The sequence below is a fragment of the Vibrio cincinnatiensis DSM 19608 genome (genome assembly GCF_900167345.1).
Taxonomy (GTDB): Bacteria; Pseudomonadota; Gammaproteobacteria; order Enterobacterales; family Vibrionaceae; genus Vibrio; species Vibrio cincinnatiensis.
The window spans coordinates 1-180,269 of the sequence record NZ_FUXB01000009.1 but is presented as its reverse complement, the minus strand read 5'-3'; the positions used below and the strand labels follow the sequence as shown (position 1 = coordinate 180,269).

At 42.8% G+C, this 180,269-nt stretch carries 159 protein-coding genes, 1 pseudogene and 1 riboswitch; of the genes and pseudogenes, 70 read left to right on the top strand and 90 right to left on the bottom strand.

The annotated features are described in order from the left end of the window. The 3 genes from B5D54_RS10265 to B5D54_RS10255 all read left to right on the top strand — a co-directional run. On the top strand, nt 1-345 hold a 345-nt coding region (locus B5D54_RS10265; protein WP_139364779.1), incomplete at its 5' end, for an IS630 family transposase. 30 nt (nt 346-375) lie between these two features. Beyond that, nucleotides 376-840 carry a hypothetical protein gene (locus B5D54_RS10260; protein ID WP_078926443.1) on the top strand — a complete coding sequence of 155 codons (465 nt, stop codon included), beginning with the start codon at nt 376-378 and terminating at the stop codon, nt 838-840. Further along, nucleotides 837-1,319 (top strand): FidL-like protein, encoded by a 483-nt coding sequence (locus B5D54_RS10255; RefSeq protein ID WP_078926442.1) that lies wholly within the window; start codon nt 837-839, stop codon nt 1,317-1,319. Before B5D54_RS10260 ends, B5D54_RS10255 begins: the two co-directional genes overlap by 4 nt. Before the next feature lie 52 nt (nt 1,320-1,371). Here B5D54_RS10255 and B5D54_RS10250 read toward each other — a convergent pair whose 3' ends face one another. The 4 genes from B5D54_RS10250 to B5D54_RS10235 form a co-directional block, all read right to left on the bottom strand. Further along, on the bottom strand, nt 1,372-2,460 hold the full coding sequence (locus tag B5D54_RS10250) for a fimbrial protein (protein WP_078926441.1): 1,089 nt from the start codon (nt 2,458-2,460) through the stop codon (nt 1,372-1,374). Then, nucleotides 2,451-4,853 (bottom strand): fimbria/pilus outer membrane usher protein, encoded by a 2,403-nt coding sequence (locus tag B5D54_RS10245; protein WP_078926440.1) that lies wholly within the window; start codon nt 4,851-4,853, stop codon nt 2,451-2,453. Before B5D54_RS10245 ends, B5D54_RS10250 begins: the two co-directional genes overlap by 10 nt. Nucleotides 4,854-4,876: 23 nt before the next feature. Continuing rightward, nucleotides 4,877-5,530, bottom strand: coding sequence for a fimbrial biogenesis chaperone (locus B5D54_RS10240; protein ID WP_238843256.1), 654 nt, complete (start codon nt 5,528-5,530; stop codon nt 4,877-4,879). 86 nt (nt 5,531-5,616) lie between these two features. Next, nucleotides 5,617-6,216, bottom strand: coding sequence for a fimbrial protein (locus tag B5D54_RS10235; RefSeq protein ID WP_199251531.1), 600 nt, complete (start codon nt 6,214-6,216; stop codon nt 5,617-5,619). A 555-nt stretch (nt 6,217-6,771) separates the two neighbouring features. Between B5D54_RS10235 and B5D54_RS10225 the strand changes: the two genes are divergently transcribed. Beyond that, nucleotides 6,772-7,767: an OmpA family protein gene (locus tag B5D54_RS10225; protein WP_078926438.1), complete on the top strand. Its 996-nt coding sequence runs from the start codon at nt 6,772-6,774 to the stop codon at nt 7,765-7,767. A gap of 53 nt (nt 7,768-7,820) precedes the next feature. Here the strand turns inward: B5D54_RS10225 and B5D54_RS10220 are convergent, their stop codons facing one another. The 5 genes from B5D54_RS10220 to B5D54_RS10200 all read right to left on the bottom strand — a co-directional run bounded on the left by B5D54_RS10220 (nt 7,821) and on the right by B5D54_RS10200 (nt 13,696). Further along, nucleotides 7,821-8,171 carry a helix-turn-helix domain-containing protein gene (locus B5D54_RS10220; protein ID WP_078926437.1) on the bottom strand — a complete coding sequence of 117 codons (351 nt, stop codon included), beginning with the start codon at nt 8,169-8,171 and terminating at the stop codon, nt 7,821-7,823. 214 nt (nt 8,172-8,385) lie between these two features. Next, nucleotides 8,386-9,534, bottom strand: coding sequence for a serine hydrolase (locus tag B5D54_RS10215; protein WP_483409840.1), 1,149 nt, complete (start codon nt 9,532-9,534; stop codon nt 8,386-8,388). A gap of 248 nt (nt 9,535-9,782) precedes the next feature. Next, entirely contained in the window at nt 9,783-10,709 is a 927-nt protein-coding gene (speB, locus tag B5D54_RS10210; RefSeq protein WP_078926436.1) for an agmatinase, read from the bottom strand. Then, nucleotides 10,710-12,620 (bottom strand): arginine decarboxylase, encoded by a 1,911-nt coding sequence (gene speA, locus B5D54_RS10205; RefSeq protein WP_078926435.1) that lies wholly within the window; start codon nt 12,618-12,620, stop codon nt 10,710-10,712. 233 nt (nt 12,621-12,853) lie between these two features. Beyond that, nucleotides 12,854-13,696: a tetratricopeptide repeat protein gene (locus B5D54_RS10200; protein WP_407835077.1), complete on the bottom strand. Its 843-nt coding sequence runs from the start codon at nt 13,694-13,696 to the stop codon at nt 12,854-12,856. Between the two features lie 311 nt (nt 13,697-14,007). On the opposite strand from B5D54_RS10200, the gene proV reads away from it, so the two are divergent. From proV to B5D54_RS10175, 5 genes are all read left to right on the top strand, one after another. Further along, on the top strand, nt 14,008-15,195 hold the full coding sequence (gene proV, locus B5D54_RS10195; RefSeq protein ID WP_078926433.1) for a glycine betaine/L-proline ABC transporter ATP-binding protein ProV: 1,188 nt from the start codon (nt 14,008-14,010) through the stop codon (nt 15,193-15,195). Nucleotides 15,196-15,197: 2 nt separating this feature from the next. After that, nucleotides 15,198-16,292 carry a glycine betaine/L-proline ABC transporter permease ProW gene (gene proW, locus B5D54_RS10190; protein ID WP_078926432.1) on the top strand — a complete coding sequence of 365 codons (1,095 nt, stop codon included), beginning with the start codon at nt 15,198-15,200 and terminating at the stop codon, nt 16,290-16,292. A gap of 2 nt (nt 16,293-16,294) precedes the next feature. Next, nucleotides 16,295-17,299, top strand: coding sequence for a glycine betaine/L-proline ABC transporter substrate-binding protein ProX (proX, locus tag B5D54_RS10185; protein WP_078926431.1), 1,005 nt, complete (start codon nt 16,295-16,297; stop codon nt 17,297-17,299). A gap of 47 nt (nt 17,300-17,346) precedes the next feature. Further along, the gene (locus B5D54_RS10180) at nt 17,347-17,838 is read left to right on the top strand and encodes a MarR family winged helix-turn-helix transcriptional regulator (protein ID WP_078926464.1); all 492 of its coding nucleotides are present in this window, start codon (nt 17,347-17,349) and stop codon (nt 17,836-17,838) included. Nucleotides 17,839-17,964: 126 nt separating this feature from the next. Beyond that, the gene (locus B5D54_RS10175; protein WP_078926463.1) at nt 17,965-18,525 is read left to right on the top strand and encodes a mechanosensitive ion channel domain-containing protein; all 561 of its coding nucleotides are present in this window, start codon (nt 17,965-17,967) and stop codon (nt 18,523-18,525) included. A gap of 29 nt (nt 18,526-18,554) precedes the next feature. Here the strand turns inward: B5D54_RS10175 and B5D54_RS10170 are convergent, their stop codons facing one another. From B5D54_RS10170 to B5D54_RS10150, 5 genes are all read right to left on the bottom strand, one after another. Then, on the bottom strand, nt 18,555-20,192 hold the full coding sequence (locus B5D54_RS10170; RefSeq protein WP_158116440.1) for a methyl-accepting chemotaxis protein: 1,638 nt from the start codon (nt 20,190-20,192) through the stop codon (nt 18,555-18,557). A gap of 252 nt (nt 20,193-20,444) precedes the next feature. Then, entirely contained in the window at nt 20,445-22,085 is a 1,641-nt protein-coding gene (locus B5D54_RS10165) for a response regulator (protein WP_078926462.1), read from the bottom strand. Between the two features lie 106 nt (nt 22,086-22,191). Further along, nucleotides 22,192-22,806 carry a response regulator transcription factor gene (locus B5D54_RS10160; RefSeq protein WP_238096365.1) on the bottom strand — a complete coding sequence of 205 codons (615 nt, stop codon included), beginning with the start codon at nt 22,804-22,806 and terminating at the stop codon, nt 22,192-22,194. A gap of 388 nt (nt 22,807-23,194) precedes the next feature. After that, nucleotides 23,195-24,691: an ATP-binding protein gene (locus B5D54_RS10155; protein WP_139364778.1), complete on the bottom strand. Its 1,497-nt coding sequence runs from the start codon at nt 24,689-24,691 to the stop codon at nt 23,195-23,197. Then, the gene (locus tag B5D54_RS10150; RefSeq protein WP_078926428.1) at nt 24,627-26,225 is read right to left on the bottom strand and encodes a hybrid sensor histidine kinase/response regulator; all 1,599 of its coding nucleotides are present in this window, start codon (nt 26,223-26,225) and stop codon (nt 24,627-24,629) included. Before B5D54_RS10150 ends, B5D54_RS10155 begins: the two co-directional genes overlap by 65 nt. A 333-nt stretch (nt 26,226-26,558) precedes the next feature. On the opposite strand from B5D54_RS10150, the gene B5D54_RS10145 reads away from it, so the two are divergent. From B5D54_RS10145 to B5D54_RS10135, 3 genes are all read left to right on the top strand, one after another. Further along, nucleotides 26,559-28,193, top strand: coding sequence for a methyl-accepting chemotaxis protein (locus tag B5D54_RS10145; protein WP_078926427.1), 1,635 nt, complete (start codon nt 26,559-26,561; stop codon nt 28,191-28,193). Nucleotides 28,194-28,279: 86 nt separating this feature from the next. Then, nucleotides 28,280-29,743 carry a tetratricopeptide repeat protein gene (locus B5D54_RS10140; RefSeq protein WP_078926426.1) on the top strand — a complete coding sequence of 488 codons (1,464 nt, stop codon included), beginning with the start codon at nt 28,280-28,282 and terminating at the stop codon, nt 29,741-29,743. A 1-nt stretch (nt 29,744) separates the two neighbouring features. Further along, nucleotides 29,745-31,328, top strand: coding sequence for a GGDEF domain-containing protein (locus B5D54_RS10135; RefSeq protein WP_078926425.1), 1,584 nt, complete (start codon nt 29,745-29,747; stop codon nt 31,326-31,328). A 102-nt stretch (nt 31,329-31,430) separates the two neighbouring features. Here B5D54_RS10135 and B5D54_RS10130 read toward each other — a convergent pair whose 3' ends face one another. The 6 genes from B5D54_RS10130 to B5D54_RS10105 form a co-directional block, all read right to left on the bottom strand. After that, nucleotides 31,431-32,621, bottom strand: coding sequence for an acetate/propionate family kinase (locus B5D54_RS10130; protein WP_078926424.1), 1,191 nt, complete (start codon nt 32,619-32,621; stop codon nt 31,431-31,433). 341 nt (nt 32,622-32,962) lie between these two features. Beyond that, nucleotides 32,963-33,724 carry an iron chelate ABC transporter ATP-binding protein VctC gene (gene vctC / locus B5D54_RS10125; RefSeq protein WP_078926423.1) on the bottom strand — a complete coding sequence of 254 codons (762 nt, stop codon included), beginning with the start codon at nt 33,722-33,724 and terminating at the stop codon, nt 32,963-32,965. Between the two features lie 6 nt (nt 33,725-33,730). Continuing rightward, nucleotides 33,731-34,681 carry an iron chelate uptake ABC transporter permease subunit VctG gene (vctG, locus tag B5D54_RS10120; protein WP_078926422.1) on the bottom strand — a complete coding sequence of 317 codons (951 nt, stop codon included), beginning with the start codon at nt 34,679-34,681 and terminating at the stop codon, nt 33,731-33,733. Then, nucleotides 34,671-35,609 carry an iron chelate uptake ABC transporter permease subunit VctD gene (gene vctD / locus B5D54_RS10115; protein WP_115173876.1) on the bottom strand — a complete coding sequence of 313 codons (939 nt, stop codon included), beginning with the start codon at nt 35,607-35,609 and terminating at the stop codon, nt 34,671-34,673. The genes vctG and vctD overlap by 11 nt, the downstream gene beginning before the upstream one ends. 195 nt (nt 35,610-35,804) lie before the next feature. Beyond that, a complete protein-coding gene (locus B5D54_RS10110; protein ID WP_078926421.1) occupies nt 35,805-36,719 on the bottom strand; it encodes a siderophore ABC transporter substrate-binding protein in 915 nt (304 codons plus the stop codon). A gap of 214 nt (nt 36,720-36,933) precedes the next feature. Further along, on the bottom strand, nt 36,934-37,203 hold the full coding sequence (locus B5D54_RS10105; protein ID WP_078926420.1) for a hypothetical protein: 270 nt from the start codon (nt 37,201-37,203) through the stop codon (nt 36,934-36,936). A gap of 327 nt (nt 37,204-37,530) precedes the next feature. On the opposite strand from B5D54_RS10105, the gene emrD reads away from it, so the two are divergent. Beyond that, the gene (emrD, locus tag B5D54_RS10100) at nt 37,531-38,736 is read left to right on the top strand and encodes a multidrug efflux MFS transporter EmrD (protein ID WP_078926419.1); all 1,206 of its coding nucleotides are present in this window, start codon (nt 37,531-37,533) and stop codon (nt 38,734-38,736) included. An 87-nt stretch (nt 38,737-38,823) separates the two neighbouring features. Here emrD and B5D54_RS10095 read toward each other — a convergent pair whose 3' ends face one another. Together B5D54_RS10095 and B5D54_RS10090 are read right to left on the bottom strand one after the other, a co-directional pair. Beyond that, on the bottom strand, nt 38,824-39,168 hold the full coding sequence (locus tag B5D54_RS10095; protein WP_078926418.1) for a HopJ type III effector protein: 345 nt from the start codon (nt 39,166-39,168) through the stop codon (nt 38,824-38,826). 74 nt (nt 39,169-39,242) lie between these two features. After that, nucleotides 39,243-39,761, bottom strand: coding sequence for a nicotinate-nicotinamide nucleotide adenylyltransferase (locus B5D54_RS10090; RefSeq protein WP_078926417.1), 519 nt, complete (start codon nt 39,759-39,761; stop codon nt 39,243-39,245). A gap of 130 nt (nt 39,762-39,891) precedes the next feature. Between B5D54_RS10090 and nadE the strand changes: the two genes are divergently transcribed. Together nadE and B5D54_RS10080 are read left to right on the top strand one after the other, a co-directional pair. Next, entirely contained in the window at nt 39,892-40,728 is an 837-nt protein-coding gene (nadE, locus tag B5D54_RS10085) for an NAD(+) synthase (RefSeq protein ID WP_078926416.1), read from the top strand. A 284-nt stretch (nt 40,729-41,012) separates the two neighbouring features. Beyond that, nucleotides 41,013-42,338, top strand: coding sequence for an anaerobic C4-dicarboxylate transporter (locus B5D54_RS10080; protein ID WP_078926415.1), 1,326 nt, complete (start codon nt 41,013-41,015; stop codon nt 42,336-42,338). A 72-nt stretch (nt 42,339-42,410) separates the two neighbouring features. Here the strand turns inward: B5D54_RS10080 and B5D54_RS10075 are convergent, their stop codons facing one another. The 4 genes from B5D54_RS10075 to ppiC form a co-directional block, all read right to left on the bottom strand. Then, a complete protein-coding gene (locus B5D54_RS10075; protein WP_078926459.1) occupies nt 42,411-43,319 on the bottom strand; it encodes an aldo/keto reductase in 909 nt (302 codons plus the stop codon). A 28-nt stretch (nt 43,320-43,347) separates the two neighbouring features. Next, nucleotides 43,348-43,893, bottom strand: a complete 546-nt coding sequence (locus B5D54_RS10070; protein ID WP_078926414.1) for a hypothetical protein — start codon at nt 43,891-43,893, stop codon at nt 43,348-43,350. A 320-nt stretch (nt 43,894-44,213) separates the two neighbouring features. Then, the gene (gene ompW, locus B5D54_RS10065; RefSeq protein ID WP_078926413.1) at nt 44,214-44,858 is read right to left on the bottom strand and encodes an outer membrane protein OmpW; all 645 of its coding nucleotides are present in this window, start codon (nt 44,856-44,858) and stop codon (nt 44,214-44,216) included. 286 nt (nt 44,859-45,144) lie between these two features. Beyond that, nucleotides 45,145-45,423 carry a peptidylprolyl isomerase PpiC gene (gene ppiC / locus B5D54_RS10060; RefSeq protein WP_078926412.1) on the bottom strand — a complete coding sequence of 93 codons (279 nt, stop codon included), beginning with the start codon at nt 45,421-45,423 and terminating at the stop codon, nt 45,145-45,147. A gap of 181 nt (nt 45,424-45,604) precedes the next feature. Between ppiC and B5D54_RS10055 the strand changes: the two genes are divergently transcribed. Further along, nucleotides 45,605-46,531 carry a chemotaxis protein gene (locus B5D54_RS10055; protein ID WP_078926411.1) on the top strand — a complete coding sequence of 309 codons (927 nt, stop codon included), beginning with the start codon at nt 45,605-45,607 and terminating at the stop codon, nt 46,529-46,531. A 180-nt stretch (nt 46,532-46,711) separates the two neighbouring features. Continuing rightward, nucleotides 46,712-47,728, top strand: a complete 1,017-nt coding sequence (locus B5D54_RS10050) for a GGDEF domain-containing protein (protein ID WP_078926410.1) — start codon at nt 46,712-46,714, stop codon at nt 47,726-47,728. Nucleotides 47,729-47,784: 56 nt separating this feature from the next. Here B5D54_RS10050 and B5D54_RS10045 read toward each other — a convergent pair whose 3' ends face one another. After that, nucleotides 47,785-48,363 carry an aldolase/citrate lyase/malate synthase family protein gene (locus B5D54_RS10045; RefSeq protein ID WP_078926409.1) on the bottom strand — a complete coding sequence of 193 codons (579 nt, stop codon included), beginning with the start codon at nt 48,361-48,363 and terminating at the stop codon, nt 47,785-47,787. A 158-nt stretch (nt 48,364-48,521) separates the two neighbouring features. Between B5D54_RS10045 and B5D54_RS10040 the strand changes: the two genes are divergently transcribed. Beyond that, a complete protein-coding gene (locus B5D54_RS10040) occupies nt 48,522-50,039 on the top strand; it encodes a DUF3612 domain-containing protein (protein ID WP_078926408.1) in 1,518 nt (505 codons plus the stop codon). 289 nt (nt 50,040-50,328) lie between these two features. Here the strand turns inward: B5D54_RS10040 and B5D54_RS10035 are convergent, their stop codons facing one another. Together B5D54_RS10035 and B5D54_RS10030 are read right to left on the bottom strand one after the other, a co-directional pair. After that, nucleotides 50,329-51,681 carry a diguanylate cyclase gene (locus B5D54_RS10035; RefSeq protein WP_078926407.1) on the bottom strand — a complete coding sequence of 451 codons (1,353 nt, stop codon included), beginning with the start codon at nt 51,679-51,681 and terminating at the stop codon, nt 50,329-50,331. A 459-nt stretch (nt 51,682-52,140) separates the two neighbouring features. After that, the gene (locus B5D54_RS10030) at nt 52,141-52,449 is read right to left on the bottom strand and encodes a hypothetical protein (protein WP_078926406.1); all 309 of its coding nucleotides are present in this window, start codon (nt 52,447-52,449) and stop codon (nt 52,141-52,143) included. Nucleotides 52,450-52,684: 235 nt separating this feature from the next. On the opposite strand from B5D54_RS10030, the gene B5D54_RS10025 reads away from it, so the two are divergent. Then, nucleotides 52,685-53,533 carry a pirin family protein gene (locus B5D54_RS10025; protein WP_078926405.1) on the top strand — a complete coding sequence of 283 codons (849 nt, stop codon included), beginning with the start codon at nt 52,685-52,687 and terminating at the stop codon, nt 53,531-53,533. 193 nt (nt 53,534-53,726) lie between these two features. Here B5D54_RS10025 and ppnP read toward each other — a convergent pair whose 3' ends face one another. Further along, nucleotides 53,727-54,008: a pyrimidine/purine nucleoside phosphorylase gene (gene ppnP, locus B5D54_RS10020; protein ID WP_078926404.1), complete on the bottom strand. Its 282-nt coding sequence runs from the start codon at nt 54,006-54,008 to the stop codon at nt 53,727-53,729. A gap of 305 nt (nt 54,009-54,313) precedes the next feature. On the opposite strand from ppnP, the gene B5D54_RS10015 reads away from it, so the two are divergent. Next, the gene (locus B5D54_RS10015) at nt 54,314-54,778 is read left to right on the top strand and encodes a DUF2850 domain-containing protein (RefSeq protein WP_115173928.1); all 465 of its coding nucleotides are present in this window, start codon (nt 54,314-54,316) and stop codon (nt 54,776-54,778) included. A gap of 30 nt (nt 54,779-54,808) precedes the next feature. Here B5D54_RS10015 and B5D54_RS10010 read toward each other — a convergent pair whose 3' ends face one another. Continuing rightward, nucleotides 54,809-57,169 carry an ATP-binding protein gene (locus B5D54_RS10010; RefSeq protein ID WP_078926403.1) on the bottom strand — a complete coding sequence of 787 codons (2,361 nt, stop codon included), beginning with the start codon at nt 57,167-57,169 and terminating at the stop codon, nt 54,809-54,811. 354 nt (nt 57,170-57,523) lie between these two features. On the opposite strand from B5D54_RS10010, the gene B5D54_RS10005 reads away from it, so the two are divergent. Further along, nucleotides 57,524-58,018, top strand: a complete 495-nt coding sequence (locus B5D54_RS10005) for a hypothetical protein (protein WP_078926402.1) — start codon at nt 57,524-57,526, stop codon at nt 58,016-58,018. 10 nt (nt 58,019-58,028) lie between these two features. Here the strand turns inward: B5D54_RS10005 and B5D54_RS10000 are convergent, their stop codons facing one another. Continuing rightward, nucleotides 58,029-58,928 (bottom strand): LysR family transcriptional regulator, encoded by a 900-nt coding sequence (locus tag B5D54_RS10000; protein WP_078926457.1) that lies wholly within the window; start codon nt 58,926-58,928, stop codon nt 58,029-58,031. 199 nt (nt 58,929-59,127) lie between these two features. Between B5D54_RS10000 and B5D54_RS09995 the strand changes: the two genes are divergently transcribed. The 3 genes from B5D54_RS09995 (at nt 59,128) to B5D54_RS09985 (ending at nt 64,925) form a co-directional block, all read left to right on the top strand. After that, nucleotides 59,128-60,822: an L-lactate permease gene (locus B5D54_RS09995; protein WP_078926401.1), complete on the top strand. Its 1,695-nt coding sequence runs from the start codon at nt 59,128-59,130 to the stop codon at nt 60,820-60,822. A gap of 110 nt (nt 60,823-60,932) precedes the next feature. Further along, nucleotides 60,933-62,078 carry an FMN-dependent L-lactate dehydrogenase LldD gene (gene lldD / locus B5D54_RS09990; RefSeq protein ID WP_078926400.1) on the top strand — a complete coding sequence of 382 codons (1,146 nt, stop codon included), beginning with the start codon at nt 60,933-60,935 and terminating at the stop codon, nt 62,076-62,078. Nucleotides 62,079-62,087: 9 nt separating this feature from the next. Continuing rightward, a complete protein-coding gene (locus B5D54_RS09985) occupies nt 62,088-64,925 on the top strand; it encodes an FAD-binding and (Fe-S)-binding domain-containing protein (protein WP_078926399.1) in 2,838 nt (945 codons plus the stop codon). 47 nt (nt 64,926-64,972) lie between these two features. Here B5D54_RS09985 and B5D54_RS09980 read toward each other — a convergent pair whose 3' ends face one another. The 3 genes from B5D54_RS09980 to B5D54_RS09970 all read right to left on the bottom strand — a co-directional run bounded on the left by B5D54_RS09980 (nt 64,973) and on the right by B5D54_RS09970 (nt 69,353). Continuing rightward, on the bottom strand, nt 64,973-66,508 hold the full coding sequence (locus B5D54_RS09980) for an EAL domain-containing protein (protein ID WP_078926398.1): 1,536 nt from the start codon (nt 66,506-66,508) through the stop codon (nt 64,973-64,975). Between the two features lie 138 nt (nt 66,509-66,646). Beyond that, on the bottom strand, nt 66,647-68,539 hold the full coding sequence (locus tag B5D54_RS09975; RefSeq protein WP_078926397.1) for a methyl-accepting chemotaxis protein: 1,893 nt from the start codon (nt 68,537-68,539) through the stop codon (nt 66,647-66,649). 409 nt (nt 68,540-68,948) lie between these two features. Further along, entirely contained in the window at nt 68,949-69,353 is a 405-nt protein-coding gene (locus B5D54_RS09970) for a PaaI family thioesterase (RefSeq protein WP_078926396.1), read from the bottom strand. Between the two features lie 298 nt (nt 69,354-69,651). On the opposite strand from B5D54_RS09970, the gene B5D54_RS09965 reads away from it, so the two are divergent. Beyond that, on the top strand, nt 69,652-70,881 hold the full coding sequence (locus tag B5D54_RS09965) for an aldose 1-epimerase family protein (RefSeq protein WP_078926395.1): 1,230 nt from the start codon (nt 69,652-69,654) through the stop codon (nt 70,879-70,881). Nucleotides 70,882-71,055: 174 nt separating this feature from the next. On the opposite strand, the gene aroG is transcribed toward B5D54_RS09965, so the two are convergent. After that, complete coding sequence (gene aroG / locus B5D54_RS09960) at nt 71,056-72,108, bottom strand: 3-deoxy-7-phosphoheptulonate synthase AroG (protein WP_078926394.1); 1,053 nt, start codon at nt 72,106-72,108, stop codon at nt 71,056-71,058. Nucleotides 72,109-72,428: 320 nt separating this feature from the next. On the opposite strand from aroG, the gene B5D54_RS09955 reads away from it, so the two are divergent. Further along, complete coding sequence (locus tag B5D54_RS09955; protein WP_078926393.1) at nt 72,429-74,135, top strand: phospho-sugar mutase; 1,707 nt, start codon at nt 72,429-72,431, stop codon at nt 74,133-74,135. Nucleotides 74,136-74,155: 20 nt separating this feature from the next. Here B5D54_RS09955 and B5D54_RS09950 read toward each other — a convergent pair whose 3' ends face one another. Beyond that, nucleotides 74,156-74,821 carry a LysE family translocator gene (locus B5D54_RS09950; protein WP_078926392.1) on the bottom strand — a complete coding sequence of 222 codons (666 nt, stop codon included), beginning with the start codon at nt 74,819-74,821 and terminating at the stop codon, nt 74,156-74,158. A 188-nt stretch (nt 74,822-75,009) separates the two neighbouring features. Here B5D54_RS09950 and B5D54_RS09945 point away from each other — a divergent pair, with 188 nt between their 5' ends. The 3 genes from B5D54_RS09945 (at nt 75,010) to B5D54_RS09935 (ending at nt 76,983) form a co-directional block, all read left to right on the top strand. Further along, a complete protein-coding gene (locus tag B5D54_RS09945; RefSeq protein WP_078926391.1) occupies nt 75,010-75,840 on the top strand; it encodes an AraC family transcriptional regulator in 831 nt (276 codons plus the stop codon). Nucleotides 75,841-75,946: 106 nt separating this feature from the next. Continuing rightward, entirely contained in the window at nt 75,947-76,669 is a 723-nt protein-coding gene (locus B5D54_RS09940) for an AzlC family ABC transporter permease (RefSeq protein ID WP_078926390.1), read from the top strand. Then, complete coding sequence (locus B5D54_RS09935; RefSeq protein ID WP_078926389.1) at nt 76,666-76,983, top strand: AzlD domain-containing protein; 318 nt, start codon at nt 76,666-76,668, stop codon at nt 76,981-76,983. Before B5D54_RS09940 ends, B5D54_RS09935 begins: the two co-directional genes overlap by 4 nt. Before the next feature lie 63 nt (nt 76,984-77,046). On the opposite strand, the gene B5D54_RS09930 is transcribed toward B5D54_RS09935, so the two are convergent. After that, nucleotides 77,047-77,661, bottom strand: a complete 615-nt coding sequence (locus B5D54_RS09930) for a fumarylacetoacetate hydrolase family protein (protein ID WP_078926388.1) — start codon at nt 77,659-77,661, stop codon at nt 77,047-77,049. 271 nt (nt 77,662-77,932) lie between these two features. On the opposite strand from B5D54_RS09930, the gene B5D54_RS09925 reads away from it, so the two are divergent. Beyond that, nucleotides 77,933-78,865 (top strand): porin, encoded by a 933-nt coding sequence (locus tag B5D54_RS09925; protein WP_078926387.1) that lies wholly within the window; start codon nt 77,933-77,935, stop codon nt 78,863-78,865. A 457-nt stretch (nt 78,866-79,322) separates the two neighbouring features. Here B5D54_RS09925 and B5D54_RS17440 read toward each other — a convergent pair whose 3' ends face one another. Further along, entirely contained in the window at nt 79,323-79,457 is a 135-nt protein-coding gene (locus B5D54_RS17440; protein ID WP_267490088.1) for a hypothetical protein, read from the bottom strand. Nucleotides 79,458-79,553: 96 nt separating this feature from the next. Next, nucleotides 79,554-79,919, bottom strand: a complete 366-nt coding sequence (locus B5D54_RS09920) for a hypothetical protein (RefSeq protein WP_078926386.1) — start codon at nt 79,917-79,919, stop codon at nt 79,554-79,556. A gap of 264 nt (nt 79,920-80,183) precedes the next feature. On the opposite strand from B5D54_RS09920, the gene B5D54_RS09915 reads away from it, so the two are divergent. Next, nucleotides 80,184-82,013, top strand: coding sequence for a GGDEF domain-containing phosphodiesterase (locus B5D54_RS09915; RefSeq protein ID WP_078926385.1), 1,830 nt, complete (start codon nt 80,184-80,186; stop codon nt 82,011-82,013). 32 nt (nt 82,014-82,045) lie between these two features. Here B5D54_RS09915 and shyA read toward each other — a convergent pair whose 3' ends face one another. Then, nucleotides 82,046-83,362: a peptidoglycan DD-endopeptidase ShyA gene (gene shyA, locus B5D54_RS09910; protein ID WP_167514864.1), complete on the bottom strand. Its 1,317-nt coding sequence runs from the start codon at nt 83,360-83,362 to the stop codon at nt 82,046-82,048. Between the two features lie 109 nt (nt 83,363-83,471). After that, the gene (locus B5D54_RS09905; RefSeq protein ID WP_078926384.1) at nt 83,472-83,771 is read right to left on the bottom strand and encodes an isoamylase early set domain-containing protein; all 300 of its coding nucleotides are present in this window, start codon (nt 83,769-83,771) and stop codon (nt 83,472-83,474) included. A gap of 330 nt (nt 83,772-84,101) precedes the next feature. Between B5D54_RS09905 and B5D54_RS09900 the strand changes: the two genes are divergently transcribed. Both B5D54_RS09900 and B5D54_RS09895 read left to right on the top strand, forming a co-directional pair. Then, entirely contained in the window at nt 84,102-85,754 is a 1,653-nt protein-coding gene (locus tag B5D54_RS09900; protein WP_078926383.1) for a SulP family inorganic anion transporter, read from the top strand. Nucleotides 85,755-86,098: 344 nt separating this feature from the next. Continuing rightward, entirely contained in the window at nt 86,099-87,478 is a 1,380-nt protein-coding gene (locus tag B5D54_RS09895; RefSeq protein ID WP_078926382.1) for a YjiH family protein, read from the top strand. A gap of 114 nt (nt 87,479-87,592) precedes the next feature. On the opposite strand, the gene B5D54_RS09890 is transcribed toward B5D54_RS09895, so the two are convergent. Continuing rightward, nucleotides 87,593-88,924, bottom strand: a complete 1,332-nt coding sequence (locus tag B5D54_RS09890; RefSeq protein ID WP_078926381.1) for a DEAD/DEAH box helicase — start codon at nt 88,922-88,924, stop codon at nt 87,593-87,595. Nucleotides 88,925-89,333: 409 nt separating this feature from the next. Between B5D54_RS09890 and B5D54_RS09885 the strand changes: the two genes are divergently transcribed. Beyond that, nucleotides 89,334-89,603: an Lpp/OprI family alanine-zipper lipoprotein gene (locus tag B5D54_RS09885; protein WP_078926380.1), complete on the top strand. Its 270-nt coding sequence runs from the start codon at nt 89,334-89,336 to the stop codon at nt 89,601-89,603. 60 nt (nt 89,604-89,663) lie between these two features. On the opposite strand, the gene B5D54_RS09880 is transcribed toward B5D54_RS09885, so the two are convergent. Beyond that, nucleotides 89,664-90,548 carry a LysR family transcriptional regulator gene (locus tag B5D54_RS09880; RefSeq protein ID WP_078926379.1) on the bottom strand — a complete coding sequence of 295 codons (885 nt, stop codon included), beginning with the start codon at nt 90,546-90,548 and terminating at the stop codon, nt 89,664-89,666. Between the two features lie 218 nt (nt 90,549-90,766). On the opposite strand from B5D54_RS09880, the gene B5D54_RS09875 reads away from it, so the two are divergent. Then, nucleotides 90,767-91,126 carry a MaoP family protein gene (locus B5D54_RS09875; protein WP_078926378.1) on the top strand — a complete coding sequence of 120 codons (360 nt, stop codon included), beginning with the start codon at nt 90,767-90,769 and terminating at the stop codon, nt 91,124-91,126. 241 nt (nt 91,127-91,367) lie between these two features. Here B5D54_RS09875 and B5D54_RS09870 read toward each other — a convergent pair whose 3' ends face one another. Continuing rightward, nucleotides 91,368-91,619: a DUF3081 domain-containing protein gene (locus B5D54_RS09870; protein ID WP_078926377.1), complete on the bottom strand. Its 252-nt coding sequence runs from the start codon at nt 91,617-91,619 to the stop codon at nt 91,368-91,370. Between the two features lie 310 nt (nt 91,620-91,929). Here B5D54_RS09870 and nagB point away from each other — a divergent pair, with 310 nt between their 5' ends. Beyond that, complete coding sequence (gene nagB / locus B5D54_RS09865; RefSeq protein WP_078926376.1) at nt 91,930-92,730, top strand: glucosamine-6-phosphate deaminase; 801 nt, start codon at nt 91,930-91,932, stop codon at nt 92,728-92,730. An 80-nt stretch (nt 92,731-92,810) separates the two neighbouring features. Here the strand turns inward: nagB and B5D54_RS09860 are convergent, their stop codons facing one another. Then, on the bottom strand, nt 92,811-94,550 hold the full coding sequence (locus B5D54_RS09860) for a SulP family inorganic anion transporter (protein ID WP_078926375.1): 1,740 nt from the start codon (nt 94,548-94,550) through the stop codon (nt 92,811-92,813). A 269-nt stretch (nt 94,551-94,819) separates the two neighbouring features. Between B5D54_RS09860 and B5D54_RS09855 the strand changes: the two genes are divergently transcribed. Further along, nucleotides 94,820-95,482, top strand: a complete 663-nt coding sequence (locus tag B5D54_RS09855; protein WP_078926374.1) for an HAD family hydrolase — start codon at nt 94,820-94,822, stop codon at nt 95,480-95,482. A gap of 23 nt (nt 95,483-95,505) precedes the next feature. Here B5D54_RS09855 and B5D54_RS09850 read toward each other — a convergent pair whose 3' ends face one another. Further along, nucleotides 95,506-98,238 (bottom strand): cation-translocating P-type ATPase, encoded by a 2,733-nt coding sequence (locus tag B5D54_RS09850; RefSeq protein ID WP_078926373.1) that lies wholly within the window; start codon nt 98,236-98,238, stop codon nt 95,506-95,508. A gap of 299 nt (nt 98,239-98,537) precedes the next feature. On the opposite strand from B5D54_RS09850, the gene B5D54_RS09845 reads away from it, so the two are divergent. Next, nucleotides 98,538-100,067: an EAL domain-containing protein gene (locus B5D54_RS09845; RefSeq protein ID WP_407834989.1), complete on the top strand. Its 1,530-nt coding sequence runs from the start codon at nt 98,538-98,540 to the stop codon at nt 100,065-100,067. A gap of 69 nt (nt 100,068-100,136) precedes the next feature. Here the strand turns inward: B5D54_RS09845 and B5D54_RS09840 are convergent, their stop codons facing one another. Further along, the gene (locus B5D54_RS09840) at nt 100,137-100,649 is read right to left on the bottom strand and encodes an outer membrane beta-barrel protein (protein WP_158116768.1); all 513 of its coding nucleotides are present in this window, start codon (nt 100,647-100,649) and stop codon (nt 100,137-100,139) included. A gap of 473 nt (nt 100,650-101,122) precedes the next feature. On the opposite strand from B5D54_RS09840, the gene B5D54_RS09835 reads away from it, so the two are divergent. The 3 genes from B5D54_RS09835 to tyrS all read left to right on the top strand — a co-directional run bounded on the left by B5D54_RS09835 (nt 101,123) and on the right by tyrS (nt 105,742). Continuing rightward, nucleotides 101,123-103,420, top strand: coding sequence for a starch-binding protein (locus tag B5D54_RS09835; RefSeq protein WP_078926371.1), 2,298 nt, complete (start codon nt 101,123-101,125; stop codon nt 103,418-103,420). A gap of 157 nt (nt 103,421-103,577) precedes the next feature. Further along, nucleotides 103,578-104,390, top strand: coding sequence for a helix-turn-helix domain-containing protein (locus B5D54_RS09830; protein ID WP_078926370.1), 813 nt, complete (start codon nt 103,578-103,580; stop codon nt 104,388-104,390). Between the two features lie 89 nt (nt 104,391-104,479). Continuing rightward, complete coding sequence (tyrS, locus tag B5D54_RS09825; protein ID WP_078926369.1) at nt 104,480-105,742, top strand: tyrosine--tRNA ligase; 1,263 nt, start codon at nt 104,480-104,482, stop codon at nt 105,740-105,742. Nucleotides 105,743-105,789: 47 nt separating this feature from the next. Here the strand turns inward: tyrS and B5D54_RS09820 are convergent, their stop codons facing one another. From B5D54_RS09820 to B5D54_RS09810, 3 genes are all read right to left on the bottom strand, one after another. Continuing rightward, a complete protein-coding gene (locus B5D54_RS09820) occupies nt 105,790-106,524 on the bottom strand; it encodes a siderophore ferric iron reductase (protein WP_078926368.1) in 735 nt (244 codons plus the stop codon). 198 nt (nt 106,525-106,722) lie between these two features. Further along, complete coding sequence (locus B5D54_RS09815; RefSeq protein ID WP_078926454.1) at nt 106,723-107,172, bottom strand: DoxX family protein; 450 nt, start codon at nt 107,170-107,172, stop codon at nt 106,723-106,725. Nucleotides 107,173-107,380: 208 nt separating this feature from the next. Further along, nucleotides 107,381-109,138 carry a GGDEF domain-containing protein gene (locus B5D54_RS09810; protein WP_078926367.1) on the bottom strand — a complete coding sequence of 586 codons (1,758 nt, stop codon included), beginning with the start codon at nt 109,136-109,138 and terminating at the stop codon, nt 107,381-107,383. Nucleotides 109,139-109,357: 219 nt separating this feature from the next. Between B5D54_RS09810 and B5D54_RS09805 the strand changes: the two genes are divergently transcribed. Further along, nucleotides 109,358-109,594: a LysR substrate-binding domain-containing protein gene (locus B5D54_RS09805; RefSeq protein ID WP_277872742.1), complete on the top strand. Its 237-nt coding sequence runs from the start codon at nt 109,358-109,360 to the stop codon at nt 109,592-109,594. 90 nt (nt 109,595-109,684) lie between these two features. Here B5D54_RS09805 and B5D54_RS09800 read toward each other — a convergent pair whose 3' ends face one another. After that, the gene (locus B5D54_RS09800; protein WP_078926366.1) at nt 109,685-110,029 is read right to left on the bottom strand and encodes a hypothetical protein; all 345 of its coding nucleotides are present in this window, start codon (nt 110,027-110,029) and stop codon (nt 109,685-109,687) included. 278 nt (nt 110,030-110,307) lie between these two features. Between B5D54_RS09800 and B5D54_RS09795 the strand changes: the two genes are divergently transcribed. After that, nucleotides 110,308-110,826 carry an RNA methyltransferase gene (locus B5D54_RS09795; RefSeq protein ID WP_078926365.1) on the top strand — a complete coding sequence of 173 codons (519 nt, stop codon included), beginning with the start codon at nt 110,308-110,310 and terminating at the stop codon, nt 110,824-110,826. Between the two features lie 154 nt (nt 110,827-110,980). Here the strand turns inward: B5D54_RS09795 and B5D54_RS09790 are convergent, their stop codons facing one another. Continuing rightward, nucleotides 110,981-112,027: a GMP reductase gene (locus B5D54_RS09790; protein ID WP_078926364.1), complete on the bottom strand. Its 1,047-nt coding sequence runs from the start codon at nt 112,025-112,027 to the stop codon at nt 110,981-110,983. A 562-nt stretch (nt 112,028-112,589) separates the two neighbouring features. Here B5D54_RS09790 and B5D54_RS09785 point away from each other — a divergent pair. Continuing rightward, the gene (locus B5D54_RS09785) at nt 112,590-113,585 is read left to right on the top strand and encodes a 2-hydroxyacid dehydrogenase (RefSeq protein ID WP_078926363.1); all 996 of its coding nucleotides are present in this window, start codon (nt 112,590-112,592) and stop codon (nt 113,583-113,585) included. On the opposite strand, the gene B5D54_RS09780 is transcribed toward B5D54_RS09785, so the two are convergent. From B5D54_RS09780 to B5D54_RS09760, 5 genes are all read right to left on the bottom strand, one after another. Continuing rightward, the gene (locus B5D54_RS09780; RefSeq protein ID WP_078926362.1) at nt 113,582-115,057 is read right to left on the bottom strand and encodes an NAD(P)H-hydrate dehydratase; all 1,476 of its coding nucleotides are present in this window, start codon (nt 115,055-115,057) and stop codon (nt 113,582-113,584) included. The two genes, B5D54_RS09785 and B5D54_RS09780, sit on opposite strands and share 4 nt — an antisense overlap. 49 nt (nt 115,058-115,106) lie before the next feature. Beyond that, nucleotides 115,107-115,550, bottom strand: coding sequence for a PAS domain-containing protein (locus B5D54_RS09775; protein WP_078926361.1), 444 nt, complete (start codon nt 115,548-115,550; stop codon nt 115,107-115,109). Beyond that, complete coding sequence (locus tag B5D54_RS09770; RefSeq protein WP_078926360.1) at nt 115,550-116,554, bottom strand: response regulator; 1,005 nt, start codon at nt 116,552-116,554, stop codon at nt 115,550-115,552. The genes B5D54_RS09775 and B5D54_RS09770 overlap by 1 nt, the downstream gene beginning before the upstream one ends. A 112-nt stretch (nt 116,555-116,666) precedes the next feature. Next, nucleotides 116,667-116,903 (bottom strand): hypothetical protein, encoded by a 237-nt coding sequence (locus B5D54_RS09765; RefSeq protein ID WP_078926359.1) that lies wholly within the window; start codon nt 116,901-116,903, stop codon nt 116,667-116,669. A gap of 124 nt (nt 116,904-117,027) precedes the next feature. Next, nucleotides 117,028-117,375 (bottom strand): NADH:ubiquinone oxidoreductase, encoded by a 348-nt coding sequence (locus tag B5D54_RS09760; RefSeq protein WP_078926358.1) that lies wholly within the window; start codon nt 117,373-117,375, stop codon nt 117,028-117,030. A gap of 640 nt (nt 117,376-118,015) precedes the next feature. Here B5D54_RS09760 and B5D54_RS09755 point away from each other — a divergent pair. Continuing rightward, nucleotides 118,016-118,225, top strand: coding sequence for a cold-shock protein (locus B5D54_RS09755; RefSeq protein WP_000106983.1), 210 nt, complete (start codon nt 118,016-118,018; stop codon nt 118,223-118,225). An 84-nt stretch (nt 118,226-118,309) separates the two neighbouring features. Here the strand turns inward: B5D54_RS09755 and hmpA are convergent, their stop codons facing one another. Beyond that, nucleotides 118,310-119,515, bottom strand: a complete 1,206-nt coding sequence (hmpA, locus tag B5D54_RS09750; RefSeq protein WP_078926357.1) for an NO-inducible flavohemoprotein — start codon at nt 119,513-119,515, stop codon at nt 118,310-118,312. A gap of 225 nt (nt 119,516-119,740) precedes the next feature. Here hmpA and norR point away from each other — a divergent pair, with 225 nt between their 5' ends. After that, complete coding sequence (gene norR / locus B5D54_RS09745) at nt 119,741-121,336, top strand: nitric oxide reductase transcriptional regulator NorR (protein WP_078926356.1); 1,596 nt, start codon at nt 119,741-119,743, stop codon at nt 121,334-121,336. 39 nt (nt 121,337-121,375) lie between these two features. Here the strand turns inward: norR and B5D54_RS09740 are convergent, their stop codons facing one another. From B5D54_RS09740 to B5D54_RS09720, 5 genes are all read right to left on the bottom strand, one after another. Beyond that, nucleotides 121,376-122,242, bottom strand: coding sequence for a mechanosensitive ion channel family protein (locus tag B5D54_RS09740; RefSeq protein WP_078926355.1), 867 nt, complete (start codon nt 122,240-122,242; stop codon nt 121,376-121,378). A gap of 211 nt (nt 122,243-122,453) precedes the next feature. Beyond that, on the bottom strand, nt 122,454-123,683 hold the full coding sequence (gene pepT / locus B5D54_RS09735; protein WP_078926354.1) for a peptidase T: 1,230 nt from the start codon (nt 123,681-123,683) through the stop codon (nt 122,454-122,456). A 511-nt stretch (nt 123,684-124,194) separates the two neighbouring features. After that, entirely contained in the window at nt 124,195-125,556 is a 1,362-nt protein-coding gene (locus tag B5D54_RS09730) for an alpha-amylase family protein (RefSeq protein ID WP_078926353.1), read from the bottom strand. A 349-nt stretch (nt 125,557-125,905) separates the two neighbouring features. Beyond that, nucleotides 125,906-126,106, bottom strand: coding sequence for a chromosome partitioning protein ParA (locus tag B5D54_RS09725; RefSeq protein ID WP_078926352.1), 201 nt, complete (start codon nt 126,104-126,106; stop codon nt 125,906-125,908). A gap of 106 nt (nt 126,107-126,212) precedes the next feature. Next, nucleotides 126,213-128,126, bottom strand: a complete 1,914-nt coding sequence (locus B5D54_RS09720; RefSeq protein ID WP_078926351.1) for a methyl-accepting chemotaxis protein — start codon at nt 128,124-128,126, stop codon at nt 126,213-126,215. Between the two features lie 333 nt (nt 128,127-128,459). On the opposite strand from B5D54_RS09720, the gene B5D54_RS09715 reads away from it, so the two are divergent. From B5D54_RS09715 to B5D54_RS09685, 7 genes are all read left to right on the top strand, one after another. Then, a complete protein-coding gene (locus B5D54_RS09715) occupies nt 128,460-129,416 on the top strand; it encodes an AAA family ATPase (protein ID WP_078926350.1) in 957 nt (318 codons plus the stop codon). Between the two features lie 9 nt (nt 129,417-129,425). Beyond that, nucleotides 129,426-130,355, top strand: coding sequence for a DUF58 domain-containing protein (locus B5D54_RS09710; protein WP_078926349.1), 930 nt, complete (start codon nt 129,426-129,428; stop codon nt 130,353-130,355). A 4-nt stretch (nt 130,356-130,359) separates the two neighbouring features. After that, nucleotides 130,360-130,845, top strand: a complete 486-nt coding sequence (locus B5D54_RS09705; protein ID WP_078926348.1) for a DUF4381 domain-containing protein — start codon at nt 130,360-130,362, stop codon at nt 130,843-130,845. Beyond that, on the top strand, nt 130,832-131,800 hold the full coding sequence (locus B5D54_RS09700) for a vWA domain-containing protein (RefSeq protein WP_078926347.1): 969 nt from the start codon (nt 130,832-130,834) through the stop codon (nt 131,798-131,800). The genes B5D54_RS09705 and B5D54_RS09700 overlap by 14 nt, the downstream gene beginning before the upstream one ends. Next, nucleotides 131,793-133,631 (top strand): VWA domain-containing protein, encoded by a 1,839-nt coding sequence (locus tag B5D54_RS09695; protein ID WP_078926346.1) that lies wholly within the window; start codon nt 131,793-131,795, stop codon nt 133,629-133,631. The genes B5D54_RS09700 and B5D54_RS09695 overlap by 8 nt, the downstream gene beginning before the upstream one ends. Further along, nucleotides 133,631-135,274: a BatD family protein gene (locus tag B5D54_RS09690; RefSeq protein WP_115173877.1), complete on the top strand. Its 1,644-nt coding sequence runs from the start codon at nt 133,631-133,633 to the stop codon at nt 135,272-135,274. Before B5D54_RS09695 ends, B5D54_RS09690 begins: the two co-directional genes overlap by 1 nt. Nucleotides 135,275-135,343: 69 nt before the next feature. Beyond that, the gene (locus tag B5D54_RS09685) at nt 135,344-136,042 is read left to right on the top strand and encodes an SIMPL domain-containing protein (protein WP_078926452.1); all 699 of its coding nucleotides are present in this window, start codon (nt 135,344-135,346) and stop codon (nt 136,040-136,042) included. A gap of 58 nt (nt 136,043-136,100) precedes the next feature. Here B5D54_RS09685 and B5D54_RS09680 read toward each other — a convergent pair whose 3' ends face one another. Together B5D54_RS09680 and astB are read right to left on the bottom strand one after the other, a co-directional pair. Continuing rightward, on the bottom strand, nt 136,101-138,206 hold the full coding sequence (locus B5D54_RS09680; protein WP_078926345.1) for a GGDEF domain-containing protein: 2,106 nt from the start codon (nt 138,204-138,206) through the stop codon (nt 136,101-136,103). Nucleotides 138,207-138,439: 233 nt separating this feature from the next. Continuing rightward, entirely contained in the window at nt 138,440-139,789 is a 1,350-nt protein-coding gene (gene astB, locus B5D54_RS09675) for an N-succinylarginine dihydrolase (RefSeq protein WP_078926344.1), read from the bottom strand. Nucleotides 139,790-140,151: 362 nt separating this feature from the next. Between astB and B5D54_RS09670 the strand changes: the two genes are divergently transcribed. Beyond that, nucleotides 140,152-140,457 (top strand): monooxygenase, encoded by a 306-nt coding sequence (locus B5D54_RS09670; protein WP_078926343.1) that lies wholly within the window; start codon nt 140,152-140,154, stop codon nt 140,455-140,457. A gap of 365 nt (nt 140,458-140,822) precedes the next feature. Further along, nucleotides 140,823-142,031: a NupC/NupG family nucleoside CNT transporter gene (locus tag B5D54_RS09665; RefSeq protein ID WP_078926341.1), complete on the top strand. Its 1,209-nt coding sequence runs from the start codon at nt 140,823-140,825 to the stop codon at nt 142,029-142,031. Between the two features lie 89 nt (nt 142,032-142,120). Here B5D54_RS09665 and B5D54_RS09660 read toward each other — a convergent pair whose 3' ends face one another. The 4 genes from B5D54_RS09660 to B5D54_RS09645 all read right to left on the bottom strand — a co-directional run bounded on the left by B5D54_RS09660 (nt 142,121) and on the right by B5D54_RS09645 (nt 145,658). Continuing rightward, nucleotides 142,121-143,482, bottom strand: coding sequence for a DEAD/DEAH box helicase (locus tag B5D54_RS09660; protein WP_078926339.1), 1,362 nt, complete (start codon nt 143,480-143,482; stop codon nt 142,121-142,123). 163 nt (nt 143,483-143,645) lie between these two features. Further along, nucleotides 143,646-143,843, bottom strand: a complete 198-nt coding sequence (locus tag B5D54_RS09655) for a hypothetical protein (protein WP_078926338.1) — start codon at nt 143,841-143,843, stop codon at nt 143,646-143,648. A 325-nt stretch (nt 143,844-144,168) separates the two neighbouring features. After that, nucleotides 144,169-144,381, bottom strand: a complete 213-nt coding sequence (gene cspE, locus B5D54_RS09650; protein WP_078926337.1) for a transcription antiterminator/RNA stability regulator CspE — start codon at nt 144,379-144,381, stop codon at nt 144,169-144,171. A gap of 275 nt (nt 144,382-144,656) precedes the next feature. After that, on the bottom strand, nt 144,657-145,658 hold the full coding sequence (locus B5D54_RS09645) for a helix-turn-helix transcriptional regulator (RefSeq protein ID WP_078926451.1): 1,002 nt from the start codon (nt 145,656-145,658) through the stop codon (nt 144,657-144,659). A gap of 86 nt (nt 145,659-145,744) precedes the next feature. Here B5D54_RS09645 and B5D54_RS09640 point away from each other — a divergent pair, with 86 nt between their 5' ends. After that, the gene (locus tag B5D54_RS09640) at nt 145,745-147,724 is read left to right on the top strand and encodes a TonB-dependent siderophore receptor (RefSeq protein ID WP_078926336.1); all 1,980 of its coding nucleotides are present in this window, start codon (nt 145,745-145,747) and stop codon (nt 147,722-147,724) included. Between the two features lie 46 nt (nt 147,725-147,770). Here the strand turns inward: B5D54_RS09640 and B5D54_RS09635 are convergent. After that, nucleotides 147,771-147,988: pseudogene (locus B5D54_RS09635) on the bottom strand (IS4 family transposase); the annotation flags it as partial. A 365-nt stretch (nt 147,989-148,353) separates the two neighbouring features. Between B5D54_RS09635 and B5D54_RS09630 the strand changes: the two are divergent. Beyond that, nucleotides 148,354-148,605, top strand: coding sequence for a helix-turn-helix domain-containing protein (locus B5D54_RS09630; protein WP_078926335.1), 252 nt, complete (start codon nt 148,354-148,356; stop codon nt 148,603-148,605). Continuing rightward, nucleotides 148,595-149,362: a hypothetical protein gene (locus tag B5D54_RS09625; protein ID WP_078926334.1), complete on the top strand. Its 768-nt coding sequence runs from the start codon at nt 148,595-148,597 to the stop codon at nt 149,360-149,362. Before B5D54_RS09630 ends, B5D54_RS09625 begins: the two co-directional genes overlap by 11 nt. Here the strand turns inward: B5D54_RS09625 and B5D54_RS09620 are convergent. The 3 genes from B5D54_RS09620 to B5D54_RS09610 all read right to left on the bottom strand — a co-directional run bounded on the left by B5D54_RS09620 (nt 149,342) and on the right by B5D54_RS09610 (nt 151,750). Beyond that, the gene (locus tag B5D54_RS09620) at nt 149,342-150,073 is read right to left on the bottom strand and encodes a DNA methyltransferase (protein WP_115173879.1); all 732 of its coding nucleotides are present in this window, start codon (nt 150,071-150,073) and stop codon (nt 149,342-149,344) included. The two genes, B5D54_RS09625 and B5D54_RS09620, sit on opposite strands and share 21 nt — an antisense overlap. Before the next feature lie 87 nt (nt 150,074-150,160). Further along, on the bottom strand, nt 150,161-150,373 hold the full coding sequence (locus B5D54_RS09615; protein WP_078926449.1) for a DUF3820 family protein: 213 nt from the start codon (nt 150,371-150,373) through the stop codon (nt 150,161-150,163). A 117-nt stretch (nt 150,374-150,490) separates the two neighbouring features. Then, nucleotides 150,491-151,750 (bottom strand): adenylosuccinate synthetase, encoded by a 1,260-nt coding sequence (locus tag B5D54_RS09610; RefSeq protein ID WP_078926448.1) that lies wholly within the window; start codon nt 151,748-151,750, stop codon nt 150,491-150,493. Nucleotides 151,751-151,881: 131 nt separating this feature from the next. Between B5D54_RS09610 and B5D54_RS09605 the strand changes: the two genes are divergently transcribed. Then, the gene (locus B5D54_RS09605; RefSeq protein WP_078926333.1) at nt 151,882-152,808 is read left to right on the top strand and encodes a LysR family transcriptional regulator; all 927 of its coding nucleotides are present in this window, start codon (nt 151,882-151,884) and stop codon (nt 152,806-152,808) included. Here the strand turns inward: B5D54_RS09605 and B5D54_RS09600 are convergent. The 7 genes from B5D54_RS09600 to rbsD all read right to left on the bottom strand — a co-directional run bounded on the left by B5D54_RS09600 (nt 152,797) and on the right by rbsD (nt 158,997). Beyond that, complete coding sequence (locus tag B5D54_RS09600) at nt 152,797-153,003, bottom strand: PTS glucitol/sorbitol transporter subunit IIA (RefSeq protein ID WP_238116322.1); 207 nt, start codon at nt 153,001-153,003, stop codon at nt 152,797-152,799. The genes B5D54_RS09605 and B5D54_RS09600 overlap by 12 nt on opposite strands. Before the next feature lie 48 nt (nt 153,004-153,051). Next, complete coding sequence (locus B5D54_RS09595) at nt 153,052-154,056, bottom strand: substrate-binding domain-containing protein (RefSeq protein WP_078926330.1); 1,005 nt, start codon at nt 154,054-154,056, stop codon at nt 153,052-153,054. 12 nt (nt 154,057-154,068) lie between these two features. Then, nucleotides 154,069-154,989, bottom strand: coding sequence for a ribokinase (rbsK, locus tag B5D54_RS09590; RefSeq protein ID WP_078926329.1), 921 nt, complete (start codon nt 154,987-154,989; stop codon nt 154,069-154,071). A gap of 124 nt (nt 154,990-155,113) precedes the next feature. Beyond that, entirely contained in the window at nt 155,114-155,992 is an 879-nt protein-coding gene (gene rbsB / locus B5D54_RS09585; protein ID WP_078926328.1) for a ribose ABC transporter substrate-binding protein RbsB, read from the bottom strand. Between the two features lie 62 nt (nt 155,993-156,054). After that, the gene (gene rbsC / locus B5D54_RS09580; RefSeq protein WP_078926327.1) at nt 156,055-157,038 is read right to left on the bottom strand and encodes a ribose ABC transporter permease; all 984 of its coding nucleotides are present in this window, start codon (nt 157,036-157,038) and stop codon (nt 156,055-156,057) included. Then, nucleotides 157,035-158,543: a ribose ABC transporter ATP-binding protein RbsA gene (rbsA, locus tag B5D54_RS09575; RefSeq protein WP_078926326.1), complete on the bottom strand. Its 1,509-nt coding sequence runs from the start codon at nt 158,541-158,543 to the stop codon at nt 157,035-157,037. The genes rbsC and rbsA overlap by 4 nt, the downstream gene beginning before the upstream one ends. Nucleotides 158,544-158,577: 34 nt before the next feature. Further along, nucleotides 158,578-158,997: a D-ribose pyranase gene (gene rbsD, locus B5D54_RS09570; RefSeq protein WP_154116704.1), complete on the bottom strand. Its 420-nt coding sequence runs from the start codon at nt 158,995-158,997 to the stop codon at nt 158,578-158,580. 399 nt (nt 158,998-159,396) lie between these two features. Here rbsD and B5D54_RS09565 point away from each other — a divergent pair, with 399 nt between their 5' ends. Further along, complete coding sequence (locus B5D54_RS09565; RefSeq protein ID WP_078926324.1) at nt 159,397-159,660, top strand: DUF3012 domain-containing protein; 264 nt, start codon at nt 159,397-159,399, stop codon at nt 159,658-159,660. Nucleotides 159,661-159,720: 60 nt separating this feature from the next. On the opposite strand, the gene B5D54_RS09560 is transcribed toward B5D54_RS09565, so the two are convergent. Beyond that, a complete protein-coding gene (locus B5D54_RS09560; RefSeq protein WP_078926323.1) occupies nt 159,721-160,164 on the bottom strand; it encodes an Lrp/AsnC family transcriptional regulator in 444 nt (147 codons plus the stop codon). A gap of 111 nt (nt 160,165-160,275) precedes the next feature. On the opposite strand from B5D54_RS09560, the gene B5D54_RS09555 reads away from it, so the two are divergent. Continuing rightward, the gene (locus B5D54_RS09555; protein ID WP_078926322.1) at nt 160,276-160,860 is read left to right on the top strand and encodes a LysE family translocator; all 585 of its coding nucleotides are present in this window, start codon (nt 160,276-160,278) and stop codon (nt 160,858-160,860) included. A gap of 119 nt (nt 160,861-160,979) precedes the next feature. After that, nucleotides 160,980-162,659, top strand: a complete 1,680-nt coding sequence (locus B5D54_RS09550; protein ID WP_078926447.1) for an RluA family pseudouridine synthase — start codon at nt 160,980-160,982, stop codon at nt 162,657-162,659. Between the two features lie 12 nt (nt 162,660-162,671). Here B5D54_RS09550 and B5D54_RS09545 read toward each other — a convergent pair whose 3' ends face one another. After that, nucleotides 162,672-162,995, bottom strand: a complete 324-nt coding sequence (locus B5D54_RS09545; RefSeq protein WP_229601198.1) for a bactofilin family protein — start codon at nt 162,993-162,995, stop codon at nt 162,672-162,674. A gap of 8 nt (nt 162,996-163,003) precedes the next feature. Continuing rightward, complete coding sequence (locus tag B5D54_RS09540; protein ID WP_078926320.1) at nt 163,004-163,951, bottom strand: M23 family metallopeptidase; 948 nt, start codon at nt 163,949-163,951, stop codon at nt 163,004-163,006. 547 nt (nt 163,952-164,498) lie between these two features. Here B5D54_RS09540 and B5D54_RS09535 point away from each other — a divergent pair. The 5 genes from B5D54_RS09535 to B5D54_RS09515 all read left to right on the top strand — a co-directional run bounded on the left by B5D54_RS09535 (nt 164,499) and on the right by B5D54_RS09515 (nt 170,179). After that, complete coding sequence (locus B5D54_RS09535; RefSeq protein WP_078926319.1) at nt 164,499-166,448, top strand: PTS mannitol transporter subunit IICBA; 1,950 nt, start codon at nt 164,499-164,501, stop codon at nt 166,446-166,448. Nucleotides 166,449-166,547: 99 nt separating this feature from the next. Next, nucleotides 166,548-167,696 carry a mannitol-1-phosphate 5-dehydrogenase gene (locus B5D54_RS09530; RefSeq protein WP_078926318.1) on the top strand — a complete coding sequence of 383 codons (1,149 nt, stop codon included), beginning with the start codon at nt 166,548-166,550 and terminating at the stop codon, nt 167,694-167,696. Between the two features lie 60 nt (nt 167,697-167,756). Beyond that, the gene (locus B5D54_RS09525; RefSeq protein ID WP_078926446.1) at nt 167,757-168,287 is read left to right on the top strand and encodes an MltR family transcriptional regulator; all 531 of its coding nucleotides are present in this window, start codon (nt 167,757-167,759) and stop codon (nt 168,285-168,287) included. A gap of 131 nt (nt 168,288-168,418) precedes the next feature. Next, a complete protein-coding gene (locus tag B5D54_RS09520) occupies nt 168,419-169,351 on the top strand; it encodes a Gfo/Idh/MocA family protein (protein WP_078926317.1) in 933 nt (310 codons plus the stop codon). A gap of 81 nt (nt 169,352-169,432) precedes the next feature. Further along, entirely contained in the window at nt 169,433-170,179 is a 747-nt protein-coding gene (locus B5D54_RS09515; RefSeq protein WP_078926316.1) for a potassium channel family protein, read from the top strand. Nucleotides 170,180-170,238: 59 nt separating this feature from the next. Here the strand turns inward: B5D54_RS09515 and lplA are convergent, their stop codons facing one another. Further along, a complete protein-coding gene (gene lplA / locus B5D54_RS09510) occupies nt 170,239-171,255 on the bottom strand; it encodes a lipoate--protein ligase (protein WP_078926445.1) in 1,017 nt (338 codons plus the stop codon). Between the two features lie 132 nt (nt 171,256-171,387). On the opposite strand from lplA, the gene B5D54_RS09505 reads away from it, so the two are divergent. Further along, nucleotides 171,388-171,618, top strand: a complete 231-nt coding sequence (locus B5D54_RS09505) for a VF530 family protein (protein WP_078926444.1) — start codon at nt 171,388-171,390, stop codon at nt 171,616-171,618. Nucleotides 171,619-172,019: 401 nt separating this feature from the next. Continuing rightward, nucleotides 172,020-173,369 carry a sensor domain-containing diguanylate cyclase gene (locus tag B5D54_RS09500; protein WP_158116747.1) on the top strand — a complete coding sequence of 450 codons (1,350 nt, stop codon included), beginning with the start codon at nt 172,020-172,022 and terminating at the stop codon, nt 173,367-173,369. 53 nt (nt 173,370-173,422) lie between these two features. On the opposite strand, the gene B5D54_RS09495 is transcribed toward B5D54_RS09500, so the two are convergent. Further along, nucleotides 173,423-174,058, bottom strand: a complete 636-nt coding sequence (locus B5D54_RS09495) for an NAD(P)-dependent oxidoreductase (protein ID WP_078926314.1) — start codon at nt 174,056-174,058, stop codon at nt 173,423-173,425. 119 nt (nt 174,059-174,177) lie between these two features. Here B5D54_RS09495 and B5D54_RS09490 point away from each other — a divergent pair, with 119 nt between their 5' ends. Further along, nucleotides 174,178-175,092, top strand: a complete 915-nt coding sequence (locus tag B5D54_RS09490; RefSeq protein WP_078926313.1) for a LysR family transcriptional regulator — start codon at nt 174,178-174,180, stop codon at nt 175,090-175,092. Between the two features lie 97 nt (nt 175,093-175,189). Here the strand turns inward: B5D54_RS09490 and B5D54_RS09485 are convergent, their stop codons facing one another. The 4 genes from B5D54_RS09485 to B5D54_RS09470 all read right to left on the bottom strand — a co-directional run bounded on the left by B5D54_RS09485 (nt 175,190) and on the right by B5D54_RS09470 (nt 180,075). Then, complete coding sequence (locus tag B5D54_RS09485; protein ID WP_078926312.1) at nt 175,190-176,386, bottom strand: DEAD/DEAH box helicase; 1,197 nt, start codon at nt 176,384-176,386, stop codon at nt 175,190-175,192. Between the two features lie 151 nt (nt 176,387-176,537). After that, nucleotides 176,538-177,194 (bottom strand): 3,4-dihydroxy-2-butanone-4-phosphate synthase, encoded by a 657-nt coding sequence (gene ribB / locus B5D54_RS09480; protein WP_078926311.1) that lies wholly within the window; start codon nt 177,192-177,194, stop codon nt 176,538-176,540. A 208-nt stretch (nt 177,195-177,402) separates the two neighbouring features. Next, nucleotides 177,403-177,543: riboswitch (FMN riboswitch) on the bottom strand. A 179-nt stretch (nt 177,544-177,722) separates the two neighbouring features. Further along, nucleotides 177,723-179,612, bottom strand: coding sequence for a methyl-accepting chemotaxis protein (locus tag B5D54_RS09475; protein WP_078926310.1), 1,890 nt, complete (start codon nt 179,610-179,612; stop codon nt 177,723-177,725). A 235-nt stretch (nt 179,613-179,847) separates the two neighbouring features. Beyond that, complete coding sequence (locus tag B5D54_RS09470) at nt 179,848-180,075, bottom strand: hypothetical protein (RefSeq protein WP_078926309.1); 228 nt, start codon at nt 180,073-180,075, stop codon at nt 179,848-179,850. Nucleotides 180,076-180,269 lie beyond the last annotated feature (194 nt).

Below are 180,269 nucleotides of genomic sequence, written 5' to 3'. Positions count from 1 at the left end.
TTCTTCTGGAAGCTCAAAAAGGAGCATTACCCGTTGGAGCAACAAGTTCACCTAGTTCTTGATGGCGCTGCCTATCATCAGTCAGAGTTGGTGAGAAATGCGGCAAAAGTGCTCAATATCGAGCTTCATTACTTACCGCCTTACAGTCCAAATTTAAATCCAATCGAGCGGCTTTGGAAGGTAATGAATGAGCATGTAAGGAACAATATTTACTTCCGCTCGAAGGCTGAATTTACAACGGCTATTAATGAATTTTTCAATGTGACGCTGCCAAAAGTTGCAGGCTCACTGGTATCCAGAATTTCGGATAATTTTCAGATTTTGAAACCTGCATCTTCAAGTTGAGCGGGTATAACCATACCTAAAGTTGGTTTCATGCTAAGTGATAGCGTTGTCATAGAAAAAATTCAAACGGGAAACCAGAAAAAATCAGAACATTTTAAAGAAGCAATACCACACACTCATGAAAATAATTGGCCTCATCGATTAAAAATCGCCACAACCATCATGGCTGCACTTCTTTCTATATCGGGGTCTTATCAATTTTTTTCAAAGCAGTCGGTGAAGAAACATTATTACGTTGGCACAATAGACCATTGCACTGTTTATAATTTTCAGCCGATTTCATCACAAATTAAAGATTTTCTACTTCAGTTAGCGGAAAATAAAATAGCGAAGACAAACACACAATGTGAATCAGATGAAGTTCTTTTTATCTCTGCACAAAACAGTCTATATTATGGACACTCCGGGCGATTGTTTCTCGCAAAGTGTTTAAAAGATGAAGATAAAATTATAGCTTGTAAAAATTACTATCATTACATATGGGATAATAAATGAATAACGTTAAATTTGGTCTATCCCTAGTCGCAACATGTTCAGCATCAATAATGGCTGGATACCTTTACTATCAATCTACTATTTATTTTTCAGACAGTTGTCGAACAACTCTCAACTATATCACGGAACAAAACAACGAAAAATTTTCTATGGATGTCGATTTTGTTATCACTTTTCATAAGGATCAGAAAGGTTCTATCTATATCTCTGGGAAAAGTGAGTTAAATGGTCATCAAGCGTTCATCAATAAAAGACAAGATTTCAGTTATCAACATATAGATAAAAGAAATTATTCAATAGAAATTGAAAAGGTCACCAGTTTATATAATGACAATCTTGAGGAGGAGTTTATCTATCATTATGCGCCCACCCTAGCGTTAGGAAATACTCGCCACCTCTCTTTTGAAAAAATAGCATCGAATACGCTATTACTTTCAAACCGTCATACCCCTATGGTGACCTGTGTTAAAGATAAATAAAAAGCGCCGAATGGCGCTTTTTATTTATCTTTCCTAAAATCATGCTGACGCATTAGTCATAATTAATGACCACTATTGCCGTCGCAGTAACACTTCCGGGGCTAGGTTCTGGTCCATAAATAGCATAAGTAGCAAAAACATAAGCGGGATCAGAGGAAGCTTCAAACGGTTTGCCTTTTTCCACATCCAATAGCAGATCCGCATTATTAATTTGATTTATGCTGTCCGACAGCCTCACTGGTCTTCCAAAATAATCCGTGAGCACAATTCCAATATCTTGGGCTGTTGATTGTGGATTTCTCAGTACATAGCCATTGCCTATCTCTGCGACTCGATCATTACTGTAAAACCAGCTACGAACATTACGTGTAGCGACACTGTTTAAGTATCCATCACATTGAAACTCAAGAATAAATGGTTTTCTTCCTGCTCGCCCATTACGAATCGCATCAATCGAGGTTTCAGGCATGGTAAAGGTATAGCTTGGAATGCTACAGGTGGTATTTGTCGCTTTGAATGAAACGTTTAAATTCTGATAAGTCAGCCAACGTTTTTTCCCCCAGTTATTTGAGGCCCAGCGATCATAAGCATCACTGTCTGAGCGTTTCTGCCCACTCGCGGCAATAGTACCAATAGTGACAACGCCACTATCACTGGAAATGAGCGTCGCTCCACTCGGCACCTTATTCACTAAAGTAAACGTGATGGTATAATCCACTTGGTAACCAAGGCTATGACTACCCGGCAACCCGTTCACACCTTCATAACTTTTTGCAGGTTCAACGATGACTTGAAAATAGGTTGTTTCTCCAGTGTCGGAGTGACTAAAACCAATGTATGTTCCACCAGGAGCGCCCATGGCCGGAGAAAAATAGTACACATCGTCAAGCAACATCCCCGTACCACACCACATGCGACCACTCCAGCTCGTACGTAGGCTTACCGAATACGTTCCTGAAAAACTAAACATCTGTGAAATATCGATACTGGTACTTGCTGAATAAGGTTCACTGGCAATCACAGCGCCCCCCGCCGTGCAGCTATCACTTAAAACACCTGCCCGCACACTCACCGCACTCAGTAGTCCAAAGAAAAGGCTCAGTAACACAATCCCTTTACTGATCACATTGATTATTCGCATCGCTTACTCTCTTCTTCTTCCTGTAAGTTAACACGGCACTCAACCCAGTCACCTTCTTTTAGATAACGAATCCAAACTTCACCAAGAGCTACTTCACTTCGAAAGGTAATTCGGCCACCTTGTAGTACGTACCCTATCGCTTCTTGCGCTTCGTTGAACACTTCTGAGCCAAATGGAAGTGCATCACTGACTTGAAACACAAATCGTTTCGCGGTATCGGTGGTATAACTCACTTTACTGATTGCCCCGCGTAGCGGCACCACATATTTCATATTTCCAGTAATCGAACCTTGAGCATCTTCATTTTGAATGGTGTACGTGTTTTTTCTATAAGGTGATGCCGTTGCCACTAACGCTTGACCATCACTGTTGGTACGAACTTTATGATCATTGTTGATCGTCGCCCCCTCAATACCCGGGGCTTCTACTACGACAAAATTTGAACCCGTTTGTGAACTCGCTAATACGCCACCGTGATAAGCCAGCAGACTGCCACTCGCGCCAGCGGCCATTTGCCGAGTACCGTTTGATTCTGAATATGATGCATTCAGATAAACTTTCGACGCTTGATAAGAAGCATAAGCACTCAGATAAGAATTTGAGTCTTTATCATGCCCCATATTAAGACTATAGGTCAGGTCCTCTTCATAACCACTCAAAATCACATCACTAGAACGATAAGCTTCATCAAGTGCAGAAACGCGCCCAGTCAAGGTCACTTTGTTATCAAAGACAGATAAAGGCACAGAAATAGAGAGCCCCATGCGGTTTTCTTGGACTGAATTTCGCTCATTGAAAAAATCATAATGAGTATAAGAACGTCCTAAAGTCACAGAATAATGAACCCCATTCATCGTTTGGTTATAAGCGAGATTAAACTGCTTATCAAATGAGCTCACTCCACTTTTTCGAGAAAAATAGCCATCAAAATAAACCTGCCCTTTACCTATCGGCTGATTTAAATTAATACTATAACCTTCTTTAACTCGGTTCGATAAATAACTTTCATCACGATAATCTTTAGCACGCAGTGAATCTTGTAATGATAGATAGTGTCCGGTTTTATAAAAATAGCTGGCTAATGTTAAGTTGGTTTTGGTCGAAAAATATTTACTGTATGAGAGATGGTATTTTTGCCCCTGATAATGCCCAAGATGATTTAGATCAGCCATACTGTGTTCAATATCAAATGAGACATACCCCATACTAGGAATAGAAATAGCGCTCCCCAATAAATAGGATTGATAATCATCAGACCATGTCGCTCCACCATAACCCGTCAAAAAATTATTAACGCCGCGGGTATACTCACCTTGAATGAAAAGATCATCATGCTGCCCATCTTCAACCCGACCAACATGAATATTATAATCAGAGCTTCCTTCGCGCAGCATTCCAGAAATGGTTGAGAAAGGAACGATAAAGTGCTCCTGCCTTCCACTACTGTAGGTCAATGTAACTTCTAAATCTGAACGCGATCCTGTGGGCATCAACTGATCTAGACGATACTCACCAACAGGAATATTCAAACGCTCGATGACTCTACCATCTTGTCGAATCGTCACTACCGCTTGCTCAGCAGCAACACCACGAATCACTGGCATATAACGGCCATAACTATCAGGTAGCATACGCATATCTTTACGTAAAGAGACCCCAGTGTGTTTGATGGAATCAAAATAACTTGTTGATGAGGGCTGTTTTCCCACTCGAATTAAAGAATCGATATCCAGCAATGCCTTCTCTGCGTAACGATAGGTATTAATATAGCCCGAGCCATTGTTCTGCCCCGAACCGGAAGTCACCGAACCCACATCAACAAAATGTATACCAAACAGGTTCAAACCTGAGTTTAATGATAAAAATAAGCTCTCAGTATATTGCTCTGTCTCTTTATCATAGTTATTAAAATAGTTCGCATGATAATTGACGTAAGCACCATTAATCCCCTGATCCCAGTTTTTTTTATCCACCCAATTGACATCACTCATGTCAATATAGGCCTGGGGCATAGTAATGGAAAGGTTAAACCCATTTGGATCAAAATGAAACGAACCACCAGCAATCATCGCTTCGATACTGATGAATCCTGAATCATTATCCAATACATCTTTAGGGTAACGATCCAATTTAAGACCAAAATCACTCATGTCCGAGAGAGAGAGGTAAATACTTTCTCGAGTCCCATCTTTAACAAAAATGGGAAAAGTTCCTAGCCAACGATCATTGATATAAAGGTTAAAATCATAAGTTCCAGGTTCTATTTCAATATCAGAGTTCCATTGACTCGCCGCAGTATTACCCACAAGAAAACTCGTATTAAAAGAATCTGCACGCCCAGAAAATGGCATTGTGATTAGAAATAAAAAAATAATACAGAATTTATTAAACATCTTAAGCCTAGAACGAAATCATTTTAAATTTCAGTAACTTGCTGACTACCATAATCATCTAACCAAGAAACTCTATATTTATTCTTGCTTCTAAATTTAACCCCTTCTATTTCTTGACATGAATAAGGGGGGATCATGATTGAATTCTCTAACAAATTATCATCCGTCTCTTCAACTCGAACGATACTCATATAAAATGGAGAACGATTGTCTAAGCAGTTGACATTTTCATTGATGAATAAGCTTTGGCTGATGATTCGGTTTGATAACACTAAGCCTTTCGGACGATAAAAGAGCTTAATTCGAGTTCTCAGAGCCACTTGCAAATAATTTCCCCCTTCTAAGCTGCTTGTCTTAGGTAAAGGGGGTATATCCAGAACATTCACCCAAAAAACAGATTCCTGATCCTTTGGCAAACTGTTGACCGACTCATCTGCCTGAATTTTCATAATTTGCCCACTTTCTCCGGCAATTTTCACAATCGGTGGTAAGAGAATGAATGGGGTTTTGATATCTTCTGGAGCCGCTTCTTCATCGCCATTATCAATCCAAGCTTGAACAAGGTGCGTCGTTTTACTTTTATTTAAGAGCTGAAATGACGTCTCTTGCGCCCCTTCTTGATAAATAACTCGCGTTCTATTGATGATCACACTCGCATCACAAATGCTTGCACTCATGCTTATTAGTAAAAAGAAAAGTTTTTTCATCATTTCACCCTTCAGTCAAAAAAGGAGGAGAGCCCTCCTCCTTTTTATTCATATGATTACTCGTAACTAAAGGTATAAGTTGCCGAGGTAATAACCGAACCCGTTGTCACGTTTCCTTCACCAGCATAATTGTAGTAGTTAGCAAAGAAAGTCAGTGTGCCTTCAGCATCCTTATCGAAAAACTCACCGTCAGAAGAAGTCGTTGTCAATGCTGTTGTGATTGCACGGTTCAGTGGATAAGGATCTGAACCATCTTTAGTGATTGCAATACCCACCCCTGTCGATGTTCCACCGTTGTTCTCTAAATACATCTCATCAGGAGAAACGTTCGCACCAGTAAAGGTAATTTGTAGTGCTTGTGCTGAAGAGCTGTTCGCAACATATCCAGTACAGCCAGAAACCATCATAGAGAATTGTTTTGCACCAGCGGTAACCACACCAGGAGTTTGAGCATCATCAAGAGAAATAGGCGCTAAGTTTACGGTGAAATCTTGACCACCATTTGTCGTAACATGGCAGGTTGTATCTGTAACTGAACCGTTGAATGTAATCGTACCACCCGCAACATTCATATCCGTGGCGGCAAAACTCGTACTAGCAGCAAACAAACAACCAAGAACGGAAGTGGTTAGCGTTTTTTTCATCATTTTATTCATTGTATAAACCTCTAAAGACTGTTTTTTTCTGTAATGGCGACACCAATCACCGTCGAACAACGAGATTAAACAACAGAACAAAAGACCTGTAAATACGGAAAACTCAAGACACATTATAAAAATAGCCTAATTTCACAAGATAAAATAACGTTAAAATTAGATTTTCGGAATAACCAACAACTCTATTCAACTTAATGTCTAATAGGTTTTAAAAAAAACAAGAAAAATAAAAATTTGCCATAGATAATCTTTTTATCGATTTTTTTTAAAACACTTTCCGAATCCAGATCAAAAAAACATAAAAAAACAGAAACGAAACAAGATAAAAACAGATGAAACAAAAAACAAACAATCAAAAGAGAAAGTAAAAATCGTTTCCCTCCCTTTACATTGTGAAAATTTTCTGCCAATACTAAAAAAGCACTCACCATGATAGTAAGAATAATTCGTATCTGTGGATAGTTTGACCGCTACCACTCGATTATCAGGTGACTGAAAATAAAGACACTTGTTATTTCCAACGATCATAGAGAGGGAGATATCTAAATATCGGAAATGAATAACAATCATCATCAAAATGACTTAAGACCAACATTTATGATAGTAAAAAACAGAAGTAAAATAATAAAGGTGGCAATCATTTATGCTATTTCTTTTCCTATTTTATCCAGTCCTTATTTAGGTGCTAAATTTGGGAAATCCTGGTTAAATTCCTCGTGCAATCAAGAAGATGCTTGTTCTAAAGAAGGGTCAAGTATTGGATTATATATCGGGTATGACTTTTCAAACTGGCTCGCTTTAGAAGCCGACTATATTGATTTAGGCTCCCTAGATATTAAAGAAACAGGAAAGGAAAAATTAACGTATACTAGTTTATCTCCAACACTAAAGTTTGAAGTTTCTCCTTATTTTAATGTGTTCTCTAAATTGGGATTGGCTAAAGTCAGCAGTAAAAATATAGATGACTATGCGTTATTGGGGGCCGCAGGAATGGACTACCGGGCGACAAACCATATTTCACTACGTCTGGAATATCAAAGAGTCAATCATATCAGTCATCCACAAACGCATATCGATACCAATACCATCATGTTGGGGATGGCTTATGTGTTTCCATCCAAAGATCAAGGATATTCGGTACCTGTTCAAATTGAAGGAGAAGAGCGCCCGTCAACCGTCATTAGAGAGAAACAACCACAGCCAATAACAAGAGAAGCGAAAACCTATCTCATCAGCCATATTGATTTTGGCAAAGCAGAGTTTACCTCATCGGCAAAGCAGCAGCTTGATCACGTTGTCAGCTTCTTATACAGCTACTCCGATGCCACCGTCATGATAACGGGACATACCGACTCGACAGGCCCAGCAAAATATAATCAGGTCTTATCAGAAAAACGAGCGGAGGCTGCGGCAAACTATTTAGCAGAAAAAGGCGTTGATAAGGAACGAATTCACTATCAAGGAAAAGGAGAAGATGAACCGCTTGAGAGTAATGCAACACTTGAAGGGAGACAGAAAAACCGTCGTGTCGATATGATGATTCATTATTAATGATAAGATCAACACACTTCCCTCTTTGAAACTCAAAGAGGGAAGTAAAAAGCTTATTGTTCGAGGTGGTGAAGGTACTCAATAACCACTTGATTACCTTCCACTCGAACCTGCTGAATATCCCCATCAATGATGATTTTATTCTGTAATTGAATTGTTCGAGAGGAGAACTTTGGCACTTTTTTCATGCTTGGTATCACATGGTAAGGCTCAACATGCAGGTGCTGGCAAAACTGAGTTACAAATGATGCAGAAAGCGGTAATTCTCCTCGTAGGCGCTGTGAAAACTCAAGCTGACTCAATCCTAACCGTTTGGCCATGGCCATTTGCGTCAAATGCATTTTCGCTTTTTGTGACATCCATACATTGTACAACGCTTGACGATCTTCAGCGTTAAACTCCATTCTTCTTTTGCCTCGTTCACGATACTCCATTGAAACGTCAGCCTCGCAAAAAGAAGAGGATTTGATGTCAATGCGAGGTAAAGCTCTGTATGAAAACCTTCAAGTAGCCTTGTTTTGGAAGCCTGATCTCACTTTTCATATCCGGCTTCCTTTTCGGCCTTATCCAAATAGAATCGCCTCAAACAAAGCAATGCTCATAGTTCCTAGGCAAAGGTTAAAATAAACTGGAAAACAGACGCTTAATAGTGTCAAAAAGACGTTTAAACCAATTTCCTCGTTCTACATTTTCCAAAGCAACTAACGGCGCTTCCCCCACTTTGCGTTCATCAATTTGATAGATCACTTTGCCCACGACGGTTCCTTTTTGCATCGGGGCTTGTAAATCTTTATCCAGCTCTATCACGCCACTCAATTTTGATAACTCGCCTTGAGTCACGGTCAGGTAAGTGGTTTCTTCAACACCAACGGCAAGCTTATCTTTTTTCCCCATCCAAATTCGGGCTTGATCCAGTGTTTCTCCTTGCTGATGTGGTGAAACGGTTTCAAAAAATCGAAAGCCATAGCTCAGTAACTGCTTACTCTCTGACTCCCGAGATTTTTGGCTATTTGACCCCATAACCACAGAAATCAATCGCATATTACCCTGTGTTGCAGAGGTGGTTAAGCTATATCCAGCACCACTGGTAAACCCCGTTTTCATCCCGTCAACATTCATACTACGATCACGTAGCAAACCATTACGGTTGTATTGGGTAATGCCGTTATAAGTAAAGGAGGTTTCACTGTAGAGAGGATAAATATCCGGTAAATCACGAATGATCGCTTGCGCTAATTTAGCAATATCATAAGGCGTACTGTACAACCCATCACTGTCTAAACCATGAGGATTGGTAAACGCGGTATTCTCCAATCCTAGGTTTCTCGCCCATGAATTCATGAGATCCACAAAGGCATGTTCAGATCCCGCCACATGTTCAGCGATAGCCACGCTGGCATCATTTCCCGATTGGACGATCAGCCCTCGATATAAATCCATCATATCGACTTGCCGACCCACCTCAATAAACATCTTTGAAGAGTCAGGAAAATTTCTCGCCCAAGCATTCTGGCTAATCGTTACTTGGTCATTCGGGCTAATGTTGCCCCGTTTCATTTCTTGCCCAGCGACATAAGCGGTCATGAGTTTAGTCAGGCTGGCAGGGTTAAGCTTATCATGTGCATTGTGCGCAACCAGCAACGTGCCCGTATGATAATCCATTAAGACATAACCTCGAGCAGCCAGTTGAGGTGGATTCGGTACAACCACCGGTGCGGTATAGCCGATCATTGGAAGAAAAGACAAACTGATCACCGAAGAAACCATGATTGACTTAAAATTTTTCATAAACTCTATCCCAAATTCAAGCAAAGACATCACTAATGTGCCCTAAGGTTACCTTGTTTTTCTTCACAGACTCATGCCGTTATGTAAATGAACGTAACAATCTGTACCATTGATCATATTACATAGAAAAAGCGCTTTATTTGAATATTTTTCATACCAAAAGCACAATGACCATCATAAAAAAACCGAGCAATTTATCGCTCGGTTCAAGTCTTATTTATCTGGTATTAGTCGCTTTTTGGACGAGATGCCCAGACATACAGCAATTCTAAAGCAATGGTTGCGCCAGCAAGGGCGGTCACATCACTCTGATCGTAAGGAGGAGAAACCTCTACCACATCCATCCCAACCAGATTAATCCCTTTAAGTGCGCGGATAATTTTTAACACTTTATCGGAATTTAAACCACCACACACTGGTGTTCCCGTTCCGGGAGCAAAAGCGGGATCAAGGCAATCAATATCGAAAGTCAAATAGACGGGTTTATCCGCCACTATCTGCCGGATTTGAGTCACAATCTCCTCGACCGACATATCATTGGCTTGCATCGCATTAATCACATTAAAACCATGCCCTTCTTGCTTATACTCCGTCCGAATACCAATTTGTACCGAATGCTTTGGTGAAATCAACCCTTCTTTTGGGGCATGGTAAAACATCGTTCCGTGATCATAAGCACTGCCATTAGCATAAGTATCGGTATGAGCATCAAAGTGAATGAGCGCCATTTCACCAACGTGTTTTGCATAAGCACGCAGGATAGGTAAGGTGATAAAATGATCACCTCCTAATGCGAGTAGCGTTTTACCACTTTTCACAATTTCATTGGTAGCGGCTTCTAAGCGGTAAGTAAAATCTTCTGCATCACCACAATCAAAGACTAAATCGCCAGCATCAATAACTTTGGTTTGCTCAAATAAATTAAATTCCCAAGGGAATTTTTTACCTTCCCACGCTAAGTTCACCGATGCGCGACGAATCGCATCTGGCCCCATTCTGGCACCTGGGCGACCAGAGGTCGCCATATCCAGCGGAACCCCAAGCACAACCACATCCGCTTCTGTATCTACGGGGTTTCTCACATAAGGGCGACGGACAAAGGTCATCGCATTGGAGTAGAGTGAATAATCAGTTTTCGTAAACAAATCATTCATTTAAAAATCCTCTAAATAGGTGTAGCCACTCAGGCCCTGTTCTAATTCAGCCAATACGGTTGCTTGTTCTTGCTCAGCGACTCGCAGGCTCACTAACTGTCGGTAATTGGTACGAATGGCATCGACATCAATATGCACATAACGCATCATATCTTCTACCGTATCCCCTTCATTCACAAAGGTAATCTCTGATTCGCCTTGATCATCGATATGAACCACAACGCTATGAGTATCCCCAAACAAGTTGTGCATATCACCTAAAATTTCCTGATAAGCTCCGACTAAGAAAAAACCCATCAGATAGGGCGTATCTTTAGACCAAGCGGGAACCGGTAAGGTGGTTTCAATACCCTGCCCTTCGACATATTGCTCAATCGCACCGTCTGAGTCACAAGTAATATCCAACATCACTGCTCGCCGATCTTCAACATTCTCTAAACCAGAAAGGGGTAAGACGGGGAAAACCTGATCGATGCCCCATGCATCCGGTAACGATTGAAAAAGTGAAAAGTTCACAAAAAACTTATCCGCCAACCGCTCTTGTAGCTCATCTAAAATCGGGCGATGAAAACGGTTTTTTGTACTCATTTTCAAGCGCAGTTCATGATAAATACGCAGCGATAGCTGTTCCATCCAAGCTCGATGCGTCAGATTAATCACACCTGAAGCAAATAAAGTATGCGCTTCTGATAAATCGCTTTGCGTATCATTGTAAATTTCGATTAACGCACGGGCATCCGTCCCTTCTCGTAACGTTTCCCAGCTGCGCCACATGTTTTGCATCAATAACGGGGCATCGTCCTCCGGTTGGCAAATCGTCTCTGGACTGTAAGCCTCGGTACCAATCACATTGGTAATTAATACCGCGTGATGAGCAGTAATAGAACGACCAGACTCAGAAATAATGATGGGTTTCGGTTGCTCATAAAGGCTGCACATATCCGCCACAACATTCACAATGTTACGAGCATACTCCTGCAAACCATAGTTCATAGAGTTGGAAGACTGGCTACGTGTTCCGTCATAATCAACCGCCAGACCGCCGCCCACATCAAAATAATCAATATGTGCGCCCAGCTCTCTTAATTCACAATAAAAGCGAGCCGCTTCATTCACCCCATTTCTCACATCGCGGATATTGGCCATTTGTGAACCAAGGTGAAAATGCACCAGTTGTAAAGCGTCTAGCTGCTGCTCTGTTTTTAAACGATCAATAACGGTTAAAACTTGTGCCGCAGCTAAACCAAACTTTGATTTTTCTCCACCACTCGACTGCCATTTCCCAGCCCCTTGTGACGCCAAGCGAATGCGTAGCCCCAAGCGAGGTTTAACGCCAAGGCTTTTCGCCTCTTTAAGCACCAGATCCAACTCTGAGAGTTTTTCTAACACAATGAAAACTTTATGGCCGAGTTTTTCACCAATTAATGCTAAGCGAATGTATTCTCTGTCTTTATAGCCATTGCACACAATCACTGAACTGGCTTGTTGAGCCATTGCCAGTACGGCTAAAAGCTCTGGTTTACTTCCAGCTTCAAGACCTAACTGTTTCGTTTCTAACTCAGCTTGGCTGGCGAGAATTTCGTCCACCACTTCTTTTTGCTGGTTGACTTTGATTGGATAAACCAACAAATATTGATTCGGGTAATCGCACTCTTCGATGGCTTGGTTAAAAGCATCGCAGATACTGTGAACGCGTTGGTGCAAAATTTGTGGGAAACGCACAAGGACCGGTAAGTTAAGGTTACGAGCTTCTAATTGTTGAACGATCGAACTTAATGCCGTTGGGTATGCTCGATCTTTTCGAGGAGAAACATACACTTCTCCTTGATCATTAATGCCATAAAAACCTTGGCTCCAGTAATGAACGTTATAATCTGAACGAACACGATCCAGCTTGGATGATTTTTCCACTTCATGTCTCACAAAAACAAAGAGAATGTAGTGACAGCTCAATGTGGGCCGCCCCCCCTGACACCCTGAATGTCACGCGCTTTATCCGTGAAAAGATAGGGTGTGTCTAATGATAATAATTTATCGTCAAGACAACACTTGGTTATGAGTCAAACTTCTAGGCATACGACAGAAATAGCGATAAAGAAGAGGAACAAATGGATTCCTCTTCAATAGCTTATTCACTGGGCTTATTAACTGGTGCTGCTACTGATGAGTGCATCAAAGCGTTTATTACCATATAAGGACTCAAAGTCCGGTTCATCAGCAATCAAATCACGGAGTGAAGGGCTAATATCGATGGCTCGCTGAATATCTTCCAGCGCCTGATCTTCTGCCCCTAAACGAGCATAAGCACACGCTCGCTGATAAAGTGCAGGGCCATTACTTTCATCCAACTCAAGCACTCGATTACATAAACTCATGGCCCAATGATATTCTTGCATTTCCATCACCGCGTCGGCTTTATAAGTTAACGCCTCTAAATCGCCAGGGCGAATCTTAAGTATTTCATCGTACACTTCGATTCGCTGCTCAGCGGTTTGAACATTCTGTGAACGTAACCATAAGTTATGGATTTCATTAATAATTTCAATTTCTCGGTTGTTTTCACTGATAATGCTACTTTTGCGTTTAAGATCACGCTCTAAAGCCACAAATTTTCGTTCATACTCTTGAGCAATTTTATTGAGCTTTTTATCGGCCATTTCCCGAGTGTTATGCTTCACTTCCCTTAATGACTGCCAACCAATTAAAGCCACCAGCGAAGCTACCCCCGCAATCACATAGAAAAAATAGGTCACCGTTACATTAGAGTAGTTGAGAGATTTATCCGCAACCGCCAACTCCCTATCGGTGATTTGAATCGTTAGCCGACGCTCTAAATCTTGCTGATCCTGACGTAACGCTCTTAGTTCATCTAAAATATAACGTTCCACCAAGGGTCTATCTAATAGTGGGGATTCAGAATAGGGAATGTCCTCTTGAGCTAGCACTTTTACCACACTACTACACAATACAATGGCTCCACACAGCATCATCCAAAATCGTCGCACGCGTTACGTTCCTCAATCTTATCGGTTCGGCTTAACGTCCTATGCTTTATGACGCTAAACAGGTTTATATGCCGTATTTAATCGCAAATACTTCATCCTACTCGAAACATTCTACCTCAAATTAAAATGACTTTTTTGAATTTTTTATTCTTATTAAAAAACAAAAAGTTATCCTAAATATCACCATAAACAGTACAAATTTTAGCTTGAAACACCGCTAATCAATGTTTAGTGTTCTATTCATATTATCAATTTTCATTGTGTCATATTGACAAATAGAAAGGATATGAAAGATGTCAACTATGCTGGAAGTGAAGAACCTTTATAAGGTGTTTGGAGAAGCACCGGATGAAGCGTTCCCCCTGATCGAAAAAGGGCTGGACAAAGATCAAATCTTTGAACAGACCGGCCTCACGGTCGGGGTTAAAGATGTGTCGTTATCGATTAATGAAGGAGAGATCTTTGTCATTATGGGGCTCTCAGGCTCCGGAAAATCAACCCTTGTACGATTATTAAACCGTTTAATTGAACCTACTCAGGGCAGTGTTTTACTCAAAGGTAACGATATTGCCAAAATCTCAGATAAAGCGCTGAGAACCGTTCGTCGTCAAAGTATTTCCATGGTGTTTCAAAACTTTGCCCTCATGCCACATATGACTGTGATTGAAAACACAGCTTTTGGCCTAGAACTGGCCGGTATTGATGAAAAAGAGCGTCAGCACATTGCTCGCTCAGCACTTAAACGTGTCGGATTAGAAGCGTACTGTGATTCCTACCCCGATGAGCTTTCTGGTGGGATGAAACAGCGGGTTGGACTCGCCAGAGCACTGACTAACGACCCCGATATTTTATTAATGGATGAGGCTTTCTCCGCCCTTGACCCTCTTATTCGTAGTGAAATGCAAGATGAATTGATTCGTCTACAAAATGATGACAAACGTACCATTGTTTTTATTTCCCATGATTTAGATGAAGCCATGCGCATAGGGGATCGCATCGCAATCATGCAAGATGGTGTGGTCGTGCAAGTCGGTACACCCGATGAAATTTTGCACCAACCCGCGAATGATTATGTCAGTTCCTTTTTCCGTGGCGTCAATGTCGCTAGCGTGTTCAGTGCAAAAGATATCGCCCGTAAAAAACCGGCGGCGGTCTTTAAAAAACATGACAACGATGGTCCGGCAACCGCACTGCAATTGCTCCTAGATAATGATCGAGAATTTGGCATTGTGGTGGATCGCGCCAATAGATATACCGGCATCGTTTCACTGGATTCATTAAAAACCGCCAAGCAAGAACAACGCTCACTCAGCAGCGCTTTATTACCCGACACCATAACCATCCATCCCGATGTTTCTGTCGGAGAGTTGATCAGCCAAGTTGCCAGCGTTCCTTACGCTGTCCCCGTTGTGGATGAGCAAGGGCATTATTTTGGCGTCATCACTAAATCACGATTACTGCAAACTTTAGATAGGGAATAATGATGACTACGGAAACAAGTCATGTCGCGGCTGAATCAGCAGACCCTTGGGGAGCGGCGGCTCAAACAGTCAGTAACGACCCATGGTCAACCACGTCAAGTGCTACAGCGGGGAATGATTGGCTTAATGCCGCTCCCGTCACCACTGAACCTTTTGACTGGTTGCACCCATTTAAAGAGGCCCATATTCCTTTTGATCACTGGGTAGAAACCGCCATTAATGGGTTAGTAGAGCATGGCCGTCCACTCTTTCAGGCCATTCGTGTCCCTATTGATTTCATTTTAAGTTCATTTCAAACCGCCCTGATTTCAACCCCTGCACCCATCATGCTGTTGATAGTATTACTCATTACTTGGCAGCTCGCAGGCCGACGTTTGGGAATCGCCTCTTTCGTTTCTCTGCTGGTGATTGGCCTTATCGGTGCTTGGGATGAAGCAATGATCACCCTTGCTCTGGTAATGACATCCGTATTTTTCTGTCTACTTATCGGGCTGCCCACGGGGATATGGCTGGCTCGCAGTGAAACAGCAGCGAAGGTGGTTCGCCCCATGCTGGATGCGATGCAAACAACCCCTGCATTTGTCTACTTAGTTCCGATAGTGATGCTATTTGGTATTGGTAACGTCCCCGGGGTGGTTGTCACCATCATCTTTGCACTTCCACCTATTGTTCGTTTAACCATTTTAGGCATTCAGCAAGTCCCTGAAGAACTGATTGAAGCGGGACACGCTTTTGGGGCGAGCCCGAAACAGATGCTCTATCGAATTCAACTACCACTGGCAATGCCAACCATTATGGCCGGGGTTAACCAAACCTTGATGCTTTCCCTCTCCATGGTGGTGATTGCCTCAATGATTGCCGTGGGGGGGTTAGGACAAATGGTGTTACGCGGCATTGGCCGCCTTGATATGGGGCTCGCAGCCGTTGGGGGGCTCGGTATTGTCATTCTTGCGATCTTACTCGATAGGCTCACTCAAACCATCGGAATTAATAGCCGAGATAAAAAAACGCGTTGGTACGAAAAAGGGCCCGCCTCACTTGTGTACCAACTTAAGCCCAAAAAAACACTTGATGGAAATAAAACACTAGGAGAATAGAAATGAATAACGCATGGAAGACGCTGCTCACCACTGGGCTGACCGTCAGCGCGACTTTATCAGCTTCTGCATGGGCCAAACTTCCCGGCGAAGGGATTACCGTGCAACCAGTGCAATCTACGGTTGCTGAAGAAACCTTCCAGACTTTAATTGTCAATAAGGCTATGGAAGCTTTGGGTTATACCGTTTTACCCACCAAAGAAGTCGATTACAACGTCGGCTATACCTCAATCGCTGAAGGCGATGCCACATACCTAGCCGTGAACTGGCAGCCGTTGCACGATGATAAATACCTTGCCGCTGGTGGTGATGAGAAGTTTTATCGTAAAGGCACTTATATCTCAGGTGCCGCGCAAGGTTACCTGATTGATAAAAAAACCGCCGAGAAATACAACATCACCAATATGGGGCAACTCAACGATCCCAACATTGCTAAGCTCTTTGATGCAAATGGCAACGGAAAAGCGGACTTAACCGGTTGTAATCCAGGCTGGGGATGTGAAAGTGTGGTGGAATATCAGCTCGATACTTTTGGCTTACGTAATACGGTGACACACAATCAAGGCAACTATGCGGCCATTATCGCCGATACCATCTCTCGCTATAAAAAAGGTGACCCCATTCTTTACTACACATGGACACCATACTGGGTGAGTGGAGTTTTGGTTCCGGGCAAAGATGTCGTTTGGCTCGAAGTGCCATTCTCAGCACTACCAGGAACACAAAAGGAGATCGATACCACCCTACCCAATGGCAAAAACTACGGTTTCCCGATTAATTCCATGAACATCATGGCAAATAAACAATTTGCCATGGAAAATCCAGCGGCAGCGAAATTGTTTGAAATCATGAAGCTCAGTATCAATGACATCAGCGCACAAAACATGCTGATGAGTCAGGGGAAAAACTCTGCCCGAGACATTGAGTCTCACGCCAATGGTTGGATCAAAGCCAATCAGGCTTTATTTAATTCCTGGATAGAAACCGCCCAAAAAGCGGCGCAATAGTCGATGATAGAGGCTGCTTGGGCAGCCTCTTCCTTATGGAGGAAATTTTGGATATTCATGAAGAAGTACTCGTCTCAATGCGGCAAATTATTCGCGCGATTGATCTACATTCAAAACAATTAAATAAAACCTTTGGCCTCACTAGCCCACAGCTGTTACTGATGCGAGCCATTAACACGTCACCCAATGTGACCATTCGTCAGCTTTCGATAGCCACCAACATGAGCCAAGCGACGGCCACCAGCATTCTAGACCGGTTGGAAAAACGGCAGCTTGTCGTACGCACACGAGATACTCATGATAAAAGAAAGGTACATGCCATGCTCACCACCCACGGACAAGCCTTGCTAGAAACGGCTCCACAGCTCATGCAGCGTGATTTTATTCAACGTTTTCAGTCGCTGGATGGCTGGGAACAGACCCTGCTGCTTTCTTCGCTACAGCGTCTATCAAACATGATGACAACCTCTGATCTCGCTGATGAATCTTCTCAATTAACGCTCAATAAACCCTCTTTGCCACCACCCAATACCCGTTAGCCTAGGGAGAATAAGCATCACCATGTCACACCACTGCCCCACCTGACTTTCCACATGCATAATTTCTAGTTGTCATTGATGGAATTTCCGTTATCTTTTGATAAAAATCCCGTTTCAGTAAGCATTATGGACTACCTCTATTTATTACCTGATTATTATCAATGGATATTCACCGGACTGATGTTACTGCTCTACCCTAAGCTGGTTTTCATTAGTTTACGGCTGTTAGACAAAGCGGTAAGAAGCCAAGAAGATGTCCATCGAATCAAACGGGCCAGATGGCTCATTAAAGCATTACTACTGATCCTCTGTCTGTTGACCATTATGATGATGTGGGGAGTGGAATTACGTGGGCTTTTGGTCGTCGGATCGTCTTTATTCGCTTTATTGGGTGTCGGATTATTTGCCAGTTGGTCTTTACTGAGTAATGTCACCTCTTTTTTAGCGCTATTTGTCCAAAATCACTGTCGGATTGGCTTATGGGTACGGGTGATTGATGGCAGTAATTTTATTGAAGGGAAAATTATCGATATGACATTACTCAATGTCGTATTAGAAACCCTCGAAGGTCACCGAATCCTTTACCCTAATAACTTATTTATCGTTCGTCCGGTTGTGATGCTTAGTAAAGCTCCTGAAAAAACCACCAAGAAAGTGGAAAAAAAGCAACTTCCCAAACTTTCTTGATCGCTTAAATAAAAAAGAGAAGGCCTCATTTACGCCGTCACAAAGTGGTGAACCTTCTCTCGTAACTCACCAGAGGCTTGGCTCAGCACTTCGCTGACTTCACGGGCTTGCTTCGCCTGTTGCTCTAACTCTAAAGTATCACCACTTAAGCTATGGATGCTTTGCTTGGTTTGATGAGCAACCGAGGCTTGCTGATCACTGGCGGTAGTGATGGAATGGTTAACTTGGGCGATATCTTCAAAGGCCTGCCGTATATGAGTTAAGACCGCTTCTGATTGATTAGAAAAATCCACACTTTCTAACGCTTGTACATTCGCTGACTGCATGGCTTTTACCGCATTATCCGCTCCTTGCTGTAAACGAGAGAGCACATCACCGATAGAACGGGTGGCTTTTTCTGTATTACCGGATAGATTGCGGACTTCATCAGCCACCACCGCAAACCCTCGCCCTGCTTCTCCCGCTCGCGCGGCTTCTATCGCCGCATTGAGAGCCAGCAAATTCGTTTGCTCGGCAATACTTTGTATAACACTTAATACTTGAGCAATTTCGGCTGATTCCTGATGGAGATGACGAATAATTTGTGCCGAATGCTCAATCACACTTGCTAAACTTTTGATCCGGGTACTGGCTTGCTGCACGGTATTCGCTCCTTGCAAACTCAGTTCATCGGCTTGAATGATCACCGTTTGTGCATGTTGTGTATGTTGGCTGACCGCACTAATGGCTTGGCTCATCTCTTCCATGGCTTGGGTCACCATTGCCGTTTGTAAAGATTGGTTATTGGATTTCGATTCAACCGTTTCACTAACAACCAGCATACGCTTCGCATTTTGTCTTAACTCAACACTCTTATTCTCAATCTCAATAATCAAATGGCAAAAATGGTTCACCATGGTATTTAATGCCAGCGCCGTTTGGGCAATCTCATCTCGACCTTGCACAACAACTTGTGTCGTTAAATCAGAAGAGTGAGCTAATTGTCGTATCCCTTCCCGTAATTGGCGTAGTGGTTGCTGAATGGAATGCTGGATAAACCAACCCAATAACACTAACAAAGCAACCCAAACCACCCCACCAAACAGATAAAATTGGACCATCGAATGAGTAAGACTCGCCGCTTCTTGTTGTACTTCACCCGCCATACCAATCTGCTGATTCACCAATTGATTCAAGGTTTCACCTAATGGAACAAGCACCTGATTGATTTCATTATTAAACGTAGATTCATTGAGGATCCGAACGGTTATGGCATCGGTGCCCGCTCGGGATATCCATTGCTGATACAGTTGAATGGCTTTCTCTAATTGTTCATCCGCTTGTTGGTTCAATGGGTCAACGGCCTCTCCTCTTTGCTGTTGATAGGCACTCCAGCGTTCTCCAACTTGAGCTAACACGCTTTCAATCTTTTCTACCGTTTCATTTTGGCTAGCCCACCCCGTTCGATAACGTCTTAAATCATCGAGGCCCGTTTGCCTAAGCAGAGAGTGAGTAGCGAGGATGTCACTAAGAGGCAACAAATGCTGCTGATACAGGCGATCAAATAAACGATCTTTTTGCTGCGCCACTTGAAAAGAGAGAAAAAGCACCATCAGCAAACTAATGATAGGTAACGCACTTAAACAAAATAAACGGGTACTGATTTTGACTTGGTTTAATTTAAACATGCCGATCATCGCTATTGAAAACAGAAAAATCGACGGCGAATACCAAACACGATGAAAGAAGCGCTAAGCAACGGCTCACCACTGAAAACGTGAAGTTAACAGCGCTACCACTTCCATCAAAAAAAGGTATTATGGATTGATACTTGAATGTTAGGACAATCCATACCGTCTTAGATAGCATGGAATTATTCCTAAGAAAAATGACAACAAGGTTACAATTCACCTAAACGATGAATAAGCCACCAAAGGATGTCATTGTGCTAATTTTGCGTTGAATAACACTTTGACTTTATGTAAAGACTGACGAGCAGCCAGTATCTCTTCTTTACTTAGGATATACGAAGTTTCAATGGTTTGCTCACAGCTAAAAATCATTTCTCTCAAACGACTCGCACTCAATGATGGCGGAAAACCATACTCCATGGCTTTAAGCATCATTAATGCCATTTGAGGACATTGGCTTCTCTTGTGGAAGCAATCCAGTGCATGTCGTAACATTTGTACGCGGTTCTCTTGTAAAAGGTTCTTAAACCGACGCCAGTTCTCTTTCGTTTCAATCTGTATGCTCTGGCACTCATTCAACAGCGCGGTTACCTGAGCATGAGGTAATAATGTTTCAAACTCTGTATCTGTGAGCGTCAGCGGAGAAATTTTTTTAAGCAGTGAATAACACAGTTCAACCTGCTGCCCTAACAATGCGAGTCGAGCGCAGTAAATCTGGACATCAAGGCTGGCAGAAGAAATGGATTTTACCGCAGAATAAAGTTTCTCTCGAAATTGGCGATAACTTCCCATAACCCAGTCACCATGCATATCCAGCAAAGGAAGATAAGCGCTTAAATCCACCGACAGCTCTTGTCCCAGCTCCATCTCACGTATCTCTTTCTTTACAATCCGCATTACCTTCGATTTATCGGGAGAGTCTAACTGTGTCCTAAATAAAATTGCACGGGTTAACCATAAATTGTTGACGAGTGACTCTCGATACGTGCCTTGGGACATGGAGCGATACATCGCAAAAAGGTCATACGCTTTATCAAAAACACCATTCACTTCACATATTCTGGCGAAATTTAACAGGCGATCCATATTTTGGGCTTTGTCAAATGCACTTTTTATTTCATCAAAAGCTAAAGTCGAATCCCCTTTAACCAAATATAATTTGGCCATACATTCATGCAGTTTAGGGCTACGTCTGAGGTTTCGCTCTTCCCATTCATTCAAGTAATAAAAAGCATCATTATAGTCGCCATTGACTAGGCAAGAATTGATAAAGCCATACATAGCCCAGAGGTGATCCCCTTCTTGTAAACAACGAAGAAAGAGAGCTTTTGCTTCATGGCTGTATCCAAATTTCAATAAAGATTCACCCGCTAAACGTTTGAGAAAACTTTCATATTGCGGGTTCTTAGCGATGGTAAACTCAAAAATAGAAATAATATCTTCGGCACTGGAATCTAATGGAATCGTGTACATTTCCCGTAAGGCAAGCTTACGGTAAAAAGCGCGCAAGATTCTATTTTTCACCAAATGAACAGAATAGGGTTTGACAATGTAGTCATCCGGTTCAATGTCCACTATCGATTTAACCGTGTCACCTTGTTTTTCTCCGGTCAACATAATGAAGGTACACCAAGGCGGGGTTAGACCAAGATATTGAATTTCCTCATAAATCTGCTTTCCATTCATATCATCTCCGAAGTTAAAATCACAAACAATCAGTTCTATTTTTTCTTCGCTGAGAATTTTAATCAGGGATTTTGAGTCTTTTGCCGTATAAATATTTTGAGAAGAAAATCCTATTTCTCGTAATAACAATTTAATATTTGATAATACAAGTGATGAGTCATCAGCAACGATCACTTTCGTGGCTTTAATTACTTGTTTCCTCATACCCATTAAAAATATCACCTGTCATCATGAATAAAATAAAAATCAGGTAGAGATTTCCATCTCCCTGATAAAACTATTTAAAATTTAATCAAAAAAACCAAATATATTATAATACGCTATCTCTTAAGTTCATCAATTCTATGATTGATTTTACTTTATATTTTTCTAATATTCTTGTTTTGTAAGTGCTAATGGTTTTAGGGCTTAGCGACAAGATAGTTGAAATTTCTTTATTCGTTTTACCATCGACCAGAAAACGGAAAACAGCAAGCTCTTGCTTAGATAAAGTGACAACAGGCGATTTTCTATCTACTTCCGATTTAAAATAAGTATAACCATTGAGAATAGTCTCCACGGCATCAACGAGCGTAGAAAGGTCTTCAGACTTACTTACATAGCCTTCAGCCCCCACTCGAAAAGCAGTGTCAGAATAGATTTTCGTATCATTACCTGACACGATTAAAGTTTTACCTTGATATCCATGAAATTTAATTCGACGTAATAAATCAAATCCATCATAGTCAAAGAAATTAACATCTAAAATAAGAAAATCCACATCAAAATTTCGAATATATTTAATACCATCAGTAGGATTTTGCTTAATAATAATATTTGAAAAATAATTTTCTTTCTCTAATAACTGCTTAATAGCCACACACACAAGTGCATGGTCATCTATAATTAAACAGGTTAAATCCTTCTTCATTTCTTGTTCAGTCATTCACTTACCTTAAGTAATCAAAACATGCTATTGATGTCGTTCTATCTACGACCTACGACTCCCAAAATGCGTAGGTTTCCCAGTTTACCCTCTTCGATTCCTTTCAATGACTAAACGCACTTTCATCTTTTAGCATGATATTAACAATGCCATAACTAAGGTCACTTAGCTGGGCTTAACGCTCATAAAACCACCATCTCATGATTTTACTGCTTGATAGCATAACTTTCTCTAACATGAAAGCCTTCAAGCCACGAAGTGACAGAACGCTAACAGAGTCACCTTATCGCGGATAACATCGCTTGATTCACCGTGGTTTGGCACTACCGTGGTTTGGCACTACCATTGTTTGCCGTTACCCACCGTTTTTCATTGACCTTTATTTTCATTAACCTTTGTTTTTCATTAACCACTGTTTCGCAGCAACAAGGGTATGTTCTAAGAGCGTGACGAGGCATTCAAAAGATTCCGTATACGCAGCCCCCTCTGATTCCGTCAATGCTTCTAATGCTTTGGCACATCGATAGACGTTCTCTTCCCCTACTGCACTCGCACCACCTTTAATACGATGAGCAATGTGATGCAAGGTGCTAGGATCATGTTGAGCAAGGCGCAACTGTTCTAGGTCACTGCTCATCGTATCAATATAGACGTCGACCAGCATAATCGCATCATTGGCATCGTATTGGTCCCACCAGGTTAATATTCCCGATTCCCCCTCTTCAGATAAAGGCTCAGAGGAAGGTAAATACTTAGAGAGCAGTTGATGTAACCGAGATAATCCATAGGGTTTATACAATATCTCATCAAAACCAAATGCTAAGGCCTTCTCCGCGGTAATTCGAGAATCTTCTGCGGTACAGCCAATAATGGCTTTATCCGCAAAAGCGGGAATGGTTTCTCGCAATTGATGAACAAGCTCATAACCATCGAGATGTGGCATGTGGCAGTCGGTAATCAATAAATCACAACACTCGGGATCCATTTTTATCCGTTCATACGCTTCACACCCATCATTAACCACTTCCACCGCTAATCCCAATGAAACTAACTGACGCCGAATCACCAACTGATTAATGGGATTATCTTCGGCGACAAGAATACGGCCTTTTAGGGCATCAGGGATAACTCGCTCACCCGCAACCTCTTCATGGGCATTCACTAAAATGTCATACAGCAAATCAGCAAAAAATGGCTCCGAACTGATAGCGATGGACTGCTCATCACGGGTTCGAAAAGTGGGTAACGCTTTTCGCAGCACCACATGCAAATCACTGGAAGTATCCATTCCCTCAGGCAATGCATCATCCCAAATAGCGATACAATTGTTTTTAGATGTGCACGAACAGAGCGTTTGTTGCCCACTCCAAATCGCCAACCACGCTTGCACAGAACGATTAGTACCGGAATAGCATACCGTAACGCCCTCAATGTGATCAGGATAGTGGCGCACTCTCTGATGTGGGATCATCACCTGAATCGTGGTGCCTTTACCTAAAGTACTCTCAATAGAAATCTTCCCACCCATGACTTGCAACAGATCATGGACAATCGCCAGACCAAGCCCCGTTCCACCATAGCGCCTTGCGATACTGGAATCGGCCTGAACGAAGGGGTTAAAGACATTCTCCAACAGCTCAGGGCTCATGCCTTCACCGGTATCAGTAAAACAAAAATCCAGAGACTGTTCACTCAATGAAATCGCCACCGCGATTTCTCCAACACGGGTAAATTTCACCGCATTAGAAAGAATATTATTGATGATTTGGGCCACCCGTAATGAATCAATCATCACAACTTGGATATGAGTAGGAACCCAATCAATAATGGAACGCCAACCCTTTTTCTTGCGCCGCTCGGCAATGAACCCGTAATAGTTCCCCAATGTCTCTTAACACAAAACTTTCTCGAATATCGAGTTCGAATTGTTGAGCCTCTAATTTTGAAAAATCTAAAATATCGTTGACTAATAAGTGTAAATGACGAGCCGAAGTCATCACATTGTTGAGCATAATAAGAGAGTCTTCATCTTTCTCTTTTTGCATAAGCATTTCTACTAGCCCAACCATACCAGCAATCGGAGTTCTCAATTCATGGCTGACACTGGCTAAAAAACGTTCTCTTGACGCCACCGCACATTGAGCAATGTCGTTCGCTATTAACAGTTCTTGCTGCTGATTCTTGAATTCAGTGATGTCATTCATCACCGTTAATACATATTTGTCTGAACTCTCCGTACTGGCAATCGCGGTGCGATAGCAATCCAGAATAATGGTCGGCTCTCCTTCTCGCTCAATCGTGATTTCTCGGCGACTCGACCGATGATGAACAAGGACTTCATCTAAATCTTGATGGCTACAGACTTCTTCTTCTGACAATTTACCACGATAGGTACAATCTAATCCTAGGTTACCTTCCGTAAAAGCGTAATTAGAGAGTAATAAACGGTGGTTTGCATCATGAATACACACTAAATTGGGTAACGCATCAACCATACGTTGTAAAAATAATAATTCATTTCTACTCCGTTGGATCTCTTTTCGCTTAAACGCTAATACCAACTTGATATTTCGGTGCCAAAGAAAAAAGATAGCAACCAGTAACACCGTTCCCAATAACACACCAATAAATAAGTAAGAGACGGATCGCTTATCATAACCATAAATCACTTTTATAGGAGCGTAGCTATTTTTTAATCGAAGGACATCATCTTGAGAAATATTATTTAACATTTCATCAATATATAATTTCAAGTCATTTCGTGCTTGGTGAATCGCAACGGAAAATTCAATTTTCTTTTCATTTCCCGAAAGAATACTGAATCGAGCCTCTTCTGGGTGAGCCAGAATATAGTTAAGGATGTCTTCTCGGATATAGGCGCTTTGAATCGCACCACTCTTCAAATCACCAATCAAGAGATCTAGGCTAGTATAAGCCTTAGAATTCACACCAAAAATAATTTCACGAACAAATTCATAGGCATTATTTTCAGAAAGCAGAACACCACGAGTGCCTGAACGATTAATCGGTGCATTTTTAAAGGCGACATTAATATATCTTATCGTCAAATACGGTTCAGAGACGTACATCCAATCAGGAATATTGACACCACGGATCACCAATGGAAGCATATCAATCGTTCCATTTTCTAACAAATGGATAGGAGTCTCTTCATTCGCGCTTTCAATATATTGAAATGATAATACCGTACGACTACTTAAAAGGTTAACAATATCAACTAAATACCCATCTAATTCATGATCATTTAAGCGAAAAAACATTGGAAAGGTATTTTCCCATGCCGAGTAACGTATGATGATTTTATCACTCCCACTCTCGTTCTCCGGTACGTTCCCATAAGCAGTCACGCCCCATAATAACAAGACCATAGATAAGAGTGTTTTAATGCTAATTTTCACAAAAATGCATCACCAATGAAGGTTGAAAGTACAGTCTGGCCTAACTAGGCTTACTGAAATCATTCTATTTAATGCGATTCTAAAGTCAATCACCTTGAAGTGACTCCCACTTTGAATTTATTGATTTCTTGCCCAAAAAATCAATTTTGAGATTTTTCCTACCCACCAATCATTATAGATAACTTTTCATAAAGAATGATATAAATAAAAAATATTTAATATTTTCTTTAACATCACTCAAAACAATAAAAGCAGAATTGTCCTACATGAAGGAAAAAGAGAAAAGCAGTAGTATCTGGTGAAATTTCCTCCATCAAATTATCGAGAATTATAATGGATATAAGACCATTACTAAACAACATCTCTGTTCGCAATCAAATCATTGCGCCTGTTTTATTTTCTGTTTTAATTCTATTCACTGTACTTATGTTTGTAAGACATGCATTAGAAGCATCAGATGAAAGATTAATCTCTAGTGTCAATACGTTAGTTATTCAGAAAGATACTCTTGCTGATATTGATGACTTATTTTATCCGTTACGTATTGATGTAGCTTACGGGCAAATCGATAGCAGTAAAAACGACGTTATTATAAAAAAAATCAACAATGATTTTCTGACTATCACACAACGCCTAAACAGCACATTCAGTGCCCCCCACTACGCCGATGATTTACAAAATATCTATGATGCGATGGGAGCCTATACCGAAAAAGCGACCTTCAGCTTAAATGCAGCCCGCCAAGCTGACGGTACCCATGTTGATGAAAAGCAGTTGACGCTTTTATCTGAAGAGCTGCGCATCGCAGGGGATCGACTCGTTCAAGCGTTTAACCAGCTCTCTGAAGATATTAACCAAAGTGCTTTACAAACCATTGTTGACTTAGATGCCGAAAGCACGCAAACCCTGAATCAAGGCATTATCGTTATCTTAATTGCGCTGGCTCTGGCTGCGATATTCGCTTGGTTTGTTGCCGGAATTATTGCAAAACCAGCCCAAATGATTCAGCAAGCCATGCAAGAAGTCTCTGAGGGTAACCTTTCTATACGTATTGAAACCTCAGGTAAAAATGAACTTGCGAGCCTAAGCCAAGACATTAATGCAACCATCGAACGGCTACAACATACCTTGCGCGATCTTAATATGATCAGTGATCAAGTGGCATCTTCATCACAAGAATTAGCCTCCGTTATGGTGCAGTCAGAAAATAACTCTCAACAAGAGATTTTAGCGGTTGAATCCGTAGCAACGGCTGCCACCGAATTAGAAAGCATGGCCAAAAGCATGAGTGAGAGCGCGGCTTCTGCCGATGATCTGACTCGAAATGCGGGTAAAAAAGTAGAAATTAGTTTAGAGATTTTCGAAGAAAATCAACAAGCTAATGAAAAAATCACTCAAGTATTGCATGATGCAGCCGCCATTATTCAAGAATTACAAGAGCAATCGACACAAATTAACAATGTGGTCGAGATGATCAGCAATGTTTCCGAACAAACCAATTTACTGGCGCTCAATGCCGCCATTGAGGCCGCTCGAGCTGGGGAAGCAGGACGCGGTTTTGCCGTGGTTGCCGATGAAGTTCGAGTTCTAGCGGTGAATACCCAAAAGTCAACCCGTGACATTAAAACCATTATTGAGCAGCTACAAAATAAATCATTACAAGCCAACCAAAACATGCAAACCAGCATCCAGTTGCTAGAAAATAATGACAAGCTGTCTGAAAAAGCGAACCTCGCTATGCAAGAGATCATTCAAGTCATGACACTTATCAACGACACAAATACACAAGTCGCCGTTGGTGCAGAAGAACAGGCGAATGTCACCAGTGAAATCAGCAAGAATATGATGAATATCTCTGACATTGTGCAACAAAATTTTGTTGGCTTATCTCAATGTTCATCCGCAAGTAATGAACTTTCCCATTTAGCCAATGATCAAAAAGATAAAATTGCCTTTTTTAAAATATAGTATTCAACACTTTTTACGCAAAAGCCTAAACAGCCTATATGGCTGTTTAGGCTTTTCGCAGCGAATAGCGATAGGGGGATAAGGTCTTGAACAAGATACAACAAAATCTCGAACGGCTAAAATCACAGATAGAAACCTCAAATAGTGAGGATATACTATTAGAAGCGAATAAACTTTTGCTGCAAGCAAAACAGATTAACTTTGTTTCAGGAATTATTACGGCCTTAATCATTCTGGCTCGAGTCCATTGGTTACGAGAAGAATATGACCCTTCAGTTGAGTTAATCAAAGAAGCAGAAAGCTACCATAATAACCAAGATAATGATGAAATTCTTCCCGAAATATTGCACTTATATGCTTTAAATGCACTGAGTTGCTCTCAGCACTATACCGCAAAAAAATATTGGCTAGATGCATTAGATAAAGCCATGTTTACCAATAATATGGTAATAGAAATTGAAAGTTTACTCGGTATTGGTGACGTACTTTTCTCATTAGAAGAGTATGCTCGTTCCATCGAAATTTTTGAATTAGCGGTTCAAATTGCCAATAAAACGAAGAATAGAAAACTCGAAGTCAGAGCCTATATTTTACTCGCTAAAAGCTATTTTGAACTCAATCATTATATTGATATGTTAACCGTGCTTGATCTCGCAGAAGAAAAAGTCGATGGAAAACAATGTCCAACTTGGAATATCAAACTCTGGTTATTAAAAAGCTCAGCACTTCTTAAGCTAAATCGAATTAAAGATGCGAAAAACGCGGCGTTTCAAGCCTACAATCTTTCTATGTCAACCAGTGCGACCAACCTTCGGATTCATGCATTAGGCTGTTTATCAAAAATAGCCCTCGCCAGTGATAACCATGCTCGCGCACTCTATTTATCAGACATTGCTGAAGCCGTCGCCATGAAAGTGGATGATAAGGCATCCTTAGCCAAAATCTACCTTTATCAGTCACAGCTCCATCAAGAAGTGAAAGATTACCAAGCGGCACTCTCTGCCTTTAAAAAATATAAAACCAATACCTTAGAAGTGGTTAAAGGTAAAACAAACAACCATAACTTAGACAAAAACTATAAAATAAAGAACCAGTTAGCCGTTAGAATCACAAAGTCTATCAACTATTTAAAGTCACACCATGCCAGTGATAACAACTCACTTAACACCTTGATTTCCGAAACTACTTGGTGGGAAAAGTTGATGATTTTTAAAGCGTCACTGAACAATAATGCTCACTCGGTGATCATGTTTTATCATGATAACCCTAGAGTTATTGACGAATGTGAGAAACTGATCTCCCCTTTATGTGTTAATAATGATTTTCTTTCTCGGCTGAATCATAAAAGGCTGGGATTGTTGATCTTCGGTTTAGATAGCGCAGAAACCGTATATAAAAAAATAAAAATGATACTTCGGTTATATCCTTGGGATAGAAAAGGACTTATTGGTGAAAAGCCGGCCGTCTCTTACCAAGATGTGCTTAGTTTTCCTTTTACTATTGAACAATTAGATGGCTCATTAAATCTTGAAGAACTAGAAGAATATTAAGATGGATGTATTGCTCAACAAAATTAGTCAAGCTGGAATGGATATTCTTAATATCCGAGAAGAACATCGGCTTGATTTTTGGAATCATGTCATAGAACATATTGCACAAAGCCCTGAAGAAAAAGCCAAAGCATTCATTGGAAAATCTGAGTTTTTACTTAAAATAAATAACTTAGAAGAGAGTATCTCTGGCCTTTATGAAGCACTATCTCTATTATCGGATGATATTGATACGATCTTAATGACAAAGTTTCACTTAATTCATCGTTTAATAGAAAATGGACAATATGAAAAAGCCTTAGAGGAGTGTTCACTCTATGCGGAACTCTCTGGTGAATATGGCTATATCACTCATTATGTATTATCAGTTATCACCCTTGGTATGCTTTGTGAAGCTTATGGTGACTATCCGCTGGCCATTCTTATCCATAAAAGAATCAGCAAAATAGAACATCTTCTGACATCCAGCTTGATTCTAACCATCTATAAACTAAGGCTTCTCTGCTGCAATATTGCATTAAAACAATATACAACGGCTGAGTATCTATTAACCGAATGCGAGGCTTTATGTACTCTCAATCATAATAGTGAACTCAATAGTCAACTGCTTTTTTATAAATCTCGACTTTATCGAGCGAAAAAGAACTTTCACGGTGCTTTAAATGTTTTTGGTTTATTAAATACCGCCACAAAGAGAAAAAACAATAGTACCGTATCTCATCATTTACACTTAGACCGAGTAAACTATTTAGTCGAACTTGGCCAGACGGTATTAGCTAATTTCTATTTAAAAAATTTAAAGAAAAGAGTAAAAAACATCCATTCTCCAGCACTATTGAAAGAATTTTATGAGACATTTAGCCATGTTCATGAACTCAATAACAATCATGAACAAGCGTTATTTTATCAAGAAAAAGCATTAGCCATAGAAATTGACTTAATTAAAACAGCCCCGATTTACTATTTAAGTGTCGAGGTGATGAAAAAACTCTCTCAGATTGAGTCTAAACTGACACTCTCTATTTCTGAGAAGCGGTATAGAGAACTGCAAGAGTCTTCGGTTAGGCAAAAACAGATGCTGACTCAATTACAAAAAGATGTGTATATTGACCCTCTTACTCAGTTGCAAAACCGTCGCTGGTTAGATGGCAAGCTGGAACAACTACTTGAACAGGAACGTTCTTTTGCTTTTTTAATTGTGGATATAGATGATCATTTCAAGTCAATCAACGATGAACTGAGTCATTTGGTGGGAGATAAAGCCATCTCAAACGTGGCCAATGAAATTTCGTCGTATTTCATTCCCTATGGCGCTTCTTGCGTGCGCTACGGCGGTGAAGAATTCCTCGTCATTATGGAAGATATTTCATTAATGCAACTGAAAGTTCATGCCGAATCGTTTAGAAAACGGATCGCTAACTTCCCTTGGATGGATATTCTTGGAGATAGAAGCTTAACGGTCAGTATCGGCATTACTTTACATCGGCGGGGAGAAACGACCCAACGAACGTTCCACCGTGCCGATAAAGCCTTATATCGGGCAAAAGCCAACGGTCGTAACCAAGTCTGCTCTGAAAGTATCTAACTTCGTCGATCAGTCGGTGAAAAATACACCGACATTTCTTCTTATCCATAAAAAAGCGAATCCGTTGGATTCGCTTTTCTTTTTATATACTGACTTTGATGGTTACAACATTTCTACTGACTGCTGAGCAATCACGAATTCCTCGTTGGTTGGAATCACTAAGGCAAGTTTTGAGCCTGAACTCGTGATTGTGCCTGATTGGCCAAAACGTGCGTCAGCATTGCCTTGTGGGTCTTCTTTATATCCAAAGACAGAAAGGTAGCTTAGAATTTCACTGCGAATAGGTAATGAGTTTTCACCAATACCACCGGTAAAGACAATGGCATCCACTTCTTCACCAATAGCCACCATATAAGAGCCAATGTATTTCGCAACGCGGTAAGTGAAAATATCAAAAGCCAACTTGGCACGAGGGTTGCCATTTTCCATCGCTTCTAATACGCCACGCGCATCACTGGTTACTCCAGAAACACCTAAAAACCCTGATTTTTTATTCAGCATTTCAAAGAGCGCTTCTTGTTTCCAGCCTTTACGGAATAAAAATTCAATAACACTAGGATCGAGATCACCACACCGTGTTCCCATCATTAAACCGGCAAGTGGCGTTAACCCCATGCTGGTATCCACACATTCACCATGCTTCACCGCAGTGACAGAAGCACCGTTGCCTAAATGCACGGTAATAAAATTGCTTTGTTCAACGGGTTTGTTAAGCATTTTCGCCGCTTCACGGCTAACATAATAATGGCTGGTTCCGTGAGCCCCATAGCGGCGGACTTTATGTTGTTCGTACAATTCATAAGGCAAGGCGAACGTGAATGCTTTGGCTGGCATCGTTTGGTGGAAAGCGGTATCAAATACAGCAAACTGGGGTAGCTCAGGGAATGCTTCCATCGCCGCTCGCATGCCGATGGCATTCGCTTTATTATGTAGAGGAGCTAATTCGGCTAAACGCTCAACCTCTTGAATCACCGCCTCCGTAACCCTAACGGTTCCTTTAAAAGTTTCTCCCCCAGCAACAATTCGATGTCCGACAGCAACAAATTGAGCACTTAACCCTAAGGTTTCTAACAGTTTCACCACACGGCTGACTGCGTACTGATGGTGATCTTCTGAGGTGTTAATCACTTCCTCTGTTTTTTCACCTTGATACTTCCAGCTTATGGAGGCTTCTGGAAGACCAAAACATTCACCAAGACCAGTAACCAATGCTTCGCCAGTGGCTGAGTCAATCACGGCAAATTTAAGCGAGGAGCTTCCTGAGTTGATAACCAACACATACGAGTTCGACATGGGGCAGTATCCTGTTTCCGACTAAGAGTTAGAAGCTTGTGCTTCTCCATTTCATGCAGACCATTATTCAATAATTTTTGAATCTTTCAACTTTTGTTTTGCTCTTTATTGATGGAAAGGTTTTTTTGTTGATCTTTAACAAGGAATGATTTCTTTTGAGTAGAGAAATAAATTGCTACCCACCTCTCCATCGTTCATGCACCCATGAGGGTAACATAATAAAAAAGACAGGCCATACCCAATACGAAGGTTTCTCGGTTTCATCATCAAGGGTATGATCTCAAAAGCCTTTGGAAATAGGGGTGTCGTGGGTTTGATGAAAGCGGTGTGACATTATACGTTCAGGCGGTGTGGTATAGACACATCCGCTTCCCTTCTAACTCCAGAACTCTAAAGGGGGTTTCATAAATTTCACTTAATACCTTTTCTTGAATCACCTCTTCCACCGAACCATGAGCAACAACCTGCCCTTTTTTTAAGGCAATAATGGCATCGGAGTAGCAAGATGCGAAATTGATATCATGGATCACCACCACCACCGCTTTATTGAATTCATGAGCTAATCGCTGAATGGTTGTCATGATCTGCAATGAATGTTTAATATCTAAATTATTAAGCGGTTCATCTAAGAAAATGTAATCGGTATCCTGAGCCATCACCATAGCAATAAACGCCAGTTGTCGCTGCCCGCCACTTAATTCATCCAGATAGTGATGCTCTAGACTTTTCATATCTAGGTAATTAATCGCTTGATCGATGATCGCTTGATCTTCTGCCGTTAACTTCCCTTGAGAGTGAGGGAAACGCCCAAAGGCCACCAATTCTCGAACCGTAAAACGCATGGTTAAGTTATTCGCTTGGCGCAGTACAGAGAGCCGCTTGGCTAATGCTTTGGTATCCCAATCCACCAGTTCCCGACTATCAATCCAAACCTTGCCCTGATCTCGGGAGATCAAACGACTAGCCATTGAAAGTAATGTACTTTTCCCAGCCCCATTGGGCCCAATAATCGACGTCACTTTCCCTTTGGCAAAATCGGCACTTGCTTCATGAACCACTGCCTGAGAACCAAAATATTTAGTCAATTTATCTAATTGAATCATACGGGTCTATACCACTTTATTACGCAAAAGAAGAGAGAGGAAATAGATACCACCAATAAAATTGATGATAACACTCAAGGTAGTGCCAAATGAAAAGACGTTTTCTACTACCCACTGCCCCGCCAGCAAAGCGGCAACAGACATCGCAGAACACGCCACTAACAAGGTTCGGTGTTGATAAGTACGCAGCCATTCGCGTGTAAGGTTCGTCACAAGCAGTCCGAAAAACATCACCGGCCCCACAAGTGCAGTCGAAATTGAAACCAAAATAGCACTCAGCAACATGACATTGCGTATTGTTTGCTTTACGTCCACACCCAGACTAATGGCATTATCATTATCTAACCAAAAGACATCTAAGATTCGATGCAGGCGAAATAACCCATAGCTAACGAACAAAAGTAAGGGAGAAACCACATACACTAAGTTGACATTAACATTATTAAAACTGGCGAACATTTTGGCTTGTACGGCGGCAAAATCATTCGGATCCATCAACATAATAAAAAAAGAGGAAAAGTTAGAGAACAGTTGCCCTAAAATCACACCAAGCAATAATAAAATAATAATATTGCTGCGTTGACGACGAAAATAAAAGGTAAAAAGTAAACTGGAAAACAGCAGCATCACGACTACAGATAATGAGAAGTTCCAGTAAGTATTTAACATGACATGGCTAAAGCTACCAAACAGCGCAACCACCAACACTTGTACTAATAAATAGAGGGAATCAAACCCCATAATACTCGGGGTAAGAATACGATTGTGGGTAATGGTTTGAAATGCCAATGAGGATTGCGCAATAGCGATACCCGCGACCATAATCGCCAACACTTTTGGAATCCGCCGTGATAAGAAATACTGATAATTATCGGCGGTTAACCCCATACCGATGAACATTCCTGCAACCAGTAATGCAGCAAGGATCATCAAGCCGGTTTTACTTCTATCTTGCATATTTTGGCCCTCTTAAAATCAGCAAGATAAAAGCGATACCGCCAAGAATACTGATGATCATGGAAATTGGGATTTCATAGGGGAAAATAATCACTCGGCTGATGATGTCACACAACAATACCAATGAAGCGCCAAATAAGGCTGTACGTGGAATATTTTTACGCAAGTTATCACCGTAAAAATAACTAACTAAATTGGGAACAATGAGCCCCAAAAAGGGGAGCTGTCCCACAATCATCACCACTGATGCGGCCATGACCGAGACTAAACACACGCCTAAAATCAGAATTTGTTGGTAGTTAAGCCCAAGGTTTACCGCAAAATCTTTCCCCATCCCCACCGCAGAAATTCGCGCCGCATAGAGATAACTCAATAAAGCGACAGGAATGGCAATGTATAAAAGCTCAAAGTCCCCACTTAATAGATTGGCAAAGTTCGCTACCGCCCAACCCGATAAGTTTTGCACCGCATCGTAACGATAAGCAATAAAAGTGGCTGCCGATTGCACAACGTTACCAAAAATAATTCCGATCAAAGGTACAAAGACTACATTTTTAAATTGGATGCGTTGAATAAACTGGACAAAAACTAACGTCCCTACCATCGCAGTAGAAAAAATAAGCAGTAAACTTTCACCATGCCCAAATAGGACAAGGCTCAGCACATAGCCCAACATCGCGCATTCAATCGTGCCAGACGTGGAAGGTGCAGCAAATCGGTTTTGGCTGATTTGCTGCATAATAAGGCCTGCAATGCTTAATCCGCCTCCTGCCAATAGCACGGCCAAAAGACGAGGAAAGCGGCTGGTCCATAGCAGTTGCCAAGCAATGCTATCTCCTTGGATCAACGCCGTAAAAGAAAGGTGTCCGACCCCAACAAATAAGGAAATCAGACTTAGCATAAACAGTACGAGTAATAACTTTTTCAAAGTTAACCTCAAACGACAAAACTCAATGAAAGAGATCGGGCCTAGCAAAGACCTCGATAAGGCTATACGAACTCATAAAGTCAATGGTGAACCCTGTTCACCATTGACTCGATATACCTAAAAAGTCCGCCTATACCGCAGTAAAATAAAACCAAGGGGACAATAGTAAGCCAAAAGGTACTTGCTCAAATTCACTTATTCTTGATGAAGATTGACTTGCATGTCACTCAACATTTGCTCTGTTGCCGTTACCCCCGCAATGGCCAAATACCACGCATTGAGATCGAGAAAAACCATACGATGCTGTTGATAAGCATCCGTTGCTTTTATCAACGTATTCTCAAACTCTTCACGAGTGCGGCTTTCCCCTTTATTGACCAGTCTGTCACGGTCAATAATAAAGAGCGTTTGTGGGTTATTTTGTCGAATATATTCGTACGAAATCAAATTACCGTGATTGGCCGTTTGTTTCACGGTTGCCGCTTCACGAAAGCCAAAATCTTTATAGATAGCCGCAAAACGAGAATTCGCGCCAAAAGTGGTAATATTACCCCCAGAACTCATCACCGTCATGGCTTGGGCTTGATGCTTCTGGTTGTAATCATGAACTTGAGTAAAGGTATTATCTAACTCTGCAATTTTGGCTTCGACTTTATCTTCAATCGCAAAAAGTTTACCTAAATTACGCCATTGTGCTTGGGTGCTTTCCCAATATGGCTGGCTATCGTCAACCGCAAAAACAACGGTAGGCGCAATTTTACTTAGCTCATCATAAGCCGTACGTGCCGCTCTCGGCCCAGTAATAATAACATCGGGCTTTTGCATATAAATACGCTCAAAGTCTGGCTCAAAGAGTGAACCGGCTGGAGCATATTCAGCTCCTCGATATTGAGCTAAATAGTCTGGCAGTTCCGCCACTTTAGAAACAGCGACTGGATTAATCCCAAAATAGTGAACCGCATCCAATGGGCCAATACCGATCACCACCACACGTTGAGGGTTTTGCTCTAGTGTTGTTTTCCCCATTTGATGCTCAATCGTTACATTGGCAGCCTGTACAGAGAGTGAGGCAAACAGCCCGAATGCGGCCCAACCCATTACTGATTTCATATCCGTCCTTATTATACTGGTCATTAACTATTGCGATATATTTTGATAAGCATTCGCATTTATGCGGTGAACTATAACCAGTTCTGTTTTCTGTCGCAAGCGTATTACTACGATTCCGTGGCGTTCTTGTGCCATCGCGGAGCAAAATCATCCCCGCCAACATTCTGAGAAAACCCTATTTTCATTAAAAAACCGATGGCCAAAAAACGAAGGGCTAAAGTGAGATGACAAAGAAAAACAGATTGAATAGATAAGGAAGGAACACACACAACACAAACACACTCTTTGCCCATTTTCGCGTTTTCCAATGACTTAAAAACGGTGCGGCAATAAATAGACAAATAAGTACGAACACAGTATTACCCACTTGTAACCATGACAGGCCCGCCAGTAAAACAGCCAGCACGACCAAACCGTACAGAGAAATCGCCAGTTTTATCCCAAGAGCGAAGAGAAAAACCAATGTAAAGAATAAGGGTAACATAAAAACCTATTGCGATAATGATTATCATTTACACAAATGGTAAACCTCAACTGAATGAAAAACAATAGATTCGATGCTAAAAAATGGATATCTCGATACCAAAATCCTGATTCTCCTACTCATAGGAGGATTGACACTGAACACAAACGAAATTGTGATTAGTTTTTCTAATCCAAATCATATAATTTTATCGTGCTAAATGTCTGGCCATAGGATTGATTAACCTAACCTGTCTAACTACTATCTCGCACAGAGAATACGTGCTGATTTATTATTTCTCATTAGTAAAATTTTCCTTTTATTTTAATGTTGTTGGGTGGAGAAAAAATGTCTGCAACATTCCCATTAGTTAAACTGACCTTTCTTATCGCTATATTGGCTGCCGTTGGTCAAATGACACAAACCATGTATGTCCCTTCTGTTGGCTACATGGCGAGTGAGTTTTTAGTCACCCCCTCGGCTTTACAAGCCGTTATGGCTTGCTACCTGATCCCATATGGCTTTTCACAGTTTATCTATGGAACCTTATCTGACCGTCTTGGCCGTAAACCTATTATTATTGCAGGGCTGGCCATTTATATCCTCGGCAGCTTGGTGGCCCTTTTTGCCCATCAATATTCCCTTTTTCTACTGGGTAGCTTTACTCAAGGATTAGGCATTGGCTGTGGAGGGGCGATGAGTCGAACCCTAACAAGGGACTGCTTCAGTGGAGCAAGACTGCATCAAGCTAACAGTTTGATCAGTATGTGTTTGATCTTCTCTCCTTTAATTGCCCCTGTACTGGGTGGATATTTGACTGAAACTTGGGGCTGGCGCTCCAGTTATCTGTTTTTATCCCTATTTGCTATCGCCGTCATGATTACCATGATGACCAATATGATAGAAACGTTGCCAAAAGAGGCTCGTAAAAAAGAATCGGTGATCAAAAGTTATCAATTTGTGCTCTCCGATCACCGTTTTCAAGGATATTTACTCTGCTTAGTGGCAACCTTTGCCGGAGTGGCCGTGTTTGAAGGAGCGGCAGGGGTGCTTTTAGGCGGGGTATTGGCCTTACCAGCCACCACCGTCAGCTTACTGTTTGTTACCCCGATCCCCGGCTATCTTGCTGGAGCTTGGCTCTCAAATGTGATTGCACAGAAAAAAAATGAAAAACAGGCCTTGCACGTCGGGTTGATCGCCATCATTTTTGGCTCCATGATTGTCCTTATCCCGGGCCTATTTGATCAAACTACCGCTTTGACTTTAGTTGGTGGGGCCACGATCTATTTCTTAGGTGCTGGGATTTTATTCCCAGCGGCCACGACCGGAGCATTAGATCCCCTGCCTTACCATGCAGGAACAGGAGGAGCGATTCTTGGTGGTATGCAAAACCTTGGGGCGGGCGCGGCGACGTTAGTGGCTTCACTGTTTCCTGCCACAAACCAATTACCACTTGGTATGATTATGCTCGTCATGTCAGTTTTTGCTCTTCTCGGACTGCGACACGTCTATAAGCATCAAGACCCTTCTCAACATATGCCACTGGCTATCTAAGTAAACCATTTCCGAACGTATCAATGGTCGGTCTGTGATGCGTTCGGAAATACAATGATGCGCTCACCCCATGTAGGAACTAGGCCCTTAACGTGGCAGTAAGGCTTGATCGCTAAAGTGGATCCCTTGCCAGCCATAACGCATGAAATTGCGGATATTTTGGTGATCGGTATTGTTAGGGAATTCCAGCACATCATGTCGATAAAACTCACCAAAACATGCCAAAGTACTCTCTACCGAAAGTTGGTGTAATGCCGCAAAAGCAAAAATCTTACATGAACCATTATTCTGGTTCATCTCGTTATGGACATCACCATTGGTAAATGCCGTTGGGGTAAACTGATAATACTCATCAATGGTGGCAATCACCTCTGAAAAAGTGAGCGTTTGTGGTTGATGCTGAATTTGAGTTAATCGTTCGTCCAATGTCATTTTTCTTTATCCAATAAAAATTACCAGCCATGAGTGTAAAGAAAAGAAGGCAAGATGAACACCTTCCTAATGGTTCAAGCATCATAACTATTTTGTTGTTTCAGTAATGCAGCGACCGAAGGGGTTGTCATCGTGTTGATCTCTTTTTTTTCTTGTAAGCACTTTCGAACATCGGTACTTCTGACTTTAACTTTTTCAGGGCACGCCATAACAGACCAGCGTTGAAGGATCTCTTGAGCTCGGTAAAACTGTCCAAACTGAAAAAGGTTATCCGGCCCAATCACAAAGGTCAGTTCCGCCTCCGGCCATTGTTCTTGCAAGAAAGTGAGTAAAGCATAAGTCGTCACACTTTGCCCCGGCTGTAGTAAATCTTGTTCCACAGTGGACAGTTCTGCTTGAGGTAGCCCTAAATCATCAATAAACGCTTCAATTAAAGAGCAACGCGATTCATAGTCCAACATCTCTTTGCCCCAAGCATGAGCGATACTGGGCACCAGTAAAATGCGATCAAAATGCGTCAGTGACTCAACCACACTTTTATGCCCAAGTGTTGGGGGGTTAAACGCACTGCCAAATATGGCTATTTTTTCCATCGACGTTTCTCTCTCTATTTTGAGATCGTATTCACGGTTTTCTAATTTGTCGTTTGCGGTATGATATAACTAACTCATATCAAGATGCGAGCCTCCTTATAGGGTTTCGCTTGCTGGAATAGGAAAGATGATGGAACAGATGATTCGAGAAGAAATGCGGGTGCAACCCAGTATCGATCCACAATTTGAAATTGAGCGCAGAGTGGCCTTCATTAAGCGCAAACTGCTAGCGTCTGGCTGCAAAGCCCTAGTGTTAGGGATCAGCGGCGGCGTTGATTCAACAACCTGTGGCCGTTTGGCTCAATTAGCTGTTGATGAATTAAACCAGCAATACCATACCGACCAATACCAATTTATTGCGGTTCGTTTACCTTATGGTGAACAAAAAGATGAGCAGGAAGCACAACTCGCCCTCTCTTTTATCCAACCGACGCATTCTATCTCCGTCAATATAAAATCGGGAGTCGATGGCTTACACGCCGCCTCACATCAAGCACTGGCTGGCACCGGTTTATTGCCCACCGATACCGCCAAAATTGACTTTGTAAAAGGGAATGTAAAAGCTCGCGCTCGAATGATTGCTCAATATGAAATTGCCGGTTATCTCGGGGGGCTAGTATTAGGCACAGATCACTCAGCCGAAAACATCACGGGCTTTTATACCAAATATGGAGATGGGGCTTGTGATTTAGCGCCTCTCTTTGGCCTCAATAAACGTCAAGTACGTCTCGTTGCTGCCACACTTGGCGCTCCAGAAATATTGGTCCAAAAGGTGCCCACAGCTGATTTAGAAGAACTGGCACCACAAAAAGCGGATGAAGATGCGCTTAATCTGACCTATGAACAAATTGATGATTTTTTAGAAGGGAAACCCATTCCTTCATCAGTGACTGAACGCCTGATCCAAATTTATCAGACGACACAACATAAGCGTCAACCCATCCCCACGATTTATGATGACTGCTAAACTCAGAAATTGCTGAGTCATGCACAATCAGATAAATTAAGTAACTTATTGTAAAGCCAAGATTTTTTAGCTTGGCTTTTCTTTACACTTTGTCTTTGTTGGCTCAACATTTTGACTACAGGTCCCCTTTCAACTTGTTTACTTTATCCATCGAAATAGTGACCACTATCACGTTAATGTTTTTCCATTTTTAAAATGTAATTTTGTGTGAACTTAGCTTCATATTTTTCCGTAATAGCGCAAGAAAATAAGCACCGTTTATTTTAATAATAAGGTTGCTATTTATGCTCTATTTGGAATTTTTATTCCTCTTGCTGATCCTTTACATGGGTTCCCGCTACGGAGGTATTGGATTAGGGGTTGTCTCCGGTATTGGTTTGGTCATTGAAGTTTTCATCTTCAAAATGCCACCGACCTCTCCCCCCATAACGGTCATGTTGATTATTTTGGCCGTGGTCACTTGTGCATCAATCCTTGAGGCTGCGGGTGGCCTTAAATACATGCTGCAAGTCGCCGAGCGTTTATTACGCCGTAACCCAAAACGCGTCACCTTAATCGCGCCTTTAGTCACCTATTCAATGACATTTTTGCTGGGTACTGGCCATGCCGTATATTCCATCATGCCCATTATTGGTGATGTTGCTCTGAAAAATGGGATTCGCCCAGAACGTCCCATGGCAGCCGCTTCCGTCGCATCACAAATTGCGATCACCGCTTCTCCTATTTCTGCTGCCGTAGTGTATTACTTAGCGGAGTTATCCAATATTAACCATAGTATTACCCTACTCTCTATTTTGATGGTATCCGTTCCTGCCACGCTCTTTGGCACCGTATTGATGTCGCTTTATAGTATGCGTCGAGGTAAGGAGCTTGAGCAAGATAAGGACTATCAAGAAAGGCTACAAGATCCTATTTTTAAAGAAAAAATCCTAAATACCACCGCCACATCTTTAGACGAACACCTACCTGCTGCGGCCAGAAACTCGGTTTTGCTTTTCATTTTGTCGATCTTGGTGATTGTCGTGGTCGCAATGTTCCCCGAAGTACGTATGGTCGGCGGTGATAAACCCATCAACATGGCAACCGTTATCCAAATGATGATGCTCTGTTTTGGTGGGATCATTTTACTCGTGGCAAAAGTTAACCCTAAGATAGTGCCTGAAGGTGTGGTTTTTAAATCTGGCATGGTTGCCGCAATTGCAATTTTTGGTATTGCTTGGATGTCAGATACTTACTTCCAATATGCGATGCCGCAGTTCCGCTCTGGTATTATTGACATGGTAAATGCCTACCCGTGGACCTTTGCGCTTGCACTCTTCATTGTGTCTGTCGTGGTGAATTCACAGGCCGTGGTTGCCAAAATGATGCTGCCTGTTGGTTTAGCACTCGGTTTAGAACCCGCCTTGTTAATCGGGCTGATGCCTGCATTGTATGGTTATTTCTTCATTCCTAACTATCCATCAGATATTGCTACGGTTAACTTTGATATGACAGGCACCACCAAAATAGGTAAATGGTATTTTAACCACTCCTTTATGGCTCCCGGTTTAGTGGGTGTGATCAGCGCATGTTGCTTAGGTTATGTACTCGGGCAAATTGTGATTGGCTAATGGTGATTAAGCTATAAAAGAAAAAGCCGCGACACGATATCATGCCGCGGCTTTCTTACCATGAAAGCGTGATTAAGGCACGTTATGCCCTTTCGCCGCCACCCAAACTCGATACCATTGCTCACGGGTTAACGTTAGCTCTAATGCCGCGACCGCCGCTTTTACTCGTTCTATATTTCCAGAACCAATGATAGGTAAAGGCTTAGCAGGCAAACTGCGTACCCAAGCGTATACCACTTGGTCAATACTCTGAGCGCTAATCTCTTCTTTCAATTGTTCAAGAACCCATCGCACACGTTGTGCTTGCTCACTTTGTCCATTAAAAAGCGCTCCCCCCGCTAAACAAGACCAAGCCATCGGGCGAACACGTAACATTTGCAGTTGATCTAACGTACCGTCGTGAGCAACCTCAAAATTCAATGGATTGATTTCCACCTGATTTGTGACTAAAGGCTTACTAAGTCGAGATTGCAACAATTCAAACTGCGCAGGGGTAAAATTCGATACTCCAAAGTGTTTCACTTTACCGACTTTATGTAACTCAGCAAACGCTTCTGCAACCTCATCAGCATCCATCAGCAGATCAGGACGATGAAGTAACAAAACATCTAACTCATTCACACCTAAGCGTTGCAGCGTATTATTCACAGAGTGATAAATATGAGCAGAACGGCTGTCATAGTGGTTAATCTTTCGATCAGGGAATTGATCGCTACACAATTTAATATCGCATTTGCTCACGATCTGTAGTTGTTCACGAAGTGAGGGTTCAAGCGCAAGCGCTTCACCAAATAAGCGTTCACATTGGTAATTACCATAAATATCCGCGTGATCAACCGTTGTAATGCCCAGTTCAACATGTTGCTTAAGAAAAGTTAAACGCGCTTGTGGCGTCATATTCCACTCACTTAAACGCCAATAGCCTTGTACCAGCTCTGAGCACTCAGGCCCTTGAGAGGCCATCGTTATTTTTTCAACCATGGGTAGTACTCCTTTATACTCAAATTCATTATGAACCCTCATTAACTAGGCTCCATTGCAGTTCGATGGTGGCTCCATCCGTCTTTAACTGCCCTTGTCTTTGCTGAGAAAGCCAACGTTGCTCTTTGAAAAACTCACCAATATGCTGGTTTAAGAAAACAATTAATGCCCGATCCACCTCTTGCCAAGAATCCTGAGATCGTCGCTCTCGAACGTCGAACTCATTACTGCCCAGCTTAACCCAAACCAGTTGTAAACCATCTCGTCTAAGACCCAACTGAAATTGACTCCAAGTATAAGGCGAATAATCACTGTACATCGTCATCACTCCGATTTGATCGGCATTTTGATCAATACTGGCCCAAACAGAAATCGAATAATAATAAAACAGATCACTACACCAGCGCTTATCCGTTTCCAGCTCGCCACACGCAAACCAATAGGGGCTTTGTTCAATATGTTCCAAGGAAGGAAAGGGGGAATCATTTTGCAAAAAAGGTGTGATAAAAGTTGGGTGTGCCGCGTAAGCCGTAAGCCCCCACAGGCATCCCATTAGGCCAATCCAGCGGCTCATACCCGCTTATCCGATACAGTGAGTATCGCCTCTGCGACAGAAGAGATAAAGACAGCGAATCGTATAAAAACGATTGATTCAACAAACAAACTCAGGCTCAAACCATAAAAACCAACTATAGGAAACTCAACCGCTATAGTGCCTTCCCATGCCGTGAGGAACAAGCTTTTTAGCCAAATGCCAACATACGATACCGTTTGATTTTGGTGAACAAAGAGAAAAAAGGAAACGGAAGACTCAACCAAAAAGGGAGATAGACAAAAAAGAGGTGCTTGATGCACCTCTTAGATTTAACTTTAAACTTATTGTTAATCAATAAGTTAAAACTTATACCCGCCAGCAATCATAAAGACCCAAGGGTTAATCTTCACATCAGTAGACTGGGAAGCACCATTAAATTTATATTTGGCTGTGGTTTCAATATTGGCATACCAAGCCGAGGCGTTAAAGAACCAATTGTCGTCCAGCATATAGTCAAAACCAACGTTGGCTGCTAATCCCCATGAGTCATCCAGTTTAAGATCACTTAATCCGACCTCTTTTCCCGAGCTGTTAAATTTCTCATCAAAGAAATTTGTATAGTTCACACCCGCTCCCACATAAGGGCGGAATGTGGAGTTCGCTTCACCAAAGTAGTACTGAACCATCACCGTTGGCGGTAAATGTTTGGTTTTACCAATATCGCCTAAGCCAAGCAGGTCCGTAGAGATATCATGGGAGAAGGGGGTTGCAGCAAGCAGCTCAATACTGAAATTATCGGTCAACATATAGCCTATGGTTAATCCAAGCTGAGTATTCGTATTCACTTCTAACTCATAAGGACTGCCTAAGACTTTATCACTGCTATCATTGGGGACAACGGCAGCTAAACCAGCACGAACTAAAATGTCACCTTGTTTGTGGGCTAGCACATTGGTTGAGACAAGCGCGGCTAATACTGCCAATCCACATGCTGTTCTTTTCATTATGATCTTCCTTTTGTTGGGCTAATAATTATTTTTATTGCCCGCAACATAACACAGAAAGACCCTACAAATTTGATGGAAATCAATTTGTAAAATTTAATGAATGAAAGTATTAAAATATGTAACCCCCGTCACTTTTTACTGTCAATTAAATACAATTATCTAATGCGACTTTAGCGTGCATCACATAATTCAATCTGGAATAGGATTGATTTTAATCAATTAATCGAACAGTAATTGGGGCATTCTTTCGACTCAGTTTACACATTGGTAAAAAACTGCTCACTTAGGTTCGATAGAGCACCTTGACAATATGCCAACCAAATTTTGTTTTGACTAATTGAGGGGTTAAAAGTTCGCCATGAAAACAAGCTTTATCAAAGGCAGGCACCATTTGCCCTTGACGAAATTCCCCCAAATCGCCACCACGTTTCCCTGACGGACACAAGGAATGTTTCCTTGCTAAGGTTTGAAATTTCGCCCCTTTTTTCAGTTGCTGAAGCAGGGCTTCTGCCTGCTCTTTATGTTTAACTAAAATATGTAAAGCGGCGGCCGTTTTTCCCATGGTTTGTCTCCCACAATAAAAATGGTTTAGTGTAACGAATGGTTTAAGGGAATGCATTCTCTTACTGTACGATCACTTTTTTCTCTCATCCTATAAGGAAAAATGACTGGATAACGTTACTGATGGAGGTTTTTCAGTTACTATAGAGAGATAGAAAAGCGTTTATTTTGAGTAGTGTGTTATGGCTAAAACCATCAGTAAAGCAAATCAGTCACAAGGAATGTTGATGTTCACCTTGAACTCGCAGAAACAACTGTTTGCGATAGGAACGCTGAAAGTTCGAGAAATAGTTCCCTTTTTACCGATGACTCAGATCCCGTACTCTCATCATCATGTTGTCGGCACCGTGACCATTCGAGATCTCACCGTTCCGGTGATTGATATGGCAGCAGCCATCGGGTTTCGACGCATCACTGAGCAAGAATACAAAGATTGCTATTTGATTGTGACGGACTGTCTACGCACAGTGGTTGCTTTTATGGTGCGTGGTATCGAAAAAATTATCGAATGTGATTGGCGTACGATTGAATCGGCCCCCAGTTCTGCGGGTAATAATGTTTTTGTCACGGGGATCACTCGTTACCAAGATCGTATCGTCCAATTACTGGATGTCGAACTTTTGCTTTCAAAAATCTATCCGCAATATGAATCAGCAAAAGTTCCCATGCTTACCGATATTGAACGTGAGCGACTCAAACCCTTAAATATTTTGCTGGTAGATGACTCATCCATTGCCCGTAAACAACTTTCAGATGCGTTAGATAGCATAAATATTCCTTACCAAATTTGTAAAAATGGGTTGGATGCCATTGAGCTCATGCGCCGTGAAGCCGATGAAAAGAGAGCTATTGATATTCTAGTAAGTGACATTGAAATGCCCGGGTTAGACGGGTACGAACTCGCTTTTGAGGTACAAAATGACTCAAAGCTTAATCATGCCTATTGTATCTTACACACATCGCTTTCTAGCGAGATCTGTATCGATAGAGCACATCAAGTTGGTGCTCACGAAGCCTTAGAAAAATTTAATGCCACTGAACTCATCGAAGCGATGCTGCGAGGGGCAAAAGCCATTGAAACTCAACGTCAGGCAAGCCTGACCCATTAATTCAACTTTTTTGAGGGCGTGTCCCTATCGCCCTCATTTTCAAAGCCTATAGAATAAACGCTTTCAACGGTCGCATTCTTTTTCTCCTCATAGCTCAGAACCTATTTATTTGCAGCAATATAAAATAAAATCCGCTACTCTAAGCGTATCGAATTTACTGGCAGTAATGTTTGCAAGACAATGACTGACGACGTTTTTAAAAAATCCACTGAAAATCTGAAAAAAGCGGTCCCATTGATGATGAAACATCATGTGGCGGCAAACCCGACTAACTACGCACTGTGGTACACTTACGTTGACAATACCATCCCTCAACTCAATCAAGAGCTTGATGATGTATTAAATCATTTCGGTATTTGCCCTCCCGCCTCTGGTGACTATCTTTACCAGCAATTCATCGCCTCTAAAGTAGAAACGACGGTCAGCGATCTACGCTCAAATATTGAAATATTAGCCAGTGAAATCTCAAGTTCAATGTCTGATACCATGACAGATACCTGCGCCTTTGAAGCCGTTATTGATAAAAGTTTTAGCCATTTAGAGCGAGTGGAAAAAGAAGATCTGTCGATTGAAGAAGTCATGAATTTAATTCGGCAACTCGTCAGTGAATCACACGATATTCGACATTCAACCCGTTTTCTCAGTAGCCAGCTCAGTCATGCTTGTGGGGAAATTTCTCGGTTACGTAATCAATTAGCAGAAGTACAAAAAGATGCGCTGTTTGATTCCCTATCCGGCCTTTATAATCGTCGCTCTTTTAATAATGATTTGCTCAGTTTAGTTCACGCCCAACAATCGATGAGTCTCATTTTATTAGATGTGGATCATTTTAAATCCTATAACGATGATTTTGGCCATTTATTTGGCGACACGATCATTCGAGCACTGGCCAAGCGTATCCAAAGCAGTTGTAGGGATGGGATCACGGCTTATCGTTTTGGTGGAGAAGAGTTCGCCCTTATTCTCCCACATAAGTCATTACGTAGCGCTCGTCAATTTGCCGATTCCCTGCGTCGCTCGATTGAAAAACTGTATGTCCGAGATCGTCGAACTGGGCAGCAAGTCGGGAATATTACCGCCTCTTTTGGGGTGGCAGAATACCAACCGGTTGAAAGCGACCAAGATTTCATAGATAGAGCTGACAAACTGCTTTATGAGGCAAAGCATTTAGGTCGTAACCGAGTCATGCCTTTATAAAGTATAAAAAAACCTTGAGCTTGCCTCATCAAAGCTCAAGGTTTTTCCGTTTCCCACTATAAATGAAAACAGTAACTCAGGTGGTAGTCTTCCCCACATTTTGCTGTGTACTCTTTATCTTCACTGCACGCCTGAGGTTTACCACGCTCATTCCCTTTAATTAAGCTAATCCAATGTCGCATAACGGCATTTGGCTCTTTATCATTCACCTCTTGGCTCAGCACTGTGCACGTTTCCAGTTGAATATCATCAATGTTGATCAATTCAATGCAGCCCGTTCCACGTTGGTATCCAAGCAAAACTTCAACATGGCTACCATTTCCATCTCGAAATAGAATCGAACAAGGTTGCTCTTTGCCACCTGTATACGCAATAAACTGTTTAGGGAGCTTTAAACCTGTATGCTGGCCATTTTTAAAGTAAGCCAAGACATGATGGTAATCAATAACATAGCTGGTTACCTCTTGGTGAGAACCACGTTCTAATGGAAATAAACGATCAAGCAGCTGCTTTGCTCTCAATTGTTTTTCTCGTTGTAAATTCGCGCTGATCGTCTCGACGGCGAAGACAGCTTCAGCGATAAAGGGTTTATTTTGTTGTTGGATGTCAGTTTTATCGAACGTCAGCATATTCATCGTCTTTCCCTCATGGATAACTTGTAATGATCTCCTAGAGCAATTCTTTCAAACTCATGTTTAAATTTTGTTTAAGTTTGTGACTTGCTTACTTGGTAGACTAACGGATTTTTTGCTACAATTTCACAACAAAAATTTTACAATGTGAATTTTACAAAATGACCATATCAAAAAGCTTAGTCAGACAGTCCCATTTTCTGGGCACTAAAGTAAGAAATTTAAGAAAACGCAACCACTTAACGATGGAAGATCTCTCTGCTCGTTGTATCCGTGTTAACCCAGAATATGCACCATCCGTTTCCTATCTTTCTATGATTGAACGGGGAAAACGCGTGCCAAGTGTTGAAATGCTAGAGGTGATTGCGGAAGTTTTTCAAAAAGATCCTCGATGGTTTTTAGATGACGAACCTGAACAAGCAGATATTACTCCAGACAAAGGAAACCGAGGCGGAATAAGTGGAATGGCTCTGGAGCCCAGTTTCCTTTTTTCGAATAATATTTTGCAAATTGCGATTCCTGAAATGCTCTCACAAACAGGGATCACAGGGCGACAATTTGCCCATCTTTTAATCCGTGCCCACCAAGAAAGCCTACAAAATCATTTTCCCGACTTAGAGCGGGCGGCGGAAGAGGTGGGATTAAAGCGCCTTAATTTAGCAGTTGAAGATCTGATTGATATTGCAAAAAGTTTAGGGTTAACCATCCGCTGGGTAACCCGTACCCCACATGATGTGGTCGATGAATTAGGGATCAGTGCAAAACAACTCGTCACTTCCTTTTTTGAACCGCCGGGACACATCTATCTCAATGAAATACTGCGTCGCTACCCCACACGATTAAAGTACGATTTAGCCGTTTATATTGGCCATAATATTCTCCATAGTAAGGAAGGATTAAAAAGTGTCCTTTCTGTAGGGCACACTCACAGTTGGGAGGAGCAAACGGAAAGTCCTCAAAGTTCTGAGCTCAATTCTCAAGATATTTTGCAAGCTTGGCGTGATTTTGAATCCAGCTTTTTTGCAGGAGCGCTACTCTGCCCTAAAGTCCCCTTTCGCCAACTACTGGATAGAAACGGCTATGAAATTTCTGTGCATCAAAAAGCCGGTGTTTCTCCTTCAGTAGCGATGAGACGGATGACCGTCGTTTCTCCTTATCCTCATTGGCACTATTTTGATGCTTATGGGGAAGGGAAATTAAAAGCCGTGTATCGTGGTAATGGTATCCCCCTCCCTTGGGGAAATATGCGCAAAGTTAATGATCCTTGCCAACATTGGGCCGTATTTCGCCGACTCGCAGAGCCTCAAGCGGGCAGCTCAGCTCAGATCTCCATCTTAAATGTCGGTGATGAGCCTCGAATCTACTGCTGTGAATCCATGAACATGACCGATCCGGCCGGAAATAATCGAGTGCTGTGCGCGGGTATTGATCTCAATCCCGCGATTAATGCACAAGGGGGAGACGCTCGAACCATTGCTGAAGAATTAAAGGCCTCTTGTGTTGCCCAAGGAGGAACAACCACTATTCCTCGCCACATTAAGAAAGATTTATTAACCATCGCTAAGATTCTTAATATCAACTGGATTGAACGTGGCATTGAAAGCCAAGCTCGATTGATCTGCTCTCGCGGTGCAGTCTGCCCTCGTATTCCAAGCTGCTATCAAAAATGTGGGGAATAACAGGTAAAAAAATAGCCAATCGCAATAATCGCGGTTGGCTGTATATAGATGTGAACAAAAAGGTTCACTAACAACGTCAGTTGGCTAGGTGACCCTCGGCTTAGAAGGGTCATTCTATATAAAGCATATACCATGCCAACTTTAAAAACCTTAAAAAACCATGATTTTGCCTAAAAAACCACCGTTTCATTACAACTAATCTCATAATAAAATTGCATAATGCAAACCTATTGCGAATTGCAATTCTATACATCACTGTGGGCTGGCAAATCATAGGCAAGAAGCCCCATTATTGATGTTTATTATGATACATATTCTCATCAGCGACTCGTAACATGTCGTCAATATCTTTGTAAGTAGAATGAAATAAGGTGTACCCTAAGCTAATGGTTAACTCGATTGAGCGATTTTCATAAATAATAGGTGTGGCACAGAGCGCCTGTTCGATGTCAGACAGCATGTTTTCCAAATCGGTTAAGGAAGAGCGATTAGGCAAAATCGCTAAAAATTCATCGCCGCCAATACGAGCAACCACCTCTTCCTCACGTAAAAATGATTTTAATCGTCGAGCACAAACCCTTAAGACATGATCCCCAGCGAGGTGACCATAAGTATCGTTAATCGTTTTAAATTTATCCAAATCAATATTTAGCAATACAAATGGGTATTTATCGCCCGACTTCTTGGCCCGTTCAAAATACTCTTCCATCAGTAAAATAAAATAACGTCGGTTAGGTAACCCTGTTAATTCATCATGCATCGCACGCTGATTGGCCTTGACATACAAACGGTAAATAACAATAAAAGAAAAAGCCAGCAACAGTAGTACGGGATACCCTAACCAACGAACAAAGTGTACTTGATACCAAGGCAAGGTTGCTAATAGGTCATGCTTAGCCGCCACCGCTATCAACCAACTGCCATAAGGAAGTAGAACACTTTCCGTCGCAAAAGCCTGCTCAAACGTTTTAGCATTCCCAAGAAAAATCGCCCCCGACTCACCGGAGCCATCGACTCCCCGCATGGCAAAATGGTAATTTTCGGTAAAGAGATCAATATTCACACTACGGATCAGCGCTTGCCAATCTAAAACGAGGCTACATACCCCCCAATAGTGATCATTATGGGGAGGATCGGAAAAAATAGGAACTCGGGCAATCAGAGCTTCTCCTCCTTGGACTAATTCTAACGGTCCGGCAAGAAAGATTCGTTTCTGTTTTCGGGCCTGTTCTACCGAATACCACTGGTTAGGAACCGTCCGGTAATCTAGCCCTATGGCTGGGCGATTACCTTCATGGGGATAGAGATAATGAACCACATCATTCGGCGCTAACGCCACCGCTTTTAAATGTTTTCCATCAAGCATAATACGTTCAGCTAGGGCTTCCCACTCATGAAAGTCTTGATGTGGTTTTAAAGTAATAAAGGTGGAAATACTATAAGCAACGTAGATATCGGCTAGAATTGCCGCCTCTAAACGAAAACGAATTAGTGCAAGTTCTTCACGTGCACGCCTCTCTACTCCTTCCCGTAAAAAAGAACGCTGACTTTGGTTAAAGGTTTCTAACAATCCGACTGAAAACAAGATAAAGCTGACAAACGCCAGTTGGACCAGTTTTAATTTTCCAGAGGAAGGATTCATCCCACACCTCTCTTTTTCTCAGCGATAGTCTCAGGTATGAAGCACCCTACCGATTTGCTTTGCATGATCTCGTTATTATTCCTATTCAATCACCAATCTCAATTCCGTCGAGAGCACACTATTAAGAGCATAGCAAGAACCTTAAGCTAGAGCCTTGTTTATGCTCATAAAGATAGCCCCCAAGCAAAACTGACATAGATAAACCCAATGACCATGATTTTCATCACTTTTGGACACTTTGACATCAGCATTATCAATGAGTGTTTATCTTTTATCCATAATGTTATTGATACAATTATAAAAATTTCTTGTGGGAAATAGGGACCATGGGGAACCAACAGGGCAAAACAGCTAGTCACGTGAGACATTCAACACACGCATTTCATGAACGACCAGAGGGTAAGGGCGCTGCTCTTTTCAAAGCCAAAGTTCGATCTCATTGCTAATGATTGAGACAATTCAACCTGATATGTACATTAACCATAGAGCAATGAGCGCAAACACTATCAACCAAATAATATAACGAAGTGTGTTGGGTTTATCCGGTTTGACCGTCACAATCGGTTTCATTGCTCGACGACGAGCCCGACGAACGGCCGCCATCATTGATGGTTTTTCCTCGACAGGTGTTTCTAAAGCCAGCTGCTCTTCTCGCTTTTTCTGCGCACTGTTCGCCGCTTGAGTAAAGCGATGCAACTGATCTATCGTGAGATCTTTATCCGGATCATAATGCGAATAGGAATCGGTATGTTTGGGGACAACGGCCATAAATCCTCCTAACACGGCTTACCTTGGTTAAATTATAGACAACTTGCGATATCCTCGCCTCCCTTCTCTCAATCTCTCGGTATTTTGACCTTATTCAAATACCCACCTCCGCTTTATCCGCCTCACCCACTTAGCCCTTGTTCAAATTTATTGAATAATACCCTCAAATGTTGTTGCTCTTCTTTCTTGCACCGTCCACTACAATAGAGCTCTATTCCACTTACGGAGAATCCTAATGAGCACATATCGAGAAATTCGTCAGCTAATTCCAGCCCAAGCCACCTCTGACGGTGATGGCGTTAAAATTCGCCGCATTGCGGGTTTTAACGATGCTAGATTTTCGCCTTTTCTGATGGTTGATGAGTTAAAATCTGATCAACGTGCGGACTACGTAGGTGGATTTCCTCCTCATCCTCACCGAGGTATTGAGACTCTAACCTATATGCTTCAAGGACACTTTCAGCATCGAGATCATATGGGCAATGTGGGTGAACTGCGTAGCGGAGGTGCACAATGGATGGCGGCAGGTCGAGGAGTCATTCACAGTGAAATGCCCATCATGGAAAATGGGGATTTGCATGGCTTCCAGATTTGGTTAAACCAACCCGCGAAAGACAAAATGATAGAGGCGAAATATCACGATTTTCAGCCAGAAACGATTACTGAACATCGAGAAACTACTCTAGGTTTATTGCGACTGATTGCTGGCAGCATCATGGCTGATGGAAAAGAAGTGCAAGGCCCACTGACTCATACTGGTGTTCCTGCAACAGTCGCCGATTGGCAAGCGAATCCCGGTAACCAAGTGATGCTGGAAACCCCCAAGCACTACAATATGATGCTTTACGCATACAAAGGTAGTATCAAGGTGGGGAAACGAGTACTGATGCAAGGTGAGATGGCTCTGTTATCACAAGGGGAGGCGGTAGAACTGTTTGCCCAAGACACCAGTGGGGTTTTAATTTTCATGGGCCAACCGATCAATGAACCGGTTGTTCATTATGGTCCATTTGTCATGAACAGTGTTCAGGAAATAGAGCAGGCCATTCAAGACTATAACAATGGTGTCTTTGAAACCTACTAAGTTGCCTTATTTATCCTTGCTGTCCAAGTTTGATCTTAAAAGATCAGCACTTAACAAAAAGTAAACACACACTGCCTGTTCTTTTTGTTTTCGCCACACTCGTAGAGTGTGGCTTTTTTATGCCGACCACCGATTTTATGCTGATAACATGTTTTATGGCAACAAGACCGTACTCGGCACCAACACGAAGAGATTACAAATATTCACATAAATAGGCGGTTGCTTGAGCCACTTGTAGATCAAATGATGATTGTCCTTCAACGTCAAATGCCTCACCCGTTTGAAACGTTACCCAATCTGCATCTGTAGAGCGTTTCACCGTTAATGCCCCTTTTATAACCGTCATCCGCTCAGGAGCATCCGTTCCAAAGGTATATTCCCCTACGGCCATCACTCCCACCGTAATTTGATTTTCATTCTGTTGAAAACCTAAAGATTTTACATTACCGTCGAAATAGCTGTTTTCCTTAATCATTATTTTTCCTTGTAGATAGTCATCATTCATTGTGTTGTAACAACACCATACAACGACTGTTTTTAACTTAACTCTCTTCTTAATACAAGAAGATAACTCTCTTCTCACTAGAAAAAATTTTTGATGATTCAGCTCAGCATTTAACGAAAATATTTGATCTCGATCATAATTCCTATCATCTTGGTTGCGCTTCATAAACCACTACTTCACTCTAAATCCATGGATATTATCAATATATGCATCAATGAGATTAGGGTATGGGCGAACCGCCCTCCTTTTTGCTGCTAAGCCAAATAGAAAAAAGCATGATAAAAAAGCGTTATCGAAACCATGGTTCAATCACGAAACCCTTCCTGTGGCAAACCGTTTTCTGGTTATTGCTTAGCCTATTGGCATTGGTATTCGCAACGTTAATTTATTTTAGCTATCAGGACTATGTGCACCCCAAGCAGGTCTATGGATCATGGATAGAGATAGGCACTCCCGCCCATTTAACGGAAGTGCTGACTTTTAATGAGCAGGGCGTGTTTCGTAATGAGCGCTTGATTAGCACTCAATTTGCATTTGATGGAAGAAACATTGAAGTAACAACCGGGGGGGGAATGGCTATTTATCAGTTATCCGGAACCCAGAGATCCCCGCAATTACGCCGAGTGGAACCTTTGATCCCCCATCAGCGCTTTATTCGAGAAGGCTACGAGCACACCATATCAACAGATCCAGCGCCAACTCGGCGATCTGCGGTATCCGAACACTTCAGAGAAAAATAAGGCTTCCTATAGAAGCCTTATTTTTCCTAATTATTTACGTAAAGCGTTAAGTTTTGCCTGCGCCAAGCCAAAAATACTGTCCACAGGATAGCTACCATCATCGGTTGCAATTCCTGCAGGTTTGCCTGTAAATAATTCAATGGCTTCTGTTACATGTTCAATCGCCCAAATATGAAATTCACCTTTTTCCACCGCTTTTACAATGTCATTACGTAACATGAGGTTATGCATGTTTGAACGAGGAATGATGACCCCTTGACCACTATGTCGTCCTTTAATGTTGCAGACATCAAAGAACCCTTCAATTTTCTCATTCACGCCACCAATCGGTTGTGCTTCACCAAACTGGTTCATAGAACCGGTAATGGCAATATCTTGTCGGTTCGCTTGTTTCGAAAATGCGGAAACAATGGCGCAAAATTCCGCCATGCTGGCACTGTCCCCATCCACACCACCATACGACTGTTCAAACGTGATGGTAGTAGTGAGTGGTACACGAGCAGTACGGCCAAAGACGGAACTCAAATAGGCCGATAAGATCATCACGCCTTTCGAGTGGATACTTCCACCTAAATCAACGCTGCGTTCAATATCAATAATGTCGCCATCACCATAAGAGGTGGTGGCGGTAATACGATTCGGTGCACCAAAAGCATGGTCACTGGTCGCCAATACTGAAAGCGCATTCACTTGGCCAACTGCCGCGCCTTCGGTTTGGATCAGCGTGGTACCATTTAGAAAGGTCTCCATCACGCCTTCTTGCAAACGATTGACGCGCATTTGCTGATTACTCAGCGCCTCTTCGACATGATTCTGCCTAATCATATTTGAATTGGCTTGTCTGGCAACATAGTTTGATTCACGTAGTAAATTAGCAATGTGAGCAGAATGTAACGAAAGTTTATTCTGATCTCCGGCCATCCGCGAGCTATGTTCAATGATCCGCGCAATGGCTTTTCGGTCACAATGCAACAGGTTATTGTCATGAATGATGCTGGAAATAAACCGAGCATAGTGCAATTCACTCTCTGCCGTTCGCTTCATCTCATCTTCAAAATCGGCAGTGACTCGAAACAGTTCACTAAATTCTGGATCATAATGCGTCAACAACTCATAAGTTCGGTAGTCACCAAATAAGATGATTTTCACATCCAATGGAATGGGTTCTGGATCCAGTGACACGGCCCCAGTTAAGGTGACCTCTTTTTCTAAGGAGGTAAAGCTTAGCTGGCGTGAGCGAAGGGCCCGTTTTAGCCCATCCCAAACATAGGGTTGCTCTAATACTTTTACGGCATCCATTAACAGCACACCACCATTGGCTTTGTGTAAGCTACCTGCACGGATGAGTGAAAAATCCGTAAACACCGTTCCTTTATATGTTGCCGTTTCAATATAACCAAATAAGGAATGGTAGTTAGGGTTCTCTTCAACAACGACGGGGAATTGTTTAGATGCTCGGCAGACCAACACATTCACTTTATAGCGACGAGGCAATTTCTTATCGAGGGCTGCTGTGGCTAATTCTCCTTGCTCACCCGTGTCATCAAGGAAAATATCCACATTTTCGATCACATCTTTCTGTAACTCAGTAAGATAAGCTTTGATTTCAGAATACTTAGAGTAGTCTTGTTTCAGTTGTTTAATGAAATGGCTAATCACATCCAACGTGACATCATCATTCAATTTCTTGATTTTTTCACTGTAGGCTTCTTCCCATTCCGTCAACTGACGAACCATATTTCTTAGGCTCACTTCCAGTTCATCAATGGTTTGCGAAAAGTATTCTTGCTCTTTCTTACTCAAAGCATCGAAAGTTTCTTCGGTATGCATTTCTTCGCCATTCATCGCAACGAACTGATAATCACCTTGCGTTGTGATTGTCAGGCTAATATCTCGTTCTTTTGCTCGGCGAGTAATGTCTTCCAGTTCATGTTGCTGCTTCTGGGCTAACTGATTTTTTAACCGATCTGCTCGGCTAAAATAGAGCTCGTTATCAAATGCCAGTGGTATCGCGTTCATCAATTTTGCCATTAATTTTTCAATATCTTGGCGAAATTGTTGCCCGACACCCGAGGGAAGCTTTAACACTCGAGGGGTGCGGATATCCTCAAAATTCGCTACGTAGCACCAATCAAATAACTCGGTGTTTTCATGCTGATGTCGATTGAGATAACGAAGGATCATGGTTCGTTTACCAAGCCCATTACGCCCAATAGCATAAATGTTATAGCCTTTCTCTTTGATGGACATGGCAAACTCAACCGCTTTTTGAGCACGCTCTTGACCGACAATCTCATCAATGGGAGCCAATTCTTTGGTTGATTTACATGGCAGTTTTTCTAGTGTTGCAACATGATAGAGCTGTTCAACACTCAAATTTTGAATTGCCATACTCCCTCCTTATTTTTTTTATGATAGTGATACACCCAAATGCCTCATCGAAGCCGTTATGTCACTGTGGGTGGATGAATAATGTCTTACTAAAAATTAACGTTTAACCACGCCGCTAGTGCGATGTCACTGGCCACTCATTGTGTGTCATGTTCTTTGTAACATCGCTCCACCTTACGTTTCTTTGTAGCTCAAGTGTAGAAGAAAAGCACAACCTTTTTAGTGACTTAGTGCTAATTCACAGCCAAGCGAGTAAATAATCAGCAATGCAGAGCATAAATATTAAATGATAATCAGTTGCATTTGACAATATATTGCATTTTAATATCAACCGCTCATTCTCTTGGAGTCAACATGAACCTAAAACAGTGCTGGAATCATTACCTCAAAGCGGAACAATTACTGGCTCAAGGCCATTGGCCTGAAGCTCACTATTTACTGACGGATGTTTTACATCACTTACCTAAACATCTGTATGATGCCGCTCATAGCGAACAAATCCGACCGTGCCAACTGATTTGTCTTATTACAGGACTGAAAGAGAGCGCCGTCTATCAATCCGACATACTCTGTACCATGGGGCAAGATAAACATGCTTATCAAGCGCTTAACCAAGCTTATGCGCTACTGCAATTTATCTCGATAGAAAACACAGAACTCATTCAATCGGTCGCCAAGGTCCTCAGTCAACACAGCCATGACTTACTCGAACAGATTCATCTGTTTTGCCATAACCAACGAAGCGCCTCTTGGCTGCTTGAATATCAGAATGTAGAAAAAGCCCATCAATATTTTACCCAACTAAAATACTCTCAAGGGCAGCCTTGTGATACCCCTGTATTGAATTAAATCAACGAGTTTAAAAATAGTGTGCAATGGTTAAATAACGTTGACGTATATGCTCAATTAATAAACGAACCTTATTAGGAGGCTGGCGAGTAAAAGGATAAACGGCATAAACACCCAGTTTTTTCCCTACCTGCTGAGGGAAAACATCAACTAATTCACCATTTCGAAAATCATGGTAAACCAAGCAGCGCGGCACATAGGCAATACCATGCCCGCCTAATGCCGCTTTACGAAGTGCCGTCGCATTATCGGTAGAAAAGGTGCCAGAGACTTTCACAATATAATTGCCTTTATGGCCCTTAAATTCCCACTCGCTGGCTCCCGTGGTTTGATAGGCATATTGTAAACAGTTGTGATTAACCAGTTCCTCCGGTTTTTTAGGCTTTCCGTTGCGAACTAAATACGTGGGAGAGGCGCATACCACCCACTGAGAATCGAGAATATGACGAGCAATTAGGCTAGAATCTTCTAAATAACCAGTACGAATGACTAAATCAAACCCACCTTCAACCAAGTCAACAAACCGATTATCCAGTGACATATCAACCGTTAAGCCAGGATGTTGATTACAAAATTCCGCCACTGCATCAGCTAAAATCAGATCACCGGAAATCGTCGGTACAGACATTTTTATGTGACCGCTGATCCGCTCTCCAAATCCAGACACAGCATCCATCGCTTCTTGCGTGGCTTGCTTCACATTTTTAGCACTGGCGAGTAAGACCTTCCCCGCCTCAGTGAGCGTCAATTTACGCGTTGTTCGATATAATAATTGGACACCCAATTCTTCTTCTAACCGTGCCAACCTCTTGCTAACCACTGAATTTGTAAGACTATTTTGCTCAGCTACTTTACTAAAACTTCCCAGTTCAACCACCTGAGAGAATAAAATTAAATCATCTGCTCGCATCATATTATGTCATTTTTGGAACTAATTATTTTCATTATTTCCCTATATCAGTAAAAAATAAAGGTTTAAATTCACCACTCATTAACAAAACAATCACAAACAAAATAACTAACCCGAACTCGCTGATCTTAACCCGTACCCTACAGCGCGTGTTAAGCCACCACTTTTGGTAAAGAGTTCAAGGACAAGGATGTAGTCTATGAGTGATACCCTACTCGCGCTAATCGCATTTTCACCGATCGTGCTTGCCGCGATCCTCTTGGTGGGCCTAAATTGGCCAGCCAAGAAAGCCATGCCGGTCGCCTTTCTATTAACGGTTGCCATTGCTCTACTCTTCTGGGATATGTCAGCCACTCGTGTGCTGGCATCCGTACTTCAAGGCTTAGGCATCACCATTTCCGTATTGTGGATTGTATTTGGTGCCATCTTTTTGCTTAACACTCTTAAACATACTGGTGCCATTTCCACGATTCGTAACGGCTTTACCGATATTTCACCGGATCGCCGAGTACAAGCCATTATTATCGCTTGGTGTTTTGGATCATTCATCGAAGGCGCTTCTGGATTTGGAACCCCCGCTGCCATTGCTGCTCCACTTCTTGTCGCTATTGGCTTTCCTGCGCTGGCGGCTGTGTTAATGGGAATGATGATTCAATCCACGCCCGTCTCATTTGGTGCGGTGGGAACGCCGATCATTGTGGGCGTTAATCGAGGCTTGGATACCCATAATATCAGTGAATCACTGGTTGTAAGCGGCTCAAACTGGGATACCTATCTACAACAGATAACCACCGGTGTTGCGCTCACCCATGCCGTAGTAGGGATCTTCATGCCAGTTTTGATGGCCATGATGCTTACTCGATTTTTCGGTAAAAATCGAAGCTGGACCGAAGGATTAGACATTTTACCTTTTGCCCTGTTCGCTGGCCTCGCTTTTACTCTACCGTATGCGTTAACTGGCGTATTTTTAGGCGCAGAATTCCCTTCTTTAATAGGGGGACTGATTAGCTTAGCCGTGGTGATCACCGCTGCCAAAAAAGGTTTCTTAATTCCGAAAAGCACTTGGGATTTTCAACCTGAACGCGAATGGCCTGCTGAGTGGCTAGGGTCATTAAAAATGAATTTAGATGATCTGAAAACGAAACCCATGAGCTTAGCGTTAGCATGGACACCTTATGTGCTATTAGCCATCATTCTGGTGGCCAGCCGAGTGAGCCAAACCTTTAAATCCATGCTGCTCAGCGTACAGATAAGCTTTAATAATATTTTGGGTGAGGTCGGTGTCAGCACGTCTATTGACCCTCTTTATCTCCCCGGTGGAATCTTAGTGTTTGTTGCCATGTTAGCGGTACTGATACAGTCTCGCCGTTTTACACCCATGAAAACGGCACTGGGAGAATCCACCAAAACCTTAATTGGCGCGGGCTTTGTCTTGGTGTTTACCATCCCTATGGTGCGTATCTTCATTAACTCAGGCATTAATGGGGCAGACCTTGCCAGTATGCCCGTTACCACTGCTAATTTCGCAGCAGGCCTAGTGGGGCAAGCCTTTCCTGCCTTAAGTGCAACTGTCGGCGCACTGGGTGCTTTTATTGCAGGCTCAAATACGGTTTCCAATATGATGTTCAGTCAATTTCAGTTTGAAGTTGCCCAAACCTTAAATATTTCAACCGTTATGATGATTGCGCTTCAAGCGGTTGGCGCTGCAGCTGGAAATATGATTGCGATTCACAATGTGGTCGCCGCCTCGGCAACCGTAGGTTTGCTTGGCCGTGAAGGTGCCACATTGCGTAAAACCATTATCCCAACCTTTTACTATCTCGTTGCCACAGCTGTCATTGGCATGGTGATGATTTATGGCGTTAATTTCTCCGATGTATTAATGATGCCTTAGTTTTTATCGCCCACAGAGGCAATCGTTCATTCGTGGATTGTTTGCTGCCTGTGGAAAAGAGCCGACCTGAATCGGTTTAACCTACTCTACTGATGGTAAGGACAGATACCATGATCATTTCTGCTGCAACTGATTTTCGAGCGGCTGCTAAAGCCAAGTTACCCCCTTTTCTTTTTCACTATATTGATGGGGGTTCCTACAGTGAACATACTCTGCATCGTAATACGGCAGACTTAGCCGACATTGCTCTACGTCAACGCGTACTCAATGATATGTCTGAACTTGATCTAAAAACCGAGCTGTTCGGCGAACCGCTTGCCATGCCCATCGCCTTAGCGCCTGTTGGATTAACTGGCATGTATGCTCGGCGAGGAGAGGTACAAGCAGCAAAAGCGGCAGATAATAAAGGCATTCCTTTTACTCTATCCACCGTTTCGGTATGTCCGATAGAGGAAGTCGCGCCAACGTTATCCCGCCCAATGTGGTTTCAACTTTACGTATTGAAAGATCGTGGATTTATGAAAAATGTGCTTGAGCGAGCGAAAGCGGCTGGAGTCACAACCCTCGTATTTACTGTTGATATGCCCGTCCCAGGCGCACGTTATCGAGATGCACATTCAGGCATGAGTGGCCCGAATGCGGCGGCTAAGCGAGTCATACAAGCCATGATGCACCCTAGTTGGGCTTGGGATGTCGGCCTATGGGGAAAACCGCACGATCTGGGGAATATATCAACCTATCGGGGAACGCCCACGAAACTTGAAGACTATATCGGTTGGCTTGGCGCAAATTTTGACCCTTCAATTAGCTGGAAAGATCTGGAATGGATTCGAGATTTTTGGGATGGCCCCATGGTCATCAAAGGTATATTAGATACACAAGACGCCAAAGATGCCGTGCGCTTTGGTGCCGATGGTATCGTTGTTTCCAACCATGGTGGTCGCCAACTCGATGGTGTGCTTTCGACCGCTCGAGCCCTGCCTGATATTGCCAATGCGGTTAAAGGCGATATCAAAATTCTTGTAGATTCTGGCATTCGAACTGGGCTGGATGTAGTAAGAATGCTGGCTCTCGGTGCCGATTGTACCTTGCTTGGTCGTGCCTTTGTCTATGCGTTGGCCGCACAAGGGCAAGCAGGTGTCGAACAGTTACTGGATTTATTTGAAAAAGAAATGCGCGTAGCAATGACGTTAACTGGCGCAAACCGTATCCACGATTTATCCCATAACTCATTAGTTCCACATTTAATCCGGTAAGGGCATATTATGAGCACGTTACCTTCAGCAGCCGACTATCAGCGATTAACGATACAACTGGCAACAATGATTGCGAGTGAACGTATTATCACTCAGCAAGCCCAACGGTTAGCCTATGGTACCGATGCCAGTTTCTATCGACTCATTCCTCAGATAGTACTTCGCTTGCAGTCACTCGATGAAGTGGTTTTCACGATTCAACGCTGCGCTGAATTGGGAATACCTTTCACTTTTCGCGCGGCCGGAACCAGTTTATCTGGTCAGGCAATTTCTGATTCCGTCTTAATCACGCTAACGGATGACTGGCGTCAACATGACATTCTTGCTAATGGTGAAAAAATCCGCCTACAACCAGGGGTGATTGGCGCAGATGCCAATAAATACCTTGCGCCTTATCAACGTAAAATCGGCCCCGATCCCGCTTCTATCAATACCTGTAAAATTGGCGGAATCGCCGCCAATAATGCCAGTGGAATGTGTTGCGGTACGGCGCAAAATTCTTATCACACTCTTGATAGTATGAACATTGTTTTTGCCGATGGCTTCGTGCTGGATACTCGTGATCCACACAGCATTGCACAATTTAAACAGCAAAAAGCACCCTTAGTCAGAGGAATCGAACACTTGTGTGCGCAAACTCGTGCTAACCCAGAATTAAGCGCACGCATTCGCCACAAATATCGTTTAAAAAATACCACCGGTTATGCACTCAATGCATTAATCGACTATCAAGACCCCATTGACGTTATTCAACACTTATTAATCGGCTCAGAAGGGACTTTAGGTTTCATTGCCGATATCACCTACAACACGGTCGTAGAACACAGCCATAAAGCTTCGGCACTTTTGGTCTTTGCCAATATTGAGCAGGCTTGCCAAGCCGTCACTACTTTGTCTTCCACCCCCGTTGCCGCCGTGGAGTTAATGGATGGTCGGGCGCTCCGCTCCGTTGCGGATAAAAAAGGCATACCTGAGTTTATCGCTCAGTTAGATCAAGAAGCCTGCGCCTTATTAATCGAATCTCACGCCAGCCAGCAAAGTAATTTAGAGGCGCAATGTCATGCGGTTATGGATAGCTTAGCCACTTATCACATCATTCAGTCCATTCCCTTTACTCAAGAGTCTCAAACCATCGCCACCTTATGGGGCATTCGTAAGGGGATGTTTCCTGCTGTCGGTGCAGTGCGAGAAGTCGGTACCACGGTCATTATTGAAGATGTCGCCTTTCCGGTCGAAAAACTGGCGGCTGGGGTGCGTGAACTACAAACACTCTTTGAGCAATATCACTACCACGAAGCAATCATTTTTGGCCATGCGTTAGAAGGAAACTTACATTTCGTCTTTACGCAAGGTTTTGAACATCCCTCAGACATTCATCGCTATGGTGAGTTTATGGATGCCGTTGCAGCGCTGGTTGCCGTTAAATATCAAGGTTCACTTAAAGCTGAACACGGCACAGGGCGCAACATGGCTCCTTATGTTGAACTAGAGTGGGGCAAAGAAGGTTACGCTTTGATGCAGCAGATCAAAACGCTATTCGACCCCAATGGGCTACTGAATCCGGGCGTGATCATCAATGCCGATCCTCAAGCGCATCTGCATCATTTAAAACCGATGCCTGCGGCTGATGCGTTGATCGATAAATGCATCGAATGTGGTTTCTGCGAACCGGTTTGCCCTTCTCGAACTTTAACCTTATCCCCTCGTCAACGCATCGTACTTTATCGTGAATTACAACGACAAATCCGTGCAGGAGATGAGGTTGCAGCCAGTGAATTAGACAAGGTATTTCAGTACCAAGGGGTCGAAACCTGTGCAGCAACAGGATTATGTGCCGAGCGTTGTCCAGTAGGCATTAATACTGGAGATTTAATCAAGCAGTTACGTCGAGAACGCTATCAAAAATTTACACCCATCGCCCGTTGGACAGCGGATCATTTTTCAACCACCACCGCTTTAGTGAGAGCTGGACTGCAAGCCAATCAATGGGCAACAAAGGCATTAGGCGCTTCCCGACTTGAGCGACTCGCGCGTCAATTACGTCAATGGAGTGAAGGGAAAACCCCCGTTTGGTTGGCAGAAATGCCCACGGCCAATCGCTATTCTCTCAATCAATCAACCCATACCCCGAGCAGCCTATGTCATGATAAAAAAGTGGTTTACCTTCCTTCTTGTGCCAGCCGGACAATGGGACAGCCTACTCAAGTTCAAGACTCTCGATCTTTACCTGAAGTGACTTTATCACTGCTGAATAAAGCCGGATTTGAAGTCATTGTACCTGAGTTACTCAATGAGCAATGCTGTGGTATGCCTTATAACAGTAAAGGGATGAAAGAGTTAGCAAGCCAAAAAGCAATGCAACTAGAACAAGCGCTTTGGCAAGCCAGCCACAATGGCCAATATCCGGTGCTGATGGACACCAGCCCGTGCGCTCTACACAGTATTGAGCAGTTTACGCGCCCCATCCCCATTTTTGAACCGGTAGGCTTTGTTAGCAACTACTTACTTAATCACCTATCGCTGACGACAAAACAAGAAACTGTCATGCTCCATATCACTTGCAGTTCTAGAAAAATGGGCTTAGCCGATACCATGTTAACATTGGCCAGAGCATGTGTGTCAGAGGTCGTTGTACCCGAACATATTGAATGTTGTGGATGGGCGGGAGATAAAGGTTTTACCACCCCAGAACTAAACCAAGCTGCACTTCACCCACTCAAAGCCCAAGTTCCCAAACACTGCTCTCGAGGTTTTAGCAATAGCCGCACCTGTGAAATCGGGTTATCACATCACAGTGGTATTGCCTACCAATCGATTCTTTATTTGGTCGATGAGGTGGCAGAATAAATAGACTATGGTTTAGGCAAGCCTACCCGAAGGTAGGCTCTGACTGACTAAGCAACGTTTGATTGAGGATAGATATCGTAAATTTCTTGTGGCATGGACAGGTAGTATCCTTGTTGAACTTCAACCCCTTTACTTTGTAAATACTCATATTGTTTTTTCGTTTCAACCCCTTCAGCCACAACAATAACACCTAAGTCATGTGATAACTGTATGATCGAATCTAATACATGGGTATTCATATATTCACTTTCTATCGCGTCGACAAAAACCTTATCGATTTTTAAAAAATCAAACCGTGAGTTTTGTAACATAGACAATGATGTTTGCCCTGTACCAAAATCATCGATGGCTACCATTATCTTTTCATCAATCAATTTATTGAGAGCTTTCATTTTTTCTGAGCAAATCGTTTGGTTCTCTGTCATTTCTAATACTAAACCAATGTTCAACTCTGCAAATTTTTTTGCATACTCTTTTATGACCGCAATACAAGACTCATCTAATAAATAGTCAGGAGGGATATTAATTCCCAGTAAAAATCCTGCCGAAATGTCACGATCAATCGTCAACCATTCTTTGTAAGCTAATTCAAAAACATAATTCGTAATTTTATTGATTAGTCCATATTTCTCAGCCACGGGAATAAAATGGTCTGGTCGAATCACGCCTAACTTAGGATGCATCCATCGGATCAGTGATTCATAGCCGATAATGTAACCATCTTTACTACTCGCCAGCGAGTGATAAACCAAATACAGCTCTTTTTGGTCAATCGCTTTGTTCAAATCTTTTAACAAATCACTTCTTGATGGGAAAAGGTATTTCATCATGATGTAAAAGAAAGACAGTAGAAGAGTAATGATTAAACTAAATAAAAGACATCGGATGTATAAGTTATGAAAATATGCCTCACCAACATATAATGTTAAGACAAAGTTATATCTTTTAGAGGGTACAGAGACTTCTTCCCATCTGTTTTTAGAAGAAAGCATATATTTAGAAGCTAAAGATACCTCTTCCCACATCGTTTTGGGACCAAATATATGAATCGTTTTATTTGAAGAGGAAATGGCAATACTTTCTATACGATCATCTGAATAAGATCCTAATATCATTTTCAGATAATTAGCATTAACAACAGAGATAACAGAAAATAGACCATCTACACTTGAGCTCACAAACCCTAATACTTTTTTATTATTTGAATTCTTATATTCTACGACATTGTGATTTTTATAATTCTTAGGCACTAACTCGATTACAATACTTTCATCTATATCATTGATAGTGGAGCACAGCACTTTATCATTCTTGATTATTATAAATTCTCTTTGAAAGCCATCAAATAGGATTTTTTTCTTAAAGGTATCACAACGACCATCGGAAATTAGTATCTTATCATTGGTGGCATAAATATCATCCAGTATAGCCTCTAAATTATTAAGATAAGCATGTGAGATAAGTTGCGTATTTTCTCTACTTTCATAACAAAAAATAATAAAACTAACTAATAAAACCAAAGGAACAGGTATAGTAACAATGAATAATAAGTATTTAAATATCTTACTTAATTCTTTATTCATAAAACAACTCACAAAAAGATTAACACTCAAAAGTGAAAAGCTATAACAATTAACTCATAAAAATATAAAACCTTTATTAAGTTGTTATGGTTTAAACGTAGCCAATACTCCACTAAGAGTATTGGCCACTTGATTCAATTATAATTTAAATTGATTAATTTCATTCTGTAATTCAACGGAAAGATTTGATAACTCAGCCGCTTGAGCCGCCGCTTCTTGGGCTTCTTGGGCTTCTTGGGCGAAATCTTGAGAAACATCTCGGATCCCTTCCATACTACGAGTTATTTCTGCGGTAACAGAAGACTGCTCTTCCGCTGCAGAAGCAATCTGAACCGCCATATCACTGATTGACTCCACCGTTTTTTGAATTTGGATCAAACTCGCCGCGGCGGAGTTCGAATCATTAACACTGGTATCGACCCATGTTCGGCTACCATCCATAATGCTCACCGCTCTCGAGGTACTGCTCTGCAAGGTTTCAATCATCGTTTGAATTTCTTGAGTCGATGCATGGGTACGCTGACTTAACACTCGCACTTCATCAGCCACCACAGCAAAACCACGACCTTGTTCACCCGCTCGAGCCGCTTCAATCGCCGCGTTCAACGCTAAAAGGTTAGTTTGATCCGCAATTTCCTGAATGGTCGATAAAATGGTACTAATCTGATTGCCATTCTCTTCGAGCTCTTGAATAACACCCGTCGCCGTATGCACTTCTTTTTCTAAAGACTGGATAGATTGCTGTGTCTGATGAACTAATGCGGTACCATGAGCGGAGGCAGTGACCGCTTCTGATGAGTGTTGTGCGGTATTCTCTGAGTTTCCAGCGATTTCTTGAGTGGCTGCCGCCATTTCATTGACCGCCGTTGCCACCATATTAATTTCATCTTGCTGCATGGTAATACGAACACTACGTTCTTCTGCTTGCGCAGCCGTAATTTGTGATTGTGAAGAAAGTGACTGTGAAATACCGCTTAATTTCGTCACCATCGTGTGCATATTCCCAACAAATTTATTGAAATTTAATGCTAGTTGGCCCACTTCATCACTACTGCGCGGTTCTAAACGTTGTGTCAGATCTCCCTCTCCAGAAGCAATCTCTTCTAATGCACTAGAGACTCGGATTAAATCACGGAATAAATAACTCACCAACCAAGAAACGAATGCAATAATAATGATGGTAATAATCACAGCACAGATCATTAAAGTTTTAATTAATGTATCTAATGAAGCATATTCCGTATCCCTATCCATAATCAATTCAAGATATAGTGGCGTATTAGGAACAGCCATTGAGAAAATCAGTGTTTCATGACCGGCTCGGCTAAAAGGTACAACTTCACTTTTTTTTGCTGACTCTTGAATAAATTCCAGTGTCAATTCTTTAAAACGACTATTTACCGGTTTGAGAACTAATGATGCGTCAGGGTGGCCGACAAATGTACCATTTTGACTATCAATTAATGCGACATAAGCATTATCACCAACATGCAGATCTAAAATAATATCGACAATATCTTTAATAAGAAGATCAGCACCAACAACACCCAGTATTTGCCCATTGTGATATACAGGTTGAGCCATGGTAATCATATTTTCACCAGAGAATGCATCTTTATATGCGGTTGTAATAATCATACGCCCAGCAGTGACGGCATCTCTATACCAAGGACGAATTCTTGGATCATAACCAGCAATATTTCTTTCAGGTAAAGAACGGATCATCTCGCCATCGGCTGTTCCAAAGAAAAAATCATCAAATCCGCCACTCTTTCTCGCTTGTTGTAAGAAAGGAAGAAGTACAGGCTCTGTCGCATTATCAATAAATGAAGATAGAATATCCGAACGAATAGAAACCCAGTCTGACAATGCTTTTGCTGCTGTATCTGACACGCCTTCAGCTCGATACAATATTGCTTCATCTGTATGTTTTTCAACTAAACCCGCCGCCAACCAAGTAAGAATGCTCGCCATAGTAAACACTGCTAAAAGGCTGGCCATATTAATTTTCTGCTTTAATGTAAGATTCATAGATGCATCTCTGTAGGAAAGTGGAACATTTCCGCGGAGATTATCAATATAATTCACAGGCTGCATCTATTATATTAAAAAAATATTTTAATTCTGAATAAATAAATAAATAAAACGAATACATTCGAATCAAATTAATGACAGGTGTCAATATTTAAACCATATAAGAAACATTACAAATTAAATTATTAACTTTATATTAAAATAATTTAATAACAGAAATTACTTGTTAAATGAAAAACAAAATAACACAATATATCAAATTTTTTAACCAACCTTCATGTTAATTAATAATAATCTTCACTGTCCATTATTATCATAATAAAATAAGGATAAATAACCAAATAATCAATATAAGACACAACTAAAAGTCACAGAAAACATTAAAAACCAAAGAAACATCTAATTATCATTTTTTACATAGAAATCGCCCTTTCGCACTAACCCTACATTCTCTGCTAACCTGTAATTGAGCGGAAAGAGAATAAAGACCTCTTCGCTCCCCCTCACATTGCCCAATGACTGTCACTCTATCCCCGACCTTAATTGGATGATGGAAGCGAACATCGAGTTGGGCGGTTAATGCTGGAATATCTTGCTGTAACAGACAGTGTGTCATTGCTGCATCTAATAACGAACTGGCTATACCGCCATGCAGTAGGCCTAAATACCCTTGGTGTCGAGGCTCAACAATAAAGTATCCTGTGACTTTTCCATCCGAAACGACCGTAAAGTTCATCCCTAAAGAATAAAAATTGTTTTCAGGTGTCGAACACACCGCACACATAACATGAGAACCCACTACTGCTGACATTGATTTATCTCTTTCCATCATTGATGCTAATAAATAGCATATGCTAATTTCGATATACAAAGAGAAGTGGAATCATTGTTTGCAATGAATACTCAGCAAACCAAACCCGATCTCCATCCTATTTGCTCCCACTCTGCTGAAGTTGATTCAGCAATCAAAAATCAATCCAATTGATCGATTCTATTGTATGAAGATCACAGTGCGCTAAGTTGTATATTGAACACAATTTGTACAAGCGTATGCTTTTTGCTGAATCGATTCAGTTCAATAAAACTCGACAATAACATAAGGAAAGACAATGAAAATCACACCGACATTTGCTGCCGTGTTACTGGGTTTAACTGCAATGAATAGCTACGCAGTGGAATTTGTTCTTACAGATTCCATGCTTGCAAAAGAGGTAGGCAATTGGCAAGTCACCCACGACTCACTGGGTTTTACCGATAGTCACCCCTTTTCTATTGAAAAACGACAACTGCATGGAGGAAAACAAACTGGGGTCGATGTTCTTATTATTGATAATGGAATCCTCTCCATCACCTTAGTTCCCACTCGTGGTATGGGGATTTATGATGTCAAAATGGATGGTCAACGAATTTTAGGTTGGAACTCCCCTGTCAAAGAAATTGTGAATCCGGCATTTATTGATCTTGAAAGTCGTAATGGATTGGGTTGGTTAGATGGCTTTAACGAAATGTTAGTGCGTTGTGGTTATGAATGGACAGGTCACCCGGGCATTGATGATAATGGGCAGTTACTCAGTTTACATGGCCGAGTGCAAAATACCCCCGCCTCGACAGTAAAAGTGATTATTGATGATACGCCACCACACAAGATTACGGTTGAAGGTAAAGTGGCTGAACGTACCTTTAAAAAAGCAGAATTAGTGACGCTCACACGGCTAGAAGTCACCCCTGGCAATAATACCTTTGCAATACATGATACGCTCACCAATAAAGCCGATTATGATGATGAATATCAAATTATTTATCACTCCAATTTTGGCCGTCCCATACTAGAAGAAGGGGCCAAAGTAACCGCGGCCGCCAGTGAGATCTCTCCTTTTAATGACTATGCTCAAGCCGGATTAAAAAGTTGGCAAACCTACCTTGGCCCAACAAAAGGGTTTGACGAAATGGTCTTTAACTTAAAACCCATTGGCGATGAAAATGGCCATTCCCTAGCGGTATTGCATAACAAGGCAGCAAATAAAGGGGTAGCCGTCGGCTACAATGTGCAGCAACTGCCTGTTCTTACCCTATGGAAAAATACCGATACTGAGCAACAAGGTTACGTAACGGGTATCGAACCAGGAACCAGTTATGCGTACAATACCAAGTATCAGCGTCCTCTAGGTTTAGTGCCAACCATTAAGGCTGGAGAAAGCAAAGACTTTAATGTGACCTATACCGTATTACGGGACCATAAAGAAGTCCAACAAGCGTTGCAAGCTGTCCAAAAAATCCAAAAGAATGTGCCGCTAAAAACCAGTAACACACTGATTGTAGACTTAAATAAGGTTCAGTAACCCACGACCATAGCTTCCTCCATCATGAATAAGGCTGGAGTTCTCACTGGGTTTATCTATTGTCATTCAACCGCTCAAAATGAGTAGAGAAAATTCAGAGTGATATAGATATAACACTGGCGCTTACAGTAAGCGCCAGTGTTTTTATGTTTTTAGCGGAGTAAAAATCACCATTTAACCCGCTCGGCGTATTTCTACCGCTTTAGCCAGCTCACGCAACACAGTCTCAGTATCATTCCAACCAATACAAGCATCCGTGATCGATTGTCCATAAACGGGCGCTTGACCATCCACCAAATCTTGACGACCTTCTACGAGGTGCGATTCAATCATCACCCCAAAAATAGCATGCTCACCTGAACGAATTTGCTGGCAAATATCTTCAGCCACCACCATCTGACGTTGATACTGCTTCGAGCTATTAGCATGGCTGAAATCAATCATAACTTTTTGTTTTAAGCCTGACGCTTCCAACTCTTGTTTGATGACGGCAACATGTTCGGCACTGTAATTTGGCTCTTTACCGCCACGTAAAATAATATGGCAATCTGGGTTACCTGCGGTTTCGACAATCGCTGAATGGCCAAATTTAGTCACCGATAGAAAATGGTGTGAAGCACTCGCAGAACGAATGGCATCCGAAGCAATTTTAATGTTGCCATCTGTGCCATTTTTAAAACCAACAGGACAAGAAAGGCCAGAAGAAAGCTCTCGGTGAACCTGCGATTCCGTCGTACGTGCACCTATCGCTCCCCAACTGATTAAGTCAGCAACATATTGTGGTGTGATCATATCTAAAAATTCACTGGCGGTGGGAACCCCCATATCCGTCAGATCTAATAATAATTTACGCCCAATCCGCAAACCGTCATTGATTTTATAAGAATCATCCAGATAAGGGTCGTTAATTAAACCTTTCCAGCCCACTGTTGTACGCGGTTTTTCAAAATAAACACGCATCACTACTTCTAACTGCCCACTGAGTTCCTCACGCAATACTTTTAAACGTCGACCATACTCGATCGCCGCATCGGGATCATGAATAGAACATGGCCCAACCACCACTAATAGGCGATCATCTTTATCATGTAAAATATTGTGTATGGCTTCACGTGCTTGAAACGTTGTTGAAGAAGCGACGCTACTAGCAGGAAATTTCTCTAGAACCGCAACAGGGGGTAACAGTTCTTTAATTCGTTTAATATTGACATCATCGGTTTGGTACATCGCTTACTTCTTCCTATTACTTGTACTGACGACTGCCGGTTTATCCTACCGCAGCCTGATTATCACCTTTTGTGTAACTTAAAGACTTCACGAGACAAGCGCAAGCACTATTTTTCATGAAATGCAACATTTCACCGTCATTTGAAAATTACACAAGTCGTATTATTTTTTTTACACTCAGTTTGTTAGGAAAAACCACTGCCTTAAAATGACTGAGTTATACTCAGCAGTAGGAAGTTTAGCGATTGCGTACTCATTATTGAGAATAGCTATCAATTACACTTAAATCTCAGAATAATCGTCTATTAAAGGTGACAACCATGATGAAGAAAGTCACATCCTGGCTAGAAAAAGATCCCGATCCGAAAACTCGTCAAGAACTACAAACACTGATTGATCAGCAACAATGGAATGAGATTGAAGAACGATTTAAATCACGATTAGAATTTGGTACTGCTGGGCTGCGAGGAAAAGTTGGCTGTGGACCCAATCGAATGAACCGATTGGTAATTCAAGAAACTGCCGCAGGGTTAGGTGCCTATTTAATTAAGCAGGTTGAAAATGCCCAGCAACGAGGGGTCGTGATTGGCTATGATGGACGCCCCGATTCTCAGCAATTTGCTCAAGATACCGCCTCAGTACTCACTGCTTTAGGTATCAAAGTGTATCTCACCCATCAAGTTGCTCCAACGCCAGTGGTGGCTTTTGGTGTCAACCATTTTAAAGCCGCTGCTGCCGTTGTCGTGACAGCTAGCCATAATCCCCCAGAATACAATGGTTTTAAAGTTTATTGGGAAAATGGCGCACAAATCATTCCACCTCATGACGCTGGTATTGCAACAGAAATCGACCTCGCGGCAATGCAAGAAATTCCAAAACGAGACTTGCAGGCAGCAGAGCAACAAGGCTTACTGGTTTGGCTGAAAGAAAACTATTACCAGACTTACCGCCAAACGATTAATGCCAACCCACTTCTTCAGAATCACACTCACCCAGAAAGCATCACACTGGCCTATACGGCGATGCATGGTGTTGGCGCTGAAATGGCGGAAACGTTACTAGCGGATGCGGGTTTTACTCAGGTGTACAGCGTGCAAGAACAGCGGGAACCCGATGGTACTTTTCCTACCGTTCATTTCCCAAATCCAGAAGAAGCGGGCGCGATGGATCGAGTCATTGCATTAGCCAGTTCGGTCAATGCTCAACTGGCTTGTGCCAATGATCCTGACGCTGATCGGTTTGCGGTCGCTATCCGTAAATTGAACGGGGAATACCAAATGTTAACGGGCGATCAGGTCGGGGCGTTACTGGGCCACTACTTGCTCAATCAGACTCATCATAAGCAGCCTCTGGTTGGAAATACCATCGTATCGTCTAGCCTATTAAATAAAATAGCCCACGCTCATGGTGCGCAATATTATCAAACCTTGACCGGGTTCAAATGGTTAACCAATATTGCCATGCAGCAACAAAGTGAGCAGCATCCTTTCTTATTTGCCTACGAAGAAGCCTTAGGTTACACCGTTGGCAATACCGTCTGGGATAAAGATGGCTTATCTGCCATGGTTGCCTTTGCGCAACTTGCCGCTGAGTTATATAGCCAAGGAAAAACAATTTGGGATCAGCTTGAATCTCTTTACCGTCAGCATGGTTTATATGTCACCGCTCAGCGTAGTATTGCTCTGGATCCGGATACGCCCCCCATTGGCGATCAACTACGTGCAGCCCCACCTCAATCGATTGCAGGTCAAGCGATATTAAGCTGGGACGATCTCAAACACGCGCTTCGTCACCATCAAGATGGCTCAAGTGAAACACTGACGTTACCCAGCAGTGATGTACTCATTTACCACTTGGCCAACGGCGCTCGGGTGATTGTACGGCCTTCAGGCACTGAACCGAAACTCAAGTGCTACTATGAAGTGATTGGCAATTTTAGCCATGATGAAAGCTTCAGTGATGCTCAGCAACGAGCTGAAGAACACATGTCACTCTTAATTAGTGAACATCAACATAGCCTAATCTAGAGAGACAAGCATAGCCTCGGTTATGAGGCTATGCTTCTTGATGAGATCAAGAAAGAGGCGAACATTCCGCCAAGCATCCAGAGTGCCAACACCAGAAAAATCCCCCCCATTAATTTATGCTGATAACACCGAAACTTATCACTTTCTAATAACCGATTTCCGCATAACCCCACTAAAGCAACCAACAAAAAATTAAACAATAATCCACAAATATTGAGTAGGATACCCAAAGCGAGCATTTGCTCACCTGAGCTGGCGGCTATCTTATGAGAAACAAACTGAGGTAAAAACATAACGAAGAAAACCAATGCCTTAGGATTAAGTAAATTACTCAGTAAGGCTCGTTGATAAAACGTTTTTGCCAATCTTGATTCAACCGCCACCGTCGCCGCTGAATGCTCCGTCGCCCGCAGACAATCGATGCCCATTTTCAATAAATATGCCCCACCCAATAACTGTAGAATCGTCAATGCCATCGGATTCATAGCAACCATGGTGGAGACGCCCAGTGCTGCCAGTAACGTTAAAATCACACCAGAGGTAGCATTCCCTAAGCTAGCAAAGACTCCGACTCTACGTCCATAACTCAAACTAGAGCTAGCAATCAATAACATATCTGGGCCGGGTAATAACAATAACGCAACGACGGCCATGAGATATACAGGAAGAATCGACAAATCAATCATTACTATCTTTCATATAATTAATAAAACCAGAAATTTTATATCAATAAATAACAAAAATATAATTATATAAGTAAGATATTGACAAATAATCCAGTCAATTACTTCAATAAAAAATCATGCGCAATTTTGTACAAAAAAAATCCTACCGTTTGCAGTAGACTAAAAGGCCAGACATGGAAGAGCCAACGATGGAAAAACGACACTCAACAAAGGAAAGCGCTAAATTTCAGATTGCCGATGAGCTTGGTGGAATTGAGCTACTCGATGCTCAGTATGAGACCCAAAACTTTTCTCGCCATAGCCATGAAGGCTATACCGTTGGAGTGATTGAACGAGGTGCGCAATGCTTTTTTCGCACAGGTAGTAACCATGTTGCGCCACAAAATAGCATCATCTTAGTCAATGCAGATGAAGTACATACCGGACATTCGGCAGTAGAAGGGGGATGGGCATATAAAGCCATGTACCCACTCCCTGAACAATTTAAGTCGATTGCACAAGCGTTGGGAACAAACAGATATGGAGCCCCCTATTTTCCAGAGGCGGTGGTATATGATCCCGAACTTGCCAACCAATTTCGACTCGTCTTTGAAACACTAGAGAAATCCAATAACCGACTGCTCCGGGAAACGTTGGTGTATGCCAGCCTTGTTAAATTGATGAGCCGTCACGGTAAAACGCCACCGAAACCGACCGAAACCTCAAAAACACAACAGCAACTCATACGGGTGAAAGCATTTTTAGACGACTTCCCTCAGGCGGATGTCTCACTTACAGAACTGGCGAATCTGGCGGAGATAAGCCCTTTTCATTTAGTCCGAGCATTTCAAAAACAATTTGGTTTTCCACCACATGCTTATCAAATTCAAGCTCGCTTGCGTTATGCTAAAACGTTACTAAAGGCTGGTCATTCCATCTCTGATACCGCCCAAGAGTGTGGCTTCCATGATCAAAGCCATTTACATCGTCACTTTAAAAAAGCCATGGGTATTACCCCTCGGCAATACATGAACTCTTAAGCAACTTTGTACAAGTATTTCTTGTTCAATGGTGGTTAGATAAGGTTTTCACACTGTATTTTGCCAAGGCAACAAGATACAGTCAGCCTATTGATCAGGATGATTTATGAGTAGCCACATTTTGTCACAACACACTGAAATAGAGTCTCAGTCACGCTTATTCTGGCAAGGCTGTCTTGCCATGTTACCACTCAGTATCGCCGTTTTACCTTGGGGATTATTAGCAGGTTCCTTTGCGATTGATGCCGGTTTAACCTTATTAGAAGGTCAGGCTCTTTCGGCGATTCTCTTTGCCGGCTCCGCACAGTTGGTTGCTATCGGAATGATGAAAACGGGCGCGGGATTAATGACCCTGCTGATGACCACCTTTTTTATTACTTCTCGCCATTTCCTCTACAGCGTCTCCATGCGTAAGAAAATGAGCCCGCTGCCTCTTCGTTGGCGTTTAACGCTTGGCTTTCTTCTCACCGATGAATTATTTGCTATTTGTGGGCAACAAAGTGATCAGCAATTTCATCGCTGGTATGCATTAGGGGCAGGGCTGAGTTTTTATTTATGCTGGAACCTAGCCACTTTGGTAGGCATTATTGCAGGGCAATACCTCCCCGCTTTAAATGAATTGGGCTTAGAATTTGCGGTGGCGGCAACCTTCATCGCTATTGTCATTCCCACGGTGAAAAATAGAGCCGTTTTAGTTTCCATACTCGTCGCATTGATACTTTCCGTCGGATTAACCGTCTTTCATGTGGAAGGAAGTTTGATGATAGCCAGTATTGGCGCTATGTTAGCGGGATTTTTCACCGAACAAATTACCGAGGGCAAAGCATGATCCTTATCTCTATTTTTGCCATGGCAGCCTTGGTTTTCTTAAGTCGGTATCTATTTCTAGAGCCACGCCTCCCTCTTAAACTCAGCCCAGCATTGCACCGATTACTGAGCTACTCAGGCCCTGCGGTCTTAACCTCCATTTGGGCCCCTATTGTCTTTACGGATCAGGGGACACTTTGGGTCAGCCATCACAACCCTTATTTGTGGGCGGCACTACTGGCCGTAATATTGGCGTGGAAAACCAGCAATGTGCTACTCACGACTCTCATTAGCATGGCTATGTTTTTATTACTCAACTTAGTGCTGTTGTCTTGAAGAGAAACATTGCTTCGTCAACCACTCCAATCTAAGAGTGGATACTTCAACTCACTCGGCTGGCTACTCTGCCAGCCATTCAACCTCTATCAAGACTTGATCAGCACATTTTAAGCGCCCTAAAAATCGATCCCCTTGATGCACCTCGCCAACGCCTTGTGGTGTTCCCGTCATCACAATGTCGTTATCACACACAGTTGTATATGTTTTTAACTCGGCCAGAATCTCTTCTGGTTTATAAATCATGTGTGCCACACCACCGCATTGTACTCTGACACTATTAATGAATAGTTCCAGCTGTAAATCAGAGATGCTCACTCCTTGCAATGGAATAAACCGACTCAATACCGCTGCCCCATCAAAGGCTTTGGCTCGCTCCCACGGTAACTGTTTCTGTTTCAATTGTGATTGTAAGGTCCGTTTCGTTAGGTCTAATCCCAAACCTACCGCAGTATAAAGACCATTTTCCACCAAAAAGCAGATTTCGGTTTCGTAATGTAAGGCTTCTTGATGGAAAGCCCGTAAGGTGGAAGTGATACTACTGTTTGGCTTATTAAACACGACCATCTGTTCTGGGAATGGATTATTCAGCTCTTTGATATGGTCAGCATAATTGCGCCCGACACACAGCACCTTTGACGGATAGACTAACTGCTCTGCATAACGTACGGCGTTCATTTCTCGTCCTTGAATGATGAGTAAAAACAAAGTGTAACCGATCTTTTTTAATCACCAACCCTAACCATAAAAATCTGGATAAAAATAAGATCATTCGCTCAATATTAGTCAATGTTCTGCTCTTCCTACTCTAACACATTCATTTTTATTCAATAAAAACAAAACCTAATCGTCACAATTAAGCAATCAAACCGTCATTTAAAAACCTTAACTTACTCTCAACCAAAGCATAGAGCATGAAGCTCAATTCACTATCAATAAGGTAATAACAATGAAACAAGCAGTAGTAGCAACCGCAATCTTCGCAGCACTCGTTTCTGGCTCAGCGATGGCAGCAACTGTGTATAAAGCAGAGGGTACAGAACTTAAAGTGGGTGGTCGTGCAGAAGCGCGATTCAACATTTCAGATAATAACGAATCTGATAGCTCAACCAAATTTAAGGACAAGTCACGAGCTCGCTTCAACTTAGTGGGTAAAACCACCATTGCTGATGATCTGTATGGTTTTGGTAAGTACGAAGCAGAATTAGATGGTGACGACAACCTGACTAACCGCTATTTCTTTGCAGGGCTTGGCACGTCTATCGGTGCATTTTCATACGGTAAACAAGACTCAGCACAAGTCATGCTCACAGATTTTACCGATATCATGGCAACCTTTGGTGCTGACGCTGCCGATATTGTGAATGGTAACAAAGATAAACGAGCCAATAACTTCCTTTATAGTGCTAAATTTGATGCACTATCAATCCAAGCAAACTATCTTGCTGGAGAGAAAAAAGAGGCCAATGGCGATGATGACAGCAGTTTTGGTCTCGCCATTAAGTATGACTTTGACATGTTCTCATTAGGGGCGGGTTACGTTGGACAAGATAATGATGACAAGCAGTTTAACTTAGCTGCCTCCATCACGCCGATGGATTCACTCACTTTAGCCGCATTATTTGTTAAAGGGGAAAAGAGCTCCGAAGACATTATTGGCTATGAAGTTGCCGCTAAGTTTAAAGCCAATAAACAGCTTGATTTAGTGGGTGTGTATAACTTCCAAGAAAATGATGATACCAATACCGATCTAGCGAAAAACTTTGCTATCGAAGCTGTCTATAAATTTAACGGCAATATTCGAACGTATGCTGGTTACAAATTTGAGCAGTTGAAAAATAAAGATGATCAACTCCAAGCGGGCATCCGTTACGATTTCTAGTTTCTCGTATACTCCATAAATACTGTCCTTTTGGCCAAGCACCTTTGCTTGGCCTTTTTTCTTTACACGGCTGGTTTGCACTAAATCGTTGCATCTGCACAAAAGACAGGCATCTCACCCTCATTTTTCGTCAAAATATTTAGATAACCAAATGATAAATAAATATTTTTAATTATGGCACACCCTATGCTTATGTTAGAGAACAAATGCAGGCAGCGTTTGTGCTTCTCTTTAGTGGCTAGGCAGAAGTCACCTTCTTTCCTTTACCTCCCTCTCTGGGAGGTTTTTTTTACCAAGGTGAATACACCTTAACCCTTGATAGCCAATATATCAGAAGCCAAAATGCGTTGAGCTAACTCCTCAGTACCACCATCCTAAAAGCGTACGTTACCCAATCCATATAAAGCAAAAGCCCCGAGTCAATACTCAGGGCTTTTCATATTCCGGTTGAGCAAACTTACTTGCTCATTTTCTTCCACATGCTTTTGATGAAAGATTTTTTCTTTGGCTTTGCTTTGCCATAAAGGGCTTCGTGCATCATTTGTTTAGCGATGATTTGGCCCATATAAGCTGTACCTAAATCGTTACCCATGACACTCTCCTACATTAATATGTAAATTAATTACCAAACGAGGTAACTATATCACATAAACAGGCCAAAACAAGACAAAGATCACACAAAAATAAGTTATTTTATTACAGATTGATTGCGTTTTGGTTGCTGATACGTTTTCCCTGCCGCTTGATACGTTTCCTTCGTCTTAACGGAAAACTGCGAATCAAAAAACCAAGCAACAAACTTAATAATATCTTCGCCTTCATTCATCACATGCTCAAAGAATTCTTGCTCTTCCCCTTGCTCATTACTTTCATGTGTCACGTGGTAGATGCGCTTTTCGTCATCAACCTCTGCCAAAGCAAACTGCCCAGTTAACGCTTGCGCGGCTTCTGCAATATCGGGGTTTTCATTCGTTTTTAATACGTCTAAAGCTTGTGGCAAGTTTGGTTGTTGACAAAGTATGTTGACCAAAGCCTCAAATTGATTTTGCTGCATAATTCTCCCCCAATGTGATTTGAGGGAGAATTATATACTTAACCGCAATAAGGTACAGGATTCAAATGCTCAACAGCATATCCCACATTTGATTAGCGAGCTCATTGGCCATAGAAGAACAGGAAATACATCCAAAGTGGTAGTACCGCAAAGTGGAAAAACCATACATCGTCAGCCATAGTTTCTTTAGGCATATAGCAATGAATGCTGTCGAGTCACGATAAAAACTAGGTTATTTTCCTTTAATCATGATAAGAGCAGACTATGACGACCATCAACGCCTTGGCTAGAGAGGCTGTCAGTTTAGACACAATAAATGGATTACTGCTGCTTGAAGGTAAGTCTTTATATGAGCGTTCAGTATCAGTTTTACATACTCATTTTCAGACATCCAGCACCCAATTACTGGAAATAGATAAATTAAACTACAAAGCCATTTCTCTTGCTTATGCTGGATCCACTCACGAAATGGGGGCTTCCTACGCGATACAGGGGAGCCTCTTTGAACCGATCATTCGCTCTAAGTTAGAGTTTTCGCTGGTCACTGAACATGCTCCTCATCTTTCGCTGAGTCAGCCTCCAGTGTTAAATCAAACCGTGAAAGCATACATGGGACTCCCCATAAAAACAGAAACCGGTGAAGTGCTTGGCTTACTGTTTTCAACGTTTACTCAGCCCATAGAGCATGATGATCCGGTGATTGAATATCACCGGATCATTGCTCGCCTTTTGAGCCACAGTTTGCGTAACAAATGGCTCAATGACCGTTCTGAAAGCTTAATCCAGCAACTCAGTTATGAAATTTCTCATGATAACCTTACCCATCTTCTGAACCGAGGATGCTTATCCGATAAACTTGATTATTTAATAGAAAATAACCATCAGTCTTTTACTCTCGCCTACCTTGATATTGACCATTTTAAATCGATCAACGATCTCTTTGGTCATTATGTTGGTGACCAAGTAATTAAGTATGTGGCGAATACCATTTTTCAGTGCGTATATAATGAAAATTTAATTTTCCGAATTGCGGGAGATGAATTTGCTTTTATTACCTTTTCTAATGATCCATTAAAAATTTGTCGTATGATTTTAGAAAGATTAGAGCAAGGATACCGAGACGCCAACCATCATATCAAAGTAGGACTCAGTATTGGGCTTGCCAAAAAAAGCCCTTCCGTTAAAAGTTCGGATCAGCTCATTCTGCATGCCAGTTTAGCTCTCAAAGAGTGTAAAACCCTGCATAATCAACCTATTCGCTGCTATGATACACACCTAAGCCATGACTATCATCGACGTACGCAAATTATTAATGCCTTACGTATCGAGCTAGATAAACCTCTCGAAAGCGCTCATGAACTTTATGTTAATGTACAACCCATAGTACAGCGTGATAACCCTTCATGGCGCTATTTTGAAGTCTTAGCGCGTTGGAAAAACCAGCAATTAGGAGCCATTTCGCCAACCGAGTTTATTGAAGCGGCAGAGCAATCGGGGTTAATTGTCGATCTCGGAGAAAGGATCATCGAACTGGCCTGCCAAGCAAAACAAACATTGGAACTCGCCCTGAATAAAAAAGTGTCCCTTGCCATTAACTGTTCCGCTCATGAAATCACCCATTCCTCTCGTTATTTACGCCATTTAATGGAGAAAATTGGGCACTACCATTTTCAACCGAATGAATTCACTCTCGAATTAACAGAAACCGTCCTTCTGTCTAAAACAACAGAAGTCACTCAAGTACTCAATCAACTGCGTGAATTAGGATTTAAACTCGCTTTAGATGACTTTGGGACGGGCTATTCAAGCCTAAATTATATTCACAGCTACCCTATTGATTGCATAAAAATTGATGCCACATTCATTCGTAATATGCTATGCAATGAAACATCTGAACGAGTGGTATGGTTGATCATCCAACTCGCTAAGCAATTAAATGTCGACTTAATTGCCGAAGGTGTTGAGAACAAGCAAGCGTTGGATAAGTTATATGCAATGGGGTGTGAGCAAATTCAAGGCTACTATTTCTCAAAGCCATGTATGCCATCTCAAATATTAGAACAATGGAAAAACTGGCAAGCAGGGCATCCTTAATCAATCACGAATATCATGCTTGCCAATTTTAACTAAATGTCTGAGTCCGTTTTTGCTGCATTCGCCGCTAACAAACTATCTTGTTGAGCAAGTAATCGATCTAATTCATTACGACGCGCTGTAAATTGAGCCATCTCTTGCTTCGGAACCGAATTCGCCATCGGAATATTAGCGGTCATCGGGTTAACAGGCCGACCACGAACAATCAGTTCATAATGGATATGTGGACCAGTCACTCTTCCTGTTGCTCCAGAGAGCCCAATACGCTGTCCACGTGTCACTTTTTGCCCTTTACGCACCAATATTTTATCCAGATGTAAATAACGTGTCATATAGGTGCTGCCGTGCTGAATCGCAACATAGTTTCCAGCGTAAGGATGGTTTCGCGTCATGACGACCACCCCATCACCGGTTGAGACAACGGGTGTCCCCGTCGGGGTAGCAAAATCCGTCCCATTGTGAGGAGTGACTCGCCCTGTTACGGGATGGCGACGATTTGGATCAAATCCTGAAGAAATACGCCAATTACTGGTCGTTGGGTAGCGCTGGAAAGCTCGCTGTAAACTTTCCCCATTCTTATCGTAATACTGACCATCTTTATATAGGTAAGCCGTTATTTCACTGCCTCTGTTATAGATTTTAACGGCTTGAATTTCTTTATTACCCGTTAGTTGATCCCCAACAAATTGACGAGATAACACCACTTCAAAGCGATCTCCGGCGCGAAGATCACGTCCAAAGTTAATTTTATCTTTGAGTAAACTGACGATTTGATCAATATCAGCACTTCCCAATCCTAACTGATTGGCAGATTGAGAAAAGCTCCCTTGAACTTCACCAATCAGAGCCCGCTCTTGCCAATGCCCTGGGATATTGACTTCTTCAAATTCGTAGCTGCCATCATCTAACCGAGAGTAAACCGCCCCTTCTACTAAACTGAATTTCAACTCCATTTTAGCTAAGGTTTGTCCATCTGCCGATCGCCAAAATCGTAGTGTATTACCCGGCTTTAAGGTATCCAGTGCTAAATAGTTTAAGTCTGTCTCCATGATTTTCATCAACTCTTGATAACGAAAACCCAGTTGATTAAAAATAGAGCTTAAATTATCGCCCGGTTTTATCTCATATTCATAATCAGGATAAGAAACCTTCTTGCTTTCCGCTGCATCCGACAAAATCGATTCAACGATCTGAGATTCACTAATGGTTAAATCGATTTTTCTTGGATGAGATTGATGACTGAGAGACGAAGACATCACGGCGATGGCCAGTAAAGGCAAACCTATAATGGAAGCTTTCCGGCCTTTAGAAAGCTCCGAAAATCGATAAAAAAGAGACGTTGGTGACACAATTAACCCGTAGAAACTGTTAAAAGAGACAAAAGGGTAAAACTTTCTCGCCTAAAAGTCACCTTCTGAGCAAAAAACAACCCATTTTTTGACAAACTTATCAGAATGCTTACTGAGCAGTGCAAAGTACACAGTTGTCTTCACCAAATTCATTAGCAACATAAGCATCGGCTTGGGTATCATTCATCCATTCTTGTTCATCCAGTAAATAACGGTATTGAAACTGACTCTCTTTAGGTAAACGAGTTTTAAACTTATAGATATTTGATTTAGCGACTTTTTTCATTGGCTGAGGTTGCCAATCTAAGAAATCTGCGACCAGAGCAACGCTCACTGTATTTTGCGGAACTTCCACTTCAAACGTCACTTCCACTTCATTCTTTGTTTTAAAAAAACGTTTAGTAATCATAACCAATTCCCTTTCTGTCGTTATTTTATGCAATTTAAAGATTATAAGCATTCTTACGCACATGCTCAACATGGAATATCCTGTTTATTCTTTCCGCTCTTATTCGGCAAATAACCACCTTCCCTTTTATTCACCGGCTCTATTGATATCCCAAATCGGCTATTAATGAACCATTATGGTCAGATGAAATAAAATTGATATGATCTATCTCAGGTAGCAGGTCAATAATTCAGCGCCCTTCCCTCTATTTGAGCCTCCCTTTACAGAGATAAAAATGAGCGTAGAATCCCCTGCGTCTTCTATTCCCTATGTTTTTTAAGGTGATCATGCATGTTTGCCATTTATGAGTCTTATAAAGTCGGTTTACTCAGACCTAACCAATGGGTAAAAAATATTACCGCTGGGGTAATTGTTGGCGTTGTGGCTTTACCTTTAGCCATGGCTTTTGCTATCGCTTCCGGTGTTAAGCCAGAGCAAGGGATTTATACGGCGATCATCGCGGGGATCATCGTTTCACTGTTTGGTGGTTCTCGAGTACAAATTGCAGGGCCAACCGGTGCCTTTATCGTCATCTTAGCGGGTATTGTCGCAGAATATGGTATTGCGGGGTTGCAAATCGCTACCATGATGGCGGGCGTGATTTTACTGATTCTAGGTATCGCTAAACTCGGCAGTATTATTCGTTATATTCCTAGCCCCGTCATTGTTGGCTTTACCAGCGGCATTGGCGTCATTATTTGGGTTGGACAGTGGCAAGAATTTTTTGGTTTACCAAATATTACTGGCGAACACTTCCATCAAAAGTTGATCGCCATTTTTCACGCTTTTCCTCATCTAAATCTTACCACGACGCTATTAGGGCTGTTCTCACTTGCTCTTGTCGTCTTGGGCCCCAAAATACCCAAACTTTCCAAAATACCCGGCCCGTTATTGGCTTTATTAGTTGTCACCAGCCTACAGTATGTCATTGGTTTTGATGGTGTACGCACCATTGGTTCAGCATTTGGTGGTATCCCCCAAGGGTTGCCAGAATTAGCCATCCCTCAAGTTAGCTTTGCGCAAATGCTACACCTGATCGGCCCCGCATTTGCCATTGCCATGCTGGGGGCGATTGAATCATTGCTCTCAGCAGTGGTCGCGGATGGAATGGCAGGAACGAAGCACAATTCCAACCAAGAGCTTGTCGGACAAGGTATCGCTAATATTGTTGCGCCACTCTTTGGGGGGATAGCAGCAACAGGAGCGATTGCACGAACAGCCACCAACATTCGTAATGGAGGCAATAGCCCCATTTCGGGGGTCGTTCATGCGTTAACGTTAGTGGTTATCCTACTGGCATTAGCTCCCCTTGCCGTCAATATTCCATTGGCAACCTTGAGCGCAATCTTATTCGTCGTAGCTTGGAACATGAGTGAAGCCCCTCATTTTATTAAGTTAATCAAACGAGCCCCCAAAGCCGATGTGGCCATCTTACTGATCACGTTTGGGTTAACTGTATTTGCCGATCTGGTGGTGGCCGTCAATATTGGGGTTATTATTGCCACCTTACATTTTGTGAAACGAATGGCGGCCAGTGTTGAAGTAAAAGCCAGTACTCCACGCGAACTAAATTATGAACTCCAGCATCACGGCATTACGGAGCTACCACGAGAAATTGCTGTTTATGCACTAGAAGGCCCCTTTTTCTTTGCCGCCGCAGAAAACTTTGAACAAGTGATGAGCAGTATTCAAGAAACGCCCGAAATATTAATTATTCGCTTGAAATGGGTGCCATTTATGGATATTACGGCCCTCCAAACCTTAGAAGACATGATTCACCACTTCCATAATAAACAGGTCAAAGTGCTGATTTCCGGGGCTAATTCTAGAGTGACTCTAAAATTACGCCGGGCAGGTATTGTCCAGTTAGTCGGTGAAGAACAGTTCTTTGCTGAATTTGATGAGGCATTAAGCTCAAGCTTGGCCATGATTCAAAAACACTAATCCAACATTTCCATATCTATACTCTGTTGCCCTTAGCTATTCAGGTTAAGGGCTTTTTTATTCATCATAATCACGAGTTCAAATTAATGAATAAACCTACCCTTAGCATCACAAAAACATAAGAAAAGACTTAAACAAAACCATAACCAATGAAACAATAACAAAACAAATCACCAATCACTTTCAATATAACAGTGTAAATGAGTGAATATTTAACCCATTTTGATGAATAGTATTGCAAAGATAGACAAAGGCAGATATTCTGAACACTGAGGTCTTTGCTGTAATATGAATGTAAATATTGCTCAAGACCTTTCGTTTGTTAGTAAAGCATGGGAAAAGAAATGCAAGATAATAGTCAACCCTTAACACCTTCCGCCAATAAGCGATCTGCTGGCAATTTTTGGATGTTCTTCCTTCCATCATTAGTGGGTGTTTTTCTATTCATGGCCCCCGTCTATTATAATGATGGGTTAACCATTCCAGTCGCCATTTTAGCAAAATCAGTACAAGCGCTATTGGGTGATTATCTCGTTGGGACCATTACCATCATTGTGGCTTTTATGGCCATTGCTTCTGTAGTAACAAAACTATTCAAACCTGCGGTCATTCTTCGCCACACGTTTCTTAATAACCTTTTAAATCCGAGTTGGGTTTGGCTAGTTGTTCGCATCATCGGTGGTATTGCTATCATCATGACTTTTTTCCAGCTTGGTCCTAAAGCCATCTGGGAAGAAAATACGGGTGGATTGGTGCTGGAAGGATTGCTTCCAACTCTCTTTTCCGTGTTTATTTTTGCAGGGCTACTCCTCCCTCTTCTGTTGAATTTTGGCCTACTTGAACTCATGGGAAGCTTGTTGAGTAAAGTGATGCGCCCCTTATTTAACCTTCCTGGCCGTGGTGCTATTGACTGTACCGCTTCTTGGCTCGGTGATGGTAGTGTGGGTATTCTTCTCACTAGCAAGCAGTACGAAGATAAATTTTATACTCAGCGCGAAGCTGCTGTTATAGGCACAACCTTCTCTGCTGTCTCCATTACATTCAGCTTAGTGGTTCTGGCTCAAGTTCAATTAGAGCACTTATTTTTACCGTTTTATGGCGCGATCTGTCTTGCGGGTGTCGTTGCTGCCATTATCATTCCTCGCCTTCCACCACTAAGCTTGAAAAAAGATATTTTCATTGATGGTTCAAAACCAGAAAAAGATGCCGATGCAATTCCACAAGGGCACAGTACCTTTTCTTGGGGGCTTTCTCTCGCTTTAGATCGAGCAGGGCAAGTCAAATCAGCCAAATCCATTCTTGGTGAAGGCATTCGCAATGCTATTGATATGGTTTTTGGTGTACTACCTGTTGTTATGGGGCTGGGTACGATTGCTTTAGTGATTGCGGAATACACTTCTGTATTTGCTCTGCTTGGTCAACCTTTCATTCCTTATTTAGAAATGCTCGGTGTACCTGAGGCGGTACAAGCATCACAAACCATCGTGGTGGGTTTTGCTGATATGTTTATTCCGGCTATTTTAGCAGCATCTATCGACAATGAGATGACCCGCTTTGTCATTGCAGCAATGTCCGTCACTCAGCTTATCTATATGTCTGAAGTGGGTGCTCTGCTGCTAGGTAGCCGCATTCCCGTCAACATTCTAGAACTGTTTGTGATCTTTATCCTGCGAACACTCATTACATTACCAGTGATTGTTGGGGTTGCTCACCTCATTTTCTAAGCTTATATCACGAAATAAAGTCCATAAAGCTCCGTCAATACGGAGCTTTTTCTCTCCCCTGATAAAACAAAAGCCGCTCCAAAGAGCGGCTTTTGAACACCAATAAGGTGTATGTTATTCACCATCATCCACCTTGGGAGGGGTTTTCTTTTTCGGAATAAAGATAGAATCGCCCACCGCCACGTTCTGATAATAACTTTTATCCCGCTTAACCGGTTTCTTCGCTGTTTTCTTTTGCTGAGGTTTAGCTTTATTGGCAGTAACGGCGGTGTTATGCACCACTTGACGAACTTTCAAGCCTTTAAATTTACCCTGTAAACCTTCTAAAACATCGAACTGAATCTCTTGTTGCAAGAAAGCCTCGACCCGTTTAAAACTATCCCAATCTTTAGGGCCCACCAGAGAAATCGCATCCCCTTTATTGCCCGCCCGCCCAGTACGCCCGACGCGGTGAACGTATTCTTCGGTGTGTTTCGGCATGTCAAAATTAATCACGTGAGTCACACTAGCAATATCCAATCCACGTGATGCCACATCGGTTGTCACTAAAATTTTAAAGATAGCCCGTTCAAATTGGCTCATAATCGTATTACGCTGAGCTTGGTTGAGGTTACCACTCAACGCGACCGCTTTTAGGTGCTGCTGATTTAACTTCTCAGTCAAACGTTCAGTATCCACTCGCGTCGCGGTAAAAATAATCACTTGACGATAGTCAGCTTCCTGCAAAATACGCTCAAGTAGTGCTTCTTTATGATCTAAATGGTCACACAGATAAAAACGTTGCTGAATATCTTTATGCTGTTCATTCGATAGCCCAATCGCAATGCGTTTAGGATCATTTAGCATTTCATAAGCAATATCATTCATTTCTGCATGATCTAACGTTGCAGAAAACATCAGAGTTTGTCGACGACGATGCTTCGCTGCCTTATGAATATGTCGAAGTTGTGGCGCAAAACCTAAATCTAACATTCGATCGGCTTCATCAAGAATGAGCGTCTCTAATCCATCAAGAAAAAGCGAACGATGCTCAAGATGATCCGCCAAACGCCCAGGTGTCGCTACAATAAACCGTGGACCACGACGTAAAGCTTTCACCTGATCATTAAAATTTTCACCACCGGTGATCAAGGTTGCGGTATAACTGAGCCCAGCCAGAGCGGAACGCAGTTCACTATATACCTGCTTAGCCAATTCACGGGTCGGAACGAGAATAATACCGCGTGGGTCTTTAGATGATAATGCTTTATTTTTTAATGCCTTATGCAGCATTGGAAGCAAAAAGGCTAACGTTTTACCCGATCCCGTTTTTGAAGATGCCAACAAATCTTTTCCCGCCATAGCGACAGGAATGGCTTGCCGTTGGATATCGGTCGCTTGTTTGAAATTATAATGAGCTAAGGTTTTCAATAAGCGGTTGTCTAGGCCTAATTCTTTAAACTGCAAAGGATTCTCCAATAAAAAATATCAAGGTTCACACTCTACTCCCTTACTAAGCAAGAGAGTACACTTAACACGATTGCTAAGAAAAATAAGTGTCACCAACATGACTGCCGCTTCAAGCTATAGAGGCAAAGCAGAAAAACAAAAAATCGAACGCAGTATAATAGCGCGAATAGCAATAACATAGATAGCCGTCACAAAAAATATTCTTGTTGCGAGGTACTCAGTTCCCTGAGCAAGAGCTCGAACACAAACTCAAGTGATTCATTCATGTATAATATTTTGGGTTATTTTGACGATTCGTCTATAGGCGAAGGGTAGAATAGTGGCTACACTCTTAAGGCGTCACTGTATAATATGACCAGAAATAATGTATAGGACGTCTTGAATAAAAATCAACAAGGAGTTCGGTATGAATAAAATGTTACTTGCAGCTACAGCATCGTCAGTACTTCTATTAGCGGGTTGTGCATCAGGCACTGACGAAGCAATGACCACAAAATTGGATGAATTGAATAATCAAGTCAGCCAACTTAATGAACAAGTTTCTGCACTGAGAAGTGAAACCGCTTCATTAACATCGAAAGCCAATACCGCAACAGACGCTGCGGTTTCTGCACAAGAAGAAGCGGCTCGTGCTAATGAGCGAATCGACAATATTGCTCAGTCATACACGAAATAGTCAACGCACTGTATAAAAAGGGCAATACATTGCCCTTTTTGCCGTTAATACACCGTGCTTTTAACCCTTCTCTCCCGCTTTCTGTATGCTGTAAGCCGTCAGTGGATCGATGTTTTTAACCAAGGTCTCAACTTGAGTAATCGCCTCTATTGATGAACTATTTTTTCGATAGCTCAGATAAATAGGCCAATACCAATTTTCTACCGCGGCCACACGATACAATTGCCCAGAGTGTAAAAAGGGGTCAACGACTGAGGCCGGTAAATAAGCACTTCCCCCTTTCTCTAAAATAAAATCAAGCGCAATGCGAGCGGTTGACGTTCTTAAAAATGGAGCCGGTGCACGAGGATGGCGATCCGCATGTTCAGAAGCAAATCGCATGCCCCAATCCACATAAACGTACTGATTATCAAAAACAGAATCCGCAGTATCAGGACGAGTGGATACAAAAACCAACACTAAGTCTGCCACTTTCTTACATTGCAACTCTTCTGCTTTAATTTGGTCGAAAGTAAAAGCCATGTCCATCGTCCGCTCAAGAAGTTGGCGATTCAACTGCTCCCGACCCATCACTTCGGCTTTAAAACCATAGCCACTAAATGCGTCTGTAATGGCACTGAGGCAGTTTTGTAAATAAGCATCCCATATGTTCGGCGTACCGCCTAATGTTAGCTGTAGCGCTTTACCGCTCTCTAGTGAAAGCTCTAACTTAGCTTGCTGTAGAGTGGCAACCATTACTTCAGCATAACCAACCAAGCGTTCTCCGGCTGATGTCAATTTGATATTATTGCGATCTCGAGTAAAAAGCTGAGCATCAAAATAATTTTCCAACTGTTTGATTCTTGCACTAACCGCTGCTTGAGTAAGATACAAGTTCTCCGCAGCTCGCCCAAAGTGACGAACTTTAGCCAACTCAAGAAAGGTACGAAAGACTTTTACGTCCATTATTAAATCCTCTGCAATGACAGATGAAGATTAACAAGTAACTACAATTATGACGATAAAAAATTTTTGTTTTTCTTTTCCAGAGTTTGCGCCTAACTTTCGCCGTAATCTACAGCTAAGTAGTGGCATACCTAAGTGCCTTAAAAATGCAAGGTTTATTACAGACATCCAGCATTTTGACGTCAATTAGGAAGCCCGCATATTCACTCGAGGTTGATATGTCTGAAACACTCTTTCGTCACGGAAAAAAACGCTTTTACGATACCAAAAAATTCCCCCGCGGCTTCGCCAAATCTGGTGACTTTACCCTTGCAGAAGAAGAACTCCTGACGCTTTATGGAGAAACATTATTAGGGTTAGAATCCGGTGAGTTACAACCTGAAAATGCCGAAGAACAACATTTCATTGCTGTGCTAGCCGATCCAGATTCAGCAGAAACAAAAATTGAACGCGTATGGATGAAATACGTTCGCCTGGCTCGTGGGCGTAAGCGCTTCCATACTTTAAACGGCCGTAATAAGCCTGATGCGGCAGATGACTATACCGATGATGAACCGAGCTTAGTCGAAGAAGATTAAATTAGAAGTCGCCCTCTGGTGCTTTCAGCATCAGGTTCATCACGCCGAGAAGGCTGAATCATTGATGAACCCCATAAGTAAAGAGCGGGCTAAGTCACAGCTCCGCTCCATTTTTCTTGCACTCAAAGCCTAAGCGACTACATTGGAAAAATCATCATTTCGTGTGATCAACGAATCTTTCTCCCAAAGCCCCTGAGCAAATATCATTGCTAGGGGCTTTGTTTTTTATGCTTAATGGCTTCTATTTCGCCAATAACGCAATTTTCTTCAAGAAACTATCTCGAAGGTGTTCTTGGTCATACTCTAAATGGTAAGTGTTATGAAACCCGACTTTCAGTTCTACACCATTTCCCCGCATATAGACGGTATACCCATCATAGTCTGATAAGGCTTCAACTCCTTGATAGATTTTACCATATTCGGTTGGGGTCCCATGCACCATAATACTTTCATAAGCCTGTAGTATTTTGCTCGGTTCAAGTTCATTTTTCATTATCATCACTCCTTGAGTGCTTTTCCCTTAAAAGTATGGGTAATGAACGTCATTTTTTCCAATGCCCCCTCATTCAATCAATGAGCCACTTAATTTTACCGTTGAATTTTTTATGCTATTTCACCATTTCCCTCGCTAAGTTTCTCCTCTTTACACTCAATACCCCTGAGAAAACATTGAGAAAAAAGCAAATTATGAGAAGAAAAGTCGCTAAATGTGAAAAGTTTGACTCAAAGCATAGCCGTTACAAACAACTTATTTTATAATGCAAATTAATTACTAATAATGGGAATATGAGTAGAGGCAACCAATGAGATTGATTCCATTACACCATGCAGCACAAGTCGGAAAGTGGGCAGCAGCACATATTGCAAAACGCATCAATGATTTCAAACCTACAGCGGAGCGTCCTTTTGTATTAGGACTACCAACCGGTGGCACCCCACTTGCCACTTACCAAGCACTGATTGAATTATATAAAGCAGGCGAAGTCAGCTTTAAGTATGTGGTTACATTCAATATGGATGAATACATTGGTATTGCTCCTGATCACCCAGAGTCTTACCGTTCATTTATGTATAATAACTTCTTCAATCATGTTGATATCCAAGAAGAAAACATCAACTTATTGAATGGCAACACGAACGATCATGACGCTGAATGCCAACGTTACGAAGATAAGATCAAATCTTACGGCAAGATCAACCTATTTATGGGTGGAGTCGGTAATGATGGTCACATTGCATTTAATGAGCCAGCATCGTCTCTATCCTCTCGTACTCGTATAAAAACCTTAACTCAAGAAACGCGTATCGCTAACTCTCGTTTCTTTGATGGTGACATTAATCAAGTCCCTAAATACGCGTTGACCATTGGCGTCGGCACACTATTAGATGCAGAAGAAGTGATGATTCTTGTGACTGGACATAACAAGGCACTTGCTCTTCAAGCCGCTGTCGAAGGCTCTGTGAACCATATGTGGACGGTTTCTGCACTACAATTACACCCTAAAGCCGTGATGGTTTGTGATGAACCCTCAACACAAGAGTTAAAAGTAAAAACCGTCAAATATTTTTCTGAACTTGAAGCAGAAAATATGAAAGGTTTTTAACCGATCCCCTTCAGTGATTCCAAGAGCGGTTTTTAAATAAAAAGTCAGGCGGTTCAAGCCTGACTTTTTATTTCAGTAAATTAAGCCACTTCGGGAATGGGTTTCGGTGGTTCATCTGGGGCGGGTTCTTTTTGCACCGGAGGTACTTGCCCCTCTTCTACGGCACTTTGATAGCAACCACTTAATTTAACAGCAAGATACATATCAGCCCGAAGAACTAATCCGCCATCACCGACAGGCACTCCCGTTAGCTCACACCATTGACGCAAGCTGCGCTTTCTTCCCGCTAAAATTAAACGCACCCCTCGTTTTTTCAATAATGTATGCGTTTCTCCAAGCATCGCCATCACACTCAGATCTAAGTGCGTAAAACTCGCCACAGCATCAATGACGACACAACTCACTTCAGGCTGAATTTGCTCAACATGATCCAACAACCGTCGCTTAAAATACGGCGCATTGAAATACGTTAAAGGGGAGTTAAACCGATAGAGTAACAGTCCCGGAATTTGAGACGCTTTACCTGATGCATCAATCGTGCGGATGGTCCCATCTTCATCAAGCCCAAGCCGTTGATCACTCGGCCTCATCACCACTCTCAGAAATTGAAACAGCCCCAATAATACCGCCAAAGTAATTCCAGGAATCACTCCAACAATCAATACCGAGATAAAGGTAATCGCTGAGAGATAGAAAGCATCTCTATCTCGCTTTCTTAATCCCCAGATACCTTTGAGATCCAATAATGACGTTGACGCAATGATCAGTACCACACCTAAAGCGGCGGTCGGGATGTATTGTAGCGGCTGGTAAAGAAAAATAGCGACAAAACCTATCACCAAAGCAGCAATAATAGAAACCAACTGCGATTTCCCACCATTGGCGTCATTCACGGCTGTACGGGAGTCCGCACCACTAATGGCAAAACCTTGAGAGAAAGCCGAAGCCAAGTTGGCAAATCCCAAGGCTCGAAACTCTTTATCAGCATCAATATCATACCCATTCTTAGCCGCAAAACTTCGAGCAGTCAGCATCATACTGACAAAACTCACCATCGCTAAGTTTAAGGCAGGAACCACCAATTCACGGCTAATCCCAATATCAAACGCAGGGGCTTGAAAAGCCGGTAAACCGCCTTGAATAACACCAACAACATTCACGCCTTGTAAATCTAATTGGGAAAACCACACGACAAAACCGGCAGCAACAATGGCTAACATGGCAGCAGGCCATGCAGGACGAAAACGCTTTGCCGTATAATAGACAACCAATGTCACAATACTGACCATCACCGTTTGCCAGTGAAACTCTAAAACTCGCTGCGGAGCTTCAACCAGCCGCTCTAATAAGTAACTCTGTTCATACCTCACACCAAATACTTTACTGAACTGGCCAACAATAATGGTCAAAGCCACTCCGTTCAGCAAACCAAGCAATATGGGACGAGAAAGGAAATCAGCTAATACACCTAGTCGAAAACGACTCGCTACGAGGCACCACATTCCCATCATGGCCGTCATTGTCATCACCAATTGCCAATGCTTGGTAGGATCGCCAGCGGCTAAAGGAGTGACGACAGCGGCCACCACGGCACAAGTGGCCGCATCAGGGCCAACAATCAACTGTCGAGATGTGCCAAAAAATGCATAAACAATCATAGGAACGACACAAGAATAGAGGCCAACAATGGCTGATACCCCAGTTAATTGTGCGTACGCAATAGCCACAGGCAACGCAACCGCAACCACAGAAAAGGCGGCTCGCATGTCATCTTTAAGCCAAGAGCGTTGATAGTCTCTTAACTGACATAACCCTGGCATCCACTGCCTAATCGCTATTGATTTCAATTTATCTCACCTTTGTTTGACTGATCAGAAAAATCACATTTAAAAAGAAAAGAAAAAAATGGGCTAATTAATAAGAATTCTTATGACTTATTATAAATCAATACTAACAAACTAATTAGGCTAATTCTCTGATTTTTAGAATAATTTATTTCCTTCATTCACAGAAAAAATAGTCGAACTCCCTTTCGTATTTATGTAACAATAAGACACCTCATTTCCTTGTTAACCAAGATGTCATCGTTATGAATTTTCAAGCTGCTATTTTTGATATGGATGGATTATTGCTCGATACCGAGCGTGTTTGCCTAACCGTTTTTGAACAAGCTTGCCACGCGGTAGGTATTCCTTTTCTCCGAGACGTTTACCTATCCGTAATAGGACGCAATGCAGCAGGCATTGAACACGCATTAAAGGCTGGTTATGGCCCTCAACTCGACTACCCTGTATTGCACAAAGAATGGCGTCAACGTTACGATGCGGTCGTTAAACACCAAGCGATCCCGGTTAAAGCAGGGGTGCTTGAGCTATTACAGTGGTTAAAAGCCAACCATATTCCAACGGCAGTTGCCACTTCAACCCAAAAAGAAATCGCCAGTATTAAACTGCGTTTAGCTCAAATTGATCACTACTTTGATTCTCTGACCACAGGTTGTGAAGTCACTCATGGAAAACCTGATCCAGAAATTTATCTACTGGCCGCCAAACGGCTTAGTGTCCATCCGACTCAATGCCTCGCCTTTGAAGATTCCAATAACGGCGTAAGAGCGGCGATGGGGGCCAAAATGATCACTTTCCAAATCCCCGATTTAGTCGAACCCACCGAAGAAATTCGAGCACTTGGCCACCATATCCGTCCATCACTCACCCAGACTCTGACTGAGTTACAAAGCGGGTCGCTTTTCTAAAATCAGGAGGCCCCCTTGATACATTACTGGCGTTGGTATTTATACTTTCGCCAAAGCATTTTTTCGATCTCAACCAATACCATTACGATACCGCCATAGATTATCATCACCCCCCAATAAGCGATGGAGATGGGAGCACTATGAAATAGTTGATTCATCATCGGTAAATATAGGAAAGCTAACTGAGCTCCCATCATTGCCAATAGACCAACCACTATCCATGGGTTCGTGTGCAGTGGCACCGTCAGTATGGATCCGTTTAATCGACGACAATTAAGTAAGAAAAAACTTTGTACCACCACAAATAAAGTCACCGCAATGCTACGAGACTCCTCCAAACTCGCCCCTTGAACCACTGACCATTGAAACAACCCAAATGCCCCTAACAGCAATAAACTACTCACAGAAATAATCCGGCTGATGATCTCTCGATTCAAAATCGGTTCTTTTAACTCTCTCGGTTGACGCTGCATTAAACCGGCTTCTTTGGGTTCAAAAGCCAGCATTAAGCCTAAAAAAACAGCCGTTGTCATATTAAGCCATAAAGCTTGTACCGGTAGAATCGGTAGCGTTAAGCCAAAAACGATGGCAACCATGATCACAAGCCCTTGGCCTAAGTTCGTTGGTAAAATCCAAGTGATAAATTTGGTGAGATTATCGAAAACATTGCGCCCCTCTTCTACCGCAGCCTCAATAGAAGAAAAGTTATCATCGGTTAACACCATGTCAGAAGCTTCTTTTGCGACTTCTGTCCCGCTGATCCCCATCGCAATGCCAATATCGGCTTGCTTCAATGCCGGAGCATCATTAACACCATCGCCAGTCATAGCGACAACCCATTGATGGGCTTGCAATGCGGTGACTAACTGCAACTTTTGCTCTGGAGCCACACGAGCAAAAATCGACACCTCCTGACAGGCAAATTTCAGTTGTTCCTTATCTAACTCACTCAACTGCTGCCCAGTCAGTACAGGACCAAAGCGGGAATTTGGATCACTGATTATGCCAATTTCTGAAGCAATCGCTTGAGCAGTCAAAGCGTGATCACCCGTAATCATTTTCACTTTTACTCCTGCTTGCTGACACGTTGTGACAGCATGAATGGCTTCTGCTCGAGGAGGGTCAATCATGGCTTGCAAACCGATAAAGACTAACTGTCTTTCTGTCTCCTGCTGATTAAAACGTTGTAAATTTTGCTCTTCCTTATCAACCCATTGCATAGCAAATGCAAGCACTCGCAAACCTTGGCTCGCCCATTGAGTCACTTGTTCATTGAGTTGTTCCAAATTGAATGCCGTCAAACGCCCATCTTCCGTCAGTTGCTGACAACAACGACGGCTAATTTGTTCGATAGAACCCTTAAGATAGATGATGTTTCTTTTTTCATCGAAATGATGAAGAGTAGCCATATATTGTCGATCAGATTCAAATGGAATGGTATCCAAACGCTGGTAATGCTGTTGACAGTGACTTATCTCTAACCCCGCTTTTAAGGCACAGGTAATCAATGCGCCTTCCGTCGGGTCTCCTTCCACTAGCCAACGTTCTTCCTTCTCCAGTAAACGAGAATCGTTATTTAATAATCCAGCTCGCAATACATGCTCGAGCGCACCATTGTCTTCCCATCTCCCTTGTAACTCACCCTGTGGGGCATAGCCGCTCCCGGTCACCTCTACACTTTGGCTTGCAGCATAAAGTCTTTGAACCGTCATTTGGTTTTCCGTTAGTGTTCCAGTTTTGTCTGAACAAATAACATTGGTCGAACCCAGAGTTTCTACGGCTGAAAGTTTTCGAATAATCGCATTGCGTTTCGCCATTCGCCGCACCCCAATAGCCAGTGTTATCGTCACCACGGCAGGAAGCCCCTCAGGAATAGCAGCGACGGCAAGAGCCACCGCCGCCATAAACGTCTCAGAGGCAGGTAACCCATACCCTAAACCAATAAAGAAAGTCAGCCCAGCCAACGCAAGAATGACCCACAATAATAAGCGGCTGAATGCATGAATTTTTCTTGTTAATGGTGTTTCAAGCTGTGTTGCCTGAGCAATCATTCTGGCTATTTTTCCTGTTTGTGTCTGATCACCCGTAGCAACGACCATCCCTTGAGCGGTTCCATAAGTCACTAAGGTTCCCGCGAACACCATATTACTGCGATCCGCCAAAACCGCCGCGCTATCCAGTTCCCCTCTTTGTTTTTCAACCGCAACAGATTCCCCTGTTAAGGTGGATTCATCGACCTGTAAATCTCGACAACGATAAAGACGAGTGTCCGCAGGAACTTTATCTCCCGAAGCAAACAAAACAACATCCCCACACACTAAATCGGTGGTGGGTACCCACTGTTTTTTACCATCACGCATCACAGTAGAATTTGAGGAGAGCATTTTTTTTAATGAATGAATGGCTTGTTCTGCTTTACTTTCCTGAGCAAAGCCAATCAAGGCATTAATTAAAACCACCAGTAAAATAACCCCAGCATCAATATACTCGCCAAGAAAAGAGGTAACGATAGTAGCGACTAACAGAATGTAAATCAGTGGATTATGAAACTGTAATAACAGACGACGCCACGCAGGTATTCTAGCCTGCCCTGTAATCACATTGGGACCATCCCGCTCTAGCCGTTGCTTGACCTCTTGCGAAGACAACCCCCATTCCACATCACTGTTTAGCCGTTTAAAAACCTCTGCTTCAGAGAGGTTATGCCAGTGAACCTCCTTCTCTTCATGGCTAACATACGATGAATCTTTCGTCATTCTCACCTCCCGAACCACATCAATCGATTGCTTATTCATAAGCATAGTTGTCATGGCTTAATAAACGAGATCGTCATAAAAAATCTGTCTTAGTGCTCAAACTTTTTCATCTGATTTCTTATTAGAAACTCAGTAAAACAAAGCGGTTAGTGTATAAAAACCCGCCAAATTTTAACTAAATGAAAAGGCGTCTTATTAATGAGACAGCATTATCGGAAATTTACCGCACAAGATACAGGACCCTGAAATAAATAATGCTAAAGTAATGTATATTATCGACCATTCTGAGGATAAGGACCTTGCCTTCCAATCACACTAAACGACGAGCCTTCTCTTTGTTACTGCTGCCGATGCTTATCTACTTTGCAGCCTTTCCTCTTATTTCGTCCTCTGTTGCTACATTACTGCTCAGCCAAAAGAAGGATCAGATTGAGTTTTATCTCGTCAATAGAAGCAATATGCTGCAAGAGATGATTACTCAGCAGCTAAACACACTCAGCTTTAACTGTGGTGATGAAGATTGGCAAATTATCCGCAACCCCATTTTTTACAACCAACACATTCGTTTTATGGGTGTAGAAACATCTGAGGGAAAACAATGTTCCACACTCGGTTACCCTTTTATTTTTCATGATGCTCAACACCCAACGTTTACGGCAAAAAATGGCTTTTCCGTCTCAGCGACCCCTAACATCGACCATACAGAAAACGAACTGCTCATTCAGTTTGTGATCAATGGAAATCGAGTGATTTGGGTTATCGATAGCAGTTGGACCCAAAACGAACTCGATTCCCCTTGCCAAGATTGTTTCTACTATCAAGCCAGCTTTTTAGATAAAGAAACCGAAGTCTTAGTTCTGAAACGAGGAGATGAACATATTCCCTATGAACCCAAGGCTCAATCCTTGTCTTTTAGTGGAAAAGGGAAAGCGGTCGCCAGTAAGCAATTTCTCTGGTCAGGGCAAGCCTTACGACAATACATTAAACACAATATGATTCTTTGGGGGACGCCCATTAGCCTTTTTTTGGGCATTTTACTGATGGGTGGATATTGGTTAATTCGTAACTATCGGAATTCTATCGAAGGTCTCATTGAAAAAGGGATTCGAGATGGCGAGTTCATTCCTTACTATCAACCCATTGTGGATAGTCGTACCGAGCAAATTGTCGGCTATGAAGTACTCTTACGTTGGCAAAAAAGTCACGAGTTGGTCGCCCCCGATCTCTTTATTTATGCCGCTGAAAGTACAGGGCTCATCATTAAGATAACGAATCAGATCATCCAAAAAGTATTAAATGATTTAGAACATCTTCCCCCCACTCATTGGGTCAGCATCAATCTGGTTGCTGAGCATGTGGAAAAACGTCAGCTATCCATGTTGCTGCATGCCCTAAATTGGCCACAACCCCAACGAATTAAGTTTGAATTAACAGAACGGATACCAATCAAAAATTTAGTCATGGCGGCAGAAGAAATTGCCTTATTAATGGAAAAGGGCTACCACTTCAAAATTGACGACTTTGGTACAGGTTATGGCGGCTTTTCCTATTTGCAACATTTGCACATCCGTAATATCAAGATTGATAAAATGTTTGTCGACACGATCGAAACCGATGATGTGAAAAAAAGTGTCTTAGACTCGATCATTGCGTCTGCTAAAGCTGGAAATATTGAGTTAATTGCGGAAGGAGCGGAAACGCTTAATCAAGTCGATTACCTAGCAAAACAAGGGGTTTATCTCATTCAAGGTTATGTTTATGCCCGCCCCATGCCGATTAGTGAGCTCATTAACAAACTTAACGATGAAAATCTCTCATTTCCTATTTAACAATAAGCTCTCCCACCATGATGGGAGAGCTTATCTCTTCAACCTGAGCATGTTACTGATGACAAAGTGTTAGAAACCGATACCGGCACCAATTGAAATGGATGTTGAGTCAGCACTGCCTTGTGTGCTGTATCCTACCTCTAACGAGAAGTTAGAAGCATTAGCGCTCAATAGATTTACCCCAATGGCTCCCGTTAAACCAAAACCATCACTCTCATTATCTTTATAGGTACGATTGTAATATTGCCCACCCGCCCGAAGATAAACATCACCAACACTGAAAGGCTGACGTAATGTCATAGTAAGCGGAACGGTATAAGCTTTGTAAGAATGCTTTTCACCCAACTTATCTTTTAGATCAGCATTGGTTTCACTATAGCCCAAGTTGACCGAACTAAAAGGCGTTAAACGATAAGAACCCCGCACTTTCCACTCATAACCAGTTGCGGTATCGCCACCGTAAGAGACTCGTGTCGGTCCAGCACTTGCCGTCATACTAAAAGGGGTAGATTGAGCATAGCTAGGTGCTGCAAAAATAAGTAATAGAGCGGCTAAGCTCATTACCTGAGAAGTTTTCTTCATAAGTATATCCTTATCTATATCTAAACCTGACACTGTATTGAGTTTAGCGGCAAATAGAATAAAAACCTTAGCAATATTCCTGCCTTCTTTCATAACCTTATATCACATAAGGCAAAGAGAATGCCTTTCTCTCGCCATTCAACATACTAGCCGCTTCACCTATCATTTTGCCTAATACCTCACGTTATGTGTCAATCAACCATTAAGATGAACATTATAAATATAATGAAATCAATATATTAACTTAAAACCAAACTTCTATTCCAATTTTATTCTCTTATTTCATCGTGAATATGCGCATTTAGTGACTGTATTTAAATCTAGAAAAGTAAAGCTTGTACAAATAATGACGATTCTCACAATCCCTCTTTTTTCAGGAGGTATTCTTTTTTATCTCTCCTAAAGTTTTGCTGTCTTTTTAGACAAAATACATTTTTTCTTACATTTTAAGATTTCAAACTTAAGGAAAGAACATGAAATTCAACAAGAGTTTGTCTGCCGGACTCATGTTATTCGGGAGCTTAATCGGGGGAACACAAAGCTATGCTCAAACCGTTCCAAAAACAACATTCGTCCACTTATTTGAATGGAGTTGGCAAGATATTGCTCAGGAATGTGAAGAGTTCCTAGGACCTAAAGGGTTTGCTGCGGTACAAGTCTCCCCTCCTCAGAAAAGTGTCGATAACCCGGCTTGGTGGTCTCGCTACCAACCCGTTAGTTATGCTTTTGAAGGCCGTAGTGGTAACCGTGCACAATTTGCGGATATGGTGCAACGTTGTAAAAACGTAGGGGTAGACATTTATGTGGATGCCGTCATTAACCATATGGCGGCATGGAATCGCAACTTCCCAGAAGTTCCATATGGAGTTAATGACTTTAATAGCTGCACCAGTGACATCAACTATTCTAATCGCTGGTCAGTACAAAATTGTGATCTTGTCGGACTTAATGATCTCAAAACCAGTTCTGAGTATGTTCGCCAAAAAATTGCAGACTACATGAATGATGCGATCAGTATGGGGGTCGCTGGGTTTCGTATTGATGCGGCGAAACATATGCCAGCCGAAGATATCGCGGCAATAAAGAGTAAGTTACATGGCACCCCTTATATTTTCCAAGAAGTGATCGGTGCCGAGAATGAACCCGTTAAGCCTGCGGAATATACCTATATTGGTGATGTTACTGAGTTCTTCTTTGCTCGCACCCTAGGACCTAAGTTTAAGCACGGGGGAATTAAAGACTTACAAGGTATTGGTTCTTGGAATGGTTGGCTAAGCAGCAGCGATGCCGTGACTTTTGTAACCAACCATGATGAAGAACGCCATAACCCAGGGCAAGTACTCAGCCATCAAGACTTTGGTAACCTCTACTTCCTCGGTAACGTTTTTACTTTGGCCTATCCTTATGGGTATCCCAAAGTCATGTCAGGCTACTACTTCAATGATTTTGATGCAGGCCCTCCCGCAACAGGTATACATACGGGGAACGCCTGTGGTTTTGATGGAGGAGACTGGGTTTGTGAACACCGCTGGCGCGGCGTAGCCAATATGGTGGCTTTTCGTAATCACACCGCAGCAGAATGGCGCGTAACCAACTGGTGGGATGATGGCTATAACCAAGTCGCCTTTGGCCGTGGTGGGCTAGGTTTTGTTGTCATTAACCGAGACGACAACAAAGGCATCAACCAAGGTTTTGCTACCGGAATGCCAGCGGGTGAATATTGCGACATCATCAGTGGTGACTTTAACTCACAAACGGGAACATGTAGTGGCACCACCATCAGTGTAGACAGTTCAGGTTATGCCCATTTCACCGTGGCTTCTCATAATGCGGCGGCCATTCATGTCGGAGCAAAAGTAGGACAAACCTGCACCGATTGTGATGATGGTGAGAAAAAACCGGCTACGCCTGTTACGGCAACCAACCTCTGCTACGACAATGCCGCTAATCACACTTCACCAACACTCTACTACTGGGGAGCACAACCCGTAGGCTCACTCACAAACGCCACTTGGCCTGGCGTTACCATGACGGCAAATGGTGATTTCTATTGCCATGATGTTGAAACTGAGCTTTCAAGTGTGAATGTGATTTTTTCAAATCAAGGTGCCAATAAGAGTAACGATCTCACCACCACTACTGGAACGTGTTATAGCGATGGTAGCTGGAAATCTTTAGCCGACTGTGGGTTTACCCTAATCACAGAGAGCGATGAGGATGAAGGTAACGCCACCCAAATCTGTTATGACAATGAGCAAGGATTCTCTCAGCCTTACCTCTATTTCTGGAATGTGGCGGCCGCAACCCCCATTGCTAACGCAACTTGGCCTGGGCAAGCAATGACCCAACAAAATGGTCAATACTGTTATGACTTTGGTACTAACCTCAATAGTTTGAAAGTCATTTTCAGTGATCAAGGCAGCCGCCAAACCCTCGATATGGAGGTGTCAGCACCAAACCTTTGCTATGCCAATGGTGAATGGAAAGATCTGTCTCAGTGCACCAGCAACACGAATGGTGGAAATGAAACTTGGTACTTCCGAGGTACAGCAAACGGGTGGGGATTAACACTGCTGGATTACAATGAGCAAACCGGCCTTTACACAACAACCCAAACCTTCAGTGGTGAAGAGTCACCCGCAAGGTTTAAAATTGATAATGGTTTGTGGACAGAATCCTACCCAAGTACGGATTATCAAGTCGGCGACTACGCCACCTATCAGATTCATTTCAATAGCAGTACAAAAGCCATCAGTGTGACACAACACTAATCACCTTATCGGTACAGTCTTGAGACTGTACCGATTTTTACCTCTTACAACCAATCCTTCGGATAAGCATTGAATTTATTTGCGGGGCTGCTACATTCATGAGGTTCAATAACAAGCAATGCGCAATTTCGGTCAATAACTTTAACTCAATTTATGTATGAATAACCAAGAATATCATCAGCTCGGTAACGCCATTGCAGCACTTAAAACGCCTTATTTTACCTCACACCTTATCGATTTATTGAAAACGATACTCCCTTTCGACTGCGCCGTCATTTTAGGATATCGACAAAATAAACATCCGATTTATCTTTATGATTCAATTCCTTCACAGCGTCAGTTACTTTTTCAGCACTACTTAACTCACACCTATTTACAAGATCCTTTCTATACCGCTATCGCCCAACAACAACACACCGGGATCTTACATCGTTCAGAGTTCAGCCAGTTGGCATTCACACATGTTCAGCAAGAGTATCACACCGATTTTTATGAAAAAACAGGTTGGCAAGATGAGGTTGGCATTGCGGTTAATTTAGATGAAACACGCTGGATAGTCGTATATTTAGGTATCTTAGAGAAAGAGAAAAACATTACAACCAAACAGCTAACTTCACTCAAACAGCGCTTTTCCATACTCGAAGCTTTGTGCCGTCAACATTGGGGACACCAGCCCTTACTGCTGTCTGAAAATGGACAAACCCATACCGATATACGTCACTGGGTCGAACAGGCAATCTATCAATTTGGAGCAAAGCATTTAACTCCACGGGAACAACAAATCACTTCACTGCTTGTCCAAGGATTAGACTCACAGGACATTGCCCACCAACTAAACATTTCACAGGGTACGGTCAAAAATCATCGTAAACATATTTATGCTCAGTTACATGTCTCATCATTAAGTGAACTGTTTCAACTTTTTCTCAACCACCTGATAGCCTCACCTCAATTAGGCAATGAGTCTTAGAAAAAAATAACGCGAACTGTCCCTTTAGGGACATCGCATCCTACTGGCTTCTTCCGCTACTCTGCCAAGCAGATTACATCGGAGGCTATATGAATTCACACCCTTTCCTTAACGATCTCAATCAACGAGGTTTAATTGCCCAAAGCACCCCACTAGAGGAACTCAACGTTCTACTTTCTACACCACAAACGCTCTACTGTGGTTTTGACCCTACCGCCGGTAGCTTACACATCGGCCACTTGGTTCCATTGTTGATGCTCAAACGCTTTCAAGATGCGGGGCATAAAGCCATTGCTTTGATTGGTGGTGCAACTGGCATGATAGGCGACCCGAGCTTTAAAACCGCTGAGCGTAGCTTAAATTCAGCGCAAACCGTACAACAATGGGTTACCGATCTGTCGCAACAAATTCAGCAAGTGATGACACCTCACCTTCAGCAGCCTTTTGTCACCGTTAATAATGCAGACTGGATTGGGCAGATAAACATCATCGATTTCTTCCGTGATGTGGGTAAACACTTTTCAGTCAATGCGATGATCAACCGAGAATCGGTCAAACAACGTTTAGCCCGCCCAGACCAAGGCATCTCTTTTACTGAATTTAGCTATTCCTTGCTACAATCTTTTGATTTCGCTCATCTCAACCAGCATTATCAGTGCAATTTGCAGATTGGTGGAAATGATCAGTGGGGAAATATTGTCAGTGGTATCGACCTCACTCGTCGACTTAATAATACCAGTGTACATGGGCTGACTCTCCCATTGATCACCAAATCTGATGGAACAAAATTTGGTAAAACGGAAAGTGGTGCTGTCTGGCTCGATGCCAATAAAACTTCACCTTATGCTTTCTACCAATTTTGGCTCAATACGGATGATGCTGATGTATACCGCTTCTTACGTTACTACACGTTTCTCTCTTTATCGGAAATTGAAGCCATTGAGCAAGAAGACAACACTCGCGCAGGAAAGCCCCAAGCACAACAAATTCTCGCCCAGCAACTGACTCAATTTGTCCATGGTAATGAAGGCCTCCTTAGCGCTCAGCGTATTACCCAAGCCCTATTTAGCGGCGAGATGAACCAACTGAGTTTAAGTGAATTACAACAGTTGGAACTGGACGGCTTACCTTGCTTTCATACCGAACAGGCCGATAACTTGATCGAACTCCTGCTGGAGACTCAACTGGCAAGCTCGAAGCGCCAAGCGAGAGAATGGCTCACCAATGGCGCAATTCGAGTCAATGGTGAACGCGTTCAAAACGAAAACATGGATGAACATTTTGCTCTCTTTGATCGTTACTATATTCTTCAGCGTGGTAAAAAACAGTTTGCATTATTGAAATTGGCTTAAGCGTTTACACTGTAAATAAGCACCGAACCACTCGGTGCTTATTGGCTTCACGATGCGGCTAAAAGGCTATTTTTATTCCGCTGACGAGGACAATTCGTACACATTTCACGCCCAGCACATTGATAGGCCAAACAACAACTGGTGCGCGTAAGCTGTAATTCATTACGCTGAGATGTCAACGTTATGTTGTCTAGATACTTCTGGGGTAACTGGCAAGCATCAAGCCACAGCTTTGCGTACTCCATCCATTGCTCACTCCCAAAATCAAGTTGGGTTTTCTGTAATCGAAGTAATCCATTCAATAAATTGTCTGCCCAGAGATGTCGCGTAAACCCGGGACGGATTCGCACCCACTGATCCATTTCACTGCGATACGCTTCAAACAGAATCTGCAGCTGCTGTCCGGCTTTTTGAATCAATATTGGTACACTGCCTTGTTCAAACTGTGCAGATTCAAAATAAAAACCGCTGATCAAGGGAGTATGAACCCATTGATGAACCTGCTGAACATCCGGCAAAGCTTTTAGCTCATGAATCGCAATCAATGAAAGAGCCAGCGGCTGCCAGCAGAGCAGGTCCCACGTTCGAGTTAGCCAATACGCCGATCCGGCCTCGGGGGCACCACTTTTGATATCATGAAAAAGAGGTTGTATTACTGCCGTATTATTTTGAGCAATATGGATTCCAACCCCGTGATCCGGTCGCTTATCATAGCCTTTCAGGTAAGGCGAATATTGGCTGGCATGCTCAAACAATTGAGTCAGTCGTCGATGGCTCATCATTTATACCGTTCATTATCAGAACAGCTAAGCATACTCACCTCTAACTAATATCGCAAACAATTCTCATTAAGATTGACAATTGGCATTTCTGAACAAAAAATCAGCAGCGCCACATAGAAGACTCCATGCGGCGCTGATTTATTTTTTCTACTGGCTCACGATACTGGCTAAGAAGAGTATCAATGGCTTCACCAATTTTTACTTAGCCATGAGCTTTTTCGCAACAATCCCATCTAAACCCAGTTTACCGGCGCCTGATAGCATCAGTGAGAGACTGGCGGCTAATAAAGCCAAACCAAATTCATAACCGTTATTTGCCATAAACAGCCCATTTGCAAAGTGTACCGAGAAAATGGCGACCAACATGGTAAATGAAAGAACCGCTGCCGCAGGGCGAGTGAGCAAGCCCAATAGAATGGCCAAGCCACCAAAGAATTCACCACTTCCGGCTAAAAATGCCATGACAACACCAGGGCCAAGCCCAATAGAGTCCATCCATTGCCCTGTCCCTTCAAGGCCATACCCACCAAACCAACCAAACAATTTTTGAGCTCCATGTGCCATAAAGATGATCCCAACAGGAATACGTAGTGCCAATGTGCTGTAGCCGGCTTTAGATTCAACGAGTTTTTTAATACGTGCTTGCATGATATCTTCCTCAATAAAATTCATTATCTAATTTTGAACTGGATGGGTTATCCCTCAATCGATGTAGCCATTCTAAAGAAATAAAGAATGAGGAAAACTAGGATAAATTGACATTAACATTCAATTTTTTTGAACAAGATAATGCCTTGTCAATGAAAGAAAAAGCTAACGTTTCCGAAAAAATATCTGGCACGCAACAGAGATTAATTCAACTCACTTGTAACTGCGCTGGACCTCGGCGAGTAGAGACAAATACCGCATTGCTGGCCAATTTTTTTGCTTCATACTTTGCGGCGGTCGAGAGCGCAGCCACGTCATGATAATTCAGGCAAAGCTCAGGATCCGGAAAAGTAATTCCGATTGATAGAGAAAGTAGCGGGTAGAAACAACGTTCTCCCGTTCGGCTTAATGCAACAATCCCCCCACGCTGTCGATCTTCACTGGTATAGTAATTCACAACGCAATCGTCAAATTGAGCCACTAGCTTTTGGCATATCTGTTCTGCCTCATCACCATGAAAGATGATCACAAAATCATCACCACCAATATGACCAACAAAGTTTCCGGTCCCAGCAACCTGCTGCTGAATCATATCAGCCAGCATTTGCAGAACAAGATCACCTTTACTGTATCCATAAATGTCGTTGTACGGTTTAAAGTTATTGAGATCAAGATAGGCGACAGAAAAGGCAACCTCTTCTCGAAGAAGACGTTCGATTTGCTGATAAATAGGGACATTCCCCGGTAATAAAGTCAAAGGGTTGGCATAACGCGCATAGTGTAATTTACGTTCACTGACTTTTTTTAACAGTTGCCGAACCGAGCCTAACCCGAGGTATTGCCCTTTCCGGCAAATAATGAAGTACCAGCTAGAAGCATTGCACTCATCTTCCGCCACTATACGGCTGACTTCATCTAAAGAATAGCTGGTATCGACAATCACAGGGGTTGGATTCATCAATTGGTTAATCGGTTTTTTCTCATACAATGCTCGGCCAAAAGGTTGTGCGAAAAAGCCTTCCAACTGAGTACGACAAATCAACCCAACAGGGACACCTTTTTTCAAAATAGCCATACTTTGTAATGCTGGTTGCTCTTTAAATAAAGCGTACACATCCATCGCTAATCGATAGTGAGGAACTGTTGGCGCATCACGCACAATTTGCTCAATACAATCATTGGCTAAATTTTCCGGTTCACGATGAGCGGGAAAAATATAACGGTGCTGTAGTACTAAGCTTTGCTGAGGGCGGCCCAATAAATATCCCTGCGCAAAATCTGCGCCTAATTCTCGACAAAGGTAAAACTCCTCCTCCGTTTCAATTCCTTCTGCTACCACCATCGCACCAATGGTTTTCGCCAAACGAATGATATTTTGTACAAATGCTTTTTTTGTTGGGTCACGATGTACACCATCAATAAAGTAGCGATCAATCTTCACAATATCTGGCTTCAATTCAGACCAGAGCTTCAAGCCTGAAAAACCGCTGCCTAAATCATCAATGGCAATTTTAAACCCAAGCTGACGGTAATGGTGAACCGCATTAATCAATAAGTCGGGATCTTCTACTTGGTATTGTTCTGATATTTCAATGACTATTCTGGCAGGATTAAGCTGCATCTTCTCCAGCAAACTTTTTGTCAATAAACTGGTGTGATTTTCTGTTAATAATAGTAATGGATTCACATTTAAAAACAGCTGCCCATCAACTTGGGCTGCAGAAAAAGCCAAAATACTCAGTTCTCGACAAAGCATTTCTAGAGGTTCGAGCTCTCCGCAGGCTAAAGCGGTTTTAAACAGTTGGATTGGGGAATGTAAAGGACTATCAGAAGGCCCCCGAATCAAGGCTTCAAATCCTTTTATCGCACCATCTGAAAGCGACAATATAGGTTGAAAAAGTGGCGTTAATGCTCTGTTTTTTAGGATATGATTCAATTCAATACAATGCTGGGAAGAGGTAACCATACTTCTACTTAGATTCTGTCTAATGATAAAATCAAAGCCTAACGAGGCTGCATGACAGCTTTATTAACAGTGGTCTTTTTCATAAATGACAGGAACATTCTTTCGTCTCTCACGAATGCGGTTTAATGATTTAATAAAGAAAGCATAAAGGGCAGCTTACGCCTAAAAACCCAAGCTACCCATATCACGGAGTTTTATCTTTCTGATTAGGCTTTAAACATCCAGCGGAACTTTAATCATGAAGAACTCACTATGGTGGCCGCAAGGCAATCAATGGGAGTAGCCATGGGCCGTTACCACTTGATTAAACCCTACCTAGAGAGCGGTGAGCTGATTGCGCCATTTGAACGTATCCCTTCTGGGCTAGGGTACGATTTAATTTGTCCGAAAGGGCATGAAGTTCGCCCTCGATTTAGTGCATTTTTCCAATGGATTAAAAATCAGGTAGGAGAGTAGGTGATGATATAGTAGATAAAATTGGCGCGAGAGCGATCAAAACCTAACCTTATTGTTAACAACGCGCCATATCAACCATTACCAATAAACTCAATGTGTAAACGTCTGGGGCTCATTGATATTCATCGCGGTGAGATCGCCATTTGGGTTGAGCACATGAGGCAAGATTTTAGGTAAATTTAACTCAATATCTTTATCTTCTACGGGGTTAATCACTTCGTTATACCAACCTAATAAACCCAGTACCGCATAACCAATAGCATCATCGTCTTCACTATGTTCGATGATAATTTGCAGCAATCGTAAAATGGCACGGTCATTACTCTGCGCTTGTGTGCGAGTCGAATGAAAAATTGCCGTCGCCTCTGCAACGAGTCCATCAAACTCAGTTTCAATGGCCACTTTAAATGACCCACCATCAACAGAAATTCTCATATAACGTTATCTACTTATACTGATTGGTTTCAATGACTACGAAGCATAACCATTTTTGAACGTTTTGTCTGTTAAGCATGTTCGTTCATGAAATTTTCAGCCTCTCTTTAACTCAACGTCATGGTGAGCATTCATAGGTACCAACCGCCCCATTCCCTTCCTAATGGATAAAATTTCTCGTATCGAACCAGTAGTACTTCTGTAAAGTTCGAGCGATAATCCCCGCCACAGATAAGTTTATGCTCTAACATGAGCAGTACAAAAGTAGAACAACAACGATGACAACCCCGTCAACCATCATTATTGGGCTGTATAATCCCAAAAGCCCAACCAACGTAGGGGCGGTTATGCGCGCCGCAGGTTGCTATAACGCCACTCAAGTGCGCTACCATGGGAGCCGCTATAATCGTGCTGTAAAATTTCAAACAGATACTCAAAAAACGCATCAGCGTATCAGTTTAGTAGAAATGAACGACCTCACCGCAGAGCTTGCCGATGATGTGGAAATTGTCTGTGTGGAATTGGTGGTTGGCGCGACGGCATTGCCTCTTTTCACTCACCCTGAAAACGCGATATATCTATTCGGGCCTGAAGATGGCTCACTGCCACAAGAAATCGTGAATAAAGCACATCACGTGGTTTATATCCCTACACATGGTTGCATGAACCTCGCAGCAACGGTGAATGTGGTGATGTATGATCGTTTAGCAAAAACACTAGGCGCAATTGATGACCAACAGCAAGTGATAGCTAACCGAGATAATAAAAATCGTCTAAAAGTAAAAGACTGCGCCTAAACACATAGGAGATGTTCCTTTTCAACGAACCTAAATATCCAATTGAAGGATAATCTTCTTGAAAAACAACAACCCCACCTTAGTTAGGCTCCAACGATAAAATATGGCTGGAAGACTGTAAAGTGGGGTTATTTTTATATTATTGGCTCTTTAATTACTTCTCTTTACCAAACACGTTATTTTCTTGCTCTAACACACGAATAAATGTTGTACGTTTGGTTAGCTCTTTAAGCTTTGCTGCACCTACGTATGTACAGGTTGAACGCACACCACCAAGGATGTCTTGAATGGTTCCGTGTACACTGCCACGATAAGGTAATAGAACGGTTTTTCCTTCGGCCGCACGGTAACCGGCAACGCCACCAGAGTGTTTGTCCATCGCACTCTTTGATGACATCCCGTAAAATTTCATGTATGTCTCACCGTCTTTCTCGACGATGTCACCACCCGCCTCTTCATGGCCTGCCAACATTCCGCCAAGCATGACAAAATCTGCACCACCACCAAAGGCTTTTGAAACATCCCCCGCACAAGTACAGCCACCATCACCAATAATACAGCCACCTAAACCGTGAGCAGCATCAGCACATTCGATAATCGCTGACAGTTGAGGATAACCCACCCCGGTTTTCACTCGAGTCGTACACACAGACCCAGGGCCAATACCGACTTTAACAATGTCGGCACCAGCAAGAATCAGCTCTTCACACATATCACCAGTTACAACATTTCCCGCTGAAATCACCTTATCGGGGAAAGCCGTACGCACTTGCTGAACATAATCCACTAGGTGCTCTGAATAACCATTCGCAATATCGATACAGATAAAAATAAGCTCTTCAGACATAGCCATAATGTCTTTGGTTTTTTGAAAGTCAGCCTGTGAGGTTCCGGTAGATACCATCACTTTACTGAGCGTTTCACTGTCTGAATTTCTTACAAATTCAGCCCAGTCATCCACGGTGTAGTGTTTATGGATGGCGGTCATCACACCATGTTCCGCTAATGCTTTTGCCATTGCGAAACTTCCTACCGAGTCCATGTTTGCAGCAATGACAGGGACACCAGACCATTGACGGCCACTATGCTTGAAGGTAAACTCGCGGGTTAAATTTACTTGAGAACGACTTTTTAAGGTTGAACGTTTCGGGCGAAACAGGACATCTTTAAAACCTAACTTAAGTTCTTGTTCGATACGCATGTAATATTCCTTAGTTGATACACGGCTTGTGTCTCATCGCACTGTGCGTTGTCACCCTGTTGGCAGACAAGGCGACTATTCTTCGGACACAAAAAAACCGGAGCGTTGGCAGACGCTCCGGTTTTCAGCATTATAGGGTGCGATTTATTTCCAGCAAGTCTGATATTTCATTTTTTTTTATGTTACCCTTGCGAAGATTCCATACCCCAGACTTGTTCATAATCCCCCCATAAAAAAAATAAAAAAAACCTACAAATTGGCTTATATCTCAATATCTTGAAAAAAACGAATACCACCACTCTCGTTTACACAGAAAGTACTCTGGTTCACGATAAAAGCAACTCTACGACACAAAAGCAATAACGTGAGCTAAATCACCTTATAAAACGACCATTTTCCCACGTTTCTCTTCTCTAAAAATCACAATACTGTCAACCAAACCCCTTTTCTACATAAAAAATAGGGTTTATTTTTATTGCTATTCGGTTTATACCCAAGGGAATACTTCTGGGCTCTTTCCTTTAGCCCGCTAAGTCTGATCTTATTTAAGGAGACAGCAACTATGATTAACGTCGCTTTTTTTAGCGCTAAAACCTACGATGAAACCTCATTTACCCGCTTTGTCGACCCTCAAGCACTGACACTTCACTTCCATGATTTTCGCTTAACTCAAAAAACAGCTCAAATGGCTCGAGAGTGCCAAGTCGTCTGTGCCTTTGTGAATGATGAATTGGGTGAAGATGTCTTAAATGAGCTTTATCAAGGGGGAACACGCCTTATTGCGATGCGTTGTGCCGGCTTTGACAAAGTCGATTTAGAAGCGGCAAAAAGAATTGGCTTACAAGTGGTTCGTGTGCCTGCATACTCTCCTGAAGCGGTAGCAGAACATGCGGTTGGGCTGATGATGTGCCTTAACCGTCGTTTTCATAAAGCCTATCAACGAACCCGTGAAGCTAACTTTTCATTAGAAGGTTTGGTGGGTTTTAACTTCTACGGTAAAACCGTTGGCGTGATTGGTACAGGGAAAATTGGGGTGGCGACCATGAGAATTCTAAAAGGATTAGGCATGACCATTCTCTGTTATGATCCCTACCCGAACCCTGCCGCCATTGAGTTAGGAGCAAAATATGTTGAACTTTCAGATATTTATGCTCAAAGCGACATCATTACGCTACACTGCCCGATGTCGAAAGAAAATCATCACTTACTGAATGAACAAGCGTTTAATCAAATGAAAGATGGCGTGATGATCATCAACACTAGCCGAGGCGAGTTACTTGATTCAGTTGCCGCTATCGAAGCTTTGAAAAAAGGCCGAATTGGTGCTCTCGGCCTTGACGTGTATGACAATGAAAAAGATCTTTTTTTCCAAGATAAATCGAATGACGTGATTGTGGACGATGTCTTCCGCCGCCTCTCAGCCTGCCATAACGTGCTCTTTACTGGCCACCAAGCCTTCTTAACCGAAGATGCCCTCAATAATATTGCTCAGACCACGCTCAACAATATTTTGGCCTTTACCCAAGGCACATCATCGGGTAATGAGCTGATTGCTTAACGGTTGACTAAGCGGCGCAGATGCGGGATTAAATCACTCGCAAGCAGCCCTCGTTCACCAAACGCTTCGGCGTTTTGATCCGCCGCTTGGCTATGGATTAAAACGCCAACTTTAGCAGCATCAAATAATGATAGCCCCTGAGCAAGTAATGACACAATGATCCCCGTTAAAACATCGCCCATACCACCACTGGCCATCCCGGGATTCCCAGCCAGACAAACATAAATATCTTGCCCATTACACACTAAGGTTCCGGCACCTTTCAGTACCACAACACCACCATATTTCTGTTGTAGCGCTTTGACCGCTTGGAAGCGATCAGCCTCAATGCTTTCCACATCGCAATCAAGCATTCTTGCTGCTTCTGCCGGATGCGGCGTAATGATCCGCTGTTCATCATAACAAGCAGATTGGGCCAAAAAGTACAGAGCATCCGCGTCCATCACCTTCGGCTTATTGATACTTTGTACGGTATTCATCAACTGCTGAGCAATGGTATCTCGTCCTAACCCCGGGCCAATAGCCAAGACACTACACCAACCTAACCGATAATCAAATATCGACTGTTCATCCCAACTAGACGTCATGACCTCTGGACAACTCACTAACAGAGGTTTGGTATTATCAGACTGAACTAAAGCTGCCGTTAAACCACTCCCCGTTCGAACGCAAGCTTGCGCAGCCAATATTGCAGCGCCCCCCATTCCAGCATTACCGCCAATCAGCAAAACTTTACCATGCAATCCTTTATGAGCCGTGCGCTTTCTGGGATAAAGAAGTTGTTGTACCGCCTTACTATCAATCGCTTTCAATGTGGCGATATTTTGAGAATTAAACGCCTCTTCAACCCCTAATCCCGCAAAATGTAATTGTCCAACATAGTCACGGGCTTGCCCTGTGGCTAAACCTTGCTTAAGCCCAATGAAACTGATCGTATGGTGTGCCTCGATTGCTAAACCTAATACACGACCTGTTTGGCTACATAATCCGGAAGGGATATCAATAGAAACCACGGGAATGTTACTGCGGTTTATGGTTTCAATCACCGATTGCATCGCTGGGCGAACTTCACCTTTTACGCCCGTTCCAAGTAACCCATCAATCACCACATCCACACCATCAGGCAATGTCTCTGTACAGGGAAAAACCTCACCACCACTATCAATCCAATGATAATAGGCTGTGCGAGCATCATCTTGTAAACGCTCTGGTGAACCATATTGCCAGACGGTCACTTGAATACCGACCGACTGAGCTAAACGGGCAACAATATAACCATCCCCCCCATTATTGCCACTGCCACAACAAATCAGCCAATGGTGAGATCCCGGATATTGAGCCAGAGCAACCGTAAACACCGCTTGACCGGCTCGCTCCATTAACCGAAACATTTCTAAACCTTGCGCCTTTGCCGCGAGCTGTTCACCACGTTTGACTTGTTGAGGGGTATAGAAAATTTTGGGTAATAGCACCGTTATCTCCTTGATTTAGATATCGTTTGATCGGTCTGTGTTTTCCGTTCTACCGTTTAGAGTGTGAATACGCTAGCGCTTCAGCTGTCGCATCTTGGATAGAAAGAAAAAGAGAGTTCACTTTCCCTGTTGGCGTTCTCATCGGATTTAACGTGATATTCTGATACATGAATTCCGCTTGTTGAGTGACTGGACGCACATTACGACATTTAAATAAGTAGGGCCGTTGTTGCCAAGTGATAAAACTGCGACAACCTAAATCATAAACAGGTTTCGTTTTTAACTGAAACCAGTCTTGATGAATTTCCGGAAACAAAGTAAACAATGACTGACCAATCGCATCATGAGCTTGCTTGCCGCTATGATGAGTCATAAAACCATTCCACACTTGCACATGGTAATTTCGATCAAGTACGATCAACCCCATATCAACATTCTGAACCATGTCCACCATCCAGTGGAACTGCTCAAACTCAGCAGGCAGTGATAACATCAGAACTCCTCCATTAAATAGGCGAGTTTATTGTCTAGCAAAGGCAAAGACTCATCGACAAACATAAACAGCAAATCACATCGAATCGATGTACCATCAATGGTATAACTCACTTCAAAAGTCATCGTCTTACTAAATGAACCGGATGTCGATTGAATGACAGAATCAATCGTGACATGCTGCCCGAGTAAAACGGGCGAACTTTGGAAAAAACGGACTTCAGCTTGCTCACCCAAACCATTGAGGAAAGAACCGACTAAAATATTGGAGACATCCATTAATAGCTCAAGTTCTTCTAACTCTTCACTATCAACCGGCACTTTCATCAATTTTTTTAAATCCGCCACACTCGAATCACTAAGTAAAACTAATGCTTCACCCGCAATACCTTCACCACTAAAGCCCTGGCAAATGCCTGAAACCTGATCGTTCTCGGCCAGATCGCGCAATGCCATATGTAATTCACTGACTTCAAAAATATTGACGTTCGGCAGAGGAAGATGGACAAACACATCAAAATGACGTGCCAACGCATCGGCCGCTCGGCCAATGGATACGTTAGCCACTTCCATGTACACATCTCGCCGCCGTAGGATGGGAAGTTCGATATCAACAGGGGTAACAATACGAGGCTGCGTTGGCGGTTCCACTAACTCTCGCAGCACTGAATTCAGTATTTCTTTATCAATGGGCTTTTGGATAAAAGCTCGAGCGCCGAGTGACATCACCCGTTCTTTCGCTTTCGGTTGAATGTCTCCCGACACCACGACAACCGGTGTGGTATCACCACGTTGCTGCATGGCTTCTAATGTACCAAATCCATCTAGCTCGGGCATGGTCAAGTCAAGAAACATTAATTTAAAGGTATGTTCCTCAAGCAATGCCAAAGCTTCTATGCCATGTATCGCAAACATGATATCTGCATTTAAAGAAGAAGGGATGGAGCGTGCCATTTGTTTTCTGGCTAACGCCGAATCATCGCAGATCAATACTGGGTACGACATAACTACCACCAATGTTTTTATTTATTATTTTCCAATCTTTAAAAGTGTATACCCAAATTAAACCGATAAGCTAGGTGACGTTATAAATACTCTGCGCTCAACCAGATACGTGTCAGTTAGGCCAAAACGTCAGTAATACAATACGTAAAATAATGGCCAAGATAACGATGACCACGCCTAATCGATACCATCGGTACTCCGCAATAGACATCGGAATTCTTTTATAAAACATGGTCACGATACCTTTCCAATCTTGGCTACGCTTTCCATAACGAATAATGCCCGTTAAAAAGCAGGCGACACCCAGCAAGAGCAACACTTTTTCCAAACCAAACAGTACAGCATCCACTTTAATCTCTCCATTCTTTTCTCATCCTACCATGCCATTAGAATACAAACTCATATTCAAAAGCACAGTAGAATATAGCCGAACAGAAAACGAGCCCTTACCCTAAAAACGCCTATACCATCCATTAAAAAGAGCCTGGAGTCCGTAGCAACTTTGAACGATGGCAAAACCAAAAATAGGTGGTCACAAGAGAGAAAAATAAATAAGAAAGGCCAAAAACCGCTGGGGAAGTCATCCATTGTGATGAAACACCCCACAATACGCCGATAATGGTGATGACCATTTTCGCTATTACCCCTAAAAACAGTAACATTAGAGCAAGTTCTGGAAAACGAGTACATCGAAAGGAAAGCCAGTAAGCACTACTGACAGCGACAACGGCAATCGAAGAACCAAGTAAAAATGAATGAAAATGCTCCGCAGATGCGATAGCCGCCAAAACTGATAGGATAGCAATGAATAACCATTTCATCTTCTACCTTCCTTAGTGCTCAAGCACGATTAAGAAAACGCATGACGGAATGTATTTCTTAAAAACTCACAAGGTCTCTCTCTTGTAGTACTCCTTTACCTCTCTAAATTCAAGAACGAAAAATCTCTCACTCTGCCTGATATAAGGTCACTGATTACAAAAATGAAACAATTGAATATATCGCCAACTCATTAAGAGCATTCATTTACTGTTAACTATCGAAAGCCATCCTTAAAGAATACATTTTTTTAACTTTATCATTCGATTGGGTTATGTTTCGAATCTGTGATCTCAGTAATATCCTTGGTTTACATAAGCACATCAATAGGCAAGTTGAGAACAGAAAATAAGAGGCGCTGAATGGAGGGAAATAAGTATAGGATGAATTACATAGAAATGCCGCATAGAGCAAAAAAATGAGCAAAAGTTCAAAAACGTCTGCGACTCACCTCAAGTTCCGATTGACAAGCCAAGAGATTGTTCTAGACTCGATGATAGCTAGAAATGAAGTTCATTGTATACACATTGTTTCGTTGGATTCCTTGTAACTCCCGTCGTGTCGTACGCAATAGCAATCTACTTTTCCACGCTATCCGTGCCGAGATCGGCCTATATAAAATTGTTTTTTAGGATTTTTACTATGTCTACTCCTGTTACTGGTACCGTTAAATGGTTCAACGAAACGAAAGGTTTCGGCTTCATTAAGCAAGAAAACGGTCCTGATGTTTTTGCTCACTTCAGTGCAATCCAAGGTGACGGTTTCCGTACTCTGGCTGAAGGCCAAAAAGTTGAGTTTGTGATCACTCAAGGTCAAAAAGGCCCTCAAGCTGAAAGCATCAAAGTCCTGTAATAGACGCCCAAATTATTTAATAGCCAGCTTTAAGCTGGCTATTTTCATTTTATCTCCAAACCAATATGGCTAGAGGGGGACAAACTAACAATAGTGGTTTAACTCGGCATGAGGGCCAAACACTTCATAATGAATACGTTCACTAGACACACCTAACGCCATTAATTGCTTAACGATACTTTCCATAAAGCCTAATGGACCACATAGATAGAAATCACCATCATCGAATGGTAATTCAAGCAATGAAAGGTTCATCTGCCCTAAGTTTACGTTTTCTTCTGCCCCTTCCAAATACCATACATGTTTCTGCCACCGCTTCCCTTTAGCTTCTTGAACTGCAATTAATGAGGCTGTTTCATCAAGAAAAGTATGCTGCTGACGGGAGTGGCAGGCATATAAGTACGTCACCTTATCTTTTTCTTGCTTTGATAACGTATTCAGCATGGCTTGCATTGGTGTCGCCCCTACGCCGGCAGAAATTAAGATGACCGGACGTTGGCGCTCAACATAATAAAAGTCTCCAGCGGGAGCATACACAGAAATGCTGTCCCCAACTTGTACATGGTCGTGCAGATAATGTGACACGATGCCTGCGTGATCGTGACTCGCCCCTTCACGTTTGACTGAGATACGATAATCTTTCCCGTTAGCCGCTTGAGATAAAGAGTACTGGCGAATTTCCTGATAACGATGACCATCTGGCTTCACTTCTACACCAATGTATTGTCCCGGCTGATAATCCAACACAGGTTGACCATCTTTTGGGGTTAACACAAAACTGGTGACATAGCGTGACTCAGGATGCTTATCTGTCACAATAAATTCTCGCGCATCAGCCCAGCCCCCAACGGCTTGCTTACGCTGTAAATACAGCTCCCCTTCTCTATCAATAAAAATTTGGGCAAGAAACAGATAAGCCGCCGTCCATGCCTCTTCCACTTCTGCCGTAAAAGCATCAGGCACTAACTCTCTTAGGGTTTCAATAAGATGATGCCCTACAATTTGGTAATGATCCGCTTGGATATTGAAACTGGTGTGTTTATGAGCGATGCGTTCAACCGCCGCCGTCAACACCGCTATGTTATCAATATTCTTCGCATAGGCCGCCACCGCTTCGAATAAAGCAACACTTTGTCGCCCACTCTGCTGATGCGTCATATTGAAAATATCTTTTAATTCCGGGTTATGCGTAAACATCCGCTGATAAAAATGTTGAGTCAATGCAGGGCCTGCTGACTCTAACAATGGAATGGTACTTTTAATAATAGCGATGGTATGGTTATTGAGCATAAATCCAATTCTCCTCAAATCTGGATGATAATTATTCGGTGACTTTAGCGTCACTCTATAAAATGATGATACTGCTATAGGTTATATAGCAGTTTTAATGCCAACAACTAACCATATGTTATATAAGTAAAAAACAGACATCTCATCTAATCTCATGTCAAATTAACCCTTTTAATAAAGTCAATATGACTCTAGAATATCGAAAATTCTCTTTTTGAGTGGCTTATGCAAGATTTTTCTGTTTCCACACTGGTGGACATGACCATTGGCCTTGCCAGTGGATTAAACGATCAAGATCGTTTTCATCGTCTATTGGATGCGATTCGCAAAACGATTCAGTGCGATTGTGTCGTGCTCATGTCTTTACAAGGTGAAACCCTTGTTCCCCTTGCTATGCAAGGGCTCACAAGAGATACATTAGGCCGACGTTTTTCCATTAGTGATCATCCCCGCTTAGAAAGGATTTGCCATTCAACCACCCCTGTTCGTTTTGATGCCGATTGCGAACTTCCCGATCCTTTTGATGGCTTATTGATGGATCATGATGATGATCTTCCTATGCACGCCTGTATGGGATTACCTTTGATCTTTAGCGATAAACTGCTTGGCGTTCTCACATTAGACAGCTTAACACCTAATGTTTTCGATAATATTCCTCTGCGTAGCTTAGAAGTCCTCGCTGCTATCGCAGCCTCAACCCTGAAAATGGCCCTCACTTTTTCCCAACTGGAAATGCAAGCCAAACAAAGCCAACAGCGTTTAGAAGCCTTAAATGAAGGGGTGTGGGAACGTGATGGTGGTGAAATTATTGGTAGTAGTGAAGCCATGCAAACGATGAAAGCGGATATTGATGTCGTTGCACCGTCTGACTTTACGATTTTGATTCATGGGGAAACAGGCGTTGGCAAGGAGCTGGTTGCTCGAACCATTCATCACCTTTCCTCTCGAAAACGCCAACCCATTATTTATGTCAACTGCGCTGCGATTCCTGAAAACTTGGTAGAAAGTGAGTTATTTGGTCATGTAAAAGGGGCTTTCACTGGCGCAGATCGTCAACGGATGGGGAAGTTTGCTCTTGCTGATGGAGGCACCCTATTTTTAGATGAAATAGGCGAATTGCCACTGGCGGCACAGAGTAAGATTTTACGAGCACTCCAAAATAATGAAATTCAACCCGTTGGGCAGGATCAAGTTCAAACCATTAATGTCCGTATTCTAGCGGCAACCAACCGAGATCTTAAGCAAGAAGTGGAAGCGGGTCGCTTTAGAGCCGATCTCTACCATCGGTTAAGTGTCTATCCTATTTATGTACCACCGCTTCGGGAACGCATTGGTGATGTAACATTACTGGCGGGGTATTTTCTTGAACAAGCAAGACGCAAGCTGGGTATTGTTCAACTCAAAATACATCAAGAAGCCCTCAGCCATTTAATTTACTATTCTTGGCCCGGCAACGTTCGAGAGATGGAACACGTGATTAACCGAGCGGCACTTAAAGCTCGAGCGAAACAAACTGCGCAACCGGTTATCACCGTCACCAGTGAAGATATTGGCCCGCTGGATGAAGCTCTGCCTGAAACGACTTCGTCTGTGCTTCCTACAAAGTCTCCGTCCTCTTTACTCCACTCAGAACAAGGGCTGCGTGAAGCGACCGATGATTTTCAACGGCGATTGATCAGTGAAGCTCTCATAATGACGGAATTTAACTGGGCAAAGGCAGGGCGTTTATTGCAAGTTGACCGAGCAAACTTAACTCGGCTGGCCAAACGTTTGGGGCTTAACGTGACAAAAACGCATACCATTCAGCAAGAGAACGAATAAAACCTCTCCCAAGCAAATGTTGCGTTGGGGGATTGTCAGTCACACTTCAATTACAGGTTCAGCTATAGGGTTCGGCGGAAAGGCTTTCTCATACTCTTGCATGAAGTCCTGCCGAATCACCTGCTCTAAGTGATTGGCTTTATCCGTTGGACAAAAAATCATAAAGTGGACAATCTGTTCACCCGCAGGGGCGCTGGTAATTTCAATATGAGGCTCGGCACTGGGCAAATCGACCCCAGCGTGTTTTTCTATCATGTTGTTATAGCGGCGAGCGACATCAATAAAATGGGCAAAATGGGCATCCATTCGCTCATACATCGTCGGCAATAACGGATATAAGTTAACAAACCTTGGCACAACAATACTAAAGTTATGAAACACATAGCGTTTCATAAAATTCAGATTTTTGATGGGATGAGTAAAAAACAGGCTATTGGGTAGGGTTGCGGTTTTCCCTGTGTAGTGATACTGGCCATGCTGTAAGTCTATTTCTTGAATCACCGTTGCCATCATGTTGTGCTCAATGACTTCCCCACACACTTTACCAACTTCGATCCAATCCCCCATTCGAAAAGAGCGAGAACTGGCTCGTTGGATAGACCCGGTAAAACAGAGGATAATTTCTTTAGAGGCCACCACAATCGCAATGGCGATGGCGGTTACGGATAAAGCAAATTGGCTAATCTCTGATTTCCAGAGTAAGAATAGAATAATCAGACTGGCAGCAAACGCGCCATTTTTGGTGCGAGACATCCACTTACGTTGTTCTTCACTCAAAAAGGAGACATCACCCCTTATCTGGGCCAAAACAATCCGTTTAAGCAGCATGATCACTGATAAAACCAATAACGTTAACACGAGCTTATTGGTCAGCAGATAATCGACCATAATATTGACGTTTTCCATTCTTTAACCCTATCAATCTGCCACTCTTGAACCCTGACTTTCATGTCTCATCGTTATCATGGCGAGGAAAACACGATAAGATTCACTTCATTCTATGATTTGCATGATTATAGTAACAATATGAGGCTTTGATACCAGCATAAATACCGGATTTGTGACGTTAAGAAAGGATAACCCGTGCCGAGTTTCTTCAGCACGGTTAAGACAATGATTAAGCGTATTGATGGGCCGTTTTTTCAGCCAGTTTCATGATAACACGCACTGCGTCCTCCATACCTTCAATCGTAATGAATTCATGAATACCATGGAAATTATACCCACCGGTAAAAATATTTGGGCAAGGTAATCCCATAAAAGAGAGCCTTGCGCCATCCGTTCCACCACGAATAGGTTTAATAATAGGCTCAATATCACACGCCTGCATTGCCGATTTTGCCAGCTCAATAATATGCGGATGTTCTGCGATTTTTTCCTTCATATTGGCGTAATTATCAACGATTTCCAGCTCAACGCGCCCTTTACTTAACTGACTATTGAGCTCTGCAACTTTCTGCTTCATCCACGCTTTACGGGACGAAAACTCAGTAACATCAAAATCACGAATCAGGTAATCTAACTGAGAAAGGGTCACTCCCATCTTCGCCGATTTAAGATGATAAAAACCTTGGTAACCTTCGGTGTGTTCAGGGGTTTCTTGTGCGGGCATCATTTGAATGAATTGTGCGGCAAGATACATTGAGTTGACCATTTTATCTTTCGCTGTTCCAGGATGAACATTTACCCCATGAAAAGTCACTTGCGCATTTGCCGCATGGAAATTTTCAAATTCCAACTCACCAACAGGGCCGCCATCAATGGTATAGGCCCAAGAGGCACCAAATTTTTCAATATCAAAGTGATCCGCTCCGCGGCCAATTTCTTCATCGGGCGTAAAGGCAAGACAAATATCGCCATGCGGGATAGAAGGGTTAGCCATTAACAGCTCTACTGCCGTGATAATTTCCGCAATGCCGGCTTTATTATCCGCACCAAGCAAAGTATTGCCATCTGTCGTGATCAAGTTACAGCCATGTAGCTGATGCAATTCTGGGTATTGAATGGGTGATAAAATTTCATCGCCTTTCCCTAATGCAATATCTCCACCTTGATAGTTTTCAACAATTTGGGGCTTAACATGTTTACCCGAAGCATCCGGGGCGGTATCCATATGTGAAATAAAACCAATCGCAGGAACAGGATAATCGACATTGGATTTTAGCTTTGCCATGACATAGCCATGCTCGTCTAAACTCACATCGCTCAACCCAAGAGCGAACAATTCATCATAAAGGAGCTTGCCAAAGACTCTTTGCCCTGTTGAGCTGGGGCAGTGAGCATTCTTAGGTTTTGATTGAGTATCATAGGTAACATAGCGCAAAAAACGCTCAACAAGGTTATTCATAGCAAGCACTCACTATCGATAAAACGTAGTCGAAAAAATTCAACTGAAAAAACGCCATACCAAAACGACCTTAAAAATATCGCCATAGATACACTAAAGTGATTTGGGTATATACGCAGCTAATTGCAATTTATAGTACGTATTTATGCTGGGGATAACTTGCTATAAATCAGTTTTTAGTGGATTAGCATGCACACCCGATCAACCAGTAGGACAAAATAAGGTTTCAGAAATTAAAACTCGATACTTATATGAGATGGAGTGAAGATCACAAAATAGTATAAAAAAACACCTTTTCTCTCTTACTCATTTGGTACTTTCCCAAGAACTGACTACATTTACAGTCATATGACTCCAATCACTGCTCTGCTTGGATTCCCTCAATTTAATCATTATCACTAACGACGTCTCGCCTCTTGTGATCTGAGTTCAGATCCTTGAGGCGCTTTTTTCTTCTCTCTAAAATAAAAAGAGGATACTCAACTGACCCGTTGAGCATCCCCATGCTAACCTACGCTCCTGAAAAAATGGACAACAATCGGCTACTTTTCGATGGAGTATGAATCGTCACTTTCCCTTGAGAGCTTGGGAAAGCATCACCGCTGTATAAATCATAAAGCGTTTCTGTCCATACGAGATCCACTTGCTGCGCCCGAGAGGATTTATTCATAATGACCATACCTTTATCACCACGGCTAAAGACCAGAAGATCATCACTCGCCTCAAGCGTTTTCATCGGCAACCCATGCATTTGATTATGAAAAGCAATTCCCGCCAACATATTCGGCGCACACCACGCCTCCTGCCAGCGTGGACGGCCTTCTGAATCACGAATATCACTAGGGTTTAAATCAGAATAAATCAGTGGAACGCCACCATCTCGACCAAAAATGTAGCTGTAGGCTAGCGCTTCATTCTCCGCAGACATCACAAGATCCATAAACACATCGTTATTAGGAATATCATGAGTGATGGCAAAGGTAATGGCCCGTTCCTTAGATAAGGCTTCACCAAAACAATACGGATCAATCAGGCTCTTTAAGCTCCCTTTAGGCTGTAATGCGTTATAGACCGTTTGAAATAAAGGAAAATCATAAGCGCCTAAACGCGTTTCTGCTAAATAAGGCTCTAAAAATAGTTGGTATTCGGCTTTGGTTGCGCCGCCATCGGTAATAATCTCACCAAAAATATGAACATCATGAGTCAAAGCTTCCGACCATACTTTTTTAAGGTGTTCAATACTCATGTGTTTAGCCGCATCAATACGAAAACCTTTGACTCCTATTGCTTTAAGGGCCAAAAGATACGCTTGCTGCTGCTCAATCACGTGAGCATTCGCCCGTAATGTTGGTAAACCTGAATCATGAGGGCCGCCAGAAATTCGGCCATTTTGTACTTGCCATTTATCTTGCCAATCTTGAATACCAAAGGCTTCAACAAAATCATCTTCGGTAAATAAAGGTTGAGATAAATCGCCAAATAAACGCTGCTTTTGATAATAATTCGCCCGCTGGCGATAAATTAACTGCTCTTTCTCACTCGGATACTGTAAATCTAAACGAATGGAAGACTCATTGGCCATATGGTTAAACACCACATCGGCGTACACCCATAAGTCAAACTGTTGCAAAGTGCTCACCATCGTTTGGAAAGATTCCGTATTGCCCAACTGGTTATCAATCACTCGGTAGTCTTGTGGTTGGTAGCGTTGCCACCACGGTGTGCCTTTATCTTGGCGATAAGATTTCATCGGTGGAGAAACCAGCACGGCTTTATAACCCGCATCAGAAATAGCCTGTGCGTGTTCTGTCACTTGTGAATACGGCCAGTCAAATGCGTGTAAAATGACATCAGTTGGCTTAGAACGAATCATGACGAATACTCCTGCTTTACCTAGCAAGCGAAAAAAGAAAACCACAAAAATTGAAGACTGCTGACTAAAAACATTTCTAGTATTGATGAGAATTATAATTCGTTCCTAAAAAGGGCAATCCCCCCAAAGTCGATTATTCATGGCGGAGAGCTAGGGCGTAGAGCCAAGAATACCATGCCCGTCACCAAAGAGGAGGCTTATTACTCGTAACGAGTTCATGGCTAAAGGGCAGAAATGGAAGAAATATTAGCGAAAAGGAGGAGAAAAGATGGGGAGAACGGGCAAAATAGCGCGCGAGAAATCAAGCAATAGGTGCCATAACATGCCTATTGCTTGTATCCCATTAGCCTTAATGGATAGGCGTTTCTGATTGAGCGAAAAATTTTCCAAAATGCGCTTCTAGTACTTCAGGGGTCAGTTTCCCTTCTGCTTCTAATTTTTTGAGTTCAGCAACAACGGCTTTTTGCTCATCTAGGCTAGGAAGCGCAACTTCTGGTTGCGCCTCCATTTCTTGGGCCATCATTTCCAGTTCTTTTTCAAAATCGTTCATAGTACTTACCTAATATTGTTCATGCTGGCGAGAAGTGTACCCAACTCGCCAGCACTATTCTAGCGCTTAAGGTGTTCCTTCATTTTCTCCCATCCTATCGAAACCATTACACTTTGAATCGGCCAACCCTATTTTGTAGATCGGTTGCCAAACGTGCTAATTCATCACTGGCAGCCGCAATATGCGTTGAACCATTAGAGAGCTGCTCTACACCACTGCTGATGCGGTTTAAGGTTTGGTTCACATCATCTGCTACGATAGACTGCTGCTCTGTCGCGGTAGCAATTTGAATATTCATATCATTGATGGTGAAAATACCTTTCGTGATATCACGCAGTTTCTCTGACGCTTCTTCTGCCCACTGTACAACTTCACTGGCTTTACGATAACCGCCATCCATTACCTGTGATGCCTCCTTCGAGGCCATTTGCAATTTTTCAATAATGTCTCGAATTTCTTCTGTCGAGCTTTGCGTGCGAGTGGCTAGAGTACGCACTTCATCGGCCACAACGGCAAATCCACGCCCGTGCTCGCCAGCTCGAGCAGCTTCAATCGCGGCATTGAGCGCTAATAGGTTGGTTTGCTCAGCAATGCTTCGAATCACTTCTAATACCTTGCCAATGGAGTCCGCATCCTGCTGCAATTTTCCAATCACATTTACTGCGGTTTGTACTTCTTTCGCTAAGATAAGCACTTCATTGGTGGTGTTGGTCACAACCGCTTCCCCTTCCTGCGCAAATCGGCTGGATTGATCCGCAGCTTGCGCCGCATTGGCGGCATTTTCCGCCACTTGATTCACTGTGGTTGCCATTTCTGTCATGGCCGTTGCCACTTGATCCGTTTCATGGCGTTGTTGTTGAACCTGATCATTGGCTTCTCGACTCGATACCGCCAACTCTTCGGCGGCTGCCCCCAATTGAATAGCGGCTTCTGCCACTTGTTTTACTAAGCTATGCACGCCACCCACAAAAGCATTAAAACTTCGGGCGAGATCGCCAAACTCGTCATATCGGTCTTCGCTCAACCGCTGAGTTAAGTCACCATCTCCTGCAGCGATTTGCTCTAACGCTTCCCGCGTTTCATTCACAGGTTTGACAATCATCTTGGCCACCAATAAGACGATAACAATAAGAATGATGATCGTTACAACAAATGCAAGCAACAGACTTACCGTTAAATCTCTAGCAGGAGACATGATAACATCATAAGGCTGGGCAACCGCTAACGACCAACCTGGAGTATTAGCCACAGGATGGTAAGCCACCATATAGTGTTGATTGTTCTCTAAATAAAGATCCGTGAGCCCCGCCTGCCCAGCAACCATTTTCTTACTCATCTGTGCATAATCAGTATTACCCGATTCTGTTGCCTTATCTTTTAGGCGCTTTTCTTCCCTTGGGTGAGCGACATAAATACCACGCGAATCTACCAACCATGCCACCGCATTATCGGTTGCCACATTGTCAACCAACTGAGTGAGTGTATTGAGTGTGACCGTCGCCGCCAACAGACCGATCACCTCTCCCTGATGGTTTTTCACCGCCTGTGCCAAAACAATAATTGCATTGCCGGAGGTACCCGAATAAAGGGGGTCGCTCACTAAGGAAGACTGGGTTTTCTGCACCACCAATTGTTGGAAATACCCTCGATTGGCTCGGCTGGCAATCACACCATTGTGGTGATACGCATCCCCTTTAAGATCGACAAAAAACATCACCTCAAATTCAGAACTCATTGCTTTGCCAAAGTGTTTCACATAACTAAAGATGGCTTGTGTATCTCCCGATGCTAAAGTTTCCGTTTGTGCTAACGAACGAACCACGGCCATTCTCGCTTCAACCCAACTGCTCACCATATCTGCACTATTTTGAGCGGTACGGCTCACGGAGTGTTCACCCAAGCTCACCACTCGGGAACTCACCTGATTGGTAACAATCCAAGCCGCTAGAAGCAAACAAAAGGTTAATGGGATGCTAAATACAATAATCAGTCTTGAGGTCATTCTTAACTTTTTAAACATAGGTTCCTCTCAGCCGCCAGGCTTTTATATGTCAAACTGCGCATATTATTTCTTATATTATTTAGCACAGTTCAGGTAAAGCTCACGAAATTGTTCAAAATTTGGTGAGGGCTCTCTAATAAAAAGGGACACCTTTCATTCAGAGCTTGGGAAAAATCAGATTAAAAATAGCCTCATCCATTTTCTTTATGAGTAGAATGAAGGTAAAACCAAGCCAAATCGTATAAATGGTGAGCAATCAAACCGGAAAATGTGATTTTCCTATTTATTCACCGGAACTTTTCGATGTCGACAGTGACCAATGGCTGAATTACCAATTGGGAGTCGGGTTAGATGCAATTATCTACTTTTCAATCACTACAAACGTATTTAAACCAACAAGTCATTGGTCAACACTCTTTGGTCCAGCAGTTGCTGATTGCTCTGCTTGCCGATGGACATATCTTAGTTGAAGGGCCACCGGGGCTTGCAAAAACCCGTGCTGTTAAATGTCTAGCTGAATGTATTGAGGGGGAGTTTCACCGAATTCAATTTACGCCCGATCTCCTCCCCGCCGATTTAACAGGCACCGATATTTTTCGACCAGAAACGGGAGAGTTTACCTTCCAAGCTGGACCCATTTTCCACTCCTTGGTCTTAGCCGATGAGATTAACCGAGCTCCTGCCAAAGTTCAGGCGGCGATGCTGGAAGCCATGGCAGAAAAACAAATTACCGCGGGCAGAAAAACCTATCGCTTACCGGACCTATTTTTGGTCATGGCCACCCAAAATCCGATTGAGCAAGAAGGGACATACCCACTGCCTGAAGCTCAGTTAGACCGTTTCCTACTCCATCTTGATGTGGATTATCCTGATGCTGAACATGAGTTGGCCATTCTCCGCCTTAACCGAGGAGAGGCTCAGGGACACGCCTCCGAACGGCCGCCCATAGTCACTCAGTCTGATATTTTTCAGGCTCGGCAAGCGGTACTCAATATCCACATGGCCGAGTCTATTGAGCACTACCTGATTCGTTTAGTGATGGCGACACGTCAGCCTCAAGAATATGACCCCCAGCTTGCACAGTGGATTGAGTTGGGGGTCAGCCCGCGGGCCACCATCGCCTTAGATCGCTGCGCCCGTGCACATGCTTGGCTTAATGGTCGTGATTTTGTGAGCCCTGAAGATGTTCAAGCTATGGTGTTTCCCGTGTTACGCCACCGGTTGTTGCTCTCTTATCAAGCGCAGGCGGAAGGGATTCATCCCAATCAGGTTATTGCTCATCTCCTCTCTTTAGTGGGTAGTGCTTAAGGCATCATCATGGCGAATTCATTCTGTTTACCTCTTCCCGAGCATGCAGATGGCGTTCATCTCTGTCTTGAAGAGTTATTACCTTATCAACAACATGCGGTGAAATGGTTACCGCCTGCCAAGAGTTTATGGTCTCAACTATTAGGGCATCATCAAAGCAAACAACTTGGGCGAGGAATGGACTTTGCCGAAGTACGCCAATACCAACCGGGAGATGATATTCGAACCATTGACTGGCGGGTCACCGCCAGAACGGGAAAACCCCATACCAAACTCTTTTGTGAAGAACGAGAAAAACCTGTTGTTTTGTATGTGGATTTAAGTGCTTCAATGCAGTTCGGCTCGACACTGCTATTGAAATCCGTACTAGCCGCTCATATGGCAAGCTTACTCAGTTGGCTCGCCGTTGCCCAACATGACCGTATCGGTGCAATCATTGATCTTGGCCACCAGCAGCTTGAGTTAAAACCGACCGCCAGACACAAAGGCGCCTTACAGATCATGGCTCATTTAGTTAAAGGACAGCAGCAGGCACTTGCACAAGCATCTACCCCATTCGCTTCCATGAAATCGGGGCTACTGGCACTTAACCACCTCTGCCCCAAAGGCAGTGAGATCATCATCATCAGTGATTTTGTTCGCTATGATGATGATCTCAAACCACTCTTTAACCAACTCAGTCGCCACAACCAAGTGCGCATGGTACATATCATCGATCCTCTAGAGCAAGGAGTCACCCGTTTTCGAGGCGTTGAACGAGTAAAGAATAACCAACAAACGCGCTGGCTCAACTTTTCAGCAAATAGTACGCGTTTAGGTATCAAAAAATCCTTTGAATCTCAGAAAGTAAAACTAAAATCATTGAGCCAATCTCAGGCAATAGACTACCGAGCACTTTCATGTGACCGGCCTTTGTTGCAACAATTATCTGGACTCTAAATCGATGCAAGAACTTTCAGCTTCTTTAAACCTTAATGCTCTCCACCTCCCAGATTTGCCTTCTTGGTGGCCTTTGGCCTGGGGATGGTGGATTAGCCTTGCTGTGGTTCTCCTCTTAACCTTATTGATTCTTTGTCTAGCTATCTGGAAACGAAAACGTCTTGCGCCGAAAAAAACGGCATTGCGTTTGCTCACCCAGTCCAATGGCTATCAAACACCATCGGCCGCGATGGAATTACTCAGGCAGGTTGCTCTGTGCTATTACCCTCGTGACTACATCGCACCACTTACAGGCCATGAATGGTACGCCTTTTTAGATAACCAACTGGGTCAATCTCGTTTTGTACCCAATGTGACTTTATGGCAACAAGCTTTATATCAAAAAACACCCATTACTCATCCAGAACAGTTAATCAGTGACTGTCAGCTATGGATAAATGAGGCATTGCCACCGAAGAAGAGGAGTTTAAGGAACCTTGGCAAACATTGAGTTTTTATGGTGGTGGTGCTTCTTATTACTTCCACTGCCTATTTTGGTCTACCGTTTTTTATCGCCGCTCCCGCAGCAAGCGGCGATTCCTCTCTCCTACCTACCTCCAACCAACCATTTTGCTAAACCGCAACAATGGTGGACAAAAGGCTTAGCCATCTTCGTTTGGTTATGTCTTATCACTGCGGCCGCTCGTCCGGTTTGGTATGGAGAGCCCATCTCTCTCACGACCCAGCAGCGAGATATGATGCTGGTGGTTGATCTTTCTTATTCAATGAATCAACAAGACATGTTGTTAGGTGACCAATATGTCGATCGACTCACCGCAGTCAAACAAGTACTCAGTGATTTTATTGCAAAACGCCAAGGGGATCGGTTAGGACTGATCTTTTTTGCAGACCATACTTACCTGCAAACACCACTAACATTAGATCACACCACGGTGACTCAACAGTTAAACCAAGCGATATTACGGCTCATCGGAACACAAACAGCAATTGGCGATGGTATTGGCCTTGCGACTAAAACCTTCATTGACAGTGATGCCCCACAGCGCATCATGATTTTACTTAGTGATGGGAGCAATAATGCGGGCGTCTTGGAGCCGATTGAAGCGGCTAAAATTGCCAAACACTATGACACCACCATCTACACCATCGGCGTAGGTGCTGGTGAGATGGTGGTACGAGATTTTCTGATGACTCGCCGTATCAATACCGCAGAGGATTTGGATGAAAAGACCTTACAAGAGGTTGCCGAGTTAACGGGAGGAAAATATTTTCGAGCCCGTAACCAACAAGAACTACAGAATATTTATGACACCATTAACCAGCTAGAACCCTTAAGCCAAACCACCCAGACTTGGCGTCCACAAAGTGAATGGTTTCGCTATCCACTCACTGCTGCTTTATTACTTTCAGTGGCATTAATGATCTTGAGGAGACATCATGGCTGATTTTATGTTTCTCTTCCCAGCTTGGTTGTGGGCCTTGCTGCCTTTAGCTGGACTATTAATCTGGTTATTTTATCATCCTCATCGTCCATCCTTGGTGGCTCCTCACCTTGCACAAGCAATGGGGCTTACCCATAAAAAACATCAACACCTTTGGTTAGCTGGGGTGAGTTTCTGCTGGCTGATCGCTACCCTCGCCTTAGCTGGGCCAAGTTTTGAAAAACGGCCCAGACCAAGCTATACCAATAGCGCGGCACGGGTTGTCGTGATGGATATGTCATTATCGCTTTATGCCAGTGATCTCACACCCAACCGACTCTCTCAGGCTCGTTATAAGGTGTTAGACTTACTTTCAGGTTGGCAAGAGGGCAATACTGGATTAGTGGCTTATGCAGGTGATGCCTATAGCATTAGCCCCTTAACCACAGACACAGCAACCATTGCTAGCCTACTCCCTAATTTGTCACCTGAAATTATGCCTTTTCCTGGAGCTAATGCCGCCGCTGGCGTACAACTTGCCATAGACATGCTAAGGCAAGCCAACGTAGCTTCGGGAGATATCATTTTGATCGCAGATGATATTTCGATGCAAGAAAGTCAATCGATCCAAACCTTACTCAGTGGCACTCCATGGCGATTCATCCTGCTGGGGATCGGCACCACAAATGGCTCTCCGATACGACTCAGTGATGGCGCATTATTAAGAGATGATCAGCAACAAACCGTCATTGCAAAAACCGATTTTATTGCGATGCAAAAACTCGCCTCACAAGTAGGGGGACACTTTGTCGCTTATCGAAATGATGATCAAGATGTACACACCATTCTTCGTCTAACCGAGACGGCAACATCGAACATAGAGCAACAAACGGGTACACCACTTATCTCCGATGCCATAAACCATGGTTACTGGTTAGTCATACTATTAATTATCCCAACCCTATTACTCTTTAGGCGAGGAGTCCTGTTGGGTTTATTCATCACAATGAGTATGTTCACCACATCGCAGCCCGTACAGGCCTCCGCTTGGCTAAACCAAGACCAGCAGGCATGGCGCGCATACCAGCAGGGGGAATATGAATCCGCCGCGACGCTCTTTTCCTCATCCGAGTGGCAAGGCGTTGCTCGTTATCAAGCTGGGGATTACCAAGGCGCTATCGATAGTTGGGAAAGTATCCCGACTCCGAGTGAGAAAATCCAATACAATCTTGCCAATGCCTATGCCCAAGCCGGACAGTTAGAAAAGGCGAAACAAGGTTACCAAGAGATACTCAACAACAACCCCAACCATCAAGATGCGCAACATAACCTGGCTGAAGTTGAACAAGCGCTTAAACAGCAACAGCAACAGCAACAGCAACAGCAACAGCAACAGCAACAGCAACAGCAACAGCAACAGCAACAGCAACAAGAGTCTTCGTCAGAGACAGAACAAGGTCAAGCCTCTTCTTCCTCTCTTGATGATCAAGATAACGAAACGAATCAAACAACGGTTCAGCCTGATTCTCTTTCTCCGACAGAGAACGATGATTCATTACCGTCTCAAATACCATTAAATGAAAAAACGAAGGCTGATCAACCCGATGAAGGGAAAAAGGATGCAGAGAATGATGAAGAGGTAAAAAACCAACCGGATAATCTCACCCCAAGCGATGTGGAGCATACCGCTTCTCAGTCGGGGCAAAATGAAAACAGCACTCAAGAAGTGGATCCTCAAATGCGTAGGCTGGAACAAGTAGAAAACGCCCGCGATCCCAGTCGTTTGCTGCGCGCTCAACTTTATTTACAAGCCAAAAATAAACCCACTCCATCAACAGAAGGTAAAAAGTGGTAATGATGAAATTGTTGCAATTCCGACTCGTTCCTTGGCTCATGCTATTACTGAGCTCGTTGAGCTTTTCTGTTCATGCAGCCACCTTATCTGCCACAGTGAGCAAAAATAAAGTGGCAAAAAATGAGGTGTTTCAACTGCGAATCGTCAGTGATCGTCCCTCCACATCGGATGCGATTAATTTTCACCAACTAGAAAACGATTTTTTTATCAGTCGCCCAAGTTTTGCTTCTTCTGTCAATATCGTAAATGGAAAGCGGAGCCAACATAGTGAATGGACCCTTTCAATCGCGGCCAATCGTGTGGGAATGATCACCATTCCAAGCTTTGAATTGGATGGACAGAAAACTCAACCGATTGCGATTCAAGTCACTGCCGATGAGCAAGCACCGGATACCGAACAACTGATTGAAATGCACAGTACCCTCTCTCGGGACACCCTCTATCCACAAGAAAGTGCCCAACTGCATACTCGATTGCTTATCAAAACCGATGTTCGTCGGCTACAAAACCCTCAACTGGTGCCGCCCTCGGTTGAAGGAATGACGCTCACGCCGACCCGTGAGCCTAAGCAATACCAAACCATCATAGATGGCATAGAAGTCACGGTACTCGAACAAGATTTTCGTCTCACCGCCGAAAAAGCGGGGCAATTTCAATTAACAGAAGCCAAGTTTCAAGGTTCGTTAATCTACAGTCATCGCTATGATAACGGAACCCGAGTGATTCCTTTTACCACTACCCCAAGAATCTATTCCATTACCGTGGAAGAAAAACCGGCGGACTATCAAGGTACTTGGCTCCCTACCGCTCAATTAACCTTAATGGAGCAATGGCAAGATAGCCAAGGTACTCCTATTGATCATTCACCTTATTCTATGAAAGTGGGGGAAGCGATCAATCGAGAAATCACAATGCAGGTGACAGGATTAAGCCCAGAACAACTGCCTCAATTAACTCTGACTTATCCGGAAGCCGTTCGTGTGTATGAAGAAAAACCTCAAATCACCACCCAAGATAATGGGGACGCGGTCATGATGGTCAAACACGTCTTAATTCCACGCCGCAGCGGGGATATTTCTTTACCCAAAGTTACCCTTAATTGGTGGAATACAGACACAAAACAGCAGCAAAGTTCTCAAACATCAGGGTTAACGTTAATCGTGACAGCGGATGACCATGAAGAAGTGGCACCTTTACCCACGAATATAACACCACCGTCACCCCGCTCTGTAGAAATCGTCAAAGATGCGGGCTGGTGGCCTTACTTCACTCTGTTTTTTGCTCTACTATGGCTAATCACCGCTCTCCTCGTTTGGCGGCAACGAACATCAGCGATCAATACCATGAATGAGGCTCATACCACACCACCACAACGTTCCCAGTGGCAACAATTACAGCAGGCGTTAGAGCAAAAAGACGGCATTGCGATTAGTCATGCTGTAACACTATGGATGGAGAGTTTAGTTCTGAATCAAGAAGAGAGAAGACAACTGGAGCAAGCACTGAATCAATTCAATGCTCAACTTTATTCGGCAAATGCTCAAACCGCCAACCTTAATGAATTAAAACAACGGATTTCTCTGATTCACCAGCAACACTCGAAGCCAAAGAATCAGCGAAATCATCCCTTAGCTAAGTTATAAGCCAGCCCACTATGGGTAGAAAATAAGGAAAAGATCATGTCTACAGATCGTCAACACACTCTCATCCCCATGGCCGGGATACTCGGTTTAAGTTTAGTTATCGGACTCGGCATATTGGGCTTTTTCTTCCAACAAACCGCAATTAAATTTAAAGAATATGAGCGTATTGTTACCGTAAAAGGATTATCAGAGCGCGAAGTCATGGCTGATACGGTCATTTGGCCGATTCAATTTACCTTAGCCGATAATGACTTACCGACACTCTTTACGACACTAGATCAACAAAGCCAGCAGGTCATCACGTTTCTTGCTAAGCAAGGGATTGAAGAAGAGGCGATTTCTTTCTCATCCCCCGCTGTCATTGATAAAAAAGCCCAACAATATGGTAGCGATGCTCAAGTCGAATACCGTTACCTAGCGACACAAACCTTAACCGTCTATAGCAGTCACGTTGATCGGGTTCGGCAAGCGATCAGTCAAATCGGTCAATTAGGCAAACAAGGCATTGTATTTAATCAAGACGGTTATAGTAACCGGGTCGAGTATTTCTTCTCACGGTTAAATGATATCAAGCCCGATATGATTGAAGAAGCCACCAAACAAGCTCGTGAAGTCGCTCTTAAATTCGCTAAAGACTCGCAAAGCCAACTGGGTAAAATTAAGCGAGCTTCACAAGGGCAGTTTTCGATTACCGATCGAGATAACAACACGCCTTACATTAAAAAAATTCGGGTAGTCTCGACGGTTGAATATTATTTATCAGATTGATGGGTTATCGAATCGATGGGTGGCGAAGGATGATAAAAACCCAGGCTCGGAATGGTGATCAGATAAGCTCACCCCCCACCACCCTATTACGCCCTTGGTGCTTTGCTTGATAAAGCGCTTTATCTGCTTGAGCGTACATACGTTCAAATTGAATTTCACTGGCTGGAAAGTTAGCGACACAATACCCGACTGAAATCGTTAACCATTGTGTATGCGGACTAGCATGATGGGGAATATTTTCAAGCTCAACTGTAGCACGAATACTTTCTGCCAGTTCATACACCTTTTGCGCCGTATGCCCTACCAGTAATAACACAAACTCTTCTCCCCCAATACGACAAAATTGCTCTCCTTCTGATTGAGTATGTTGGCTTAAAATTTTACCAATACGCATCAGTGCAATATCACCTTCTAAATGACCATAATGGTTATTGAATAAACCAAAGTGATCAATATCCAGTAGAATAACGCCATAGTCGACAGGTTGAGGATCATACTCTTCACAGATCTGCTCCAGCAGATGTGTCAACATTCGTCGATTTCCTAACCGCGTTAAAGGATCCATTTTGACTAATCGATCTAACTTTTCATTCGCTTTATGCAACTCTCGAGTACGGTTATAGATCTCCCGCTCAAGGTTGGCATTTAATTCATTGATCGCTTGCTGTGCTTTGGCTCGCATCAGCACTTCTGTGAGGTTAGAGGCAAACATACGAATGACTTCTCTTAACTGCGAGGTAAGTGGAGAGCGTCGAATCAGATTATCAACCGAAATAAAAGCAAGAGGTAGATGGTTCTCTGTCAGCATGGTCATAGCTGTCCAGCCAAAACCGACCATATGACCATCATGATAAATAGGGGCAGATTCTTTAAAGACCACTTCATTCGGGGAAGCTTTGGCTAAAAATACCATCTCATTATCTAAGGTCGATGTTTGAAAATAGCCTTCATCCACAATATTTCCCTGAATATCCGTCCCCCATGTCCCCTGTAGTGTTCGACAGGTTTCATCGGTTAAAAACACCGCCATTCGATCAATACCCATGCGTTTAATGGCAAAGGCAACGGCAGTTTTGCACACATCACTCACCGTTAAACACCGAGACAATTCCACCATACTGGCGTGTAACAAACGCATATTCTGCTCTTGTCGTTTACGAAGGTATATCTGAGCCAGTAAAGAAGCAAAGGATTCCAACATCTGTTTTTGATAATCACAAATTGGCTGGCGATGTAAAAAATTATCCATCGCTATCCACCCAAACACCGCTCCACCATCACGAAGTAGTAACATCCCATTCCAACCTTGCCCGACCACTTCTCCATCGGTATAAAGCGGCGCATCATCCACAATCACAAGCGTAGAATGCCCATCTGAAATGGCTTCAATATACCTAGGGTCTAATTGGTGTAAGTCATATTGGATATGGTGCTCACTGCTCGTTTCCCCTTGTTCATTCGTACCATAGGTGCCATTAAAGCAACTCTTCTTCATATCCAATAAGAAAAAAGCCACCCGATCAAAACCAAGTTGATCTCTCACCGCTTCAACAGAAGCCCGATGCAGTGCATCTAAGCTTTCCGGATTTGATAGCTGAACGGCAAGCTGATGAACCCGCTTCATATTGTCGATGAACTCTCCTCGTGAAGTAATTTCATCTCGATACTTAGCTTCTCGTCGATCACGAAGTTTAAACTCTGCAGCAGCATCAGTTTCAGCTCTAATACACTGCCAACGCGCAGCCAACAGATGTAACCACTCTAACTCTCCAGATACCATCAATTTATCAACCTGAAACTCACTGACGCCTTCTAACACCAAGTACAAACGCCGATCACTATGACTGTCTAAAATAAATAAATACGCATCCCCTTCCATAATGAGGTCGCCATTCCACCCATCAACGTGGCTTGTAAAAGGAAGTAATGAGTCCGATGAATCAAAGTGTGCCGCCCAGGCCCAAAAAGCATCTGGGTAGTGTATTAACGCAAAAGGCTGCCCTGATTTAAATAAACATTCAGGATGATGGCTTGCATAGGGAGCATGAAAGATCACCATGGCTTTCGGTGAGAGCTGCTGCTGTAAGAAAGGAAACATGACATCCACTAACATGCGGTAATTTCGGCAAGCTGACAGTGGTTTAGATAGTGTTCGAGAAAGCATAGCAGAGGCCTAAAGCTAGTGATCTTAAATTAAAACTAGATAATTCATTTCATTGCCTCAATTGCTTCTCAACCTCTCTGTTAACTGCGCCGCAAATCATAGAAAAGAGTTTATTTATCTTAGAGCAAAGCAACATTTTTGAGAGGTTGTTTCCATTTTATGTTCCCCCTCATGGGTTAAATTGTTAAAATTATCAATAGTGAGACAAGAATAACTTCCTCTGGCAATCCACGTTATGATGACACTCGCTGAAATGGATAAATGGAACCTAATTTCATTATTTGGGTTAATTCATCCAAAGCCGTACGATTCTCATTAAGTAATGAAGGATCCGCCAGATCAGACTCCCCTAACCTATCTCGATAATGTTTTTTTACCCAACCAGTGAGCAAGTGATAAAGATGATCATCCAGCAAAGCGTTTGGATTGGTTGCTTTGAGTTCTGATGGATTCAACACCACCCGAAGCCGTAAACAAGCAGGGCCTCCACCATTCGCCATGCTTTCTCGCAAATCAAACACCTTCACTTCATTAATCGGCCCACCACTCTCCATTAAGTGATTTAAATAAGTCCAAACTCTGACATTTTTCCGGCACTCTTCTGGGACAATCATGAGCATTTTTCCATCCACTTTACTCAATAACTGACTATTGAACAGATAGGTAGAGACGGCCTCTTCGACCGACACGGCATCATTTGGCACGGTAATGGGGAGAAATTCACATTCAAACAGACTCAATCGGCGGCGAATATGATCAAAGGCACTCGATGAGTCAAGAAAAGCATGCTGATGATGAAAAAGTACTGGACCATTGCTTACGGCTATCACATCGTTATGAAACACACCTTGATCAATCACTGTGGGATTTTGCTGCACAAATACACACTGTTCCTCAGACAATTGGTGTAAACGAGCAATCGCTTCACTCGCTTCTCGGGTCTGACGAGCAGGAAAATGCTTCGGTTCCTCACTTCCCCCCCATGCTTGTCGTCCGTACACAAAAACTTCAACGCCCGATGTTCCATGATCCGCACACAAACGATTATGATTGGCCGCCCCTTCATCACCAAACTGCGCCTGCGAAGGTAAAGCAGCATGGTGCACAAAATGATCCGATGAAGGAAAGGTCGCTTTTAAGGCTCGTCCTGTTGTTTCTGCTTCTATAGAGCGATGAAATTTATTATTGAGATTGGCTACCGTAAAATGAACTTTATTATCCCGTGTATCCGCAGAAGGTGAGACAGTTGCAGCATTTGCAACCCACATGGAAGACGCAGAACTGACATTCGCTAAAAGGTATGGGGCTTTTTTTGCGACTTGGGACAGAATATGTTCATCACGTCCAGAAAAACCCAGTAAACGCAAACTGTTGATACATGGCCTTTCTTGTGGAGGAAGCACTCCTTGCGTAAACCCCATATCGGCAAGGGCCTTCATTTTATTCAGCCCCTGCAAAGCCGCAAGCTGAGGGTTAGCTAATGAATGTTTATTTGAAGTTGAAGCCATGTTACCTAACGATAACCCTGCATAATTATGAGTAAGCCCAACCAGACCATCAAAATTGACTTCATAAGTAGACATAACCCGAACTCCTTTTACGATACGGTTATCCTTGAATTTAAATTCATATCATTGCGGCATCACAACATCCGAAATATAAATAATAAACCACCTAATATTACTGATACTTATCATTAACCACATGAAGAAGACTTTATTTAAATCATTCCATATTTTTGAATAATTATTTTTTACAGTACGATCCAGTCGATATTAATATAAAACTTATCAGCGATAATGGAGCTTCGCTCATCAATCCGAGGTCTCTCTTTCACCTCTAAATACGATTGATAATAAAGTAAACTGATTAAAAAACATAAATATTTTAACAAAAATAAAACATTTAAACATCGTACATACATTTAGCCTAAGGAACTATTCAAATGAAATTACTCCAAGTCGACTTTGATTTTACAGGCCCATTTGGTGAAGAAATGGCAACGGCTCTGGCCGAACTAGCCAAATCGATTAATCATGAACAAGGGGTTATTTGGAAAATTTGGACAGAAAACAAACAAAATAAAATAGCCGGTGGCATCTATCTATTTGAAGATCAACACAGTGCTGAAACCTACTTAGCCATGCATTCTGCACGACTTTCCGCCATGGGTATCACCAATATCCGGGGCATCATTTTTGATGTAAACCTTCCACTTAGCCAAATTAATCAAGCACCTGTCACTCAATAACGCCGTTTGTCAACGAAAACCACGTTAGCTCACTCTGGACATGGCAATATTTTCTATTGCCATGTCTTTTCATCAACGCGGTAAAGATAACAAGCATGAATAAATGTGATGAAAATCACCTCCCATGTCGTTATACTCCGCGCTCGGTGCGTCTCTAAACTCACCAATACAAGCTGTCATATGGAAGTGTGATGACCCTAGGATAGGTCCGGCTCACAAACTTTGCTTGTAAAGGTGCTCTCTATGAACCGATTATTCCTACTATCAAGGCAACCGCTTCAACCCCTCGTGGTGAGTCACTGCCCTTACTCTGTTCTGCTCCCTTGCCAGTGCTCCATCCACCTTCAATACAACACAAAATCATTATGACGATTATCTTTAGCCTGATGGGCATGAGTGTTCTGCTTGCTTTAGCCTATCTACTTTCTGAGCAGCGACATCTCATCAACGGGAAAACGGTTTTACGTGCTTTATTTCTTCAGGTCGGATTTGCTGCACTGGTTCTTTATTTACCTTGGGGGCAAACGGCTCTAGGGGCATTAAGCCAAGGGGTAGCCAGTTTACTTGGATTCGCCAATATAGGAATTACCTTTCTATTTGGTGACTTAGCTAACCATGATTTTATTTTTGCCATACGCGTGTTACCGATCATCATCTTTTTTAGTGCCATCATTTCAGCCCTTTATTACTTAGGTATCATGCAAAAAGTGATCGCTATCTTAGGTGGAGCGATCCAACGCTTCTTAGGGACAAGTAAAGCGGAATCTTTGGTTGCAACAGGAAATATTTTCTTATCACAAGGGGAATCCCCTCTCTTGGTTCGTCCATTCTTGCCTCATCTTACTCGCTCCGAACTTTTTGCGGTCATGACAGGTGGAATGGCGTCGGTTGCAGGAAGTGTCTTAGGCGGTTATGCCGGATTAGGGATTGAGCTTAAATACCTGATTGCCGCAAGTTTCATGGCAGCCCCCGGTAGTTTATTGATGGCCAAAATTATTGTCCCTGAAAGCAAAGTCCCTTGCGATCAAGAGAAAATTCATATTGAAAGGAGTGAACAAAGTAACGTTATTGATGCGCTAGCAAGCGGAGCCATGAATGGAATGAAAGTGGCGGTCGCGGTCGGTACTATGTTAATAGCTTTCGTCAGTGTCATTGCCATGCTGAATACTGGCTTAGAAAACTTTGCCCACCTGTTTGGCCTACAAGGGATCACCTTACAGCTATTGCTGGGCTACCTATTTGCGCCTTTAGCTTGGATATTAGGGATTCCAACCCATGAAATGGTACAAGCTGGAGCATACATCGGTCAAAAAGTAGTCATGAATGAATTCGTCGCTTTTATCGACTTTATTCAGCATAAAGATGCATTATCGGACTATAGCCAAGTGGTGATTACTTTTGCGCTTTGCGGATTTGCTAATATCGGCTCTATCGCCATTCAACTCGGTTCAATTGGCGTCATGGCCCCAGAGCGCCGTGCTGAAGTAGCAAACTTGGGAATTAAAGCAGTCATTGCTGGCACCTTAGCCAACCTGATGAGTGCTTGCCTAGCCGGGCTTTTTATCTCTTTATAAATATCTCGAGAAAGAAAAACCGCGCTCGTGTTTTATCACACGAGTGCGGTTTTTCTACATGGATTCAACCTGAAAAGTTAGTTCGTTGGCTACGCTTGTCTATGACCCGAAGTTCTATTGGATGTTCTCGCACCAGCAGGTTTGTGGTGAGAGTTTCCTCGCCCAGCCACACGCTTTGTTAAGTTACCTCTTGTCGAGTTCGTCCGTTTCGCCTGCCCTTGTGGGTTATTTTCAGATGGCGTCCCCACAACGGCTTTAGATTTTTTCGGTTTTTTCGGCTTAATGGGACGGGTATCTAACTTAGATTCTGGCAAGACATTCATCGGCTCAAAACCTGCCAGAGTAATACGCGGCAGTAACGTTTGAATTAAACGCTCAATCGCAAACAGCTCTGGAACTTCAACCGCACAAACCAGTGAAATGGCCTTTCCGACTTCACCCGCTCGGCCCGTTCGCCCAATACGATGCACATAATCCTCTGCCACTTTAGGCAGTTCAAAGTTCACCACTTGCGGCAGTTGAGGAATATCTATCCCACGAGCAGCAATATCCGTCGCAACTAAGACTCGGACTTCGCCAGATTTAAAGTTGGCCAATGCTTTGGTACGTGCTCCTTGGCTTTTATTTCCATGAATCGCCGCGGCCGTGATCCCTTGTTCAGTCAGGTAAGTCGCAAGACGATTTGCACCATGTTTTGTGCGCATAAACACCAGAACCTGCTGCCAATTACCATCGTTAACTAATTTAACCAGCATCGGTGCTTTCTTTTTCACATCCGCAGGATAAATACATTGTTCAACCGTTCTCGCCGTAGAGTTAGCCGGGCTAACTGAAATTTCTACCGGTTGGTTAACCAACCCTTTTGCTAACTCACGAATGTCATCAGAAAAGGTGGCTGAAAATAATAAGTTCTGCCGTTTTTCTGGCAATAATTGCAATATTTTTCGAATATCACGAATAAAGCCCATATCCAACATACGGTCGGCTTCATCCAGCACCAGCACTTCTAACTGATCAAATTTCACTGCATTTTGATTATACAGATCCATCAAACGCCCTGGGGTTGCTACCAGTACATCAGCCCCTTTGCGTAAGCGCAACATTTGCGGATTAATCTTCACCCCACCAAACACAACAGCACTGGTCAGGGGTAAATGACGCCCATAAATAAAGACATTTTCTTGGATCTGTGCCGCCAATTCACGGGTGGGTGTTAAAATCAATGCACGAACTTGATTGCCACGAACCCTTGGTCCTTTTGATAAACGCTCAAGAATCGGTAATGTAAAACCTGCCGTTTTACCTGTCCCGGTCTGAGCTGCCGCCATGACATCTTTACCTTCTAATACCGCAGGAATGGCCTGCAGCTGGATAGGAGAAGGTGTATCGTATCCTTTCTCTTGAATGGCTTTAAGGATTGGTGCAGAAAGACCCAGCGAGGTAAAACCCATATATGATTCTCAATAGTAATAGATAAACGACGTAGCATGACTACGCAAAGTGGGCCATTTTGAGGCCTTTGTGATCAGGGAGCAACCGTTAATTGTCAATCAACCCAAACAACTGGGTGTCGCAAAGAAGAGGCGGTGACTGAATCACGTAAAAAGAGTAGAACTAGTCAACAGAGAAATGTCCAATTAAATGGTTATTTTCATTTTTGATTTCTCCTTTGCGTGTCTGTTCACAATAAGTAAAACGCACAGAGGTATCGACATGAGCCTTAACTAAAACATGCCGAGTCAATATATCGCTATTTAATTGATGGATATCCGAGCTCCAGCTCTGTTGATTAACAAAGAAATTAACAATCATTGATGAGCTTCAATTTTTTACTTTTATTCATTGTGTTTTGGTGTGATCGTTGTTGAAACCAAAACCGTTTACGACCAATAGAACGAGACATAAGCATCCTTAGCTTTTTAAGCATTTCAGAACAATAAAATAAACATTGTCCTAAAACAGTTAATAACAATAAATCTATTTATAATAATGCAACGAAGAAAATAAGGAACGTAACGACAAAAACACAGTGGTCGATGTAAGAAATGTTTAATATTTTTATGGTGTGAGTATAAATAAAATTATATAAGTGAATACGAGTGTAAATAAACTTCTTTATTTACACTCTAAAATACGATTATAGAGCAACAACGTTTGCAGCTTGAAGACCTTTCTGGCCTTGCTCTACATCAAAAGAAACTTTTTGACCTTCGGTCAATGTTTTAAAACCTTCAGAAGCAATAGCACGGAAATGAACGAATACGTCCGCCTTGCCATTATCTTGAGTTAAAAAGCCAAAGCCTTTCTCTTCGTTAAACCATTTAACTAAACCCGTAGCTTTATTAGACATAGATGTCCCTTAATTTAAAATTCATAAGATACCGCAAAAATGCGATGCACTGAGCGCTTGAATTATTGAATGTGACGATGAAGCTAAGGGAAACACTAAGGATTGCAACAATGACGAAGATATTCTGAGGGTTTTACTATACTTTATTTTTCATTAATAACTCTGAACAACAGAGCGAAGCCATTATCAATGAAAGAACCCACTCTGTAAAGGACTATTTAAATAATTTATAAAACCTTATGGTTTTTCTTATCATTTAAATCAATCCCCCCCATTTAACTAAATTGTTTCTGTTCGAGAAATGCCTGTGGAGAAATACCAAACGCTTTTTTAAACGCGGCAGTAAAGTTGGATGGGTGTAAATAACCCGCTTCGTAAGCCGCTTCAGTAATGCTCACTAAACCGCGTTCTAATTGCTGGCGTGCCAGCTGCAACCGTCGATGGCGAATGTAGTGCACTATCGTCATATTGAGGCGAGCTTTAAATTTGCGCTGTAAGTTAGACACGCTCATGGCGTGTTGTTCAGCGAGTTTTTCTAAACCGATTTCGTCATAGAGATGCTGATCAATATAATGCAGTAGATTGTTAATCACACATTCGGTGTGATTATCATGAACCCGAGGTGAATGCACATCTGACTCAGGACACTGCATGATCGCTTCCTGAATCAAGCTCCAACAGGTGGCTTCACGAGCAATATGTTGGCTAAGGGTGTGTGAATCTGACTTATCGAGCAAATTTCCGACCTTTTGCCAACTGTTGGTCGACAAAGACAAATGAGTAAAAGCTTTATCTTGCTGAATAAAATGGCGAAGTGGACAATCTTGCTCAGCAAATTGGTTCAGTTTATCCGGTGATAAAATAATGTTGAGTTTGCGCACTTGCATGCCTTGATGTAGGCGACGATGAAAAATACAAGGCTGCTGTAAGTTCACCATCAATGCTTGTGGCTGCGTTTTGGCACACAGCGAAAACTTAAGGTCGTCATAGGCAAAACTCAGCTTTCCTTCAACCAAAAGAATAATGACCAAAGCTGGTGACCCCGTCGTCATCACATCACAATCGGCCAATTCATGACAGCTCCCACCATGTAAAACAAAGCCACTAGGACTGGTGTACTTGATAAATCGTCCTCTCGCCATCACTGGCTGGTGGGGGTGTTGAGCAATAATAATCTCATCATGCTCTTTGAGAGAATGATTCGACAACGTGATGGTTTGTCGAATCGCTTGATTAAGGGTTTGCGTATTTTCCATAACGAATGTGCGATTTTGCATAATGCATTCAACTTCTCTATCGGTTCCACTCAATTTAACATGCATGCGAATTATTATCATTTGTATTTTTAGGAAATTGAGTCAGTATGGACATTTACAAGAAATCGGCATTATGGTTTGCGATCACGACAGCAATATCAACCAATGTGCTAGCCCAGCAAGAAAGTACTCCCGATCAGGACAATGTCGTTGTATGGGGAACAAAAGTATCGAGTAGCTCAGAATCGCTAACCACAGACGACCTCTCACTCAAACAAGCCGATCACATGTCAGATTTGCTGCGTGATATTCCAGGTGTCGATGTCGGTGGAACACATTCGGTGAACCAACGTATCAACATTCGCGGCTTTGGAGAAACATATCTGGATATTCGTCTGGATGGCGCTTCACAGCACGCCAATATGTTCCACCACATCGGCAACTTAACCTTGAACCCTGATATTTTAAAATCGGCCAATGTTCAGGTGGGTAATAACTCCGTCACCCAAAACGGGCTTGGCGGCGCAGTGTATTTTGAAACAAAAAATGCCAAAGATTTGCTTGTCGGTAGTGAGCAATTCGGTGCTCGTATTTTTGGAGGGTATTCCTCTAATGATAGTCAACAAGGCTCACTGACCGTATATGGTCAATTAAATGATACCGTCGATATGATGATATATGGGCAAGGTATCTCTCGTGGGGACTTTGAGGATGGCTCAGGTGAAAAAACCTTTGGGGTAGAAGGTGATACTTATAACATCCTCACCAAAATCGGTTTTGAGCCAGCCACAGGTCACCGTTTCCAGTTAGCTTATGACATGTATCGTGATAAAGGTGATTACAGCCCGCGCCCTGATATGGCGGGCAGTGCAAACGAAGGCTTGAGCCAAGATCGCTTAATTCCGACCCATTATGACCGCGATACCATTACCGGTTCATATGAGTTGAAGAAAGAACGACATCGCGGAAAAGTCACCCTATACAGCAGCCAAACAGAGATTGAACGTGATGAAAGTGTGATGGCTGGCGCTTGGCCAAGCAACCGTGTATCACGCAATACGGCCACAAACCGCAATATTGGTGTCAACGCACTGTTTCAATCAGACTACGAATTCGCTGAACTACGCAACCAAGTCACCTATGGGGTGGACTACATCGATCAAACCAGTAAAGCCAGCTATGGCAGCGATGACTTCATGAAAGAGTCGGCGATTTCCACAGCTGTATTTGCAGAAAATAAACTCTATGTCACCAACGCTTGGTCTCTCACCGCTGGCCTGCGTTTTGACGACTTCCAACGTAAAGCCATGACGGGTCGCAAAGACTTTGATAAGGTCACTTGGTCACTGGGTACTGAGTGGGATGTCAACCATGATTGGACATTATTTGCGAATGCTCGCTCCCTGTTCAAAGGACCGGAACTACTAGAAACCTTTGTTCGCTACCAAGATGTCACTTACCTAGCCGATAATATCAAAGCAGAAACGGGCCTAAATACTCAAGGAGGGGTGCGCTTTAATAAGAACTTTGGTGATCACTTTGTTGGCGCAAACTTCACACTATTTAAAACCAAAATTAATGACCATATCCGCACCGATAGCAATTACCTGATCAGCAATGTCGGAGATATGGAAGTCAAAGGTTTTGAGCTAAGTACCACCTACACCTACCAAGCAGCGAGTGCCAAATTCTCCTACTCTCGCTCAGAAGCCAATGATGTCACCAATGGTGGCCCAATGCTCAACTCGGTTGGAACCAGTGCCGACATGGGCGACAGCCTTGCGCTCACACTGAACTATCAAGCCGATTCGATTGATACCTTATTCGGCTGGACCTCAATCGTTGTTTTGGATGAAGATAACGTGGTCGAAGGCGACGCGAAGAAAGAAGGCTATGATGTACATAACCTCTATGCACAATGGACACCATACGCTCTACCAAACTTAGTACTGACTTTCGGTATCGACAACGTATTTGATGAGCTTTATACCTCTCATGCATCACGCCTTGGTGTCGCACGAGGCTTCACCTTAGATGATAGAGAACCAGGGCGCAGCTATAAGCTGTCTGCGGCTTATCAATTCTAATCATTTCACCACAAAAAAGCCCGTGTTGTACGCAGTGCTGTTCACTTAAGCGGGCAGCATTGCAATTAACCGGATAACGGGCCTTCGATATTTTAACTACCCTAGGCCTTGATGGTCTGGGCGTTTTTCAATGAAGAGTGCTGACAAGTATCCTCTCAATGTTTGAAGCCTCTTTAGTGTATTACCCAGCGACACCGCTTTACTCATGACCCTCAATTGACTTGCGATGCACTGACAAGCGTATTTGAAACTTATCTCATTCGCATCATCCTCAATAGTGACCCCTTCATTCTTCTCAAGGATCTCAAAATTAAAATTGACATACTTAGTTTAGATGAGGTTTTTCACCTATTTCTTTGAAGAGAGTCTGGAATTTTATTGGCCGAATCACGGATTCCATTCACCCTCCTGTTCTAGATTCCCTAATACGAAATACAACAAACATCAGTCTATTTGGAGTCTATCTTTCTGCTCATAGATAATGATCTATTATTCATTTTTCCCACTAAAAACGTCTACCAAATCAGTAAAATTTCACGACTAACCCCATCACTCACGCCAAGAATATCCTGTTTTGGGATATCCCAAAACAGGATACACAATATTGCCTTAATCAAAAAAGGGTGGCTATGACTTCTTCAATTTTCTCAAAAAGATATGAAATATTTAGATTATTGCTTGTTTCCGCTAGAAAAAATGCAGGAGCAACTCAACAGTCACTTGCTGAGCAACTCAATAAGCCTCAATCGTTCGTTTCTAAATATGAAAGTGGAGAAAGAAGGCTTGATTTAGTTGAATTTTTGGATGTTGCAACTGCCCTTCAATTTGATGCTTGCCAATTTATTAAAGAACTAGAAGGAAAGTCAAAGAGTGGGCAGTAAAACAATTTTTGACGAGTGGGATATTAATTCTGAATATTTCACTACTGTTGTCAGAGAAAACCCTAGCCTTAGAGGCATGATTCTAGGTTATATCGCAGAACGTAAGCTAAAAGATATTTTTATATCCTCAGGGGAAACAACAAACCATCGCAAGGAAGACGATCATGATCGAACAAAGAAAGGAGATTTGACTCTCAACTATAAAGGCTATGAAATAGTTTTAGAGGTTAAGTCACTACAAACCAACCAGATTAAAATCCAAGCTCCAGATGGAAGCTGGATACCAATGATTATCAAGAAAAGTGTAGGGCGAAAACCATCTAAAGGGTTCAATAAAAACGGAACTCCAAAAATAGGGCAAATAATCTACAAGTACGTTCCAAATCCTGATTTCCTCGCTTTTTCAGACGAATATCGCCTTAATGCAACCTACATGGGAGCCTTTCAGTGCGATGCTAGTGATCGCCGAAAAATTGAGCTAGATAATGGGAAAATTGTTAATACAACACTGCTCAAAGTTGGGGAGTTTGACGTGATAGCTGCGGGGATTTTCTCATTCCGTAATAAATGGGAGTTTGGGTTTGCTCTAAACGAGGATTTACCACGAAGCTCTCGATACGGAGAAAATTCATCTCATCTGATTGCTTCGTTGGTACAGATCACTTACCCACTAGAAAAACCATTTGTAAGCGATCCGTTTGAAATATTTGAACGAGTAATAACAAAGCGAAAAGCATCACTTCTTGATGAATACTAAAAAATAAGAATGGTTTTTACGTGCATGGACTTGATTCTTAAGACGACTTACAGCAGGTTTATTTTGTCGAACAACAACAAATAGATCTTTAGAATAATACCCCATTGATTCAAGTTCATTAATAATTTCAACATGGGTAAACCATTGTTTTCCAGCACTTACCTCGTCTTGGCACTTGATAATTAGTACGCCCTTCTTACGCAAAACTCGATAAGCTTCTGCACTAGCCTTAAAATACATATCCGTAACGGCTGCATGCCACTTCTTCGTACCTGTATTCTTAGTATCGCCATTTACTTCATCACCATTAGAATAGGCTTGAGCAAGCCCCTTATGCGACCCAGATCCAGCTTTCTGGTCATTATTTTTACGATAGAATCCTTCCATGTATGGAGGATCAAGTACAACACAATCTAATGACGCATTTTCGTAAGGCAAATTACGGCAATCAACCCCCATAGCTATATCGGTACCAATTACATCATAATCATCTTTAGGTACTTTCTTCCAGAAAACACCTCGGCCCCATGTTACATCAGCTATCTTACTTCCTTTCGGAACATGCAAGTCAAGAACATGAGGAAATACGTTTTCATTACCATCTATATAGGCAGACATCACAAGATCTGAAGTGGTTACCCCACCTTGTATACGTTTTGGGGTACTCTTTTCCTGAGGAAACAGGTTTGGCTGTGTATTCTGTATAATCATAATCTGAACAATATCCTAAAATGGGATATTTGTAAACTCCCGAGATAACAAGCGCATGTGGTTGGGTTAAGTTAATACTTAATGACGCTAGTACTTAAGTGGCTTCACCACCGAATCTAACCCTTCAATTTTTAGCGCTAAACAAAGTTGCAGTAAACGCCCCAGTTCACCTTCAGGGAACCCCTTCTTAGCAAACCACAATAAGTACTCTTCGGGTAAGTCAATCAACACTCTTCCAGCATACTTACCAAAAGGCATCGGCATTCTGGCGAGTTTAATTAGGTTTTCTTTTTCTAACATCAATGGGCTAAGCTCGGTGGGCAATAAGAAAAGACAGAATACAAAAAGTCTCCCAAGCAGAGCAAGCACCGCGGGAGACTTCATTATTTAAAGTCAGCAATAATCCTTTATCCAGTATTAACCACGTAGAATCATCTGTTCACGCTCAGGGCCAACAGAAATCATGGAGACAGGAACGCCAAGCAGCTCTTCAATGCGTTGTACGTATTTTTGCGCAGCCATCGGTAAACTCTCAAATGTGCGGCAGCCGGTAATGTCTTCTTGCCAACTTTCCATCTGCTCATAAATCGGTGCTAATTCTGCGGTTTGTGGCCAAATCGGGTTTTCACTGTGATCACCTTTATAACCGACACAAATTTTCAGATCGGCTAACCCAGTTAAGCAATCAATCTTGGTCAATGCCACTTCAGTCGCGGCTTGCAACTCAACGCCGTTACGAGTAGCCACGGCATCGAAATAGCCCATATCACGCGGGCGACCGGTTGTTGCGCCAAATTCATTGGCTTTTTCACGAAAGGCGTCTTGCTCTTCCATTGCGGTGATCAAAGTGCCGGTACCGACTGATGAGCTGAAGGCTTTGGCAACCGCAACCACACGTTCAGGACGCAATGCAGGTAAACCACCACCAAGCCCTGCATAAGCGGAAGTCACATTAGAAGAGGTAGTCCAAGGGTATTCTCCATAAACTAAATCACGCCCTGCCCCTAATTGTGCTTCAAACAGTAAATGGCCATTTTGTGCTTGAATGGCTTTAAGCGGCACGGTGACATTGCATACTGCATCCAACCAAGGTTTTGACACTTCAAGTAACCATTGGGTCATTTCAGCGGCACTTTGGTTAAATTCAAAACTGGGATAGAGGGCTTTAAGCTGGGGTAATTTCCAGTCTAACCAAAATTGAATGCGCTCTTGTAAAACCTCTGGTTGCTTTAACCAACCCACTAAAATGCCTTTCTTCATCACTCGGTCACCATAAGCAGGTGCAATACCTTGGCGAGTTGAACCATAGGCACGATCAGCCAATCGAGCTTCTTCCAATGAATCTTCTAATGCATGTAAAGGCAGACATAACGTTGCTCGATCTGAAATGGCTAAACGCAATGGTACACCAGACTGCTCAACTTCTGCCATTTCTTGTGATAACAACGCAGGGCTAATCACCATACCAGGGCCAAGTACGGCTAAGCAATTAGGGTTAAAGACGCCGCTCGGTAATTGATGCAACTTAAACGTACCAAATTCATTCACCACGGTGTGACCCGCATTATTTCCACCTTGAAAACGTACACTGGCTGACGCTTTATCTGCTAAATAATCGACAATCCGACCTTTGCCTTCATCACCCCAGTTCGCACCAACCACAACAATAGACGACATCATTTACTCTCCTTAAAAGCAACAAACTCCATCCTATGCTTAACGTTGAAATAAGAAAAATTAATTATTATTATAATGCTGATAAGAAACCCATATCACCACACTGACTGTATAAAGTGAACGGAGCCGTCATGCTTGATTTCAACTGGTTAAATACTTTCGTAACCCTTGCTAAATATCAACACTTTGGCAAAACGGCGGCGGCATTACATATGACTCAACCCAATGTCAGCTTACATCTTAAACAGTTGGAACAAGCAACCCGAGTAAAATTAGTGGAACGTAACCCATTTCGGCTAACTCAAGCCGGTGAGCGCTTACTTACTAGCGCACAAAAAACCTTACTAGAGCTACAAGCCTGTCAGGCAGATCTCAATGCTATTAACGATCTACATCAAGGAACACTCACGATCGCCGCGAGTGATATTATTTCTCGCTTACTGTTAATTGGACCTTTTCAGCAATTTCGCAAGAATTACCCAGGTATTGATCTCTCATTATTTAATACCACCTCTTCTCAAGCAGCAGAATTGGTCAAAAGTGCCAAAGCGGATTTAGGATTCGTGATCGCGCAAAAAGAAGAATCCCCGATACATTTTACTGAACTGCGTAAAGTCGAATGGTGTGCACTGGGGAATGGCCTACAAAAATGGCAAGCAATGGCTAACCAACCTTCTTTGCCAAATAAAAAAACAAATGATGAAACGCTGACCGCCGATGAACCAACCTTGATTTTATTAGGTCATGATACCCGAACTCGTGATCTGATTGATGTCGCGCTTCCTCAGCTACAATTGCCTAACTATCGGATCATGGAAGTGGGCAGTGTTGATGCACAAATTGATTGGGCTGAAGCTGGGTTTGGTGTGGCGATCATTCCCACCTTTTCCGTGAATCCGAAACGTCAGTTGAATACCACAATCACGCCACTCCCCGATTTTTCCACCACCAGCTTGGGCTATATCGTGCGGCAAAATCAGTTGTTATCCCGAGCCATTAAACAATTATTGATATGGGTCGATGAGGAGATGCAAAACTCTCAACCCTTAAAGCAATAGAACTTGAGATAATTTCGGCCCTAACCGATGAATCGTACCCGGTAAGTCAGGGGTAAGTTGACCATCAAATTTTAACGTGACAGGTCCTAACATCGCTAAGTGGTGATTCGCCAACTCTCCTACCGCTGTCACAATATAAGTTTGTTCACCAATATCAATGTCGTTTGAAGATCCAACCTCGAAACAATGGGTCACAACGCCAATAAGCAATAGCTAACGGACCAAGTGATAATCCTTGTTGAGTCACGACAACCGCTTCACACTCTCTCGGACCACCAGAGTGGGTTCTAACTGAACCACTTGTGGCTCTCGGTGCTGGTTTTCAAGTTTACTGAGCAAGGTTTCGACTGCCGCTTGGCCTAGGCGATATTTAGGTTGGTGAATGGTAGTTAAGGCAGGAAGCATAAATTGGGCAATATGGATATCATCGTAACCCATTACTGATAACTGTTCTGGAATAGCAACACCTACCTTATTTGCAGCATGAATCACCCCCATTGCCATCATATCGTTGCAGACAAAAAGTGCGCTGGGGAGCGGGCCTCTTTTTTGCATTTGCGCAAATGCCTCTAAGCCGCCTTCACATTCAAAATTAGACTCAACAATCCAATGGGGGTTAATCTCTAACCCAGCTTCGAGTACCGCACGTTTATAGCCTTCATAACGCATTTGTGCTTGATGACGAATCAGCGGCCCGGTAATACAACCGATGGTTTTGTGCCCACATTCAATAAGGTATTGGGTTGCCATATATCCGCCACGCAATGAATTGTCTTGAATTTTATCACTGGCAAACAGCATTGGCCCCCAATCCATGACTACAACTGGAATATCAGGATAGCGGTCAAACACATCAATACGCTCTCCTTCTAGGGTTGAACACATTAAAATCAACCCATCAACCCGCTTTTGTAGCAAGGTGTTGATCGACGATTTCATACGTTCATTATCGCCTTCTGTATTGCAAAGAATGAGGTTATATCCTTGTTGATAACAACTGCGCTCCACCCCTTTCACCACTTCACCGAAAAACGGGTTGGTGGATGTCGTGACCAACATACCTATGGTTCGGGTGCGGTTCATTTTTAGACTTCGAGCTAACGCCGAAGGCGCGTAATTCAGCTCTTGAGCCACTTTGTTGACTCGTTCAGCTATCTCATCACTGACATAACGCGTTTTATTGATCACATGACTTACCGTTGATGTTGACACCCCTGCAACGCGTGCTATGTCTTTCATGGTCGCCATGTGATCTTCTCCTTATTGGTGCTGAGCTAAAAATTCGTCCACTTCATGTCGAGTTGGAATCGAGGTTTGTGCGCCAAATCGGGTTACCGAAATAGCCGCAGCAGCATGAGCAAACTTAATTGCTGATTCTAAAGGCATTTCTTCCAACAAACCAGTGACAAACGCACCATTGAAGGTATCCCCCGCCGCCGTAGTATCGACCACTGAAACACGAAAACCAGCAATGCATTTTCCACGACCATTTTCACTTAACCAAACCCCTTTGGCTCCTAAAGTGATCATGACAATTTCAATGCCTTTTTGGTGTAGTACATCCGCAGCTTGTTGAGCGGTCACTTCGTCCACCACACTGATACCTGTTAAGACTTCCGCTTCTGTTTCATTGGGGGTAATAACATCAATACACCGCAACAATTCATCCGGCAACGTTTGGGCTGGCGCTGGGTTAAGCACCACATTGGTTTTCGCCTGTTTTGCTTCCTGCGCCGCTTTGACAATCCCATCTATGGGTGTTTCTAGCTGCATCAACAAATACTTGGCCTGACGAATGCGGGGTAAATCATCTTCAATCGCTTGAGCGCTCAACTTAGCATTAGCCTCCGCAGACAAACAAATACTGTTCTCACCACGATCAGACACTTGGATCATCGCTATCCCAGTCGGGCAATTGGGCTGCATTTTTATGCCCGAGATATCGATTCCATCTAGCTTAAAGCTTTCTCGAATATTAATGCCAAAAGCATCATCCCCAACACAAGCAATAAACCCAATATCGGAACCAAGCCGAGCCGCGGCAACCGCTTGGTTCGCGCCTTTACCACCGGGAATCACTTGGTAATTACGGCCATGGAGCGTCTCGCCAGGACGAGGAAAAGAAGGCACTTGAAGAACATGGTCAGCATTGACACTACCTAATACCACCAATTTGTTCATAAGAATTATCCTCAGTTTGATTAGAAATAGAGAGCTTTAACGCCTGATTAAGCGCTTTCACAAGCGCTATAGCACTCTATTTCGATAAGAGAGCCCCCACCTTATACGGTGGGGGGTTAAGTTTTTATTCACCAATAATTTTCAGAGGAACTGGAATATAATCATCTACACTTTCCCCTTTTAGTACGCGATCAGCAGTTTCCACACCTAGCGCACCAATGAGATCGGGTTGCTGTGCCACCGTTGCTGCCAATTGCCCACGATTAACCGCTGCAATTCCATCATCAGTACCATCAAAGCCAACAATTAAGATATTTTTACCTGAAGCTTGTACCGCACGCAGTGCACCTAATGCCATCTCATCGTTTTGTGCAAAGACCGCTTGAACTTCAGGGTTGGCAGCAAGCAGGTTTTCCATCACGTTCAACCCTTTGGTCCGGTCAAAATCGGCGGGTTGACTGGCTAACAGTTGCATACCACTGCCTTTTACCGCATTCATAAACCCTTCCCCACGCTCACGCGCAGCCGATGTTCCAGCAATACCTTCCAATTGAATAACTTTGGCTTTCTCACCGATTTTTTCGACAATAAAGTGACCCGCCATTTCACCCCCCACCACGTTATCAGATGCGATATGGCTCACTACCTCACCCCGACTTGCACCTCGGTCTAAGGTAATGACGGGGACTTTAGACCGATTCGCCATGCGAATCGCATTGGATACGGCATCAGAATCGGTCGGGTTGATCAAAATAGCTTTCACGCCACGCACAGTTAAGTCTTCAACATTGGAAAGTTCTTTGCTGGGATCATTTTGTGAATCCAGAACAATCAAGTTGTAACCCAACTCTTTCGCTTTCGCTTCTGCCCCATCTTTCATGGTGACAAAAAATGGGTTATTGAGCGTTGAAACTACAATAGCAATGTTATCGCTTGCATAAGCTGATACCGAAACAGAAGCAGACAGCAGCGCAGCGGAAATTAAAGTTGCCAGTTTTTTCATGTTTATCGTCCTTTTTTGTAGGGGGCCACACGGCAACCATTTCCGTGTGGCGGGTTCACGATTTACTTGTTTTTATTGTCCACCAGTACCGCAAGCAAAATAACCACTGCTTTTGCTATCATCTGGTAGTAAGAGGTCACATCGAGTAAGTTCAATGCGTTATTGAGGAAACCGATGATTAGAGCCCCAATCAAGGTTCCCATGATTCGTCCTTTGCCGCCCATCAAGCTGGTTCCGCCAAGCACGACCGCGGCAATGGCATCCAGCTCATAGCCCATACCTGCGGTTGGCTGTGCGGAAGAGAGGCGAGAGGTAACAATGATGCCCGCCAAAGCCGATAACAAACCACAAATGGCGTAGACGCCTATTTTGACACGATCTACGTTGATGCCGGATAAACGAGCCGCTGACTCATTGCCTCCCATAGCGTAAACATAGCGACCAAAACGGGTGTGATTCAATAAATACCACGCCGCAGCAAAAACAATGACCATCATCCAAACCGGAACGGGAATCCCAAGTGCATAGCCAGTCCCAAACCAAGCAAAGGCATCAGCGGTATCGGTAAAGCCGGTGGAAATCGGGCGACCATCGGTGTAAACCATAGTGACACCACGTAGCAAGGTCATGGTCACTAAGGTGGCAATAAAGGCTTGTACTTTGCCTTTAGCGATAATAATGCCACTAATGCCACCCAATATCGCTCCCGCCAATAAAGCGGTAGGCACCGCAACAAACACGGGAACTTCGAGCGCTATTAAGCTGGCAGCAAAGGCGCCACACAACGCTAAAACAGAGCCCACACTCAAATCAATGCCTGCGGTTAAAATAACTAAGGTCATCCCAACGGCAATAATGGCATTGACTGAGGTTTGGCGCAGAATGTTTAAAATGTTATCAACCGTAAAAAAATTCGGGTTTAAAAACGACACGACAACAACTAAAAATAGCAAAGCAATCAATGACTTTTGTTCAATTAACCACGCTTTGCTAAACAATTTTTGTCCGCCGTCTGGGGTTGGATTACTCATGGTTTTGCTACTCATGCTGCTTCCTCATTCAGGGTTTTGCCAACGGCACACGCTAATAAATTTTCTTGGTTCGCTTGTTTTGCATCAAATTCACCACTAATGCGGCCTTCATGCATCACTAAAATACGGTCACTCATTCCCAACACTTCCGGCATTTCCGAGGACACCAAAATAATGCTCATCCCTTGTGCTTTGAACTTGTTAATCAATTGATAGATCTCTTTTTTCGCGCCCACATCCACACCCCGGGTCGGCTCGTCTAAAATCAGCACTTTGGGTTTTGTCATCAGCCCTTTTGCTATGGCGACTTTCTGTTGGTTTCCACCAGACAAGTTGCCGATAATTTGATTACGAGAAGGGGTTTTGATGTTAAAGAGCTGAATAAAATCTTCCACGGCTATCGCTTCTTCACCATGCTGGATCTGAATACCTTTGGTTAATTTATCTAAAGCAGACAGCGACATGTTCTCTTTGACCGATAAGCCCAGTACTAACCCATCGCCTTTGCGATCTTCAGAGATATATGCGATCCCATTCGCTAACCCATCTTGTGGGCTAACTGGGTTTACCGTGCGGCCATCTAGGTTAATGACGCCTCGCTCGGAAGGCAGTGCGCCATAGATCACTTTCATCAGCTCACTACGCCCAGCCCCCATCAAACCTGAAATACCTAAAATTTCGCCCCGTTTAAGGGTAAAACTCACATCATGAACCCCCGATCCGGTCAAGCCAATCACTTCTAGACACACGGTATTTTCTGGTTGAACCTCAATACGGGGGTATTGCTCTTCCAATTTACGCCCAACCATCATTTCGATAAGGCCATCTTCATTGGTGTCATCCACTCGACATTGACCAATAAATTTGCCATCACGCAGAACAGTAATGTCATCGCAAATCTCAAAAATCTCTTTCAATCGATGTGAGATATAAACAATGCCACAACCTTGATCACGCAATTCATTAATCACTTTAAACAATGAGGCCGTTTCGGTATCGGTTAGTGCATCGGTTGGCTCATCCATGATGATCACTTTGGATTCAAACGACAGCGCTTTGGCAATTTCAACCATCTGTTGTTCACCTAAGCTCAGTTCCCCCAATAAGGTCTTCGCACTGTGCTTCACATTTAAACGCGCCAGCAGTTGATCCGCTTTGGCATACATTTCTTTCCATAAAATATGACCAAAGGCTCCGGTTTTTTCTCGACCTAGGAAAATATTTTCAGCAATGGTCAATTGAGGAATTAAGTTCAGTTCTTGGTGAATGATGCTGATCCCCGCTTGCTGGGAGTCTCGGGGCCCTTTAAAACTGGCAGGTTGACCTTGATACTCTATGCTGCCAGCATCTTTGCTGTAGATCCCCGTTAACACTTTCATTAAAGTCGATTTACCTGCGCCATTCTCTCCCATGAGCGCCATTACCCGTCCCGGATATACATTCAGACAAGCTTGATCGAGCGCTTTCACACCGGGAAATACTTTATCAATGTGACTGAGAGCTAAAATCGGTTGAGTCATCACTCCTCCTTAGATCTGGGTTGCTATCCGAACGTTAAAACACGACACCCGCTTGAAAAATCACATTGGCATACGGTGTACATTCCCCTGTTCTGACAATGGCTCGGCTATCGCTACTTTGAACTTTAAACGCTTCATGAGAGAGGTAACTAACGGTAATACTATGGCCACCACGTGCTTCTTCGGCTTTCAGTTCAGCCATCAGTGCCGCATGTAAATCAGGGCTTACTTGGGCAAACTCCTGCGCCAGCACCACACCTTGCACTTGCATTTCACTCAACACCACTTTGACGGTATCCATAAAGCTTGGAATGCCATGTGTCAGCGCTAGATCAATCCGTTCCACCTGTTCACCAATCGGTAATCCCGCATCACAAATCGTGATTTCATCCGTATGGCCTAATGTCGCCACAAGGTAAGAGAGTTCAGCATTCAGTAGAGTACTTTTTTTCATTGTTCTGCCTTTATGTTCATGCACGTTTGTGGTTTCTTTCGATGCAGAGATCTCAGAGCTTTGTTGAAAAAACGACCATCGAAACGTTTCGATGAAATATTAGCGTAACTATTTTGCTTTGCACTGGGATTAAAATCAGAGTGTGAGTTGGATCTGTGAATTTATGGAGAAAGAACAACAAATAGTGAGAATGATCACTGAGACTTTTCTCAATATGGCGACAAGTTTTTTTGCTCAATAGAGAAAAACAACGCCGTTCAAGTGGGCTATTTTTTCTCCAATAAAATGAAACCCTATACGAAAAAGTTGAAAAGGAATGAAATAGACCACCATCAGTAGCGCAAGCCCGTTTACTTCAGCTATGATCACTGTTTCTCCCCGACAACAGGATTCTAATGAATGAAAAAACGAGTATTCATATTACTGAGCGCTCTGGTTTTAAGTGCTTGTGAAAATGAGGTGGGGACCGCTCCTTGGTGTCAGGAAATGCGTGATAAACCCAAAAGTGAATGGAGTGCGCAAAGTGCGCTCGATTTTACCAAATACTGCCTATTGCAATCTGAAATCGGTAGCCAAGCTTGGTGTGATGATATGCAGGCGAAGCCTAAAGGAGACTGGACAGCGAATGAAGCCACCTCTTACGCTAAGCACTGTCTTTTTTAATCACCACCTGTTTAATATCACTAGGTAAGAAAAAACCATAGCTTCGATAATCAGTTAAGCTCATTGTCGATCATCTTTCGGAGAATCCATCACCACCATTGTACTGATGGATTTTACCGTCAGGCATTCCCCTAATACATCGGCATGAAAGCGTTTATAAGCACTTAAATCTTTGGTTTCAACACGTAATAAATACTCATTCATCCCTGTAATGTTATGGCACTCAACCACCTCTTTCGCAAACCGAACATGTTCTTCGAAACTCAGCTGGGCTTTCTTTGTATGGCTATTTAAACCAATGGCGACATAAGCTACAAAGCCAATATCAAGCTGAGTTTTATCTAACACCGCTCGATAACCTTTAATCACCCGCTTACGCTCAAGATCTTGCACACGTCTCAATGTTGCAGAAGGCGAGAGTCCTACCCGTTCAGCCAGCTCAACATTGGAAATGCGTCCGTCCGCCTGTAGCTCATGCAATATTCTTTCGTCAAATCTATCCATAATTAAATTTCATTGCGTAATTTATTCATATGGAACAAATATAAACACAATATTGTGCATCAATGCTATTACTATTTTTCCTATTCAGTTACCGAAAAAGAAGAACAGAATATGGATTACACACAGTGGGGACCACTTATCGCCTTTGCGTTTGTTTCAACCTTCTCTCCTGGTCCCAATAACATTATGTTGATGACTTCCGGAGCAAATGTCGGTTTTATCAGAACCATTCCACATATGCTCGGCGTTACTTTGGGGTTTAGTCTCATGGTGCTCTTGGTTGGTGTGGGTTTGACTGACTTATTCCAACGCTACCCATGGATGCAGCAAGGGTTACAAATAGCCTGTAGTGGTTATTTAGTCTATTTGGCGATAAAAATTGCCTTCAGCTCCCCTTCTCACACTCAGCTCGACTACCAGCCCATGACATTTTCTGGCGCGGTACTTTTTCAATGGGTAAACCCCAAAGGTTGGTCAATGGCACTCACGGCTGTCAGTGTCTTTAACCCCAAGGCAAGTTGGCTACAGCTGATGGTGATTGCCCTAGTGTTTATATTGGTCAATATCCCATCCGTCAGTGTCTGGGCCGCCGCAGGAAAACAACTCAGTCATTGGATGAATGACCCCCGTTATGTCCGCTGGTTTAACGGTGCGATGGGAAGTTTATTGCTACTTTCTGTGCTACCCATGCTCTAACGATGACCACGATTTTTTCCTCAGGTTCGCGGTTCACGCGATTCTCTGAGGGAGAAATACTGACTTTTCTTGCTAAGCACAGTAAAATCGTCCGTGTTTGTGTACAACTGACCACGATCATGCCCACTTATCCAGACTGTTTTACCCCCTTTCAAAGCGATATTTCATCCATTACGCTCCCGTTGCGTTTTACTTACCCATTTTGCTATGACCCCCACCCATTATCGGTCATTGCCGCGCTTGAGCTGCAAACCCATCTCACCACTCAAACACAGTGGACACACCCTTTTGGGCTTGATGGGCAAGCCCCCCATTCACATGGAAAAATGTTTGGGGTACTTGTGGTCAGGCATCCTCAAGGCCAGTTGGGGTACTTATCGGCCTTCTCTGGGCAATTGGCTGAGCAAGATCATCTCCCCGGATTTGTTCCTCCCGTCTTTGACCGCTTTACTGAACCCACTTTTTTTAGCGATGAAGCCAGCCAAATATCGAGTATTAATCATCAGATTATTGAATTGACCGAAGCGACATCACGGCAAGCATTAATCCATAAACTCGATGAGTCCCATCAAGCCGCCGAATATGCTATCGCTCAACAGCAGCAACGTATGGCAGAAAATCGCGCCCAGAGAAAACGCCAGCGAAAAGAAGCGGAAGCTTTACAAGAGCCGGAACAACAAGCGTTATTGGCACAACTTGCTCAGCAAAGTGTGTATGAGAAATGGCAGCTTAAACAACTGAAACTCGATTGGCAAAAACGCATTAACGAACTCAGCAGCCAGTTAGATCAACTTAACGGCACAATCGAAGCGCTCAAACAGCAACGTAAGCAACGATCAGCACAATTACAGCAAAAACTCTTTGCTCACTACCGATTCTTGAATCAATCAGGTGAAGAAAAAAACCTGAACGATATTTTTGTCGATGCGACCAACCCCATTCCCCCCGCTGGTGCGGGCGAATGTGCCGCACCTAAACTACTACAGTATGCTTTCCAGCATCACTTAACCCCCATTGCTCTGGCTGAGTTTTGGTGGGGGTGTTCACCGAAGTCAGACATTCGCCAACACAAGCAATTTTATCCCGCCTGTCACAGCAAATGTCAGCCGATTCTCGCGCATATGCTCGCTGGGATGCCATTAGACGAGAACCCTTTGCTCAATAATCCCGCCGAAGGCAAAGAGATGGATATTCTTTACCAAGATGAAGCCATCGTTGTGGTCAATAAACCGGCAGAGTTTCTTTCTGTACCGGGCGTTAATATTAAAGATTCTGTACAGACACGCTTAGAACAAATATTCCCCGATGTGGAAGGGCCATTTGTTCTCCATCGTTTAGATATGTCCACTTCGGGTCTTTTGGTGTTTGCTTTAACTCGACGGGCCAATAAATCGCTGCAAAAACAGTTTATTACTCGCCAAGTCGAAAAGCAGTATGTGGCTTTATTAACGGGGGAGCTTTCACAGCAACAAGGCGAAATCACGCTTCCTTTATGTGCTGATTTAGAAGATAGGCCAAGACAGAAAGTCTGTGAAAAACAGGGGAAAGCGGCGCACACGCGGTGGGAGAAAGTGGCCATAGAGAATGGTCAAACTCGGGTTAACCTCTACCCCTTAACGGGACGAACCCACCAGTTACGCGTCCACTGCGCTCATGTTGATGGGTTAGCGATGCCAATTGTGGGTGACGATCTCTATGGAGCCAAAGCTTCTCGACTTTGCTTACACGCTCAAAAACTGAGTTTCACTCACCCTTATCATAAACAAAGAATGACGTTTGAAGCCCCCGCCCACTTTTAGTGGGCTTTGGGTTTACCCTTTAGCAATACTTTTGGCTTCTTTTACCTCTTTTAACTCAGTAATCTGTGCAAGTTGAGCGATGTTTTCCCCAGAAGCTGGGTAAGTCACGCCATTAAAGCGTCCTCCTTGCTCAATACTGAGATCATCACTGTAAAGTGAACCCGTGACTTGCCCTTTATTAAGAATTTCGATTTTATCTGCATGACAAGTCCCTTCAAACGCCCCATTCACGATCACATGTTGCGCAAAAATCTCACCACTAACCACACCACTTTCACTGATCACCAAGGTTTTTTCGACATGAATTTGCCCATCGATCGAGCCGTCCACCTGAATATTGTTTTCTAACCGGAGTTGCCCGCTAACTGAACAGCCTTTTGCGATGAGAGTTGTAGCTGAGTGCTGACTCTTAGCTCGACTTTGTTTACTAAAGATTCCCATCGAATACCTCTTACTTGACTAAATAAACTATCAAAATCATTCACTCCCCAATCAACAAAAGGTCGAGGATCTAAGGGGCGACCGACAAATCGAATTTCATAGTGTAAATGGGGACCAGATGATAGGCCACTATTACCGGAATAGCCGATTAAATCGCCTTTTTGTACAAAGTCCCCGCTTTTTACTGAGAACTTCTGCATATGGGAGTAAGAACTCGAAAAACCATACGAATGCTGTAAACGCAAAAAATTTCCCGAGCCTTGGTTACTGGCTCGAGTCACTTCAACCACCCCATCAGCCGGCGCATAAATAGGAGTACCTATATTAACCGCAAAATCTTGCCCGCGATGATACTTGACTTCTCCCGTTACCGGATGAGTCCGTTTACCGTATCCTGACGAAATACGCGCATCATGAACAGGAGAACCACTAGGAATCTGGCTTAACATCACCATTCTGACTGAAGACGTAATCGCTGCGGTATCCAGCCGAGATTCCAATTCAGCCCCACTTTCTCCGACACCTAATACTTTCTCAAGATCACCTAATCGGTCGGAAACAATTTGCATTTTTTCTTCTCGATCTTGCAGATCATTTTCTAAGTTATCTTTCAAATCCTTGAGTGATGATAATTCGTCAATCAAGGAAGAAGATTGGTTTTCTAGTTCCTGCTGCTTTAGTTTTGCAAAGTCCACTTCATTAGAGAGATAGTAAATGACCCCTGCGGTAGTCAGAATGGTAGCAAACAATACATACCCAAACCCTTTTAATAGGTGGCGATACCATTTCCCAATATGAAAATGTCGTGTTCCGTGAATAGAGGAGACAGAAACAATGACCTGTTCTTTCATATGCCTACTAATATAAAGGTTAATAATGGCAACGATTCTAACAGTTAACTTGCTTGGACTAAATGTTTTGCTTCACTGATTCTGAATAAAGGCACAATTTCACTCACACCTCTCCCCACCCATCAATCGTACTTTAATTACAAAATAGCGTTCGATGGACCGCTCAATTATTTTTCATAACGAAATAAATAAACAATACCGATCAACTTCACATTTAAATTCAGAACATGAATAAAATAGAACAAAAATGAGATTCCGATCAACATTCAACTTAAAGACAAAGTTATTAATATGAGATATTACGCATAAAATATAGATTGACTTTTTGCAAAACATCAAAATGTAAATAAATTACAGCGCAGAAAATTGACAATGGTCACATAGATATAGGATGAAAAGTCGATTTTTATAGCTAGTGATCACAAAAAACCCGTTGTCAGTTCTAAAGTAAATTTGTGTGATAAATTGATTGTGTACTAAGCAACCAACGGTTTTTAGACGAACCGTTACCATACAACTTCTATAGAACATCGAACGGGGAACAGATATGTTATCACCAGATGCTAAGATCAAGATACAAAATTTTGGTCGTTTCTTATCAAACATGGTTATGCCCAATATTGGCGCCTTCATCGCTTGGGGCTTTATTACCGCTCTCTTCATTCCAACGGGCTGGTTACCCAATGAGACTTTAGCCTCTTTGGTTGGCCCAATGATCACCTATTTACTACCACTGCTCATCGGTTATACCGGTGGTAAACTGGTCGGTGGCGAACGAGGGGCGGTTGTCGGCGCAATCACCACCATGGGGGTTATTGTCGGAACCGATATTCCTATGTTTATGGGTGCAATGATGGTTGGACCTATGGGCGGCTGGGCCATTAAATATTTCGACCAGCGCGTTGAAGGTAAAATTAAAAGTGGCTTTGAAATGTTGGTAAACAACTTTTCAGCCGGTATTATTGGCATGGTATGTGCCATCATCGCCTTCTACCTGATTGGGCCTTTCGTTAAAGTACTCTCTGACCTTCTTGCCACCGGCGTTAACTTTTTAGTTGCAGCCCATCTTCTTCCTTTAACGTCTATTTTTGTTGAGCCTGCGAAAATTCTTTTCCTCAACAATGCCATTAACCACGGTATTTTCTCTCCTCTGGGTATTCAGCAAGCCAGTGAAATGGGCCAATCGATTTTCTTCCTGATTGAAGCGAACCCAGGTCCAGGCTTAGGGATTTTACTGGCCTATATGTTTTTTGGTAAAGGAACAGCACGTCAAACCGCTGGCGGCGCAACCATCATCCATTTCTTTGGGGGAATCCATGAAATTTACTTCCCTTACATCTTAATGAATCCACGACTCATCCTCGCCGCTATTGCAGGAGGAATGACCGGCGTATTCACCTTAACCTTATTTAATGCAGGGATTGTATCTCCGGCCTCTCCCGGTTCAATCTTTGCCGTACTCTTGATGACGAACAAAGCGTCTATGCTGGGTGTTTTATGCTCAATTTTCGCAGCCGCTGGGGTTTCTTTCACCGTTGCCGCTATTTTAATGAAAGCGCAAAACTCAACGGATGAAGAAGGCGATGAAGAAGCGTTAGAAAAAGCGACCGTTCAAATGAAAACGTTGAAATCGACGACCAAAGAGCAGCAAACGTCTTCAAGCAACAAAAATGACATTCATCTGAGCCAAGTCAAAAGTATCATTGTTGCCTGTGATGCGGGCATGGGTTCAAGCGCCATGGGTGCCAGTTTACTGCGCAAGAAAATACAAGAAGCGGGTCTGAACATAAACGTGACAAACCTAGCTATCAATAGTTTGCCGCAAGAGGTCGACATTGTAATTACGCACAAAGATTTAACTGACCGAGCACGCAAACACGCTCCGAATGCCCAGCATCTCTCACTCAATAACTTTCTCGATAGCCAAATGTATAACCAGTTGGTGATGCAATTATTGTCGGCAAAATATCCACAAGCGGCGAACGATAACCACATCGTCAAAATGTCTGTCGTTGCGGCGAATGAGGACTCTTTTGAGCCACAAGTCCCTTCGGTATTTAGCCTTCAGCAAAAAAATATTCACCTCGGTTTAACCGCCAGTAATAAAGAAGAAGCAATACGCTATGCAGGGAATCAACTCGTTGAACTGGGCTATGTCGAACCGGAATATGTAGACGCCATGTTTGAGCGAGAAAAATTAGTACCGACGTATTTGGGTGAATCTATCGCCGTTCCCCACGGGACGGTCGAAGCGAAGGATCGCGTCATTAAAACAGGTATTGTCATTTGCCAATACCCATCAGGGGTTCAATTTACCGACGATAAAGAGGATATAGCTAAGCTCGTTATCGGTATTGCTGCTAAAAATGATGAACACATTCAAGTCATTACTGCCATTACTAACGCCCTTGATGAGCCAGAGGCCATCAAGACACTAACCTCAACTAAGGATATTAAAGACATCTTGGCAATTTTATCGAAGACCCAAGCTGCATAATAGCTTTGCTCCTGAGGCAAAACGAGGTCAGCACCCCCCTATTTACAACGCTGACTTCACCCTAATTTCGTTAGTCACTTTTTTGGTAGGATATGAATTATGAAAAATGCAGTACATTTTGGTGCTGGTAATATCGGCCGAGGTTTTATTGGAAAACTGCTGGCCGATGCCGATATTCAAGTCACGTTTGCCGATGTAAATGAACCCTTAGTGGATCAACTCAGCCACCAGCAGCAATATCAAGTTAACGTTGTCGGCAGTGAATGTCAGGTAGAGACTGTAACGCATGTTACCGCTGTGAATTCAGCCAGTGATGAGGTTATTGATCGCATTATCCATACTGACTTGATCACAACCGCTGTTGGCCCCACCGTGTTAGATATTATCGCAAAAACCATAGCCAAGGGGCTTGAAGCTCGCTTTGCCGCCGGTAATGAACACTCTTTAAATATCATTGCTTGTGAAAATATGATACGAGGTAGCAGTCATTTAAAAGGGGAAGTCTTTAAATATTTAAGCCCAGACTCACAAGCAAAAGCAGAACAATGGGTTGGCTTTGTCGATTCCGCCGTGGATAGAATTGTGCCTCCGGCAGAAGCGGCAAACGATGATCCGCTTGAGGTAACGGTGGAAAGCTTTAGTGAATGGATTGTGGATGAACAGCAGTTTAAAGGAGAGATACCCTCGATTGAAGGCATGGAAAAAACCAACAATCTCATGGCCTTTGTGGAACGCAAGCTCTTCACCCTTAATACTGGACACTGCATTACGGCTTATTTGGGCTGCTTGAAGGGACACCACACTATCCGGCAAGCCATCAGCGATCCACACATTCATACAGAAGTGAAACAAGCGATGCAAGAGAGTGGTGAGGTCTTAATTCGTCGGTATGGTTTTGATCGTAAACTACACCATGCCTACATAGAAAAAATCTTGTCCCGCTTTGCGAACCCATATTTAGTGGATGAAGTGGATCGTGTTGGCAGGCAACCTCTGCGAAAATTAGGTGCAAATGATAGATTAATCAAACCATTACTCGGTACAATAGAGTACGGTTTAGAAAATAAAACCCTATTAAAAGGGATAGCGGCTGCGCTGAAATATACCAATACCAACGATCCACAAGCGGTTGAGCTACAAAACGCACTTCGAGAACAAGGCATTGCTCAAACGCTAGCGCACTATTCAGGCTTAGATGCAGACAGTGTCGAAGTACAACAAATTGAAGCGATTTATCATCAGCTTTAATATGGCACTCTGATGGGAAGTGTTCCCGCTTCCCATCACAAACTTAAATTAGATCAGTATATGGCAGAAAAAATTAACGAAACCGATATCTTAGAACGACTGAACGAGGCCCCTTCTGTCCGTGGCTTTTTTATCACCACTGTCGAGGTGTTAGCCCAAGCCATTGACACACTGATGCAACGCATTTTTCGCAAAGACAACTTTGCTGTCCAATCTGTCGTTGGACCACTACTGGACGATACCGGACCTCTGGGCAACCTGTCAGTACGCTTAAAATTATTATACGGTTTAGGCGTCATTGCCGATGATGTCTACCATGATATTGAAACCATCATCAAATTACGCAATCAACTCAATAGTGATGGAACGGAATATGTCTTTACCGACCCTAAAATCATTGCCGCCATTGAAGTGCTTAACCTCGTACAAAAGATGGGATTGTTACCAGTCAATAATATTGAGCCGGATGGCGATATTGATTTGGAATTTTATCACTTACAATTACAACGCCAACAACAAATCATTCGCTCAGGGCTCTCGTTAACCATTATTGAAATCTGCAATGAATTAAATAAAGAGAGCCCATTTTAATAAAGCGTCATGCTCTTCACCGATTTTGGGTATCAGTAGGGATCATCTTCCCAATTTTCACTCAGAAAACTATCGATTTTAATCACGGATGTTAGGCTTTTTATCACTGTCATCCAATTTAGGTCACTATGATGAAAATAGGCATTATCGGCTTAGGGGATATCGCCCAAAAAGCTTACTTACCCCTACTCACGCAATTTCCCGGTATTGAATGGATCTTTTGCACTAGAAATAGTGATCACTTACAAACACTAGCCAATCAATATCGAATTCAACACACCTGCACACGCTATCAAGATCTGCTGCATTTTCAGGTGGATGCCGTTATGATCCATGCCGCAACGGCGGCGCATCCGGATATCGCGGCTTTTTTTCTACGCCACGGCGTTGCCACTTTTGTCGACAAACCCTTAGCTGATAGTGCCGCCGCTTGTGAAACGCTCTATGACCTTGCCGAACAGTATCAAAAACCGTTATACGTGGGATTTAATCGTCGCCATATTCCCCTGTTTAACCAACATTTAACCGGGGTACAACAAGGCCAATGTCACGATTTACTCGCTTTACGGTGGGAAAAACACCGCCATGCGTTACCCGGAGAGATCCGCACCTTTATCTTTGATGATTTTATCCATCCACTCGACAGTGTAAACCTATTGGGCAAAGCGGATTTACAAGAGGTGTACGTGACTCATCAAATGGCGGGAAATCAGTTAGCCCGTCTGGATGTGCAGTGGCAACAAGGTGAGACTTTATTACATGCCTCCATGAACCGACAGTTTGGCACAACCTGTGAACGAGTCAGTGCGCAGTTTATCAATCAAAGTTACGAATTTGAGAATTTTACCACCGGTAAACACTGGCAAGAGAACCTGCAAACCCAATTAGCCTTACAAGATTGGACGCCCATGCTAGCCAGCAAGGGATTTTACGCCATGATCGAGCACTGGTTAATGGTTGTCCAGCAGGGCAAGCTTGAGCATGCCATTATGGAGAGGAATATAGCCAGCCACCAACTGGCAGAAGCACTCTGTGAGCGCATCACTCAACTTACCCGCCTTTAAGGTCGACACAAAATAGCGGATCGCACACGAGAAGCGTATAGTGATCCGCTGACTCTTTTTTCAAAGCCATAGCATCGTTATATGAACCATAAACAACGAACTCAATTACTCATCGCCTTTGAGCATAAAACGGAAGTTCCTATGCTCATCCTGTCATTGATTTATGTACTCTTAGCGTTAGTCCCCGACCTCGCTAAATTGGATGACCAAGAACGCTATTTTATCAACCAATTGATATGGCTAGTATGGGGAATTTTTGCTACCGAACTGGGCATAAAAATATTGCTGAGCACTCAACGTTGGCGGTATCTGATCCAGCATTGGCAAGATGTACTGATTGTTGCCATGCCTTTCCTCAGACCTTTACGTTTCTTGCGCATTTTATTTATTTTGCCTAAAACATGGCGTCAAACAAAAGCCGTTCTACGTCAAAAAACACTGAGCTTTATTGGTTTAACCAGTTTGTTAACCGTGATGTTAAGTTCTGCTTTTGTGTATCTGGTTGAAAAAGGCAGTGCCAGCCCAATCAAAGATTACAGTGATGCACTATGGTGGGCGATGACGACCATCACCACCGTAGGCTATGGAGATATGTATCCTGTGACATCATTTGGCCGTGGTGTGGCCGTCTTTTTGATGTTAACTGGAATTACCCTCTTTGGCTTACTCACCGCCAGTGTGGCTTCTTTTTTTGTGGACGATAATCAACAAACCCGGTTGAGTGAAAAAAAGCGCCCCCTCTCACCCATACCACGCCACACTTTTCATCTCGCTCGTTTTCGGTACCAATTAAAAGAGAAGCAACGCCAGCATCATAAACGTAAATAACCACACAAAAACCCGCTTACTGCCGCCTCTTCTCGATTTCCCCTCGAAGAGGCCCAAGCTTAATCTATCTGCTGAACAAACCATTGAGAAAATGCCTGCAATTCCAAAGCAAATTGAGGAAGATCTTCAAGTAATGGTGCTAGACGCTGTGCAATAGCGTGTTTGTTATAGGTTACGCCCTTCAACTGTTTCGCTACCTGTTCCATGGGATAAGGCTCTAACATATCGCTAAATAACGTCGCTTGCTGAATAACCCCTTGCTCAATGTCCAGATACACATCAACGCCACCCCAAGAAAAACGTTCATCCATACGATGAGTAAAAGGGGGAGTCTGTCCAAAGTTCCACTGCCAACTGCGCTGTTTAGCAAATTTTTCCTCAAAACCCGGCAAGTCAGCAAAATGCTCTGGAGAAATCCATTCTGGTGTCACCGTTTGTTGGTAATGCTCAAGATAAGCGTGCATGATAGCCTCACACACTTGCTCATGATGAATATCCGCCTTCACAGTATTCAGGTTAATAACTCGAGATTTTACAGACGTGATCCCTTTTGCTTGCAGCTTTTTCGGATCAGGGTTGAGGTAATCGGCCAACCGGCTCATATCCGCACTGAGTAATAAAGTACCGTGGTGAAAACCGCGATCCACGGTTTCTCGGTAAGCCGAACCTGAAAACTTGCGTAGGCCTTGTTCATCTTCCAGCACTAAATCATTTCGGCCATTAGCCACACCGGCAATGCCAAGCTTACTCAGACCAGTCAACACAATTTGAGTGGATACCTGTTTATCGTACTCAGGCTTACCCGCCATAAAAGTAAAATTGGTATTGCCTAAATCATGAAAAACGGCACCGCCCCCTGTTTGTCGACGGGCAAGTTTCACGTTATCTTGCTCCATTCGTTCCACTCGGCATTCTCGCCAAGGGTTTTGTGCCCGACCAATCACGACCGTATCGGCATTACGCCATAGAAATAACACACGTTGATCAGCCGGCATGGAACGAAAAATAGTATCTTCAACCGCAAGGTTAAACCAAGGATTGGTTGATTCGGAAATAAGAATACGAGTTCGGGTCATGGCTGCCGCATCAAAAAAATAAAGTCTCATATTACTGGCAATAAAGTACGATAGCGAGGAGTAATGTCGAAGATGCACATTTGGGTCCCACACGGTATACTTAGCCATCTAATCATGACCGAACCTATTTCAATGCAAACTGATTCTCCAAGCGCTCAACCCAATAATCCACTACATGGCTTAACCTTAGAAAAAATACTGAACCGTTTAATGGAACACTATGGCTGGCACGGCTTAGCACTCAAGATTGATATTAACTGCTTCAAAAAAGATCCATCGATTAAGTCTTCTCTCAAATTTCTACGCCGTACCCCATGGGCAAGGGAACGTGTGGAACAGCTCTATATCGACACCTTTCATTAATACCCACTTAGCACGATAAAGATATTGGGGAATATATGATCATCGTGTCCCCTTTATATCCCATACTCTGTATATTTATTTCAGGCTTGACCGTGTCTATTTTCTTTTAAAAATTCATTCACCAAATCTATTTCTTTTGCACAGTTAATAATAATAAGCAAGTAGGTTTTTTCCTAAATTCGACATTCAACCATCCGTGTACAAAAAAAATATATTACAATACTGAAAAGTCTTACAGGATGTTCTTTTTCATGGCAAAGCCTTCTATTTTTTCAAAATATAATTATTTATTAACAAAAATATTTTTTTCTTTAAGTGTCCTTGTTTTTATTTTCACCTTTGTTTTAGTAGCTGCTCATTATCAGAAACATGCGAATTTGCATCAACTGGGTTACGAGCAGATGTTAACCACACTGGAAACCACTTATCTCTATGAAATGATAGAAGAAAACGAACGTCAACTTTCCGTTCTTATCTCTCTCCTAGATAAAGAAAAAATTGAACGAGGGGAACCTGCCTTTAATTCAACTTGGCCTGTCGCCCATAAAATAAAAATGGAATCCGATCACTATATCTTTTTTTATAATCACCAAAGTGATCTGATTGAAACTTACCCTCATTGGGAACGTCCTGAGCATTTTTTATCAGAAAAACGCCCTTGGTATCGCTTAATCAAGAATCCAAGCCATGACTCCGTCTGGGTTGGTCCTTATATGGAATATAATACTCAGCAGCTAGTCTTAAGTTTAGGTCAAACCGTTTTTTCAGAAGATGGCAGAGTATTAGGGATGATGCTCGTTGACATGTCTTTAGAAATGCTAAATAAGGTACTAGAACGGATGTCTGGGGAACTTGATGTCTCACTATTCTTGCGCCAGCAAGACAGTGGCACCATGCTTTCCGTCGTCAATGAACACCTATTGCAACTAGAGCGCATCTCGAATAAAAACTCTTTTTTACATTTGAACGCCTTTACTCAAGGAGCATTACTGACAAAAAGCTTGCCTTATGTTAACTGGGAGCTCGGTATCTACATTCCTCCTCATCGTTTTCGAGCCGCTTTTTTCAATGAACTCGTCCTGCTCATTTTGCCGATCACGGCCATCACCTTAATGATGATATTAGGGATCTGCTCATTACTGAAAATTTTTCGCCAAGAGCTCAGGCTACTCGAACAAAGAGTTCGTCAATTTGATCCGAAAAAACATCCGTCTCAAATGCAGACGTCTGCTTGGTTTGTTGATCGCAGCCTCACCACCATAGAACAACAGCACCAAACTCACCTACTTAAATTACGCCTAGACCCGCTGACCGGAATCCTTAACCGCCGAGCTTTTGATGAAGATTTATATCACTACGCGGAAATGAAACAATCTTATACCGTGATACTGATTGATGTGGACCTCTTTAAACAAATCAACGATAGCTTTGGACACCCATTTGGTGATTTCGTATTACAACAAGTCAGTATCGTATTAACAGAGATCTTTGGGACGGAATCCGTATATCGAATTGGTGGAGATGAATTTGCTTGCCTATTACCAAGCAGCCAGCAAGAAACACTCGTTCAGCAATTAGATCAGCTAATTATTAACATCAACCAACATACATGGCCTGAAAAAACTTGCCATGTTTCTGTCAGTGTCGGAGCCACCATCGGCGATGGCCCTTCCGTTCAGCTTTTCAAACAAGCCGATATGGCGCTGTATCAAAGTAAACATGCAGGAAGAAATTGTTGGCATCTCCTCTAAATATTGCTCAACGTGATCGGCATGAAAAACCTTAACGTTGAGCAATGATTCCACTAATAAGCAATCCCAACACGTTGCTGTGTAAAGGATTCCGTTTCTAACATATCAATCATAGCTACGGCATAATCGCTAACAGAAATGCGGCTATTTTGTTCTTCATCAACCAGCAGTTGATCTCCCCCCACCCGATAAGCCGCCTGCTTGCCGCCAGGAAAAATTTCAGCGGCGGGGCTAACAAATGTCCAATTGAGTGTACTTGGGCTATTTCGAAAAACATCCAGTGCTTCGGATTGCGCCTGCGCTTCAGCTTTATACTCTTCAGGAAACTCGGGAAGAGAAAGCAAGGAAACACCAGAGGAAACTTCCAGTGAACCGGCACCACCCACCCACAATAAACGGTTAATACCTAGTCGTGGTAGCTGCGCCAGCATTAACTGTGCGGTTTGAGCAACAACATTGTGGTTACCTGTATTTCTCCCTCCAATAGAAGCTATAACCGCATCCACCCCCTCTAGTACCGAAGATAAGTCCGTCTCTTGCTGTAAATCACATTGACGCACTTCAACATCTTGACGAGTCACTTTCGCTGGGTCACGAACAATAGCCACTACTTGGTGTCCACGAGCTTTCGCTTCTTCGACAAGATGCTGTCCAATCCAACCGGATGCTCCAAAAACCGCAACTTTCATTCTCTTTCTCCTAATTGTTTATTTATTAACAAGATTGAGTTTAGTCAGAGATGAATTCGTGATAAAGAGCAAGAAAAGATGTAGATTGTATCAATTGACGATACTAATGAGAGAGAAACATGGACAAGCTTACCGCAATGCGCAGTTTTGTTGAGGTCGCCAACGTCGGCAGTTTTACTCAAGCGGCTGAAAATCTCAATCTTAGCCGATTGCAAATTTCTCGCCATGTTCAAGAGATCGAAGGTTGGCTCAAACAACGTCTCTTACACCGAACGACCCGAAAAGTCAGTTTAACCGCAGCAGGAGAAGAAGCTCTGAAACAGTGCGAACAAATTCTCCATCAAACAGCAGAACTAGAAATGCGCGCTTTAGAACAAGCACAATCTTTATCTGGCCGCATTCGACTTTCGGCACCAATCGGCCTTGCACATCATCTACTGCTCGATGCTATCGAGTCCTTTACGGAAAAGTACCCACAAGTCACCATTGACGTACTGGCTTCAGATAGACTGGCACAGTTAGTCGATGAACGGGTGGATATAGCCCTGCGTTTTACCCAACAACCGGATGATCACCTTATCGCGCGACGACTTTTTCAAGTCGATACCGTCATTTGTGCATCTCCCCATTACCTAACACAGCACCCACCCCTTCATGAGCCCAACGACTTACGCAACCACAACTGTTTCATTCACCTTTCGAATCATAAATGGGAATTTATTCGTGATAACCGTTCTTACAGTGTCAATGTCAATGGCACGCTTCGTGCCAATGACATGAGTTTACTTTGTCGTGCAGCAGTACATGGTAAAGGCATTGTGCTTTTACCTTGTGATTTAGCCAATCACTACTTACAGACAAAGCAACTGATTCGTCTTTTACCTGATTACCATATCCCGAGCAGTGCTCTTTGGGCCGTATATCTTTCACGAAGTTATCAAAGCCCACTGGTAAGGCAATTTATTGATTTTGTTTCAGAGCAATGGTCATCATTAGCCATGACCCTCTCTACTGAATCCAATCCATCACATTAAATAAAGCGAAGGAAACCAGAACATCGTGTGATACGAAACGCTTCTTCACCGATTCAACATCGACATCCTAGCCCTAAAAGTTAGCTAACCCAGTGGCTTAATCGTTCGATTGTTCACGTTTATGTTTAGGCACATAGTTAAGAATCGAGATAGGAACCGGTTTGCTTGGTTCAAATCCCTCAATCACTCTACGCTCAATTAAGTGGCCTAATCGGCTTTCAATCATGCAGAGGTTTTTAAAATTATCTTTCGAGACAAAAGAAATGGCTTCTCCCTTCTCATCGGCTCGTCCTGTACGCCCAATCCGGTGTACATATTCATCAGCCGGAAAGGGGAGATCATAGTTCACGACCCGAGATAACCCTTGAATATCAATACCACGGGCTCCAACACCGGTCGCCACCATGTATTGGATTTTACCCGCTTTAAAATCTTCTAAGAGCTGTACACGGATCGCTTGACTACGGCCACTATGAAAGGCTTCCGCATAAATACCACGCTTCTCTAACTGAGCCACTAATTTTGCTGCGCCATGTTTGGTTTCAATGAAAATCAGAGCCTGATCCCAATTATTTTCTGTGATCAAGTGACTCAACAAGGCTGATTTTTTATCTTTATCCACCGTAATGAGCCATTGTTCGATGTTCGTTTTAGAGGCTTGGTTGGCCGCAATCGAAATTTCGTAAGGATCGGTGACAGCGGTCTTCGCTAAGTCTCGAACTTTGTGCGACAACGTGGCAGAAAAAAGCAAAAATTGAGCGTCTCTTGGTAGACGATCAATGATTTTGTTAATCGGTTCAATAAAGCCCATATCCAGCATACGATCGGCTTCATCCAAAACCACCATCTCAACTTCATCAAAATGAACAGCACGTTGGCCATACATATCCAGCAAACGTCCCGGTGTGGCAACTAAGAGATCCACCCCTTCAATCAGATGCTGTTTTTGTGCCTGTTCATCAACCCCACCAAACATCGCCAGTGTCGTTAACCCCGTATACTTAGCATATTGCTCTGCGTTTTTTGCCACCTGAATAGCAAGCTCTCGAGTTGGAACTAAGATCAACGCTCGAATCCGTTTTTTTCGCTGAGTCGTGCTATTTTGCAATTTATGCAAAATCGGTAATACAAAGCTCGCAGTTTTTCCGGTACCCGTTTGAGCGGCCGCAATCAGATCCAGTCCCTGTAAAATAACTGGAATGGCTTTACGTTGAATGGTGGTTGGTTTTTGATAACCCAGTTCAGACACCGATTGAATCAATGCCTCGCTAAGTCCAAGTTGTGTAAATGACATGATGAACCCAAAGTCGATAAAGTAGAGCCAGAACGCTCTAGAATAGGACAAATTCTAACATGAAGAGAAAGGTATGAAGAGCGTTATCACACTTTCATACCTTTTTGCGCTACATCAATTAATGAAAATAGACAACGTCTGGCAATATCAACTAAGCCAGCTTCTGCTCATAAGCAAGACGATACTGCACCATGTCTTCGATTGTCAGCACTGGCATATTGTGTAAACGGCCAAACGCGATAATCTCTGGTGTTTTGGCCATCGTCCCATCTGGGTTAGTGAGTTCACACAAGACACCGGAAGGAAACAAACCCGCCATTTGCATCAAATCTACCGTCCCTTCTGTATGGCCCCGACGCGCCATAATGCCCCCTTTGCGAGCGCGCAAAGGAAACACATGCCCAGGACGAGCGAGATCTTCCGGCTTTGCATCAGGGTTAATCGCGGTCTTTATCGTGGTCACACGATCTTTGGCTGAAACACCCGTTGTCACCCCATGTTTCGCTTCAATCGATACCGTAAAGGCCGTTTGATTTTGGCTGTTATTGTGCTGCACCATCGGTGGCAAAGCCAATTTATTGGCTTGTTCATCGGTCAAACATAAACAGACGATTCCACTACACTCACGGATCATCAGCACCATTTGCTCGGTGGTTAATGTCTCTGCGGCATAGATGATGTCGCCTTCATTTTCACGATCTTCATCATCCAATAATAAAACGCCTCGGCCTTCTCGTAAGGCTTGCAAAGCATGTTCAATTCGGGTGATAGGGTCGCCAAACTCGGCAAGTAAAGATAACTGATTCATGGTTTACTCCTAATAATGACCAGAATCAGGGCGGTTATGAGGTAAACGAAATGCACCAAATACAGCGAATCGCGCAAGCGCATCAACGCTGAGTTTGATGTATACCTCACCAACAGAAACGATTGTGGAAACCCATGTAATGCTATCTATCCCTTGCGGTTACAATAAACATCACTAAGCCGCCACCATTCATGCCAGCAGGTATGATTGTCATTCTCTCTCATCCGGACTATAACCGTCGGCTCTGGCGTCTCACCAGATCTGCTGACCTCGAAGCATCGAGCGCTCGTGGGCTCACCCAATTGGGTATACCACCGGTGGGGAATTTCACCCCGCCCTGAGAATTGTATAAATTACGTATTCAATATAAAGAATGAAAGCCAAGCCCCATTCTTCGAGGATTATGGTAATACTTTGTTTCCCTTTTGCAAAGGGCGGTTCTCACAGACAACTCACTGCAACCATTTTTCTCTAAAAAATAGCCCCGACCAATTGAGTCAGGGCTAAACAACCATCATTAAGATAGCGTTACAGTTTAAAGCGGGCGATCTCTTTTTCTAGCTCATTGGCTAAAGCATGTAACTCTTTTGCCTGCTGAACAGCATCTATCGCATCACCAGCAAGCTGATCGCTCACTTCACGAACAGACTCTGTATTGCTATTGATATCCGAGGTAACGAGTGATTGCTCCTCCGCTGCTGAGGCAATTTGAGTCGCCATATCACTGATTAGCTGAATGGCTTCACTAATCGCATGCAAACTTTCTCCTGTATGATTAACATCTTCCACACTGGTTTCAACCAATTTATGGCTTTCCGTCATCACAGAAACCGCGTTACTGGTGACTTTTTGTAAACCCGCAATTTTCGTTTGGATCTCTTCGGTTGAAGAATGCGTACGCTGAGACAACACGCGGACTTCGTCTGCCACAACGGCAAAACCTCGGCCTTGTTCACCCGCTCTCGCCGCTTCAATAGCCGCATTCAATGCCAATAGATTAGTCTGTTCAGCAATGGCCCGAATGGTCGAAAGAATCGTTGAGATGTCATGCGCATGAACTTCCAACTCGCCGATAATGGCAACGGCGTTATTTAGCTCTTTCGCTAACTGGTCGATAGACTGTTTGCTCTGTTGCATCTGTCGATAGCCTTGCGCCCCTAACTCTACAGACTGGTTGGCATTTTTGGCGGTATTTTCTGCATTGCCTGCAATTTCGGCGGTTGCTGAAGCCATTTCGGTCACCGCTGTCGCCACCATCGTAATTTCATCTTGTTGAGTACGAATACGATCACTTCTCTGCGTCGCAGCACTCGCAGCATGATTTGCACCTTGGTTTAATGCTTCCGTCACATCCCGCACATTTTTCACCATGACATGCAGCCTATCGACAAACTTATTGAACTTATCCGCTAAGATGCCCACTTCATCTTGACTCTTCACGGGTAAGCGACGAGTTAAATCCCCATCCCCTTCAGCTATATCGCCTAATGCTGAAGCAATATGGCTTAACTCATTAAGCTGACGCGCCACAAACCAAGAAGTAAGCAGAGCCATAAGTAATAAGATCACCACACCAATCGATAACTGAGTAAAAAGCATCTGATTTAAAGGTTGTTCAAGAACCGCCTTATCCATCACCATCACCAACATCCAATCCGTATTTTCGATGGTTTGTGCCATTAAAATCTTGCTCTCCCCACTCACAGGAAAAGTCAGTAAAGAATGCTGTACCGCTGCATTTTGTAAAGCGCGGATCGTCAATTGTGGTGCAATCTCTTCGGTTGATTTCAAAATCAGTTTTTGATTTGGGTGAGCAACAATGTTCCCCTGCTGGTTAACGAGTGCAGCGTACCCTTTGCCCGGAACATCAATCGCTAAGATGTCCTTAATCAACTTTTCCAATACAAGATCAGAGGCGGCCACACCAATAAATTGTCCACGATAGTTTACTGGCTCTGCTAACGTCACCACGAGAGTGTTCATCGTGGCACTGATATAAGGAGCCGTCGTGATAGGAGTTTTTGCCGCTTTCGCTTCTTGATACCAACCCCGAGTTCTAGGATCATAACCCGCTCGGTTTAGTGATGGGTCTTGGCGAAACATTTCCCCTTGTTCATTACCATAAAAACTCAGGCTAAAATCACCAGAACGTAGGGTTTGTCTAAGGTGAGGCACCACATCCAACTGAGGGTTTGCTTCAATTTCTTCACGTAAACCTTGTAGAGAAGCTTGTTTGGAGAGGAACCAATCACTAATCCCTTTCGAGTAGGAGATTAAGATATTTCGACTTTCACTTTCTATCGCCCGCCAACTGTCTTTTTTAAATGTTTGATATCCCGCAATAACCAAAGCTATTGCGGTTAAAGCAATGGCAATAATCACGGAAAGTACCATTTTTCTTTTTAAACTCATTTTCATGAGTGAAACTCCTTATCTCAATAATAATGATGGCAACAGACTTATAGAAAAGTATCAAAATACTCTGTTTTCCCGAGTAATATAATGACAGTTCTCAAAGATAAATAAAGAAAATACCTATTTGGTCGTATTGACTATAATGAAGGGAATTACTGAGGTAAAAAGAAGACGGATCTTCGACATTCAAAACTAGACTCTCGATATGTTGAGAGCCTGTCATTGAACCGTCATCTGATTAGCTTACTTTTGCACGAGAAAAGTTAGTTGAAGGTAGAGAGGATGGTTGATTACATAGCCGACAAATGCCTTGTTTTTCCATTTTATAATAATGCTCACCGTGCATTAATAAAGACATAAACTGCTGAAAGCTTTGCCAGCCAGAACCCGTCGATGTTTGGCAGCGCCTCATTACCACTTTATGCGGAGTCACTTTGTGGCAACAACTGCAATAAACGTCAGGCATAATCCAATCCTTCTCAATTTATGTTATTGACAATTGACGCAGTATTGAGCAATTCGTTCCATAAATTCAGATTTAATATTTACATTTGTGATAAAAGTCAAAAAAAAGTATCCACCGGCATAGCCGGTGGTTTTTCATATGCGCCTATAAGGCTCTTCTACTGGCAGCGCCCTAACAGGCGCATATCGATCTGA

Coding starts and splice junctions, on each gene's coding strand:
- B5D54_RS09500 (WP_158116747.1), top strand. CDS start 172,020: ATGTTAACCACACTGGAAACCACTTATCTCTATGAAATGATAGAAGAA.
- B5D54_RS10015 (WP_115173928.1), top strand. CDS start 54,314: ATGATAAAAAAGCGTTATCGAAACCATGGTTCAATCACGAAACCCTTC.
- B5D54_RS09690 (WP_115173877.1), top strand. CDS start 133,631: ATGATGAAATTGTTGCAATTCCGACTCGTTCCTTGGCTCATGCTATTA.
- B5D54_RS09605 (WP_078926333.1), top strand. CDS start 151,882: ATGCTTGATTTCAACTGGTTAAATACTTTCGTAACCCTTGCTAAATAT.
- B5D54_RS10005 (WP_078926402.1), top strand. CDS start 57,524: ATGAACCTAAAACAGTGCTGGAATCATTACCTCAAAGCGGAACAATTA.
- B5D54_RS09995 (WP_078926401.1), top strand. CDS start 59,128: ATGAGTGATACCCTACTCGCGCTAATCGCATTTTCACCGATCGTGCTT.
- vctC (WP_078926423.1), bottom strand. CDS start 33,724: ATGATTCAATTAGATAAATTGACTAAATATTTTGGTTCTCAGGCAGTG.
- B5D54_RS09755 (WP_000106983.1), top strand. CDS start 118,016: ATGTCTACTCCTGTTACTGGTACCGTTAAATGGTTCAACGAAACGAAA.
- B5D54_RS09715 (WP_078926350.1), top strand. CDS start 128,460: ATGCAATTATCTACTTTTCAATCACTACAAACGTATTTAAACCAACAA.
- B5D54_RS09620 (WP_115173879.1), bottom strand. CDS start 150,073: ATGATTATACAGAATACACAGCCAAACCTGTTTCCTCAGGAAAAGAGT.
- lplA (WP_078926445.1), bottom strand. CDS start 171,255: ATGACCCGAACTCGTATTCTTATTTCCGAATCAACCAATCCTTGGTTT.
- B5D54_RS09905 (WP_078926384.1), bottom strand. CDS start 83,771: ATGATTACTAAACGTTTTTTTAAAACAAAGAATGAAGTGGAAGTGACG.
- B5D54_RS10035 (WP_078926407.1), bottom strand. CDS start 51,681: ATGAATCCTTCCTCTGGAAAATTAAAACTGGTCCAACTGGCGTTTGTC.
- B5D54_RS09855 (WP_078926374.1), top strand. CDS start 94,820: ATGAATTTTCAAGCTGCTATTTTTGATATGGATGGATTATTGCTCGAT.
- B5D54_RS09560 (WP_078926323.1), bottom strand. CDS start 160,164: ATGGATAGATTTGACGAAAGAATATTGCATGAGCTACAGGCGGACGGA.
- B5D54_RS10000 (WP_078926457.1), bottom strand. CDS start 58,928: ATGCGAGCAGATGATTTAATTTTATTCTCTCAGGTGGTTGAACTGGGA.
- B5D54_RS09940 (WP_078926390.1), top strand. CDS start 75,947: ATGAGTAGCCACATTTTGTCACAACACACTGAAATAGAGTCTCAGTCA.
- B5D54_RS10090 (WP_078926417.1), bottom strand. CDS start 39,761: ATGGAAAAAATAGCCATATTTGGCAGTGCGTTTAACCCCCCAACACTT.
- B5D54_RS10260 (WP_078926443.1), top strand. CDS start 376: ATGCTAAGTGATAGCGTTGTCATAGAAAAAATTCAAACGGGAAACCAG.
- B5D54_RS10240 (WP_238843256.1), bottom strand. CDS start 5,530: ATGAGTGCAAGCATTTGTGATGCGAGTGTGATCATCAATAGAACGCGA.
- B5D54_RS09930 (WP_078926388.1), bottom strand. CDS start 77,661: ATGAACGCCGTACGTTATGCAGAGCAGTTAGTCTATCCGTCAAAGGTG.
- B5D54_RS17440 (WP_267490088.1), bottom strand. CDS start 79,457: ATGGGTAACGATTTAGGTACAGCTTATATGGGCCAAATCATCGCTAAA.
- B5D54_RS10215 (WP_483409840.1), bottom strand. CDS start 9,534: ATGGTTTCTTCGGTGATCAGTTTGTCTTTTCTTCCAATGATCGGCTAT.
- rbsA (WP_078926326.1), bottom strand. CDS start 158,543: ATGACTCAACCGATTTTAGCTCTCAGTCACATTGATAAAGTATTTCCC.
- pepT (WP_078926354.1), bottom strand. CDS start 123,683: ATGAATAACCTTGTTGAGCGTTTTTTGCGCTATGTTACCTATGATACT.
- B5D54_RS10025 (WP_078926405.1), top strand. CDS start 52,685: ATGAGCACATATCGAGAAATTCGTCAGCTAATTCCAGCCCAAGCCACC.
- B5D54_RS10110 (WP_078926421.1), bottom strand. CDS start 36,719: ATGAAATCAGTAATGGGTTGGGCCGCATTCGGGCTGTTTGCCTCACTC.
- B5D54_RS10055 (WP_078926411.1), top strand. CDS start 45,605: ATGGCTAAAACCATCAGTAAAGCAAATCAGTCACAAGGAATGTTGATG.
- B5D54_RS09980 (WP_078926398.1), bottom strand. CDS start 66,508: ATGAATAAAGAATTAAGTAAGATATTTAAATACTTATTATTCATTGTT.
- rbsC (WP_078926327.1), bottom strand. CDS start 157,038: ATGAGTAGCAAAACCATGAGTAATCCAACCCCAGACGGCGGACAAAAA.
- B5D54_RS09770 (WP_078926360.1), bottom strand. CDS start 116,554: ATGTCGTACCCAGTATTGATCTGCGATGATTCGGCGTTAGCCAGAAAA.
- B5D54_RS10075 (WP_078926459.1), bottom strand. CDS start 43,319: ATGGTTGAAAAAATAACGATGGCCTCTCAAGGGCCTGAGTGCTCAGAG.
- B5D54_RS09655 (WP_078926338.1), bottom strand. CDS start 143,843: ATGATTGTTAATTTCTTTGTTAATCAACAGAGCTGGAGCTCGGATATC.
- ppnP (WP_078926404.1), bottom strand. CDS start 54,008: ATGATTAAGGAAAACAGCTATTTCGACGGTAATGTAAAATCTTTAGGT.
- B5D54_RS10030 (WP_078926406.1), bottom strand. CDS start 52,449: ATGGCCGTTGTCCCCAAACATACCGATTCCTATTCGCATTATGATCCG.
- B5D54_RS09785 (WP_078926363.1), top strand. CDS start 112,590: ATGATTAACGTCGCTTTTTTTAGCGCTAAAACCTACGATGAAACCTCA.
- B5D54_RS10255 (WP_078926442.1), top strand. CDS start 837: ATGAATAACGTTAAATTTGGTCTATCCCTAGTCGCAACATGTTCAGCA.
- B5D54_RS09670 (WP_078926343.1), top strand. CDS start 140,152: ATGAAATTACTCCAAGTCGACTTTGATTTTACAGGCCCATTTGGTGAA.
- ribB (WP_078926311.1), bottom strand. CDS start 177,194: ATGAATCAGTTATCTTTACTTGCCGAGTTTGGCGACCCTATCACCCGA.
- B5D54_RS09705 (WP_078926348.1), top strand. CDS start 130,360: ATGCAAGAACTTTCAGCTTCTTTAAACCTTAATGCTCTCCACCTCCCA.
- tyrS (WP_078926369.1), top strand. CDS start 104,480: ATGAATTCACACCCTTTCCTTAACGATCTCAATCAACGAGGTTTAATT.
- B5D54_RS09520 (WP_078926317.1), top strand. CDS start 168,419: ATGAAAATAGGCATTATCGGCTTAGGGGATATCGCCCAAAAAGCTTAC.
- B5D54_RS09695 (WP_078926346.1), top strand. CDS start 131,793: ATGGCTGATTTTATGTTTCTCTTCCCAGCTTGGTTGTGGGCCTTGCTG.
- B5D54_RS10080 (WP_078926415.1), top strand. CDS start 41,013: ATGCTCTATTTGGAATTTTTATTCCTCTTGCTGATCCTTTACATGGGT.
- B5D54_RS09535 (WP_078926319.1), top strand. CDS start 164,499: ATGTTATCACCAGATGCTAAGATCAAGATACAAAATTTTGGTCGTTTC.
- rbsB (WP_078926328.1), bottom strand. CDS start 155,992: ATGAAAAAACTGGCAACTTTAATTTCCGCTGCGCTGCTGTCTGCTTCT.
- B5D54_RS09970 (WP_078926396.1), bottom strand. CDS start 69,353: ATGTCAGCAGTAGTGGGTTCTCATGTTATGTGTGCGGTGTGTTCGACA.
- B5D54_RS10200 (WP_407835077.1), bottom strand. CDS start 13,696: ATGCTGTGTGGAGCCATTGTATTGTGTAGTAGTGTGGTAAAAGTGCTA.
- B5D54_RS09485 (WP_078926312.1), bottom strand. CDS start 176,386: ATGTCATTTACACAACTTGGACTTAGCGAGGCATTGATTCAATCGGTG.
- rbsK (WP_078926329.1), bottom strand. CDS start 154,989: ATGAACAAATTGGTGGTATTAGGTAGTGTCAATGCTGACCATGTTCTT.
- B5D54_RS10220 (WP_078926437.1), bottom strand. CDS start 8,171: ATGGAGTTTAACGCTGAAGATCGTCAAGCGTTGTACAATGTATGGATG.
- B5D54_RS09830 (WP_078926370.1), top strand. CDS start 103,578: ATGAATAACCAAGAATATCATCAGCTCGGTAACGCCATTGCAGCACTT.
- B5D54_RS09955 (WP_078926393.1), top strand. CDS start 72,429: ATGATGAAGAAAGTCACATCCTGGCTAGAAAAAGATCCCGATCCGAAA.
- B5D54_RS09895 (WP_078926382.1), top strand. CDS start 86,099: ATGCAAGATAATAGTCAACCCTTAACACCTTCCGCCAATAAGCGATCT.
- B5D54_RS09680 (WP_078926345.1), bottom strand. CDS start 138,206: ATGCTTTCTCGAACACTATCTAAACCACTGTCAGCTTGCCGAAATTAC.
- B5D54_RS10160 (WP_238096365.1), bottom strand. CDS start 22,806: ATGACTGAACAAGAAATGAAGAAGGATTTAACCTGTTTAATTATAGAT.
- B5D54_RS09490 (WP_078926313.1), top strand. CDS start 174,178: ATGGACAAGCTTACCGCAATGCGCAGTTTTGTTGAGGTCGCCAACGTC.
- B5D54_RS10225 (WP_078926438.1), top strand. CDS start 6,772: ATGAATAACAATCATCATCAAAATGACTTAAGACCAACATTTATGATA.
- B5D54_RS09800 (WP_078926366.1), bottom strand. CDS start 110,029: ATGAGAATTTCTGTTGATGGTGGGTCATTTAAAGTGGCCATTGAAACT.
- B5D54_RS09685 (WP_078926452.1), top strand. CDS start 135,344: ATGGCCGGGATACTCGGTTTAAGTTTAGTTATCGGACTCGGCATATTG.
- ppiC (WP_078926412.1), bottom strand. CDS start 45,423: ATGGGAAAAACGGCCGCCGCTTTACATATTTTAGTTAAACATAAAGAG.
- B5D54_RS09885 (WP_078926380.1), top strand. CDS start 89,334: ATGAATAAAATGTTACTTGCAGCTACAGCATCGTCAGTACTTCTATTA.
- B5D54_RS09505 (WP_078926444.1), top strand. CDS start 171,388: ATGCAAACTGATTCTCCAAGCGCTCAACCCAATAATCCACTACATGGC.
- ompW (WP_078926413.1), bottom strand. CDS start 44,858: ATGAAAAGAACAGCATGTGGATTGGCAGTATTAGCCGCGCTTGTCTCA.
- B5D54_RS09725 (WP_078926352.1), bottom strand. CDS start 126,106: ATGAACGATTTTGAAAAAGAACTGGAAATGATGGCCCAAGAAATGGAG.
- B5D54_RS09795 (WP_078926365.1), top strand. CDS start 110,308: ATGACAACCCCGTCAACCATCATTATTGGGCTGTATAATCCCAAAAGC.
- B5D54_RS09860 (WP_078926375.1), bottom strand. CDS start 94,550: ATGCCAGGGTTATGTCAGTTAAGAGACTATCAACGCTCTTGGCTTAAA.
- B5D54_RS09710 (WP_078926349.1), top strand. CDS start 129,426: ATGGCGAATTCATTCTGTTTACCTCTTCCCGAGCATGCAGATGGCGTT.
- B5D54_RS09975 (WP_078926397.1), bottom strand. CDS start 68,539: ATGAATCTTACATTAAAGCAGAAAATTAATATGGCCAGCCTTTTAGCA.
- B5D54_RS09915 (WP_078926385.1), top strand. CDS start 80,184: ATGACGACCATCAACGCCTTGGCTAGAGAGGCTGTCAGTTTAGACACA.
- B5D54_RS09815 (WP_078926454.1), bottom strand. CDS start 107,172: ATGCAAGCACGTATTAAAAAACTCGTTGAATCTAAAGCCGGCTACAGC.
- B5D54_RS10135 (WP_078926425.1), top strand. CDS start 29,745: ATGGATGTATTGCTCAACAAAATTAGTCAAGCTGGAATGGATATTCTT.
- B5D54_RS09595 (WP_078926330.1), bottom strand. CDS start 154,056: ATGGCGACCATGAAAGACATAGCACGCGTTGCAGGGGTGTCAACATCA.
- B5D54_RS09665 (WP_078926341.1), top strand. CDS start 140,823: ATGACGATTATCTTTAGCCTGATGGGCATGAGTGTTCTGCTTGCTTTA.
- B5D54_RS09875 (WP_078926378.1), top strand. CDS start 90,767: ATGTCTGAAACACTCTTTCGTCACGGAAAAAAACGCTTTTACGATACC.
- B5D54_RS09515 (WP_078926316.1), top strand. CDS start 169,433: ATGAACCATAAACAACGAACTCAATTACTCATCGCCTTTGAGCATAAA.
- B5D54_RS09935 (WP_078926389.1), top strand. CDS start 76,666: ATGATCCTTATCTCTATTTTTGCCATGGCAGCCTTGGTTTTCTTAAGT.
- B5D54_RS10050 (WP_078926410.1), top strand. CDS start 46,712: ATGACTGACGACGTTTTTAAAAAATCCACTGAAAATCTGAAAAAAGCG.
- B5D54_RS09965 (WP_078926395.1), top strand. CDS start 69,652: ATGAAAATCACACCGACATTTGCTGCCGTGTTACTGGGTTTAACTGCA.
- B5D54_RS09730 (WP_078926353.1), bottom strand. CDS start 125,556: ATGATTCGTTCTAAGCCAACTGATGTCATTTTACACGCATTTGACTGG.
- B5D54_RS09530 (WP_078926318.1), top strand. CDS start 166,548: ATGAAAAATGCAGTACATTTTGGTGCTGGTAATATCGGCCGAGGTTTT.
- vctG (WP_078926422.1), bottom strand. CDS start 34,681: ATGCAAGATAGAAGTAAAACCGGCTTGATGATCCTTGCTGCATTACTG.
- B5D54_RS10070 (WP_078926414.1), bottom strand. CDS start 43,893: ATGAGCCGCTGGATTGGCCTAATGGGATGCCTGTGGGGGCTTACGGCT.
- proW (WP_078926432.1), top strand. CDS start 15,198: ATGACTACGGAAACAAGTCATGTCGCGGCTGAATCAGCAGACCCTTGG.
- B5D54_RS09525 (WP_078926446.1), top strand. CDS start 167,757: ATGGCAGAAAAAATTAACGAAACCGATATCTTAGAACGACTGAACGAG.
- astB (WP_078926344.1), bottom strand. CDS start 139,789: ATGTCTACTTATGAAGTCAATTTTGATGGTCTGGTTGGGCTTACTCAT.
- B5D54_RS09610 (WP_078926448.1), bottom strand. CDS start 151,750: ATGTCGTCTATTGTTGTGGTTGGTGCGAACTGGGGTGATGAAGGCAAA.
- B5D54_RS09840 (WP_158116768.1), bottom strand. CDS start 100,649: ATGAAGAAAACTTCTCAGGTAATGAGCTTAGCCGCTCTATTACTTATT.
- B5D54_RS10145 (WP_078926427.1), top strand. CDS start 26,559: ATGGATATAAGACCATTACTAAACAACATCTCTGTTCGCAATCAAATC.
- B5D54_RS09820 (WP_078926368.1), bottom strand. CDS start 106,524: ATGATGAGCCATCGACGACTGACTCAATTGTTTGAGCATGCCAGCCAA.
- B5D54_RS10175 (WP_078926463.1), top strand. CDS start 17,965: ATGGACTACCTCTATTTATTACCTGATTATTATCAATGGATATTCACC.
- norR (WP_078926356.1), top strand. CDS start 119,741: ATGCAAGATTTTTCTGTTTCCACACTGGTGGACATGACCATTGGCCTT.
- B5D54_RS10105 (WP_078926420.1), bottom strand. CDS start 37,203: ATGTTACCCTTATTCTTTACATTGGTTTTTCTCTTCGCTCTTGGGATA.
- B5D54_RS09900 (WP_078926383.1), top strand. CDS start 84,102: ATGTTTGCCATTTATGAGTCTTATAAAGTCGGTTTACTCAGACCTAAC.
- B5D54_RS09495 (WP_078926314.1), bottom strand. CDS start 174,058: ATGAAAGTTGCGGTTTTTGGAGCATCCGGTTGGATTGGACAGCATCTT.
- hmpA (WP_078926357.1), bottom strand. CDS start 119,515: ATGCTCAATAACCATACCATCGCTATTATTAAAAGTACCATTCCATTG.
- B5D54_RS10245 (WP_078926440.1), bottom strand. CDS start 4,853: ATGTTTAATAAATTCTGTATTATTTTTTTATTTCTAATCACAATGCCA.
- B5D54_RS09555 (WP_078926322.1), top strand. CDS start 160,276: ATGGATTACACACAGTGGGGACCACTTATCGCCTTTGCGTTTGTTTCA.
- B5D54_RS09810 (WP_078926367.1), bottom strand. CDS start 109,138: ATGGTTACCTCTTCCCAGCATTGTATTGAATTGAATCATATCCTAAAA.
- B5D54_RS09540 (WP_078926320.1), bottom strand. CDS start 163,951: ATGAAAGAACAGGTCATTGTTTCTGTCTCCTCTATTCACGGAACACGA.
- B5D54_RS09645 (WP_078926451.1), bottom strand. CDS start 145,658: ATGCAAAATCGCACATTCGTTATGGAAAATACGCAAACCCTTAATCAA.
- rbsD (WP_154116704.1), bottom strand. CDS start 158,997: ATGAAAAAAAGTACTCTACTGAATGCTGAACTCTCTTACCTTGTGGCG.
- B5D54_RS10045 (WP_078926409.1), bottom strand. CDS start 48,363: ATGAATATGCTGACGTTCGATAAAACTGACATCCAACAACAAAATAAA.
- B5D54_RS09870 (WP_078926377.1), bottom strand. CDS start 91,619: ATGAAAAATGAACTTGAACCGAGCAAAATACTACAGGCTTATGAAAGT.
- B5D54_RS10165 (WP_078926462.1), bottom strand. CDS start 22,085: ATGAGGAAACAAGTAATTAAAGCCACGAAAGTGATCGTTGCTGATGAC.
- B5D54_RS09615 (WP_078926449.1), bottom strand. CDS start 150,373: ATGTTAGAAAAAGAAAACCTAATTAAACTCGCCAGAATGCCGATGCCT.
- B5D54_RS09925 (WP_078926387.1), top strand. CDS start 77,933: ATGAAACAAGCAGTAGTAGCAACCGCAATCTTCGCAGCACTCGTTTCT.
- B5D54_RS10040 (WP_078926408.1), top strand. CDS start 48,522: ATGACCATATCAAAAAGCTTAGTCAGACAGTCCCATTTTCTGGGCACT.
- B5D54_RS09950 (WP_078926392.1), bottom strand. CDS start 74,821: ATGATTGATTTGTCGATTCTTCCTGTATATCTCATGGCCGTCGTTGCG.
- nagB (WP_078926376.1), top strand. CDS start 91,930: ATGAGATTGATTCCATTACACCATGCAGCACAAGTCGGAAAGTGGGCA.
- lldD (WP_078926400.1), top strand. CDS start 60,933: ATGATCATTTCTGCTGCAACTGATTTTCGAGCGGCTGCTAAAGCCAAG.
- B5D54_RS09660 (WP_078926339.1), bottom strand. CDS start 143,482: ATGGGTTTTACCTCGCTGGGTCTTTCTGCACCAATCCTTAAAGCCATT.
- B5D54_RS09880 (WP_078926379.1), bottom strand. CDS start 90,548: ATGGACGTAAAAGTCTTTCGTACCTTTCTTGAGTTGGCTAAAGTTCGT.
- B5D54_RS09740 (WP_078926355.1), bottom strand. CDS start 122,242: ATGGAAAACGTCAATATTATGGTCGATTATCTGCTGACCAATAAGCTC.
- B5D54_RS09835 (WP_078926371.1), top strand. CDS start 101,123: ATGAAATTCAACAAGAGTTTGTCTGCCGGACTCATGTTATTCGGGAGC.
- B5D54_RS09720 (WP_078926351.1), bottom strand. CDS start 128,126: ATGTTTAAAAAGTTAAGAATGACCTCAAGACTGATTATTGTATTTAGC.
- B5D54_RS09945 (WP_078926391.1), top strand. CDS start 75,010: ATGGAAAAACGACACTCAACAAAGGAAAGCGCTAAATTTCAGATTGCC.
- speB (WP_078926436.1), bottom strand. CDS start 10,709: ATGAATGATTTGTTTACGAAAACTGATTATTCACTCTACTCCAATGCG.
- B5D54_RS09630 (WP_078926335.1), top strand. CDS start 148,354: ATGACTTCTTCAATTTTCTCAAAAAGATATGAAATATTTAGATTATTG.
- B5D54_RS09775 (WP_078926361.1), bottom strand. CDS start 115,550: ATGTTATCACTGCCTGCTGAGTTTGAGCAGTTCCACTGGATGGTGGAC.
- proX (WP_078926431.1), top strand. CDS start 16,295: ATGAATAACGCATGGAAGACGCTGCTCACCACTGGGCTGACCGTCAGC.
- B5D54_RS09640 (WP_078926336.1), top strand. CDS start 145,745: ATGGACATTTACAAGAAATCGGCATTATGGTTTGCGATCACGACAGCA.
- B5D54_RS09470 (WP_078926309.1), bottom strand. CDS start 180,075: ATGCCTGACGTTTATTGCAGTTGTTGCCACAAAGTGACTCCGCATAAA.
- B5D54_RS09920 (WP_078926386.1), bottom strand. CDS start 79,919: ATGCAGCAAAATCAATTTGAGGCTTTGGTCAACATACTTTGTCAACAA.
- B5D54_RS09985 (WP_078926399.1), top strand. CDS start 62,088: ATGAGCACGTTACCTTCAGCAGCCGACTATCAGCGATTAACGATACAA.
- B5D54_RS09565 (WP_078926324.1), top strand. CDS start 159,397: ATGAAAAAACGAGTATTCATATTACTGAGCGCTCTGGTTTTAAGTGCT.
- cspE (WP_078926337.1), bottom strand. CDS start 144,381: ATGTCTAATAAAGCTACGGGTTTAGTTAAATGGTTTAACGAAGAGAAA.
- B5D54_RS09760 (WP_078926358.1), bottom strand. CDS start 117,375: ATGAAATGGTTATTCATTGCTATCCTATCAGTTTTGGCGGCTATCGCA.
- B5D54_RS10095 (WP_078926418.1), bottom strand. CDS start 39,168: ATGACATTGGACGAACGATTAACTCAAATTCAGCATCAACCACAAACG.
- B5D54_RS10130 (WP_078926424.1), bottom strand. CDS start 32,621: ATGTCGAACTCGTATGTGTTGGTTATCAACTCAGGAAGCTCCTCGCTT.
- proV (WP_078926433.1), top strand. CDS start 14,008: ATGTCAACTATGCTGGAAGTGAAGAACCTTTATAAGGTGTTTGGAGAA.
- B5D54_RS09850 (WP_078926373.1), bottom strand. CDS start 98,238: ATGACGAAAGATTCATCGTATGTTAGCCATGAAGAGAAGGAGGTTCAC.
- B5D54_RS10010 (WP_078926403.1), bottom strand. CDS start 57,169: ATGGCAATTCAAAATTTGAGTGTTGAACAGCTCTATCATGTTGCAACA.
- B5D54_RS10250 (WP_078926441.1), bottom strand. CDS start 2,460: ATGCGAATAATCAATGTGATCAGTAAAGGGATTGTGTTACTGAGCCTT.
- B5D54_RS09550 (WP_078926447.1), top strand. CDS start 160,980: ATGCCCACTTATCCAGACTGTTTTACCCCCTTTCAAAGCGATATTTCA.
- emrD (WP_078926419.1), top strand. CDS start 37,531: ATGTCTGCAACATTCCCATTAGTTAAACTGACCTTTCTTATCGCTATA.
- B5D54_RS09475 (WP_078926310.1), bottom strand. CDS start 179,612: ATGAAAATGAGTTTAAAAAGAAAAATGGTACTTTCCGTGATTATTGCC.
- B5D54_RS10170 (WP_158116440.1), bottom strand. CDS start 20,192: ATGTTTAAATTAAACCAAGTCAAAATCAGTACCCGTTTATTTTGTTTA.
- aroG (WP_078926394.1), bottom strand. CDS start 72,108: ATGTACCAAACCGATGATGTCAATATTAAACGAATTAAAGAACTGTTA.
- B5D54_RS10235 (WP_199251531.1), bottom strand. CDS start 6,216: ATGAATAAAATGATGAAAAAAACGCTAACCACTTCCGTTCTTGGTTGT.
- nadE (WP_078926416.1), top strand. CDS start 39,892: ATGGAACAGATGATTCGAGAAGAAATGCGGGTGCAACCCAGTATCGAT.
- B5D54_RS09790 (WP_078926364.1), bottom strand. CDS start 112,027: ATGCGTATCGAACAAGAACTTAAGTTAGGTTTTAAAGATGTCCTGTTT.